Source organism: Streptomyces sp. NPDC047108 (assembly GCF_040643575.1).
GTDB lineage: Bacteria > Actinomycetota > Actinomycetes > Streptomycetales > Streptomycetaceae > Streptomyces.
This window is the reverse complement of sequence record NZ_JBEYUP010000009.1, coordinates 1-229,664: the sequence shown is the minus strand read 5'-3', so window position 1 is coordinate 229,664 and position 229,664 is coordinate 1. Positions and strand designations below refer to the sequence as shown.

199 protein-coding genes and 1 pseudogene (1 of these 200 running past the window's edge) are annotated in these 229,664 nt (G+C 72.5%); 88 read left to right on the top strand and 112 right to left on the bottom strand.

Annotation, left to right across the window (positions count from 1 at the left end):
• The 3 genes from ABZ822_RS20385 to ABZ822_RS20375 all read left to right on the top strand — a co-directional run.
• Positions 1–1,368, top strand: partial view of a sialidase family protein gene (locus ABZ822_RS20385; protein ID WP_360855677.1) — the 3' portion only. The gene continues 561 nt to the left of window position 1, outside the view; the window shows 1,368 of its 1,929 coding nt (coding positions 562–1,929); its start codon lies beyond the left edge, outside the window; it ends in the stop codon at positions 1,366–1,368.
• 551 nt (positions 1,369–1,919) lie between these two features.
• Positions 1,920–3,731, top strand: coding sequence for an AMP-dependent synthetase/ligase (locus tag ABZ822_RS20380; protein WP_360855751.1), 1,812 nt, complete (start codon positions 1,920–1,922; stop codon positions 3,729–3,731).
• A 277-nt stretch (positions 3,732–4,008) separates the two neighbouring features.
• Positions 4,009–6,282 (top strand): phage holin family protein, encoded by a 2,274-nt coding sequence (locus tag ABZ822_RS20375; RefSeq protein ID WP_360855748.1) that lies wholly within the window; start codon positions 4,009–4,011, stop codon positions 6,280–6,282.
• Positions 6,283–6,336: 54 nt separating this feature from the next.
• Here ABZ822_RS20375 and ABZ822_RS20370 read toward each other — a convergent pair whose 3' ends face one another.
• Positions 6,337–8,130 carry an FAD-dependent oxidoreductase gene (locus tag ABZ822_RS20370; protein ID WP_360855673.1) on the bottom strand — a complete coding sequence of 598 codons (1,794 nt, stop codon included), beginning with the start codon at positions 8,128–8,130 and terminating at the stop codon, positions 6,337–6,339.
• Between the two features lie 193 nt (positions 8,131–8,323).
• Between ABZ822_RS20370 and ABZ822_RS20365 the strand changes: the two genes are divergently transcribed.
• Positions 8,324–8,641: a 4a-hydroxytetrahydrobiopterin dehydratase gene (locus ABZ822_RS20365; protein ID WP_360855669.1), complete on the top strand. Its 318-nt coding sequence runs from the start codon at positions 8,324–8,326 to the stop codon at positions 8,639–8,641.
• A 240-nt stretch (positions 8,642–8,881) separates the two neighbouring features.
• The gene (locus ABZ822_RS20360) at positions 8,882–10,177 is read left to right on the top strand and encodes a cyclopropane-fatty-acyl-phospholipid synthase family protein (RefSeq protein WP_360855665.1); all 1,296 of its coding nucleotides are present in this window, start codon (positions 8,882–8,884) and stop codon (positions 10,175–10,177) included.
• Positions 10,178–10,329: 152 nt separating this feature from the next.
• Here the strand turns inward: ABZ822_RS20360 and ABZ822_RS20355 are convergent, their stop codons facing one another.
• Genes ABZ822_RS20355 through ABZ822_RS20345 form a run of 3 tightly spaced genes read right to left on the bottom strand, consistent with a single transcriptional unit; the run spans position 10,330 to position 13,156 of the window.
• Complete coding sequence (locus ABZ822_RS20355; RefSeq protein ID WP_360855662.1) at positions 10,330–11,715, bottom strand: FAD-binding domain-containing protein; 1,386 nt, start codon at positions 11,713–11,715, stop codon at positions 10,330–10,332.
• 14 nt (positions 11,716–11,729) lie between these two features.
• Positions 11,730–12,569 (bottom strand): anti-sigma factor, encoded by an 840-nt coding sequence (locus ABZ822_RS20350; protein ID WP_360855659.1) that lies wholly within the window; start codon positions 12,567–12,569, stop codon positions 11,730–11,732.
• On the bottom strand, positions 12,566–13,156 hold the full coding sequence (locus ABZ822_RS20345) for a sigma-70 family RNA polymerase sigma factor (RefSeq protein ID WP_360855656.1): 591 nt from the start codon (positions 13,154–13,156) through the stop codon (positions 12,566–12,568). Before ABZ822_RS20345 ends, ABZ822_RS20350 begins: the two co-directional genes overlap by 4 nt.
• A 279-nt stretch (positions 13,157–13,435) precedes the next feature.
• Between ABZ822_RS20345 and ABZ822_RS20340 the strand changes: the two genes are divergently transcribed.
• Positions 13,436–13,636 (top strand): cold shock domain-containing protein, encoded by a 201-nt coding sequence (locus ABZ822_RS20340; RefSeq protein ID WP_360855653.1) that lies wholly within the window; start codon positions 13,436–13,438, stop codon positions 13,634–13,636.
• A 98-nt stretch (positions 13,637–13,734) separates the two neighbouring features.
• Here the strand turns inward: ABZ822_RS20340 and ABZ822_RS20335 are convergent, their stop codons facing one another.
• Entirely contained in the window at positions 13,735–14,577 is an 843-nt protein-coding gene (locus tag ABZ822_RS20335; RefSeq protein ID WP_360855650.1) for an aldo/keto reductase, read from the bottom strand.
• Positions 14,578–14,748: 171 nt separating this feature from the next.
• Positions 14,749–15,645: a 2-dehydropantoate 2-reductase gene (locus ABZ822_RS20330; RefSeq protein WP_360855647.1), complete on the bottom strand. Its 897-nt coding sequence runs from the start codon at positions 15,643–15,645 to the stop codon at positions 14,749–14,751.
• A 551-nt stretch (positions 15,646–16,196) separates the two neighbouring features.
• Between ABZ822_RS20330 and ABZ822_RS20325 the strand changes: the two genes are divergently transcribed.
• Positions 16,197–16,976 carry an MBL fold metallo-hydrolase gene (locus tag ABZ822_RS20325; protein WP_360855644.1) on the top strand — a complete coding sequence of 260 codons (780 nt, stop codon included), beginning with the start codon at positions 16,197–16,199 and terminating at the stop codon, positions 16,974–16,976.
• Entirely contained in the window at positions 16,976–17,638 is a 663-nt protein-coding gene (locus ABZ822_RS20320; RefSeq protein ID WP_360855745.1) for a VTT domain-containing protein, read from the top strand. The genes ABZ822_RS20325 and ABZ822_RS20320 overlap by 1 nt, the downstream gene beginning before the upstream one ends.
• A 76-nt stretch (positions 17,639–17,714) precedes the next feature.
• Here the strand turns inward: ABZ822_RS20320 and ABZ822_RS20315 are convergent, their stop codons facing one another.
• From ABZ822_RS20315 to ABZ822_RS20280, 8 genes are all read right to left on the bottom strand, one after another.
• The gene (locus ABZ822_RS20315) at positions 17,715–18,800 is read right to left on the bottom strand and encodes an MBL fold metallo-hydrolase (protein ID WP_360855641.1); all 1,086 of its coding nucleotides are present in this window, start codon (positions 18,798–18,800) and stop codon (positions 17,715–17,717) included.
• Complete coding sequence (locus tag ABZ822_RS20310; RefSeq protein WP_360855638.1) at positions 18,797–20,029, bottom strand: aminotransferase class I/II-fold pyridoxal phosphate-dependent enzyme; 1,233 nt, start codon at positions 20,027–20,029, stop codon at positions 18,797–18,799. The genes ABZ822_RS20315 and ABZ822_RS20310 overlap by 4 nt, the downstream gene beginning before the upstream one ends.
• Before the next feature lie 227 nt (positions 20,030–20,256).
• Complete coding sequence (locus ABZ822_RS20305) at positions 20,257–21,078, bottom strand: RNA polymerase sigma factor SigF (RefSeq protein WP_360855635.1); 822 nt, start codon at positions 21,076–21,078, stop codon at positions 20,257–20,259.
• Between the two features lie 404 nt (positions 21,079–21,482).
• Positions 21,483–21,743, bottom strand: coding sequence for a DUF4235 domain-containing protein (locus tag ABZ822_RS20300; RefSeq protein WP_360855632.1), 261 nt, complete (start codon positions 21,741–21,743; stop codon positions 21,483–21,485).
• A 3-nt stretch (positions 21,744–21,746) separates the two neighbouring features.
• Positions 21,747–22,385, bottom strand: a complete 639-nt coding sequence (locus tag ABZ822_RS20295) for a DUF3618 domain-containing protein (RefSeq protein ID WP_360855630.1) — start codon at positions 22,383–22,385, stop codon at positions 21,747–21,749.
• Positions 22,382–22,915: a phage holin family protein gene (locus ABZ822_RS20290; RefSeq protein WP_360855627.1), complete on the bottom strand. Its 534-nt coding sequence runs from the start codon at positions 22,913–22,915 to the stop codon at positions 22,382–22,384. The genes ABZ822_RS20295 and ABZ822_RS20290 overlap by 4 nt, the downstream gene beginning before the upstream one ends.
• Entirely contained in the window at positions 22,912–23,064 is a 153-nt protein-coding gene (locus tag ABZ822_RS20285; protein ID WP_360855624.1) for a hypothetical protein, read from the bottom strand. The genes ABZ822_RS20290 and ABZ822_RS20285 overlap by 4 nt, the downstream gene beginning before the upstream one ends.
• Before the next feature lie 262 nt (positions 23,065–23,326).
• Entirely contained in the window at positions 23,327–23,575 is a 249-nt protein-coding gene (locus tag ABZ822_RS20280; protein ID WP_360855620.1) for a DUF6158 family protein, read from the bottom strand.
• Between the two features lie 174 nt (positions 23,576–23,749).
• Between ABZ822_RS20280 and ABZ822_RS20275 the strand changes: the two genes are divergently transcribed.
• The 4 genes from ABZ822_RS20275 (at position 23,750) to ABZ822_RS20260 (ending at position 27,404) form a co-directional block, all read left to right on the top strand.
• Positions 23,750–24,133 (top strand): DUF2795 domain-containing protein, encoded by a 384-nt coding sequence (locus ABZ822_RS20275; RefSeq protein ID WP_360855617.1) that lies wholly within the window; start codon positions 23,750–23,752, stop codon positions 24,131–24,133.
• 317 nt (positions 24,134–24,450) lie between these two features.
• Positions 24,451–25,962 (top strand): phosphatase PAP2 family protein, encoded by a 1,512-nt coding sequence (locus ABZ822_RS20270; protein WP_360855614.1) that lies wholly within the window; start codon positions 24,451–24,453, stop codon positions 25,960–25,962.
• A gap of 92 nt (positions 25,963–26,054) precedes the next feature.
• A complete protein-coding gene (locus tag ABZ822_RS20265; RefSeq protein WP_360855611.1) occupies positions 26,055–26,873 on the top strand; it encodes a methyltransferase domain-containing protein in 819 nt (272 codons plus the stop codon).
• Between the two features lie 174 nt (positions 26,874–27,047).
• Entirely contained in the window at positions 27,048–27,404 is a 357-nt protein-coding gene (locus ABZ822_RS20260) for a VOC family protein (protein ID WP_360855608.1), read from the top strand.
• A 129-nt stretch (positions 27,405–27,533) separates the two neighbouring features.
• On the opposite strand, the gene ABZ822_RS20255 is transcribed toward ABZ822_RS20260, so the two are convergent.
• The 12 genes from ABZ822_RS20255 to ABZ822_RS20200 all read right to left on the bottom strand — a co-directional run bounded on the left by ABZ822_RS20255 (position 27,534) and on the right by ABZ822_RS20200 (position 44,153).
• Positions 27,534–28,451 carry an NADP-dependent oxidoreductase gene (locus tag ABZ822_RS20255; RefSeq protein ID WP_360855605.1) on the bottom strand — a complete coding sequence of 306 codons (918 nt, stop codon included), beginning with the start codon at positions 28,449–28,451 and terminating at the stop codon, positions 27,534–27,536.
• A gap of 58 nt (positions 28,452–28,509) precedes the next feature.
• Positions 28,510–30,714: a DUF5107 domain-containing protein gene (locus ABZ822_RS20250; protein ID WP_360855602.1), complete on the bottom strand. Its 2,205-nt coding sequence runs from the start codon at positions 30,712–30,714 to the stop codon at positions 28,510–28,512.
• A 285-nt stretch (positions 30,715–30,999) separates the two neighbouring features.
• The gene (locus ABZ822_RS20245; protein ID WP_360855599.1) at positions 31,000–31,560 is read right to left on the bottom strand and encodes a GNAT family protein; all 561 of its coding nucleotides are present in this window, start codon (positions 31,558–31,560) and stop codon (positions 31,000–31,002) included.
• 115 nt (positions 31,561–31,675) lie between these two features.
• Positions 31,676–31,945, bottom strand: a complete 270-nt coding sequence (locus tag ABZ822_RS20240) for a LapA family protein (protein ID WP_360855596.1) — start codon at positions 31,943–31,945, stop codon at positions 31,676–31,678.
• A gap of 112 nt (positions 31,946–32,057) precedes the next feature.
• Entirely contained in the window at positions 32,058–32,918 is an 861-nt protein-coding gene (locus ABZ822_RS20235) for a 4'-phosphopantetheinyl transferase superfamily protein (RefSeq protein ID WP_360855593.1), read from the bottom strand.
• Positions 32,915–34,906, bottom strand: coding sequence for a prolyl oligopeptidase family serine peptidase (locus ABZ822_RS20230; RefSeq protein WP_360855742.1), 1,992 nt, complete (start codon positions 34,904–34,906; stop codon positions 32,915–32,917). The genes ABZ822_RS20235 and ABZ822_RS20230 overlap by 4 nt, the downstream gene beginning before the upstream one ends.
• 5 nt (positions 34,907–34,911) lie before the next feature.
• Positions 34,912–36,324, bottom strand: a complete 1,413-nt coding sequence (locus tag ABZ822_RS20225) for a M20/M25/M40 family metallo-hydrolase (RefSeq protein WP_360855590.1) — start codon at positions 36,322–36,324, stop codon at positions 34,912–34,914.
• Entirely contained in the window at positions 36,317–37,150 is an 834-nt protein-coding gene (locus ABZ822_RS20220) for a M55 family metallopeptidase (protein WP_360855587.1), read from the bottom strand. The genes ABZ822_RS20225 and ABZ822_RS20220 overlap by 8 nt, the downstream gene beginning before the upstream one ends.
• 492 nt (positions 37,151–37,642) lie before the next feature.
• Positions 37,643–37,921 carry a DUF1905 domain-containing protein gene (locus ABZ822_RS20215; RefSeq protein ID WP_360855739.1) on the bottom strand — a complete coding sequence of 93 codons (279 nt, stop codon included), beginning with the start codon at positions 37,919–37,921 and terminating at the stop codon, positions 37,643–37,645.
• A 191-nt stretch (positions 37,922–38,112) separates the two neighbouring features.
• A complete protein-coding gene (locus ABZ822_RS20210; RefSeq protein ID WP_360855583.1) occupies positions 38,113–40,794 on the bottom strand; it encodes a SpoIIE family protein phosphatase in 2,682 nt (893 codons plus the stop codon).
• Between the two features lie 211 nt (positions 40,795–41,005).
• A complete protein-coding gene (locus ABZ822_RS20205) occupies positions 41,006–43,486 on the bottom strand; it encodes an MFS transporter (RefSeq protein WP_360855580.1) in 2,481 nt (826 codons plus the stop codon).
• Between the two features lie 223 nt (positions 43,487–43,709).
• On the bottom strand, positions 43,710–44,153 hold the full coding sequence (locus ABZ822_RS20200; protein ID WP_360855577.1) for an SRPBCC family protein: 444 nt from the start codon (positions 44,151–44,153) through the stop codon (positions 43,710–43,712).
• 210 nt (positions 44,154–44,363) lie between these two features.
• Here ABZ822_RS20200 and ABZ822_RS20195 point away from each other — a divergent pair, with 210 nt between their 5' ends.
• Positions 44,364–45,410: an Rv2578c family radical SAM protein gene (locus ABZ822_RS20195; RefSeq protein ID WP_360855574.1), complete on the top strand. Its 1,047-nt coding sequence runs from the start codon at positions 44,364–44,366 to the stop codon at positions 45,408–45,410.
• Positions 45,411–45,431: 21 nt separating this feature from the next.
• On the opposite strand, the gene ABZ822_RS20190 is transcribed toward ABZ822_RS20195, so the two are convergent.
• The gene (locus ABZ822_RS20190) at positions 45,432–45,605 is read right to left on the bottom strand and encodes a hypothetical protein (RefSeq protein ID WP_360855571.1); all 174 of its coding nucleotides are present in this window, start codon (positions 45,603–45,605) and stop codon (positions 45,432–45,434) included.
• 146 nt (positions 45,606–45,751) lie between these two features.
• Positions 45,752–46,369 carry a HEAT repeat domain-containing protein gene (locus ABZ822_RS20185; protein ID WP_360855568.1) on the bottom strand — a complete coding sequence of 206 codons (618 nt, stop codon included), beginning with the start codon at positions 46,367–46,369 and terminating at the stop codon, positions 45,752–45,754.
• Positions 46,370–46,800: 431 nt separating this feature from the next.
• On the opposite strand from ABZ822_RS20185, the gene ABZ822_RS20180 reads away from it, so the two are divergent.
• The 9 genes from ABZ822_RS20180 to pssA all read left to right on the top strand — a co-directional run bounded on the left by ABZ822_RS20180 (position 46,801) and on the right by pssA (position 57,869).
• Positions 46,801–48,618, top strand: coding sequence for a 3-hydroxyacyl-CoA dehydrogenase family protein (locus ABZ822_RS20180; protein ID WP_360855565.1), 1,818 nt, complete (start codon positions 46,801–46,803; stop codon positions 48,616–48,618).
• 88 nt (positions 48,619–48,706) lie between these two features.
• Positions 48,707–49,513, top strand: a complete 807-nt coding sequence (locus tag ABZ822_RS20175) for a TetR family transcriptional regulator (protein WP_360855562.1) — start codon at positions 48,707–48,709, stop codon at positions 49,511–49,513.
• A gap of 640 nt (positions 49,514–50,153) precedes the next feature.
• Positions 50,154–51,491, top strand: a complete 1,338-nt coding sequence (ccrA, locus tag ABZ822_RS20170; RefSeq protein ID WP_360855559.1) for a crotonyl-CoA carboxylase/reductase — start codon at positions 50,154–50,156, stop codon at positions 51,489–51,491.
• A gap of 11 nt (positions 51,492–51,502) precedes the next feature.
• Entirely contained in the window at positions 51,503–53,515 is a 2,013-nt protein-coding gene (locus ABZ822_RS20165) for a protein meaA (RefSeq protein WP_360855556.1), read from the top strand.
• Positions 53,512–54,477, top strand: a complete 966-nt coding sequence (locus ABZ822_RS20160) for a CoA ester lyase (protein ID WP_360855553.1) — start codon at positions 53,512–53,514, stop codon at positions 54,475–54,477. The genes ABZ822_RS20165 and ABZ822_RS20160 overlap by 4 nt, the downstream gene beginning before the upstream one ends.
• Positions 54,478–54,482: 5 nt before the next feature.
• On the top strand, positions 54,483–54,995 hold the full coding sequence (locus ABZ822_RS20155) for a MaoC family dehydratase (protein ID WP_360855550.1): 513 nt from the start codon (positions 54,483–54,485) through the stop codon (positions 54,993–54,995).
• A 1-nt stretch (position 54,996) separates the two neighbouring features.
• The gene (locus ABZ822_RS20150; RefSeq protein WP_360855547.1) at positions 54,997–56,202 is read left to right on the top strand and encodes an acyl-CoA dehydrogenase family protein; all 1,206 of its coding nucleotides are present in this window, start codon (positions 54,997–54,999) and stop codon (positions 56,200–56,202) included.
• Positions 56,203–56,371: 169 nt separating this feature from the next.
• Positions 56,372–57,019: a phosphatidylserine decarboxylase gene (locus tag ABZ822_RS20145; RefSeq protein WP_360855544.1), complete on the top strand. Its 648-nt coding sequence runs from the start codon at positions 56,372–56,374 to the stop codon at positions 57,017–57,019.
• On the top strand, positions 57,006–57,869 hold the full coding sequence (gene pssA, locus ABZ822_RS20140) for a CDP-diacylglycerol--serine O-phosphatidyltransferase (protein ID WP_360855541.1): 864 nt from the start codon (positions 57,006–57,008) through the stop codon (positions 57,867–57,869). The genes ABZ822_RS20145 and pssA overlap by 14 nt, the downstream gene beginning before the upstream one ends.
• 367 nt (positions 57,870–58,236) lie before the next feature.
• On the opposite strand, the gene ABZ822_RS20135 is transcribed toward pssA, so the two are convergent.
• Complete coding sequence (locus ABZ822_RS20135; RefSeq protein WP_360855538.1) at positions 58,237–59,394, bottom strand: glycerate kinase; 1,158 nt, start codon at positions 59,392–59,394, stop codon at positions 58,237–58,239.
• 191 nt (positions 59,395–59,585) lie between these two features.
• Between ABZ822_RS20135 and ABZ822_RS20130 the strand changes: the two genes are divergently transcribed.
• Entirely contained in the window at positions 59,586–60,083 is a 498-nt protein-coding gene (locus ABZ822_RS20130) for an NUDIX hydrolase (protein WP_360855534.1), read from the top strand.
• 116 nt (positions 60,084–60,199) lie between these two features.
• Positions 60,200–61,027, top strand: coding sequence for a Sir2 family NAD-dependent protein deacetylase (locus tag ABZ822_RS20125; protein WP_360855531.1), 828 nt, complete (start codon positions 60,200–60,202; stop codon positions 61,025–61,027).
• A gap of 82 nt (positions 61,028–61,109) precedes the next feature.
• On the opposite strand, the gene ABZ822_RS20120 is transcribed toward ABZ822_RS20125, so the two are convergent.
• Both ABZ822_RS20120 and ABZ822_RS20115 read right to left on the bottom strand, forming a co-directional pair.
• A complete protein-coding gene (locus ABZ822_RS20120; protein WP_360855528.1) occupies positions 61,110–61,724 on the bottom strand; it encodes a methylated-DNA--[protein]-cysteine S-methyltransferase in 615 nt (204 codons plus the stop codon).
• A gap of 36 nt (positions 61,725–61,760) precedes the next feature.
• Positions 61,761–63,254 carry a DNA-3-methyladenine glycosylase 2 family protein gene (locus ABZ822_RS20115; protein ID WP_360855525.1) on the bottom strand — a complete coding sequence of 498 codons (1,494 nt, stop codon included), beginning with the start codon at positions 63,252–63,254 and terminating at the stop codon, positions 61,761–61,763.
• 176 nt (positions 63,255–63,430) lie between these two features.
• On the opposite strand from ABZ822_RS20115, the gene ABZ822_RS20110 reads away from it, so the two are divergent.
• Positions 63,431–63,745 carry a hypothetical protein gene (locus ABZ822_RS20110; protein ID WP_360855521.1) on the top strand — a complete coding sequence of 105 codons (315 nt, stop codon included), beginning with the start codon at positions 63,431–63,433 and terminating at the stop codon, positions 63,743–63,745.
• A gap of 88 nt (positions 63,746–63,833) precedes the next feature.
• Here the strand turns inward: ABZ822_RS20110 and ABZ822_RS20105 are convergent, their stop codons facing one another.
• A complete protein-coding gene (locus ABZ822_RS20105; protein ID WP_360855518.1) occupies positions 63,834–65,258 on the bottom strand; it encodes an NAD(P)/FAD-dependent oxidoreductase in 1,425 nt (474 codons plus the stop codon).
• Between the two features lie 320 nt (positions 65,259–65,578).
• Between ABZ822_RS20105 and ABZ822_RS20100 the strand changes: the two genes are divergently transcribed.
• Positions 65,579–66,160, top strand: a complete 582-nt coding sequence (locus ABZ822_RS20100) for a hypothetical protein (protein WP_360855515.1) — start codon at positions 65,579–65,581, stop codon at positions 66,158–66,160.
• A 791-nt stretch (positions 66,161–66,951) separates the two neighbouring features.
• Here the strand turns inward: ABZ822_RS20100 and ABZ822_RS20095 are convergent.
• Entirely contained in the window at positions 66,952–67,827 is an 876-nt protein-coding gene (locus ABZ822_RS20095; protein ID WP_360855512.1) for an inositol monophosphatase family protein, read from the bottom strand.
• Positions 67,828–68,075: 248 nt separating this feature from the next.
• Entirely contained in the window at positions 68,076–69,905 is a 1,830-nt protein-coding gene (locus ABZ822_RS20090; protein ID WP_360855509.1) for a gamma-glutamyltransferase, read from the bottom strand.
• Between the two features lie 310 nt (positions 69,906–70,215).
• Between ABZ822_RS20090 and ABZ822_RS20085 the strand changes: the two genes are divergently transcribed.
• Positions 70,216–71,349 (top strand): ADP-ribosylglycohydrolase family protein, encoded by a 1,134-nt coding sequence (locus tag ABZ822_RS20085; protein ID WP_360855506.1) that lies wholly within the window; start codon positions 70,216–70,218, stop codon positions 71,347–71,349.
• 210 nt (positions 71,350–71,559) lie between these two features.
• Here the strand turns inward: ABZ822_RS20085 and ABZ822_RS20080 are convergent, their stop codons facing one another.
• From ABZ822_RS20080 to ABZ822_RS20030, 11 genes are all read right to left on the bottom strand, one after another.
• Entirely contained in the window at positions 71,560–73,104 is a 1,545-nt protein-coding gene (locus ABZ822_RS20080) for an NCS1 family nucleobase:cation symporter-1 (protein ID WP_360855503.1), read from the bottom strand.
• 155 nt (positions 73,105–73,259) lie between these two features.
• Positions 73,260–74,261, bottom strand: a complete 1,002-nt coding sequence (locus ABZ822_RS20075) for a TIGR03842 family LLM class F420-dependent oxidoreductase (protein ID WP_360855499.1) — start codon at positions 74,259–74,261, stop codon at positions 73,260–73,262.
• Between the two features lie 12 nt (positions 74,262–74,273).
• Positions 74,274–75,674, bottom strand: a complete 1,401-nt coding sequence (hydA, locus tag ABZ822_RS20070; protein ID WP_360855496.1) for a dihydropyrimidinase — start codon at positions 75,672–75,674, stop codon at positions 74,274–74,276.
• Positions 75,671–76,984 carry an aspartate aminotransferase family protein gene (locus ABZ822_RS20065; RefSeq protein ID WP_360855736.1) on the bottom strand — a complete coding sequence of 438 codons (1,314 nt, stop codon included), beginning with the start codon at positions 76,982–76,984 and terminating at the stop codon, positions 75,671–75,673. Before ABZ822_RS20065 ends, hydA begins: the two co-directional genes overlap by 4 nt.
• Before the next feature lie 20 nt (positions 76,985–77,004).
• A complete protein-coding gene (locus ABZ822_RS20060; RefSeq protein ID WP_360855493.1) occupies positions 77,005–77,847 on the bottom strand; it encodes a nitrilase-related carbon-nitrogen hydrolase in 843 nt (280 codons plus the stop codon).
• Positions 77,848–78,151: 304 nt separating this feature from the next.
• Entirely contained in the window at positions 78,152–79,705 is a 1,554-nt protein-coding gene (locus ABZ822_RS20055; RefSeq protein WP_360855490.1) for a hypothetical protein, read from the bottom strand.
• 124 nt (positions 79,706–79,829) lie between these two features.
• A complete protein-coding gene (locus tag ABZ822_RS20050; protein ID WP_360855487.1) occupies positions 79,830–80,225 on the bottom strand; it encodes a PPOX class F420-dependent oxidoreductase in 396 nt (131 codons plus the stop codon).
• A 168-nt stretch (positions 80,226–80,393) separates the two neighbouring features.
• On the bottom strand, positions 80,394–81,269 hold the full coding sequence (locus ABZ822_RS20045) for a hypothetical protein (protein ID WP_360855484.1): 876 nt from the start codon (positions 81,267–81,269) through the stop codon (positions 80,394–80,396).
• Positions 81,266–82,180: an ATP-binding cassette domain-containing protein gene (locus ABZ822_RS20040; RefSeq protein WP_360855481.1), complete on the bottom strand. Its 915-nt coding sequence runs from the start codon at positions 82,178–82,180 to the stop codon at positions 81,266–81,268. The genes ABZ822_RS20045 and ABZ822_RS20040 overlap by 4 nt, the downstream gene beginning before the upstream one ends.
• Before the next feature lie 56 nt (positions 82,181–82,236).
• Positions 82,237–82,512 (bottom strand): hypothetical protein, encoded by a 276-nt coding sequence (locus tag ABZ822_RS20035; protein WP_360855478.1) that lies wholly within the window; start codon positions 82,510–82,512, stop codon positions 82,237–82,239.
• 117 nt (positions 82,513–82,629) lie between these two features.
• The gene (locus ABZ822_RS20030) at positions 82,630–83,055 is read right to left on the bottom strand and encodes a hypothetical protein (RefSeq protein ID WP_360855475.1); all 426 of its coding nucleotides are present in this window, start codon (positions 83,053–83,055) and stop codon (positions 82,630–82,632) included.
• A 641-nt stretch (positions 83,056–83,696) separates the two neighbouring features.
• On the opposite strand from ABZ822_RS20030, the gene ABZ822_RS20025 reads away from it, so the two are divergent.
• The 3 genes from ABZ822_RS20025 to ABZ822_RS20015 are packed head-to-tail and all read left to right on the top strand — an operon-like array spanning position 83,697 to position 87,173.
• A complete protein-coding gene (locus tag ABZ822_RS20025; RefSeq protein ID WP_360855472.1) occupies positions 83,697–83,933 on the top strand; it encodes a hypothetical protein in 237 nt (78 codons plus the stop codon).
• Positions 83,908–84,933, top strand: a complete 1,026-nt coding sequence (locus tag ABZ822_RS20020; RefSeq protein ID WP_360855469.1) for a sigma-70 family RNA polymerase sigma factor — start codon at positions 83,908–83,910, stop codon at positions 84,931–84,933. Before ABZ822_RS20025 ends, ABZ822_RS20020 begins: the two co-directional genes overlap by 26 nt.
• The gene (locus ABZ822_RS20015) at positions 84,930–87,173 is read left to right on the top strand and encodes a M48 family metalloprotease (RefSeq protein ID WP_360855466.1); all 2,244 of its coding nucleotides are present in this window, start codon (positions 84,930–84,932) and stop codon (positions 87,171–87,173) included. Before ABZ822_RS20020 ends, ABZ822_RS20015 begins: the two co-directional genes overlap by 4 nt.
• Positions 87,174–87,260: 87 nt before the next feature.
• Here the strand turns inward: ABZ822_RS20015 and ggt are convergent, their stop codons facing one another.
• Entirely contained in the window at positions 87,261–89,078 is a 1,818-nt protein-coding gene (gene ggt, locus ABZ822_RS20010; RefSeq protein ID WP_360855463.1) for a gamma-glutamyltransferase, read from the bottom strand.
• Between the two features lie 116 nt (positions 89,079–89,194).
• Between ggt and ABZ822_RS20005 the strand changes: the two genes are divergently transcribed.
• Both ABZ822_RS20005 and ABZ822_RS20000 read left to right on the top strand, forming a co-directional pair.
• Positions 89,195–89,941 (top strand): hypothetical protein, encoded by a 747-nt coding sequence (locus tag ABZ822_RS20005; protein WP_360855460.1) that lies wholly within the window; start codon positions 89,195–89,197, stop codon positions 89,939–89,941.
• 133 nt (positions 89,942–90,074) lie between these two features.
• A complete protein-coding gene (locus ABZ822_RS20000) occupies positions 90,075–91,706 on the top strand; it encodes an alpha/beta fold hydrolase (protein ID WP_360855457.1) in 1,632 nt (543 codons plus the stop codon).
• A gap of 153 nt (positions 91,707–91,859) precedes the next feature.
• Here the strand turns inward: ABZ822_RS20000 and ABZ822_RS19995 are convergent, their stop codons facing one another.
• The 5 genes from ABZ822_RS19995 to ABZ822_RS19975 all read right to left on the bottom strand — a co-directional run bounded on the left by ABZ822_RS19995 (position 91,860) and on the right by ABZ822_RS19975 (position 95,889).
• Complete coding sequence (locus ABZ822_RS19995; protein ID WP_360855454.1) at positions 91,860–92,729, bottom strand: amino acid ABC transporter permease; 870 nt, start codon at positions 92,727–92,729, stop codon at positions 91,860–91,862.
• Positions 92,726–93,370: an amino acid ABC transporter permease gene (locus tag ABZ822_RS19990; RefSeq protein WP_360855451.1), complete on the bottom strand. Its 645-nt coding sequence runs from the start codon at positions 93,368–93,370 to the stop codon at positions 92,726–92,728. Before ABZ822_RS19990 ends, ABZ822_RS19995 begins: the two co-directional genes overlap by 4 nt.
• A 34-nt stretch (positions 93,371–93,404) precedes the next feature.
• The gene (locus ABZ822_RS19985) at positions 93,405–94,334 is read right to left on the bottom strand and encodes a glutamate ABC transporter substrate-binding protein (protein ID WP_360855448.1); all 930 of its coding nucleotides are present in this window, start codon (positions 94,332–94,334) and stop codon (positions 93,405–93,407) included.
• Positions 94,335–94,348: 14 nt separating this feature from the next.
• Entirely contained in the window at positions 94,349–95,179 is an 831-nt protein-coding gene (locus ABZ822_RS19980) for an amino acid ABC transporter ATP-binding protein (RefSeq protein ID WP_360855445.1), read from the bottom strand.
• 275 nt (positions 95,180–95,454) lie between these two features.
• Positions 95,455–95,889 (bottom strand): DUF6278 family protein, encoded by a 435-nt coding sequence (locus tag ABZ822_RS19975; protein ID WP_360855442.1) that lies wholly within the window; start codon positions 95,887–95,889, stop codon positions 95,455–95,457.
• Between the two features lie 159 nt (positions 95,890–96,048).
• On the opposite strand from ABZ822_RS19975, the gene ABZ822_RS19970 reads away from it, so the two are divergent.
• Entirely contained in the window at positions 96,049–97,851 is a 1,803-nt protein-coding gene (locus ABZ822_RS19970) for an SGNH/GDSL hydrolase family protein (RefSeq protein ID WP_360855439.1), read from the top strand.
• 99 nt (positions 97,852–97,950) lie between these two features.
• On the opposite strand, the gene ABZ822_RS19965 is transcribed toward ABZ822_RS19970, so the two are convergent.
• From ABZ822_RS19965 to ABZ822_RS19910, 12 genes are all read right to left on the bottom strand, one after another.
• Complete coding sequence (locus ABZ822_RS19965; protein ID WP_360855436.1) at positions 97,951–98,748, bottom strand: exodeoxyribonuclease III; 798 nt, start codon at positions 98,746–98,748, stop codon at positions 97,951–97,953.
• 81 nt (positions 98,749–98,829) lie between these two features.
• The gene (locus ABZ822_RS19960; protein WP_360855433.1) at positions 98,830–99,474 is read right to left on the bottom strand and encodes an MBL fold metallo-hydrolase; all 645 of its coding nucleotides are present in this window, start codon (positions 99,472–99,474) and stop codon (positions 98,830–98,832) included.
• 145 nt (positions 99,475–99,619) lie between these two features.
• A complete protein-coding gene (pcaC, locus tag ABZ822_RS19955; RefSeq protein ID WP_360855430.1) occupies positions 99,620–100,921 on the bottom strand; it encodes a 4-carboxymuconolactone decarboxylase in 1,302 nt (433 codons plus the stop codon).
• Between the two features lie 36 nt (positions 100,922–100,957).
• On the bottom strand, positions 100,958–101,560 hold the full coding sequence (locus tag ABZ822_RS19950; protein WP_360855427.1) for a hypothetical protein: 603 nt from the start codon (positions 101,558–101,560) through the stop codon (positions 100,958–100,960).
• Complete coding sequence (locus tag ABZ822_RS19945) at positions 101,557–102,705, bottom strand: ROK family glucokinase (protein ID WP_360855424.1); 1,149 nt, start codon at positions 102,703–102,705, stop codon at positions 101,557–101,559. Before ABZ822_RS19945 ends, ABZ822_RS19950 begins: the two co-directional genes overlap by 4 nt.
• A gap of 348 nt (positions 102,706–103,053) precedes the next feature.
• Positions 103,054–103,866 carry an ATP-binding cassette domain-containing protein gene (locus tag ABZ822_RS19940; protein ID WP_360855422.1) on the bottom strand — a complete coding sequence of 271 codons (813 nt, stop codon included), beginning with the start codon at positions 103,864–103,866 and terminating at the stop codon, positions 103,054–103,056.
• Entirely contained in the window at positions 103,863–104,912 is a 1,050-nt protein-coding gene (locus tag ABZ822_RS19935) for an ABC transporter permease (RefSeq protein ID WP_360855419.1), read from the bottom strand. The genes ABZ822_RS19940 and ABZ822_RS19935 overlap by 4 nt, the downstream gene beginning before the upstream one ends.
• A complete protein-coding gene (locus ABZ822_RS19930; RefSeq protein ID WP_360855416.1) occupies positions 104,909–105,919 on the bottom strand; it encodes a sugar ABC transporter substrate-binding protein in 1,011 nt (336 codons plus the stop codon). The genes ABZ822_RS19935 and ABZ822_RS19930 overlap by 4 nt, the downstream gene beginning before the upstream one ends.
• A 133-nt stretch (positions 105,920–106,052) precedes the next feature.
• On the bottom strand, positions 106,053–107,054 hold the full coding sequence (locus ABZ822_RS19925; RefSeq protein WP_360855414.1) for a sugar ABC transporter substrate-binding protein: 1,002 nt from the start codon (positions 107,052–107,054) through the stop codon (positions 106,053–106,055).
• A gap of 355 nt (positions 107,055–107,409) precedes the next feature.
• Positions 107,410–108,129: a GntR family transcriptional regulator gene (locus ABZ822_RS19920; protein WP_360855733.1), complete on the bottom strand. Its 720-nt coding sequence runs from the start codon at positions 108,127–108,129 to the stop codon at positions 107,410–107,412.
• 181 nt (positions 108,130–108,310) lie between these two features.
• The gene (locus ABZ822_RS19915) at positions 108,311–109,012 is read right to left on the bottom strand and encodes an SDR family NAD(P)-dependent oxidoreductase (protein WP_360855411.1); all 702 of its coding nucleotides are present in this window, start codon (positions 109,010–109,012) and stop codon (positions 108,311–108,313) included.
• An 87-nt stretch (positions 109,013–109,099) separates the two neighbouring features.
• Complete coding sequence (locus ABZ822_RS19910; protein ID WP_360855408.1) at positions 109,100–109,582, bottom strand: MarR family winged helix-turn-helix transcriptional regulator; 483 nt, start codon at positions 109,580–109,582, stop codon at positions 109,100–109,102.
• A gap of 51 nt (positions 109,583–109,633) precedes the next feature.
• On the opposite strand from ABZ822_RS19910, the gene ABZ822_RS19905 reads away from it, so the two are divergent.
• Positions 109,634–110,068 carry a nuclear transport factor 2 family protein gene (locus ABZ822_RS19905; protein ID WP_360855405.1) on the top strand — a complete coding sequence of 145 codons (435 nt, stop codon included), beginning with the start codon at positions 109,634–109,636 and terminating at the stop codon, positions 110,066–110,068.
• Positions 110,069–110,183: 115 nt separating this feature from the next.
• Here ABZ822_RS19905 and ABZ822_RS19900 read toward each other — a convergent pair whose 3' ends face one another.
• Complete coding sequence (locus ABZ822_RS19900) at positions 110,184–111,422, bottom strand: cytochrome P450 (protein WP_360855401.1); 1,239 nt, start codon at positions 111,420–111,422, stop codon at positions 110,184–110,186.
• A 186-nt stretch (positions 111,423–111,608) separates the two neighbouring features.
• On the opposite strand from ABZ822_RS19900, the gene ABZ822_RS19895 reads away from it, so the two are divergent.
• Positions 111,609–112,604: a hypothetical protein gene (locus ABZ822_RS19895; RefSeq protein WP_360855398.1), complete on the top strand. Its 996-nt coding sequence runs from the start codon at positions 111,609–111,611 to the stop codon at positions 112,602–112,604.
• Positions 112,605–112,772: 168 nt separating this feature from the next.
• Here ABZ822_RS19895 and eda read toward each other — a convergent pair whose 3' ends face one another.
• From eda to ABZ822_RS19870, 5 genes are all read right to left on the bottom strand, one after another.
• On the bottom strand, positions 112,773–113,414 hold the full coding sequence (gene eda / locus ABZ822_RS19890; protein WP_360855395.1) for a bifunctional 4-hydroxy-2-oxoglutarate aldolase/2-dehydro-3-deoxy-phosphogluconate aldolase: 642 nt from the start codon (positions 113,412–113,414) through the stop codon (positions 112,773–112,775).
• 168 nt (positions 113,415–113,582) lie between these two features.
• Positions 113,583–114,512, bottom strand: a complete 930-nt coding sequence (locus ABZ822_RS19885; RefSeq protein ID WP_360855730.1) for a sugar kinase — start codon at positions 114,510–114,512, stop codon at positions 113,583–113,585.
• 215 nt (positions 114,513–114,727) lie between these two features.
• Positions 114,728–116,176: an ROK family protein gene (locus ABZ822_RS19880; RefSeq protein WP_360855392.1), complete on the bottom strand. Its 1,449-nt coding sequence runs from the start codon at positions 116,174–116,176 to the stop codon at positions 114,728–114,730.
• A 93-nt stretch (positions 116,177–116,269) separates the two neighbouring features.
• Positions 116,270–117,199, bottom strand: coding sequence for a glycoside hydrolase family 16 protein (locus tag ABZ822_RS19875; protein ID WP_360855390.1), 930 nt, complete (start codon positions 117,197–117,199; stop codon positions 116,270–116,272).
• A gap of 769 nt (positions 117,200–117,968) precedes the next feature.
• A complete protein-coding gene (locus ABZ822_RS19870; RefSeq protein WP_360855387.1) occupies positions 117,969–118,412 on the bottom strand; it encodes a MarR family transcriptional regulator in 444 nt (147 codons plus the stop codon).
• Positions 118,413–118,695: 283 nt separating this feature from the next.
• Here ABZ822_RS19870 and upp point away from each other — a divergent pair, with 283 nt between their 5' ends.
• The 6 genes from upp (at position 118,696) to ABZ822_RS19840 (ending at position 127,254) form a co-directional block, all read left to right on the top strand.
• Positions 118,696–119,361: a uracil phosphoribosyltransferase gene (gene upp / locus ABZ822_RS19865; RefSeq protein WP_360855384.1), complete on the top strand. Its 666-nt coding sequence runs from the start codon at positions 118,696–118,698 to the stop codon at positions 119,359–119,361.
• Positions 119,358–120,278 carry an EamA family transporter gene (locus ABZ822_RS19860; RefSeq protein ID WP_360855381.1) on the top strand — a complete coding sequence of 307 codons (921 nt, stop codon included), beginning with the start codon at positions 119,358–119,360 and terminating at the stop codon, positions 120,276–120,278. Before upp ends, ABZ822_RS19860 begins: the two co-directional genes overlap by 4 nt.
• Positions 120,262–120,999: an HAD family hydrolase gene (locus ABZ822_RS19855; protein WP_360855378.1), complete on the top strand. Its 738-nt coding sequence runs from the start codon at positions 120,262–120,264 to the stop codon at positions 120,997–120,999. The genes ABZ822_RS19860 and ABZ822_RS19855 overlap by 17 nt, the downstream gene beginning before the upstream one ends.
• 246 nt (positions 121,000–121,245) lie before the next feature.
• Positions 121,246–125,082, top strand: a complete 3,837-nt coding sequence (locus ABZ822_RS19850; RefSeq protein WP_360855376.1) for an amino acid adenylation domain-containing protein — start codon at positions 121,246–121,248, stop codon at positions 125,080–125,082.
• Between the two features lie 116 nt (positions 125,083–125,198).
• Positions 125,199–126,140, top strand: coding sequence for a pseudouridine-5'-phosphate glycosidase (locus tag ABZ822_RS19845; RefSeq protein ID WP_360855373.1), 942 nt, complete (start codon positions 125,199–125,201; stop codon positions 126,138–126,140).
• A 31-nt stretch (positions 126,141–126,171) separates the two neighbouring features.
• The gene (locus ABZ822_RS19840) at positions 126,172–127,254 is read left to right on the top strand and encodes an alkene reductase (protein WP_360855370.1); all 1,083 of its coding nucleotides are present in this window, start codon (positions 126,172–126,174) and stop codon (positions 127,252–127,254) included.
• A 124-nt stretch (positions 127,255–127,378) separates the two neighbouring features.
• Here ABZ822_RS19840 and ABZ822_RS19835 read toward each other — a convergent pair whose 3' ends face one another.
• The gene (locus tag ABZ822_RS19835; protein WP_360855366.1) at positions 127,379–127,813 is read right to left on the bottom strand and encodes a ribonuclease domain-containing protein; all 435 of its coding nucleotides are present in this window, start codon (positions 127,811–127,813) and stop codon (positions 127,379–127,381) included.
• Positions 127,814–128,054: 241 nt separating this feature from the next.
• On the opposite strand from ABZ822_RS19835, the gene ABZ822_RS19830 reads away from it, so the two are divergent.
• On the top strand, positions 128,055–128,561 hold the full coding sequence (locus tag ABZ822_RS19830) for a GNAT family N-acetyltransferase (protein ID WP_360855363.1): 507 nt from the start codon (positions 128,055–128,057) through the stop codon (positions 128,559–128,561).
• Positions 128,562–128,607: 46 nt separating this feature from the next.
• Here ABZ822_RS19830 and ABZ822_RS19825 read toward each other — a convergent pair whose 3' ends face one another.
• From ABZ822_RS19825 to allB, 3 genes are all read right to left on the bottom strand, one after another.
• Entirely contained in the window at positions 128,608–129,204 is a 597-nt protein-coding gene (locus ABZ822_RS19825; RefSeq protein ID WP_360855360.1) for an HhH-GPD-type base excision DNA repair protein, read from the bottom strand.
• 206 nt (positions 129,205–129,410) lie between these two features.
• Positions 129,411–130,607 (bottom strand): allantoicase, encoded by a 1,197-nt coding sequence (gene alc, locus ABZ822_RS19820; RefSeq protein ID WP_360855357.1) that lies wholly within the window; start codon positions 130,605–130,607, stop codon positions 129,411–129,413.
• Positions 130,604–131,956, bottom strand: coding sequence for an allantoinase AllB (allB, locus tag ABZ822_RS19815; protein ID WP_360855354.1), 1,353 nt, complete (start codon positions 131,954–131,956; stop codon positions 130,604–130,606). The genes alc and allB overlap by 4 nt, the downstream gene beginning before the upstream one ends.
• A gap of 368 nt (positions 131,957–132,324) precedes the next feature.
• On the opposite strand from allB, the gene ABZ822_RS19810 reads away from it, so the two are divergent.
• On the top strand, positions 132,325–133,149 hold the full coding sequence (locus ABZ822_RS19810) for an IclR family transcriptional regulator (RefSeq protein WP_360855351.1): 825 nt from the start codon (positions 132,325–132,327) through the stop codon (positions 133,147–133,149).
• Between the two features lie 142 nt (positions 133,150–133,291).
• Here ABZ822_RS19810 and ABZ822_RS19805 read toward each other — a convergent pair whose 3' ends face one another.
• Positions 133,292–133,690, bottom strand: a complete 399-nt coding sequence (locus ABZ822_RS19805; RefSeq protein ID WP_360855348.1) for a DUF5955 family protein — start codon at positions 133,688–133,690, stop codon at positions 133,292–133,294.
• A 146-nt stretch (positions 133,691–133,836) separates the two neighbouring features.
• On the opposite strand from ABZ822_RS19805, the gene ABZ822_RS19800 reads away from it, so the two are divergent.
• A complete protein-coding gene (locus ABZ822_RS19800) occupies positions 133,837–134,475 on the top strand; it encodes a nucleotidyltransferase family protein (protein ID WP_360855345.1) in 639 nt (212 codons plus the stop codon).
• An 85-nt stretch (positions 134,476–134,560) separates the two neighbouring features.
• On the opposite strand, the gene ABZ822_RS19795 is transcribed toward ABZ822_RS19800, so the two are convergent.
• A complete protein-coding gene (locus ABZ822_RS19795; protein ID WP_360855342.1) occupies positions 134,561–136,066 on the bottom strand; it encodes a cryptochrome/photolyase family protein in 1,506 nt (501 codons plus the stop codon).
• 431 nt (positions 136,067–136,497) lie between these two features.
• Between ABZ822_RS19795 and aceB the strand changes: the two genes are divergently transcribed.
• On the top strand, positions 136,498–138,126 hold the full coding sequence (gene aceB, locus ABZ822_RS19790) for a malate synthase A (protein ID WP_360855339.1): 1,629 nt from the start codon (positions 136,498–136,500) through the stop codon (positions 138,124–138,126).
• A 103-nt stretch (positions 138,127–138,229) separates the two neighbouring features.
• On the opposite strand, the gene tgmB is transcribed toward aceB, so the two are convergent.
• Together tgmB and tgmA are read right to left on the bottom strand one after the other, a co-directional pair.
• Positions 138,230–139,165: an ATP-grasp ribosomal peptide maturase gene (gene tgmB / locus ABZ822_RS19785; RefSeq protein ID WP_360855336.1), complete on the bottom strand. Its 936-nt coding sequence runs from the start codon at positions 139,163–139,165 to the stop codon at positions 138,230–138,232.
• 11 nt (positions 139,166–139,176) lie between these two features.
• Positions 139,177–139,368 carry a putative ATP-grasp-modified RiPP gene (gene tgmA / locus ABZ822_RS19780; protein WP_360855333.1) on the bottom strand — a complete coding sequence of 64 codons (192 nt, stop codon included), beginning with the start codon at positions 139,366–139,368 and terminating at the stop codon, positions 139,177–139,179.
• Positions 139,369–139,799: 431 nt separating this feature from the next.
• On the opposite strand from tgmA, the pseudogene ABZ822_RS19775 reads away from it, so the two are divergent.
• Positions 139,800–140,675: pseudogene (locus ABZ822_RS19775) on the top strand (chitosanase).
• Between the two features lie 375 nt (positions 140,676–141,050).
• Here ABZ822_RS19775 and ABZ822_RS19770 read toward each other — a convergent pair.
• The 6 genes from ABZ822_RS19770 to ABZ822_RS19745 form a co-directional block, all read right to left on the bottom strand.
• A complete protein-coding gene (locus ABZ822_RS19770) occupies positions 141,051–142,427 on the bottom strand; it encodes an 8-oxoguanine deaminase (RefSeq protein WP_360855330.1) in 1,377 nt (458 codons plus the stop codon).
• A 156-nt stretch (positions 142,428–142,583) separates the two neighbouring features.
• Positions 142,584–143,540 (bottom strand): factor-independent urate hydroxylase, encoded by a 957-nt coding sequence (gene pucL / locus ABZ822_RS19765; protein ID WP_360855326.1) that lies wholly within the window; start codon positions 143,538–143,540, stop codon positions 142,584–142,586.
• A 7-nt stretch (positions 143,541–143,547) separates the two neighbouring features.
• Positions 143,548–143,958: a hydroxyisourate hydrolase gene (gene uraH, locus ABZ822_RS19760; RefSeq protein WP_360855323.1), complete on the bottom strand. Its 411-nt coding sequence runs from the start codon at positions 143,956–143,958 to the stop codon at positions 143,548–143,550.
• Positions 143,955–144,485, bottom strand: coding sequence for a 2-oxo-4-hydroxy-4-carboxy-5-ureidoimidazoline decarboxylase (uraD, locus tag ABZ822_RS19755; protein ID WP_360855320.1), 531 nt, complete (start codon positions 144,483–144,485; stop codon positions 143,955–143,957). The genes uraH and uraD overlap by 4 nt, the downstream gene beginning before the upstream one ends.
• Positions 144,486–144,613: 128 nt before the next feature.
• Entirely contained in the window at positions 144,614–144,991 is a 378-nt protein-coding gene (locus tag ABZ822_RS19750) for a helix-turn-helix domain-containing protein (protein ID WP_360855317.1), read from the bottom strand.
• Complete coding sequence (locus tag ABZ822_RS19745) at positions 144,988–145,239, bottom strand: hypothetical protein (protein ID WP_360855314.1); 252 nt, start codon at positions 145,237–145,239, stop codon at positions 144,988–144,990. The genes ABZ822_RS19750 and ABZ822_RS19745 overlap by 4 nt, the downstream gene beginning before the upstream one ends.
• Before the next feature lie 125 nt (positions 145,240–145,364).
• Between ABZ822_RS19745 and ABZ822_RS19740 the strand changes: the two genes are divergently transcribed.
• From ABZ822_RS19740 to ABZ822_RS19715, 6 genes are all read left to right on the top strand, one after another.
• Positions 145,365–146,198: a TIM barrel protein gene (locus ABZ822_RS19740; protein ID WP_360855311.1), complete on the top strand. Its 834-nt coding sequence runs from the start codon at positions 145,365–145,367 to the stop codon at positions 146,196–146,198.
• Positions 146,199–146,385: 187 nt separating this feature from the next.
• The gene (locus ABZ822_RS19735) at positions 146,386–147,276 is read left to right on the top strand and encodes a 2-hydroxy-3-oxopropionate reductase (protein WP_360855308.1); all 891 of its coding nucleotides are present in this window, start codon (positions 146,386–146,388) and stop codon (positions 147,274–147,276) included.
• 308 nt (positions 147,277–147,584) lie between these two features.
• Entirely contained in the window at positions 147,585–149,057 is a 1,473-nt protein-coding gene (locus ABZ822_RS19730; RefSeq protein WP_360855305.1) for a catalase, read from the top strand.
• A gap of 526 nt (positions 149,058–149,583) precedes the next feature.
• Positions 149,584–151,365, top strand: coding sequence for a glyoxylate carboligase (gene gcl, locus ABZ822_RS19725; RefSeq protein WP_360855302.1), 1,782 nt, complete (start codon positions 149,584–149,586; stop codon positions 151,363–151,365).
• 584 nt (positions 151,366–151,949) lie between these two features.
• Positions 151,950–152,699, top strand: a complete 750-nt coding sequence (locus ABZ822_RS19720; protein ID WP_360855299.1) for a hypothetical protein — start codon at positions 151,950–151,952, stop codon at positions 152,697–152,699.
• A gap of 37 nt (positions 152,700–152,736) precedes the next feature.
• Positions 152,737–152,991 carry a hypothetical protein gene (locus tag ABZ822_RS19715; RefSeq protein ID WP_360855296.1) on the top strand — a complete coding sequence of 85 codons (255 nt, stop codon included), beginning with the start codon at positions 152,737–152,739 and terminating at the stop codon, positions 152,989–152,991.
• 189 nt (positions 152,992–153,180) lie between these two features.
• Here ABZ822_RS19715 and ABZ822_RS19710 read toward each other — a convergent pair whose 3' ends face one another.
• On the bottom strand, positions 153,181–154,893 hold the full coding sequence (locus tag ABZ822_RS19710) for an AMP-binding protein (RefSeq protein WP_360855293.1): 1,713 nt from the start codon (positions 154,891–154,893) through the stop codon (positions 153,181–153,183).
• Complete coding sequence (locus ABZ822_RS19705; RefSeq protein WP_360855290.1) at positions 154,890–156,581, bottom strand: AMP-binding protein; 1,692 nt, start codon at positions 156,579–156,581, stop codon at positions 154,890–154,892. Before ABZ822_RS19705 ends, ABZ822_RS19710 begins: the two co-directional genes overlap by 4 nt.
• Before the next feature lie 90 nt (positions 156,582–156,671).
• On the opposite strand from ABZ822_RS19705, the gene ABZ822_RS19700 reads away from it, so the two are divergent.
• Positions 156,672–157,577 carry a helix-turn-helix transcriptional regulator gene (locus ABZ822_RS19700; protein ID WP_360855287.1) on the top strand — a complete coding sequence of 302 codons (906 nt, stop codon included), beginning with the start codon at positions 156,672–156,674 and terminating at the stop codon, positions 157,575–157,577.
• Between the two features lie 121 nt (positions 157,578–157,698).
• Here the strand turns inward: ABZ822_RS19700 and ABZ822_RS19695 are convergent, their stop codons facing one another.
• Positions 157,699–158,340 carry a DUF4230 domain-containing protein gene (locus ABZ822_RS19695; protein WP_360855727.1) on the bottom strand — a complete coding sequence of 214 codons (642 nt, stop codon included), beginning with the start codon at positions 158,338–158,340 and terminating at the stop codon, positions 157,699–157,701.
• 422 nt (positions 158,341–158,762) lie between these two features.
• Here ABZ822_RS19695 and ABZ822_RS19690 point away from each other — a divergent pair, with 422 nt between their 5' ends.
• The gene (locus ABZ822_RS19690) at positions 158,763–159,536 is read left to right on the top strand and encodes a VOC family protein (protein ID WP_360855284.1); all 774 of its coding nucleotides are present in this window, start codon (positions 158,763–158,765) and stop codon (positions 159,534–159,536) included.
• Positions 159,537–159,586: 50 nt separating this feature from the next.
• Here ABZ822_RS19690 and ABZ822_RS19685 read toward each other — a convergent pair whose 3' ends face one another.
• From ABZ822_RS19685 to ABZ822_RS19675, 3 genes are all read right to left on the bottom strand, one after another.
• On the bottom strand, positions 159,587–160,723 hold the full coding sequence (locus tag ABZ822_RS19685) for a winged helix DNA-binding domain-containing protein (protein WP_360855281.1): 1,137 nt from the start codon (positions 160,721–160,723) through the stop codon (positions 159,587–159,589).
• A 119-nt stretch (positions 160,724–160,842) separates the two neighbouring features.
• Positions 160,843–161,712, bottom strand: a complete 870-nt coding sequence (locus tag ABZ822_RS19680) for a PP2C family serine/threonine-protein phosphatase (protein ID WP_360855278.1) — start codon at positions 161,710–161,712, stop codon at positions 160,843–160,845.
• Positions 161,713–161,861: 149 nt separating this feature from the next.
• Positions 161,862–162,800, bottom strand: a complete 939-nt coding sequence (locus tag ABZ822_RS19675; RefSeq protein ID WP_360855275.1) for a hypothetical protein — start codon at positions 162,798–162,800, stop codon at positions 161,862–161,864.
• Positions 162,801–162,972: 172 nt separating this feature from the next.
• Between ABZ822_RS19675 and ABZ822_RS19670 the strand changes: the two genes are divergently transcribed.
• Positions 162,973–165,063 (top strand): M4 family metallopeptidase, encoded by a 2,091-nt coding sequence (locus tag ABZ822_RS19670; RefSeq protein WP_360855272.1) that lies wholly within the window; start codon positions 162,973–162,975, stop codon positions 165,061–165,063.
• Positions 165,064–165,658: 595 nt separating this feature from the next.
• On the opposite strand, the gene ABZ822_RS19665 is transcribed toward ABZ822_RS19670, so the two are convergent.
• Positions 165,659–166,459, bottom strand: coding sequence for a hypothetical protein (locus ABZ822_RS19665; RefSeq protein WP_360855269.1), 801 nt, complete (start codon positions 166,457–166,459; stop codon positions 165,659–165,661).
• 373 nt (positions 166,460–166,832) lie between these two features.
• Positions 166,833–168,530: a PucR family transcriptional regulator ligand-binding domain-containing protein gene (locus ABZ822_RS19660; RefSeq protein ID WP_360855266.1), complete on the bottom strand. Its 1,698-nt coding sequence runs from the start codon at positions 168,528–168,530 to the stop codon at positions 166,833–166,835.
• A 331-nt stretch (positions 168,531–168,861) separates the two neighbouring features.
• Here ABZ822_RS19660 and ABZ822_RS19655 point away from each other — a divergent pair, with 331 nt between their 5' ends.
• The 5 genes from ABZ822_RS19655 to ABZ822_RS19635 all read left to right on the top strand — a co-directional run bounded on the left by ABZ822_RS19655 (position 168,862) and on the right by ABZ822_RS19635 (position 175,681).
• A complete protein-coding gene (locus ABZ822_RS19655) occupies positions 168,862–169,749 on the top strand; it encodes an FAD binding domain-containing protein (protein WP_360855263.1) in 888 nt (295 codons plus the stop codon).
• Entirely contained in the window at positions 169,740–170,339 is a 600-nt protein-coding gene (locus ABZ822_RS19650; protein WP_360855260.1) for a (2Fe-2S)-binding protein, read from the top strand. The genes ABZ822_RS19655 and ABZ822_RS19650 overlap by 10 nt, the downstream gene beginning before the upstream one ends.
• A gap of 4 nt (positions 170,340–170,343) precedes the next feature.
• Positions 170,344–172,728, top strand: a complete 2,385-nt coding sequence (pucD, locus tag ABZ822_RS19645; RefSeq protein WP_360855257.1) for a xanthine dehydrogenase subunit D — start codon at positions 170,344–170,346, stop codon at positions 172,726–172,728.
• Between the two features lie 264 nt (positions 172,729–172,992).
• Positions 172,993–174,453, top strand: coding sequence for an NCS2 family permease (locus tag ABZ822_RS19640; protein WP_360855253.1), 1,461 nt, complete (start codon positions 172,993–172,995; stop codon positions 174,451–174,453).
• Between the two features lie 64 nt (positions 174,454–174,517).
• Positions 174,518–175,681 (top strand): XdhC/CoxI family protein, encoded by a 1,164-nt coding sequence (locus ABZ822_RS19635; protein ID WP_360855724.1) that lies wholly within the window; start codon positions 174,518–174,520, stop codon positions 175,679–175,681.
• A gap of 562 nt (positions 175,682–176,243) precedes the next feature.
• On the opposite strand, the gene ABZ822_RS19630 is transcribed toward ABZ822_RS19635, so the two are convergent.
• The gene (locus ABZ822_RS19630) at positions 176,244–176,558 is read right to left on the bottom strand and encodes an AzlD domain-containing protein (RefSeq protein ID WP_360855250.1); all 315 of its coding nucleotides are present in this window, start codon (positions 176,556–176,558) and stop codon (positions 176,244–176,246) included.
• A complete protein-coding gene (locus tag ABZ822_RS19625; protein WP_360855247.1) occupies positions 176,555–177,415 on the bottom strand; it encodes an AzlC family ABC transporter permease in 861 nt (286 codons plus the stop codon). The genes ABZ822_RS19630 and ABZ822_RS19625 overlap by 4 nt, the downstream gene beginning before the upstream one ends.
• A 78-nt stretch (positions 177,416–177,493) precedes the next feature.
• On the opposite strand from ABZ822_RS19625, the gene ABZ822_RS19620 reads away from it, so the two are divergent.
• The gene (locus tag ABZ822_RS19620; protein WP_360855244.1) at positions 177,494–178,219 is read left to right on the top strand and encodes a CGNR zinc finger domain-containing protein; all 726 of its coding nucleotides are present in this window, start codon (positions 177,494–177,496) and stop codon (positions 178,217–178,219) included.
• Between the two features lie 118 nt (positions 178,220–178,337).
• Here ABZ822_RS19620 and ABZ822_RS19615 read toward each other — a convergent pair whose 3' ends face one another.
• Positions 178,338–179,252 (bottom strand): GntR family transcriptional regulator, encoded by a 915-nt coding sequence (locus ABZ822_RS19615; protein WP_360855241.1) that lies wholly within the window; start codon positions 179,250–179,252, stop codon positions 178,338–178,340.
• A 530-nt stretch (positions 179,253–179,782) separates the two neighbouring features.
• Between ABZ822_RS19615 and ABZ822_RS19610 the strand changes: the two genes are divergently transcribed.
• Positions 179,783–180,616 (top strand): (2Fe-2S)-binding protein, encoded by an 834-nt coding sequence (locus tag ABZ822_RS19610; RefSeq protein ID WP_360855238.1) that lies wholly within the window; start codon positions 179,783–179,785, stop codon positions 180,614–180,616.
• A 220-nt stretch (positions 180,617–180,836) separates the two neighbouring features.
• Positions 180,837–181,901, top strand: a complete 1,065-nt coding sequence (locus tag ABZ822_RS19605) for a DUF2637 domain-containing protein (protein WP_360855235.1) — start codon at positions 180,837–180,839, stop codon at positions 181,899–181,901.
• Between the two features lie 183 nt (positions 181,902–182,084).
• Here the strand turns inward: ABZ822_RS19605 and ABZ822_RS19600 are convergent, their stop codons facing one another.
• The 3 genes from ABZ822_RS19600 to ABZ822_RS19590 all read right to left on the bottom strand — a co-directional run bounded on the left by ABZ822_RS19600 (position 182,085) and on the right by ABZ822_RS19590 (position 186,728).
• Positions 182,085–182,531, bottom strand: coding sequence for an ATP-binding protein (locus tag ABZ822_RS19600; protein ID WP_360855232.1), 447 nt, complete (start codon positions 182,529–182,531; stop codon positions 182,085–182,087).
• A 281-nt stretch (positions 182,532–182,812) separates the two neighbouring features.
• Complete coding sequence (locus ABZ822_RS19595; protein ID WP_360855230.1) at positions 182,813–184,555, bottom strand: pyruvate dehydrogenase; 1,743 nt, start codon at positions 184,553–184,555, stop codon at positions 182,813–182,815.
• Positions 184,556–184,778: 223 nt separating this feature from the next.
• Complete coding sequence (locus ABZ822_RS19590; RefSeq protein WP_360855227.1) at positions 184,779–186,728, bottom strand: protein phosphatase 2C domain-containing protein; 1,950 nt, start codon at positions 186,726–186,728, stop codon at positions 184,779–184,781.
• 476 nt (positions 186,729–187,204) lie between these two features.
• Here ABZ822_RS19590 and ABZ822_RS19585 point away from each other — a divergent pair, with 476 nt between their 5' ends.
• From ABZ822_RS19585 to ABZ822_RS19575, 3 genes are all read left to right on the top strand, one after another.
• A complete protein-coding gene (locus ABZ822_RS19585; RefSeq protein ID WP_360855224.1) occupies positions 187,205–188,209 on the top strand; it encodes a helix-turn-helix domain-containing protein in 1,005 nt (334 codons plus the stop codon).
• A gap of 82 nt (positions 188,210–188,291) precedes the next feature.
• Complete coding sequence (locus ABZ822_RS19580) at positions 188,292–188,774, top strand: DUF456 domain-containing protein (RefSeq protein WP_360855221.1); 483 nt, start codon at positions 188,292–188,294, stop codon at positions 188,772–188,774.
• 153 nt (positions 188,775–188,927) lie between these two features.
• Complete coding sequence (locus ABZ822_RS19575; protein WP_360855218.1) at positions 188,928–189,296, top strand: PPOX class F420-dependent oxidoreductase; 369 nt, start codon at positions 188,928–188,930, stop codon at positions 189,294–189,296.
• A gap of 169 nt (positions 189,297–189,465) precedes the next feature.
• On the opposite strand, the gene rsgA is transcribed toward ABZ822_RS19575, so the two are convergent.
• Positions 189,466–190,566: a ribosome small subunit-dependent GTPase A gene (rsgA, locus tag ABZ822_RS19570; protein ID WP_360855215.1), complete on the bottom strand. Its 1,101-nt coding sequence runs from the start codon at positions 190,564–190,566 to the stop codon at positions 189,466–189,468.
• Between the two features lie 654 nt (positions 190,567–191,220).
• On the opposite strand from rsgA, the gene ABZ822_RS19565 reads away from it, so the two are divergent.
• The 3 genes from ABZ822_RS19565 (at position 191,221) to ABZ822_RS19555 (ending at position 194,590) form a co-directional block, all read left to right on the top strand.
• The gene (locus ABZ822_RS19565; protein WP_360855212.1) at positions 191,221–192,699 is read left to right on the top strand and encodes an ABC transporter substrate-binding protein; all 1,479 of its coding nucleotides are present in this window, start codon (positions 191,221–191,223) and stop codon (positions 192,697–192,699) included.
• A gap of 79 nt (positions 192,700–192,778) precedes the next feature.
• Positions 192,779–193,621: an MBL fold metallo-hydrolase gene (locus tag ABZ822_RS19560; RefSeq protein ID WP_360855209.1), complete on the top strand. Its 843-nt coding sequence runs from the start codon at positions 192,779–192,781 to the stop codon at positions 193,619–193,621.
• A 102-nt stretch (positions 193,622–193,723) separates the two neighbouring features.
• Positions 193,724–194,590, top strand: a complete 867-nt coding sequence (locus ABZ822_RS19555; protein WP_360855206.1) for a YhjD/YihY/BrkB family envelope integrity protein — start codon at positions 193,724–193,726, stop codon at positions 194,588–194,590.
• Between the two features lie 79 nt (positions 194,591–194,669).
• On the opposite strand, the gene ABZ822_RS19550 is transcribed toward ABZ822_RS19555, so the two are convergent.
• Positions 194,670–195,824, bottom strand: coding sequence for a YihY/virulence factor BrkB family protein (locus ABZ822_RS19550; protein WP_360855203.1), 1,155 nt, complete (start codon positions 195,822–195,824; stop codon positions 194,670–194,672).
• Positions 195,825–195,842: 18 nt separating this feature from the next.
• Here ABZ822_RS19550 and ABZ822_RS19545 point away from each other — a divergent pair, with 18 nt between their 5' ends.
• The gene (locus ABZ822_RS19545; protein WP_360855200.1) at positions 195,843–197,504 is read left to right on the top strand and encodes an acyl-CoA dehydrogenase family protein; all 1,662 of its coding nucleotides are present in this window, start codon (positions 195,843–195,845) and stop codon (positions 197,502–197,504) included.
• A gap of 279 nt (positions 197,505–197,783) precedes the next feature.
• Complete coding sequence (locus tag ABZ822_RS19540) at positions 197,784–199,181, top strand: GAF domain-containing protein (protein ID WP_360855197.1); 1,398 nt, start codon at positions 197,784–197,786, stop codon at positions 199,179–199,181.
• 56 nt (positions 199,182–199,237) lie between these two features.
• Here ABZ822_RS19540 and ABZ822_RS19535 read toward each other — a convergent pair whose 3' ends face one another.
• Positions 199,238–200,029 carry a hypothetical protein gene (locus ABZ822_RS19535; RefSeq protein WP_360855194.1) on the bottom strand — a complete coding sequence of 264 codons (792 nt, stop codon included), beginning with the start codon at positions 200,027–200,029 and terminating at the stop codon, positions 199,238–199,240.
• 190 nt (positions 200,030–200,219) lie between these two features.
• On the opposite strand from ABZ822_RS19535, the gene ABZ822_RS19530 reads away from it, so the two are divergent.
• The 13 genes from ABZ822_RS19530 (at position 200,220) to ABZ822_RS19470 (ending at position 211,393) form a co-directional block, all read left to right on the top strand.
• Positions 200,220–200,909, top strand: a complete 690-nt coding sequence (locus ABZ822_RS19530) for a class F sortase (RefSeq protein ID WP_360855191.1) — start codon at positions 200,220–200,222, stop codon at positions 200,907–200,909.
• 227 nt (positions 200,910–201,136) lie between these two features.
• On the top strand, positions 201,137–201,703 hold the full coding sequence (locus tag ABZ822_RS19525) for a GNAT family N-acetyltransferase (protein WP_360855188.1): 567 nt from the start codon (positions 201,137–201,139) through the stop codon (positions 201,701–201,703).
• Positions 201,704–201,841: 138 nt separating this feature from the next.
• A complete protein-coding gene (locus ABZ822_RS19520; protein WP_309471194.1) occupies positions 201,842–201,925 on the top strand; it encodes a putative leader peptide in 84 nt (27 codons plus the stop codon).
• Positions 201,926–202,116: 191 nt separating this feature from the next.
• Positions 202,117–203,814: a nitrite/sulfite reductase gene (locus ABZ822_RS19515; protein WP_360855185.1), complete on the top strand. Its 1,698-nt coding sequence runs from the start codon at positions 202,117–202,119 to the stop codon at positions 203,812–203,814.
• Positions 203,811–203,996 carry a hypothetical protein gene (locus ABZ822_RS19510; protein WP_360855182.1) on the top strand — a complete coding sequence of 62 codons (186 nt, stop codon included), beginning with the start codon at positions 203,811–203,813 and terminating at the stop codon, positions 203,994–203,996. The genes ABZ822_RS19515 and ABZ822_RS19510 overlap by 4 nt, the downstream gene beginning before the upstream one ends.
• Positions 203,993–204,703: a phosphoadenylyl-sulfate reductase gene (locus ABZ822_RS19505; protein WP_360855179.1), complete on the top strand. Its 711-nt coding sequence runs from the start codon at positions 203,993–203,995 to the stop codon at positions 204,701–204,703. The genes ABZ822_RS19510 and ABZ822_RS19505 overlap by 4 nt, the downstream gene beginning before the upstream one ends.
• Positions 204,703–205,269, top strand: coding sequence for an adenylyl-sulfate kinase (gene cysC, locus ABZ822_RS19500; protein ID WP_360855176.1), 567 nt, complete (start codon positions 204,703–204,705; stop codon positions 205,267–205,269). The genes ABZ822_RS19505 and cysC overlap by 1 nt, the downstream gene beginning before the upstream one ends.
• The gene (gene cysD / locus ABZ822_RS19495) at positions 205,266–206,201 is read left to right on the top strand and encodes a sulfate adenylyltransferase subunit CysD (protein ID WP_360855173.1); all 936 of its coding nucleotides are present in this window, start codon (positions 205,266–205,268) and stop codon (positions 206,199–206,201) included. Before cysC ends, cysD begins: the two co-directional genes overlap by 4 nt.
• 2 nt (positions 206,202–206,203) lie before the next feature.
• The gene (locus ABZ822_RS19490; RefSeq protein ID WP_360855170.1) at positions 206,204–207,547 is read left to right on the top strand and encodes a GTP-binding protein; all 1,344 of its coding nucleotides are present in this window, start codon (positions 206,204–206,206) and stop codon (positions 207,545–207,547) included.
• 203 nt (positions 207,548–207,750) lie between these two features.
• Positions 207,751–208,899: an ABC transporter substrate-binding protein gene (locus tag ABZ822_RS19485; protein ID WP_360855167.1), complete on the top strand. Its 1,149-nt coding sequence runs from the start codon at positions 207,751–207,753 to the stop codon at positions 208,897–208,899.
• Positions 208,900–208,930: 31 nt separating this feature from the next.
• The gene (locus ABZ822_RS19480) at positions 208,931–209,722 is read left to right on the top strand and encodes an ABC transporter ATP-binding protein (protein WP_360855164.1); all 792 of its coding nucleotides are present in this window, start codon (positions 208,931–208,933) and stop codon (positions 209,720–209,722) included.
• The gene (locus ABZ822_RS19475) at positions 209,709–210,617 is read left to right on the top strand and encodes an ABC transporter permease (RefSeq protein WP_360855161.1); all 909 of its coding nucleotides are present in this window, start codon (positions 209,709–209,711) and stop codon (positions 210,615–210,617) included. Before ABZ822_RS19480 ends, ABZ822_RS19475 begins: the two co-directional genes overlap by 14 nt.
• Before the next feature lie 5 nt (positions 210,618–210,622).
• Positions 210,623–211,393 (top strand): sirohydrochlorin chelatase, encoded by a 771-nt coding sequence (locus tag ABZ822_RS19470; RefSeq protein WP_360855157.1) that lies wholly within the window; start codon positions 210,623–210,625, stop codon positions 211,391–211,393.
• Between the two features lie 121 nt (positions 211,394–211,514).
• Here ABZ822_RS19470 and ABZ822_RS19465 read toward each other — a convergent pair whose 3' ends face one another.
• Positions 211,515–212,270: a hypothetical protein gene (locus ABZ822_RS19465; RefSeq protein WP_360855154.1), complete on the bottom strand. Its 756-nt coding sequence runs from the start codon at positions 212,268–212,270 to the stop codon at positions 211,515–211,517.
• A gap of 285 nt (positions 212,271–212,555) precedes the next feature.
• Between ABZ822_RS19465 and ABZ822_RS19460 the strand changes: the two genes are divergently transcribed.
• On the top strand, positions 212,556–214,562 hold the full coding sequence (locus tag ABZ822_RS19460; RefSeq protein ID WP_360855151.1) for a glycoside hydrolase: 2,007 nt from the start codon (positions 212,556–212,558) through the stop codon (positions 214,560–214,562).
• A gap of 130 nt (positions 214,563–214,692) precedes the next feature.
• On the opposite strand, the gene ABZ822_RS19455 is transcribed toward ABZ822_RS19460, so the two are convergent.
• Entirely contained in the window at positions 214,693–215,613 is a 921-nt protein-coding gene (locus ABZ822_RS19455) for an arginase family protein (protein WP_360855148.1), read from the bottom strand.
• Positions 215,614–215,759: 146 nt separating this feature from the next.
• On the opposite strand from ABZ822_RS19455, the gene ABZ822_RS19450 reads away from it, so the two are divergent.
• Positions 215,760–215,951 (top strand): DUF4236 domain-containing protein, encoded by a 192-nt coding sequence (locus tag ABZ822_RS19450; protein ID WP_360855145.1) that lies wholly within the window; start codon positions 215,760–215,762, stop codon positions 215,949–215,951.
• A gap of 87 nt (positions 215,952–216,038) precedes the next feature.
• Here ABZ822_RS19450 and ABZ822_RS19445 read toward each other — a convergent pair whose 3' ends face one another.
• Positions 216,039–217,406, bottom strand: coding sequence for a serine hydrolase domain-containing protein (locus ABZ822_RS19445; protein WP_360855142.1), 1,368 nt, complete (start codon positions 217,404–217,406; stop codon positions 216,039–216,041).
• A gap of 56 nt (positions 217,407–217,462) precedes the next feature.
• On the bottom strand, positions 217,463–218,002 hold the full coding sequence (locus tag ABZ822_RS19440; RefSeq protein WP_360855139.1) for a DUF1697 domain-containing protein: 540 nt from the start codon (positions 218,000–218,002) through the stop codon (positions 217,463–217,465).
• A gap of 61 nt (positions 218,003–218,063) precedes the next feature.
• On the opposite strand from ABZ822_RS19440, the gene ABZ822_RS19435 reads away from it, so the two are divergent.
• Positions 218,064–218,588, top strand: coding sequence for a GNAT family N-acetyltransferase (locus ABZ822_RS19435; RefSeq protein WP_360855136.1), 525 nt, complete (start codon positions 218,064–218,066; stop codon positions 218,586–218,588).
• Between the two features lie 385 nt (positions 218,589–218,973).
• Here ABZ822_RS19435 and ABZ822_RS19430 read toward each other — a convergent pair whose 3' ends face one another.
• From ABZ822_RS19430 to ABZ822_RS19400, 7 genes are all read right to left on the bottom strand, one after another.
• Positions 218,974–220,191, bottom strand: a complete 1,218-nt coding sequence (locus ABZ822_RS19430) for a S8 family serine peptidase (RefSeq protein WP_360855134.1) — start codon at positions 220,189–220,191, stop codon at positions 218,974–218,976.
• 861 nt (positions 220,192–221,052) lie between these two features.
• Positions 221,053–222,012, bottom strand: a complete 960-nt coding sequence (locus ABZ822_RS19425) for a CDP-alcohol phosphatidyltransferase family protein (RefSeq protein ID WP_360855130.1) — start codon at positions 222,010–222,012, stop codon at positions 221,053–221,055.
• Positions 222,013–222,231: 219 nt separating this feature from the next.
• Positions 222,232–223,437: a macrolide-inactivating glycosyltransferase gene (gene mgt, locus ABZ822_RS19420; RefSeq protein ID WP_360855127.1), complete on the bottom strand. Its 1,206-nt coding sequence runs from the start codon at positions 223,435–223,437 to the stop codon at positions 222,232–222,234.
• 96 nt (positions 223,438–223,533) lie between these two features.
• Positions 223,534–224,838 (bottom strand): extracellular solute-binding protein, encoded by a 1,305-nt coding sequence (locus ABZ822_RS19415; protein WP_360855721.1) that lies wholly within the window; start codon positions 224,836–224,838, stop codon positions 223,534–223,536.
• A 14-nt stretch (positions 224,839–224,852) separates the two neighbouring features.
• The gene (locus ABZ822_RS19410) at positions 224,853–225,644 is read right to left on the bottom strand and encodes a carbohydrate ABC transporter permease (protein ID WP_360855718.1); all 792 of its coding nucleotides are present in this window, start codon (positions 225,642–225,644) and stop codon (positions 224,853–224,855) included.
• A gap of 104 nt (positions 225,645–225,748) precedes the next feature.
• Positions 225,749–226,621, bottom strand: a complete 873-nt coding sequence (locus ABZ822_RS19405; RefSeq protein WP_360855715.1) for a sugar ABC transporter permease — start codon at positions 226,619–226,621, stop codon at positions 225,749–225,751.
• 404 nt (positions 226,622–227,025) lie between these two features.
• Positions 227,026–227,304 (bottom strand): hypothetical protein, encoded by a 279-nt coding sequence (locus ABZ822_RS19400; protein ID WP_360855124.1) that lies wholly within the window; start codon positions 227,302–227,304, stop codon positions 227,026–227,028.
• 254 nt (positions 227,305–227,558) lie between these two features.
• Here ABZ822_RS19400 and ABZ822_RS19395 point away from each other — a divergent pair, with 254 nt between their 5' ends.
• On the top strand, positions 227,559–228,446 hold the full coding sequence (locus ABZ822_RS19395; protein ID WP_360855121.1) for an aminoglycoside phosphotransferase family protein: 888 nt from the start codon (positions 227,559–227,561) through the stop codon (positions 228,444–228,446).
• 103 nt (positions 228,447–228,549) lie between these two features.
• On the opposite strand, the gene ABZ822_RS19390 is transcribed toward ABZ822_RS19395, so the two are convergent.
• On the bottom strand, positions 228,550–229,260 hold the full coding sequence (locus tag ABZ822_RS19390) for a 3'-5' exonuclease (protein WP_360855118.1): 711 nt from the start codon (positions 229,258–229,260) through the stop codon (positions 228,550–228,552).
• Between the last annotated feature and the right edge of the window lie 404 nt (positions 229,261–229,664).

Genomic DNA, 229,664 nt, shown 5'->3' with positions numbered 1-229,664 from the left:
CGCCCCGACTGGAACTCCTGGTACGCCACCGGGCCCGTACACGGCATCCAGCTCGCCCGCGGGCGGCACGCCGGACGGCTGGTCCTCGGCGTCAACACCGAGAGCCACGACGGCACCCGGGTCACCGCCAACCACGCGGCCCTGGTGCACAGCGACGACGGCGGCCGGACCTGGCGCATCGGCGCGGTGGACACCCGGCCGACAGCGCCCGACGGGCTGTTCCGCCAGAAGCCGTCCGAGATGACCCTGGTGGAGCGGACCGACGGCTCGGTCCACGTCAACGGGCGCGAGCAGGACGGCACCGACCTCGGCCACCGCACGTACGCCGTCAGCCGGGACGGCGGGGACAGCTTCGCGGCTCCCTTCCGCGCCCTCCCCGGCCTCTACTCCCCCATGGTGCAGGCCTCCGTGCTGCGTATGCCCGGCGACCACGCGGGGCGCGGGCGGCTGCTGTTCTCGGCCCCGGCCGACCCCGACCGGCGCCGCACGATGACGGTCCGCTCCTCCTGGGACGACGGCCGCACCTGGGAAGGCGTGGACCGCGGCGCGGTCGTGACCACCGACTGGTCCGGCTACTCCGACATGGTCGCCCTCTCCGACCGCGAGGTGGGCCTGATGTACGAGGGCGGGGCCGTCGACGCGCGCGACGAGATCCGTTTCGCCCGGTTCACCGAGGACTGGCTCGGGCCGCGGCGCGCGCCGGACCCGACGACACCGGACCGGGCACCGTACGCCCAGGGCGCGGCGGTCATCGGCGGGGCGCCGCTGACGGACGGCCGCTTCGGACGGGCCCTGTCGTTCGACGGCCGGGACGACGCCGTCCGGCTGCCGTTCCGTGACGCCCTGCCGCTGGGCGACCGGGACTTCACCGCGAGCCTGTGGTTCCGCTACAGCGCGGCCTCCGGCGACCAGCCGTTCCTGTGGATGGGCGGGGTCGGGACCCGGAGCCCGCAGGTGTGGGTGCGCGGGGAGCCCGACCGCGGCCGGGTCACGGCCCTCATCACCGCGGTGAACGGGGCCGCGCCCGCCGCCACCGCCTCCGTACGGACCACCCGGCCGTACAACGACGGCCAGTGGCACCACCTGGCGCTGCGCCGCTCGGGCGGTCAGCTCCGGCTGGCGGTGGACGGAGCGGAGACGGCCGTGCCCGATGTGCCGGGCACGGTGAGCCGGGGCTCGACCTTCGGTGTGCACCTGGGCCAGAAGGCCGACAGCCGGGGCTGGTTGACCGGAGCGCTGGACGAGGTCCGGGTCTACGGCCGGGCCCTGTCCGACGAGGAGCTGGCGCGCGTACGCGAGTCCAACGGCCCGGTCGCGGGCGCCGCGGTCCTGTGGCTCCCGCTCGACCACCGGACGGGCGGCTCCTGACCCGCCTCCTGTCCCGTTCACTCCGGGGCCTCGGTCCTGCCCTGCACCGGGCAGGACCGAGGCCGTCCCGCCGGTCCCGCACCACCGCGTGCTGAGGCGCGCAGAGCCACCTGCGCAATCCGTTCCACGAAGGGCTCCGGACGGCGAACGGACGGCGCCCGCAGAAAAGGCCGGGCGCCCGAGGCAACCTCCGCGGGACCTTGACCGTCTTGAAATGTGGCGCCTTTCGGCGAACTCCTCAGCACCCCGAGCGGGACAAGAGCGGACGAAAGCGGAATCCGAAGTCCCTTGCCCGGAACGGCCGGAAAGAGCCGTTAGCTGTAATGCGCAGGTGACTACTGAGCGCGGATTCAGTGGAGATTTCCGGCCACGGACCTTACTCGTGAGTCAGGCGGAGCGCCCAATCTCCCTGCATGGACCGCAGATCACCTCCTGACCAGCCGTTTTGTACCGAATCCCGGGTGTGAAACAGGTCTCCCTTCCAGGGGATTCATCAGGTACGGTCACCGCGCTGTGCGGAGCACGCTGAGGAGCAGGTATTGCGCGAGTTCATGTCCCCTCCCGTGGTGACGGCCGACCGGACCGGAGGTCTGGCCGATGCCGTCTTCGATCGTGCCGCTGAGGACCCCGACCGGGTGACTCTCGGCCGTAAGGTCGACGACGTCTGGCAGGACGTGACGGCGGGCGAGTTCCGCGACGAGGTTCTCGCCATCGCCAAGGGCCTGCTCGCCCAGGGCGTCCGGTTCGGCGACCGCGTGGCCATCATGTGCCGCACGCGCTACGAGTGGACGCTCTTCGACTTCGCGCTGTGGACGGTCGGCGCCCAGTCCGTCCCGGTCTATCCGACTTCGTCCGCCGAGCAGGCCTTCTGGATGCTGCACGACGCGGGGGTCTCCTCCGTGCTGGTGGAGCAGGAGGACCACGCGATGACGATCGGCTCGGTGATCGACCGGCTGCCCCAGCTCCGCAGGCTGTGGCAGCTCGACGCCGACGCCGTGGACGAACTGAAGGCCGCCGGGGCCCACATCGACGACGAGACGGTCCACCGCCACCGGCTCGCCGTGACCCCGGACTCCACCGCCACGATCATCTACACCTCCGGCACGACCGGCCGCCCCAAGGGCTGCGTGATCACGCACGCGAACTTCATGTACGAGTGCGACACCCTCGTCGAGCGCTGGGAGCCGGTGTTCCACTCCAAGCCGGGCGACGAGGCGTCCACGCTCCTCTTCCTGCCGCTGGCCCACGTCTTCGGCCGCATGGTGCAGGTGACGGCGATACGCGGCGGGGTGAAGCTGGGCCACCAGCCGAACCTCAGCGCCACCGAGCTGCTGCCGGATCTCGCCGCCTTCAAGCCGACCTTCATCCTGGCCGTGCCGTACGTCTTCGAGAAGGTCTTCAACGCCGCGCGGCGCAAGGCCGAGGCCGAGGGCAAGGCCGGGCCGTTCGACAAGGCCGTCGACGTCGCGGTGCGGTACGCGGAGGCCCAGGAGAACCGGGACTTCGGCACCGGGCACGGCCCCAGCGCCGGGCTGCGGGTGCAGCACGGCCTCTTCGAGAAGCTCGTGTACAGCAAGGTGCGCGAGGCGATGGGCGGCCGGATCCGCACGGCGATGTCGGGCGGCTCCGCCATGGACCGCCGGCTCGGGCTGTTCTTCGCGGGCGCGGGCGTGACCGTCTACGAGGGCTACGGGCTCACCGAGTCGACCGCCGCCGCCACCGCCAACCCGCCCCGCCGGACCCGGTACGGCACCGTGGGCCAGCCCATCCCCGGCACCACCGTGCACATCGCGGACGACGGCGAGGTGTGGATCCACGGCGGGCAGGTCTTCGACGGGTATCTCAACGACCCGAAGGCGACCGAGGCCGTCCTGCGGGACGGCTGGCTGGCGACCGGCGACCTCGGCGCCCTCGACGAGGACGGCTACCTGACCATCACCGGGCGCAAGAAGGAGATCCTGGTGACCTCGGGCGGCAAGAGCGTCTCGCCCATCCCGCTGGAGGAGCGTGTCCGGGCCCATCCGCTGGTGGGCCAGTGCATCGTCGTCGGCAACGACCGCCCGTACATCGCCGCGCTCGTGACGCTCGACCCGGACTCCGTGGAGCACTGGCTGATGATGCGGGGCAAGCCCAAGCTGAAGCCCGCGGAGCTGGTACGGGACCCGGACCTGGAGACGGAGATCCGGCGCGCGGTCGTCGCGGCGAACACCCTCGTCTCCCAGGCCGAGTCGATCCGCACCTTCCGGATCCTGGCGGGGCAGTTCTCCGAGGAGCACGGGCTGCTGACGCCCTCGCTGAAGCTGAAGCGCCGGGCGATCGAGAAGGCGTACGAGTCCGAGGTCGAGGCGCTCTACCACGCCTGAGATCGCGGTTTCACGCCTGAGGACGCCGCGCACGACGCATGCCGCCGGGGGTGACGCCCCAGGCCGCCGTACGACGCCTTGAGGCCGGGGGCGACGCCTGACACCAGCGGCTCCGTCGGCGCCGCGCCTGCCCGCCGCCGACCGCTCGCGTACCCGTCACCCGGGCCGGTCCCCCGTCCTGCATCCCGCCCTCGGGCGCGCACCGTTGTGCCACGCTGGTGGGGGGGAGAGTGCCCGCCGTCGCGCGGGCGAGCCGGTGAGGTGGGACGCCGTGGTCATGGGCACGTGGCGGGCGCTGGGCGGTGCCGTCCTGAGGGTGCTGGTCGTCTGGGGGGCGAGCACCCTGACGATGCTCGCCCTCGCCGGGATCCTCCCGGACTTCCGGCTCCAGTCGGCGGACGGCGACAGCGCGACGCGGATCGCCGTCACCGCCGCCCTCGGCGCGGGTGCCTTCGGCCTGCTCAGCGCCCTGGTGTGGCCCGCGCTCGTCAGGGCCCTGCTGCTGGTGCCCGCCTTCGTCCTCGGGCTGCTGGTGTTCTTCCTCAACGGGACCGTGCTGCTGGCCGCGCTGCGGCTTGTCCCGGACGACCGGGGCGAGCTCACACCCGAGACGGCGGTGGTGGTAGCCGCGGTCATGTCGGCGGTCGCCTCGGCGACGAGCACGGCGCTCGCCGTGCGCGACGACGGCGCGTACCGGCGGCGGCTCCACCGGCTCGCCGACCGGCGCAGGCGCCGCGGCGTCGGCGGCCGCGGCCGGTCGACGGCGCCCGGCACGGTCTTCCTCCAGCTCGACGGGGTGGGGTTCGACGTCCTGGCCGACGCCGTCCGCGACCGGTCCCCGCACGGCCCGTCCGGGAAGCCCGTGCCGCCGGTCATGGAGACGGTCGCTTCCTGGTACGCGTCGGGCGGCCACCGGCTGACGCCCTGGCGCACCGACTGGTCGAGCCAGACGGGCGCCAGCCAGCTCGGCATCCTCCACGGTTCCAACGACGACGTGCCCGCCTTCCGCTGGTACGAGAAGGAGACCGGCGAGGTCATGGTCTGCAGCCGGCCGACGAGCGTCGCGGAGCTGCAGCGGCGGGCCGTGGCCCGCACCCGGGACGGCGGGCTGCTGACGGTCGACGGGGCCAGCCGCGGCAATCTGTTCAGCGGTGGGGCGGACCAGCTCGCGCTCGTGCTGTCGGTCGCGGCCCGGCGCGGTCGCCGGAACCGCTCCCGCTCGGGTTACTACGCGTACTTCTCCGACCCCGCCAACGCCACCCGCACCGCCCTCTCCTACGTCGCCGAGGTCTGCCGGGAGATCGGCCAGTCCGCGCGGGCGCGGGTGCGGCGCGAGGAACCGCGGGTCCGGCGGGGCGGCCTCTACCCGTTCATCCGGGCGTTCGCCACGGTCGTCGAACGGGACGTGGTCGTGGCGGCCGTCATCGGCGACATGCTGGCGGGCCGTACGGCGGTCTACGCGGACCTGGTCGGCTACGACGAGGTGGCCCACCACTCGGGCCCGCGCAGCCGCGACGCCGAGCAGGTCCTCGCCCGGCTCGACCGCAGCATCGCGCTGATCGCCAAGGTCGCCGAGCACGCGCCGCGCGAGTACCGGATCGTGCTCCTCTCCGACCACGGGCAGAGCCCTGGCCCCACCTTCGCCGGCACCTACGGCCTGGCCCTGCAGGACCTCGTACGCGCCGGGTGCGGGCTCGCCGTCCCGCGGCGTGCCGAGCGCTCCGCGAGCGGCGCGGAGGCGCGGGCGGCGGCGCGGGCGGCGCTGGGGCGGCGCGAGAAGGACAACGGGGAGCAGCGGCCGCGACGCGCCCGGGCGAGCGATCCGGTGGTCCTCGCGTCGGGCAACCTCGGGCTCGTCTCGTTCCCCCGCATCCTGGGCCGGGCGAGCCGCGAGGAGATCGACGCCCGCCACCCCGCGCTGCTGCGCACCCTGGCGGAGCACCCGGGCGTCGGGTTCCTCCTGGTGCGCAGCGAGGAGCACGGGCCCGTGGTGCTGGGCGCCGGCGGAGCCGAACTACGGCTCGAAACAGGCGAGTTGACGGTCGACGGCTGCGTCCCGGCGGAGAACCCGCTCGCCCGGTTCGGACCCGGCGCCGAGGACGCGGTGCGGCGGACCGCGGGCTTCCCGCACGCGGCCGACGTCATGGTCAACTCCGCGTACGACCCCAAGTCCGGTGAGGTGTACGCCTTCGAGGAGCAGATCGGCTCCCACGGCGGCCTCGGCGGCTGCCAGAACCGGGCGTTCCTGCTGTGGCCGGCCGAGCTGAGCCCCCCGGTGGCGGACGGCGAGGAGTTGTGCGGGGCCGAGGCGGTCCACGGCGTGCTGCGCCACTGGCTGCGTGAGGCCAGCGGCCCGGAGGTCCCGCTGACGGGCCCGCGGTCCGGCGACCCCGCGCTGGGTGAGGTTCCGTCAGTGCCCGTGCACGGCAGCGCAGTTGGCGATGGGCGGGAGCCGGGACGGGTGCCGGAGGCGCGGGGCCGTACGCCGTCCGGCGAGGAGGAGCCGGGCGCGGGCCCCGGCGCGCGAGGGGTGTCCCCGCTGCCGGGGTGACCGCCGGCCCCGCCACGCCACGAGCCGGCGAGCCGCCTGCCCCCGGCGCCCGGGTCAGCCGAGGTCGAAGACGTTCGGCAGCCCGATGCGATGGCGGAACGCGTCGTGGCGCTTGAGGTCCTCGAACTCCGGGGCGCGGTACAGCGGCTTCACCTCGCACCGCGGAGACGTCGAACCCGCCGCGTCCAGCAGGGCGTTGACCGCCTGGCGTCCTGAGGCGTTGGCGCCCTCCATCGTGGCCAGGTCGATGTCGACGGCCACGTAGTCGCCGGCCAGGAAGAGGTTCGGGATCTTCGTAACGGAGGCGGGGCGGTCGAACCACGTGCCGGTGGGGTGGATGAGGAGCTGTTCGTCGTTGCGCGGCTCGGATGTGCCGATGCCGTCGACGGCCGGGTCGAGGAACCAGGAGTGGAGGGTGCTGTCCCGCAGCACCGTACGGCCGGTGTCGTTGAGTGCCGCCTTGAGCTGGGCCCACACCTCGCGGGCGACCTCGTCGCGTGTGCACTGCTTGGCCGTCTTCCCGTAGAGGATGCCGGGCCGGTCCCATTCGGAGATGTCGACCGAGAAGCACTCGCGGACCCGGCCGTCGCCGTACTCCGCGGGGATGTCGCGGCCCTTCCAGTACTGGGCCTGGCCGACCGAGGTCAGCGCCCAGGGCGAGTCGAGGTGGTTGACGTGGCCGTGGACCACCGGGGTGGGCTCGGTGAGGTAGAACTGAAGGCCCGTCATCCAGTCGGTCTCCAGGGCGTCGGCGCGGCTCAGCGCGGGGTCCGCGGCCCGCAGCGCCGGGCCCCAGGTCTTCCGGGCGTGCTCGACGGGCATCGCGCAGACGTAGTGGTCGGCGGTGACGGTCCGCCGGGTGCCGTCCGGGTCCTGAAGCACGGCTCCGGTGACGCGCCCGTCCGCGTACGGGAGGTCGACGACCGCCGAGCCGACCTCGAAGCGGACGCCGAGACCGCGGAGATGCGTCACCCAGGGGTCGATCCAGGCTTCGTTGGTGGGGGCGTTGAGCACCCGGTCCGGCTCACCGTCGGCGCCGCGCCCCAGCATGTTGAAGACGAACGCCTCCAGGCAGTTGGCGACGGTCCTGGTACTGGCGACCTCGGCCTTGGTGGCGACGATGTTGCGGGTGATGCCGATGGCGAGGAGCCGCTGGTACTCGGGCGACATCCGCTCGGCCCGGATGAACTCCCACCAGGGCGTGCGCTCCCAGGCGTCGAGGCGGCGGCGTTCGCAGCTCGTGAGGAAGACGAGCACACGGTTCGCGAAGTACAGGGCCTCGTGAACGGGCAGCTTGCACGCGGTGATCAGCAGCCCCCGGATCATGCGGATCAGATCGTCGGGGGTCATCGGTCCCGGCGGGGTGCCGAGCGTGGCGAACGGCAGCCGGATGTCCTCGCGCCCCGTACGGGCGAACAACACCTCGGTGGAGGCGACCAGGTTGTCGTGGCAGCCGTTCGGATTGCCGGGGTACGGGATGCGCCGCAGCGTGTCGGGGAGGTTGAGGTAGAAGCCGGGGATGAAGCGGAAGCCGTGCTCGCCGGGCAGCGGCTTGCGGCCTCCGGTGGCGCTGTGCGGGACGTCCATGCTGCGGGCCTTGCCGCCCAGGGCCTTCTTCTCGTGGACGGTCACCGCGAAGCCGCGCTCGGCCAGCTCATGGGCTGCCGTGAGCCCGGCGACGCCTCCGCCGAGGACGGCGACGGTGGGTCCGGCCGCGCCGGCCCGGGGCCCGCTGCGTGCGGCTGCCTCGGCCCGGCCGGTGGAGACGGTGCCCCCGAGGGCCAGGGCGCCGCCCGCCGCTGCCGCGCCGGTGACGAACGTGCGTCTGGTACTGGGATGGCGTTCCATGGTCACGTTCCCCCTGCTACTCGCCGGTATGGTCGGGTACGGCGCAGGAGCCTATGAGCCGTCCCGGGCGGCGGGAAGCACACGCCCACGCCGGACGCACATTGACGCGAAACCGACCCTGTCCGGTGGCAGGCTGGGAGTACGCACCCGGCACCCCGAGCGGATCCGGTAGGCCCCGAAGGAAGGCTCAGACATGGCACCGAAAGCGCTGTCGCCCCAGGAGATCGAGGATGCGCTCGCCGAGCTCCCCGGCTGGGCGGCGAACGGCGACCGGATCGAGCGGACCTACACCTTCGAGGGGCACCTCGCGGCGGCGGCCATCGTGGGGCAGATCGCCCGCGTCCAGGAGGCCCTGAACCACCACGCCGATCTGACGCTCTCGTACAACAAGCTCACCGTCGCCTCCAGCACGCACAGCGCGGGCGGCAAGGTGACGGAGCTGGACCTCGAACTGGCCCACCGCATCGAGCAGATCGCCGCCGAGCACGGGGTGGGCTCCACCAAGGGCTGAGGGGCCGGGACGGGCCCCGGAGGGCGGCTGCTCCCCCGGGGCTCTCCGAGCGCCCCCCCCGAAGCCCCCTCCGGAAGTCCCTCGTCGAGAGGTCCCTGAGCGCCCTCCGGCAGGGGCCCGCCACGGGCCTGTTGCATCCCGTACCGCATTCCCGCCGATCCGCACCAATCCCCCGCCGCCCCGGCTCCGAATAGCGGCCGAGGGGCATGAGCCCGCGGCAAGGTGCGAGAGGGGAGCGGCATGACGGTGGGACGGCATCCGGCGGCCCTGATGGACGAGACGGTGGCCACGGCCGTCGACCCACGGCGCTGGCCCGACGTGGCGCAGGTGCCGGACTGTTCCCGCGCCCGGGCGCTTGCGGCCGAGAAGGCCGTCCGTGGCGCGGCGGCCCGGTTGCCGCTGCGGGTACGGCTCGGCGCCGGGGAGGTCATCGGGACGACGGGCCCGACGCTTCATGTGTACGACCCGGCCGCGTTCTTCCGCCGGATCGGGGCGTGCGGCCCCGTCGGCTTAGGCGAGTCGTTCATGGCGCGCGAGTGGGAAGCCGACGATCTGGTCGGCGTACTGGCCCAACTCGCAGTGCTCGATGGCGCGTTCACCGCGGAGGCGCCGGAGCCCCCGCGGCGGCACCGGCGGCTGCGGGGGAGGCCGGCCCCGGGTCCGGCGGAGAGTCCGGACACGCCGGTGGCCCGTCCGCGCGAGACAGCACACCGTACTGATCTGCCGAAGGAGTTGTTCGCCGGGTTCCTCGACCGGACGATGACGTACTCCTCGGCCGTCTTCCCGGGGTTCCCCGCCGACCACGCCACGCTGCCCGCGGCCCAGCAGTACAAGATCGACCGGCTGCTGGACCTGGCCGGCGTCGGACCCGGCACGCAGCTCCTGGAAATCGGCACCGGCTGGGGCGAGTTGGCGGTACGCGCCGCGGCGCGCGGTGCCCGTGTCCTGACCGTCACCGCGTCGCGGGAGGAACTCGAACCCGCCCGGTGGCGCATCGAGCAGGCCGGCATGGCGGAACGGGCCACCGTGATCCGCCGCGACTTCCGGCGGCTCCTGGGCACGTTCGACGCCATCGTCAGCGTGGAGATGGTCGAGGCGATCGGCGAGGCGTCCTGGCCGGAGTACTTCACGCTGCTGGACCGGATGCTGGCGCCCGGCGGCAGGATCGCGCTGCAGACCGTCACCATGCCGCACGACCGGCTCACCGCCTGCCGCTCGACGCCCTCCTGGGTCCGCAAGTACGCCCTCCCGGGCGGCGGGATCCCCTCGGTCGAGGCCATCGAGCAGGTCACCGGCGCGTACACCGGTCTGCGGATCGCCGCGCGCGAGGGGTTCGGCGCGCACTACGCCGAGACGCTGCGGCTGTGGCGGGAACGCTTCGTCGAGCGGACCTCCGGGGAGCTGGCGTCGATCGGGCTCGACGAGACCTTCCGGCGTCTGTGGACCTTTCATCTGGCCTGTGCGGAAGCCGGTTTCCGGTCGCAGCGGCTGGATGTGCAGCAGCTGCTGCTCGCACGGCCCGGGGACGAAGGCTGACTCCTCGCGTACCCGGAACGGAACACGGCCCCGGGGCAGGCCGCCCGGCCCCGCGGCGGGGCGTCGGTCCACGCGCGGGCGTCAGGCCAGGGGTGGCCGCAAGGCCCCGCGGCGGGGCGTCAGTCCCCCCGGCGTCAGGCGAGGCGCGGATGTCAGTCCACGCGCGGGCGGGTGAAGGCGTCGCCGGGTGCCGTGACAGCGGCGCCCGGCGCCACGACCGGCTCCGGGTAGTCGAGCCGCTCGCGGACCTCCCGCGGCAGACGCCACGGCCGGTGGACGGCGGCGCCCTCCACCACGGCCAGTTCGGGCACCCAGCGCCGTACGTAGGTGCCGTCCGGGTCGAAGCGCTCCGCCTGCACCAGCGGACACGGACCCGGGCCGCCGTCGTGTCCGGGCCCCTCAGGGCTGGGGCCGCTGCCCGCCACGGTCTGCCAGTTGAGCTGGTTCTCCGCCACGTCCCCGTCCACCAGCAGCCCGAGGAAGTGCCGTGCGCCCACCCGCCAGTCGGTGCGCAGGGTACCGGTCAGAAAGCCCGCCGCCAGCAGCCGCGCCCGGCCCGGTAGCCAGCCCTCGTACCTGAGCTGGCGCATCGCGGCGTCGACCGCGGGCCAGCCGGTACGGCCGTCCTGCCACGCCGCGGTCCGCTCCGGGTCCCCGTCACCGCCGGGTGACTCCGCGCGGCCCTGCCACGCCGCCCGCGGACGCGCGGCCAGGACCTGCTGGTGGAAGTCCCGCCGGGCGAGCTGCCGCAGATACGCGTCCGCGCCGGCGGCCGCCGACTTCCGTACGCGGTGGGCGAGTTCGACCGGCGACAGGGAGCCGAAGTGCAGATACGGGGAGAGGCGTGACGTGGCGTCGGCGGCCAGGTCGTCGATCCGGTCGGCGTAGGTGTCGACGGGCCCGGCCGTCCATGTCGTCATGCACCGCCGCCCCGCGGTCTCACCGCCCTGCGCGAGCCCCGGTGAGACTCCCAGCACGTCGCTGCGCGCGGGCAGGTCGTCCGAGCCGATGGGGCCGGGCACCCGGACGATGCGCGGGGCGCCCATCGGGTCCCGGGGCACCGCGCGCTCCCAGCGCTCGGCGTACGGCCCGAACGCCCAGAAGTGATCGGCGTCGTCGGGCCGCACGGCGTCCGGCGGGAGCGTGGTGTTCACCGCGTCATGGACCTGCAGCGCGCACCGCTCCTCGGCCAGCGCGGTGCGCAGCCGCTCCTGGCGGCGCTGGGCGTAGCCGGTCGCCCCGCGCGCGATGTGCACGCGGCGCGCACCGGACTCGTACACCACCCGGCTCACCTGCTCCACCACGTCGCCCGTACGCACCACGAGCCGGCCGCCGCGTCTGCGCAGCCCCGCGTCCAGGTCGGCCAGGCAGTCGGCGAGGAAGGCACGCCGGTTGGGTACGTCGAACCCGGCCTCCCGTACGCCCGCGTCGGCGACGAACAGCGGCACCACGGCGTCGGAGCCGCGCAGCGCGGAGCGCAGCACCGGGTTGTCGTGCAACCGGAGGTCGGAGGTGAACAGGGCGATCGACACGCGCATGGGTTGTGCTCCTACTACGTACTACGCGCGGGCGGAAGGTCCATCAGGGCCAGCGGCTCGGTGGTCGGTTGCTTCGATCCGCCCTCCGGTTCCAGGGTGATGCCCATCCCCGAGGCATCGCCGACGGAGCCGTGCATCAGCGTCGCGGCCGTGTCCTTCGACGCGTCCAGCAGACCTGCGGGGCGCATCGAGCCGTTGTCGTCGAACCATAGCTGGTAGACCTTTCCCGACGGCGGCTCGGGCATGTGCCCCATGAGGAACGCGGCCCGGTCCTCCTCCCGGGACACCACGACCGTGACGGTCCCTCCGCTCTTGAGCCGGCCGCTGCCCGCGGAGGCGTCCGGGGCGGCGAGCACCCGGGCCAGCTCCTCGTTCCTGCGCTCGGAACGCTTCGCGTCCTCCCGGGCCTCCTTCCGGACGTCGTGCGCGAGCTGCCGTGCCTCCTGCGCGTCCTGGCGGCTCGTCACGGCGACGGCTCCGCCGAGTACCGCGGCTGCCGCCAGGCAGGCGGCCAGCACATAGCGGAGGGCGGACCGCGGACGGCGCCGACCGTGGCCGCCGGACCAGGACTGCGCGGGCGACTGCGGATGCGACTGCGCCTGCTGCTGCCCGGGTATCCGCGGGGGCTCCTGGCGTACGGCGGCGGCGCCCGCCATCACCCGGTTCTTCATGCCGGGCGGCGGCACCAGCGACACGGCGAGACCCAACCGGGCGGCGGTGCCCGTCAGTTCACGTACCTCCTGGTCGCAGGAGGGGCACTCGGCCAGATGCCGCTCGAACGCGGCGCGCTCGCCCTCCGGCAGCGCGTCCATGGCGTAGGCACCCGTCAGCAGATGCAGGTCCGGGGCGTTCACGCGCTCACCCCCAGGCAGTCGCGCAGACGGATGAGGCCGTCGCGCAGGCGGGTCTTGACGGTGCCCAGAGGCAGGGACAGCAGCTCGGCGACCTCGCGGTAGGTCAGGCCGCGGTAGTAGGCGAGGGTGACCGACTGCCGTTGCAGCTCGGTGAGGGTACGGATGCAGCGGCGCACCTGTTCCCGCTCCAGCCGCGCCTCGACCTGCTCGGTCACGTCGTCGAAGGCGGGTGTCCGTTCCAGCAGCGCCGCCCGCTGCTCGCGGTCCGCCGCCGCCTGCGCCGCCCGTACCCGGTCCACCGCGCGGCGGTGGGCGAGGGTGAGCACCCACGCCATGGCACCGCCCCGGTCGGGCCGGTAGCGGGCCGCGGTGCGCCAGACCTCCACCATCACCTCCTGCGCGACCTCCTCGGACTGGGCCGGATCCCGCAGAACGCTGCGGACCAGGCCGAACACCGGGCCTGATACGGCGTCGTAGAGGTGGCTGAACGCCTCCTGATCGCCCCGGGCCACCATGCCGAGCAACTCCTGCAGGTCCGGCCCGGCGGGTCCGGGCCTGGGATGGCTGCGGAGATCAGCGGGCGCCATGTGTCCTCCCCTTACGGGGCGGCCGTCGCCGCCCGTACGTCCTGCCGGCAGGCCCGCTTCGACGGCAGGCTCCGCAGATCATTCGGAGCCGGAGCGTACGCGGATTGGCAGCGCACACCACAATCTTCACCGGATTCGTTCATCCGGGTGCTGTGGGTGGCGCTCGGGGATTCCGTCACGGCACGAGAGGGGACACGGGTATCGCACCGCCGACCGCGGTGCCCGGCGCCGCATCGATTGCCCGGCGGCCGGCGGACGGGCCACGGGAAGAGTGACGCGATGCCCACAGGAACGGTGAAGTTCTACGACGCCGACCGAGGTTTCGGCTACCTCGTTCCGGACGACGGGAGCCCCGATGTCGCCGTGGACGAGACCGCGCTCAACGTGATCGCGAACCTGACCAAGGATCAGCATGTGTCGTACGAGCTGACGAAGGACGCGGGGGGCGACCTGCGGGCGCTCAACGTCGTACCGCTGTAGCCACGGAGAGGCCGCGAGGGCGAGGTGCCGCCCGGCTCCCACCGGGCGGCACTCTGCGTCCCGCCGTCATGCGGCGGCGTGGGGTCGCCGGCGAGGGCTCAGTTCCAGTCGAAGGTGTCGGGGTCGGGCCCCAACCGCTTCCCGCTGTCCAGGCCCGCCACAGCGGCGACGTCGTCCGCGTCCAGCTCGAAGTCGAGCACGGCGATGTTCTCGCGGATCCGGTCCGGGGTGACCGACTTGGGAATCACGACGTTCCCGGTCTGCAGATGCCAGCGGAGGACGATCTGCGCGGGCGTACGGTCGTGCTTGCGCGCCAGCCCGGCGACGACCGGGTCCTCGAGGAGGTCCTTGCCCTGGCCCAGCGGGGACCAGGCCTCGGTCGCGATGTCGTGCTCGGCGTGGAAGGCGCGGGACTCGGCCTGCTGCAGATAGGGGTGCAGCTCGATCTGGTTGACCGCGGGGACGACCCCGGTCTCGTCGATGACCCGCCGCAGGTGCGGGGGCTTGAAGTTCGAGACGCCGATCGCCCGCGCCCTGCCGCTCTTGTTGATCTCGTCGAAGGCGCGAAGGATGTCGAGGTAGTCCTCGCGCACCGCACGCGGCCAGTGGACGAGATAGAGGTCCAGGTAGTCCAGACCGAGCCGGTCCAGGGAGGCGTCGAACTCCCGGAGGACGTTGTCCCGCGTCCACGTCTCGGACGCGCTGTTCCACAGCTTGGTGGTGACGAACAGCTCCTCGCGGGGGACGCCGGAGGCGGCGATGCCCCTCCCGGTGCCCTCCTCGTTCTCGTACACCCTGGCGGTGTCGATGCTGCGGTAGCCGGCCTCCAGCGCGATGCCCACCGCCCGCTCCGCCTCGGCGTCCGGCACCTGCCAGACGCCGAATCCGATCTGGGGCATGCGGACGCCGTTGTTCAGGGGGATCTCGGGGACCTTGCTCACGAGAGGCGATCCTTCTTTCGTCGGACAGTTGCTCCCCGCTTCAACGATCTTCGGCCGGGGCGCATTCCCGTCCGCGCGGATCCGTCCGGAACGGATTCCGCGGCGCGCCGGCGCACCCGCACGGCCAGGGCTTCCGTCCCGCCCCGGTGGCCCCGTGGCCCCGTGGCCCGTTCAGCGGGCGCGGAGTTCCGCGACGATCCGCGACGTGAGGGGCACCTCGACGCCGTACCGCTCCGCCGCCCGCAGCAGCGCGCCCCCGATGGCCTCCAGCTCCAGCGGCCGCCCGGCCTCGGCGTCACGCAGCATCGACGGCTTCGTCCCCGCGGGCATGCGGTCGAAGGCGGCCAGCACCTGCTCCGCCTCGACCGCCGACCCGCCCACCCGCGCCACGCCGGTGATCTCGTCGAGAACGGCGCGCAGTTCCGCACGCCGGTCGGTACGGAGGCCGCCGACCGGCGTCCCGTAGCGCGTGGCGAGCAGCGCGTGCGGGGCGAGCAGGGCGAACTTGTCCCAGAGCATGACCTCCTCGTCCTCCCGCACGGTCACCCTCATCCCGCTGTCCGCCAGCAGCTCCCCGGTCGCGGCGAGACGCTCCCCGGGCACGGTGGCGCCGGCCAGGTCCATCGCGGCGAACGGGCTGGTGTGCTCGATCCTCCCCGGCGCGACACGGGTGGACTCGACCATGATCGTGGCCGCGGCGACCTGCTCGGCCGGATAACGCTCGCGGAGCCGGGCGACGTGCTCGATGCCGTTGAGGAACGGAACGACCGTGCCGGAGCCGAGGACGTCCGGCGGTACCCGGTCGCAGGCCGCTTCGAGCGCGGTCTCCTTGACGGCGATCAGACAGGCGTCGACCGGCTCCGTCAGCTCGGTGCCCGCGGCGACCGGCACCGTGAAGTCGCCGTAGCGCGCGCTGGTCACGCTCAGCCCGTCGCGACTCAGCACCCCGGCCGTGTCCGCCCCGGCCAGACAGATGACGCGGTGTCCGGCGCGGGCCAGCAGGGCACCGACGAACCCGCCGACCCCACCGGGTCCGAGCACGGCCACGGTCTTGGGTGTCGCGTTCACGCAATCCTCCGGAAGTCGGCCGGTGCGGCAACTGGGCTGCGGCCGGGGCGAGTTGGCGTTCGGTCCCCCGGCCTGCGCGGCGGCACGGTCCGCGCCCCCGCGACCATCGTGCCAAAGAAGCCCGTCGCCGCTGCCGCCCGGGGAGGCGCGAGGAGGGTCCGGACGGCGGCCGTCGGGCGGAACGACGACATGGCTGTACGAGAAGGTCCGGCACGCCGGACGCGACCGCACCGGTCCGCCGGACAACTCCCCCGGCGGGCGGGCCGGTTCGGCGCGCGGAGGACCGAGCGTCACACGGACGGGGGTTATGGTCCGCCCGCGCCTCGTGCAGCCCTCGTTCCCGGCAGGCCGGAATCCGGGGTGCCGAGGCGTTCCCGGCGCACTCCGCCCGGGAAAGGGACGAGAGGCCGGGGATCACCGCCACCGCAGCGCTTACGCTCGACAGTGCGCGAGCCCGCCTCGACGCGCGGCCCGCGGCGGAGCCCGACGGCCGGAGCGGATCCCGGACGGGCGGCCGGACGGGCCGGGGCGTGAGCAGCGGGAGGTGGCGCATGCCGGTGGAGATCACCTGGTGGGGTCATGCCACCGCGACCGTCGTGGACTCCGGGGTGCGGGTGCTCACCGACCCGCTCTTCGTCCGGCGCCTGGCGCATCTCCGCCGCCGCAGGGGAGCGCTGCCGCCGCCCGAGGCCGCCGTCGCGGACGTCGCTCTCGTCTCCCATCTGCACGCCGACCACCTCCATCTGCCGTCCCTCGCGCGGCTCGCGCCCGGCACCCGGCTCGTCCTGCCCTACGGCGCCCAGCGCGCGGTGCCGCGCCTGCGGCAGCTGTGGGGCGCCGGGCTGCACCTGACCGAGGTGGTGCCGGGTGACGACGTCGCGGTCGGCGATGTGGTGATCCGCGCCGTGCCGGCCGCCCACGACGGGCGCAGACTGCCGTACGGGCCGCGCCGGTCCCCCGCGCTCGGCTACGTCGTGCACGGCGAGGCCCGGACGTACTTCGCCGGAGACACCGGTCTCTACGCGGAGATGGCCGAGGAGGTCGGGCCGTGCGACGTGGCGCTGCTCCCGGTCGGGGGCTGGGGCCCGTACCTCGGACCCGGCCACCTCGACGCCGCACGGGCAGCGCAGGCGCTCGCCCGGCTGACCCCGCACAGCGCCGTTCCGGTGCACTACGGCACGTACTGGCCGATCGGGATGGACCCGGTCAGGCCGCATGAATTCCACGCGCCGGGCGAGGAGTTCGTACGCCACGCGGGGCGGCTGGCGCCGGACGTCGTGGTGCACCGGCTGGCGCACGGCGAGAGCGTACGGCCGGGGGTGGCGCGGTGATCCTCGCGCTGTTCCCCGAGGCGGTGCGGGAGGCGGCACAGGGCGTGGTCGACGCGGTCCCGCCGGAGTCGACCCAGCAGGCCGTCGGCTACCCCACGCTGTTCGTGCTGGTAGCCCTCGGGTCGCTGGTCCCGGTGCTGCCGACCGGCGCCCTCGTCAGCACGGCGGCCGTGGTCGCCTTCCACCAGGGCTCGCCCCCGGCTCTGCTCGCGGTCTTCGCCGTGGCGGCGCTTGCGGCGTTCCTCGGCGACGTCGCCCTGTACTGGCTGGGGCTGCGCGGCGTGCGTTCGGAGAACGGCTCGCGTCTGCTGGACCGGCTGCGCGACCGCGCGGACCCCGGCCGGCTGGACGCGGCGCGGCGCAAGCTGGGCGAGCACGCCGTGCCGGTCCTGGTGGTCTCCCGGCTCCTGCCCGCGGGCCGTATCCCGGTGATGGTGGCGTGCCTGCTGGCCCGGATGCCGCTGCGGGGGTTCGCGCACGGGGACGCACCGGCCGCTCTGGCGTGGGCGGCGGCGTACGGGCTGATCGGGATCGCGGGCGGCTCGCTGTTCGCCGAACCGTGGGAGGGCGTGCTGGCGGCGGTGGCCCTGACCCTGCTGATCAGCGCGGTGCCGCGGGTGTGGCGGCGCCTGGCGTCGCATCGCCGGACCGGCGAGGGCTGACGGCGTCCGAGGTGGCCGCGCGAGCGGGCCGGTCCCAGGCGCCCAGGACGCGTCTCCAGGCGCCCAGGACGCGTCTTCAGGCGCCCAGGACGCGCGAGCCGCCGATCGGCAGGTCCCAGAGGTCCTCGCGCGACCGCCCCGCCGCCTCCCAGGCCGCGCGGACGCGCGTCAGCGGTTCGAGCGGCGCCTCGGCGGAGAGCAGGAACGTCCCCCAGTGCATGGGCGCCATGACGTGCGCGCCGAGGTCCCGGACCGCCAGGACGGCCTCCTCGGGGTCGGTGTGCACGGGGCGGAGGATCCAGCCGGGGTCGTACGCCCCGATGGGCATCAGGGCCAGGTCGATGCCGGGGATGCGGCGCCCGATCTCGCGGAACCAGTGGCCGTACCCGGTGTCGCCCGCGAAGTAGACGCGCCGCCCCCGCGCGTCGGTGAGCACCCAGCCGCCCCACAGGGACCGGCAGGTGTCGGTCAGGGTCCGCTTGCTCCAGTGGTGGGCGGGGACGAAGTCGAACCGCACGCCGCCCTCGTCGGACGGCAGTTCCACCGCCTCCCACCAGTCGAGTTCGGTGACGCGGATGAAGCGGCGGCGCCGGCACCACGCACCGAGCCCCGCCGGTACGAACAGATGGGTGTCGCGCGGGAGCCGTCGGAGCGTGGGCGCGTCCAGGTGGTCGTAGTGGTTGTGGCTGATGACGACCGCGTCGATCCGCGGCAGGTCCTCCCAGCGGACCCCGACGGGGGTGATGCGTGCCGGCGTGCCCAGGATGCGGCGGGACCACACGGGGTCGGTGAGGACGGTCAGGCCGCCGATGCGCAGCACCCAACTGGCGTGGCCCGCCCAGGTGACGGTGACGGTTTCCGGCCCCGCCTCGGGCAGCGGCGCCGGCTCGACGGGGATGCGCGGGATGTCGCGCCGCGCCTCCTCTCCGGCCGGCCGCATCCCGCCCTCCCGCGCCATGCGCACGAAATCCCGTACGCACGGCAGCGGTGCGGTCAGCCGTCCCGCGAACGACCTGGGCCAGACGCGGATCTCGCCGGGCGTACGCGGTGCGGGACGGGTGGTGGCGGAGCCCGCGCCGGGCCGGGAGCCCGCTCCGGACTCATGGGGCGTCCCGGTGTGTCCGGGGGTCCCGGCGAGGGGACGCTCGGTCCGTTCCGTCATCGCGGACCTCCGTTCAGTTCAGCGAGTGCTGATCCGAACAGCCTCAAGGCCTCCTCGACGTGCGGCAATTCGAGAGGGTCCGGGGCGGTGAGGGTGCGCAGGCGCTCGTCGTCGGTCCTGCCGAGGAGGGGCGCCGTCGAGAAGCGCACGCGCAGGCCGTCCGGTCCGTCCCCGAAGCGGTGGCCGCCCGGGACGGGGGCACCGACGCGGCGTGTGAGGTGGTCCTCCAGCTCGACGGAGTCGGTGATGCCGCGCTCGGTCAGGGCGGGGCGCAGCGGGTCCAGATCGGCGTAGAGGTGGGTACCCGCACGGGGCGGACGGGCCAGGACGCCGCCGGCCGTGACCGTGCGGTGCAAGGCCGGTGCGAGGACGGCCTGCAGGCGGACCGCGGCGGCTCTGCGGGCGGTGACGGGTTCGGGCTCGGCGAGCGCGTGGGTGACGGCGGCCGCGACGGGTCCGGCGAGGACGGCGCGCAGGCCGGACAGCGCGTCGAGCGTTGCGGCGTGCAGTTCGGCACCGCGCGGGGTGTGCGGGAACCGCGCGATCCCGGAGGGCCAGGCGGGCGGTACGAGGGCCGCGCCGAGGTCGGAGAGCACGACGACGTCGTCGGGCAGCATCTCCGCGGGGCTCAGCAACACCGCACCACCGCGGTCGTGCACGGTGTCCCGGTACGTCTCGTCGCTGACGATGAGCAGGTCCTCCTCGACCGCGGCCTCGCAGACCTCGTGCATCAGCTCGGGCGGCGCGATGGTCCCGGTCGGGTCGTCGGCCACGGACAGCAGGAGCACCCGCAGGTCGCCGCCCTCGCGGCGCACCCGCCGTACGGTCTCCAGCAGCGCGAACGGGTCGGGCACGCCGCCGCATTCGGCGGGGACGGGGGCGTGGTAGGCGTGCCGGTCGAGGATGCGGGTCTGCGGGACGTACCAGGCGGCGCAGGGGCGGGACAGCAGGATGTCCCCGCCCGTCGCGGCGAGCAGGGCGAGGAGCAGCGACTCGGCGCCGGGGGCGGCGGCGACGTGCACGGCGTCGGTCGGCAGCCCGCGCCGTGCCCAGTAGCCGCAGGCCGCTTCGCGCAGGGCGGGTCCGCCACCGACGGGCTCGGGGCCCTCCACGCTCGCCGCCCCGGCGAGCAGGGCGGCCAGTTCCGGCAGGACCGGCAGGCCGGGCTCGGACTCCGGCGGCCCGAACGGCGCCGGGCCGCGTGCCACGGGTGCGGTCCGCCGCTCCATCACCCACCTCCGCAGGGTCGGTCCGCGCCCGGTGCCCCCTCCACCGAAGGGCCCGGACCTCCACCCTCGCAGATCGCCGACGGGCGGCAACGTGACGGCGGGCAACGGGAGGAACCGCTTGGTGGCGCGTTCCGGCGGCCCGGCGGCGGCACGCCCACGGGGGCGGGTTCGCGCCGGTGTCGGTTCGCGCCGGTGCCGGTTCGCGCCGGTGCCAACTGGCGTCGGCGTCAGTTCGCGTCGGCCATGACCTGGTCGCAGAGCGAGGCGCAGGTACGGCTGATGAGCCGGGAGACGTGCATCTGGGAGATCCCGAGCTGTTCGGCTATGCAGCTCTGGGTCATGTCGCAGAAGAACCGCATGTAGAGGATCTGCCGTTCGCGCTCGGGCAGTTTGCTCAGCTTGGGCTTGAGGGCCTCACGGTCTATCACCAGGTCGTAGCCCGCGTCCTGGTCACCGAGGGTGTCCAGCAGGGCGTAGCCGTCCTCGGAGCCGGGCAGCTCGGCGTCGAGCGAGAGCGGGGTGTAGCTGTCCAGGGCCTCCAGGCCCACCCGGACCTCCTGCTCGGTGAGCCCGGTGTGCTCGGCGATCTCCTGGACGTCCGGTCCGCGTCCGTCGAGGGAGTGGGACAGCTCGCGGTGGGCGGTCCGTACGCGGTTGCGCAGCTCCTGGACGCGGCGGGGCACGTGCAGGCCCCACATGTGGTCGCGGAAGTGCCGCTTGACCTCGCCGACCACGGTCGGGACGGCGAAGCTCTCGAACGCCGTGCCGCGCGCCGGGTCGTAGCGGATCACGGCCTTCACCAGACCGAGGGCGGCGACCTGTTCAAGATCTTCCAGCGATTCACCGCGATTGCGGAACTGCCGGGCCAGACGCTCGGCCATGGGTATCCATGCCTGGACGACCTGCTGCCGCAGGGCCTCCTTCTCCGGGCCGTCGGGGAGGTCGGCGAGGACCTGGAACTCGGCGGTGGTGTCGGGGGCGTCGTCATGCGGGTGCTTCGCGGAGGGGCGCTTGGCCTGGGCCTTGCCCCGTGCTCGTACGGTCGTCATGAGAACAGCTCCCCTTACGCGGTTCTGTTCACCGCGGGAGCTGAGGAATGCGCCCGGGACGGGCCAGGGACACCCGGGCGGGCGCAGCTGCTCCCGCGGGCGTGCCTCCGGTCCGAAGCACGGTTTCGCTGCCCGGCCGATGGGCGTGAACCACGGTCGCGGGACTACCTCCAACGTAGCCACGAGAGGCGGCGGACGCATCCGGACGGGTGGAAATCCGCACTCCACCGGGCGACCGCCGGAGGCGGCCGGCGCGGTGGCGGCTCAGGGCGCCGGGGGCGGCCCCGGGCTCCGCGGTCCCGGGGCCGCGGCCATGGGCCCTGGGTCCACCGCCCGGGCCTAGGGCTCCAGGCTCCGGCCGGGCTCCGGGTGACCGCCCGGCACGGGCCCGGACCGCGCCGTGTTCAGGTCGGCCAGGTGCCCGTCAGGCGGCGCATCCCGCTGGCCTCGCCCCGCTTGACCCCCGCGCGCACGCCCGCGGTGATCGCCCCCTGCAGGGCCGCGGCGGGCAGCACCTCGCGCCACGTGCGGTCCTCGTCCGTGGGGGCCGGTGGCCGGTCCTGGCCGGGCAGCAGACGCCAGACCCGTTTGAAGATCGCGCCCGCGACCATCCCGCCGACGATGCCGGACACCATGGCCAGCACCTTGTAGAGCATCCTGCCCATGACTCACCACCTCCCGCCGGGGCCGGTGCCCCAGCCGTGGTGACGGCCGCCGCGCCCGCCGTGCCGTCCGCGCATCCCGCGCGTGGCCGCCACCGCCGCGAGCACCACCAGGCCGCCGACGACAGCGGTCGGTACGGGACGCTCCTGCCCGCTCCTGGCGGCCCGGGAGGCCGCGGACCAGAGGTGGTCCGGGGTCCGGTCGTGCACCGCGTGCCCCGCACGGGAGGTCCGGTCCTGCGCCGCGTGCGCCGCACCGGACGTACGGTCCCGCGCCGCGTGCGCCGCACCGGACGTACGGTCCTGTGCCGCATGACGGGCGCGGGAGGTCTTCTCCTGCACCTCGTGGGCGGCGTGCGAGGCACGGTCCTGCGCGGCGTGACGGGCATGGGACGAGCGGTCCTGCACCGTGTGCCGCGCCTGCGACGTGCGGTCCTGCATCGCGTGGCGGGCGTGCGAGGCGGTGTCCCTGGCGTGCTGGCCGGCCTCGGCCGCCCGGGCCTGGATGCGTTCCCTGACCTCCGCCGCCTTGTGCTGGGCCCTGCCCTTGACGTCGGCCTTGGCCGCGAGCTCCTCCACCGTGGCGCCCAGTCGTTCGCGGGCCTCGTTGACCTGTCCGCGCAGCTCCTCGGGGCTCTCGCTCATCGGTGTGCCCTCTCCTTGATGCGTTCGACATCGGCCTTGACCCCGCTGATGGCCTGCTCGGGTTTGAGCGGTGTGACCTTGCGGGTCTCCATCCGGCCGAACAGTGCGAGTCCGGCCGCGAGCAGCAGCAGACCGCCGGCCATGATCAGCGCGGCCGCCCAGACGGGGAGTTTCAGGGCGATGGCCGCGATGCCTCCGGCCACCAGCGCCTGCAGGGCGAGGAAGGCCATGAGGCCCGCCCCGCCGAAGAATCCCCCGCCCAGACCGGCGCGCTTGCCCTTGGCGACCATCTCTGCCTGGGCGAGTCGGAGTTCGCTGCGGACGAGGTCGGACAGCTGTTCCGATGCCTGCTTCACGAGTACGCCGACGGACTTTCCGTCCTGCGAGGGGCTCGTACGGTGTCCGTTCCCTTGGGCCTCCACCGGGGCCGCCGGGGGCGCCGAGGTCTTCCGGGCCTCGGATTCCGCGGGGCGGGTGGATCTCGTGCCCTGTGAGGTGGTGGATCTCGTGCCCTGAGAGGTGTCCGTCACGTGTCCTCGCCTCCTTCTTCAGGCGTGAACGACGGGGGAGTCGTGACCAGCCCTGCCGGAGGTTTCAGCAGCGCTTCCTCATAGCGGCCGAGTGCGCAGACCACGATGAGCATCACGATCGGCATGAGTAGGGCGAGCAACAACGCCATGGGCCCTGTCCCTTCCCTGAGCGCCCGCGCGCGCTGGTGGACAACGCCGCGGACTCAGGACCGAGTGACCCCGCTCACCATCACCAAACGTCCTAAATGCCCGAAACATACTCCGGGCCCGGGATCCCTGAAGTCCCGGGCCCGGAGTCCCTCTTCTCCCCAACTCACGGCCGCTCGGGCCGGATTCCGGGTTGCCCACCCGTCTGCCCCCAAACTCGCCCGGCGAACGTCCCCCGTCCCCGGATCGCCCACCCTCAGGCCCTCAGCCGCAGGTCCTGGCCCTGGCGCCGTCCCGGGTGCGGCCCGAGGCCACGTACCGGTCCGGGTGCCGCCGCAGATATTCGGCCTCCAGCTCCGCCATGCGCGAGGTGTGCCGGTCCAGGGCGTCCGGGGACCCGTACATCAGGGTCTCGTGGCGGGTGCGGTGGATCGTCTCGAGCTCCTTGATGAGCTGCGGTTCGTCGAGCGCGGCCGGGTCGACGCCGCCTCCCCGCCGTCCGAGGTCGGCCATGGGGCCACTCCCTTCCCTCACCTGCGCGGGCCGGGCGGCCACGCAGCGCAGCCGTGTTGCTGTCCGCACGACGGGTACCCGCGTCGCACGACCGAAGCAGATCCCGACGGATCGATACGACCGACGGTCCGCGGCCCCCGCGGACCGGTCGACCGATCAGGACGAGAGGACTCCATGGAGCGTGGGAGCAACCGGCTCAATGTGCACCGGGACGACGAGATGAAGCACGAGCTGCAGGGCCTGCTTCGCTCCGGTCACCCCACCCGGGCCGAGGAGTGGCACGACCCCGAACCCGCCGCGGACGACGACCCGGAGGTCACCTGGGGCCCGGTCCCGGCGCGCGGGTCGATCGGCGACGCGGAGACACTCCGCTTCGAGCTGGCGCGGCATCTGGCCCGCACGCCGTTCCCGGCGAAGCGACGGCAGCTCCTTCACACGCTGGAGGAGCGGCACGCGCCCGACCGGCTGGGGGAGATCGTGAGCGATCTTCCGCCGCAGGACACGTACAGGAACGTGCAGGAGGTCGTCGAGGCCCTCGGCCGGTCGACGTACGCCTAGCACGACGACCGCCGCGGCCGACGCGGCTGCCCCCCGCCGTCCTGCCCCGGGACGGCGGGGGAACGGGGGCGAGGGGGTGTGCCGTGCAGCCGCACGCGCCATGGGCAGGGCACGACCGGGTGGAACCCGGCCCGGCCCCGCTGATCGATCACCAGCCGTGAAATCCGGGCCGGCGGGGTACGCGTCACACAGGAGCCCCGGGACGGCCGCCGTCCGGTCGGCGGGACCGGGGCGCGACCGTATGAGGACGTCCGAGGAGGCACGCGCTGTTCGGGTACGCACAGACGAAGCGACGGGGCCGACGGTGGCCGGGCCGGGTGGACCGGGCCCTCTTCCACCACGTCGCCTCCCGCCACTGGCCGGGCGCCGAGGGCGTACTCCCCCGGCTGACCCGGAGCGCCGACCACGGCCGCCTCTGGTTCGGCATCGCGGGCGCGATGTGGGCGCTGGGGCATCCGCGCTCCCGCCGCGCCGCCGCGCGCGGGATCGCGTCGCTCGCGCTGGCCTCGGCGACCGTCAACACCGTGGTGAAGGGCTCGTTCGGCCGCGAACGGCCGGTCCTGCACGCCGTACCGCTGGTACGGCGGCTCGCCCAGCAGCCGATCACCACCTCCTTCCCCTCGGGTCACTCGGCCTCCGCCGCCGCCTTCGCGGTCGGCGCGGCGCTGGAGTCTCGACGGTGGGGCGCCGTGCTGGCGCCCGTCGCCGCCTCGGTGGCGTTCTCCCGGATCTACACGGGCGTGCACTACCCCAGCGACGTGGTGGCCGGTGCGGCACTGGGCGCGGGCGCGGCGCTCGCCGTGCGCGGGCTGGTCCCGACGCGCCGTCAACTTCCGCCGCCTGCCCGGCCGCGGGCCGACGCGCCCGCGCTGACCGGCGGCGACGGGCTGACCGTGGTCGTCAACCCCGGTTCGGGTCAGGGCCCACCGGCCGCACTGGCCGACCGCGTACGGCAGTTGAGGGCTGCCCTGCCCAAGGCCGAGGTGGTCTTCCACGAGCCGGACGCGGGCCCGCTCGGCGGGACCCTGGAGGAGGCGGCCGCCGATGTGGCGAGCCGCGGCGGGGCGCTCGGCGTGTGCGGCGGCGACGGGACGGTGAACGCGGCGGCCGGCGTCGCGATGCGGTACGGCGTGCCGCTGGCCGTCCTGCCGAACGGCACGTTCAACCACTTCGCCGGTGATCTCGGGGTGGAGAGCTGCGAGGACACCTTCGGCGCGGTGGTGACGGGCAGCGCGGTACGGGTGGACGTCGGCCGGATGACCCCGGAGCCGACGACTCCGGACGGGCCTCCGGCCCCGGACCAGCGGGGGGACGATGCGGCGGTCCACTTCCTGAACACCTTCAGCATCGGCTCGTACCCCGATCTCGTACGGGCGCGGGAACGGTGGGCCCCGCGGCTCGGCGCTCCCCCGGCCGTCCTGCTCGGGGCGCTGCACGTGCTGCGCACCGCGCGGCCGGTCACGGCCGAGGTGAACGGGCGGCGGCGCTCGATGTGGCTGCTGTTCGCCGGCAACGGGACGTACCGCAGTGTCGGCCTGGCCCCGGCGTGGCGCTACGACCTGGCCGACGGGCTGCTGGACATCCGGATCGCGCACGGCGGGCGGTTCGCGCGGACGCGGCTGCTCGCTGCGGCCGTGACGGGACTCCCCCGGCGCTCACCCGTCTACTCGGCGGGCGGGGTGCGCACACTGCGGGTCTCCGGCCTGCCGCCGGGCACGCACCTGGCGTACGACGGCGAAGTGGCGCCCGCACCCTCGGCGTTCCTCCTCGACAAGGCGGTCGAGGCCCTGACGGTCTACCGCCCGACCGAGCTGCCGTCCGGCATGTGATACGCATCTCTCGCCATGCGAGACGGAGGCGTACGCTGCGGAGCGGAGGCCGACAGCGCCGTGGGCCCCCGTAGCCCGAGGGAGGACCGCCCATGACCCCGCAGCCGGAGAAGGCCGTCGTCTACACGCACGGGCACCACGAGTCCGTGCTCCGCTCCCACCGCTGGCGCACGGCCGCGAACTCCACGGCCTATCTCCTCGGCGAACTGCGCCCCGGCCTCTCCGTGCTCGACGTGGGCTGCGGCCCGGGCACCATCACCGCGGACCTCGCCGCGCTCGTCGCCCCGGGCCGCGTCACCGCGGTCGACGCGGCACCCGGCATCCTGGACGACGCACGCCGCGCCGCCGCCGAACGCGGCCTGGACACCGTGGACTTCGCCGTAGCCGATGTCCACGCCCTGGACTTCCCCGACGCCTCCTTCGACGTCGTCCATGCCCATCAGGTGCTCCAGCACGTCGGCGAACCGGTGGCGGCCCTGCGCGAGATGCGGCGCGTCTGCCGGCCGGGAGGCGTCGTCGCGGCGCGCGACTCCGACTACCGGGCGATGACGTGGTTCCCCGCCGTACCGGGTCTGGAGGCATGGCTGGGTCTCTACGAACGGGTGGCGCGGGCGAGCGGCGGCGAACCGGACGCCGGGCGGCACCTGTTGGCGTGGGCGCGGGAGGCGGGCTTCACCGACGTCACGCCCACGGCGGCCACGTGGTGCTTCGCGACGCCCGAGGAACGCGCGTGGTGGAGCGGCCTGTGGGCGGACCGCACGACCGAGTCCTCGTACGCGCGCCGGGCCGTCGACGGCGGCCACGCCACCCCGGAGGAGCTGCGGCGGATCGCGGACGCGTGGCGGGAGTGGGGACGGCGGGAGGACGGCTGGTTCGCCGTGCTCCACGGCGAAATCCTCTGCCGCCGCTGAGCCGCACACCCCGCAGCGACGCTCCAACGGCCGTACAAGTGCGGGCTGTTGGCAGTGGGTGGCGGGTCGACGGGACTCTCACCCGTCGCGCCGCCGGACACCGCTGACCCCGGAGAAGGCCGCCCGTCCGGGATGCGATCACCCGCTCCGGCCCGGCCGACTACGCTCGTTCGTATGGAGATCCTGGGTACTTCACTGCGCGTCTGCGTCGACGATCTCGATCACGCCGTCGGCGTCTACGAGCGCCTGACGGGGAGTCAGGCGGTGCGCTTCGACCGCGGCGGCGTGTCCGTCGCCGCGGTCGGCGCCTTCCTGCTGATGAGTGGTCCCGAGTGGGAACTCGAGGTGTTGCGGAAGGTCACGGCCACCATCGCCGTGAAGGACGTGGACGAGGCGCGGGCCGTCCTGTCCGAGGTGGGCGCCGAGATCATCGCCGGGCCCGTGCCCACGCCCGTCGGCCGCAATCTGGTGGCCCGTCATCCGGACGGCTCGATCTTCGAGTACGTCGACCGGAGCGGGTCCGCGGCCTGACGCCCCGGCACAGGGCGCTCCCCCGGCACCGCGCGCGAAGTACCTGGAGTTGCCGACGCCCAACGTACGAGGGGCTGCCGGAGCCGCGTCGCCGAACGCGGTCACGGCAGCCCCCGAGGGCGGCCCGCGTCAGGAGACCAGCAGGACGATCTTGCCGCGCGTACGGCCCTCCTGGCTGATCCGGAACGCCTCGCCGACCTCCGCCAGCGGGAGTTCCGTCTCCACGTGGACGGTCAGCTTCCCGGCGTCGGCCAGTTCGCCGAGCGCGGTGAGGTCCTCGCCGCTCGGGCGGACGAAGAGATAGCGGCCGCCGTGTTCGGCCACCGTGTGGTCGGCGATCGACACCACCCGGGACGGGGACTTCACCAGCTCCAGCGACGCGGCCAGGGCGTCACCCCCGACGAAGTCGAAGGCGGCGTCGACCCCTTCGGGCGCCAGTGCCCGAACCCGGTCTGCCAGTCCCTCGCCATAGGTGACCGGTTCGGCGCCGAGCGACCGCAGATAGTCGTGCTTGGCCTCGCTGGAGGTGCCGATGACACGCGCGCCCCGGGCGACGGCGATCTGCACGGCGAGCGAACCGACGCCTCCGGCCGCCGCGTTGACCAGAACCGTGTCACCCTTCCCGACCTCCGCCGCACGCAGCGACTGATAGGCCGTCAGGCCCGCCAGGGGCAGGCCGCCGGCCTGCTGCCAGCTCAGCGAGGCGGGCTTGCGCGCGAGGACGCGGACAGGCGCGGGAACCAGCTCGGCGTACGTGCCGTTCTGGACGTGGTCCTGCCGGTTGTAGGCGATCACCTCGTCCCCGGGCGCGAATTCGGTGACGGACACACCGACCTTCTCCACCACACCGGCGATGTCCCAGCCGGGGACGAGCGGGAAGTGGGCGTAGACCAGCGGGTCGAGATACCCCTCCGTGATCTTCCAGTCCACCGGGTTGACCCCGGCGGCCTTGGTGCGGACGAGCACGGTGTCCGGACCGACCTTGGGTTCCGGCTGTTCCGTGACCCGGGGGGTCTCGCCATAGGCGTTGATCGTGGCTGCCTTCATGCCCGGGAGAACCGCGGAGCGGAGCCGATCATTCCCGATCCGCGGTCCCCGTCAGGATTCAGCTCTGTGGCCGCATGCGGTAGTCGTACCGGCGCGGCAGCGGGTGCTCCGCGCGGGCCCGCGCCCGCAGGGTCTCCGGCGGCTCGCCCGTTCCGGGTCGGCCGGTCGAGGGCAGGTCGGTCCCGAGGCCGTCCGGCAGCAGCCGCTCGGCGATGGCGTACCAGGTCTCCTCCAGCGCCTCGTCGCCCTCCCGCAGGTCGTCGACCTCGAACCCGGCGTCGAAGACGGCACGCGCAGCGGCGGCGTCCCCCTCCGCGAGGAGGATCCTGGCCTCCAGGAGCCGGAACCGGCCGCGCTCCCGTAGATGCCGCGGCAGGCCGCGGAGCACACCGCGGGCCTCGGCCGCCCGCCCGCGGACGAGCAGCGCGGGAATCGCCTCCCGGGCGAGCGCGGCGGACAGCGCGTGTCCGGCGGACAGCGCCTCCTCCGCGTCCGCCAGGGCCTGGCCGGCCCCGGGCCCGCTGCCCGCGCCCGTACCGGAGTCCGTCTCCGGGCGCGTCCCCGCGGCCCCCGCGTCCCCCGCGTCCCCTGCGGCCCCCGCATCCGCTGCCGCCCCGGCCGCCGCCCGTTCCGCCGCCACGTGGACGGCTCGCGCCAGGAGTCCGGCCGCGCGGTCGGTGTCGCCGGACTCGGCCGCCGCGACCGCCAGGCACCGCAGCGCCCAGGGCGTCTCCGCGGCGGCCAGCGAGCACTCCCAGCTCCGCGCGGCCTGCGCGCGGTCCCCGGCGTGCCACCGGGCGACGCCCAGGTGGTAGTCGGCGAGCGCCCCGGGCCCGGTCGTCTCCAGGATCTCGCGCCAGGGCGGTGATACGGGGGTGGGCCCCGGGTCGTGCGGCGACGCGGGAGCGGCCGGAAGGGAACCGGTCCGCAGCAGCTCCAGCCACGGCCGCTGCTGCTCGCCGAGGCCGGACGCGTCGAACGGCGTGCCCGGCAACTCGTAGGCGCCGCGCGCCATTTCGAGCGCGCCCCAGCCCGAGCCCTGCGCCAGGATCTCCTTCGGCTCGGTGTCGGCGCACGGCATCCAGGCCGCGTACGCCGCGTCGACGTCGGCGCGCGGCAGCGCCTCCTCCAGGCGGGCCTCCGCCTCCGCCCGGGCTGTGGACCAGTCCGCGCCGTGCACCGCGCCGGGGTCGGCGGCCAGCGGGCCGTACGCTTCCAGCCACGCGAACTCCGCCCCCGCCTCCAGCCGTACGTGCTCCAGCTGGGTGCGGGCCAGCCCCGCCTGGATCTCCGCGTAGCCGGTCGTGCCGGGCTCGGTCAGCCACTCCTGCCAGCGCCGCCCGCCGCGCCCCGCGCCCCAGACGAAGAGCTTCCGGCCGCGCAGCAGATCGGTCGACGTCTGGACGAGGCCCCGGCCGTCCCCGTCCAGGGACGCGATCCAGCGCCGCGCGCCGTCCGGCACCTCGTAGAACCAGTCGGCCGGGAACTCGCTGCGCAGCGGGTAGGTCCGGTCGGCGCCCTGCCACGCGGGGACCGGTACGCGCTGGAGGCTGCGCTCGTAGCCGAAGTGCCAGGCTTCTTCGGCGGGTGCGAGGACGCGCGTGGTCGGGTGCTCTTCCACGGCGATGTTGGACCACCAGTAGACGGGGACGGGCCGGTCGTGCGGATTGCGGACCCGGACGCCGACGTGGAGAAAGTCCGAACCGTCGGGCAGCCAGAGATCGACCTGGAAGGGGGTGTCGCGCAGCCGCTCCCACTCCCACAGCCTGAGCATCTCGCCGCCGTCCGGCGCCGGGACGCGGGCGGCGTGCAGCGGGGCGCAGGAGAGGGTGGTGTGCCCGGTGGCGCCGATGTTCCACTCGATGCCGCCGGAGTACCAGGCGCCGTTGAGCGCGAAGGCCGCGGGCTGGAACACCGGGTTGCGGTAGAGGAGTTCACGCCCGGTCGGCTTGTGGTGGAGGGAGTGCACGCGGCCGCCGAGGCCGGGGAGGACGGTGGCGCGCAGCCGGTCGTTCTCGATCACGAGCGCGTCGAGGTCGACCGGACCGCGGTCACGGGCGTAGCCGTCGAGAAGCCGAACGGGCAGGACCGATCGCAGCGGCGCGTAGCCGACCTGACGGGCCATGTCCGCGGGCAGGACGGCCCGTTCACGCTCGCCGATGGTGTGCACCTCGTCGAGCGGCCGGAGTGCGGGCAGCGGGTTCTCCGGCCCGACAGGTGCGCCGGGCAGGGTCAGTACGGTGCGTCGCACGGTCGTGGACACGGCAACCTCGCTCCCTCGTACGGGCCGCCGCCGGACCGGGCGCCCCCGATGACCATGGAACACGCTCGCGGCGTGACTGACCAGGCCCGCCCCAGGTCAGGGTTGGGCAAAGGGCGAGGCGGGCCAGGGGCGCCCGGCGGGCGGAGCCGGAGCGCGGCGGGACGGGTGCGACCCGGGCGCGGACGAGGGGCGGGTGGGTACGGCGGTGCGCGGGCCACGTGGCGTTGCGCCGGACCGGAGCAGGCGGCGGGCGGACGGCAGTGCGCCCCGTGCGAGCCGACCGATTCAGTCCTGTCCCGGTGCCTGACTGCCCGCCATCTCAGCGGTGATGGCCCAGCGTTCGTGGTCGCGCCACGCGCCGCCGATGAAGAGGAAGTCCGGCGAGAAGCCCTCCAGCCGGAAGCCCAGGCGCTGGACGAGCCGGCGCGAGGCCTCGTTGCCCGGCTGGATGTTGGCCTCCAGCCGGTGGAGGCCGAGCGGGCCGAAGGCGTGCCGGACGACGAGTCCCAGGCCCTCGGTCATGAGGCCGCGCCCGGCGGCGTGCGCGAAGGCCCCGTAGCCCACGGCCCCGCACTGGAAGCCGCCGCGGACGATGTTGTTGATGGCGATACCGGCCGCGATCCCGCCGGTCTCGCGGTCGCACACCGCGTAGCCTTCGCCCGCGGGCGTGCGGAACTTGGCCGACCACCGCTCGAACTCCTCGGCCGTGGACGGCAGGAACACCCACGGGTGGTGCAGCTCGGTGCTCTCCCGCACCCTCGCGGTGAACTCCTCCTGGTCCCGGCGCTCGATAGGCCGGATGGCCACACGGGGGCCCACGGCGAGATAGACACGGTCGGACGGCATCCGCCCATCCTATGAAGCCCCGCCCGCGCCCGCGCGCGGCCCGCCCCCGCCGGTGGACGGGGCTGCCTCCGCCGGTGGAAGCGGCGCCTCCGCCGGTGGAGGCTGAAGCGTCCCCCTACCGCCGCCGGTGGAAGAAGAGGAACGCACCGCAGATGAAGCCGATGAGGCCTACTGCGAGAAGCGCCAGCCACAGCGGCATGATCACTTCGGGGATCAGGAGACGGATCTTGGTCTCACCGGTGTTCTCGAAGATGAACACCAGGCAGAGGATCAGGAGCACGCCCACGACGACCCTGCCCGGGGTAAGAACGTCACCCCAGCGTGATCCGTGCATGCCGCCGCGCCGGCCGCGGGACATCCTGCTCGTCGAGGTCCGGGAACTCATGGAAGGCACCTCCCTGCGGTTGCCCCCCGCCCCTCGGTTCCAGCATGCGCCTCCGGCGCCCGCATCGCGTCCCGCGGCGGGCACGACCCGGGCCGTCCGCCACCGGTTCCCGCTACCCGGCCGCCCGGCGTACCGCGCAGGCCGCCGCGTACGTTCCGAGGTCACGCGGCAGGAGCACGTCCCCGAGGACCCAGCCGGGCGGATCGACCGGCTCCGGTCCCGCGCCCACGAGCGTCACCGAGAGGTCCTCCGCCAGCCCGATCCCCGTGCCCTTGAGGTAGGCCTCCTTGCGGGTCCAGCAGCGGGCGAACACCGCGGGCCGCTGCGCCTCCGGCCGGGCTTCGATCTCGGCGCGCTCGTCCGCGTGCAGCACGGACGCCACCTCGGCCACCGTGTGGAGCCCCGGAAGCTCCTCGACGTCGATGCCGACCGGTGTGTCCGCCACCGCGATCCCCACCAGGTCGCCGGAGTGCGAGAGCGAGAAGTGCATCGGTTCACCGGGCAGCGCCGGGCGGCCGTGCGGCTTCCCGCACCCGGGACACGGTTCGCGCAGGAACTCCACCTCCGCCGGTCCACGGCCGAGGTAGCCGCCGAGCAGGCGCCGCAGGGCCACGTGCGCGACCTGGTAACGGTCGCGGTCGGCCGGCCGTACGAACGCCCCGGCGCGCTCCCGCTCCCCGGCGTCCAGCAGACGGGACTCCCCCGCCGCGGCCCCGGCGTGCGCGGAGACGTCCACCAGCCAGACGTGCGCCGCCCCGGCCGTCCGCGGGCCGGGGAGGGGGTCGGTGCCGTAGCGGTACGGGGCGAACGCGGGACGCTGCCCCTCGTGCGCACCGGCAGGCCGCTCTCCGGCCCGCGCACCGGCGGGCCGCTCTCCGGCCTGCGCACCAGCGGGACGCTGCCCCTCGTGCGCACCGGTGGGGCGCTCGGGCTGCGGTCCGGCGGCCGGTCCCGGCCTCACCATGGGCGTCATTTGGCCAGCTCCAGGACCGGGACGCCGGGGGCGGCGATGCCGAACGTCTGGGCGTACAGGGAGAGTTCGGCCTCCAGCGCTGCCGTCATCGTGTCAGCCCTGCGGAATCCATGGCCTTCTCCCTCGAATGCGATGTAGGCGTGCCGGACGCCGCGTCCGGCCATCTCCGCGACGAAGCGCTCGCACTGCTCCGGCCGGCAGATCACGTCGTCCAGGCCCTGGAGGAGAAGGAACGGCGCGGTGATGCGATGGGCGTTGTGCAGCGGCGAGCGGTCGCGGTAGCGGCCCGGCACCTCGTCGGGCGGCCCGATCAGGCCGTCGAGGTAGCGGGACTCGAAGTCGTGCGTGCCGTTCTCCCCGGACCAGCCGTCCAGGTCCAGCACCGGGTAGATGACCGTGCCGCAGGCGTAGACGTCGGTCGTGGCGAGCGAGACGGCGGCCGTCCAGCCGCCGGCGCTGCCGCCGCGGACGGCCAGCCGGTCGCGGTCGGCGGTGCCTTCGGCGGCCAGCGCCTCGGCGACGGCCGCGCAGTCCTCGACGTCCACGACGCCCCACTGGCCGCGCAGCCGGTTGCGGTACTCGCGGCCGTAGCCGGTCGAGCCGCCGTAGTTGACCTCGGCGACACCGATGCCGCGGGAGGTGAAGTACGCGACCTCCAGGTCCAGGACGAGCGGTGCGTGGCCGGTGGGACCGCCGTGCGCCCGGACCACGTACGGCGGGAGTTCGCCGGTCGGGGCCGTGTGGTCCGGGCTGTGCGGCGGATAGATGTGGGCGTGGATCTCACGTCCGCCGGGCCCGGTGAAGATCCTTATCTGCGGCTCGGGGTAGTACGCCGGGTCGACCGGGTCGCGGTGGCGCGCGCCGGTCACCCGGGTGCGGCCGGTCGCGGTGTCGAGCTCGACCACCTGGTAGCCGCTGCGGGGGCTCGCCGCGACGCCGACGACCCGTGTCCCCGTCACCGCGAGGCTCGGCGCCCACTCCGTCCACGGCCCGGCCGCGTCGCACAGTCCGCCGGTCTCGGGGTCCAGGACGCCCAGCGCCGTGGTGCCTCGGCCGTGCACGACGGCGATGAGACCGCTGGGCATCGGCGCGAACCAGCGGGAGCCGATCTTCCACAGCGCGCCGCCGAACTCCTCGGCCCGGGGGCACAGCGCGGTGGCCAGCCCGTCTTCCGGGGAGATCCGGTAGAGGTTCCACCAGCCGCTGCGGTCGCTGGCGATGACGAGGGAGCCGTCGTGGGCCCACTCGGCCTGGGCGACGGACTCGACGGTCCCGCCGACGACCCGGTGGGCCCCGGTGAACCGCCCGTCCTCGGTGACGTCGGCGACCATCACCTCCGTACCGTCCCAGGGCATCCCGGGGTGGTCCCAGGCGATCCAGACCGCGCGCCTGCCGTCCGGGGACAGCCGCGGGCCGGTGACGAAACGGTGCCGGTCGTCGGTCAGTTCGCGGATCGCGCCGCCGTCCTCGGCCGCCGAGCCGTCGAGCGGGACGGCCGCCACGACGCGCCGTACGTCGGTCGGGGCGTCGCCGGTGAACTCCTCCAGCACGCACCAGACTTCGCCGCGTTCCAGGTGGATCTCGGCATCGGCCCAGCGCAGTCCGGCACCGACCGCCGAGAGCGGGGTGAGCGGCCGGGGCGCGGAGGCTCCGGGGGCGTCCGGCTCGTACGCGTACAGCCGCTGGTCGGCGAAGTCCACGAAGACCGCGAGCGGGCCGCCGTGCGCGCGGGGCACCGCGGCCCAGGGCAGCCCGCCGTACTCGATGACCCGGCTGCGGACGTTCCACGGCGCGGGCAGCAGGGACTCCTCGGTGCCGTCGGCGCGCTGCCGGACGAGCGTTCTGCGCCCGGACTCCTCCGGGCGCGGCTCGGTCCACCACACCTCCTCGCCGACCGCACCCACGAACTCCGGCATGCCGTCGTGGGACGCCGCGATCGCCGCTCCGATCGGCGACTCCCAGGCGCCGTACGGGGCCGTGGACACCATGTTCCTCACGCCTCCTGTGCTGTGCCGCTGCCGTGCCCGCCACCGGCCGGGCCGCCCGCGTCCGCGGTGGCCGCCTTCGGGGCGCTGTTCCTCAGGAAGTGGTCGAGCACGCGCACACCGAAGTGCAGCGCCTCGACCGGGACCCGCTCGTCGACCCCGTGGAAGAGGGCCGTGTAGTCGAACCCTTCGGGGAGCTTGAGCGGGGAGAAGCCGTAGCCGGTGATGCCGAGCCGGGAGAACTGCTTGGCGTCCGTGCCGCCCGGCATGCAGTACGGCACGGCGGTGCTGCCGGGGTCGAACCGCTCGACGGCCTCGCTCATCGCCCGGTACGTGGGCGAGTCCACGGGCGCCTGCAGCGGGATCTCCCGGTGGTGGAACTCCCACTCCACATCGGGCCCGGTGAGCCGGTCGAGGGTCTCGGAGAACTCCTCCTCGCCCCCGGGCAGCATCCGGCCGTCGACGAAGCCGGTCGCGCTGCCGGGGATGACGTTGAGCTTGTAACCGGCGTCCAGCATCGTCGGGTTGGCGCTGTTGCGCACGGTCGCCTCGACGAGCTTGGCCGCGGGTCCCAGACCGGCGATCACCTCGTCGACCTCACGGGCGAGCCGGGCCGGGTCCTCGGACGTCAGGTCCGCTTCGATGCCGTGCAGGTCCGCGAGGGCGGACACGGCGGCCCGTACGGTCGGGGTGAGCCGGACGGGCCAGGTGTACTCGCCGATCCGGGAGACGGCACCGGCGAGCCGGCTGACCGCGTTCCGCCGGTTGACCCGGGAGCCGTGCCCGGCCGTGCCGTGGGCGGTGAGCTTGAGCCAGGCGGTGCCGCGCTCGCCCGCCGCGATGGGGTACAGCCGCCGGTCGCCGTCGTGGAAGGTGAAGCCGCCGGACTCGCTGATCCCCTCGGTGCAGCCCTCGAACAGCCCGGCGTGGCGGCCGACGAGGAAACCCGCCCCGTACGCCGCGTTGTCCTCCTCGTCGGCGGTGAACGCCACCACGATGTCGCGCCGCGGCCGGACGCCCGCGCGGGCCCAGGCCCGGACGACGGCGAGGATCATCGCGTCCATGTTCTTCATGTCGATGGCGCCGCGGCCCCACACGACGCCGTCGCTGACCTCGCCGGAGAACGGGTGAACGCTCCAGTCGGCGGGCTCGGCCGGCACCACGTCCAGGTGGCCGTGGACGAGCAGGGCGTCCTCGCCCGGATCCGACCCCTCGATCCGCACCACCACGTTCGTCCGGCCGGGGGCGCTCTCCAGGAGCTGCGGCTTCAGCCCCGCCTCGGCGAGCCGCTCCGCCGCGTACTCGGCGGCCGGGCGCTCGGTGCAGTCCCCGCCGCCCCGGTTGGTGGTGTCGATGCGGATCAGCTCGGAGGTGAACCGCACCACCTCGTCCAGCGCCTGGTCGTCGACGGCCTCAGCCATACTGCTCCTCCACTGCGGACGACACGATCGTGGTCACGGCCTTGAAGCACCGGATGCCGTCGTACATGGTCTCCGCGGTGTAAGCGACCTTGCGCTCACCGCTGCTGATCACGCCCGGCACGACGGTCGCCGCCCCCGCCAGATGCTCGGCGTCGAACTCCAGCTCCACGGTGAACGGTCCGTCCTCCAGGGGCGCGGTCCGCACCGCGAGCGCCGCGGCCTCCTTGGCGGCCGCCCGGATGTCCGCCGCCGTACGGGCCGGGGGACGGCAGACGGCGGCGTACCGCGACACGTAGTCCTTCACGGCGACGGCGCGGGCGTGCGGGGCGTAGCCGCGGGCGTCCTCGCAGGTGCGGTCGTCGCCGGTGACGAGGACGACGGGGACGCCGAACTCGGCGACCACCAGGGAGTTGAGCAGGCCCTCGCTCGCGCGGGTGCCGTTCACCCACACCCCGGTGACGGAGTTGGCGAGGTAGGTGTGGGCGAGGACGCCTTCGGTGCCGGCGCCCGTGTGGTAGCCGACGAACGCGATGCCGTCCGCGTCGCCGTGCTGCACGCCCTCCACCATGCTGAGCGCCTTGTGGCGGCCGGTGAGCATCTGCGCGCGCCCGTCCAGCTCCTCCAGCAGGAGATTGCGCATGGTCCAGTGGGCCTCGTTGATGAGCACGTCGTCCGCGCCGCCGTCGAAGAACCCCGCCACCGCCGCGTTCACGTCGGACGTGAACATCCGGCGGCAGCGCTGCCACTGCTCGCTGCCGGGGAGTACGTCGGCGGGCCAGGTGACGCCGGTGGCGCCCTCCATGTCCGCGCTGATGAGGATCTTCAAGGATGCCTCCGTCTTCCCTCGCCGGCGTGATGTTCCCGGGGCGGCCCGGCCTCCGTGGCCGGCATCAGTCTCGTCGTACCCCGGGTGATGCTCAACGACATCCTGCTGCGCGCGAACGCGTGACGCCGCGTCGTACGCCCCGATGGGTCCCCTGAGGATCGCTGTCCCGGGGATCGTCGACCCGGCCGCCTTCCCGTCTCCGGCTGTCGTTGCACGGACGATCGCTGCCCGGGTGTGCGGTGGGACATGCGTGGTGACGACACGTGTGCCCCTCCCCTTGCCGGAACCGTCACGCCGGCGCGGCCGGCAGCTCGGTCACGCACGCCGGGCACCTCGCCGGTGCCTGGGCCGGATCCCCTGGGTCCGAGCCCGACAACCGGGTGATCCTATCGAGGCGCTGGAACGCGCGTAGCGCGGTGCACGGCGAGTCGCCCGGACGAGCGCATGGACACCGCTGCTCGGCATGGAGCTTCGCCGGGGCGGGATGCGTCGCTACGGCGTGCCGTCCACCCGTTCCTCCAGGACCACGGCCACCGTGTCCCCCGCCTCCTTGCCGATCGCCCGGCGGACCTCGGCCTTCACCGGCAGCATGTGCGTGCCGTCGCCCAGGGCCATGAACGAGCTGCGGAACGGGTGGCCGTCGATCGTCCCCCGGACCTTGACCAGGCCCCGGGTGCCGAAGAAGTCCACCGATTCGGGCCACACGAGATACGTCCAGCCGCCCTTGTCGGGGTTCTTCCGCAGGGTCGCCGTGAAGTGCTGGTCGACCATCGCTGCTGCCCTCACCACGTCGGGAGCCCTCGGCGGGGAGGCGCGGACGGCTCCGCCGTGTCCCTCGCCCGCCGTCTCCATCGTGCGCCTCCCGCGGGCTCCGCGCCTGCGACGGCGTACGAGGACGGAAACGCGGCACGGGGTGCGCGCGGCAAGGGCGGGCAGGGACGGGGGATCCGTCAGCGGCCGTCTCAGCGGGCCGCGGTGAGCCCGGCGGTACGGGACGGCACCGGCGGCCCGGGAAGTGACTGCTCGAACCACACGGTCTTGCCGCGCACCGAGGAGCTGGTGCCCCATTCACGTGTGAGGGACCCGACCACCCGCAGCCCGCGCCCGTGCACGTCCTCGCGGTCGGCCTCGAGCAGGGCGGGCAGCGCGTGGTCGTCGTCGGAGACCTCCCACAGCAGCGCGTCCGTGCGCACCAGACGCAGCTCCACCCGGTCGGTCCGCGCGTGCCGGACGGCGTTGGTGACGGCCTCGCTGACCAGCAGTTCGGCGGTCTCCACGGCCTCGTCCAGCCCCCAGCCGGTGAGCCGCTCCCGTACGAGGCGCCGGGCTCGGCGTGCCTCCCGCGGGTCGGTGCCGAGCCGCCAGGTGGCCACGTGCTCGTGCGGGATGCCGTTGAGCCGCGCCATCAGCAGGGCCACGTCGTCCTTGCGGCCGAGGTCCTGGTCGCGGGAGGTGGCGGCGAGTGCGCGGATGACGGCGTCGCAGGCGTCGTCCATGGAGGCGGCGGGGTGCGCGGCCGACTCGCACAGCGCAGCGAGCCCGGCGCCGATGTCCTGGCCCCGCACCTCCACCAGGCCGTCCGTGCACAGCACGAGCCGGTCGCCGGGCGCCACGCGCACCGTGGCCGTCCCGAAGGGCACACCGCCCACTCCGATCGGCGCGCCCGTGGGCACCTGGAGCAGCTCGCCGCGGCCGTCGGCGGCCCTCACGAGCACGGGCGGGATGTGGCCGGCGTTGGAGATGCGCAGCTCGGAGCGGATCGGGTCGTAGACCGCGTACAGACAGGTGGCGAGGTAGTGCTCGCCGAGCCGCTGCGCCAAGTCGTCCAGACTGCGCAGCAGTTGGGCGGGCGGGAGGTCGAGCGCGGCCAGGGTCTGCACGGCGGTGCGCAGCTGGCCCATCATGGCGGCCGAGGTGATGCCGTGGCCCATGACGTCGCCGACGACGAGCGCGGTGCGCGAACCGGGCAGCTTGATGGTGTCGAACCAGTCGCCGCCGACGCGCCCCAGCCGCGTCCCCGGCAGATAGCGGGTCGCGGTGTCGCAGCCCGGGAGCCGCGGGCTCACCTGGGGGAGCATGCTGTCCTGAAGGGTCTCGGCGACCTGCTCCTGCTGGGTGTACATCCGCGCGTTGTCGAGTACGAGCCCGGCGCGCGCGGCGAGTTCGGCGCCGGTGACCCGGTCCATGGCGTCGAACGGGTCGCGGTCGGACCTGCGCATCAGGACCATGAAGCCGAGCACCGCGTCGCGCGCCTTGAGCGGCACGATGAGCAGCGACCGGCCGTTGATCAGCGGCCGCAGGTCGCGCTTGTCGAACCGTTCGGAGGCACGGTCGCCGGCATCGTCGTTGATCCGCGGGATCAGCACCGGCTCGCCGGTGGCCATGCACCGGGAGAACGGGGTGTGCTCGGGGAAGGTGAGGCATTCCCCGATCGGGACGGTGTCGTCCCAGCGGCCCGGTTCGTCGTTGTGCTCCACCCAGACGCGGTGCCAGACGGTGGTGATGTCCGGTGCGCCGTCGGGGAATTCCTCGCCCGCCAGCACCGCGGCCCGCAGATGCGTCCCGGCGAAGTCGGCGAAGCGGGGGACGGCGGCGCTGGTGACCTCGCGGATCGTCCGCTCCAGGTCGAGGGAGGAACCGATGCCGCTGCTCACCTCGTTCAGGAACTCCAGCCGCTCCCGTACGGCCGCGTGCTCCAGGTCCTGCTCGTGGTCCGGGTCCCCCGCGGAGTCCGGGCCGGCTTCGGGCGGCGCGGGGGTCACGGCGGCGGTCCGCACGGGGGCGGTGGCCTCGTCGAGCAGCCGGAGCGGGCGCCCGGGGCGGCGGGGAACGCCCCAGTCGGGGGTGACGGGGACGCGGTCGTGGTGGCTGAACTCCAGGACGGGATAGCCGAGTTCGAGCACCTGGCCCGCGATCCTCGTGCTCAGCGCGACGCTCATGCCGGGGAGGATCTCGGGCAGCCCGGCCGCCAGGTCGTCGGCGCCCGGGAATTCGGTGTGCAGCGCGAATCCCGGTGCGACGGTCGGGCCGTGCCGGCGGCCGCCGTACACGTCCCGCTCCCCGCCGGCGGCGTACGCACTCTCGCCGCGGGGGTCGCCGCCCCGGCTCTCAGCCTTCCCGCTCTCGGCCTTCCGGCTCTCGGCATTCCGGCTCTCGGCGCCCCCGGCCGGCCCCAGGGCGTCGGCGGCGAGGACGAGCAGCCGCTCGGGGCCTGCTCCGACCAGCGGATACGCCCACCACACGACATCGATCCGCTCGGCACCCCCGGACGCGCCCGCGGACGGGTCCGCACTCCCGGACGGGTCGACGTCCCCCGACCGGTCCGCTCCGGGGCCGGGCATCCGGGCGCGGCCCGCCGCCGGGTACGGCATCCGCCCGCTGAGCGTGTCCCCGAGGCCGAAGCCCGGGTCCTCCTCCTCCGGCCCGGCGAAGGCGTCCGCGCCGGCGGCGAGGACACCGGCGACCGGCAGGAGATCCGTTGCGGGCATGCCGACGGCCTCGTCACGGCTGCTGCCGAAGAGCCGCCGCGCGCCGGAACTCCAGTGGGAGACAAGGCCGTCCGCGTCCACGACGACAACCGCGAGCGGGATCCTGCCGGACAGGGCGCTCTGCGGCGCGACCTGCGGCGGAATGCCACTGTCCATGGCCGGGAGGCTCCTTCCCCTGCCGCATGACGTGCGGCACCGTCACCACCGTACGGGCGAGTAGGGTTCGGCGAGGCGTGTTTGCCGAAGCTGCCGCGCGCGGGTGGTGCGCCGGTGTCATCACGGGTCTCCCGCGCGCCCGCACTCCGCTCCCTCCCCGAACCCCGTCCCCCGCGTCCCCCTTTGCCGGGTCCCCGGTCCCGGGCCCCGGTCAGTCCTCGTGACCGAGCTGGAGGTCCCGCTCCGTACGGCCGCCGCCGGAGACCTGGAGGACCGTGGCCACCGGCGGATAGCCCGAGGCGATCACCGTGTACTCGCCCGCCGACAGGTCGACGAACAGGAAAATGCCGTCGGTTCCCGTCGTCAGCGTGTCGACGACGTTGCCCGCGGCGTCCAGCAGCGTGACCCGCGCGTCCTCGACGGGCCGCCCCCCATGGGCCCGTACGGTGCCGCGCAGGACCGCCCCGCCCGCGAGTTCGATGTCCCGGCGGGTCTCGCGCGCGGCCTGCACGGTGACGGGCAGGGCGGCCGGACGGAACGCCGGTGCGCTCGCGGCGAGTACGTACTCCCCCGCCACCAGCTCCGGCATGACGTAACCGCCTTCGCGCCCGCTGCGCGTGGAGGCCACCACATCGCCGCGCACATCCGTCAGGGTCACCGTGGCGTCCCGTACGGGGGTCCCGTCGGCCGTGGTCACGGCTCCCGCGAGCCGGCCCGCGCCGCCGAGCACGACATCGAGTTCGACCGGCCGCTCCCCGACGGTGACGCTGACCGCCTGGGGCTGGTGGCCCCCGGCCGCCGCGATCAGGACGTACGATCCGGCGCCCGGGGTGCTCAGCGCGTACCGCCCGTCCTCGCCCGCCGCGCCGCGCCCGATCTGGCGGCCGCCGACGTCGATGAGGGTGAGCGCGGCGCGCGGCACGGCGCTCCCGTCGTAGTGCTGGACCGTGCCGCAGACCGGGACACCGGCCAGGAACGGGTCCTGATGCCGGCCGGGCGCTCCTGAACGGGCGGACGGCACGGACCCGGCTTCGACGGCTTCGACGGCCCCGGCGGCGTCGACGACGATCGTCGTCGACGTGGTGGAAGGGCCGGGAGCGGCGGGGGCGTTGTGGGACACCAGGGGTTTCTCCTTCAGCAGGAAGGCGAGCAGGAAGCCGAGGACGAGCACCGGCACGAGGTAGAGGAAGATGCGCGGCATGGCCTCCGCGTAGGCCCGGATGTAGCCGTCGCGCAGCGCCGCGTCCATCGCGTGCACCATCTGCGGGGTGATCGACTCGGGCTCGGGCAGTCCGGCACCGGGCGGGAGTTCGTGCGCGAGGCGGTCGGCGAGCCGGTCGGCGAAGAGCGTGCCGAAGACGGCGGCGCCGACCGAACCGCCCATCTGCCGGAAGTAGTTGTTGGCGCTGGTGGCCACGCCGAGGTCGGCGGGCGGTACGGAGTTCTGCACGGCCAGGACGAGCACCGGCATGACCAGGCCGATGCCGGTGCCCAGTACGGCCATCCAGACGCTGTACTCCAGCCGCGAGGTGTCCGCGTCCAGCAGGGACAGCAGCCACATGCCGGCCGCGGAGACGGCCCCGCCGACGACGGGGTACGCCTTGTAGCGTCCCGTACGGCTGATCATGCGGCCGGAGACGATGGAGGCGATCACGATGCCGCCCATCATCGGCAGCATCAGCAGTCCCGACTCGGTGGCGCTGGCGCCGTCGACCATCTGCAGGAAGGTCGGCAGATAGCTGGCGGCGCCGAAGAGCGCGACGCCGACGACGGCGCCGATGAGCCCGGTCATGGTGAAGACCGGGTCGCGGAACAGCCGCAGCGGGATGACGGGCTGGACGGCGAAGCGCTCGAGGAGGACGAAGAGCAGCGCCGTGGCGACGGCTCCCGCGGCGAGCCCGAGGATCGTCCGGGAGTCCCACGCGTACTCCGTGCCGCCCCAGCTCGTCAGCAGCACCAGGCAGGTGGAGCAGGCGGCGAGCAGGAGTGTGCCGAGGACGTCGAGCCGCGGCCGTACGTCGGGCTTGGGCAGCTTCAGGACGACGGCGATGACGGCCATGGTGACGATGCCGAACGGGACGTTGACGTAGAAGCACCAGCGCCAGGACGCGTGGTCGGTGAAGAAGCCGCCGAGCAGGGGCCCCGCGACCGACGCCAGCCCGAACACGGCCCCGATCAGGCCCATGTAGCGCCCGCGGGCGCGCGGCGGCACGATGTCGGCGATGATCGCCTGGACGCCGATCATCAGGCCGCCGCCCCCGATGCCCTGGATCGCGCGGAAGGCGATGAGCTGCTCCATGGTCCGCGACCAGCCCGCGAGCACGGAGCCGATGACGAAGACCAGGATCGCGAACTGGAAGACGCCCTTGCGGCCGAAGAGGTCGCCGAGCTTGCCGTAGACCGGCAGCCCGATGGTGGAGGCCAGCAGGTACGAGGTGACGGCCCACGACATCTTGTCCAGGCCGTGGAGCTCGCCGACGATCTTCGGCAGCGCGGTGGCCACGATCGTCTGGTCCAGGGCGGCGAGCAGCAGCGTCAGCATCAGGCCGACGAAGACCATGCGGACGCGGCGCGGGGACAGTCCGGCGGTGTCCCCCTCCGCCGTCCCGGGGCCGGAGCCGTCGGGCGTGCCCGGGGCGGGGACGGCGGCCGCCTGCTCGCCGCGTTCCTTCACGAGTGTGGTCCCGCGCACGTACCGCTCCCCTCGTCGCACCAGCACCGCGCGCCCATTTCTCGCATTACGCGACAACTGCGAGCAAGCGCGGCGCGGTTCGGGGAGAGCTGCGGAAACGCGGGCCAACTACGTTGCCCGGGGCGCCTTTCGAGCGCTCATCAGCGGCTTTCGCCTCCGGCGCGCGCCCGCGGCGCACGCCGGTTCACGGGCGAAAACCACTCGTTCCGGTGAGGCGCCGGGGTTACTTCTCGACCTCGGCCGCGAGCCTCGCGAGCACGGCGTCGTAGATCCGGCCCAGGCCCTTCGGCGCGAAGGTCTTCTCGAAGAACCCGCCGATGCCGCCCGCGCCGTTCCAGACGGTGGTGACGACGACCTTCGCCTTGCCCTCACCGGCAGGGGTCACCGTCCAGGTGGTGACCATGGAGGAGTTGCGGTCCTTCTCGACGAGCTGTCCGGCCGTCGGCTCGGAGACCTCCAGCAGGCAGTCGCGGACCCGCTTGCCGGTCGCCTGGAGGCGCCAGTGGACGAGGGTGCCCTCGCCCGCGCCGCCCTCGCGCACCTCGTACTCGCTGAAGTGCTCGGGCAGCAGCTTGGCGCGGGTGCCCGAGTAGTCGGAGACCGCGCGGAACACCGTCTCGGGGTCCGCCGCGATGATCCGCTCGGTCGTGGCCTCTACCTGCGCCATCGTTGTTCCCTTCCCATGAGCCGAGTCGACGCACCGCGGGCCGTGCCGGTCCGCGGTGCGTCCTGGCCGTCAAGCCAACCACCGGCGCCCCGCCCGCCCAAATCGGGGTCGGGATCCGGCCACCCGGTGGCGCAAATCGAAAATGTGTTCTAGCGTGGCGAACGTGCCCCGCGGGGCGCGGAGAGAACGGGTGCGACCGAGGGAGGCACCATGCGCTGGGACGCTCTGGCGAACGACGGAACCGCGACGACGCCCGCCCTCTTCGGCACGGACGCCGTCACACGCACCTTCGACACCCCTGAGTTCCGCGGGATCACGTTCCACGAGATCCGCGCCCGGTCGATCGTGAACCGCGTGCCGGGCGCCTCCCGGATGCCCTTCGAGTGGACGATCAACCCGTACCGCGGCTGCTCGCACGCCTGCGTCTACTGCTTCGCCCGCAAGACGCACAGCTATCTGGACCTGGACACCGGCGCCGGCTTCGACTCGCAGATCATCGTCAAGGTCAACGCACCGGAGCTGCTGCGCCGCGAACTCGCCTCCCCCAAGTGGCAGGGCGAGCACATCGCGATGGGCACGAACGTCGACTGCTACCAACGGGCCGAGGGCCGCTACCAGTTGATGCCCGGCATCCTCGCCGCCCTGCGCGACCACGCGAACCCCTTCTCCATCCTGACCAAGGGCACGCTGATCCTGCGCGACCTCGAACTGCTGCGGCAGGCCGCCCAGGTGACCGAGGTCGGCACCTCCGTATCGGTCGGGTTCCTGGACCGCGAGCTGTGGCGCACCGTCGAGCCGGGCACCCCGGCGCCCGACCGCCGCCTGGAGGTCTGCCGCACCCTCATCGCCAACGGCATCCCGTGCGGCGTCCTGATGGCCCCGGTCATCCCGTTCCTCAGCGACACCCCCGAGCAGCTCCGCGCGACGGTCCGCGCGATCGCCGCCGCGGGCGCGACCTCGGTGACCCCGCTGGTCCTCCATCTGCGGCCGGGGGCGCGGGAGTGGTTCATGGAGTGGCTGGGCCATCACCACCCGCACCTGGTGCGGCGTTACGAGACGATGTACGCGGGCGGTTCGTACGCCCCGACGTGGTACCAGCGCCGGATCACCCGCCAAGTCCACGAGTACGCGCGGGAGTTCGGGATCGGGCCGTCCCGCGCGGGCGCGTCCCGCCGCGTCACCGGACCGCCGCAGCCCGAGCCGCGCGCGGACGCACATCCGGAGACACCGGAGCCCACTCAGCTCACGCTGCTGTGACGGCACGGCCGAAGGGGGCGGTCACCGCCTGATGCCGCAGACGTGGTGCGCCACCTGGGCGCGCGGGAAGAGCGGCGGGGCGATCCGCGCCAGATCGGCGGCGTCCTGCGAGTCGGCCGGCAGGGCACTCCACGTCACGGCGTCCGTGTCCCCCGGCCCGCGGGCGACGAGGTCCTCCACGAACGGCCACGGCACGGAATGGTCACCGGCGCGCGGCCCGAAGTGCCCTATGACGCACGGACGTTCACCGCCATCGGCACGTCGGGATTCGCGCGTCCGTGATCGCTCGGCCGGGCGCCGACGCCCATACCTCCGCACGGCCGTCCGCCGCGGCCCGCCCCCTACCCGTCCGCCGGGCCGTCCAGGCGGGCCAGGGCCGCTTCCGCCGGGGCCGCGAGGCGGGCGTGGTCGCGCGCGGTCCTCAGCACCGGTACCGCCCGCCGGTCCCCCAGCGCGCCCAGCCCCTCCACGCAGGCCAGCGCCACGGGCCAGTACGGTGTCCGCGCGGCGAGCAGGCGCTCCAGCGTGGACGTCAGCGCGGGTACGGACTCCGGTACGCGCAGGGCGGTCAGCAGCCTGACCGGGTGCAACGCGTACGCCGTGCGCAGCGGGTTGGTGGCGAGGGCCGCCGCCGCGCGGGCCGTCCGCGGGTCGCCGAGCCGGGCCAGCGCGTGCGCCGCCGAGGAGCAGCGCGGTGCGTCCCGGTGGTTGAGGAGCAGCACCAGCGTCTCGAAGGACCGCCGGTCCCCGGCGCAGCCGAGCGCGAAGGCCGCCATCTCCCGTGCCCACAACGGCCGTCCGGGTTCGGCCAGGACGCGGGCCAACTCGTCTTTGCGCGCCGGTGGTAAGCCGTCCCGGACCAGCGCCATCAGACGTGCGTACTCGGCCGCCTCCTCAGGCCCGGCGACTTCCTTGCGGGCTCGCTCCGCCAGAGCGCGTCGTGCGTCATCGGTGTCCATGGAATGTCCCTCCCCGCGCGTGGCCCGTGCCACAGCACCGATCACCAACTTCCTCTGGCGAAGTTGTTACCCGCGAGTTAAGGTGGGCCCACGAGCACACCCGCTCGGGCGGCCTGGTGACGCAGCCGCCATGTGCAGTCGGTTCTGCACAGCACGCAGTACGGCACGGCTCCGGGACAGGGCCGGCCGGTTTCTCCCACCGGGCAGAGCTGCCCGCGTGCAACCGCCATCACCACACCCGCTCGCCGGCGCCCCGATGGGCACCGACCCGGAGCATGTGCACCCGGGCCCACGGCCGGATTCCCTCAGTCCGGCCCCCGCGCGCATCCGGTTCCTCGCAGGACACCGATCCCCGCGCACCCGGAACCAGCCCCCAGTCGTCACTCTCCCCGCGGCCCCGCAGCCCGGGGAACACCCTCAGGAGTCCCGCGATGGTTCGTCCGTCCAATCCGGAACCCCCCTCCGCACCCACCACTCTCGGCACCGTCGCCGTCGTCGGCCTCGGCACCATGGGCAGCGGCATCGCCGAGGTGCTGGCCCGCGCGGGCCGGGAAGTCATCGGCATCGACATCAGCGACGCCGCGGCCGTGGCCGCCACCTCCGCGCTCGAGGCCTCGACCGCCCGCGCCGTGGAGCGCGAGAAGATCACCGAGCAGGAGCGGCAGGACGTCCTCGCCCGCTTCCGCACGTTCTCCGACCTGCAGGCGGCGGCCGAGGCCGACCTCGTCATCGAGGTCGTGCCGGAGCACTACGAGACCAAGCGCGAGGTCTTCGCCGCGCTCGACGCCGTCGTGCGGCCCGACACGATCCTGGCCACCGGGACCAACGCCCTGTCGGTGACGCGCCTGGCCGCCGACTCCTCGCGCCCCGAGCGCGTCCTGGGCCTGCACTTCTTCAACCCGGCGCCCGCGATGAAGCTCGTGGAGATCGTCTCCTCCGTGCTGACCGCGCCCGCCGCCGTCGCCACGGTCACCCAGCTCGCCCGCGACCTGGGCAAGGAGCCGGTGGCGGTCGGCGACCGGCCCGGCTTCGTGGCGGACGGCCTGCTCTTCGGCTACCTCAACCAGGCCGCGGCGATGTACGAGTCGAAGTACGCCACCCGTGAGGACATCGACGCCGCGATGCGGCTCGGCTGCGGTCTGCCCATGGGCCCGCTGGCCCTCCTCGACCTGGTCGGGATCGACACTGCCCGCACCGTCCTGGACGCGATGTACGCGGCCTCCGGGGACCGGCTGCACGCCCCGTCCCCGATCCTCAAGCAGCTCAGCGAGGCGGGCCTGACCGGCCGCAAGACGGGCCGCGGCTTCTACACGTACGAGGCGCCGGGCAGCGGCACCGTCGTGCCGGACGCCGAGACCCCGGCCGAGGGCGACGGCGCGACCGCCGCGGCCCGTACGGTGAGCAGCGTCGGCGTCGCCGGCTCGGGCACCATGGCGAGCGGTATCGCCGAGGTGTTCGCCAAGGCGGGCTACGACGTGGTGCTGGCCGCCCGCAGCCTGGAGAAGGCGGAGACGGCGAAGGCCCGGATCGCCAAGTCGCTGGGCCGGTCGGTCGAGAAGGGCCGGATGACGGCGGAGGCCCGGGACGCGGCGCTGGACCGGATCGCGCCCGCGGGCTCCCTGGACGCGTTCGCCGAGGTCGATCTGGCCGTCGAGGCGGTGGCCGAGGACCTGGAGGTCAAGCAGCAGCTCTTCACCACGCTCGACAAGGTGTGCAAGCCGGGTGCCGTCCTGGCCACCACGACCTCGTCCCTGCCCGTCGTCGCCTGCGCCCGCGCCACCTCGCGGCCGCAGGACGTGATCGGCATGCACTTCTTCAACCCGGCGCCGGCGATGAAGCTCGTCGAGGTCGTCCGCACCGTGCTGACCGCCGACGACGTGCACGCCACGGTCCGCGAGGTCTGCGGGAAGGTCCGCAAGCACCCGGTGGACTGCGGCGACCGGGCCGGATTCATCGTGAACGCGCTGCTGTTCCCGTACCTCAACAACGCGGTCAAGATGGTGCAGGAGCACTACGCGTCGCTGGACGAGATCGATGCCGCGATGAAGCTCGGCGGCGGCTACCCGATGGGCCCCTTCGAGCTGCTGGACGTGGTCGGTCTGGACGTCTCGCTGGCCATCGAGCAGGTGCTGCACCGCGAGTTCCGTGACCCGGGTCTGAAGCCCGCTCCGCTGCTGGAGCATCTGGTGGCGGCGGGCTGCCTGGGCCGTAAGACGGGGCGCGGCTTCCGCGAGTATGCCCGGCGCTGACCGGGACCCGGCATGGGGCGGGCTGCTGAGGCCCCTCGGTAGCGGTCCGCCCCCGCACGGTGTCCGTGCGTCGTGTTACGTTCCCCACATGGCCCAGCCCGTTAAGTCCCCTCGTACACCTCCTGTGGAGCCCCAAGAGAGCGCGGGCAGTCGCCGGGCCGCCGCACAGCGGCTGTCCATGCGCCGCAAGTTGGCGGCCGCGGCGATGGAACTCTTCGCCACGAAGGGGTACGAGGCGACGACGGTCGACGAGATCGCCGCCGCGGCCGGGGTGGCCCGGCGGACCTTCTTCCGGCACTTCCGCTCCAAGGAAGAGGCGATCTTCCCGGACCATGACGACACGCTCGTCCGGGCCGAGGCGGTGCTGGAGGCCGCACCGGCGCACGAGCATCCGCTGGACACCGTCTGCCGGGGCATCAAGGAAGTCATGCGGATGTACGCCGCCTCCCCCAGCGTCTCGGTGGAGCGGTATCAACTGACCCGCGAGGTGCCGACGCTGCGGGAGCGCGAGATCGCCTCCGTCGCGCGGTACGAGCGGCTGTTCACCCGCTATCTGCTGGGCCACTTCGACGAGCGGGCGCACCGCGACGGCGACGACGACCCGCTGCTCGCCGAGGTCGCCGCCTCCGCGGTGGTCACCGCGCACAACCACGTGCTGCGGCGCTGGCTGCGCAGCGGCGGCCAGGGGGACGTGGAGGCGCAGCTCGACCACGCCTTCGCGATCGTCCGGGACACCTTCGGCACGGGCATCGGCGCCGGCCGCCCCGCCTCCTCCGAGCGGGAGCCCGCGGTGTCGGTCTCCACGGCGGGCGAGGTGCTCGTGACCGTGGCCCGTACGGACGCCCCGCTGCGTGAGGTCATGCGCACCATCGAGCAGGCGCTCAAGGACAAGTGAGACCCGGGTGGCCTGGCTCCGCGGATTCCCGTGGAGGCGGGCCACCATTGTGTTCTGACGCACCGTCGGCCGCGCCCTGACGCCACATCAGGATGCATTGACGGCCCGTCGGCGCCGCATCGCCAGGGCAGTGTCCCCGGCCCGCGCCCCTCGCGGCACGCCACCCCCGCTTCCACCAGGTGGCCGCCCCCGATCCGGCCAAGCGGCTGCTTCCGCTCACCCTGACGGCCCTCTCCGGCGGGGGCCGCGGCGCCCGTCGCGCCGCCCTCGGGGACAATCCGAACGGACTGCACACGGGTCATCACTATTGGTAACGGCCGCCTCTGGAGGGGCGGCCGTTGTTGCTCATACGTACCTGCGGGATGACATCTGAGAGAAATTGTTGGCACGCAGTGTCTTGCCGAGTGGCACGCCGTGCCATACGTTGGGAGAGTCCGGGCGGCCGGACGTGGCGCGATCGCACCCACGTCCGGCTGTCCCCGCAGAACTCTGCGCGCCCGGACGCCTGCGTCACAGGCTCTCCAGCGCTACCCGCGCCGCCACAGCACCACCCAGCGCCGAACCGACGGCCAGTACACGACCCGTCAGCGACCCGAGCGTTCCCTCAAGCGTTCCCCGACGCTTCGCCGGAGGCCCCAAAGTGAACCAGATCCTGGACGCAATCCTTTCGTCCGACAGCACCGCTGCCGACTTCGCAGCCCTGCCGCTCCCCGAGTCGTACCGGGCGGTCACGGTCCACAAGGACGAGGAGGAGATGTTCGCCGGTCTCGAGAGCCGGGACAAGGACCCGCGCAAGTCCCTCCACGTGGACGACGTGCCGGTTCCCGAGCTCGGACCCGGCGAGGCCCTCGTCGCCGTCATGGCCAGCTCGGTCAACTACAACTCGGTGTGGACCTCGATCTTCGAGCCGGTCTCGACCTTCCGCTTCCTGGAGCGCTACGGCAAGCTGTCGCCGCTCACCCAGCGTCACGACCTGCCGTACCACATCATCGGCTCCGACCTCGCGGGCGTGGTCCTGCGCACCGGCCCGGGCGTGAACGCCTGGACCCCCGGTGACGAGGTGGTCGCCCACTGCCTCTCCGTGGAGCTGGAGTCGGCCGACGGCCACAACGACACCATGCTCGACCCCGAGCAGCGCATCTGGGGCTTCGAGACCAACTTCGGCGGCCTCGCCGAGATCGCGCTGGTGAAGTCCAACCAGCTCATGCCCAAGCCCAAGCACCTGAGCTGGGAGGAGGCCGCGGCCCCTGGCCTGGTCAACTCCACCGCGTACCGGCAGCTCGTCTCCGGCAACGGCGCGGGCATGAAGCAGGGCGACAACGTCCTCATCTGGGGCGCAAGCGGCGGCCTCGGCTCGTACGCCACCCAGTTCGCGCTGGCCGGCGGCGCCACCCCGATCTGCGTGGTCTCCAGCGAGCAGAAGGCCGACATCTGCCGCGCGATGGGCGCCGAGGCGATCATCGACCGCAACGCCGAGGGCTACAAGTTCTGGAAGGACGAGCGGACCCAGGACCCCAAGGAGTGGAAGCGCTTCGGCAAGCGCATCCGCGAGTTCACCGGCGGCGAGGACATCGACATCGTCTTCGAGCACCCCGGCCGCGAGACCTTCGGCGCCTCCGTCTACGTCACCCGCAAGGGCGGCACCATCACCACCTGCGCCTCGACCTCGGGCTACATGCACGAGTACGACAACCGCTACCTGTGGATGTCGCTGAAGCGGATCATCGGCTCCCACTTCGCCAACTACCGCGAGGCCTGGGAGGCCAACCGCCTCATCGCGAAGGGCAAGATCCACCCGACGCTCTCCAGGACGTACACGCTGGACGAGACCGGCCAGGCCGCGCACGACGTCCACCGCAACGTGCACCAGGGCAAGGTCGGCGTGCTGTGCCTGGCCCCGCAGGAGGGCATGGGCGTGCGCGACGAGGAGAAGCGCGCGCAGCACATCGACGCCATCAACCGCTTCAGGAACGTCTGAGAGACACCTAGATGACTGAGCGTCAGAAGGATCGTCCGTGGCTGATGCGGACGTACGCCGGGCATTCCACGGCCGAGGCGTCCAACGAGCTGTACCGGCGCAACCTCGCCAAGGGCCAGACCGGCCTGTCGGTCGCGTTCGACCTCCCGACGCAGACCGGCTACGACCCCGACCACATCCTCGCCCGCGGCGAGGTGGGCCGGGTCGGGGTCCCGGTCTCCCATCTCGGTGACATGCGGCGGCTGTTCCAGGACATCCCCCTGGACCAGATGAACACCTCGATGACCATCAACGCCACCGCCATGTGGCTGCTGGCGCTGTACGAGGTGGTCGCCGAGGAGCAGGGCGCCGACATCACCAAGCTGTCGGGGACGACGCAGAACGACATCGTCAAGGAGTACCTGTCGCGCGGGACGCACGTCTTCCCGCCGGGGCCCTCCCTGCGTCTGACGACCGACATGATCGCCTACACGGTCGCCCACATCCCCAAGTGGAACCCGATCAACATCTGCAGCTACCACCTGCAGGAGGCCGGGGCCACCCCGGTCCAGGAGATCGCGTACGCCATGAGCACCGCCATCGCCGTGCTCGACGCCGCGCGCGACTCCGGGCAGGTGCCGCAGGAGAAGATCGGCGACATGGTGGCCCGGATCTCCTTCTTCGTGAACGCGGGCGTCCGCTTCGTCGAGGAGATGTGCAAGATGCGCGCCTTCGGCCGTATCTGGGACCGGATCACCCAGGAGCGCTACGGGGTCGAGAACCCCCGCCACCGCCGCTTCCGGTACGGGGTCCAGGTCAACTCCCTCGGCCTGACCGAGGCGCAGCCGGAGAACAACGTCCAGCGGATCGTCCTCGAGATGCTGGCCGTCACCCTCTCCAAGGACGCCCGCGCCCGGGCCGTCCAGCTCCCCGCCTGGAACGAGGCGCTGGGCCTGCCCCGGCCCTGGGACCAGCAGTGGTCGCTGCGCATCCAGCAGGTGCTCGCCCACGAGTCCGATCTGCTGGAGTACGAGGACATCTTCGCGGGCTCGCACGTCATCGAGGCCAAGGTCGACGCGCTCGTCGAGGAGTGCATGACCGAGATCGAGCGGATCCAGGAGATGGGCGGCGCCATGGCGGCCGTCGAGTCGGGCTACCTCAAGGCCCAGCTCGTCTCCTCGCACGCCGAACGGCGGGCCCGTATCGAGGCCGGCGAGGAGAAGATCGTCGGGGTCAACTGCTTCGAGTCGACCGAACCCAACCCGCTCACCGCGGACCTCGACACCGCGATCATGACGGTGGACCCGGAGAACGAGGCCAAGGTCGTGGCCGCCCTGCACACATGGCGGGACAACCGCGACGAGGGACGGGCGCAGGAGGCGCTGTCCGCCCTCAAGGCCGCGGCAGCCGGCGACACCAATCTCTTCGGTCCCACGCTCGAGTGCGCCCGCGCGGGCGTGACGACGGGCGAGTGGGCGTGGGCCCTGCGGGACGTGTTCGGCGAGTTCCGGGCGCCCACCGGCGTCAGCAGCGCGCCGCTCGCGGTGGCCGCCGAGGAGGGCTCCCCGATGGCCGCGGTGCGCGAGAAGGTCGCCAGGACCGCCGAGGACCTGGGCAGCGGCAAGCTGCGGCTGCTCGTCGGCAAGCCGGGTCTGGACGGGCACTCCAACGGTGCCGAGCAGATCGCCGTACGGGCCAGGGACGCCGGCTTCGAGGTGGTCTACCAGGGCATCCGGCTCACGCCCGAGCAGATCGTGGACGCGGCGGTGGCCGAGGACGTGCACTGTGTGGGCCTGTCGATCCTCTCCGGCTCGCACGCCGAACTCGTACCGGACGTCCTGGAACGGCTGCGCCAGTCCGGTGCCTCGGACATCCCGGTCATCGTCGGCGGGATCATCCCCTCCGCGGACGCCGAGGCGCTCCGCACGGCCGGCGTCGCGGCCGTCTTCACCCCGAAGGACTTCGGTATCACGGAGATCATCGGCCGTATCGTCGACGAGATCCGTGCAGCGAACAAGCTCGACCCCCTGGAGGTCCCCGCATGACTCGCCCCGTCAACCGCCTGCGGCCGCGCCGCTCCTGCCTCGCCGTGCCGGGCAGCAACCCGCGCTTCCTCGAGAAGGCCCAGGGGCTGCCGGCCGACCAGGTCTTCCTGGACCTGGAGGACGCGTGCGCGCCGCTGGCCAAGCCGGAGGCCCGGCACACCATCGTGAAGTTCCTCAACGAGGGTGACTGGACGGGCAAGACCAGGGTCGTGCGGGTCAACGACTGGACGACCGAGTGGACCTACCGCGACGTCGTCACCGTCGTCGAGGGCGCGGGCCCGAACCTCGACTGCATCATGCTGCCGAAGGTCCAGGACGCCCAGCAGGTCGTGGCGCTGGACCTGCTGCTCACCCAGATCGAGAAGACGATGGGCTTCGAGGTCGGGCGGATCGGCATCGAGGCGCAGATCGAGAACGCGCAGGGCCTGAACAACGTCAACGAGATCGCGCAGGCCTCGCAGCGGATCGAGACCATCATCTTCGGCCCGGCCGACTTCATGGCGTCCATCAACATGAAGTCGCTGGTCGTCGGTGAGCAGCCGCCCGGCTACCCGGCGGACGCCTACCACTACATCCTGATGAAGATCCTGATGGCCGCCCGCGCCAACGACCTCCAGGCGATCGACGGCCCCTACCTCCAGATCCGCAACATCGACGGCTACCGCGAGGTCGCGCAGCGCGCCGCCGCGCTCGGCTTCGACGGCAAGTGGGTGCTGCACCCGGGCCAGGTCGAGGCGTCCAACGAGATCTTCTCGCCCTCCCAGGAGGACTACGACCACGCCGAGCTGATCCTGGACGCGTACGACTACTACACGTCCGAGGCGGGCGGCAAGAAGGGCTCCGCCATGCTCGGCGACGAGATGATCGACGAGGCCAGCCGCAAGATGGCCCTGGTCATCGCGGGCAAGGGCCGCGCCGCCGGCATGTCCCGTCAGTCCACGTTCCAGGCCCCGGAGGCGTGATCACCATGCAGTTCGGACGCACCTACGAGGAGTTCGAGGTCGGGGCCGTCTACAAGCACTGGCCCGGAAAGACGGTCACCGAGTACGACGACCACCTCTTCTGTCTGCTCACCATGAACCACCACCCGCTCCACATGGACGTCAACTACGCGGAGAAGACGACCGACTTCGGCAAGAACGTGGTGGTCGGGAACTACATCTACTCCCTGCTGCTGGGCATGTCCGTGCCGGACGTCTCGGGCAAGGCCATCGCCAACCTCGAGATCGAGTCGCTCAAGCACGTGGCGCCGACCTTCCACGGCGACACCATCTACGGCGAGACGACCGTCCTGGACAAGACGCCGTCGAGGTCGAAGAACGACCGCGGGATCGTCTACGTCGAGACCAAGGGCTACAAGCAGGACGGCACCCTCGTCTGCGTCTTCCGCCGCAAGGTGATGGTCCCCACCGAGACGTACATCAAGGAGCGCGGCGGCGAGCAGCCCGGCCGGCCCGAACTCAAGCAGCAGGAGAAGTGAGATGAGCCGTCTCGCACAGACCCACGGACTGACCGACATTCAGCAGGAAATCCTGTCCACGGTCCGTGACTTCGTCGACAAGGAGATCCTGCCGGTCGCCACCGAGCTGGAGCACCGCGACGAGTACCCCGCACAGATCGTCGAAGGGCTCAAGGAGCTCGGCCTGTTCGGGCTGATGATCCCGGAGGAGTACGGCGGCCTCGGTGAGTCGCTTCTCACGTACGCGCTGTGCGTGGAGGAGATCGCCCGCGGGTGGATGAGCGTCTCGGGCATCATCAACACCCACTTCATCGTTGCGTACATGCTCAAGCAGCACGGCACGCAGGAGCAGAAGGACTACTTCCTGCCGAAGATGGCGCTCGGCGAGGTGCGTGGCGCGTTCTCGATGTCCGAGCCGGCTCTGGGCTCGGATGTGTCGGCCATCACTTCCAAGGGCGTCAAGGACGGCGACGAGTACGTCCTGAACGGCCAGAAGATGTGGCTGACGAACGGCGGTTCGTCCACGCTGGTGGCCGTGTTGTGCCGTACGGACGAGGGCCACCCCGAGGGCACGGCGCCGCACAAGTCGATGACGACGTTCCTGGTCGAGAAGGAGCCGGGCTTCGGCGAGGTCCGCCCGGGCCTCACCATCCCCGGCAAGATCGACAAGATGGGCTACAAGGGCGTCGACACGACCGAGCTCATCATGGACGGCCTGCGGATCCCCGCGGACCGCGTGCTCGGCGGGCAGACCGGGCGCGGTTTCTACCAGATGATGGACGGCGTCGAGGTCGGCCGCGTCAATGTCGCGGCACGGGGCTGCGGCGTGGCCCAGCGCGCCTTCGAGCTGGGCGTTTCCTACGCTCAGCAGCGCCACACCTTCGGTAAGCAGATCGCCCAGCACCAGGCGATCCAGTTCAAGCTGGCCGAGATGGGTACCAAGGTCGAGGCCGCGCATGCCATGATGGTGAACGCAGCACGCAAAAAGGACTCCGGGGAGCGGAACGACCTCGAGGCAGGCATGGCGAAGTACCTCGCCTCCGAGTACTGCAAAGAGGTCGTGGAAGACGCCTTCCGGATCCACGGCGGCTACGGCTTCTCCAAGGAGTACGAGATCGAGCGCCTCTACCGTGAGGCACCGATGCTGCTGATCGGTGAAGGTACTGCCGAGATTCAGAAAATGATCATCGGCCGCCGACTGCTCGAGGAATACCGATTCCAGGGGTGAATGTCCGATTTGGGGCAATTTCTTCGCGAAGAAGATCACACCCGGTCACCGGTCTTCGGGCATCGACTCGGCTTCTGGCTTGCCCAGTTGCCATGCGTTACCGATAGCATCCCGGAAAGCCGTGCCGTCCCCCAGCGCCATGCGGCATCATCCGCTACGAAGGTCATCCATGCCCCACAGCCATTCCTCTGCACCTCGCGGCCGCGTCCGCCTCGCGCGCGGAGCGTCGCCGTGGCTCCTTCCGACCGTGGCCACCGCAGCCCTCAGCCTCGCCCGGTCCCGCCGTTCGGGACGATGGGCTGCGGTCGCCGTACCGACCACCGCACTCGCGGCGGGCATGCTGTGGTTCTTCCGCGACCCGGAGCGTGAGATCACCCAGGGTCGGGTGATCTCTCCGGCCGACGGCGTCGTGCAGAGCATCATGCCCTGGAAGGACGGACGCACCCGCGTCGCGATCTTCATGAGTCCGCTGAACGTCCACGTCAACCGCGCGCCCCTCGCGGGCACGGTGACATCCGTCGAGCACATCCCCGGCGGCTTCGTTCCGGCGTTCAACAAGGAGAGCGAGAACAACGAGCGGGTCGTCTGGCACTTCGACACCGAGCTCGGCGACATCGAGATGGTGCAGATCGCCGGCGCCGTCGCCCGGCGCATCGTTCCGTACCTGCCGCAGGGCACGAAGGTGGAGCAGGGCGAGCGGATCGGCCTGATCCGCTTCGGCTCGCGTGTCGACATCTACCTCCCGGAGGGAGTCGATGTGGACGTCGAGGTCGGCCAGCCCACGATCGCGGGGGTGACACGTCTTGACCGTGATTGATCCCGAACCTCAGGCCACCGCCGCCTGGGTTCCCGAGGTCGAGGCGGACTCCGACGAGATGGACGACATGCCGCTGTCCACGCGGCTCTCGATAGCGGACACGCTCACCCTGGGCAACGCCACGTGCGGCTTCATGGCCGTCTACTTCACCACCACCGGCGTCCTCATCCCGCACCTGACGGGCAGCGAGGACGGCGGGATGGCCCGGCACAGCGCGGCCACGGCCGTCATGCTGATGCTGCTGGCCTCGGTCTTCGACCTCTTCGACGGACTCGTGGCGCGCAAGCTGCGCAGCTCGGCGATGGGCGCGGAGCTGGACAACCTCTCCGACCTGATCAGCTTCGGCCTCGCCCCGGCGTACTTCGTCGTGGTGTGGGGCATGGTCGCCGACGACGCGCACCAGCGGGTCTCGGCGGTGGCCGCGATCGTGGTGTTGCTGGCGGTGGTGCTGCGGCTTGCGAGATTCTCGTGCGTCACGCTGCGTGACGGCATCTTCCAGGGCATGCCGAGCCCGTTCGGCGCGTTGACGGTCGTCTCGATCGTCCTGCTGGAGCTGCCGTTCATCCCGACGCTGCTGGCCATCATCGGCGTCGCCTGGCTGATGGTGAGCCGCGTCGAGTACCCGAAGCCGCGGGGACGCCTCGCGGTGGCGATGCTCGGCTGGATCGTGGTCAGCATGGGCATGCTGGCGGCCTGGGCGTTCGACGCCCCGGGCGGGCAGCTGCTGCTCCAGACCGGCTGCGCACTGCAGCTCGTACTGGGCGCGGTGATCCCGCTCTTCGCGACAGCCCGCCGGGTGAACACGTTCCGCGACAACCGCCGCGAGGCACGGGCAACCCAGCTCCCGTAGCCGCTCCGCGGGAAGCGCGACGACAACCACGACGAGGGGCCCGAGCCGGATCGGCTCGGGCCCCTCGTCGTGCCCGGGACGCCGTGTAAGGGCATTCGGCGGGGATGGGTGTCCCCGCCGGACTTCCGCTCGTCGTGCCCGGGACGCCGCGTAAGGGCATTCGGCGGGGTCCCCGCCGGACTTCCGCGAGACGGCCGGAGGGGGCGTGCAGGGGTGTCCCCGCAGGGCGGCCGACGGACACCGACGGAGAGCCGAACAGCCAAGCCGCGCGTCGGCCGCCCGAGGAGATACCCCGGAGGGCCCCCGAACCCCCCACGGACGTGGCGACCCCCAAGACCCCCAAGACCCCCAAGAACCCCGGAACCCCCTAGGGTCGAATCTCCTGAGCCGCCAGCCGTTCAGCCGCCCGCTCCAGCAGCGCCCCCGCATTCGCCATGCACGTCGCCGGGTCGGACTCCAGGTCCGTCAACGCGTAAACACCGCCGATCCCGGCCTTCGCGAGTTCGCGGTCGCTCAGCGTCCGCCGCCCGCACACCGCGACCACGCGCTTACCGCGCGCCCGCGCCGCCGCCGCGACACCCGCCGGTGCCTTCCCGTGCAGGGTCTGCTCGTCCAGCGAGCCCTCGCCCGTGATCACGAGATCCGCCCGCTCCAGCGCGGCCGCGAAGCCGAGCACGTCCAGCATGACCTCGATCCCGGCCCGGAAGCTCGCGCCGAGCCCGACCAGCGCGCCGTAGCCGATGCCGCCCGCCGCGCCCGCGCCGGGCGAGCGCGCGTAGTCGGCGGCCCGCGGCCCCATGGCCTCCTCCAGCACCCCCACGTAGTGCGTGAGCGCGGCGTCGAGCATCTCGACGTCCTCCTCGCTCGCGCCCTTCTGCGGCCCGTACACGGCAGCCGCGCCCTTCGGCCCGGTCAAGGGGTTGTCGACGTCGCTCGCGAGGATGATCTCGGTCTCGGCGATCCGAGGGTCGAGCCCGGAGAGGTCGGCGGAGACGAGTTCGCGGAGCGGACCGCCGCCGTGCGGGATCTCCTCGCCGTCGCGGTCGAGCAGACGCGCTCCGAGTGCGGCGAGCATGCCGGCGCCGCCGTCGTTGGTCGCGGAGCCGCCGACGCCGAAGACGATGGTGCGCGCGCCGCCGTCCAGAGCGGCGCGCAGCAGCTCGCCGGTGCCGTACGTGGTGGCGGTCAGCGGTGCGAAGACGCCCGGGGGCAGGTGCCGCAGGCCGGAGGCCTCGGCCATCTCGACGACGGCGGTGCCGTCACGCAGCGCGAATGCCGCCGTGACCTCGGCTCCGAGCGGCCCTGTGACCCGCGCCTCGCGGCGCTCGAACCCGGCCGCGACGGCCGCGTCGACCGTCCCGTCCCCGCCGTCCGCGACGGGCAGGGATTCGACGCCGATTCCCGGGGCCACCCGCCGTAGCCCGGCGGTGACGCGCTCGGCGACCTCGACGGCCGTGAGCGAGCCCTTGAACTTGTCCGCGGCGATCAGCACGCGTCCCGTCGCCTCAACTGCTGCGTCCGCCACTTACAACCCCTTGCCATCGAACGTGCGGTCGCGCCGGGTGTGACCATATCCGGAGGTGAGCCGCCCTGCCCAGGCCGGGATCCGCAGGGCCACATGCTGGGACACGCGCGCCCCGCCCCGGGCAGGCACCGGATGCGGAACGAGCCCGGAAGCGGTCAGGGGCTGCCCGTACGGACGCTAGGCTCGCGCCCGTGACCATCGACTACGCCACATACATCGCCGGACTGCCGAAGGTTCTCGCCGGGGCGGGCGTCGTCTTCCGTGACGCGGAAGGCCGCATCCTGCTCGTCGAGCCCAACTACCGCGAGGACGGCACCTGGCTGCTGCCCGGCGGCACCGTCGAGTCCGACGAGGGCGAGACACCACGGCAGGGCGCCCGGCGCGAGACGGCGGAGGAGATCGGCCTCGACGTCGAGGTCGGCCGGCTGCTCGCCGTGGACTGGGTCCGCGGCGCCGCCCGCCCGCCGCTCGTGTCGTATCTGTACGACGGCGGGGTGCTCGACGAGGACCAGCTGGCCGCGGTCCGGCTCCAGCAGACCGAGTTGGTGTCCTGGCGGATGGTGCACCCGGTCGAGGCCGACGATCTGGTCGACAGCGGGCTCGGCCTGCGGATCCGGGCCGCGCTGGGCGCGCTGGCTTCGGGGAACGGCCCGGTGGAGCTGGAGGACGGCCGCACCCCGGGGGCCTGAGCCCCACCGGCCCGAGCCACCGTCCAGCAACTCATCCTCCCCCTCTCCCTCCCCTCCCCCCTCACCCTCCCGGAAAGCTCTCGCCCCCGCCGTCGCCGCATGCGTAGGCTCGCGGCATGAGCAACGGTGAGCACGCGGACGGCACCGGCCCGGACCGTTCCGGAGCGCACCGCACCGGAACGGATCGCACCGGTGCGGACGGCACGCCGCGCCCGCTGGTGGCCCTCCTCAGCGGTGCGGGGATCTCCACCGACTCCGGGATCCCCGACTACCGCGGCCCGAACGGTCTGTGGCGCAAGGACCCAGAGGCCGAGAAGCTCGTGACGTACAGCTCGTACATGTCCGACCCCGACATCCGGCGCCGGTCCTGGCTGATGCGGCGGAACAGTCCGGCCTTCCGCGCGAAGCCCAACGCGGCGCACCACGCGGTCGCGGAGCTCGAACGTTCCGGCGTGCCGGTCCGGGTCATCACGCAGAACGTCGACGGGCTGCACCAGTTGGCGGGGCTCCCGGCCCGCAAGGTGCTGGAACTGCACGGCACCGCCCGGGTCGTGCAGTGCACCTGCTGCAACGCCCGCTCGGACATGGCCGCGGCGCTGGAACGGGTCGCGGCGGGCGAGGACGACCCGGACTGCCGGGAGTGCGGCGGCATCCTCAAGTCGGCGACGGTCATGTTCGGCGAGCGCCTCGACCCGGAGGTGCTGGGGGAGGCCATGGCCATCGCCCAGGCGTGCCAGGTCTTCATCGCGGTCGGTACGACCCTCCAGGTGCAGCCCGCCGCCTCCCTGGCGGGCATCGCCGCCGACCACGGGGCCCGGCTGATCATCATCAACGCCGAGCCGACGCCGTACGACGACCTGGCGGACGAGGTGGTGCGCGAGCCGATCGGCACGGCGCTGCCGACCCTCCTCACCCGTATCGCGGAGGACGGCACAGCCGCCTGAGGCCCAACTCGACAGCACCACCGAGCCGTTGGCGCCTTGCTGCCTCCTCGTCGGCCGACAGCACCGCCCGCCCCGCTCAGGCTCAGCCCAACCCCTCAAGGGGCATCGCCCCGGACTCGAAGTCCAGCAGGCGGCGCTTGCGGTCCAGGCCGCCCCCGTACCCGGTGAGGCTGCCGCCCGCGCCGACGACACGATGGCAGGGAACGATGATGCTGACCGGGTTCTTGCCGTTGGCCAGGCCCACCGCGCGTGACGCACTGGGCTTGCCGAGGCGGGCGGCCAGTTCGCCGTAGGAAACGGTCCCGCCGTACGGGATCTCTCGCAGCGCCGTCCAGACGCGCTGCTGGAAGGGCGTGCCGTGCAGCCGTAGCGGGAGGTCGAAGTCGGTTCGGTCGCCCGCGAACCAGGCGTCGAGCTGCCGCACCGCCTCCGCGAACGGCGACGCGTCGGGCACGCCGAAGGTCTCCTGGGGCGGTCGGTGACGCTGCTCGGTCATGTAGAGGCCGCTGAGGACACCGTCGGTGGCGACGAGCGTGAGCGGGCCGAGCGGGCTGCCGACGACGGTGTGGCTGCGCTCGGGACCGTCCGATGCGCCTACGGCGTCCGCGGGGCGGGGGACGCGGGGCGCGCGCGCAGAGTCCGCGGCGTGTGCGGCATGTGCGGCGTCTACGGCGTCTGGGGTGGGCCGGGTGGACATGTCGGGGCTCCTGGGAAGGAAGGGTGCCGGGGCGGTTCAGTCGGTCGGCAGGTGGTTGATGGGGTGGTCGTCGGTCGCCCAGAGGTACTGGACCGCGTACGCCCGCCAGGGCCGCCAGTCCGCCGCCCGCCGTGTCAGGGCCGCCGGGGTGGACGGCAGGCCCGACTCCCGTGCGGCGCGCCGCAGTCCGAGGTCGGTCGGCGGGAAGGCGTCGGGGTCGCCGAGGGCACGCATGGCGATCACCTCGACCGTCCAGGGTCCGATGCCGGGCAGCGCGGCGAGGCGGGCCCGGGCCTCGTCCCAGTCACTGCCCACGCCGAGGGCGATCTCGTCCGCGGCCAGGGCACCGGCGAGCGTGGTGAGCGTCGTACGCCGGGTGCGGGGCATGGCCAACTCGTCCGGGCCGAGGTCGGCAAGCCGCTCGGGGCCGGGGAAGAGGTGCGTGAGGCCGCCCGCCGGGTCGTCGACGGGCTCGCCGTGCGCGCGGACGAGGCGCCCGGTGTGCGTACGTGCCGCGGCTGTGGACACCTGCTGGCCGATGACGGCGCGTACCGCGAACTCGGCAGCGTCGACCGTGCGCGGGACCCGTCGCCCGGGGGCCTTGTCGACCAGCGGCGTGAGCAGCGGATCGGCCCTGAGAAGGCCGTCGACGGCCTCGGGGTCGGCATCGAGGTCGAGGAGGCGCCGGCAGCGGCTGATGGCGAGGGTGAGGTCGCGCAGGTCGGTGAGGGCCAACTGGCAGCCGATGTGGTCGGGGCCGGGGCGCAGCGCCACGACGCCCTGTCCGTACGGCAGGCGCAGGGTGCGCCGGTACGCGCCGTCGCGCCACTCCTCCACGCCGGGGACGGCGGTGGCGACGAGGTGACCGAAGAGGTTGTCCGGGCAGAGCGGGGCACGGTAGGGCAGGCGCAGCGCGATCGTCCCCGTGGTGGGCGTCGGCTGCCCGGCGGGCGCGGACCGGGACGCACGGATCGCGCGGGCGCGCAGTTCGCTCGGCGCCAGGGCGAAGACTTCGCGGACGGTGTCGTTGAAGGTCCGGATGCTGGAGAACCCGGCGGCGAAGGCGATCTCGGCCATGGGCAGCGCACTGGTCTCGATCAACAGCCGTGCGGTCTGGGCCCGTTGGGCGCGGGCGAGGGCCAGGGGGCCGGCGCCGACCTCCGCGAGAAGCATGCGCTCGACGTGCCGGGTGCTGTAGCCGAGACGCGCGGCGAGACCGGGGACTCCGTCCCGGTCGACCACGCCGTCGGCGATCAGCCGCATGGCGCGGGCGACGAGGTCGGCCCGCTCGTTCCACTGCGGGGAGCCGGGGCTGGCATCGGGGCGGCAGCGCTTGCAGGCGCGGAATCCGGCCTGCTGGGCGGCGGCAGCGCTGGGGTGGAAGCGCATGTTCTCCGGCTTGGGCGGCACGACCGGGCAGCTGGGACGGCAGTAGATGCCGGTGGTCAGGACCGCGGTGAAGAACCAGCCGTCGAAGCGGGCGTCCTCCGCCTGTACGGCGCGCACGCACCGGTCGGTTTCGGTGTGCATGGGTCCCAGCATCGGCTACGGACGGTGGTCCCGGCTGGCGAGAATCCGACATCGACGTCGGGGGCGGGCGCTGGGGGCGTACGGGGGCGGCCGGGGGCGTCGTACCTCCCTCCGCAGGTACTCAGCCGGACGCATTTCCCGAACATCCGTTCTGGTCCGCCGTTAGGATCCACCGCATGAGGGAGAACGATCTCGAGCGGCGCGTGGCCGCGCTGGAACAGAACCAGCGGTATCTGGAGGAGGACCTGGCCCGGATGGAGCAGGAACTCGAGGAGGCGCGGCGTCCGAACCTCTGGTTCGTGGCCAGGGTCGGACTCGCTCTGCTGCTCATCTTCTGGTTCCTGCAGATGATGCCGGGCCTGATGGCGAGCGGCCCGACAGGGTTCCTGGTGGCAGGGGGACCGAGCGCCGTCTGGGGCTCCCTCGGGATTCTCATGCTCACCGGAGCCGTGATGCTCGCCGCACGGAGACGGGCAGGCCGCAAGCCGTAACGCCCAGGGTCGTAGCAGCCGAGTCGTAGGAGCCGCGGGACAGCCGGACCCGGACGGCACTCCCCCGCCTGGAGACCGCCGCGTCCGTTCAGGCCGCGGCGGTCGCCCGGAGCCTGCGCCAGACCGCGCGGGCCGCGTGGTGACCCGACATGCCGTGGACCCCCGGCCCGGGGCTCGTCGCCGAGGAGCAGAGGAACACCGCCGGGTGCGCCGTGGCGTACGGGACGCGGGCGAGCTTGGGGCGCAGCACGGCCTGCAGGCCCGCGAAGGCACCGCAGGCGATGTCGCCGCCGACGTAGTTGGCATTGCGGTCGGCCAGCTCCGCGGGCCCGGCGACGGCGCGCGCGAGCACCAGATCGCGGAAGCCGGGGGCGAACCGCTCGATCTGCCGCTCGATCACATCGGTGGCGTCGCCGCCCCACCCGTTCGGGACGTGCCCGTAGGCCCAGAGGACGTGCTTGCCCTCCGGCGCACGGCTGGGGTCCGCGACGGTCGGCTGGGACGTGATCAGGAACGGCGTCTCGGGCGGCTCGCCGCGCCCGGCGCGGCCGAGCGCGGTGGCGATCTCGCGTGCGGAGGCGCCGACATGGACGGTGCCCGCGCGCCGCGCCTCGGGGGCCGTCCACGGCACGGGGCCGGAGAGCGCGTAGTCGACCTTGAAGACGGCAGGGCCGTAGCGGTACTGCGCGTAGGCGTTGCCGAGCCCGGCGATACGCGCGAGCGAGGTGGGCGAGGTGTCGAAGACGTACGCGCGGGCGGGCGGCAGTTCGTCGAGGCGCTTGACCGTCGTGCCGGTGTGGACCGTGCCGCCCAGGTCGCGGAGGTATCCGGCCAGCGCGTCCGAGATGGCCTGCGAACCTCCGCGCGCCACGGGCCAGCCCCGTGCGTGCGCGGCCAGGGCGAACATCACCGCGATGCCGCCGGTGACGATCGTGCCGGGCCCGGTGATGGCGTGGGCCCCGAGACCGGTGAACAGAGCGCGCGCCCGCTCGTCGTGGAAGCGGCGGTTCAGCAGCGCGGCGGGCTGCGGCCCGAGGAGCGCGAAGCGGGCGTAGCGCGCGGGATCGCGCGGGAATCCGAGCCACGGGGGGCGCAGGAAGTCGGCGGCCAGGGTGTCCCAGTGCCCGATGAAGGGGGCGACGAGGCGCCGGTACGCGCCCGCGTCGCGGTGACCGAGGGATGCGGCGGTCTCCCCCACGGTGTTGGCGAGGACGGCGGCGGAGCCGTCCAGGAACGGATGCGCCATCGGCAGCTCCGCATGCGCCCATTCGAGGCCGTAGCGGTCGAGCGGCATGTCGGAGAAGGCGGGCGACCCCACGCCGAAGGGGTGGACGGCCGAGCACGGGTCGTGCCGGAAGCCGGGGAGCGTCAGCTCCTCGGTGCGGGCGCCGCCACCCACCGCGTCCGCGGCCTCGTACAGCGCCACCGCGAAGCCGCGGCGGGCCAGTTCGACGGCGGCGGTCAGCCCGTTCGGCCCGGCCCCCACCACGACCACATCGAGCATCGACGGCACCGCGAGACTCCTTCGTCATCCGACGGCCGGTCCCCCGGACGGCGACGTGCCGCCACGGGCTCCGCCCAGGATATGCGGCGCGTTCGGCCGGGCGGCTCGGGGCGTCCACTTCCGGCCCGTTCCACGGGAAGTCCGTGGTCCCGGCGGAGGCCGGGGCGGCGGGAGGCAGCGGGACAACCCGTGCCCACTCGGTACAAGACGGCGCCGACAAAGATCACGTAGCACCGCGTGCAGGGCCGGACGGGCGTATTCCGGACGACCCCGGCGGCACTGGCCGGAGAGCTACTGACGCCCTCCGGGAAGGCCTTACCCTCTCGCGCATGGAACGCATCGTCCGCACCGACTTCCGTAAGGTGCATGGCTTTTCGAAGGCGGATACGCTCCCGCTCCTCCCGGCTCGCGTCTGGTCGTCCGCCGAGTGGGACCGCATCCGGCTCGGCTATCGGGCACGCGGCATGGACGAGCGGTGGAACGTCTTCGCCGAGGGCGACCGGCTCTTCCTCCATCGCAGTTGGACGGGACACCGTATCTACGAGGCCGTGTTCGCGCCGGTGCCGGGCGGCCCCGGGGACGGTGAAGCCCGGATCATCACCGGGGCGCTGGTCGAGGGCGACCCGCGGCGCCACCGGCGTACGTCGGACGCCTACGACGCGGTGATGCTGGAGGTCCTGGTGAGTTCGGTGCTGCTCGGAGAGCGCGCCGACGCGGGATGGGAGCGGCTGAGCGAGCTGCGGGGCGGCGAAAGGGCCGCGGAAGGGCCCGGCGCCGCCGAAAGGGCCGAAGGGACCAGCGGGACCGACGGGCCCGGTGGCGCGTGGCCGGCCGGGCCGGGCCACACGGCGCGGCACCCCGGGGTGCTGGGCCTGCGCGCCGCCGAGCACGCGCCCGACGCGGCAGGCTGAACGGCGGGTACGCGGGCGGACGCGAACGGCCGCGGCGAGGGGGCCGGCGCGGACCGGTCCGTGACGTCGGCCCATCGAGCACCCCTGACAGGTCGGAACCCGGGCTGTTCGGAGCATGGCCGCTCGGAACTCAGGCCGTTCGGAACTCAGGCCGTTCGGAACCCGGGCCGCTCGGGGCCCAGGCGCTCGGAACCGGGTCACAGGCCCGGCCCGTTCAGGGCCCAGGCCGAGGGGCCCCGGCCGCACAGGATCCGGGCGAGGCGACAAGGGAGCAGCCCGGAGCCTGCGCCACCTGCATCACCGCGGTGGTGACCCCGTGGAGCGCGCCGGTGCGCGAGACGTGCCGGGGCTCCCTGCCGTCCACGGCGATTGCGCCCTGATCCTCGGCGCACCGGCCACCGCCTGCACCGCGCCCGACGCCACCGTCGGCTCTGCGGCCCGCACGGGCCGGGCCTTGGCGCCGTCACGCCGAGCCCGGCGGCGACGGCGTTCTCCCCGTGGACGGCGTCCTCCCCTTCCGGAGACGCCTCCTCGGTCCGTGAAGGAGGAATCACCCCGGGTCCTCGGCTCCAGCCGCGCTCGGGGCTCAGTCGTGTCCGGGGCTCAGTCGTGTCCGGGGCTCAAGCCGCGCCAGGAGCGGCCAGTTGCCCTCGTCGCGTCAGCGGCCCGAGCGGCGCGGGGGGGGTCTCCGTCCCGGGCGGCGGGGGGTCTCCGTCCCGAGCGGCGCCGGGAGTCTCCGTCCCGGGCGGCGCGGGGAGTCTCCGTCCCGGGCGGCGCGGCGCGCGCTCGGGTCAGGCTCCCGCGTGGGCGGCGTCGCGTCCCGCACCGGCACCGCGCATCAGCGTCAGGAGACGGTCGGCCGTCGCCTCGTCGCGGGCGGCCGTGAACGGGAGGGCGTTCCCTCCGGCGATCCGGAACGGCTCGCCCGCGACCGTCGCGCTCGCCCCGCCCGCCTCCTCGACCAGCAGCAGGCCGGCGGCGTGGTCCCAGGCGTTCTCCCAGCCGAAGGCCACGGCCGCGAGCGCCCCCTGGGCCACCCGCAGATACTCCAGGCCCGCCGAGCCGCACGGCCGCGGCGCGATGCCGTCGACCTCCAGCCGGGCGAGCGCCGCGTCCTCCTTCGGCGTCGTGAAGTCGGGGTGCGAGACCGCGACCTCCAGCACCGCGCCCGCCTCGGGCTTTCCCGTGCGCAGCGGTACGCCGTCCAGCGTGGCTCCCCTGCCCCGTACGGCGAGGGCCATGAGGCCGAGCAGCGCCGGCGCGTACGTCCAGGAGGCCAGCACCTCACCGTGGTGCGCGAGGGCGACGAGCGTGGTGAAGCCGGGGTCGCCGTGCACGAACTGCCGTGTGCCGTCGACCGGGTCGACGATCCAGACCGGCGCCGTCCCGCTCAGCTCGGCGAGGACGCCGCGGTCGGCGTGCACAGCCTCCTCGCCGACCACGACGGAGCCGGGCAGCAGGCGGGTCAGCGAGGCCGTGAGGTGCTCCTCGGCGAGCCGGTCGGCGACGGTCACGAGGTCGTGCGGGCCGTTCTTCTCGACGATCTCGTGCTCGGCGAGCTGCCGGAAGCGCGGCATGATCTCGGCGGCCGCGGCGGAGCGCAGCGCCTCCTCGACGTCGTACAGATGGCGTGCGGCCGCGGGCCCGGACAGGAAGTCATCGATCACCCCGCCATGGAACCACGGACCGCGGACACCCTCGTCGTCGGGCAGGAGGATGCCGGGTGACGTGGAGGTGAAGCCCGCCGGGCCGCACCGCCCGGCCCCGATCACGCGCCCACGCCGGCTCCCGATCACCACGCCAAGGCCCACCCGCAACCAGTCGCCCGTCACAGCCGGCCCGTGACCGGCCGACCCGCAACCAGTCGCCCGTAGCCCGCCGGCCCCTCACCCGGCCGCACGCCGACCGCCGACCCTCACCGGCCGACCGCGTACCCCTGCATCCCGCGCGGGTTCGCGGCCGCGGACAGCACGCCCGTCCCGGGGTCGCGGGCCACCGCGCACAGCCGTCCCTCCGACCACGGCTCGCCCACCGTCACGTCGTGGCCCCGACGCCGCAGACCGTCGACGACCTCCGCCCCGATCCGCGACTCGACGGTGACGCTCCCCGGCCGCATCCCGCGCGGGTGGAAGGACCCGGGGAAGCTGTCGTTGTGCCAGTTCGGGGCGTCGATGGCGCCCTGGAGGTCGAGGCCGCCGCGGACGGCCGCGCGCAGAGCCACCGACAGGAAGAAGTGCAGCTGCCACTGGTCCTGCTGGTCACCGCCGGGCGTGCCGAAGGCCATCACCGGGACGCCGTCGCGCAGGGCGAGCGACGGCGTGAGGGTCGTACGGGGACGGCGGCCCGGGGTGAGCGAGTTGGGCAGGTCCGCCTCGAGCCAGGCCATCTGGAGCCGGGTTCCGAGCGGGAAGCCGAGCGAGGGGACGACCGGATTGGACTGGAGCCATCCGCCGCTGGGCGTCGCGGCGACCATGTTGCCCCAGCGGTCGACGATGTCGAGGTGGCAGGTGTCGCCCGCCGTCGCACCGTCCGCGCCCACCGTCGGCTCCCCCGCGCCGAGCGCCGCGCCGCGCCCCGCACCGGCCCGCCCGAGGGCGTCGGCCTCCCCCGCCATCAGCCGGCGCACATGCTCGCTCAGGACCGGGGTACGCCCGCCAGGACTCCCCGGGCGCAGCGCGTACGAGGCGTCGCGGCCGATCAGGGCGCGCCGCTCACGGCTGTACGCGCGGGCGAGCAGGTCTTCGACCGGTACGGTCCCGGGCCCGCGCGCGTCCCCGTACCAGGCCTCGCGGTCCGCCATCGCGAGCTTGCATCCTTCGATGAGCTGGTGCACGTACTCGGCGGTGCCGTAGGGCAGTTCGGCCGGGTCGTCGGGGAGCAGGGCGAGCTGCTGGAGGAGGGCAGGGCCCTGGGACCATCCACCGGCCTTGCAGATCGTCCAGCCGCCCCACGTGTGGCGGACGGGTTCCTCGTAGGTCGCGGAGAAGGCGGCGAGGTCGTCGCCGGTGAGGGTGCCGGCGTGGCGCTCGCCCGTGGTGTCCAGGGCGGGGCGCGCGGCCGCCTCCGCGAGCGCTTCCGCGATGAAGCCCTCGCGCCAGACGCGCCGTGCGGCCTCGATCTGCTTCTCGCGGTCCCCGCCCGCCGCCTCCGCCTCGGCGACGAGGCGGCGCCAGGTCGCGGCGAGCGCGGGGTTGGTCAGGAGCGCGCCCTCGGGCGGGGGCCTGCCGCCGGGCAGATACAGCGCGGCGGAGGTCGTCCACTCCGTCTCGAACAGCTCGCGCACCGCCTCGACGGTCGACCCGATCCGCTCGACGGGCGGATGGCCGTGCTCGGCGTACCCGATGGCGTGGCCGAGGACGTCGGCGAGATGCAGCGTGCCGTGGTCCCGCAGCAGCAGCATCCACGCGTCGAAGGCGCCGGGCACGGCGGCCGCCAGCGGTCCCGTACCGGGGACGAGGTCGAGGCCGAGCGCGGAGTAGTGCTCGATGGTCGCGCCCGCGGGGGCGGGGCCCTGGCCGCACAGCACCTGCACGCGGCCGTCCGCGGGCGCCAGGATGATCGGAACCTCGCCGGCGGGGCCGTTGAGGTGCGGCTCGACGACATGCAGGACGAACCCGGCGGCGACGGCCGCGTCGTAGGCGTTGCCGCCGCGCTCCAGAACCGCCATGGCCGACTGGGAGGCGAGCCAGTGGGTCGAGGACACCATGCCGAACGTGCCCTGGAGGGTCGGCCGGGTCGTGAACATCGCCGGGGCGCTCCTTCCTGCCGCTACGCGTCGCCCGTACGAGCCGGGCGCCCTGCCCGTACGGGGCCGTACGCGGTACGGGCCTCACCGTACGAGCCACCGGGCGCGCGGGGCGAGCCCCCGGTACCCGCCCGCTCCCCGGATGCGGCCACGCCCGCTGTCCCCGCGCAGGACCGCCCGCTCCCCGGATACGGCCATTCCTCCCCCTCGCCGTCACCACACGGCCGTCGGCCCTCCCCACCGCCGAACGCGCCGCGAAACGACGGGGCCAATCCGTCCCCCCTGCGGCCCGGTCGAGTACACCGGAGACATGACTGCCCATCACACCGCCGCCCCCGGGCCGGTGGCCCTCGCGCCGGACGTCCTCGACGACAAGATCCTCGGCGGCTGGCTCGGACGGATCGCGGGCAACATGCTCGGCAAGCCCGTCGAGCGCGGCGACCACTGGACGCGGCAGCGGATCGACCGGTACCTGCGCCGCGCGGACGCCCTCCCCCTCACCGACTACATCCCGGGGCCGACGCCCGAACACCCCCTGGATCCCCTTGAGTTCGAGCTGCGCCCCGAGTGGCCGGAGTGCACGCGCGGCAACATCAGCGGCAGCGCGCGCGACGACGACGTGGACTACTCCGTACTGGGGCTGCATCTGCTGGAGACCCGCGGCTTCGGGTTCACCACCGAGCAGGTCGGCGACCTCTGGCTGCTGCGCCTGCCGTATCTGCAGACCTTCACCGCCGAGCGCGCGACCTACCGCAATCTGGCGCGGGGGCTGAAGCCGCCGGTCGCGGCGACCGTCGACAACCCCTACCAGGAGTGGATCGGCGCCCTCATCCGCGCCGACATCCACGGCTGGACATCCCCCGGTGACCCGCGCCGCGCCGCGGGCCTGGCCCGTCGCGACGCCGTCCTCTCGCACACGGGCAACGGCGTCTACGGCGCGATGTGGGCCGCCGCGCTCGTCGCCGCGGCGTTCACGGCCTCCTCGGTCCGCGCCGCGCTGGACGCCTCCCTGGAACACATCCCCGCCGGGTCCCGCCTGGCCCGTACGGTCCGCAGGACGGCCGCCCTCCACGACGCGGGCCTGAGCTGGGAGGGCACCCTCGCCGAGCTGGAGACGGAGACCGGGCGGCTGCACTGGATCCACGTGGTGCCCAACGCCGCCGTCCTGACCGCCGGACTCCTCTACGGCGGGGGCGACTTCACGGCCACCGTCGCCCTCACGGTCCGCGGCGGGCTCGACACCGACTCCAACGGCGCGACGGCGGGCTCGGTCGCGGGCGTCTTGTGCGGCGCGTCCGCGATCCCGGCGCAGTGGACCGAGCCGCTGCGGGACACCGTACGGAGCGCCGTCTTCGGCTTCGACGGCGCGCGCATCAGTGATCTGGCGGAGCGCACGGCTCGGCTGGCGCGGATGGAGAGGGAGGCGGGAACGGAGACGCCGTAGTCCGACACGTGGACGCGTCAGCCCGCCTCCTCGGCGCCCAACTGCCCTGCCGGGACAGCACGCAGGGCCCGCCCCTCTTGCGAGAAGGCGGGCCCTGCGAAAGGGCGGGCACTGCGAGAAGGCGGCCCCGACGAGGAGGCGGGCCCTCCGAAGGGCCGGGGCCGGGGCGACGAGACACCGGCCGCGCCCGTCCCGCGCGGACCGCGGACCTCAGCGGGCCCGGTGCTCCGACCGCCGCGGCAGCATCAGCACCGTGTAGAGCACCAGCGACGCCCCCAGGCCCACGGCCCAGCCGTAGTCGGCGAGAGGCTGGAGGAAGGGGACGAGCCCGTCCTCGGGGAAGGGTCCCTTGCCCGGTGCCGAGTACGAGCCGCCGACGGCGAGCAGGCCGCCGACTCCGAAGGCCACGACCGCCCGCCAGTTCCAGCCCGCCGCGTACCAGTAGCGGCCGCCGGGCCGGTACAGGTCGGCCAGGTCCAGCACGGTGCGGCGGATGATCCAGTAGTCGGCGATGAGGATGCCCGCGACCGTGCCGAGCAGTCCGCCGACCACGCCGAGCCAGGTGAAGATGTACAGCTCGGGCGTCTCCGTGAGCTTCCAGGGGAAGATGATGACGCCGACGACACCCGTGATCAGCGCTCCCGTACGGAAGTTGATGACCTTCGGGGCCAGGTTGGCGAGGTCGTAGGCGGGCGAGACCACATTGGCCGCGATGTTGACCGAGATGGTGGCGACGAGGACGGTCACCAGGGCGAAGACCAGACCGAAGGCGTTGTCGGTCTTGCCCGACAGGGCGACCGGGTCCCACAGCGGTTCGCCGTAGACCGCCTGGGAGCCGGAAGTGACCAGGACCGACAGCATCGCGAAGGCGGTCATGGTGGTGGGCAGGCCGAGGGACTGGCCCCAGACCTGGGCGCGCTGGCCCTTGCCGAAGCGGGTGAAGTCCGGGATGTTCAGCGAGAGGGTGGCCCAGAAGCCGATCATGCCCATGAGGGCGGGGAAGAAGACCGTCCAGAACTCGGTGCCCCAGCCGAGCTTCGAGGGCTGGTCGAGGAGCGGCCCGAAGCCTCCGGCCTTGTTCGCGATCCAGATGAGCAGCACCAGCGCGCCCACGAGGACGAACGGGGCGGCCCAGTTCTCGAAGCGCCGCAGGGTCTCCATCCCGCGGTAGATGATGGCGAGTTCGAGCGCCCAGAAGATGACGAAGCAGAGCCACAGCGTCCAGGGGTAGCCGCCGATCTCGCCGGCGCGCTCCCAGCCGCCGCCGAACAGCTTGCCCAGCAGGATGTAGATGCCCTGCCCGCCGATCCAGGTCTGGATGCCGAACCAGGCGCAGGCCACGGCGGCGCGGATCAGCGCGGGCAGATTGGCTCCGCGGAGGCCGAAGGAGGCGCGGGCCAGGACGGGGAACGGGATGCCGTACTTGGGCCCGGCGTGGCCGGTCAGCAGCATCGGGAGGAGCACGATGACGTTGCCGAGGGCGATGGTGAGAACGGCCTGTTTCCAGTCCATGCCGAGGGCGACGAGCCCGGAGGCGAGCGTCCAGGACGGGATGTTGTGGGCCATGCCGACCCACAGGGCGGCGAAGTTGTACGTGGTCCAGTGGCGGCCGGAGACGGGGACGGGCCGCAGGTCCGCGTTCGAGAAGGGGCTGTCGGGCAGTTCGGTGCCGGGCGGGAGCTCCACCCGGCCGTCGGGGTGGGTGACGTGGGCCTGTATCGGGGACGGCGGCACGGCGGCGGGGGCATCGGTCATGGCGGGGCCGTTCGTTCGCGGAGGAAGTGCCTGAACTCCCCGTCGTCCCGCCCCGGAAACGGCGGGGCGGGACGACGGGGACGGTCGGGCGGAGGGCGGGGAGCGGTTCCGGCCCTCCGGCGACGGGCGGTCCGGCGGGCGCCGGACCGGGCGGGTCAGCCGGCGAGGGCGGGGATGATGTGCTCGCCGTAGGCGTCGATGGTGGATTCCTTGGCGTCGTGCATGGCGTAGACCGCGAACTGGTCGACGCCCAGGTCGCGGAGCGTCTGCAGCTTCTCCACATGTGCCTCGGGCGGGCCGAGCAGGCAGAAGCGGTCGACGATCTCGTCGGAGACGAAGTCGGTCGACGGGTTCCCCGCCCGCCCGTGGTGGCTGTAGTCGTAGCCCTCGCGGGCCTTGATGTAGTCCGTCAGCGCCTCGGGGACGAGACCGGAGTGCTCGCCGTAGCGGGCGACCAAATCGGCTACGTGGTTGCCGACCATGCCGCCGAACCACCGGCACTGGTCGCGCGCGTGAGCCAGGTCGTCGCCGACGTAGGCGGGTGCGGCGACGCAGATCGTCACCGCGTCCGGGTCACGGCCCGCCTCCTCCGCGGCGCTCCGCACGGCGCGGACCATCCACTCCGTCAGGAACGGGTCGGCGAGCTGCAGGATGAATCCGTCGGCCTTCTGCCCGGCGAGCGCGAGGGCCTTGGGCCCGTACGCCGCCATCCACACCGGCAGCTTCCCGTCCTTGACCCACGGGAGGCGCAGGGTCTCACCCTCTATCTCCGTCTCCCGGCCCTCGGCGAGGTCGCGGATGACCTCGATCGCCTCACCGAGACGGGCCAGGGTGTTGGGCTTGCGGCCCGCGACGCGCATCGCGGAGTCGCCCCGGCCGATGCCGCAGACGGTCCGGTTGCCGTACATCTCGTTGAGGGTGGCGAAGGTGGAGGCGGTGACCTCCCAGGTGCGGGTGCCCGGGTTGGTGACCATCGGCCCCACGGTCAGCCGCTCGGTGTGCTCCAGGATGCGGCTGTAAATGACGAACGGCTCCTGCCAGAGCACGGCGGAGTCGAAGGTCCAGCCGTACCGGAACCCCTGCCGCTCGGCGCGTTTCATCAGTCCGACGACCGCCGACGCGGGCGGGTCGGTCTGCAGGACGAGTCCGAAGTCCATGGCGGCTCTCTCTCAGATCAGGTTTTGACAGGTGCCGCGGGGCACGTACTGGCCGTGGCCGGCCCGGCCGGTGAACTCGCCCCGGTCGACGACGGTTTCGCCGCGCGAGAGGACGGTCTCGACCTTGCCGGTGATCCGCTTGCCCTCGTACGCCGAGTAGTCCACGTTCATGTGGTGCGTCTCGGCGGAGATGACCTGCTCGGCGTGCGGGTCGTAGACGACGACGTCGGCGTCCGCGCCGGGGGCGATGGTGCCCTTGCGCGGGTAGAGGCCGAACATCCGGGCCGGGGAGGCGCAGGCGATCTCGATCCAGCGACGGCGGGAGATGTGCCCGTCGACGACGGCCTGATGGAGGAGGTCCATGCGGTTCTCCACGCCGGGAAGGCCGTTGGGGATCTTGGAGAAGTCCCCGCGGCCCAGATCCTTCTGCCCGGTGAAGCAGAACGGGCAGTGGTCGGTGGAGACGACCTGGAGGTCGTTGGTGCGCAGGCCCCGCCACAGGGCGGCCTGGTGCTCGCGGGGCCGTAGCGGCGTGGAGCACACGTACTTGGCGCCCTCGAAGTCCGGCTCGGCGAGGTTGTCGGTGGACAGGAAGAGGTACTGCGGGCAGGTCTCGCCGAAGACGTTCAGCCCCATGTCGCGGGCCTGGGCCAGTTCGGCGACGGCTTCCTCGGCGGAGACGTGCACGACGTACAGCGGGGCCCCGGCGACGCGGGCGAGCTGGATCGCGCGGTGCGTGGCCTCGGCCTCCAGCAGCACCTTGCGCACCTCTCCGTGGTAGCGCGGGTCGGTGCGGCCCTCGGCCAGCGCCTGCTCGATGAGGACGTCGATGGCGATGCCGTTCTCGGCGTGCATCATGATCAGGCCGCCGTTCCCGGCGGAGCGCTGCATGGCGCGCAGGATCTGGCCGTCGTCGCTGTAGAAGACGCCCGGGTAGGCCATGAAGAGCTTGAACGAGGTGATGCCCTCCGCGACGAGGAGGTCCATCTCCTTCAGGGTGCCCTCGTTGACGTCCGAGACGATCATGTGGAAGCCGTAGTCGACGGCGCAGTTGGAGTCGGCCTTGGCGTACCAGGCGTCGAGTCCGGCGCGCAGCGGCTGCCCCTGGGACTGGACGGCGAAGTCGATGATCGTCGTGGTGCCGCCCCAGGCCGCGGCCCGGGTCCCGGTCTCGAAGGTGTCGGAGGCGAAGGTGCCGCCGAAGGGCAGCTCCATGTGGGTGTGGGCGTCGACGCCGCCCGGGATCACGTACTTGCCGCCTGCGTCGATGGTCCGGTCGGCGGTCCAGCTCTCCCCCGCCGCGCTGCCGTGCGCGGCGAGGGCGGCGATCCGGCCGTCCTCGATGAGGACGTCGGCGTGGGTCTCCTCGGCGGCGGTGACGACCAGGCCGCCCCGGATGACGGTACGGGTCATGACTGCGTCCTCCCTTCGGTCTCGGACTGCACGCGCTTCAGGGCGGCTTCGAGCATCGCCGCGCCCTCCTCGGCCTCGGCGACGCTGAGCGACAGCGGCGGGGCGATGCGCAGCGAGTGCCCCTCGCGGCCGCCCTTGCCGATGAGCAGCCCCTCCTCGCGGGCGTACTCCAGGGCCAGCGAGGCGGCCTGCGGCGACGGTGCGCCGTCGGCGTCCACCAGCTCGATCCCGATCATCAGGCCGCGGCCGCGCACCTCGCGTACGACGGGCAGCCCGGCGGTGACGGCCCGCAGCCGCTCGATGAGCAGTCCGCCGACGCGGCGGGCGTTGCCCTGGAGGTCGTGCTCGATGAGGTAGGCGAGGTTGGCCTGGCCGGCGGCCATCGTGACCGGGCTGCCGCCGAAGGTCGAAATGGAGTTGGACTCCAGGCAGTTCATGACCTCGGCGCGGGCGACGACACCGCCGATGGACATGCCGTTTCCGATGCCCTTGGCGAAGGTGAGCATGTCGGGTGGGCCGTGCTCGGCGTGCGCCTGCCAGCCCCAGAAGTGCTCGCCGGTCCGTCCCCAGCCGGTCTGCACCTCGTCCGAGATCCACAGGATGCCGTGGCGGGCGAGGACTTCGCGGAAGGCGGCGAACAGTCCGTCGGGCGGGAGGGTGAACCCGCCGACGCCCTGCACCGGTTCGGCGATCATCGCGGCGACCGTCTCGGGGCGCGTCTGCCCGAGCATGTCCTCCAGGTCCGCCACGCAGGCGCGGATGAACTGATCGTCCGTCAGCTCCGCGTACGGGCCGCGGTTGCGGATGCCGCCGTGCACGTACAGCGTCTGCAGCGGCGACAGACTCGTCGGCGACCAGGCGGAGTTGCCCGTGATGCCGACGGTGGAGAAGGAGCGCCCGTGGTAGCTGTTGCGCATCGCCAGGATCTGGTTCGACCGGCGGTACGTGGTGGCCAGCAGCAGCGCCGCGTCGTTGGCCTCGGTGCCGGAGGTGGTGAAGAAGACCCGGGCGTCCGGGATCCCGGAGAGCGTGGCGATGCGCTCCGCCAGGTCCACCATGGGGCGGTTGAGGTAGAGCGTGGAGCTGTGGATGATGCGGCCGGCCTGCTCCGCGACGGCCTTGGTCACCTCGGGCAGCGCGTGCGCCGTCATCGTGGTGAGGATGCCGCCGAAGAAGTCGAGGTAGCGCCGGCCCTCGGCGTCCCAGACATGACGGCCCTCGCCGTGGGTGATCTCCATCGGGTCGCGGTAGTACATCGCCAGCCAGTCGGGCATGACGGCCCGGTGACGGCCCAGCAGCGCCGGGTGCATCTCGGGGTGGGACTGCGACGTCACGGCTGGACCAGCCCCTCGTACGCGTCGGGGCGCCGGTCACGGTAGAAGGCCCACTGCTGCCGGACCTCCTCGATCATCCCCAGGTCGAGGTCCCGGACGACGAGCTCCTCCTCCTTGTCGCTGGCGGTCTCGCCCACGAACTGGCCGCGGGGGTCGACGAAGTAGCTCGTGCCGTAGAAGTCGTTGTCCCCGTACTCCTCCTGGCCGACGCGGTTGATCGCGGCGATGAAGTACTCGTTGGCGACGGCGGCCGCGGGCTGCTCCAACTGCCAGAGGTAGGCGGAGAGTCCGCGGGAGGTCGCGGAGGGGTTGTAGACGATCTGGGCGCCGTTCAGGCCGAGTTGACGCCAGCCCTCGGGGAAGTGGCGGTCGTAGCAGATGTAGACGCCGACCTTGCCGACGGCGGTGTCGAACACCGGCCAGCCCAGGTTCCCCGGCTTGAAGTAGTACTTCTCCCAGAACCCCTTGACCTGGGGGATGTGGTGCTTGCGGTACTTGCCCAGGACGGTGCCGTCCGGGTCGATCACGACCGCGGTGTTGTAGTAGAAGCCCGACTGCTCCACCTCGAACACCGGGACCACGATGACCATGCCGGTCTCGCGGGCGAGGTCCTGCATCCGGCGCACGGTCGGCCCGTCGGGCACGGGCTCGGCCCAGCGGTAGTGCTCGGGCTCCTGCACCTGGCAGAAATAGGGGGCGTTGAAGACTTCCTGGAAGCCGATCACCTGGGCGCCCTGACGGGCCGCTTCCCGGGCGTGCTCCTCATGCTTCGCGATCATGGACTCGGTATCGCCGGTCCAAGTCGCCTGGACCAGTGCGGCGCGGACGACATTGGCCATGAGCTGCTCCTTCAGTGCGCTGTACGGGCGCGGCAGGGCCGTTCCCCTCCGGGTTCAAGGGAGCTGAGTACGCGGCCTCTACGGGCGTAGATGCGAACGTAGATGGAGAACGTAAGCCCCGCTACGCACCGTGGCAAGACCATAGCCCGTACGCCGCCCGACTCGGTCACGTTTCGTGCCGCAACGGGCCACATCGGGCACTCTGCGTGTCCCCGGCTGTCCCTCCTGGGGGCGAATTCCGGTCACCGTGTCCGCTGCTGTTCCCCTTCTTTCCCGCACGTCCGCGCGGGGAATCCCGCCGCGCTCAGACCGTGTCGGGCACGCCCTGCAGCCCCGCGAGACGCAGCACATGGGCGAGGTCGCGCAACCGGTGCGTGGAGACGCCGGCGGCAGCGTCGAGGAGCAGCGGCACCAGCGTCTCGGGGTCCGTCTCGGCGACGCGGGCCGCCTCCTCGGGCGTACGGGACCGCAACAACGCGTCGAGCAGGGTGCCGATCTCGCCGGTGCGCTCCTCGGCGCGCAGAACGAAGACGGTGGCGGCGAGTTCGGGCGCGGGCCGGGCAACCGCCTGGCGCAAAAGGGCACGGCAGTCGTCACCGCGGCCGTGGTCCGCGAGGGCGGCGGCGGAGGCTGCGAGCGCGGGCGGCGGCAGGCACGACGCCTCCCACAGCAGGGTCGCCACGTCCGCCGCGAGACCGGACCGCTCCAGCGCGGCGAGGAGCAACGGCAGCATGTCGGCCGGCCAGGCGGCGGCCTCGCACAGCAGGACGTACGCCTCGCCGCCGCGGCCCTCGGCGCGCAGGGCGGCGAGCCGGGCCACGGCCTCGTCGGTGGCCCGCCGGGCGGCGGCGAGTTCGGGGGACGGCAGCGGGGCGGCGGTGGCGGACGGATCGCGGTCGGAGCGGCGGTCGCGGTCACGGCCGCGGTCTCCGCGCCGGCTCGCTCGCGATGGCTTGGGGGCGCGCGGCTGCTTGGCGGGCGCACGGGCACCGGCGAACCGCGCGCCGCGCGGTGTTCCGGAGTCCGGGGCCGGAGCATCGGCGGTGTCGGGGACGGCCGCGGGGCCGGGGGCGTCGGCCGTGCCCACGATCCCGGCGAACCGAGCGCCCCTCAACGGCATGTCGCGGCCGTCGTCAGGTCTTCGGGTGGGCGCGTACCGCGGATCGGCGGAGGCGGGATCGGTGCGGGCGGGATCAGCGGACGCCGGGTCGGTGTACGTGGGGTCGGCGTACGCGGGGTCGGTGTACAGGGGGCCGCCGTCAGCGGGATCGGCGGACGTGGGGTCGGCCGATGCCGGGGCACCGTACGAGGTGACGCCGCCCGGCGGGCGCACGCCCCGCTCCCGCGCCTCGCCGCGCTCCAGTGTCTCCAGCCGCCCCCGGAGCTCGTCGCAGCGGGCCGCCGCCCGCTCGCGGTCGTCGCGCGCCCACGCCAGTTTCGCCTCCAGCCGTCCGGCCTCCGACCGGTCCTCGACCGAGGCCAGGGCCGTGTCGAGTTCCCGCTCGCGGGTGCCCGCGTGCGCGTTCTCCCTCAGCATCACGTCCAGCCGGTCGAGCAGGGCGCCGCGGTCCCCCACCCACCGGTCGTACGCGGTGATCGCCGCGTGGTGCAGCTCGCGGGCGCGCGGCCGGCGGCTGTCGGCGAACTGCGTGCCGTGCCGCACGGCCAGGTCCTGGAGAAGGGAGTCCACGACGTCCCACGGCAGGACCTCGCGGCCCTCCAGGCACGCCCGTACGCCGTCGGGGTCGCGCTGCGCGAACACCCCGTACCAGCCCGACTCCGGATCCAGCGCGTCCAGGAGTTGACGCAGATACCCGGCGAACTCCACCACGTCGCCGGGGAGTTGTTGGTCCAGCACTGTCCGGCCCCTCTCCCCCGGAGGCCGCGGCCTCCGGGCCTGCCGGCCATTCGACACCGGCGGGATGTGGCCGGTGTGACAGCCGTGCTACAGACAGTTTTCGGATGGCGCACGCGCCGGGGTGTCAGAGCGTGATCGCGATCCCGGTGTGCGGCCGCTTCCCGAGACGTACGAGCGCGCCCCCGCCGTCGACGATCCGGAAGCGCCAGCCGTACTTGCGGGTGAGCAACTGCCGTACGCGGCGCAGCCCGTCGGCGTCCAGCAGCTCCGCCTCGCCGTCCACCACCGCGGCGCCCTCGGCGACATGGCCGCGGGCGTCGCAGGGGGTGACGGTGACCCGGCCGCTGTTACGGATGCGCTTGACCTTGCCGGAATCGCTGCGGGTCCACACGTAGAGGCGTTCGCCGTCGGTCGCGGCCCAGACGGGCGTGGCCACGGGGGTGCCGTCACGACGGTGGGTCACCAGGCTGACGTACGGACTGCGGCCGAGCTCGGCCGGGACCGTCGGGGGTGGCGTCATGCCACCCGAGCCTAGTACCGGAACGGTGTTCGCCGGGGCGGATCGCAGCGTTGGAGCGGGGAACCGCTGGTCGGGGCGGGGTGAGGCGCGCGGTCGAGTCGCCGATCTCCACCCGCAGCCGCCGCGGCGCCGATCCCGTCGCGGAGAGGTTCGCAGGCGCGGCGGTGCTCAGTGCCCCGCGACGTCGTGTCGGCGGTAGGCCCAGAGCCCTGCCGCCGTGATCAGCACGGTGTACAGGCAGAACACAGACGTCGCCGTCGGCGTGGACAGATGCGATCCGACCAGCGCCTGCGCGAAGGGCCGGTCGTCGGCCGGGTAGGCGGAGACGTCGGTGAGCATGGCCCTGCCTGCCGCGAACGGCAGCCAGTCACCCACGCCCTTCAGGCCCGGTACGTATCCGAGCAGCCCTCCCACGAGACGCTCGCCGATCAGCGGCCACATGCAGAGGATCAGTACGGGAACGATCCGGCTGCGGACCAGGGCCACCAGCGCCAGGCACAGCAGTGCCCAGCACCCGACCCACAGGACGAAACGGAGGGTGGGCACCAGGACTCCGGCCCACGCCGGTTGAGGAGCTCCCGCCACGGCCAGGACGAGTGCCGAGGACACGCCGCCCAGCAGCGCGCTTCCGGCCGCCACACCGGCCCCGACCAGGAATCCGACCACGCACTTCGCCGCGTAGGCGGTGCTCCGTCCGTTCGATGCCAGCCACGTCGTGCGCGCGGCTCCCCTGACCAGATCGGTCGATACGGGTCCGGTGCCGAGGACGAGCATGAAGAAGCAGAGGGCCGGGACCTGTGTCGCCAGCGGGGTCCACGCGATGACATCGGCCATCGTCGCCGAACCGACCGCGCGGTCCCTGTCGAGGTCGAGCAGGACCGTGATGCCCGTGAGCAGGCTCAGGACCGCAACCACGCCGAGCAGCACCCAGGTCGAGCGGAGTCCCGCCAGATGCCGCCACTCGTACCGGCATGCCCTGCGGAATGCTTCGGCAGGGGTGACGACCACCGGTGTCCTCGACGCCGGCGTTGCTGTTGACCTCACGAGATCGTGAACTCCTCTTCCGCGATGCCCAGATAGAAGTCCTCCAGGGACGGCCCTTCCTCGTGCAGCCAGTACAGCGGCACCCCGCTGTCCGAGGCGAGGGTGCCGATCTGTATCCGGTCCAGGCCCTGGACGTTCGCGCCCTGTCCGCCGGTGGGCACGAGCAGCCCGCCCCGCGCCTCGACCAGGGCGGCCAGCTTCGGCAGATCCGGCGTCTGCACGGTCACCACCCGCCGGCTGGCCGCGTCGGCCAGCAGCTGCGCCATCGGCGAAGCGGCGACGACCCGGCCACGCGACAGCACCACGACGCGGTCGGCGAGCTGCTCCATCTCGCCCAGAAGGTGACTGGACACCAGGACCGCCCGGCCCTGGTCTGCCTGGGACCGGAGGAAGTCGCGCAGCCAGCGGATCGCGTGGGGGTCGAGCCCGTTCGCGGGTTCGTCGAGGATCAGCGCGGGCGGATCGCCGAGGAGGGCCTGAGCGATGGCGACCCGCTGCGACATTCCCAACGACAGCTGCGCGAGCCGCAGATGGGCCGCGTCCGTCAGTCCGACGGTCTCCAGAAGCTCGTCGACGCGCCGGTCCGGCGCCGCGGAACCGGCGGCCACCATCCGCAGATGGGTCCGCACGCGGTGCTTCGGATGGCCGGCCACGCCTCCGAGGACCGCACCGACGACCGTTCCGGGCGCACCCCATGCGTGCAGCCTGCGTCCGAGGAAGAGGGTCCTGCCCTCACCGTGCAGCAGACCGAGCATCAGCTGGATCGTGGTGGACTTCCCCGCGCCGTTCGCGCCGACGAAGCCTGTCACCTCGCCGGCGTGGAGGGTGATCGAGACGTTGTCCAGAACCCGCTTGGCACCGAAGGACCGGCCGAGGCTCTGCGCCTCGACCAGCACGTCGCCCTTTTCCACGCGCGCTTCCCCTTCTGAGTTCAATAGCCGGAACAGCCGCCGTGACGGGACAGCCCTCAGTTCCTCACGAGGGCAATCAACTGCCAGGCCAGTACCGCGTGCACGAGAATGCAGGTGCCCCAGGTCCCGATCCCGCGTGAGCCATGACGGAATACGGTCGTCCATGCTGCCGCGACCAATAGGACGGACAGGATGCAGAACACCCAGGAAATGGCGAGCCAAGGCGTGGAAAGTTCCGTGAGCAGCCTGATGGCCGCCAATGGGGCAAGCGCCAGAAGAGGCAAGGCCCACGTGCCTTGGGTGGCCGTTCGGGAAATACTGGTATCGGTCATCTGAAACGCTCCGTGTCGCCGTGTCGCCCTGTGCCGGATGCCGGTCGGGTCTGCCCGGGCAGACCCGACCGGCACCGGATCAATCAGAGGGCCGCAAGTGCCGCGGCCCGAGAGTCATCAGCGGAGGGCGTTGTAGATCTCAAGGAGCGTCAGGCCCGGGGAAACGGCCGCGAGAGGGGCCCGGACCCACCAGGACAGGCCGTCGTACCACTTCTTGAAGTCGCTGAACTTGCCGCCGATGGCCTTGGCGAAGCCGCCGACCCTGCTGAAGGCGGCCCGGATGGCGCTCCACTTGCTCGCGGCCGAGAACTGACCGTTGGCCATCTTGTTCATCTCGGTCCGCTCGGCGGCCGAGAGGTCGGCTGCCAGCGGGCTCGCCAGCAGGGCACGCGCGGCCTGCTGGGCCTGGGCCTGCTGCGTGGCCGACACGGTCTGCGGAGCGGCCGCGGGGGTCTGCTGCGCCTGGGCCAGGCCGGCGCCGCCGCCGATGGCGATGGCGGTGACGGCCGAAACAGCCGCCATCCGCAGAGTATTACGGTTCATGTACAATCTCCCTTGCGTGTATATCGCAAGGGGGAGGAAGCCCGGACGGGCGACCTGAACAGGCGTGGAAACCAAAGGTCCCCCCGGACTTCTTCCCCCGATTTTCCGCACCTTTTGGATCCTGGCGTTGGGTCAGATCACACAGAGGAACTGACTATCCCGCCCTCCGACCCGGATGGTCGTCCGGGGCCTTCGGTGCGACAGGAACATAACATGAGTTCCGATCACTTGGCCACCAATGATCTTCCCCTCCACCGGTAACTCACCGTTCTCGACAGCGGTTAGACGCCGGGTCAGCGGAGGGGAAATCCGCGGCAGTTCGTTCAATGCGCCACCCGGAGCGCCGTCAGTTTTGGAACGGCCGGTCCGCAAAGAGGAGTTGCCGCCGTCATCGGCGCCGACGGATGTGCAGGCACATCGCCCCCCGTCCCCACCGGCATCATCGTGGCCGCCCGGCACACCCTGGTGAAGCCGGTCGTGCGAGCCAGGGGGATCCGCCGGAGGTTCTCCTCGTGCCCACCGCGGTCCCGCCGGGACCGGCCCCTGCACATTCCTCGGAAACGGCGGTGAACACATCGGGCGCGTACGCCTGTTACCAGGTGTGGACCGAAGCGACCGAACGAAAGGCAGGGGGTGGGGTGATGGTGGCCGAGCCAGTGATCGTCGCCGTCGTGCTCTCCGTGGCCGCGGCCGTACCGAGAGTCGTGCTGTTCTGGCTGATGTCGAGGGAACGGAAGCGTATCTTTTCCCTTGCGCTGCACGCAGGGCGCACCGATGTCGTCATGGAGCACAGCGGCCCGGAGAGCGCCCGGCTGGCCCTGCGGGCGGGGTGCGCGGAGCGAGGGGGATGCGGTGACGACCGAATCGGCCAGAGCTGACGACGCCGCAGGCGCGGGGACGCCCGGGGAGTCCGCCGCGCACGAGAGCCCCGGCGTGTCCGGTGAGCCCGGCGCGCACGAACACCCCGGCAATCACGTGGACCTGGGCAGGCGCGCGAACATCGCCGGACGCGCCGACCTCGCCGGACGCGCGGACACCGGCCCGTACGAGGACTTCGGCGCGTTCTTCGAGCGGACCTTTCCCGGCATGCTGGCGCGCGCCTTCGTCCTGTGCGGTCATCGCCAGGACGCCGAGGACGCGGTGCAGGAGGCGTACGCGGAGGCGTTCCGCCGGTGGGACCGATTACGTGCCTACGACGCCCCGGACGCCTGGGTCCTGCGGATCGTCCGGCAGCGGCTGGCAGCCGTCTCCCGGCGCCGGGCCCGCCGGCGCACCGTCGAACTGGACTCCGTCCCGCACCCTCCGGCGGCCGCCGTGGAGCGGACCGTCGAGGCGCGTGCCGTCCTGACCGCACTGGCCGCGCTGCCGCAGCGGCAGCGCACCGTGGTGGTCCTCCACTGTCTGCAGGGCATGTCGCAGGAGGCCGTCGCGGAGGAGTTGGGGCTGAGCCGCGGCGGCGTCGCGGCCAGCCTGTTCAAGGGCCGCAAGAGGCTGGAGAAGGTGCTGGGCATGCCGGAGAGGGGAACCGGCGCTGCCGGTGAACGGGCCCGTGGCCGCGACGCGTTGGTGGGTCCTGGCGTGCCCGGGGCGCGTCCCGCCGCCGGGCTCCCGGGCCCCGGCGATCCGCGGTACGACCTGTCCTGGCTCCCCGGACCGGCCGAACAGTCCGCGCTCCCCGAACTCCTGCGCCGTACGGAGGTCTGGCTCCGCGGGGGGTTCACGGCGGACCGGCGGACGATGGAACGGATCCGCGACGCGGTGACGGCGCCGCACCACGAGGCGACAGCGCCGGGCGACGGAGTGAAGCGGGAGGCGGAGCCCGGCCCGTACCGTGCGGGCGACGACGTGCCCGGCGGCGCACACGGCGGTGGGGCGTGAGCGCGGCCCTGCGGGCGTTGCTCGCGCTCGCGCTGGTCGCCGGGTTCTACGCGCTGGCCTGGACGATCCTCCTCGTCTACGGCGCGCTCGCCCTCCTCACCCTCTATCTGGTGTTCAGCTCGGGCGAGCCGCTGTCGTCGCCCACCCCGCTCTATCTCGTCGCGTTCGGCGCCCCGGCGGCCGTCGCGCTCGTACGCGGTCTGTTCACCGGCGGAGCCACGCCCGACCCGGAACCGGGTTCGGTACGGGTCGGCCCGCGGCAGGCCCCCGAACTGTGGCGGACCGTACGGGAACTGGCCGAGCGCGTCGGGGCCCCTGCCCCCACGGAGATCCGGCTCACGCTGGACGTCAACGCCGCGGTCAGCGAGGAGACCCGGTTCGGCTTCGGCGTCGCGCAGCGGCGGATGTACATCGGGGTGCCGCTGCTGGCCGGGTTGTGCGCCGACCAGATGCGGGCGGTGCTCTGCCACGAACTCGGCCACTACGCCCGCCGCCACACCCGCTTCGGCGCCACCGTCTACCGCGGCTCGGTCGCCCTCGACACCGCCCTGCGCGGTATCGCGAAAGCGGCGGCCGGCAACCGGATGGTCGCCGCCTACTCCGGTCTGCAGTTCCGGGCGCTGTCGGCGTACGCGTGGCTCTACGACGCCGCGTCGTTCGCCGTACGCCGCCGCCAGGAGTTGGAGGCGGACGCGGCAGCCGCCGCCGTGGCGGGGAGGGACGCGACGGCCGAGGCGCTGTCCCTGGTGCACTCGCTGGACGCGGCGTGGCAGGACTTCCGCACCCGTTTCCTCGACCCGATGCGGGAGATCGGCCGCGTACCCGACGATCCGCTGCGGGCGTTCGGGCTCATGGTCACCGACCCCGACTACGAGGCGGCGCTCGCCCGGAGCACCCGCGCGCTGCCGGAGCGGCCCCGGTCGCGGTTCGACTCCCACCCCCCGCTGGTGCGGCGCCTCGCTGCCCTGGACGGGTGCGCGGGGGCCCCAGCCGTACGCGACCGTTCCCCCGCGCTGACCCTGCTGGGCGGCCCGTCGGGGACCGTGCCGGAGGGGGTGTGGTCGGCGCTGATCCGTCAGGGCGCGGAGCGCCGCCTGGAGCACCGGCCGTGGCAGGACTGGACGGACGACGCGGCCGAACTGCAAGTGATCCGCGCCATCGAGGAGTTGGGCGAACCGGCCGGTCTCATCGGCGGGGCCTCCGGGGTGTCCGGTGGGGCATCCGGTGCGGCGCGGGACGGAACCTCCGGCGGGCGGTCCTTCGCCCCGGGAGCCGCGGGGGCCCCGACGCTCGGCGACCTGCTGCACCTGCTCGAGGCAGGGCGGGGCCCCGAACTGGCGGACGCCCTCCGCGACACGCGCTGGGGCGCGCGGCAGTGGGGCGGCCTCGGTGAGGAGCAACTGTTCACCGCCGTATGGGCGTTGGTGGGGCAGGGCCTCGTCGCGGCGGGCAGGGCGAGCTGGAGCGTCGAATGGACCGGGCCCGGACGCCTCGTGACGCTGGACTCCGACGCCGCGGAGCTGTACGCCCGGGTGCGCTCCGCGGTCGAACGGCCCTCCGAGATCGCGGCGCTCCGCTTCCACCTGGTCCTCTGCGGCATCAACACCGGTGTCCCGCTGGACGAGTTCGGCCCGGCCTCGTCGCCGGCGGTTCCGCCTCGGCCGCCGGGCATGCTTCCCGACACGGCGGCGGACCGGAAGGGCGCGGTCAACGTCGCCGCCCTCACGGCGGTGATCGTCATCGCGGTGATCTTCTTCGCGGGCTTCATGAAGGACGACCCGCCGTCACCGGGACCGGCGGCGGTCAGGCCGGTGGACCAGCCGGCGCTGGGCGTGCCGCCGCCCGCCTACCCCACGCCGTACGACACCGCGCCCGGCGCGGTCACGCCGCCACCGGCGCTGCCGTCCTCCTCGGCGTTCCCGTCGTCGTCACCGTTGCCGGGCCTCTCGTCACCGGCGGGGGGTTCGGCCGCCCCGGGCCTGCCGTACCTCCGCCCGACGCGCTCGTGCGGGCCGTCGGACCTGTCGGTCGGCGGGGCGTGCCTTCCTTTCCTGGACCTGCGGGCGACGCATGTCGTCACGGTCCGCCCGGGCGACACGCTCTCGTCGGTGGCGTGCCGGTACCGGAGTTCGGTGGCGGAACTGGTCCGGATGAACGGTCTGAAGAGCACCGGACTCCGTGTGGGCCAGCGGCTCACCGTCCCGGGCCCGGCAGGGCTCACGCGCACGGGCTGCGGGTGACCCCCGGGCGCGAAGGCCGGCGGCTCACCCGGTGCGGGTGAGCCGCCGCGCATCGCTCACGTCGTGGTGAGCCCGGGCACCAGAGGCTTACGGCCGTCCCGTCGGGTGCACCACCATCGCCGAGCCGCCGCCCCTGCGGGTCTTCTCCGCGGCGGCCAGCCAGCGGCCGTCGGGGAGGCGCTGGATGCCGGTGGCGGCGCCGATCTCCGGGTTCTGCTTGAACGTGTGGCCCACGGCTTCGAGTTCACCGCGCACCGGGCTGTTCCACAGGCCCGGCTCGATCTCGGTCGTGGCCGCGTTGCGCTGGCTGGCGCGCGGTGCGGCGATGGCGTCGACGAGCGGAAGGCCGCGGTCGAGGTGACCGGTCAGGGTCTGGAGCACGGTGGTGATGATCGTCGCGCCGCCCGGCGAACCGAGCGCCACCACGGGCCGCCCGTCGTCGAGCACGATCGTCGGCGACATCGACGAGCGCGGCCGCTTTCCGGGACCGGGAAGGTTCGGGTCGTGGACGGCCGGGTCGGCGGGGGCGAAGGAGAAGTCGGTCAGCTCGTTGTTGAGCAGGAAGCCGCGGCCGGGGACGGTGATGCCGCTGCCGCCGGTCTGCTCGATGGTGAGGGTGTACGCGACGACGTTGCCCCACTTGTCGGAGGCCGTCAGATGCGTCGTGCTCTCGCCCTCGTACGTCGTGGGCGCGGCCTTGTCGCCCGCCGTGCAGTCCGCCGGGTTCCGCGGGTCACCGGGCGCGACCGGGCTCTTCAGCACCGCGTCGTCGCGGATGAGGCAGGCGCGGGAGTCGGCGAAGCGCTGCGAGAGCAGCCCCTTCGTCGGGACGTCCTCGTGCGCCGGGTCCCCGACCCACCGGCCGCGGTCGGCGAACGCGATCCGGCTCGCCTCGATGAACCGGTGCAGGTACTGCGCCTGGCTCAGCTTCGAGAGGTCGCCGTTCTCCAGCATGTTGAGCGCCTCGGCGACCGTGGTGCCGCCGGAGGAGGAGGGCGCCATGCCGTACACGTCGAGCCCCCGGTACGCGGTCCGCGACGGCGCCTGGTGCTTCACGCGGTACGCCCGCAGGTCCTTCTCGCGCAGGTCGCCGGGGCGCGCCACACGGTCCGACGCGGGATCGACCGGGGGCTTGCGGACGGTGTCGACGATGTCGCGGGCCATCGGGCCCGCGTAGACGGCGTCGGCGCCCTTCCGCGCGAGTGTGGCGTAGGTCTTGGCGAGGTCGGGGTTCTTGAAGGTGGAACCGACCTCCGGCAGCCGGCCGCCGGGCAGGAAGAGGTCCGCGGAGGCGGGGAAGTCGCGGAAGCGGGCCTCGTTGTCCGCGGTCTGCTGCCGGAAGGTGGCGTCGACGGTGAAGCCGTCGCGGGCGAGGCGCTCGGCGGGCTTCAGCACCTGGCCCAGGGACTTGGTGCCCCAGGCGTCCAGCGCCGTGTCCCAGGTGGCGGGCGTGCCGGGGGTGCCGACGCTCAGCCCGCTGGTGACGGCGTCGGCGAACGGGACCGGTGTGCCGTTCTCGATGAAGAGGTTCTTGTCCGCGCTGAGCGGGGCGCGCTCGCGGCCGTCGATCGTCCGCACCGTGCGGTGCCTGGCGTCGTAGTAGACGAAGTAGCCCCCGCCGCCGACCCCCGCCGAGTACGGCTCGGTGACGCCGAGCGCGGCGGCGGTGGCGACGGCCGCGTCCACCGCGTTGCCTCCACGCCGCAGCACCTCGATGCCCGCGGCCGAGGCGTCGGGGTCCACGCTCGCGACGGCGCCTCCGTGGCCCACCGCGACGGGGGACTTGGGTGGCGTACCGGCCGGGCCGTGACCCGGTGGCGAGGAGGGCGCGGCGGCGGCCGCCACGGAGACGACGGCCGCTCCGGCGGCCAGCAGCGACAGACTCCGGACGGCGGAACGACGCATGGGACCTCCATGGGAACGCTGTGGGGCCGCAGCCTATCCCGGGGTCCGCGGGCCGTCAGCAGAGCGATGTCGCACCTCTCGAACAGAGGTGCGTGACGGCGCTACCATCCCGGCCCATGAACGACGACGTGCGCAACATCGTCCTCGGCGTGGTAGCCGCCGGCATCAGCGCCGCCATCGGCTGGTGCGTGCGTACGTATCTGTGGCGCCGCAGACTCCGCCGCAAGCAGCGCTTCTTCGGGCTGCCCACGAACTCCGAGTGCCTGCTGGTGGTGAACCGTGCGGCCGGCAGCGGCGACTGGACGGTCGCGCGGCGCGACGTCTTCGCGCTCCTGGAGCTGTCCGCGATCATCAAGGACTGCGGGGCGAACGCCCAGATCGTGGCGCATGACGCGGCGGAGCAGGGCTTCGGGGAACGGACGGAGTTCTGCATCGGGGGCCCGGTGTCGAACCAGCGGATGGCGGCGCACCTGCGCTCGCTGCTGCCGGGTGTCGTGGTGAACACCGACAGCGAACCGGGGCCGGACCGCGGTGCCTTCACGATCGGCGGCGAGCGCTACCGGATGGACAAGGGCACGGTCGAGCACGTGCTGCTGGCCCGGCTGACCGGCGGGCTGGACGGCCGTCCCGTCTTCCTCGCCTCCGGCCAGCACTCCAACGCCAACCACGCAGCCGTGCGGTATCTGGCGCGGAACCACACCCGGCTGGCCCGCAAGTACGGGGGGCACACCTTCGCGCTGCTGCTGAAGGTGGTCAACTCGGACGCGTACGGGCCCGACGTGGTCGAACTCGTCGCGGACGTCACGCGGGCGGCGTCGAGCCCGGCTCCGGAGCCCAGCACCCCGCCGTCCGGGGATAGTTGAGCGTCAAAGATTGTTACTGAGGCGTAACTCACCTCTGCGTTACCAGCGGTAGTGGCCAGAGGTTACCTTCGGGTTACTTTGCAGCGCGCGTGCTGACACCCCACACGTCAGCACCGACGTCAGGAGCCGACCCATGGGACACCCCACCCCGCGCAAGGCTTTGCGTACCTCCGCAGTCGGTGCCGTCTCGGCCGCCGTCCTCGCCGGCACGACCTTCGGCCTGGCCCCCGCGGCCGTGGCAGCCCCGGCGCAGACCCCTGCCCAGGCCCCCGCCCTCGCGGACTCCGCTTCGGCCGCCGACGCCGCGGGCGTACGGTTCGTCGACATCCGCGGCGAGGGCGGAACCGTACTCAAGGCCAATGTCGTCATGCCGAGCGACGCCGGAGCGGCGAACCGCCGCCACCCCGTCGTCGTCCTGCCCACGAGCTGGTCCGTGCCCCAGGTCGAGTACCTGGCGCAGGCGAAGAAGCTCGCCGACTCGGGCTACATCGTGCTCAGCTACAACGTCCGCGGATTCTGGCAGTCCGGCGGCGACATCGAGGTCGCGGGTCCCAAGGACGTCGCCGACGCCCGCAAGGTCATCGACTGGGCGCTGGAGAACACCCCGGCCGACCCCGAGCGGGTCGGCATGGCCGGTATGTCCTACGGTGCCGGGATCTCCCTGCTGACCGCCGCCTTCGACAAGCGCGTACGGGCCGTGGTCTCCATGAGCGGCTGGGCCGACCTCGTCGGCTCCATCTACAGCGGCCGCACCCAGCACCTCCAGGCCTCGGCCTTCCTCGCCGGGACCGGCTACATCACCGGCCGCCCGAGCCCCGAATTCCAGCACATGCTCGGCCAGTTCCTGGACAAGGACATCGACGACGAGCAGGAGCTGATCGAGTGGGGGCGTAAGCGCTCCCCCGCCGCCCACATCGACCGCATCAACGCCAACGGCGCCGCGATCATGCTCGGCAACGCCTGGGGCGACTCGATCTTCCCGCCCAACCAGTACGCGGACTTCTACGAGAAGCTGACCGGGCCCAAGCGCCTGGAGTTCCGCCCCGGCGACCACGCGACACCGGAGATCACGGGGCTCCTCGGCCTGCCCAACGACACCTGGAGCAACGCCCGCCGCTGGCTCGACCACTACCTCAAGGACGCGGACAACGGCGTCGAGAAGGAGAAGCCCGTCCAGCTCAAGTCCCGCTCCGCCGGCGACTACGAGGGCTACGAGAGCTGGGCTTCCGTACCGGACTCCACCCGCCGCATCCCGCTCGACGGCTCGAAGCGGATCCACGCCAACGTCGACTCCGGCGCCGACGGCGGCATCGTCATCCTCTCCAGCGCGCTCGACCAGCTCTTCCGGCTGCCGCCCATCGCCTCCGTCCCGCTGCTGCCCCGCGCCTTCGCCGCCGTCTGGCAGACCGAGCGCCACGACACCCCGCAGCGCGTGCGCGGCACGGTCAAGGTGCACACCACCGTCACCAGCACCAAGGAGAGCGGCACGGCGATCGCCTACCTCTACGACGTGGGGCCGCTGGGCGTCGGCAAGCTGATCAGCCACGCCCCCTACACCTTCCACGGGAAGACGCCGGGCGAGCCGTTCGGCGTGGACCTGGATCTGTTCTCGACGGCGTACGACGTCCCGGCCGGGCACAAGCTCGCCGTGGTCGTCGACACCGTCGACCCGCTCTACACCGAGCACAACCCCAGCTGGGCGAAGCTCACCTTCTCCTCGCCCGCCGACGACCCCTCCTACGCGGAGATTCCGCTGAGGGGCTGACCCGTCATCCCTGGCGGACCGACGCGCGGCGTCAGATGCGGTGCATCGCACGGCGAAGTGTCGTCCTCATACCGGTCGTATTCGGACGATCCGACAACGCTGCGAGGTGCCGTAGCTGTCGTCGTGCGCCCACCGCGGATTACGGGGCAGCCCTCAGGCGCGTCCGCCGGGGCCCGACAGCGCGTCGGTCGGCCCGGGCTGCGCCACTTCCGCGGCCCGGGTCTTCACGCTCCGCCGCTCGCGCCGGGCGACCCAGTTGGCGAACCAGGACAGCAGCATGCACATCCCGATGTAGATGGGCGAGATCACCAGCACGACCGGGATGAAGGGCAGGTCGTAGTCGAGATCGGTGGCGATGAGCTTGCCCGCCTGCAGGAACTCCTCGTAGGTGATGAGGAATCCCAGCGAGGTGTCCTTCAGCGCCACCACGAGCTGGCTGATGACGGCGGGCAGCATCGCGCGTACGCCCTGCGGGACCAGGACGTAGGCCATGACCTGCGTCTTGCGCAGACCCAGCGAATAGGCCGCCTCGCGCTGCCCGCGCTCCACGGAGCCCACTCCCGTACGGAAGACCTCGGCGAGGACCGAGCCGTTGTAGAGCGTCAGCCCGGTCACCAGGGCGGGCAGCGGCTGCACTTTCAGCGCCACGAAGACGAAGAAGATCATCACCAGCACGGGCATCGCCCGGAAGAACTCGACGAACAGCGTGGCGAGCCACCGCAGCGGGCGGTGCTCCGAGAGCCGGCCGCAGGCGAGCACGGCGCCGAGGGCGAGGGAGAGCACGGCGGCGAGACCGAACGCCTTGAGGGTGTTGCCCAGCCCTTCGAGCAGCAGCTCCTGGATGCCCTGGTACGCGAAGGGCCGCCACTTCTCGGCCTCGAACTGGCCGGTGTCGGCGAGCAGATACACGATCCAGCCGACGAGGCCCAGGAGGACCACGGTCGCCGCCATGCCGTACCGGCGGTGCCGGGCCCGGGCCTTGGGACCGGGGACGTCGTGGAGCGCGGTGGCGGTCGTGGTCACCGGGGCACCCCCCAGCGCCGCTCCAGCACGTTGAACAGCAGGCTGATGGCGAGCGTCACGATCAGATAGCCGACGGCGATCCAGACGAACGACCACACGATGCTGTAGCCCAGCTCCCCCAGCGGCTTGTAGACACCGAGCAGTTCGGTGACGCTGAACGAGCCCGCGATGGCGCTGTTCTTGGCCAGCGCGATGAGTGTGGAGCCGATCGGCGGGATCACCGTGCGGAACGCCTGCGGCAGCACCACAAGACCCAGCGACTGGCCGAAGGACATCCCCAGGCTGCGCGCCGCCTCCCCCTGCCCGACCGGGACGGTGTTGATGCCCGAGCGCACCACCTCGCAGACGAAGGCGGAGGTGTAGCAGCCGAGGGCGAGGACCGCGAACGTCTCGAAGGGCAGCACCAGGCCGAAGCGCGGAAGGCCCAGGAGCACGGCGAAGAACAGCAGGGTCAGCGGGGTGTTGCGCAGCACGGTCACCCAGGCCGTGCCGAACGTGCGCAGCGGACCGACGGGCGCGACCCGGAACCCGGCCATGACCACACCGAGGGCGAGGGCGAGGAGCGAGGCGAAGAGCGTGAGCTGCACGGTGCCCCACAGCCCTTCGCCGTAGAGCGAGAGATTGTCGAGCAGTACGTCCATCGGGCTCCTTGAACGCGGGCGGGGCCGGTCGGGGTCAGCCCGCCGGGTAGCGGTCGATCGGGGGCGGCTCGGGCGCCGGTTCTCCGGAGAGGCCGAGGGTGGCGTCGTAGGCCTTCTTCCAGTCGCCGTTCCTCTCGCCCGCCTCCAGCCCGTCGTCGAGGGCGAAGCGCAGCGCGGTGTCGCCGCGCGGGACGCCGATGCCGTACGGCTCGTCCGAGAAGGTCGGGCCGACGACCTTCAGCTCGTCGGGCACCTTGGCCGCGTAGCCGAGGAGGATCGTGTCGTCCGTGGTGACCGCGTCGACCTGGAGGGTGAGCAGGTTGTCGACGCAGATCGAGTACGTGTCGTACGCGACGGGCTCGGCCTCGGGGTAGTCCTTCTCGATCCGCTGGAGCGGCGTCGAACCGGCGGCCGAGCAGACCGTCTTGCCCTTGAGGTCGCCGGGGCCCTTGATGTCGTCGTTGTCGGCCCGTACGAGCAGCGACTGGCCGGCCATGTAGTAGGGCCCGGCGAATCCGACCTGCTTCTTGCGGAGGTCGTTGATCGTGTACGTGCCCACGTAGTAGTCGACCTGGCCGTTCTGCAGCGCCGTCTCGCGGTTGGCGGAGGCGATCGTCGTGAACGCGATCGTGTCCGGGTCGAAGCCGAGGTAGGCCGACATCATCTTCGCGATCTCGATGTCGAATCCGGTGTAGGCGCCGGTCGCCGGGTCCTTCTCGCCGAGGAACGGCTGGTCCTCCTTGACGCCGACGACGAGGTGGCCGCGCGCCTTCGCCTTGCGCCAGGTCGGCGACTGCGGCAGCTCGTAACCCTCGTTGACCCGGTACTGCGGAAGCTGGTCGGGCTGGGGGCCCTTGACGGGCGGGCTGCCCTCCTTGCCACAGGCGGCGGCCAGGACGACGAGGGCCGCGAGAGCCAGGGCGGCCGCGAGGCGGCGCAGGGGCGAGGTGGTCCGGCGGTTCATGTCCGTCACCCGGCTCAGTGCTTGAGGATCTTGGAGAGGAAGTCCTTCGCGCGGTCCGTCTCCGGCGCGGTGAAGAACTCCTCGGGGGTGCGGTCCTCGACGATCGCGCCGTCCGCCATGAAGACCACACGGTTCGCGGAGGCGCGGGCGAAGCCCATCTCGTGGGTGACGACGACCATCGTCATCCCCTCCTGCGCCAGTTGGCGCATCACCTCCAGGACCTCGTTGATCATCTCCGGGTCCAGGGCCGAGGTCGGCTCGTCGAAGAGCATCACCTTGGGGTCCATGGCCAGGGCGCGGGCGATCGCGACGCGCTGCTGCTGGCCGCCCGAGAGCTGGGCCGGGTACTTGGGGGCCTGGGAGGAGAGCCCGACGCGGTGGAGCAGTTCCATCGCCCGCTGCTCGGCCTGGTCCTTACGGCGTCCGCGGACCCGGACGGGGGCGAGCGCCACGTTCTCCAGCACCGTCTTGTGCGCGAACAGGTTGAAGCTCTGGAAGACCATGCCGACGTCGGCGCGCAGCTTCGCGAGCTCCCGCCCCTCCTCGGGGAGCGGTTCGCCGTCGACCGCGATCGTTCCGGAGTCGATGGTCTCCAGGCGGTTGATGGCGCGGCAGAGGGTGGACTTGCCGGAGCCGGAGGGGCCGATGACGACCAGCACCTCGCCGCGGCCGACGGTGAGATCGATGTCCTTCAGGACGTGCAGGCTGCCGAAGTGCTTGTTGACCCCGCGCAGCTCGATGAGCGGATCGGACGACGCGGCGGTGACGGCTCCCCCGGCGCCCGCGCCTTCGGTCCCTGCTCCCCCGGCCCCTGCTCCCCCGGTACCTGCTCCGTCGGCGGCCATGGCGGCCCCGCCCCCTCTCGGCTGTTCGCGCGGTCAGCGCAAACTATCCGGCCGAAAGCGGCAGTTCGTTATGACACGCACCAAAGGGCCATTAACCGTATGGTGGGCTCAACGCCCGGCGGAGGTCGCGGGACGGGCCAGGGGCGGGCTGCGCCGGAGGGGGGCACGCCGGAGGGGGCACGCCGGAGGGGCGGTTCGGCACCGGCGGTCGGCACGGGCGGTTCGGCACCGGCTGTCGGCAGGGGCGGTTCGACACGGGCGGTCGGCAGGGGAGGTCAGCCCTCCGATGCCTCCGCGTACTTCTGGGACAGCTCGGGAGCCCCGGTGGCCGCCCAGTCCAGGCCCGCGCCCACGACGTCGATCTCCCGGCCCGAGGCGAGCCTGATCACCGGCTTGCCGTTCGGCCAGACCTGCCAGACGGCCCCCGCCACCGTCCGTACGATCACGGTCCCCAGGTACAGCCCCGCGTCGTTGCCGAGCCACGGCAGCTCCTCGGGGTCGTCGCGCCAGCGGGGCAGGAGCTGGTCCAGCGCCTCCAACGACCGTGCGGAGTCATCGAGTTCGAGTCCGGCGCCTGCGGCGCGGCTGCGCAGCAGCTCGCACTCGGAGAGCAGTTCGGCCACTCCTTCGGAATCCGCCTCGGACGGCAGCACCGCCACGGACGGGCGCCCGTGGCGCCTGCGCCAGTTGTCCAAGAAAGGGATGTTCATACCACTCAGGTTCGCATCCGACCCCCCGCATGCACCACAGGCGCGCTCGATGGCAGGAATTCAACCGCGGTTCAGACCGGGATCATTGACGGCGCCCTGCCTCCTCCCTACCTTCATCCCGCACCTGTCGGATCACTGCGGATGCGGGAGGGGACGGCCATGCGCTTCGCACGGCGATGGATCACCGGAATCGTCGCGGTGGGGGCGGCCGTCGCCGTCACCGCGGGCGGGGCGCCATCCCCCGCCGCCGCCCAGGAAAGCCGTACGGAGCCGCTCCCTCTGGAGCGGCTCTTCGACAGTACGGCGGTCAGTGACGACGCCCGCCCCGGCGAAGCCGACTTCGACGGAACCGGCCAGTCACTGTCCGCACAGGACCTCCGCGCGGCGGGCTGGACGCCCGGCCGTACGCTCGCCCTCGACGGCGCCCGGCTGACCTGGCCGCGCTCCTCCGCCGGGCGGCCCGACAACGTGCGGGCCGACGGCCAGGCGGTGCGGCTGCGCGGGCGCGGTGACGCGGTGTCGTTCCTCGTCACCGGGACGGGGGCGGGCACGGACGTGACCGGCACCGGCACCGTGCGGTACCGCGACGGCGGCCGCTCCTCGTACACCCTCGCCGCCCCGGACTGGCGCACAGGACCACTCGCGACCAAGGCCGTCGCGCTCCCCCACATCAACACCCCGGGTGGTCAGCGCGCGGAGAAGGTCCGGCTGTACGCGGTGACCGTGCCGGTCGAGCGGGGGCGGGAGATCGCCTCGGTGGTCCTGCCCCGGGACCCGGGGCCGACCGCCGAGCTCCATGTCTTCGCGGCGACCGTGCGCAGCGAGGCACAGGGCTGGACCGGTACGTGGACGGCGTCCACCTCCGGCTACGCCGCGGCCGGCCCGTGGGACGACCAGACCGTACGGCTCGTCGTCCACACCAGCGCCGGCGGCCGGGGCGTCCGTATCCGGCTGGCCAACACCTTCGCGTCGGCGCCGGTGCGCATCGGGCACGCGTCGGTGGCCGTCCAGGGCGCGGGCGCCGCGGCGGCCGGGCCACCGCGGCGGCTGACCTTCGGCGGGCGGCCGGAGGCGGTGATCCCTGCCGGGGCCGAGGCGTTCAGCGACCCCACGGACTTCGCCGTGCCGGCCGATACGAACCTCCTGGTCAGCCTGCATCTGCCGGATCCGGTCATGGCCGCGCCACTGCACAGCAGGACCAACCAGACCAGCTTCGTGAGCGCGCAGGGCAGCGGTGACCGGACGGCCGACAGCGGCGGGGAGGCCTACACCGGGACGATCAGCACCTGGCCTTTCCTGACCGGTGTCGACACCGGCGGCGGTCCCGGCTCGGTCGTGACGCTCGGCGACTCGATCACCGACGGGGACAAGTCGACTCCCGGCGGGAACCGGCGGTGGCCGGACGTCCTCGCGCGCCGGTTCCAGAAGCAGAGCGCCGTCCCGCGGTACGGCGTGCTCAACCAGGGCATCTCGGCGAACCGGATCGTCACCGACCGCTACCCCGGGGACGAGGTCAGCGCGGACACCGGCGGGGTGAGCGCCCAGCACCGGCTGGACCGCGACGTGCTGGCCCAGACCCGGGCCCGGACGGTCGTCGTCTTCGAGGGCATCAACGACGTGCGCTGGGGGACGACGCCGGAGCAGGTGATCGCGGGCCTGCGCGCCATCGCCGAACGGTCCAGGGCCCGGGGACTGCGAGTGGTCGCGGCGACGATCGCGCCGTGCGAGGGCTATCCGGACTGCACACCGGAGGTCGACGCACGGCGGACGGCCGTCAACGCGTTCATCCGGCAGAACGGCGGGACGTTCGACGCGGTGCTGGACTTCGACGCGGTGATCCGCGACCCGTCCCGCCCGCAGCGGATGCTGCCCGCCTACGACAGCGGCGACCATCTGCATCCCGGGGACGCGGGGCTGCAGGCACTCGCCGACTCCGTCGACCTGCGGCTGCTCGCACCCTGACGCGCACCCGTGCACCGTCGGCGGTGCTCCGCGACACCGGGGCACCGCCGACGGCGGTGCCCCTGGCGCGCGAACATGCGGTGCCCCAGGGGCGAGCAATCAGCCCTGACGCACGGACGCGCCGTCCAGATCGACCACGACCGGTGCATGGTCGGAGGCGCCCTTGCCCTTGCGCTCCTCGCGGTCCACGTAGCTGTCCTTGACCGCGCCCGCGAACGCCTTGTTGCCGTAGACCAGGTCGATCCGCATCCCGCGGTTCTTGGGGAAGCAGAGCTGGCGGTAGTCCCAGTAGGTGTACGGGTGGTCGTACTTCAGCGGGCGCGGCACGACATCGGTGAGGCCGAGGCCGCGCAGCGACTCGAGCGCGGACCGCTCGGCGGGGGTCACGTGCGTCAGCCCCTCGAAGGCGGAGCGGTCGTACACGTCCTCGTCGGTGGGCGCGATGTTGAAGTCGCCGAGGACCGCGAACGGCCGCTCCGCGGCGGCGTCCCCGGTCACCGCCGCGCCCAGCGCCTCGAGCCACTGCAGCTTGTACGCGTAGTGCGCGTGGTCCACCTCGCGGCCGTTCGGCACATAGACCGACCAGACGCGAACACCGCCACAGGTGGCCGAGATGGCCCGCGGCTCCTGCGCGCCGTCGTAGTCCGGGCCGCCGGGCAGTCCGGGCGCCACCTCGTCCAGACCGACGCGGGAGACGATCGCGACGCCGTTCCACCTGCCGTCCGCGTTGACCGCCGACTCGTAGCCCAGCTCACGGAGCTGTTCGTACGGGAACTGCTCGTCGGTGCACTTGGTCTCCTGGATGCACAGCACGTCCGTGCCGTTGCTCTCCAGCCAGGCCAGCAGCCGGGGAAGCCGGGCGGTGATCGAATTGACGTTCCAGGTGGCGATGCGCATGGGGACGAATGTACAGGGGGCCACCGACAGTCCCGTCCGCGCTCGTCCAGACCCTGTCCGGGCCCGTCCGTGCTCGTCCGCTCAGAGCGCGAGCGACTCCCCGGGGGCCAGCCGGTCGTGGTGGGCACCGGCGACGCCGGGGCCGTCCGGGCCGAGCATCCGGTCGTACACCGGCCGCGCGATGTCCGTGAGCAGCCCGTCGTGGACGTCGACGGCGCGGCGCGGCGCGACCTCGCGGACGTAGTCGATGACCTCGGCGACCTTGTTCCAGGGCGCGTGCACGGGCAGCATCAGGGTCTCGACGGGGCGGCCCGGGACGGTGAGCGCGTCGCCGGGGTGGAAGACCGAACCGTCCACGCAGTAGCCGACGTTGGTGATCCGCGGGATGTCGGGATGGATGACGGCGTGCAGTTCGCCGTACACCTCGATCTCGAAGCCCGCCGCGCTGAACGTGTCGCCGTGGCCGACCGTGTGGACCCGTCCGGGGAAGGCGGCCGAGATCTGGTCGGCGACGCTGCGCAGGGTCCAGATCTCCGCGGACGGGTCGGCCTCCAGGGCGGTGCGCAGCCGTCCCTCGTCGAAGTGGTCGAGGTGCTCGTGGGTGATCAGCACCGCTTCCGCGCCGACGGCCGCGTCCTTCTCGCTGAAGGCGCCCGGGTCGATCACGAGCGTCCGCCCGTCCTTCTCCAGACGGATGCAGGCGTGGCCCTTCTTCGTGAGCTGCACGGGGTGTCCTCCCGACGGGTCCGGTGGCGTCCTGACGTTGACGCCGTACCTCTGACGTCGCGCTCCTGATGTCCTGCTGTCCTGCTGCGACGCCCTGCCTGTGACGTCCTGCTGTGACGTCCTCCGCGCGGACGTCCCGGCGAATCTACTCCTGGGGAGTCGTCTCCTGGCGTATGACCTCACGCGCCACCCGGAACGCCGAACGGGCCGCGGGGACACCGCAGTAGACGGCCGTGTGCATCAGCACCTCACCTATCTCTGCGGGCGTGAGACCGTTCCGCAGGGCGGCGCGGGTGTGGAACGCCAGCTCCTCGAAGTGACCGCCCGCCACGAGCGCGGTGAGGGTGACGACGCTGCGCGTCCGGCGGTCGATGCCCGGCCGGGTCCACACCTCGCCCCACGCGTAGCGGGTGATCAACTCCTGGAAGTCGCGGGTGAAATCGTCCGCCTCGGCCGACGCCTGGTCGACGTGCGCGTCGCCGAGCACCGCACGGCGCACCTTCATGCCCTGCTCGTACGGGTCGGGGCGCGGCGTCTCGACCTCCGGCGGCGCCTCCGCGGACCCGGGCTCCGCGTCCGGCGGGACGACGGCGGTGTGACTGCCGGTCTGTGCCGGGGCGGTGGAGGGCACCGGCCGCAGCAGGGTCGTCTGCCCCCCGGAGCCGTGCTGCTCCTGCCCCGAGCTGTCGAAGTGGCGTACGAGCAGATCGGTGACGGCCGCGGGCTGTTCGACCGGGACCAGGTGGGACGTGCCGGGGACGAGCGCGAGCCGGGCATCCTTTATTCCGGCGACCAGCACACGGGCGTCGGCGGGCGTGGTGACCGCGTCCTCGGATCCGGCGACGACCAGCGTCGGCACACCGATCCGCTCCAGCGAGGTGCGGATGTCGAAGGAGGCGAGTGCCTCGCAGGCGGCGATGTAGCAGCCGGGGTCGGTGGTCCGCACCATCTGCACCGACCAGTCGGCGATGGCCTGCTGGACGGAGGCGAAGTCGGGCGTGAACCAGCGCTCCGGGACGGAACGGGCGATCGGCTCCAGCCCGTTGGTGCGCACGATGACCCCGCGCTGCCGGTACTCGTCGGGGGTGCCGAAGCGCGCGGAGGCGGAGACGAGAGCGAGGGCGGACAGGCGCTGCGGCCGGCGCAGGGCCAGATCGGCGCCGACCGCGCCGCCGAAACCGCACCCCGCGTAGCCGAAGCGGTCGATGCCCAGCTCGTCGAGGGTCGCGACGAGGCGGTCGGCGAGCTCGGAGACCGAGGTGACGGGGTGGGCCGGGGCGCCGCCGTGTCCGGGCAGGTCGAAGCGGAGTACCCGTCTGCGCCGCGCGAGTTCGGGGATCTGCCGGTCCCACATGTGCCAGGTCGTGCCCAGGGCGGGGCCGATGACGAGCACAGGGGCGTCCTGCGGGCCGTCGATCCGGTGCTGAAGGGTCTTGCTCTCGCTCACGTTCGCCACGCTATCCGCCGCCCCGGGGCGGCTGGGTCATGGGGTCACGGTGGAGACGACGTAGACCTTGGGGTGGGCCTTGTTCGCGAAGTCGACCGTGATGTCCTGCACGGGTTGGGGCTCGGGGTGCTTGTGGACGGTACCCGCCCACTTCGACTCGCCTCCCGCGCCGAGTTGCCAGCCGACCGCCGCCGCCTCCTTGGAGCTGATGGTGATCCTGCCCGTCTCCAGGGACGAGCGGCTGCTGCCGATCCTGTCCAGGAACCGGTCCAGCCCCTCCGGCGATGTGACGAACTGCACGTAGAGCTTGCTGATCTTCCACGAGTTCGTCTCGAACCAGGCGACCTCGGCGGAGTACGGCGGGATCGGCACGTCGTAGATGCGGCGGGACACCTGGGAGGGCCACCCCTCGGTCAGGCCCGTCGCGGCGGCCTTGCCCTCCTTGTCCTTGCCGCTGTCGCGGCTCTGCTTCGCGGAGATCGCGAGGTAGCCCGCCGGGATGCCGATCAGGAGCACGACGATGAGCAGCGTCAGGATTCGGCGGCGGGTGCTGGGCGGTGTCCGCTGAGGGCCCTCGCCCCCTTCGCCGGAGGCGCCGGGGGTCTGGCGGGGGACGGCCGGACGGTCGGCCATGGTCATCGACGGCTCCCTCGGAGGCCTTGGGCGTACTGCGCGTACCGCTCGTAGCGCTCGTACCGCTCGACTCGGCGCCGGGTGGCGCGGCGGAAACGGCGGGCGACGAGCCGGGCGAGGTCGGCGGCGCCGACGAGCCCCGCCTCGTTGCCGAGCTGCGCCTTGATGATACGGGCCTCAGGACGGTAGCCCCGACCGGTGAGATGGCGGCGGAAGGCGTCCCGCGCCGGGCCGATGAGCAGGTCGTCGGCCGAGCTGACCCCGCCGCCGATGACGAAGCAGGAGGGGTCGAGGGCGGCGGCGAGGTTGGCGATGCCGACGCCGAGCCACTGGCCGATGTCCTGGAGCAGCTCGACGCACATGGCGTCGCCCTCGCGCGCCAGCTCGGTGATCAGGGGCCCGGTGATCTCCGGGATGTGACCGCCGACGCGGTCGATGATGTTGTACGCGACCGGGGAGTCGGCAGCGGCCAGCTCGCGGGCCTCACGGACCAGGGCGTTGCCCGAGCTGTACTGCTCCCAGCAGCCGCGGTTGCCGCACGGGCAGCGGTGGCCGCCGGGGACCACCTGCATGTGCCCGAACTCGCCGGCGACCCCGTAGCGGCCGCGCTTGACCTGTCCGTCCTCGAGGATCGCGCCGCCGATGCCCGTACCGAGCGTGATCATGACGAGGTGGTCCTCACCGCGTCCCGCGCCGAACCGCCACTCCGCCCAGGCGGCCGTGTTGGCGTCGTTGTCCACCATGACGGGGACGGCGAGGCGGGCGGCGAGCGCATCGCGCAGGGGCTCGTCGCGCCAGGAGAGGTGGGGCGCGAAGAGGACGCGGGACCGGTCGGCGTCGACCCAGCCGGCGGCCCCGATGCCGACCGCGTGCACGTCGTGCCGGTCGGAGAGGTCGAGGACCAGTTCGGCGATGGTGTCCTCGACGACCTTGGGGCTCTTGGACTTGTCCGGCGTCTCCGTCCGCAGCTTCTCGAGGATGTTGCCGTCGGCGTCGACGACACCCGCCATGACCTTGGTGCCGCCGATGTCGATGCCGACGGTCGGGACGCGAGGGGCGGTGAGGTGCGAGCGGCGCTCGCGGGTGCCGACGGTACGCAGGACGGTCGCCCTGGCCGAGCCGCGGGGTGCCGGCTCGCGGTACGTGCTCATCTCGTCCCTAGGTGGTCGCGGACATGCGGTACTGCTGGCGATTCTGCCAAACGGGACCGGCACCGGCCTCCGCACGTCCGGCCCGGGCGGCCCGGACGCAGGGTCCGGGCAGCTCGCGGGCCCGTACGCGACCGTTCGGGCCGCCCTCCGCGACCGTACGGGCAGCCGTCCGCGACCGTTCGGACCGCCCTCCGCGACCGTTCGGGCCGCCCCGCGCGTGCGGCCCGCCCCACCGTACGAGCCGCCCCAGCCGTACGGGCCCGGCCGCCGCGAGCTGGACCGACCCGGCCCGGCCGCCGCGGGTGGCGGCGGCCGGGCGCGCGGCCCGCGGGACCGGTCCGTGCGGGCTCAGGACTTCTCGGCCGCCGCCTCCAGGTGCGCGGGCACCGGCGCCCGCTTCAGCTCGTGGCTCAGCTCCTCCAGCTCCGACCCTCCCGCCATCTGCCGGGTCAGCTCGTCGAGGGTGATCTCGTCCTTGGTGTAGCTGCCGGACATGGTGCCGCGCTTGAGCAGCACGAACCGGTCGCCGACGAGGTACGCGTGGTGCGGGTTGTGCGTGATCAGCACCACGCCGAGACCGGCGTCCCGGGCGGCCGCGACGTACTTGAGGACGACCCCGGACTGCTTGACGCCCAGCGCGGCGGTCGGCTCGTCCAGGACGAGCACCTTGGCGCCGAAGTAGACGGCGCGCGCGATGGCCACGCACTGGCGCTCGCCGCCGGACAGCGTGCCGATCGGCTGGTCGACGTCGCGCAGGTCGATGCCCATGCGCAGCAGCTCGCTGCGCGTGGTCTCGCGCATCTTCTCCACGTCGAGGCGGCGGAAGGGGCCCTTGCCGCGGGTGGGCTCGGAGCCGAGGAAGAAGTTCCGCCAGACCGGCATGAGCGGGACGACGGCGAGGTCCTGGTAGACGGTGGCGATGCCGCGGTCCAGGGCCTCGCGCGGGGAGCCGAGGCTGGTCTCGTCGCCGTCGACGGTGAAGGTGCCGGCGTCGTGCTGGTGCAGCCCCGCGATGATCTTGATCAGGGTGGACTTGCCCGCGCCGTTGTCGCCGAGGACGCAGGTGATCTCGCCCGCGTGCACTTCGAGGGAGACGTCCTGGAGCGCCTTGATGTTGCCGTAGAACTTGCTCACATCGATGAGCCGGACCAGTGCGGTCATGCGCGTGCCTCCGCCCGCTTGCGGACCCATGCGTTGAGCAGGGTGGCCAGGAGCAGCATCGCTCCGAGGAAGAACTTGAACCAGTCGGGGTTCCACTCCGCGTAGACGATGCCCTTGCTCGTCATGCCGAAGATGAAGGCGCCGACGGCCGAGCCGATCGCGGATCCGTAGCCGCCGGTCATCAGACAGCCGCCGATGACGGCCGCGATGATGTAGAGGAACTCGTTGCCGATGCCCTCGCCGGACTGGACGACGTCGTAGCTGAACAACAGGTGCTGTCCGGAGATCCAGGCGCAGAAGGCGACGCCCATGTAGAGCCCGATCTTCGTCTTCGCCACGGGGACACCGACGGCACGCGCCGCGTCGGGCCCGCCGCCGGAGGCGAAGATCCAGTTGCCGATACGGGTGCGCAGCAGGATCCAGGTGGCGAGCGCGACGAGGGCGAACCACCACAGGATGGTGACCTGGAGGTCGACGTCGCCGATGCTCAGGCGGGAGGCGAACAGTGCCTTGGCCGACTCGAAGCCCTCCATGTCGCCGATCGCCTTGGTCGACACCGTGCTGCTGATGAGCTTGGTGAAGCCGAGATTGAGACCGGTCAGCATCAGGAAGGTGCCGAGCGTGATGATGAAGCTCGGCAGCTTCGTACGGACCAGCAGGAAGCCGTTGAAGAAGCCGATGCCCAGGGTCACGACGAGCGAGACCGCGACGCCGGCCCACACATTGGCCGTCATCTGGTAGCTGAACATCGACGAGATCAGCGACGAGGACGTCACCATGACGCCGGTGGAGAGGTCGAACTCGCCGCCGATCATCAGCAGGGCGACGGGGACGGCCATGATGCCGATGGTCGAGGACGCGTAGAGGACCGTGCTCAGGCTCTGCGCCTGCAGGATGCTGTCGGCCGCGACGGCGAAGAAGACGAAGACGGCGACGGCGCCGACGATCGCGCCCAGCTCGGGCCGGCCCATGAGACGGCGTATCAGGGAGGTTTCGAGCAGCCGCTCGTCCCGGGTCGTGGTGGGTGTCTTGGCAAGGACTGTCATCGCGTTCCCCGCTTCGTGTACTCCTGCAGCTCGGCGGCGTCCTTCTCGGTGATGATCTGCGGGCCGGTGAGCACCGGCCGGCCGCCGCCGAGGACATCGGCGTTGTAGTGGTGGAGCCAGAGGAGGTCGACCGCCTCGTAGCCCTGGAGGTAGGGCTGCTGGTCGACGGCGAAGCCGAGGTCGCCGTCCTCCAGGGACTGGGCGACCTTGGCGTTGAGGTCGAAGGTGTCGATCTCGGCGTCGCTGCCCGCCTGTTCCTTCGCCTTGACGGCGGTGTCGGCGAAGGGCGCGCCGAGCGTGACGACGGAGTCGATGCTCTTGTCCGTCTGGAGCTTGGCCTCGACGGAGGACTGGACCTCGGGCATGTTGGTGCCCTCGACGTAGAGGTTCTTCAGCTCGCCGTCGAAGGTCTTGCGGGCTCCGTCGCAGCGCTGCTCGTGCCCGACGTTGCCCTGCTCGTGCAGCACGCAGAGGGCTTTCTTCTTCTTGCGCTTGTTGAGCTCCTCGCCGACCGCCTCGCCGGCGATGGTCTCGTCCTGGCCCACGTGCGAGAGCGCGCCGAACGCCTTGGACTGCTCGGAGCCGGAGTTGACGGTGACGACGGGTATGCCCTTCCTGGCGGCCTTGGCGAGGACGTCCTTCATCGCGTCGGGCTTGGCGAGCGAGACGATGAGGCCGTCCACACCGCGGTCGATGGCGCTCTGGACGAGCTGGGCCTGCTGCTGGCCCTCCTTGTGGTGCGAGTAGAGGAACTTGATGTTGTCCTTCGCGGCCGCCTGCTCGGCGCCGCTCTGCACGATGTCCCAGAAGGTGTCGCCGTCGCCGGAGTGGGTGACCATGGCGAAGGTCCAGCGGGGCGTGTTCACGGCCGCCCGGCCGGTGGTGGCCTCCGCCGCGCGCTCCTCGGCGCGCTTGCCGCCCGTACTGCTGCACCCCGCCAGGGTCGCGCCGAGTGCTGCCGCCATCACGACGCCCACCGCTCGCGTGCCTGTCCGAACCCGTGCCACGAAGACGTGCCTCTCTCACTGCGCCGGGCGCGCGCCGCGCGCCGTTCCGCCTGGTGTCTGCCCTGGTGCGGCCGTGTCCGGGAGGGTCCGGGCACGGCCGACCAAGTATCGGTGACGGGGGTGTCCCGCCTCGTCATCGGGTGCCGCGGGCGGTGTACTTCTCCAGCCGCGGGACGTCCTTCCCGGTGACGACCGCGGGCCCGGTGAGGACCGGCTTCCCGCCGCCGAGGACGTTGGCGTTGGTCTGGTAGAGCCACAGCTCGTCGATCGCGAGGTAACCCTGGAGGTACGGCTGCTGGTCGACCGCGAAGCCGATCTCCTTGGCCTTGAGCGACTTCACGACCTGGGCGTTGAGGTCGAAGGTGTCGATCTCGGCCTTGCTGCCCGCCTGCTCCTTGGCCTTGACGGAGGCCGCGGCGAAGGGCGCGCCGAGGGTGACGATCGCGTCGATGTCCTTGTCGGACTGGAGCTTGGCCTCGACCGAGGACTGGGTGGCCGGCATGTTGGTGCCCTCGACGTTGAGGGTCTGCAGCGAGCCGTCGAAGGTCTTCTTCGCTCCCGCGCAGCGCTCCTCGAGCGAGACGTTGCCCTGCTCGTGGATGACGCAGAGCGCCTTCTTCTTGCCGCGCTTGTTCAGCTCCTCGCCGACCGCCTCACCGGCGACGGCCTCGTCCTGGCCGATGTGCGAGAGGGCGCCGTACTGCTTCGAGAACTGGCCGCCGGAGTTGATGGTGACCACCGGGATCCCGGCCTTGACCGCCTGGGCGATCTCGTCCTTGAGGGCGTCGGGCTTGGCGAGGGTGACGATCAGGCCGTCGACCTTCTTGTTGATCGCGGTGCGCACGAGCTGGGCCTGCTCGTCGCCCTCCTTGTTCGCGGAGTAGAGGAACTCCACGTTGTCCTTGGCCGCCGCCTGCTTGGCGCCGCTCTGGACGATGTCCCAGAACGTGTCGCCCTCGCCCGAGTGCGTCACCATCGCGATCTTCAGTCGCGGGGTGTCCACGCCCTTGCCGCTGCCGCCGCCCGCGGGCCCGTCCTCGGCCTTCTTGCCGCCCGAGCTGCTGCAACCGGCGACCGCGAGCGCGATGGCCGCGGTGAGGACCGCCGCCGTACGAATCCTGGGTCTGCCCGCCATGGTGGCTCCGCCTTCCCTCCTGGGGCCGCATCGTTACGGCTGGAGGAGTTCTAACGGCGGGCGACTGGCCACGTCAATACTTTGTCCGAACATTCTTACGCGGACGCGGGGCGCGGGTGGTGCGCGCGCACCGGTACGGGTCGGTACGGGGAGTGGCGCGGTACCGCACCTGGGCGGACGTACGGACGGCACGGTGCGGCGCCGGTCGTCACGGCACGGGGCGGGAACGCCCGTTGGGGCGCGGGGCGTTGGGGCATGAGGCGTCGGGGCGCGGGACGTTGGCGTGCGGCCTCAGGGACGCGTGTCCTCAGGGACGCGTGTCCTCAGCGGCGCGTGTCCTCAGGGACGCGTGTCCTCAGGGGCGGACGAGGAGCTGGAACTCGAAGGCGTAGCGCGACGCCCGGTAGATGTGCGACCCGAACTCGACGGCGCGGCCCGTGTCGTCGAACGTCGTCCGCTGCATCGTCAGCACCGGCGCCCCCTCCGGCTCCCCCAACTGCTCGCCCTCCTCGGCCGTGGCGGCGCGCGCCCCGACCGCCTGGCGGGCGCTGTGGAGCGTGATGCCCGCCTCGCGCATGAGGCGGTAGAGGCCCGTGGCCTCGAGCCGCACGGTGTTCAGATCGAGCAGTCCTGCGGGCAGATGGTTGCGCAGATGCGCCATCGGCTCGCCGTGCGCGAGGCGCAGCCGTTCGACGAGGACCACGTCGGATCCCTCCGGGACGCCGAGGGCCGCCGCGACCTCGGCACCGGCGGGCTCCGTGGTGTTCACCAGGACACGGGTCGCGGGGCGCTGGCCCGCGGCCTCCAGGTCGTCGTAGAGGCTGCTCAGTTCGAGCGGCCGCTTGACCTGGCTGTGCACGACCTGCGTGCCGACCCCGCGGCGGCGGACCAGGAGTCCCTTGTCGACCAGCGATTGGATGGCCTGGCGGACAGTGGGCCGGGACAGGCCGAGGCGGCCCGCGAGCTCGATCTCGTTGCCGAGCAGGCTGCCGGGGGCGAGTCTGCCCTTCTCGATCGCCGCCTCGAGCTGCTGGGAGAGCTGGAAGTACAGGGGGACCGGGCTGCTGCGGTCCACGCTGAGCTGGAGAGACCCGGTGGGATCTGCCTCTTGCTGCTTCGCCACGCAGGCGAGACTAGCCGCAAGCACTGATGACGGGAAGTCGTGAAGTTCGATTGTCCGGACAAAGAGCCCGGCGACGGGGTCCCTCAGCACAGCCGCCGCTGTACGGGGCCTGGGCCCGCCCGAGCGCGCCCGGTCACCAGGGCAGCGGCCGCCCGTCCCGGAAGAACCCGCCCGTCGGCCCGTCGTCCGGAAGCGTCGCCGCCCACACCACGCTCGCCGCCCCCTCCTCCACCGGCCGCCCTCCGGCCCCGCCCATGTCCGTGGCGACCCAGCCGGGGCATACGGCGTTGACGAGCATCCCGTCGCGGCGGAACTCGGCGGCGATGATCACGGTCAGGGCGTTCAGCCCGGCCTTGGTGACGGAGTACGCGGGAGTGCCCGCGCCCATGCTCGCCAGTGAGCCCGACTCGCTGGAGACGTTGACGATGCGCGGGTGGGCGCTCGCGCGCAGCAGCGGGGCGAAGGTCCGGATGGTCCGCCACGGCCCGTAGAGATTGGTCTCGGCCGCCTCCCGTACGACGTCGAGGTCCGCGCCGGACGGCCGCTGCCAGGTGTCGTAGGTGATGGCGGCGCTGTTCACCAGGACGTCCAGGCGGCCGTAGCGGTCCGCGACCACGGACGCCGCCCGCTCCACCGATGCTGCGTCCGTGACGTCGAGCCGCAGCGGCACGATCTCGCCCGGAGCGGCCTCCGGGTCCAGATCCGCCGCGGCGGCCTCGGCGGCCTCCTGCGACCGGGAGGTCAGCAGGGCCGTGTGCCCGCGCCGCGCGAGCAGGCGGACCGTCTCCCGCCCGATGCCGCGATTGCCGCCGGTGACCAGGGAGACGGTGCTCATGGGGCCCACGGTACGACGGCCCCGTCCGCGGGGGTGACGGGCTTCGGTCGCCCTTCGGAGTACGCGGGCGCGGCACGACCCCGTGCCCTACTGCGGCGGTCTGACGTCCCGGCGGCGGACGGCGGCGGTGCCCCCGAGTTCGTCCAGGAGCCGGGCCAGGAGGGAGCGGTGCTCGGCGAGCTTCCGCGCCCCGAAGCGCACGGCCAACCGGTCGTCCAGTGCGGCCCGTGCGCTGCGCGCCGCCTCGACCCCGTCGCGCCCGCGCGCCGTCAGCCCCACGCGCCGGACACGGGCGTCGCGGCCGTCCGGGACGCGCTCGACGTAGCCGAGGCGCTCCAGTTCGGCGACGGCCTTGGAGGCGCCCTGCTGGGTCATCTCCAGGCGCTCGGCCAGTTCGCCGACGGTCGGCTGCCCGTCGATCAGGTGCTGGAAGACATAGCCGTGGGAGAACCGCAGGTCGCCGAAGCCCCGGGCGCTCAACTCGTCCTGCACGGCCGCGGCGGCGGCATGTCCGACGAACAGGGCCAGGGTGCCGGTGTCCAGCTCACGGGGTTCCACGTCCTCTCGCATGGCGACCATCCTGCATTTGACAACCATGGTTGTGCAACTAAGGTTGTGTATATGTTCGAGCTTCAGCAGACCGAGATCCAGCAGCATCCGCTCATCGATGTGGCCGTCCGCTACCACGCGGCCGTCGCCGACTTCGCCACGGGCGACGAACTCGCCGCCTTCTTCCACGAGGACGCCGTCCACCACGAGCTGCCCAACGCGCTCTACGCCGACGGGGTCGTCCGCGATCTGGCCGGGCTCGCCAAGGCCGCCGAGGCCGGCAAGCAGGGCCTCACCGAGCAGAGCTTCGAGGTGCTGGGCGCGGTGGCCGCGGGGGACCAGGTGGCGCTCGAGGTCCTGTGGACCGGCACGATCGCCCGCCCTCTGGGCGATCTGCCGGCGGGCCACGTCCTGCGGGCCCACATCGCGACCTTCCTCAGGTTCCGCGACGGCAAGATCGTCTCCCAGCGCAACTACGACTGCTACGAACGCCTGAGCCCCGCCTGAGCGTTGACCGGGGACGGCGAAGGTAGCCGGGCAGGGCGCGACGGAGACCGGGCAGGGCGGCGTACGGCGGCGGAAGCCGGGTGGGCCGCACGGGTCGGCCCACCCCGCGAGAGCGTCACACCCAGCGCACCGGGAGGCGCCGGAAGCCGCGCATCAGCAGGCCCGGGATCCGGGGCAGCGCCGCGGGATCCCCGGTGTCCAGAGCGAGATCCGGGCAGCGTTCCAGCAGCGTACGGATCGCGGTCCGGCCCTCGAGGCGGGCCAGCGGGGCGCCCAGGCAGTAGTGGATGCCGTGCCCGAACGCCAGATGGGAGCGGCCTCCGTCCCCGGACGCGGACCGGCGGATGTCGAAGCGGTCGGCGGCGGGGAAGCGGGCGGGGTCGCGGTCGGCGGAGGCGAGGCCCACCAGGACCGGCTGCCCCGCCGGGATGACGGTGCCGCCGACGTCCGCCGCCTCCCGCGTGAACCGGAACGTCGAGGTCTCCACCGGCCCCTCGTACCGCAGCATCTCCTCCACCGCGCTGTCCATCAACGAGAAGTCCGCGCGCAAGGCGGCCAGTTGCGGCTGATGGGTGAGGAGGGCGTGCACCCCGTTGGCGATGAGGTTGACGGTGGTCTCATGGCCCGCGACGAGCAGCAGGAAGGCCATGCCCAGCAGTTCGTCCGCGGAGAGCCGGTCCCCGTCCTCCGCCCGCGTGCGGATCAGGGCGCTCAGCAGGTCCTCACCCGGCTCGCTGCACCGCTTGTCCTCGATGAGCCCGGCGAGATAGTCGTGCATCGCGGTGAAGGCCGCTGCCTCGTTCTCCTTGCTGGTGGCGGCGACGATCTCGTTGGACCAGCCGCGGAAGGTCCGGCGGTCCAGGGACGGCACGCCCAGCAGTTCGCAGATCACGGTCATCGGGAGCGGGAAGGCGAGGGCGTCGACCAGGTCGGCCCGGCCGTCCGGCGCGGCCAGCATCGCGTCCAGCAGCTCGTCGGTGATCTGCTGGACGCGGGGGCGCAGTTCCTCGACGCGGCGGGGTGTGAACTCCCGCGCCACCAGCTTGCGGAGCCGGGTGTGGTGCGGCGGATCGGCCTCCAGCATGTTGGCGTTGAGCGCGGTGACGGGGCCGTCCCAGACCTCCCCGGCGGTGCGCCACTCCTTGCTCAACCGGGTGTCGCTCAGAGCCTCACGCGCCTCCTCGTGGCCCACGATCAGCCACACCTCGCCCATGTCGGGCATACGGATGCGGTGCACCGGCCCCTGGGCGCGCAGTTCGGCGTAGACGGGATACGGGTCGGCGGTGAAGGCGGCCCCCTTCTCGTCGGTGAGATCGACGATCGCGGTCCGCTCCGGTGTCGTGCCCTCGTCCATACGCAGTCCCGCCCTCCGGTCGGCTGACGCCACCTTAGGCGGGCGAGCGCGTCCGCCGCGTCGGCCGGACGGACGAGCGGACTTCGGCCAACCCCCCGGGCAGGCGTTCCCACCGCCCTTGCCGCAAGGCGGTTCGACACGGGGCAGGAACGCGGAATTCCACTCCTCCGAGTGAACAATGCCCACATGAAAGCAGAGTTGATTTCGAAAGCCGAATGCGCACAGCCAGGTCCGAGTCGACTTACCCATGGGCAGGGGTGGTTCACACAAGAGCAGGGCCTACTCACCTTGCTCGACCGGGAGTTCACTCCGTTTCGGACGTTCGACCTCGGAGAGGACCTTTCGTCTTTCGCCGTGAGTCCCGATCTGACCCGCGTCGTCGCCGGAGGGAAGGATCACATCAGGCTTCTCGACGAGCACGGCACCACCCTGTGGTCCGTTGAGCACACCCCTTGGGGAACGGGCTACTCCTACTCGGGCTCCTGTGCGTTCTCCGCGGACGGAAGCCAGGTCTGGGCCACCGTTCCCGAAACCGGACCGGGTTGCGAACCCCACGACGAAGATGCCGAGGACGACGAGGATGCCGAGGACGCGTGGCTGGAGGGTGACGAGTGGTGGGTCGTCAACGCCGCCACCGGAGCGCTCATGGCCCGTAAGTGGCTGGGCTGCGAAGCCACGGGCTCGGTGACGCACCTCCACCCCGACGGGGTGCACATGGGCCTGGATGTCGGCGAGGGACAGGACGGTTCCCGCATCTATTGGGGCGCCTACGAGAACGGGGTGCTGCGCCTGTCCGCCACCGATGACGTCACGCGCGCTCTCACGGACATCCATCCCGACGGTCACGCCTACGTGACCATCCCTCGCGACGCGGACGGGATATCGGTCCACACCTTTCCCGGTCGTGCCGTCATCGCGCACCGACCCGACCGAGACTTTCTCCGGAGCGACGAGTGGCCCATCGATGCCCGATACCTCGACCGGGAAAGCATTCTGGTGGAGACGGTCGACCGGAACTGGACCTGTGCCCGCCATCTGGTCCTCGACGCAGAGGACTTGAGATTCCGGGGAGAAATCACCTATCCGCCGGGAACCGTCCCGTCGTCATTCCATTCCGTCCACGCCGGCACGTGGCACACCAACGACGGCAACCACCTCTGCGCGTGGCGACCGGGCAGGTGATCCACGGGCACATCGCCTGCCCACGGTCGCGGTGATCCGGTCATGTGTCCCCTCACCGAGCCCGCTCGCACGCATCCACCGTCCGGTGCCGTGAGGAACGGCACCGGACGGTGAGGGACGGACGCCCGACCGCTTTGCCCAGCGCGGGGCACCGGCAGGCAGGGCGCGTCAGACGGTGCTGGACGGAGGCGCCGCCTCCGCCACCCGCGCGAGCAGATCCGCGACCCGCTTCGCGACGGAGTCACGGTCCCCCTCCGAGAGCGCCGATCCCATGCCGACCGCCGCGGCTCCCGCCGCGATCCAGTCCGGGGCGTCCTCGACCGTCACACCACCGGTGGGCAGCAGAGGCGCCTGCGGCAGCGCGGCCCGTACGTCCGAGATCCAGCGCGGGCCGTGGTCCGAGGCCGGGAAGACCTTGATGGCGTCCGCGCCGAGCTCCATGGCCCGCACGATCTCGGTCGGCGTGGCGACGCCGGGGAAGATCGGCACGCCGTAGCGGTGGGCCGTGCGGATCACGTCTGCGTCCAGGGACGGCGAGACGAGGAAGCGGGCGCCCGCGTCGATCGCCATCCGCGCGGACGGGGCGTCGAGCACCGTCCCGGCGCCGATCAGCGCCTCGTCCCCGACCTCCCGGCTGAGGGTCGTGACGACCTCCAGCGCGAACGGCGTGGTCAGCGAGATCTCCAGCGCCCTGATCCCCCCGGAGATCAGGGTGTCGGCCGCGGCAGCGGCCTCGTCGTAGCTCCCGGTACGGATGATGGCGAAGACCCGCTGTGCCAGAACGGCACGGGTGATCTCCCAGCGGTACACGGCAGTTGGCCGCCTTTCTCGGTCGGGCGCGCGTCGAGTCGTACGTCGTACGCGATACGTCGTAGGTGGTGCCTGGTGCGTCGTACGTGGTGCTCTGTGCGTCGTGCGTCGTGCGTGGTGCTCGTGGGGGGGGGGGGAGTCTCGGGAGCGGTGGTGCTGTGGTCGGAGTCAGCGGTGGACGGAATCGCCGCCCTCGGTGAAAGCGGCGAGCGCACGGTCCCGGGCGGCGGCGGTCGGCAGACCGTCGGTGTCCGCCGGAGCCTGGACGACGAGCGCGGCGACACAGGCCCCTTCGGCCAGCGCCTCCGGCTCGGACAGCCCGCGCAGGCGGCCGGACAGGTAGCCGGCGGCGAAGGCGTCCCCCGCACCGACCGGATCCGCGAGCGGCACCTCGAAGGGCCGCTGGGTCCACCGCGCGCCACCGGTGACAGCGGTCGCGCTGTGGTCCGTGCGCTTGATCACGATCGTACGGGCGCGTCCGGCGTCCAGCAGCTCGGCCGCGGCCTCGTCGGCGGGCCGGGCCGTCAGCAGCTCCAGCTCCTCCTCCCCCGCGAGGACGACGTCGGCCTCCCGCAGCAGCGGACCGACCGTGCCGGCCCACTGCTCGGGGCCGCCGAGCTTGCGCCGTACATTGGGGTCGAACGAGACGGTCACGCCGGCCGCCCTCGCCAGCTCGATCAGGCGGACGGTCGCCTCCGCCGCGGTCGGCGACAGCATCGGCGTGATGCCCGAGAGGTGGACCAGCCCGGCGCCCTCCAGCGCCTCGCGGCGCAGGTGCTCGGGCGCCATCCGGGAGGCGGCGGAGCCCGCACGGTAGTACTGCACGTCGATGGCCCGCGCGGGATGGCTGTCCCTCAGCAGCAGACCGGTGGGGGCGTGCTCGTCCACCTCCGCGAACGTCACGTCGACACCGTCGGCGCGCAGCTCGCGCAGTACGGCCTCGCCCGCCGGGTCGGCGCCGACCCGGCCGATCCAGCGGGTGGGGTGGCCGAGCCGGGCGAGTCCGGCGGCCACATTGGACTCGGCACCGGCGACGGAGCGGCGGAAGTGCACCGCACGGTCGAGCGGAATGCCCGGCTCCGCGAGGAGCAGCAGCATCGCCTCCCCGCACGTGACCGCCCACGGCCCGTTTCCCACCGTTGCCTCCGCTGCTCGCCCGTACGCCTCGTACGCTCGCATCTGCCGGAACCGTACCGGTCGGCCCGGGCAACGCCCGCGCCGGGTCACGGCGTTCCGTGCCGGGCCCGTTACGGCCCGCGCGTACGGGGCCCCCGCGGCCTGCCGGAGCGGGGCGGGGCGCCGGTGGGGCCCGGTCAGGCGGGGCGGGGCGCCGCGGCCGGCGGGTGACCTGAGGTGTGCGCGGAAACCCGTGCACGGCCGGGCGCGGCCGGGCTCTCCGGGCCGGGCAGGCGCGCGTGGCCGGGCGGAGACCCGGGAGCCGGTACGGGCCGTGGGTCCGGTACGCGCGTGGGCGCGCCTCCGGTGTCCAGAAACCGACCCAGCGGAAGGGTCGCGGCACCGACCGTCACCGCGTCCGCGCCGAGGCGGCCCAGCTCGATGGTGGTCTGGGCCCAGGGGTGGCGCAGTGCGTGCGCCGCGGCCGCGGTCCGTACGGCGGGCAGCAGTCGCGGCCCGAGCATCAGCCCCGCCCAGCCGCCGAGCACGATCCGCTCGGGGTTGAAGAGATTGACGAGACCGGCGATGCCCGCGCCCAGGTACTCCGCGGCTTCGTCGAGGACCGCGACCGCCGCAGGATCGCCCCGGTCCGCGCATCCGGTCAGCTCGGCGACGGCCGACTCCTCGTCCGGGCCGCTCGGATCGCCGCCCGCCTCGCGCCAGCGGTCCAGCAGGGCCGCCGCGCCGATGTACGCCTCGAGGCAGCCGAGAGCGCCGCAGCGGCAGCGCCGCCCGCCGACCCGGAGCGTGGTGTGGCCCCACTCCCCCGCGCTGCTCGACGCGCCCCGGTACGGCGTGCCATCGGCGATCACGCACGCGCCGACGCCCGAGCCGATCAGGGCGATGACGGCGTTGCGGGCGCCGCGGCCGGCGCCGAACCACGTCTCGGCCCGGCCCAGCGTCTTGGCGCCGTTGTCGATGTGCAGCGGCAGCGACGTCGACCGGCGGAGCAGGGCTTCGAGGGGGACGCCGTCCCAGCCGGTCGCCTGGCCGTGCACCACGGCCCCGTCGGGCCCCGTGGCGTCGACGATGCCGGGCACCCCGATACCGATGCCGAGGACCGGTGCGTCGTCGAGGCCCGCGCCGCTCAGGCCCGTGTCGTTCGGCGCGGCACCCATCAGGCCCGCACCGCTCAGGCCCGCATCGTTCGGCGCGGCACCCATCAGGCCCGCGTCGTCGAGCACCGCGTCGAGGCCGTCGAGGACGAGCCGGACGACGCGTTCCACGTCGTGGCCCTGTCCGGCCAACGGGAGGTCGGCAGAGGCGATTTCGGCCAGCGCCAGGTCGAACAGCCCGACGCGCACCCGGGTTTCACCGACGTCCACACCCACGAGGCGGCCACTGCCGGGCGCGACGCGCAGGAGGGTACGGGGACGGCCGCCGTCGGAGGCCGCCGATCCGGCCTCCTCGACCAGCCCGTCCGCGACCAGTTCACCGACGACATTGCTGACGGAGCCGGAGCTGAGTCCCGTGACGGGCCCCAACTCCTGTCTGCTCAAAGGGCCTTCGAAGTACAGATGCCGCAGCAGCAGGGCGCGGTTGGCGCGCCGCAGATCGCGCACGGTCCGCCGGCTCGGCTCGCCCATGGGTGCCTCCCTCCCGCAGGCAACCTAGCCTGCGGGAGGGCGGCGGGCGACTGCCCGGGCACCGCCGGGTCGACCGCGGAATCGGGCGCTCGCCTACGCCGTGACGCGTACGTAGTCCACGACGAGTTGCTGGGGGAAGACCGTGCCGCCGTCAGGGTCGCCCGGCCAGTAGCCGCCGACCGCGAAGTTCATGATGAGGAAGAACGGGTGGTCGAAGACCCACTTGTTGCCGTTGAGGTCGGCGGGCGTGCGGGTCTGGTAGACGGTGCCGTCCACGGACCAGGTGATGGAGTCCGGGGCCCAGTCGACGGCGAAGGTGTGGAAGTCGTCGGAGAACTTCTGGCCGTCGGGCAGCGTGTGGCCCGCGCCGATGCCGCCCTCGCCGGAGTACCCGGGGCCGTGCAGGGTGCCGTGGACTGTGCCCGGCTCCTTGCCGACGTTCTCCATGATGTCCAGCTCACCGCAGGCGGGCCATCCGGCGCTGCCGATGTCCTCGCCGAGCGCCCAGAACGCGGGCCAGACCCCTTGTCCGCCCGGCAGCTTCATCCGCGCCTCGAAGTGCCCGTACTTCTGCGTGAACGTCCTCGCGGTGTTGAGGCGGGCGGAGGTGTACTCGCACCGGCCGTACCAGCACTGGTAGTCGGCCGGGTTCTCCTTCTTCGCCGTGATGACGAGGTTTCCCTTGCCGTCGAGCGCGGCGTTGTCCGTACCGCTCGTGTAGTACTGCCGCTCGTGGTTGTTGACGTTGTCGCCGGTCTCCAGCTGCCACTTGCCGCCGTCGACCGGGCTGCCCGCCGGACCGTCGAAGTCGTCGCTGAAGGTGACGGCGGCCGGGGACTGCGCGCGCTGCTGCGCGGCGGGGCCTGCCTGCGCGGAGGGGGCAAGGAACGTCGCGGTCAGGGCCGCCGCGGCCGCGGCACCGATCAGGGCCGTACGGGTACGGGTACGGGCCCCGCGGATGGCGGGCGCCCCGTCGCGGTCCGGGTCCCGGGTGGTGGCTGCGGCCGTGTCGCTGGTGATCATGTGGGGGTGCTCCTTCTCTTGCGTCCCGCCGCCGTTCCGCTGGTCATGCGCACCGGGTGGTGGCCGGTCCAGGCGGGCGGGGCGGGGTCTGCGGGGGGAGGGTCCGCAGGCGGCCGTCCGGGCAGGACACCTGCACATGGCATGCACCTGCCATACAACGGGCCGCCGACGGGCGTGGAGCTGTCGCCGGGATTAGTCTGAACCTTAGTTCACGCCTTGGTTTAACCGATACGGGAAAGGGCCGTCAACCCTTCGGGCCGTGAAGGGAGTTGGGCCCAACCACTCCCTCGCGAACGCGCGGCGCGAACGCCGGCGAGCGATCCGGGGGCATGACACGGGGTCGAGTCCGGACCGGGCCGGGATGCGCGAGAGGTATGCGCTCGCGACCATCGCGACGCTCGTCACGAAGTGGGCGGATCCAGGTGAAGCGCGCACCGTGTATGCTTATCAGCATCGACGGTCGTCAACTCGACGACTTCCGGGGCCCGTTCGTGCCGCTGCAGCTCAACTGCCGTCACGAGGCCGTCCGTACGGGGCACGCAGACGCCCTCAGCACCACATCCGGTCCCTGCCGGTCACCAGGGAAGCGCCTCGGTCGCCATCGGCCACCTCGGCCGCGATCCCGACGCCGCACAGCGGCCTCGCAGCGCCCGGACCGGATTCCCTACCGCCACGGACGCCATGTCCGTACGGCCGACGGCCCCGAAGGATCATCACCTCCGGGGCCGTCGGCACCGAGCCGGACGCCTGTGACGGTCGCCGGCTCCCCTCAGTCGCGGAACGCCGCCTGAGGGGCGTCCCCGAGGCTGAGCAGGAGCTTGCGGAGCAGGTGGTTGAGCGTTTCGCGCTCGTCCTCCTGGAGGCCGTCGAGCAGGCGGCGCTCGTTCTCCACGTGGCTCACCACCACACGGTCGACGAGCGCACACCCTTCGTCGGTGAGGGTGATGAGCAGGCGGCGGCGGTTGTCGGGGTCGACCTGACGCGTCACCAGGTCGCGGCGCACCAGGCGGTCCACCCGGTTGGTCAGCGCCGACGACCCGACCATCGACGTGGCCACGAGATCCTTCGGAGTCAGGGTGTGCGGGGGGCCGTTGCGCCAGAGGGTGGCCAGCACGTCGAACTCCCACGCCTCAAGGCCGTGGGTGTGCATGTGATCGCTGATCTCCTTGGAGAGCAGCCGGTGAGCGCGGTGGATACGGCCGATGGGGGCCATGGGTGAGACATCCAGATCTGCTCGTTGATCAGCCCATTGACTCAGGATCACGTCAACCACGTCATTCATTCGACACCCGAACGTTCGACATCAAACTGTTTGACACCAAGCTAGCAACTTTCTAGCATCGGCGAACAGTTCGACATCGGAACGTTCGACTACGAACACTTTGACGTGAGGCCGGAGTGGGGACGGTCATCGTCCGCGCCCGGCGCAGTTCAGCGGTGTGGCTCCGAGCGGCAGTTGCCTGCCGCGTTCGCCTGCCGCCAGGAGGGGGGGACCCATGACAACGGTCAGCAATGTGGTGCTGCTGCCGCAGACCAATCAGTTACGCGCGCTGCACACGGTCATCCGTGACAGGAACGCTTCCCAGACGGACTTCGCGGTCTACTCCCGGAGGATCATCCGCCTGCTCCTCGAAGCGGGACTGGACCTGCTGCCCTTCGAGAAGCGGGAGGTCACCACCCCGGTGGGGCAGACGTACGACGGGCTGGGCTTCACCACGCCGCTGTGCGGCGTATCGGTGGTCCGCGCGGGCGAGAGCATGGAGACGGAGCTGCGCGAGATGCTGCCCGGCATCAGCATCGGCAAGATCCTCATTCAGCGGGACAAGCAGACCAAGCTTCCCGATCTGCTCTACAAGAACCTCCCCGGCGACATCGCGGAGGGCCATGTTCTCCTGCTGGAGCCCATGCTCGCCACGGCGGGTTCGGCGCTCGCCGCCCTGGACGTGCTGCGCGACAGCGGAGTTCAGGACGAGAGGATCGTGCTGATCAACTTCCTGGCGTCGCCGCAGGGACTGGAGCGCGTCGGCCGCGCGGCCCCGGCCGTGCGGATCGTGACGTCCGCCGTGGAGGACGGTCTCAACGAACACGCCTTCATGGTTCCCGGGATCGGGGACTTCGGGGACAGGTTCTTCGGCACGCTCCCGCGGACCGGCACCTCATGAAGGACCGAACCGGGCTCGACTCGGCGCTGACGTCCCTGGCACCCATGGTGTGGGGCAGCACCTACCTGGTGACCACCCAACTCCTGCCGCCCGACCGTCCCTTGCTCGCGGCAGCGGTCCGAGCCCTGCCGGGCGGACTGATCCTCACCGCGGCGGGCCGGACACTGCCCCAGGGCCGATGGTGGTGGCGCGCCCTTGTCCTGGGAGCCCTGAACATCGGGTTCTTCTTCTACCTGCTCTTCGTCGCCGCGTACCACCTGCCCGGTGGAGTGGCCGCACTCGTGGGCTCCATCCAGCCGGTCATCGTCCTGCTGCTGTCGGCACTGCTGCTGCGGGAGGCGATACGCGGCCGGCAGGTCGTCGCCTGCCTGCTCGGGGCGCTCGGCGTCGGGCTGCTGGTCCTGGGCCCCAAGGCCGACCTCGACACCGTGGGGGTGCTCGCGGGCATGGGCGGAGCCGCCTGCATGGCGACCGGGATCGTGCTGACCAAGCGCTGGGGCCGGCCCCCGGGTGTCAGCCTGCTCACCTTCACCGGCTGGCAACTCGCCGTCGGCGGCCTGCTGCTCGCCCCGGTGGTCCTCTTCGCCGAAGGTCTTCCTGCTCGCCTGACCGCGCCGAACATCGCCGGCTTCGGCTATCTCAGCGTCATCGGAGCGCTCTTCGCCTACGCCGTCTGGTTCCGCGGCATCGAGCGGCTGCCCGCGCTGACGGTGTCGATGCTCGGCTTCGGCAGCCCGCTGGCGGCAACGCTCCTCGGCTACGCCTTCCTTCACCAGAAGCTGACGCTCGTGCAGGCGGCAGGGGCCGTGACGGTGGTGGCCTCGGTCCTGCTCGTCCAGAGAATGCCCGCGCGAAAAGTCCGACCGCACGACGACATCCACCCTGTGAAGGAGCGGACCCATGACCCAGTCGCCTGACATCACCGGGGCGGCGCAGCCGCCGGCCGCGCCCGACGCGGAAGCGGTCATGACACGCCTGGTCCTGTTCGACCTCGACGGCACCCTCATCGACACCCCGAACGCCATCGTCACGACCTTCACCGACACGTTCGCGTCGCTCGGCATCCACGGCATCACCGCCGACGCGATCCGCGGCACCATCGGCCGTCCCCTGGCCGAGGCCTTCGCACTCCTCATGGGCCTCCCCGCCACGGCCGACCCCGTGGAGGCAGCCGTCGCGCGCTACCAGGTGTTCTACCGCGAGCGGATCGTGCCCCAGGCCCGGAAGCTGCTCTACCCCGGCGTGGTCGAAGGACTCGCGCGTCTGCGCGCGAACGGCATGACCCTGGCCGTCGCCACCAGCAAGTTCACCACGAGTGCCGACATCCTTCTGGTGGCGGCCGGCATTCGCGACGAATTCGCCATGGTCGTCGGCGCGGACGCCGTCACCGAGCCGAAGCCGGCCCCGGAGTCGGGCCTCCTCATCGCCGCGGAACTCGGCCACCGTCCCAGCCGAGCCGTCATGGTCGGAGACACGACGCACGACGTGCTGATGGCGCACAACGCCGGCATGCGCTCCATCGCCGTCACGTACGGCATCCACTCCCCGGCCCAGCTCGAAGCCGCCGAGCCCACCTGGACGGTGGAGAGCTTCCCCGCGGTCGTCGATCACCTCCTCGGCGCCCCGCAGAACGCCTGACGGCGTCGATCGCGCACGCCTGACATGCCTTCCGGCCGCCCTCGTACGAGGGCGGCCGGGGCTGCCGGCAGCTTGACCCTCTGACCGCTGCAGCCGCTCGGCGGCGACCGCGACCGCGGCCGTCGTCCTCACCCACATCGTGTGCCGGCAGAACAGACCACCTCCGGCACCTCGGCCCGGCCACCGGCCGGGCCTTTTACTACCCACAACTACGGGGGATCACCCGCAATGACCATTCAGGCACCCATGTCCGGACTGTTAACCGAGTACGCGTCGCTGCGCGGCCTGCTGCACCGTCAGGCGCGGCTGCGCCCCGACGACATCGCCGTCACCGCCGTCGGCGGTGACCTCACCTTCCGCGAACTCAAGGCCGAGGCCGACCGGTTGGGCTCCCACCTGGCCGCGCTCGGTGTAGAGCCCGACACCTGTGTCGGGCTCTACACCGAACCCTCCGCGGATCTGGTGACCGGTGTGTGGGGCATCCTCACCGCCGGCGCCGCCTACCTGCCGATGTCACCCGAGTACCCCGAGGCCCGGCTGAGGTACATGGTCGAGAACGCGGGCGTCCGGGTGGTCGTCACCCAGCCGCACCTGCGCGACCGGCTCTGCCGTTTGGTCCCCGAGGGCACGACCGTGGTCACCGCCGCCGACGCCCCGGCGGCCGGCACCTCTCTCGCGCTGCCCGACGCGCAGAGCGATCACCTCGCCTATGTCATCTACACCTCCGGAAGCACCGGTAAACCTAAAGGCGTGATGATCGAACAGCGCAGCATCGTCTCGCAGTTGCGCTGGCTGGAGAATTGCGGCCACCTCGGCCCGGACGTGTCCATCCTGCAGAAGACGCCGATGAGCTTCGACGCCGCGCAGTGGGAGATTCTGGCGTGCGCGGTCGGCGGCCGGGTCGTCATGGGCACTCCGGGTCTCTTCCGGGACCCGCTGGGCATCATCACCATGATCTGCGAGCACCGGGTGACCGCCCTGCAGGGTGTGCCGACGCTGCTGCAGGCTCTCGTCGACAGCGAAGAGCTCGGCGCCTGCACCTCCCTGACAGACGTCTACTCGGGAGGTGAGGCCCTCACCCGCACCCTGGCACAGGATCTGTTCCGGGCGCTGCCCGGCGTCTCGCTGGTCAATCTGTACGGCCCGACCGAGACGACCATCAACGCCACGTCGTTCTGGGTCGACCCGGACGCCCTCGACCCGTCGTCCCCCGGGATCCTCCCGGTCGGCGTCCCGGCCGACAACGTCACCTGCTACATCCTCGACGAGAACCACCAGCAGGTGGACATCGGCGAGAGCGGGGAGCTGTTCATCGGCGGAATCCAGGTGGCCCGCGGTTACATCGGCTTGCCCGAGGTGACACAGGACCGCTTCCTCATATCGCCGTTCGACCCCTCCGAGCGTCTCTACCGCACGGGTGACCTCGCCCACTGGAACCCGGACGGCACGATCCAGTTCATGGGCCGCACCGACAACCAGGTCAAACTGCGCGGCTACCGGGTCGAGTTGGAAGAGGTCGCCTCCCGGATCGAGGAGCACACCTGGGTCCGCAAGGCCGCCGCGGTCGTCACCGACGACCCCCGTACGGGAGGCAAGACCCTCGTCGCCGCGGTCGAGCTCAACGAACGCACGGCCGCGGTGATGGACCAGGGCCGCAGCGACGCCGCCCACCACCAGTCGAAGGCGTCCAAGCTCCAGGTCAAGGCCCAGCTCTCCAACCCGGGTCTGCGCGAGACGCGGCAGCTGGCGGGCCGTCACGCCCTCGACCTGCCGGGCCGGGAAGGCACCGAGGAGCAGCGGCGGGTGGCCTTCGCCCGCAAGAGCTACCGGTTCTACGACGGCGGCGGGATGACAGCGGACGACGTGCTCGCGCTGCTCGCCCCGCGCTCGGTCGAGGCCGCCGCACCGCGCGAGGTCACCGACCTCACGCTCGACGAACTCGGCGCGCTGCTCCGCTGGTTGGGCCCGTTCAGCAGTGGCGAGCGACTGCTGCCGAAGTACGCCTACGCCTCGCCCGGAGCCCTCTACGCCACACAGCTGTACCTGGAGATCGACGGGCCGGCCGGCCTGTCGGGCGTCTACTACCACCACCCCGTCGACCACACCCTGGTCCGTGTCGGAGACCTCCCGGAAACCGGCCGTACCCCCGGCCTGAAGCTGCACTTCCTCGGCAAGCGGCAGGCCATCGAGCCCGTCTACAAGAACAACATCGTCGAGGTGCTGGAGTTCGAGGCCGGTCACATGCTCGGCGTGCTGGAGGAGGTCCTGCCCGGCCACGGGCTGACCGTCGGCCCCGTGGGCTTCGACCCCTCCGTCACCTCACGGCTCGACGTGGCCGACGACGACCACTACCTCGGCACGTTCGCCGTCACCGCGCACGACGGCGGCCCGCGCCCGGACGAGGTCGAGCTGTTCGTCCAGGCACACGACGACCGAGTGGCCGGGCTGCCGGGCGGCCTGTACCGCTACCAGGACGGCGAACTGCGGTCGCTGGGTGAGGAGACGGTGGAGCGGCGGCACGTCATCGCCATCAACCAGGGCGTGTACGACCGGGCGTCGATCGGCATCAGCGCAGTGTCCCGTGCGGAGGACGCATGGCGCCACTACATCGTGCTCGGCACACTGCTGCACCGGCTCCAGCGCACCCCGGGCCTGGGCTTCATGTCGTCCGGGTACTCCTCCAAGACCGGCAACCCGTTGCCGGCCGCCCGGCGCCTGGACGACCTGCTCGCCGCGGCGGACGTCCCCGCGGCCCCGGCCTCGTACTTCTTCGTCGGCGGGCTCATCACGTCCGAGCAGACCGCGCACGAGGGCATGAACGAGGACGCCGTCCACACCCAGGGCCCGGCGGAGGTGATCCGCGACGACCTCGCGCAGTTCGTGCCCGACTACATGATCCCCGCACGGGTGGTCGTGGTGAACGAACTGCCGCTCTGCGCGAACGGCAAGACCGATGCCAAGGCCGTCGTCCAGCTGCCGGAGGTGACCGCGGCCACCGCCGCGGGCGTCTACGTCGCCCCGGCGACGCCGACCGAGCAGTGGCTCGCGGCCGAGTGGGGCCGGATGCTCTCCTACGACAGCGTTTCCACGCAGGACGAGTTCTTCGCCTCGGGCGGCAACTCCCTGCACGCCGTGGCGCTGGTGAACCGGATCAACAAGGAGTTCGGGACGCAACTCCCCCTCCAGGTGCTCTTCGAGACACCGAAGCTGGAGGATCTGGCCGCCCGTGTCGACAGCGGTGCTTCCGTGCGCAGCTCCCGTCTGGTGCCGCTGCACCACTCCGAGTCCGGCACCCCGGTGTTCGCCTGGCCGGGACTGGGCGGTTACCCGATGAACCTGCGGCTTCTCGCCCAGGGCGTGGACCTCGACCGGCCGGTGACCGGAATCCAGGCGCACGGCATCAACCCCGGCGAGGTGCCGTACCCGACGATCCGGGAGACGGCGATGGCCGACATCGCCGAGATCCGCCGGGTCCAGCCCTCGGGCCCGTACACGCTGTGGGGCTACTCCTTCGGCGCCCGTGTGGCCTTCGAAGCGGCCTGGCAGCTGGAGCAGTTCGGCGAGAAGGTGGAGAACGTGCTGCTGATCTGCCCCGGCAACCCCGAGGTCCGGGGGCACGACGTGGAGCGCTGGGGCCGCGAGGCCTCGTTCGCCAACCCGGCCTACGTCACCATCCTGTTCTCCGTGTTCGCGGGCACCGCCCACGGCCCCGACGTGGAGACCTGCCTGCGTGAGGTCACGGACGAGGACTCCTTCGTGGCGTTCGTCCACACGCGGATGCCCGCTCTGGACGAGGGGACGATCCGCCGCATCACGCGGGTCGTCGCCGAGACCTACGAGTTCGAGTACACCTTCCGCGAGCTGCAGGAGCGCCGCATCGAAGCTCCGGTGACGATCTTCAAGGCGCGCGGCGACGACTACTCGTTCCTGGAGAACGTCTCCGGCTACTCCGCCCGGCCGCCCCGGGTGATCGACCTCGACGGCGACCACTACGACGTGCTGAAGCAGCACGGCGTCGGGGAACTCATCGCCACCATCCGGCAGGCGGACGGCGATCGCCGGTCGAGCGCCGGCCGCCCGTAGAACTCCTCGCCCCGCGGCTCCCCTGCCGCGGGGCGAGGCCCCCGCCCGCCCCACCGCATACGGATCCACTGCCGTGCCGCACGCCGGTGCGAGCCCCTCCCTACCGAAGGAACCCGATGAGTCCTGCGAGCTCCGCGATCCCGATCGTCTGCACCGAAGAGGTCGGCGAGGCCCTGCACGAGGGCCGCCCGGTCGTCGCGCTGGAGTCCAACGTCATCACGCACGGCCTGAAGTACCCGCACAACGCCGAGACGGCGGCCGAGGTCGAAGCGGCCGTGCGCAAGAGCGGTGCGGTCCCGGCGACCGTCTGCATCGAGGACGGCGCGATCCGCGTCGGCATGACCCAGCAGGACATCGAGCGCTTCGCGTCCGGGTCCGGCATCCCGAAGGTGTCCAGCCGCGATCTGCCGGTGGTGCTGGCCCGCGGCGGCCGTGGCGCCACCACGGTCGCCTCCTCGCTGGTCGCCGCCGAGCTCGCCGGGATCCCGTTCTTCGCCTCGGCCGGTCTGGGCGGCGTCCACCGCGGCGCGGACACCACCATGGACATCTCCTCGGACCTGATCCAGCTGACCCGCTCCAAGGTCGCGGTGGTCTGCGCGGGCGCGAAGATGATCCTCGATCTGAAGCTGACCATGGAGTACCTGGAGACGCAGTGCGTCCCGGTGATCTCCTGCGGCTCCGACGACTTCCCCGCGTTCTACTGCGCCTCCAGCGGTGTGAAGGCCCCGCACCGCATCGACGACGAGGACCTGATCGCCCGGGTCGTCGCCACCCACTGGGCCGCGGGCCACCCCGGTGGCGTGGTCATCACCTCGCCGCCGCGCGCGGAGGACGCCGTCGACCCCGCCGAGGCCGAGGCCGCGATCACCGATGCCCTGCAGCAGGCCGAGCGGGACGGCGTCGGCGGCCAGGGTCTGACCAAGTACCTGATGCACGCGGTCGACCGGGCCACCGGCGGCCGTACCGCCCAGGCCAACATGGCCGTCCTCATCTCCACCGCCGAGGTCGGGGGCCGCATGGCCGCCGCCTACGCCCGCCATCAGGCCGCCGGCTCCTGACAACGGTCTCCTGACAACGGTAAGGAACTTCATGCCCTCCCTGTTGACCCCCGTCACGCTCGGCAAGATCGAGCTGAAGAACCGCCTCGTCATGGCGTCCATGACCCGCAACCGGGCCAACCCCTCAGGCAGCGCCACCGAGTTGATGGCCGACTACTACGCCCAGCGCGCGTCCGCCGGCCTCGTCATCACGGAGGGCACGCAGGCCTCCCAGGTCGGCCAGGGCTTCCTCAACACCCCCGGCCTCCACGCCCCCGAGCACGTCAGGACCTGGCGCACCGTCACCGACCGCGTCCACGCCCGAGGCGGCAGGATCGTCGTCCAGCTGATGCACTCCGGCCGCATCGGACACCCGTCCCTCTACGGCAGCGGCCATCAGTCCGTCGCGCCCTCGCCGGTCGCCGCCACGGGCCAGTGCTTCACCCCGGAAGGCCCGCAGGACTACCCCGTCCCGCACGAACTGACGGCCGATGAGATCGCCGCCACCGTCGAGGACTTCGTCACCGCATCCCGCAACGCGGTCGAGGCCGGGTTCGACGGCGTGCAGATCCACGCGGGCAACGGTTTCCTGCTGCACCAGTTCCTCGCCGAGAACACCAACCACCGCACCGACGCCTACGGCGGCTCGATCGCCGGCCGTATCCGCTTCACGGTCGAGGTCACCCGGGCCGTCGCGGCCGCGATCGGCAATGAGCGCACCAGCGTGCGCCTCTCCCCCGGCAACCCCTACAACGACATCGCCGAGGGCGACACCGAGGCGCTGTACGCGGCTCTCGTACCGGCCCTGCCGGAGCTGGCCTTCCTCGAGGTGTCCGAGATGGTCACCCGACCGGTGACCCGTGCGATCCGTGCCCTCTGGCAGGGGAACCTGGTGCTCAACCCGCACGCCACGCCCGACTCCTTCCCGGCCACCGCGGACACGGCCCAGCAGGTTCTCGACGAGGGCCTCGCCGACGCCGTCTCGCTGGGCGCCCTCTTCCTCGCCAACCCCGACCTGCCCGCCCGTATCCAGGCCGGCGGCCCGTTCAACGCCGCCGACGCGTCCACCTACTACGGCGGCGACCACCGCGGCTACACCGACTACCCGGTACTCGGCGAGGGAAGCGGCCGGTGACGCACGGCCCGACGCGGACCCCGTAGCCCGCGACGCGGACCCCGTAGACCGCATACGCCGAGCGGCGGCCGCTTGTGGGGGAAAGCGGCCGCCGCGGCGGGGGGGTTGAGCCGTCGGTCCTCGGTCAGCAGGTGTAGTCGACGAGGTCGAAGGACTCGTAGTGGTCGGCGGTGTAGTAGTCCTCCTTGTCCTTCTCACCGGTCACGATGCGCCGGGCACCGCGGTCGGGCGAGCCGGGGGTCTCCACCGTGTACTCGTGGTAGTAGCCGGAGTCCTGCTCGGGCAGGATGCCCTCCCGGTTCGAGAAGACACCGTCGTCCTCCGGGTACGGGTACGGGCCGTCCTTCTCGATGAGGTCGAGCGTCTCGTTCGCCTCCTTCGGCAGCTTGGACTCGCAGATGTCGCCGATGTCGGCGGCCTGCTGGGCGACCTGGGTGCGCTGGACGGGGGCGGGTCCGGCGTCGGTCGTCGCCGACGCGAGAGCCGGACCGCCGATCAGAAGGGCGGAAGCGAGGGCGCCGAGGGCGCCGATCCTGAGGAATCGTGGGGGGATTCGCATACCGTTCAGCATGACGCGCGTAGAGCGCGTCATGTCAACGCCAAGTCACCGGAATTCCCCAGGAGTTCACAGAATCCCCGCATCCAAATGCGGTCGAAACGGGTCAGTCGAGACGCTGTTGGCGTCACCGGGCGACCGCCGCTCGGGCCCGCCGGGGACGACCGGAGCCGTGTGTCGACATGTCTCCCCGGCACGGCGAAACCGAGTGGTGGCCGGGCACGGTACGCGAGAGCATGGCCGCATGCGCATCCGGGCCGTCCGCGACGGAGAACTCCCGCTCCTCCAGGACATCGAGAGGGCCGCAGGGCAGTGGTTCCACGCCATCGGCATGCCCGAGATCGCCGGCGACGCACCGCTGCCCGTCAGCGAGTTGGCCCGCTACCAGCGGGCCGGGCTCGCCTGGGTGGCGGTCGACGGTGCCGACCGCCCGGGCGCCTACGTCATCGCGGAACCGGTCGACGGCAACCTCCACGTGGAGCAGGTGTCCGTCCATCCGCACCACGCGCGCCGCGGAGTGGGCCGGTCCCTGCTGGACCATCTCGCGGACCGCGCCACGGCCTGCGGAATCCCGGCCCTCACCCTCTGCACGTTCGCCGATGTGCCCTGGAACGCGCCCTACTACACGCGCTGCGGCTTCCACCGCCTCCACGAGAGCGCCCTCTCCCCCGGGCTGCGCGCCATCCGGCGGCGGGAAGCGGCCTACGGGCTGGACCGGTGGCCGCGGGTCTGCATGCGCCGCGACCTCTGACCCAACCGCTTCCGTGCCCCTGCGCCCTCCGGCCGCCCCGGACGCCTCAGGACTTCTTGGCCGCCTGTGCCGCCTTCGCGGCGCGCTTCGCCTCCTGCTTGAACGCCCGTACCTTGCCGAGCGACTCCGGGCCCGTGATGTCGGCGACCGAGCGGTACGAGCCCTCGTCGCCGTACGAGCCCGCCGCCTCACGCCATCCGTCGGGCGTCACGCCGTACTGCTTGCCCAGCAGCGCGAGGAAGATCTGCGACTTCTGCTTGCCATAGCCGGGCAGGGCGTTCAGCCGGGCGAGCAGATCCTTGCCGTCGGCGGCCTCGCGCCACACCCGGGCCGGGTCGCCGTCGTACGTCTCGACCAGGTACTGGCAGAGCTGCTGGACGCGCTTGGCCATGGAGCCCGGGTAGCGGTGCACGGCGGGCTTGGCGGAGAGCAGCTCGGCGAAGGCCTCCGGCTCGTAGGCGGCGATCTCATGGGCGTCGAGATCGTCACCGCCCAGGCGCGTCGCGATGGTGTACGGGCCGGTGAAGGCCCATTCCATGGGGACCTGCTGGTCGAGGAGCATGCCGATGAGGGCCGCCAGCGGGCTGCGTCCGAGCAGCTCGTCGGCCTCGGGCTGTTGCGCGAGCCGGACTGTCGTGTTCATAGGCCCATGGTCCCCCGGGTGGCGGGGGACGCGCGACCTCGGCACGGCCGCGCGGCCCCGTACGGCAGCCCGGCCCGGCTGCGTAGGGCCGCGGGGCGGCCCGGCTCCGTACGGGAGCCCGGCTCCGTACGGCCTTCCGCCCGGCAGGAGCCTGCTCCCCGCCGAAGCCCCGGGACGCACCGGCGGGGGCCGGAGCCTCGGTGCCGTCAGCCGCTCAGTGACGCGTGACGGGCCGCGAGGCGCCGTGCGCCCTCCTCCGTCAGCGCCCCGTGCAGGCGCAGCCGGGCGATGCCCCCGTCCGGGAAGATGTCGATCCGGACGTGCGTGGCGGGTGCGGCCGGAGCGTCGAGGACGAAGCGGTGGAGGGTGTCGGGCTGCAGCCGGGTGCGCGGCAGCAGCTCGGTCCAGCCCGCCGCCTCGTGGTCGCCGCTGTCGGCGCCGCCCGTGGCGTCCAGTACCCAAACCGCCGCCCAGCCCGCCGCGTTGCCCTTCAGATAGGCGGTGTCGATCTCGACAGCGCGGATCTCGGTCTGTCCGGCCAGCGCGTAGCGCACCCAGTCGTGGCCGCGGTCGCGGCGGCGCCGGGTCTCCCAGCCGTCGTCCATCTTCCGGGACCGGCCGGGCCGGATGGTGTTGGCCGGCGGGGAGTAGAAGCGGTCGGAGGCGTCCTCGACCGCGCCGCCGTTCTCCAGCGCCACGACGTCGAACGTGCCGAGGGCGGCGAGCCAGGCCGGGTCGGGGACGACCTCGCCGTGCACACGGAGGCGGGCGATCCCACCGTCGGGGTGCTGGTTGACGCGCAGGTGCGTGAAGCGCTGCTCGGCGTCGACGGCGAAACCGTTGGCGGCGTGGCCGCCGATGGCCGTCCGGGGGACGATCTCCGTCCACTTCACGCCGGGCGCGAGCAGGTCCTCCGGCGAGGGCGAACCCTCGGCGGCCGTGGCCTCGATGCTCACCGCCTGCGGGTAGTTGCCGCGGAAGTGGGCGGTGTCGACGACGATCCCGCGGATGACGCCGGGCGTTCCCAGGCGTACGAGGGCCCAGTCGTGGTCCTCGTCGGCCGGGTGGGGGGTGTGCGTGTCCGCGCCCCGCCGGCGGCGGGTCTCCCAGCCGTCCATGACCTTGCCCTTGTGGCCGAAGGACTCGGGGTCGAAGTGGGCGGGCTCGGGCCGCAGCAGGTTCTCGCGGTGCGCGAAGAACTCGTCGTTGGCCGCGATGACGCCGGCGCCCAGCCGCCGGTCGGCGAGGTCCACGAGGTGCGTGAAGGGGAAGTCGGCGGTGCGGAAGTCGGCGTACGGGTCACCGCCGCCGTAGGGGCTCGCGTCACCGGTGAAGCGGGGCACCGCGGCGGAGCCGCCGCCGGGGTTCGTGGCGGAACCGGAGCCGGGCTGATGCACGGTCATGAGTGCTGCTGCCTCTCGAGAAGTCGGCCGGTGGGCTCTGCGGTCGTCCCGTGGTCCGCGATCCGCCGCCCGCGCAGCCAGGTGGACCGTACGACGCCGTGCAGCGTGCGCCCGGCGTAGGCGGTGACCCGGTTGCGGTGGTGCAGCGCCGCGGGATCCACGGTGAAGGTCTCGTCGGGCGCCAGGACCGCGAAGTCGGCGTCGCGGCCCGCCTCGACGGCGCCCTTGCGGCCGAGCCCGGCGAGCCCTGCCGGGGCGGCGGACATCCAGCGCACGACGTCCTCCAGCCCGTGGCCGCGCTTGCGGGCCTCGGTCCAGATGGCGGGGAGGCCGAGCTGGAGGGAGGAGATGCCTCCCCACGCCTCGGCGAAGTCCCCGGTGTCGAAGCGCTTGAGGTCGGGGGTGGACGGCGAGTGGTCGGAGACGATGCAGTCGATCGTGCCGTCGGCCAGTCCCTGCCACAGCGCGTCCTGGTTGCCGGCCTCACGGATGGGCGGGCAGCACTTGAACTCGGTGGCGCCGTCCGGGACTTCCTCGGCCGTCAGCGTGAGGTAGTGCGGGCAGGTCTCGACGGTCAGCCGTACGCCGTCCCGCTTGGCGTCCGCGATCAGCGGCAGGGCGTCGGAGGAGGACAGGTGCAGGATGTGCACGCGCGCGTCCAGGCGCCGGGCCAGGGCGATGAGCCCTTCGATGGCGGTGTTCTCGGCGGAGCGGGGGCGGGAGGCGAGGAAGTCGGCGTAGCGGCGGCCGGGCGCCTGGGGCGCGCCGCCGATCACGTGCGGGTCCTCGGCGTGGACGATCAGGAGACCGCCGAAACCGGCGATCTCGCCCATGGCCTCCTCCAGTTGGGCGGGGTCGAGCTGCGGGAACTCGTCCACGCCGGAGTGCAGCAGGAAGCACTTGAAGCCGAAGACGCCGGCGTCGTGGAGGGGCGCGAGGTCCTTGACGTTCCCGGGCACGGCGCCGCCCCAGAAGCCGACGTCGATGTGCGTCCTGCCGCGGGCCACGCTCCGCTTGAGCTCCAGGCTCTGCGCGGTGGTGGTGGGCGGGATGCTGTTGAGCGGCATGTCGACGAGCGTGGTGACGCCGCCGGCCGCGGCGGCGCGCGTGGCGGAGGCGAAGCCTTCCCACTCGGCGCGGCCGGGGTCGTTGACGTGGACGTGGGTGTCGACGAGGCCGGGGAGCAGGACGTCGTCCCCCACGTCCTCGACCCGGGCACCGGCCGGGGGCTCGGTGCCGTACGGCAGGACAGCGGTGATCGTGCCGCCGCTGACGGCGACGTCCGCGGGGCGCGTCCCCTCCGGGGTGATCACGCGCGTCGAGCGCAGTACCAGGCCGGCTTCCGACACCCGGGCTCCTCTCCCTCGCCTCTCGGGCTCACTTTTCAACGTTCTGTTGAAGTGAGTCTTCACGCCGTCCGCGCGCCCGTCAAGACCCACCCTCGGTGGAGAGGTTTCCACCACATGGGAGGAGAATTTCGCCGGTCGAAACATGATCACGCCCGATGGAGGACGGCCCCGGCCCTCCCCGGCCTGCGCCGCCGGGCCGCGAAACACCCCGTGACCGGCGCGAATGCTGGGCCGAGGCCGATGTGGAGACCGCCGGTCCCCGGTAAGCTGCCGTTCTGCCGGTCGTGCCGTGGTGTCTCCGGCCGGATCCTCCGCGGCGTCCGCAGCCGCGCGGCGGTCGGCACCACCTGCTCCGAAAGGAACGCGACGTGCCGCCGTCCAGCGACAGCACCTCCGCAACGCCCAAGTCCGCCGCCACCGGCGGCGTGCAGTCCCTCGAGCGCGCCTTCGACCTGCTCGAGCGGATGGCCGACGCAGGCGGCGAGGTCGGGCTGAGCGAGCTCTCCACCAGCAGCGGGCTGCCGCTGCCCACCATCCACCGGTTGATGCGCACCCTGGTGGCCTGCGGCTACGTACGCCAGCAGCCGAACCGGCGCTACGCGCTGGGGCCGCGGCTGATCCGCCTCGGCGAGAGCTCGGCCCGGCTGCTGGGCACCTGGGCCCGGCCGCACCTGGCCCGGCTGGTCGAGGAGACCGGCGAGACCGCGAACATGGCGCTGCTGGACGGCGACGAGGTCGTCTACGTCGCGCAGGTGCCCTCGCGCCATTCGATGCGGATGTTCACCGAGGTCGGCCGCCGGGTGCTGCCGCACTCCACGGGTGTCGGCAAGGCCCTGCTGTCGACCGCTCCGGAGGACGAGGTGCGCGCGCTGCTGGCGCGTACGGGCATGCCCGCCGCCACCGACAAGACCATCACCACGCCCGACGGATTCGTGGCCGCGCTGCACAGCGTGCGCGAGACCGGCTACGCCGTGGACGACAACGAGCAGGAGATCGGCGTCCGCTGCCTCGCCGTCCCCGTGCCCGACTCCCCCACGGCGGCAGCCATTTCCATCTCGGGGCCCGCGGGGCGTGTGACCGACGCGGCGACGGAGAAGATCGTGCCGTTGCTGCGGGAGGTCGCGGCGGAGCTGTCGCTGACCCTGGCCAGCACAGGCCAGCCGGGCGGCGGGAGAGACGGCAACGGCGGCTGAGGTGCGGCCAGGCGGCGTGCGGCGGGCGGGTGGTCGACCGTGGACGGGTGGTCGACCGCGGGCGGGTGGAGTGCGGGAGACCGGTGGGGAGCGGCGGCTCGGAGGACCGCGATCCGGTGGCGGACCGCGGCCCGGCGGGGCGTCAGTCCCCGCTGCGCGGGCAGGGCACGTCGCTGAAGCTGTCGATGACCGTCCGCATGTCGGAGAGCGCCGGGGCCAGCGCGCTCACCGAACCCAGGGCACCCGCGACGAGCAGCAGCGACCGGCGCAGCCGGGGCACCTCGGGGGCGCCGGCGCGGGCCATGGCGTCCAGCGTGGCCAGCTCGTCCTCGGCGACCGCGCGGTCGGACAAGTCCGCCGGGTGGGCGGCGAGTTCGCGGCGCAGCCGGGACACGGCGGCGCACAGCCCGGCCACCCGGGGGTCCTCCGTCCCCAGGTCCTGGCCGCCGCCGGCCGTCCGCCTCTGCTCCACTGCTACGGCGCCCTCCGCTGCCGCGGTGCCCGTCGGCCTGCCGCGGACCATCTGGTTGCTCCGTCCCATGCTGCCCCCTCCCACAACTCCTCCGGCCCCGCTGATCGCTCCCTCGACAGGAGAGGCCGCGGATCAGTTAACGCCACTCTCCGCACCCGGCGCCACACAGAGGGCGAAATTCAGCCCTCGCGGTGGATCCGGTATATGCAGGGCGCATGAGACCTTCACCGACAGGCCCCTCGGAGGCCCCCAAAGCGACCCGAAAGCCCCTGGTCGCGGGCTTGCTTCTCGCGGCGGGCGGCGGCCGTCGGCTGGGCGGACGACCGAAAGCACTGCTGGATTCCGGGGGGCGCCCGCTGGTCGAGTACGCGGCCCGCGCACTCCTCGACGCCGGCTGCGCGCCGGTGCACATCGTGCTGGGCGCGGCCGCGGACGACGTACGGGCCAGGGCGCACCTCCCGGGCTGCGTCCTCGTCACGAACCCCGACTGGCCCGAGGGCATGGGCACTTCACTCCGCGCCGGCCTCGCCTCCCTGGCCGGTACGGGTGCGCGGGCCGTGGTCGTCGCGCTGGTCGACCAGCCGGGGATCGGCGCGGACGCGGTGAGGCGCGTACGGGACGCGTACGCCTCGCCGTCGAGCCTGGCATCGGCCGCGTACGGCGGGCGGCGCGGGCATCCGGTGCTGCTGGGGGCGGACCACTGGCCTGGGGTCACCGAGGCCGCGACCGGCGACCGGGGCGCGCGGGCGTATCTGCGGCGGCGCGAGGCGGAGATCGAGATCGTCGACTGCTCGGACGTCGCCACGCCCGACGACATCGACACCCCCGAGGACCTGACCCTCCTCGACCGCTGACCTCAGGGCACAGGGCTCAGGGCTCAGCACTCAGGGCTCAGCGCTCAGCACTCAGGGCTCAGGGCTCAGGACTAGGGGCGGGGGGTCAGGGCGGTTCGTCGCCCCGGCGCTCCTCCTGGCGCAGGAGCGCGTCCAGGTCGCGCAGGCGGTCCAGACCGCGCACGGGACGGTTCATGCGCGGGTTGTGCGCCAGGAGTTCGCGGTGGCGGTGCAGGAAGGCCCAGTAGCCGGCGGTGTAGGGGCAGGCGCGGTCGCCGGTGCGCTCGGTGGGACGGTACGCGCAGCCGCCGCACAGGTCGCTCATGCGGTGCACGTACGCCCCGCCCGAGGTGTAGGGCTTGGTCGTCATCCGGCCACCGTCGGCGTACTGCGACATGCCCACGACGTTGGGCAGCATCACCCAGTCATAGCCGTCGACGAAGCAGCGGTGGAACCAGTCGGTGACGGCCGCCGGGTCCCAGCCGCGCTGCAGGGCGTGGCTGCCGAGGATCATCAGCCGCGGGATGTGGTGGGTCCAGCCCGTGTCGCGGACCTGCGCCATGACGGTGCCCAGGCAGCGGGCGGTGACGGCGTCGGCGTCCAGCTCCAGGAACCAGCCGGGCAGTTCGGCCCGGTGGTCCAGGACGTTCTCTCGGCGGTAGCTCTCGCCGAAGTACCAGTAGAGCTGCCAGACGTACTCGCGCCAGCCCGCGATCTGCCGTACGAAGCCTTCGACGGCGTTCAGCGGCGCCTCGTCCGCCCGCCATGCCTCCTCGGCCCGCCGTACGCACTCGTCCGGGTCGAGCAGCCCCAGGTTGAGGGACGAGGACAGCAGGCTGTGGCTCATCACGGGGTCGGCGGCGAGCATCGCGTCCTCGTACGGGCCGAAGGCGGACAGCCGGTGGCGGACGAAGCGGCGCAGGGCGGCCAGAGCCTCCCGCCGGGTGGCGGGGAAGCGCCGCGGGCCGTCGCGGCCGACGAAGGAGACCTCGCCGGCGCGCTCCCAGCGGTCGAGGTCGTACCGGACCTCGTCGTCTATCTCGTCCTCGCGCGGCCGGTACGGGGCGGGGACGCCGAGCACGTCCGCGTCCCCGGGCGGGGGCTCGCGGGTGTCGTGGTCGAAGTTCCAGCGCCCGCCGACCGGTTGGCCGTCCTCCATCAGCAGGTCGTGGCCGCGCCGCACCCAGTGGTAGAAGTCCTCCTGCCGCAGCCGCCTCGTCCCGTGGCCGTCCGCCCAGGCGCGGAACTCCTCGTGGGGGACGAGGAATCCGCGGGCGGGCCCCACCGTGACCTGGCCCAGGGAGCGCACCAGGCCCAGCGCTGCGCGCGAGGTGGGGTGGTGGACCGTCAGCGGCCGGGAGCCGGCCGCCCGCCGCAGGCCCTCGCGGTAGGTCTCGGCTTGGACATAGGTGACGCGGTCGCCGAGTTCGGCGGCGCGGTGGCGCATCGCGGACAGCACGAGATGGGCTTTTGCGCGGTGGAAGCGGCGGCGGCGCAGCACCGAGCGCGCCTCGATCATCACCAGGGGCGTGTCACGGCCGGGGACGCCGTCGCGGGGAGCGGTGAAGTGCGGCCCGAGCTGGTCACCGAAGAGCCAGTGAGCGTCGGTCATGGGCTCTCCTCCCGCCGGCGGTCCATGGCTCCACGGTCTCCCGGAGCGGCGCGGTCCGCCCGCGGGCGCACGGACGGCGAAGCTGACGGACCGGCGCACGGGGTACGCGGAGGGGCGGGGCGGTGTACGGCAGCCGTCCCGCGGCCGGTGCGCCCACTCCGGAGCGTGGAGGGGATGGCACTGAGAGCCATACGGCGGCCTGTGGATCACCCGAACAACTATCTCGATGTCAACACACCTTGTACTTCCACTATGAGGAAACTATTCTCCACTGGTCAGAAGCATCATCGACCTCGGACGGCGCCCGCAACCGCCTCCCGGGAGCGACGGCACCCCGTGCCGTCCCCTCCGCTCCGGCGGCCCTCCGGGCACCGACCGCCGTACGACTGCCGTACGACCGTTGTACGACCGCCGAATTGGAGTGACCGCTCATGCCCGCACCAGCGCCGTCGCCGCTGGCCATCGTCGATGTCGATCCCGGCCAGGCACCCGCGCGGCAGGAGGAAGTCCTGAGCGACGAGGCTCTCGCGTTCCTCGCCGCGCTCCACGAGCGGTTCACACCCCGCCGCGGCGAACTGCTCGCCCGCCGGGCCGAGCGCCGCGCGGAGATCGCCAGGACCAGCACGCTGGACTTCCTGCCGGAGACCGCGCACATCCGCGAGGGGGACTGGCAGGTCGCCCCGGCTCCCGCCGCGCTGGACGACCGGCGGGTGGAGATCACCGGCCCCACCGACCGCAAGATGACCATCAACGCCCTCAACTCGGGCGCCAAGGTGTGGCTCGCCGACTTCGAGGACGCCTCCGCGCCCACGTGGGAGAACGTCATCGGCGGTCAGCTCAACCTGACCGACGCCTACGAGCGCCGCATCGACTTCACCAGCCCCGAGGGCAAGACGTACGCCCTGAAGCCCGCCGACGAGCTGGCGACCGTCGTCATGCGCCCCCGCGGCTGGCACCTGGACGAGCGTCATCTGCGCAGCGAGAGCGGCCCGGTGCCCGGCGGACTCGTCGACTTCGGGCTCTACTTCTTCCACAACGCCCAGCGCCTGCTCGACCTGGGCAAGGGCCCGTACTTCTACCTCCCCAAGCTGGAGTCGCACCTGGAGGCCCGCCTCTGGAACGACGTCTTCGTCTTCGCGCAGGACCACCTGGGGATTCCGCAGGGCACCATCCGCGCCACGGTCCTGATCGAGACGATCACCGCGGCGTACGAGATGGAGGAGATCCTCTACGAGCTGCGCGACCACGCCTCCGGGCTCAACGCGGGCCGCTGGGACTACCTGTTCTCCATCGTCAAGAACTTCCGTGACGGCGGCCCCCGGTTCGTCCTGCCGGACCGCAACGCGGTGACGATGACCGCCCCGTTCATGCGCGCGTACACCGAACTCCTCGTCCGCAGCTGCCACAAGCGCGGCGCCCACGCCATCGGCGGCATGGCCGCGTTCATCCCCTCCCGCCGCGATCCCGAGGTCAACGCCAAGGCGCTGGAGAAGGTGAAGGCGGACAAGGAGCGGGAGGCCGGTGACGGCTTCGACGGGTCGTGGGTGGCGCACCCGGACCTGGTGCCGGTGGCCCGTGAGTGCTTCGACGCGGTCCTGGGCGGGAAGCCGAACCAGAAGGACCGGCTCCGCGAGGACGTCCGGGTGACGGCGGATCAGCTCATCGACGTCGCCTCGCTGGACGCCAGGCCGACGTACGAGGGGCTGCGCAACGCGGTGCAGGTGGGCACCCGTTACATCGAGGCGTGGCTCGGGGGCCTCGGCGCCGTCGCCATCTTCAACCTGATGGAGGACGCCGCCACGGCCGAGATCTCCCGCTCCCAGATCTGGCAGTGGATCAACGCCGGCGTGGTCTTCGAGAACGGCGAGAAGGCCACACCCGAGCTGGCCCGCCGGGTCGCCGCCGAGGAACTGGCCGCGATCCGCGAGGAGATCGGCGAGGAGGCCTTCGCCGCGGGACGCTGGGAGCAGGCGCACGACCTGCTGCTCAAGGTCGCGCTCGACGAGGACTACGCGGCCTTCCTCACCCTGCCCGCGTACGAACTCCTGGACCGCCCCTGACCCTTCGGGTCGGCCTCCTTCGGCCCCCGGTCCGGTCACCGGAGTTGCGACGCCCCCGACCGCGGTCCCGCTCCCGCGGGTCACGGGCCGGGGGCTCGTCGTGTCAGGAGGTGCCGGTGGCCAGCCAGGAGGCGACGGCCTGGGCGATGGGCTGCTCCGTCTCCAGCTCGATGAAGCCGAACTGCCCGCCCTGGTTGCACTCCAGGAACCACCAGGTGCCCTCCGCGTCCTCGGCGAAGTCGAAGGCGCCGTAGGCGAGCCGGGCGTTCTCCATGTAGGCATGGACCGACTTCTCGATGCGGGCCGGGATTCCGGTGGGCACCCAGCCCCGCCCGTCCTCCGTGAACCGCCCGTCCACCTGCTCGAGGTCGGGCTCGGACGCCTTCCGTGCTGCGAACATCGACTGCCCGACGCAGGTCAGCCGGATGTCCGCGTGCTTGCGGACGCGTTGCTGCAGCAGGGTCGGTCCCGCCGCGACGCCCGAGAAGTCCGCGTCGGGCGCGATCCGGGTGGTCGGCAGCGTCATCGGCGGATTGCTGGGGTGCGCTCCCGACACGGACTTGACGACCAGGTCCCGGTAGCGCCCGGCGAACTCGCGGGCCATCTGCGGGAAGGTGGTGATGAGCGTGGGCGGGACCGCGAAGCCGCAGTGGTGGGCGACATGGAGCTGCCACGGCTTGTGGCGGGCCTGCGCGGCGGCGCCGGGATGGTTCATCCAGCGCGCCCCGGTGCAGTTCAGCGCACCGTAGAAGGCATGCGTGGACTCGGTGGTGAGCCAGGCGGACTGCTCGACGGCGTTCGCCCCGGGGTCGCCGGGGCGGCGGATCCAGATCGAGCGCAGCCCGCTCATCGTGACCAGGCGCCCGCCACCGGCGAGGTGGCCCTGGAAGTCGCCCTGGACGTACTCGGCGGACAGGGCGACCTCTCCGGGCAGGTCGGCCGGGTCGAGGCGGACGACGGGAACACCGGTGTCGTCGAGCGCGGACACCACCATGTCCGCAGTCACATCCTCTTCACACGTCAGGACCAGTACGGTCATGGGGAGTTCAGTCAGTCGTCGAAGTGCGTCTTGGAACCGGCGGTGGAGGTGGTGGTACCGGCTGCGAGCAGCACGGCGGGCTCCACTATGGCCGGACGTCCGTCGGGGAGGACGTTCAACTGACGTGTGGATTCGTAGGCGTAGGGAGGCGTGACGGATCCGTGCACGGCCGGCCGGGCGTAGTTCAACGCGAACGGTCGCATAAGTTCTCCTCCTCTTGCGGGGAGGGGCGCCGCCATCTCTCCACGACCCTCCTCTCGGACGCGACTGCATTCGCGTCATGGTTCAGCGAGCCGGCCCACCCGCCCGCCGACCTCTCCCATAACAATACGTACCGTTAAACGTAATTGTTTCAGGGCTCTGTGTAGTTTCTCCGGCTTCCAGGGACGCCTTTGTCCCCATAGAGGGTTGAGAGACCGTAGTGGTTTCAACATGCGGCCCTACATGAGTAGTCAATTGCTCCGGTCCGAACTGCCCATCACTGTGGGGGAGTTGTCGGGAACCTGGCGACATGGAGTGACCAACGCCACGTCACCGCACCCCCCGTGCTTGACGGGTACGCGTCGACGCAGCAGGCTGACAGTAAAGTTTCCTGACGGTTCGAGCCGACGCACCGCCCCCACCGGAGGAGTTCATGTCAACTCGCCCCCTGCGTCCCGGACTTCGGCCCGCGTCCCGCCTCCTGCTGGGCCTCGCCCTGCTCGCGATCCCCGCCACCGGCGTCGCCGCGACGGTCACCACCGGTGACCGGTCCCCCGCGGCACGACCGCACCCGGCGCACACACCCGCCGCCCGGACCTCGTCCGGCCTCGAGGACCCGGAGAAGAAGGAGATCGCCATGCAACTCGTGTCCAGCGCGGAGAACTCCTCGCTGGACTGGAAGGCCCAGTACGGGTACATCGAGGACATCGCCGACGGCCGCGGCTACACCGCGGGCATCATCGGCTTCTGCTCCGGTACGGGCGACATGCGGGCGCTCGTGGAGCTGTACACCGAGCGCGTGCCGGACAACGTGCTCGCGCCGTACCTGCCCGCGCTGCGCCAGGTCGGCGGCTCGGACTCCCACGAGGGCCTCGACCCGGACTTCCCGCACGACTGGAGGAAAGCCGCGCGCGACCCGGAGTTCACCCGGGCGCAGGACGACGAGCGCGACCGCGTCCACTTCGGCCCCGCGGTCCGCCGCGCCCAGGCCGACAAAGTCGGCACGCTCGGCCAGTTCGCGTACTACGACGCCCTGGTGATGCACGGTGACAGCGACGACCCGGCGAGCTTCGGCTCGATCCGCCGGAACGCGCTGCGCCACGCGAGGCCCCCGGCGCAGTGAGGCGACGAGACGCGCTACCTGCACGCGTTCCTGGACGCCCGGGTGGAGGCCATGAAGCAGGAGGAGGCCCACAGCGACACCAGCCGGGTGGACACCGCGCAGCGGGTCTTCCTCGACCGGGGCAACCTGGACCTGGACACGCCGCTGGACTGGAAGGTCTACGGCGACAGCTACCGCATCGACTGACGCGTCCCGTACGCACCGCGCCGCGACACGGACAAGGGCGCGCCAGGACACCGCGCCGCGACACGGAAACGGCCCACCCAGGAACACCGCACCGCGCCGCGACACGGAAAACGGCGCGCCCAGGACGCCGAACGGCCGGGCCGGGGGCGCGGATCCGTGGATCCGCGGCGCCCTGGCCCGGCCGCTGCCGCGACCCCCGCTTCGGGTCGCGGCGGACCGACCGGAAGCCGTCCCTCCCGGCCGGGGTCCTTACCGGCCGCCTGCCGCGGAGTGCCATCCGCGGGCGGCGGCCGCAGCCCCTCCGGCGTCAACGCACCGGAGGCGATGTTCAGTTGGTCGTCCGCCGAGCCGTCCGCGGCGCGGCGCGGCGGCGGGTCAGCCGCCGTCGGCGATGCGGGCCAGCCGCCGCGCCTGCTCCCGCGCGGACCGCGCGATCGCGTCCTCGTCCACCGTGGTGAGCCGGCCGTCCTCGACCACCGGGCGGCCGTTCACCAGCGACAGGGTGACCGGGGCTGCGGCGCCGAGGACGAGCGCCGCGACCGGATCGGCGATCGAGGAGTGGCCGATGCCGTCGAGCTTCCACAGCACCAGGTCCGCGAGCTTGCCCGCCTCCAGGGATCCGATCTCGCCCGCACGGCCGAGGACCTGCGCCCCGCCGTACGTCCCCAGGCGCAGCGCCTGACGGGCATTCAGCGCGTGCTCGCGGTGCGGGCCGAGACGGCTGACGAGAAGGGCGTTGCGCAGTTCGGTGTGGAGTTCCCCGGACTCGTTGGACGCGGTGCCGTCGACGCCGAGGCCGACGGGGACGCCGGCGTCCAGCATGTCCGGGACCCGGGCGATCCCCGCTCCCAGGCGGGCGTTGGAGGACGGGCAGTGCGCGACGCCGGTCCCCGTACGCCCGAAGGCGGCGATGTCGTTGTCGTTCATGTGGACGCAGTGCGCCATCCACACGTCCTCGCCCAGCCAGCCCGTGGACTCGAAGTAGTCGGTGGGGCCCATGCCGAACAGCTCGTGGCAGAACTTCTCCTCCTCCACCGTCTCCGAGCCGTGGGTGTGCAGCCGTACGCCCTTGCGCCGGGCCAGGGTCGCGGCCTCGCGCATCAGCTCGGTGGACACCGAGAACGGCGAGCAGGGAGCCGCGGCGATCTGCAGCATCGAGCCGAACGAGGCGTCGTGGTGGGTGTCGATCGCCTCCTCGGTCGCGAGGAGCGCGGCCTCGGTGGTCTCCACGGCGAAGTCCGGCGGCAGCCCGCCGTCGGACTCGCCGCGGTCCATCGAGCCGCGGGCCGCGGTGAAGCGGACCCCCATCTCACGGGCGGCCCGGATCTCGGCGCCGAGCAGGTCGCCCGTGCCACGCGGGAAGACGTAGTGGTGGTCCGTGGCCGTGGTCACCCCGCCGCGGGCCATCATCGCGAGCGAGCCCTGCGCGCCCGCGTGGACCATGGGCTCGTCGATGCGCGCCCATACCGGGTAGAGCGTGACGAGCCAGTTGAAGAGGTTGCAGTCCTGGGCCAGTCCGCGGGTGAGCCACTGGTAGAAGTGGTGGTGGGTGTTGATCAGGCCGGGCGTGGCCAGGTGGCCGGTGCCGTCGACGCGCCGGACGACGTTCTCCAGGCCGGCGGGCGCGACTCCCGGTCCCACGGACTCGATCACGTTGCCGGCGACGACGACATGGCCCGTGGCGTACTCGGTGTCCCGCGCGTCCACGGTGGCGATCGCGCAGTTCTCGATGACGGTGCGCTGAGCTGCCATGGCGATTCCTCGTTCTCCTTCGGTGGCGCGGACCCGGGGGCCGAGCGGGGTGACGACCGGGTCCGCGGTGGTGCTGGAGTGCGCAGATGCCCCCGCTCTCCCTCACAGGGTGCTGACGCCGGCGCGCGCGTCGGAGGGGATGGGCGTATCGGAGGTCTAGAGGTTGGTGACGTCGACCGGGATGCGCTGCTCGGCTCCCTCCCGCAGGACGGTGGCCTCGATGAGGCCGTACGGGCGGTCGGCCGCGAAGTACACAGCTCCGTCGGCGGTCCCGTTCTTCAGGCCGAACGGCTCCAGGTCGACCAGGAAGTGGTGCTTGTTCGGGAGCGAGAGGCGGATCTCGTCGATCTCCGGGCGGCCGTTGATCACGCGCGCGCCCATGTGGTAAAGCGTCTGCTGGAGCGAGAGGCTGTAGGTCTCGGCGAAGGCCTCCAGCAGATGCGCGCGCGACCGGTCGTAGGACCGCTCCCAGTTCGGCATGCGCTCCGCCTCGTCCGTCCAGGTGTGCCGCCAGCACGCCTGCACCTCGGTGGCGAGGATCCGGTCGTACGCCTCTTGCAGCGTCGTGTACCGGTCCTTGACGTAGCCCCAGAACTCCGAGTTGGTGGAGTTCATGACGGTGAGGTCCTTCAGGCCCGTGAGGACCTCCCAGCTCTCGCCGTCGTAGGTGATCTGGGCGGTGCGAACCTCCTGGCCCTTGCGGACGAAGGAGTGCTTGATCTCGTCCGCCCCGACGAACCGGGAGTTGGCGCCCGCGGGCTCGATGCGCTCCCAGGAGTACTCCTCGATCCGGATGCGCGCCCGGTGGATCGGCTCCTGGCTGGTGACGAAGTGACGGGCGAGGTGGATGCCGAACTGCTCGGCGGACTCGATCCCGTACTCCTTGGCGAAGGCGTAGACGGTGTTCTTGGTGGTGTCGGTCGGCAGGACGCTGGCGTTGCTGCCGCTGTAGTGGACCTCGTCCATGTCGCCGGAGAGGGCGACGGAGACGTTGAGGTCCTTGATGTGGTGGGTCCTACCGTCGCGAGTGATGCGGACGACGCGGTTCTCCGCCTTGCCGTACTGGTTCTGGCCGAGGAGGACGGGACGGGCGGGCGGGGTGGCGGATGACATGTCGGTGCTAGCTCCCTCGGTATACGGAGTAGCCGAACGGGTTGAGCAGCAGCGGCACGTGGTAGTGCTCACCCGGCTCGACGGCGAAGACGATCGCCACCTCCGGGAAGAAGGCTCCGCTGTCCCTTGTGCGGGGGGCGTCCTGCTGTTCCTCGGCTTGCTTGCCTTGCTGGTGCGATGCGTGGTGCTGATCGGTGAAGTACGGCCCCGTCTCGAAGCGGAGCCGTACGTGGGTGGTGTCCTCCGGCAGCGCCGGGAGGTCCTTGCAGCGCCCGTCCGCGTCGGTCGCCGACGACCCGTGCACGGTCCACTCGGCGTGCACGCCGGGGCGTACGGAAAGCTCGACGGCGACGCCGAGGGCGGGACGGCCGATGCTGGTGTCCAGGATGTGCGTGGAGACGGTGACGGTGTCCGTCATGACGGTCCTTCCGCGAGGCGCGACAGCCGGATGCGATTGATCTTGCCCAGCTCGGTGCGGACGATCTCGCGTTCGGTGTCCGCGTCGTGGCCGATCCGCTCCTTGAGCGCGGCCAGCATCTGGTCGCCGGTCCTGCCGGTCGCGCAGATGAGGAAGACATGGCCGAACCTGTCCTGGTAGGCCAGGTTGAGTTCGAGGAGTTCGGCGCGCAGGGACTCCTGGACGCCGCTCTGTTCGCGCTGCGAGGTGGCGTCGCCCGGCTTGGGCCGCCCGATGGGCGGGTGCCCGGCCATGGCCTCGGCCAGGTCGTCCGCGGTGAGGACGGCCATGGCGGCGTCGCTCGCGGCGAGCAGGGCGTCGGTCGTGGCGTACGGGCGCCGGGCGAGCAGGGCCCGGCCCCATGCCGTACTGGCGCACGCCTCGTGGAGCGCGGCGCGGGCGGCCGTCTCGTCCGAGGCGTTGAATCGGGCGAGGCCCGCGGGGGGTTCCGGGGTCGCGCCGCGCGTGCGCTGGGTGCTCGACGTCACGGGAAAGCCTCCGTGGCCTGGTGCGGTGGGCTGCGTCCAGCTAACGCCCTCACACCACACCACGTCAACACTTTGTTGAAATTCGGCGTCGCCCCAGCCGCGACACGTCAGGCGGGGCCTATGGGGCCCTACTCCCCCTTGGCCGCGGCCTCGCGGTTCAAGTAGTTGTAGACGGTGAAGCGGCTGACCCCGAGGGCGGAGGCCACGGTCTCGACCCCGTGCCGTACGGAGAAGGCGCCGCGCGCCTCCAGTATCCGGACGACCGACTGCTTCTCCTTGCGCTCCAGCTCCGAGAGCGGCACCCCGTGGCGGCGCTCCAGCTCGGCGAGGATGTGGTCGAGGGAGTCCGACAGATGCGGCAGCCGTACGGCCACGACGTCGCGCCCCTCCCACGCGAGGACGACGTCGTCGCCCTGAGCGGCCTCCGGGGCGACCATGTCCCCGCCCATGGCGTCGACCAGGGGCTTCACGGCCGCGATGAACGGGTGGTCGTCGGGCAGGGTCATTCCTCGCCCTCCCCGACCACATTGACCTGGAGCGAGACCCGGGTGGCGCCGGCGTCGATGGACTTGCGCAGCAGCTCGTCCACGGCGGCCAGCACCGCGCTCGCGGTCCCCTCCGCGGTGTTGCCGAACGGGCCGACGTCCACGGCGTCCAGCTCGGCGGCCTGGACGACCTCGCGCGCGACGACCGCATGGCGCGGCGGCTCGTCGAGATCGAACGGTTCGGTCGTGAATTCCACCCTGAGTTTCACGCCACTCAACCTAGCGCCCCGCCGGGAGGATCCGGCAGCCCCACTTGACAGCCCTCGCAGACCAGAGGCACCCTTCCGTTAAGCAGAAACTAACTTCCGCAATACGGAAGGAATGTCACAGACCCATGGGACTCAGCGACCAGCGCTTCGATGTGAACCTCTCGATCCTCTTCACCGAGCTCCCGCTGCTGGAGCGGCCCGCGGCGGCGGCCGAGGCCGGCTTCACGGCGGTCGAGCTGTGGTGGCCGTGGACCGGGACGCCCACCCCCGAGCCATCCGCGCTCGCCGCCCTGCGCGACGCACTGAACGCGGCCGGCACCCGGCTGGTGGGCCTGAACTTCTACGCGGGCGAACTCCCCGGCCCGGACCGCGGCGCACTGTCGCTGCCCGGCGAGGAGTCCGACCGCTTCCGGGCGAACATCGACGTCGCCGCCGGCTTCGCGGAGTCCCTGGGCTGCACCGCGCTCAACGCCCTCTACGGCAACCGCGTCCAGGGCGTCGACCCCCAGGTCCAGGACACGCTGGCGCTGGAGAACCTCGCCCTCGCCGCGCGGGCGGCCGACCGGATCGGCGCGACCCTGCTGATCGAGGCCCTCAACCGGCCGGAATCGCCGGACTATCCCCTGGTGAGCGCGGAGTCCGCGGTCGAGGTGGTGGACCGGGTCAACGCCGCCACCGGGCTGGGCAACGCCCGCTTCCTGATGGACCTTTACCACCTGTCCATGAACGGCGAGGACCTGCACCGCGTCATCGACCGCCACACCGCCAAGACCGGGCACGTGCAGATCGCGGACGACCCCGGCCGCGGCGCCCCGGGCTCGGGCGGCCTGGACTTCGACGATCTCGCCGACCGTCTCGGCAAGGCCGGTTACGACGGCTGGTTCGGCCTGGAGTACAAGTCCCCCGCCGGCGGCGCCTTCGACTGGCTGCCCGCCGACCGGCGCGCGGCCCGGCCCTGACCGACCGCACCGGACCCACCGGACCCACCGGACCCACCGGGAATCCTCAACACCCGCCGCCGCACCCGCCGTTCGGCACCCCGGCTCTCCCCGTACGACACCGCGACTCTCCCCGTACGGCGTGCGCCCGTACCTCCCCGACATCCGCGAGCGGACCTCCCCGACGTCCCAGAGAGGCACCCTTCTCATGAGCAACCTTCCGAAGATCGCCTGGATCGGTCTGGGCATCATGGGCTCCCCCATGTCCGAGAACCTCATCAAGGCGGGGTACTCCGTCACCGGCCACACCCTCGAGCAGGAGAAGCTCGACCGGCTCACCGCCGCCGGCGGCACCGCTGCCCCCTCCATCGCCGAGGCGGTGGCGGACGCCGATGTCGTCATCACGATGGTCCCCGCCTCCCCGCAGGTCGAGGCCATCGCGTACGGCGAGGACGGCATCCTGGAGAACGCCCGCTCCGGCGCCCTGCTGATCGACATGTCCTCGATCACCCCGCAGACCTCGGTCGACCTGGCCGAAGCCGCGGCCGCCAAGGGGATCCGCGTCCTGGACGCCCCGGTCTCCGGCGGCGAGGCGGGCGCGACCGAGGCGGTGCTGTCCATCATGGTCGGCGGCCACCGGGCCGACTTCGAGGAGGCACAGCCGCTCTTCGACGCCCTGGGCAGGACCATCGTCCTGTGCGGTCCGCACGGGGCGGGCCAGACGGTCAAGGCCGCCAACCAGCTCATCGTCGCGGTCAACATCCAGGCGTGCGCCGAGGCCGTGGTGTTCCTGGAGAAGTCGGGCGTGGACCTCACGGCCGCACTCGACGTCCTGAACGGCGGACTGGCCGGCTCCACCGTGCTGACCCGCAAGAAGGACAACTTCCTGCAGCGGGACTTCGCTCCGGGCTTCCGCGTCGACCTGCACCACAAGGACATGGGCATCGTCACCGACGCCGCCCGCACGGTCGGCGCCGCCCTGCCCGTGGGCGCCGTCGTCGCCCAACTCGTCGCGTCCCTGCGCGCGCAGGGCGACGGCGGCCTGGACCACTCCGCGCTGCTGCGCGCGGTCGAGCGCCTCTCGGGACAGCCAGTCTGATCCGGCAGCCCGTCCGATCCTCTGATCCAGGGCAGCCCGTCTGCCCCCTTCCCGCAGTTCCCCGGGGACACCCCGGGGCCCACCTCGTCCGGGCGGCGGCGCTGACACCAGTCCTGTCGCGCCCAAGGCGCCGCCGCCCGGATCCTGTTCCCCCGCTTCCCCGGTGTGCCGGGTCTTCCGCCCCGGCACACCTCTCGCGCACACCCCCCAGCACTTCAACAAACTGTTGACGCTTGGATTCTCCCGTCCTTAGGCTCCGTACGACGGAAACCCCTTCCGTCCGCAGGTCTCCCGCACGGAAGGTCGCCATGTCGCAGCGCACGCCCGACGCCCGGATTCTCACCACGGAGTCCGGCGCCCCCGTCGCAGACAACCAGAACTCCGCCACCGCCGGCCCCGGCGGACCGCTCCTCCTCCAGGACCAGCATCTGCTGGAGAAGCTCGCCCGCTTCAACCGCGAGCGCATCCCGGAGCGCGTGGTGCACGCCCGAGGCTCCGGCGCGTACGGCTGGTTCGAGGTGACCGACGACGTCACCGGATTCACCCGGGCCGACTTCCTCAAGGAGATCGGCCGGCGCACCGAGGTGTTCGTCCGCTTCTCGACGGTGGCGGACAGCCTCGGGGGCGCGGACGCCGTACGGGACCCGCGCGGCTTCGCGGTCAAGTTCTATACGGAGGAGGGCAATTACGACCTGGTCGGCAACAACACCCCGGTCTTCTTCATCAAGGACCCGCTGAAGTTCCCCGACTTCATCCACTCGCAGAAGCGCGACCCGTTCACCGGCAAGCAGGAGCCGGACAACGTGTGGGACTTCCTGGCGCACGCGCCGGAGGCGACCCACCAGGTCACCTGGCTGATGGGCGACCGCGGCATACCCGCCTCGTACCGCCACATGAACGGCTACGGCTCGCACACCTACCAGTGGACGAACGCCGACGGCGAGGCCTTCTTCGTCAAGTACCACTTCAAGACCGACCAGGGCATCCGCTGCCTCTCCGCCGAGCAGGCCGCCGAGACCGCGGGCACGGACCCCACCTCGCACCAGACCGATCTGCTCCAGGCGATCGAGCGCGGTGTCCACCCGTCCTGGACGCTGTACGTGCAGATCATGCCGGCGGCCGAGGCGGCGGAGTACCGCTTCAACCCGTTCGACCTCACCAAGGTCTGGCCGCACGCCGACCACCCCCTCCAGCGCGTCGGCCGCCTCGTCCTCGACCGCAACCCGGACAACGTCTTCGCGGAGGTCGAACAGGCCGCGTTCTCGCCGAACAACTTCGTCCCGGGCATCGGCCCGTCGCCGGACAAGATGCTTCAGGGCCGCCTGTTCGCGTACGCGGACGCGCACCGCTACCGCCTGGGTGTCAACCACACCCAGCTCCCGGTCAACGCGCCCCGGGCGACGACCGCGCGGAACTACGGACGGGACGGCCTCATGGCCACCAACTCCCAGGGCCGGTACGCCAAGAACTACGAACCGAACTCCCACCGGGGGCCGGTGCAGACCGGCCAGGCGCTCTCGGCCCCGCTCGCCGTCACCGGCTGGACCGGCGGCCACGAGGCGCCGGCCCACGCCAAGGACGACGCCTTCCTCCAGGCCGGCGAGTTGTACCGGCTGATTCCGGAGGAGGCGAAGCAGCGCCTCGTCGCCACGATCGCGGGCGGACTCTCCCAGGTCCTCCGGGACGACGTGGTCGAGGCGAACCTCGCGCACTTCCACGCCGCGGACGCCGACTACGGCAAGCGCGTCGAGGCCGCGGTCCGCGACCTGCGCGACAACTGAACCGCGCGGGCCTGCCGCTTCTGACGGCGGCCGGCCGCCGCGCGCGCACCCGGCCGGTCCGGATGAGGGGGCCGGCCGGGTGCGCTCCGGGCCGCCGCGGCGGCAGCACTGCCAGTGCGGTGGCAGAACTCCCCCGCAGGGAGGGGTGAGTGAGCGCCTGCCGCGCGGCGGCCCGGCACCCGTGACCCACAACGCCTGAGCGCGTCACCACTCCCCGCCGCTCACCGGCCTTTCCGATCCGCAGGCGCGGCGCCCGTCCCCCACGGGCGCCGCGCCTTCCGCATGTCCGCGCACCCTCGGCACCGCACCCGCACGACCCCCTAACGGCACCCGTACGGCCGCCCGTACACCTCCCGTACGACACCCGCGCGCGGCCCGCCGGCAGCCCGCGCCGCCCCTTGACGCCCCCTCCCCCACCTCCTAGATTGCTTCCATATAGCAGAAGCTCACTTCCATGATGCGGAAGTCATGGGGGTGGGTCCTGCGATACGGGCGCGACGGACGATGGTCGACTCAGGAGTTCTCGATGCCTCGAATGACGGCCGCTCGCGCGGCAGTGGAAATCCTCAAGCGCGAAGGCGTGGACACCGCGTTCGGCGTCCCCGGCGCGGCGATCAACCCCTTCTACGCGGCGCTGCGCGCCTCCGGCGGGGTCGAGCACAAGCTCGCCCGCCACGTCGAGGGCGCGTCCCACATGGCCGAGGGCTACACCCGCGCCAAGGCGGGCAACATCGGTGTGTGCATCGGCACCTCGGGCCCCGCCGGCACCGACATGATCACCGGCCTGTACTCCGCGTCCGGCGACTCGATCCCGATCCTCTGCGTCACCGGCCAGGCGCCCACCGCCCGGCTGCACAAGGAGGACTTCCAGGCGGTCGACATCGCAGCGATCGCCGGGCCCGTCACCAAGATGGCGATGACCGTCCTGGAGCCCGCGCAGGTGCCCGGCGCCTTCCAGCAGGCGTTCCATCTGATGCGCTCCGGCCGCCCCGGACCGGTCCTCATCGACCTGCCGCTCGACGTCCAGCTCACCGAGATCGAGTTCGACCCGGAGACGTACGAGCCGCTGCCCGTCCACCGGCCGGCCGCGACGCGCCGGCAGATCGAGAAGGCCATGGCCCTGCTGGCGGAGAGCGAGCGGCCGCTGATCGTCGCCGGCGGCGGCATCATCAACGCCGATGCCTCCGAACTCCTCGTGGAATTCGCCGAGATCACCGGCATCCCCGTGGTCCCGACCCTGATGGGCTGGGGCACGATCGCCGACGACCACGAGCTCAACGCGGGCATGGTCGGCCTCCAGACCGCGCACCGCTACGGCAACGCGACGATGCTCGCATCCGACACGGTCCTCGGCATCGGCAACCGCTGGGCCAACCGCCACACCGGCAACCTCGACGTCTACACCGAGGGCCGGACGTTCGTCCACGTCGACATCGAACCCACCCAGATCGGCCGGGTCTTCGCGCCCGACTACGGCATCGTCTCGGACGCCGGGGCCGCGCTGCGGCTGTTCGTCGAGGTCGCGCGCGACTGGAAGGACGCGGGCCGGCTGCCGGACCGCGCCGCGTGGGCCGCGAAGACCCGCGAGCACCGGGCGACTCTGCAGCGCCGGACCCACTTCGACCACGTCCCGATCAAGCCGCAGCGCGTGTACGAGGAGATGAACCGGGCCTTCGGGCCGGAGACCGTCTACGTCTCCACGATCGGCCTCTCACAGATCGCCGGCGCCCAGTTCCTGCACGTCTACCGGCCGCGCCACTGGATCAACTGCGGCCAGGCGGGCCCGCTGGGCTGGACGGTCCCGGCGGCGCTGGGTGTCGCCACGGCCGACCCGGAGGCGAGCGTCGTCGCGCTGTCGGGCGACTACGACTTCCAGTTCATGATCGAAGAGCTGGCGGTGGGCGCCCAGTTCAACATCCCGTACGTCCACGTGCTGGTGAACAACTCGTACCTGGGCCTGATCCGCCAGGCACAGAAGGCGTTCGACATGGACTACCAGGTCTCACTGTCGTTCGAGAACATCAACACCCCCGAACTCGGCGCGTACGGCGTGGACCACGTCAAGGTCGCCGAAGGGCTGGGCTGCAAGGCCCTCCGCGTCACCGACCCCGGCGACCTGCTGCCGGCGTTCGAGGAGGCGAAGAAGCTCGCAGCCGAACACCGGGTGCCGGTGATCGTCGAGGCCATCCTCGAGCGGGTCACGAACATCGCGATGAGCCCGAGCGGCGATCTCGACAAGGTCGTGGAGTTCGAGGAGATCGCCACCGAGCCGGGTCACGCGCCCACGGCGATCGCCCCCTTGACCTGAGGCAGGTCCGGCAGAGCGCGGTTCCGGACGGGTTGGGATCCGTGACGGGGTGGGGAAGCGGACGGGTGGAATCCGGGGGAGGGCGTTGCCCGTGTCCGGGTGGGTGGGGTTCGAGCATCGAGGCAGGACGGGCGGCGGCTGATCCCGGCACCCGAAGGACGGCCGTCGTCCCGTTGCGCACCACGCCGAACAAGGCATCCTGCACCACCCCGGTGGGCCGTTTTCAGAATGCTTGACTCGAGGCAAGCAATTTCACAACGGGTGCCCGGCCGCGGGCCGTTCGCCGGATCGGGCCCGCAGTGACCTCGCCCGGCCACCGGCCCACGCCACGGGCGCGGACCCGGCGCCCCCACCCGCCCCGATGCTCGGCTCTGCGCCGAAGGCGGAAACGAAACAGGCAGCCGGGAGACGGGCAGGAACTCGGTCCCACCGAGGTGCGTGCCCCCGGTGGAGCCGACCCCCCGGTGGCCACGCGCGCGATCGCGATCGGGACGACTGAATGTCGCAGGTCTCTCCCCAACACCACTCGCTTCATGGACCATGGAGTCAACACCTCTCCTACGGAACCGTGCTGGAGCCGAAACATGGCCGAGAGCGTGCCGGTGCGGTGCCCGGCGTGCCGCCGCGAGCACTCCTTCTCCCCGCTCACCTTCCCCTGCGCCTGCGGGGCCCCGCTGACCGTGCCCGTACGGGAAGGGGCGGAGCCCGAACCGGTGGTCCACCACACGTGGGAGGAGGCGTGGGTGGCGGTCCGCTGCCCCTCCTGCGACCGGGAGAGCCAGTGGCCGCAGCCGGAGCTGGGCTGTCCGTGCGGCGTCCTGCTGCGCGTTCCGGTGCCACCGCCCGCCGAGCCGTCGGCGACCAGCCCGACGACGACAGGCTCGGGCGGCTTCGGGGCCTCCTCGCCCGCCGGCGCGGGTGCCCTCGCGCAGGCACCGTCCTCGGCCGTGCTGCGCCCGGCGTTCCGGCCGGTGACGATCCGTACGAGCCGGGACGCGATCACCGCCGCCGCGCAGTATCTGAAGTGGCTGGGCTTCCAGGAGGTCATGCCCGCCGCGGAGCGCACGGCGTCGGGCGTGGACCTGCGGGGCCGCGGCGTCGTCGCCCGCGTGGACCCGACCACCCGGCCCTCGGCGCTGCGCGATGTGGAGTGCCTGTGGCTCGACGGCCTCGTCTCGTCCACGGGCTGCGTGTTCTTCTCCCTCGCCGGGTACGCGCGCGAGGCGCGGGCCCGCGCGGACGAGCTGCACGTCCCGCTCTTCGTCATGGACCTGACGGGGACACCGCAGCCCGTCAACGACGCGGCCGACGACCTCATCCGCATGGGGGCGTGAGGGCGCGGCGGCCCGGCCGCAGCATTACCGTCGAATCATGGAACTCGACATGACGAGCGAGGAGCGCGCGCTCATCTCCTACCTCGGCGAGCGGCTGGCCGCCGGTGACAACCCGACCGAGGACGATCTCGCCGAACAGATGGGTGAAGCCGTCCGGCAGCAGCTCCGGTCTCTGGCCGACAAGGAACTGGTGTCCCTCGGGGTCCTCCCCGAGGGCGGGCCCGACGTCGTCTTCGGCCTCTCCCCCGAGGCGCAGGAAACGCTGGGCATCCACCGCGACGCCACCCAGTGAGAGCGCGGCGCCCGGCCCCGGCATGAGCGCGCGGCGCCCGCACCGGACCGTACGGAACCCGGTGCAGCGGCCGCGCGCCCGTAAGTCTGCCGGGCGATCGGACGCCCCCGCATGACGAACCCCCCGGCCGGACGGATCCGGACCGGGGGTTCGTCGCATACGAGGCGCGCTCCCGCGCCGGGTGCGGGGCTACGCGGGGGTGAGCCGGCCGGACGACGGACCCGGCGACTGCCCTTCCGGTGGCCGCCCCTCGGGCTGCTCACCCCGCGTCTGTCCCGGCGGCTGCTCCCGCGGCCGCTCCGCGAACGCCTCCCGCAGCTCGACCTTCCGGACCTTTCCGCTCACCGTCATCGGGAAGGACTCCATGATCCGGAGATGGCGCGGCACCTTGTAGTGCGCGAGCCGGCCGCGGCAGTAGCGGGCGAGTTCGTCCCGGGTGAGCGACTGGGCCGGGTCGCGCAGCACGACACAGGCGAGGATCTCCTCGCCGTACTTCTCGTCCGGCACGCCCACCACCTGCACGTCGGCGATCTTGGGGTGGGTGTGGAGGAACTCCTCGATCTCGCGCGGATAGACGTTCTCCCCACCGCGGATGATCATGTCCTTGATCCGGCCCACGATCTGCACGTAGTCGTCCTCGCGCATCACGGCGAGGTCGCCGGTGTGCATCCAGCGGCCCGCGTCGACCGCCTCCGCCGTCCGCTCCGGCTCCTCCCAGTAGCCGAGCATCACGCTGTAGCCGCGGGTGCACAGCTCTCCCGGTTCGCCGCGCTCCATCGTGCGTCCGCTCGCGGGGTCGACGACCTTCACCTCGATGTGCGGCAGCACCCGCCCGACCGTCCCCGTACGCCGCTCCAGGTCGTCGTCGCGCCGGGTCTGGGTGGAGACGGGGGAGGTCTCGGTCATCCCGTAGCAGATCGACACCTCGGCCATGTGCATCTCGGACATCACCCGCTTCATCACCTCCTCCGGGCACGGCGAGCCGGCCATGATCCCGGTGCGCAGGGAGGAGAGGTCGTACGTGGCGAAGTCCGGCAGGTTCAGCTCGGCGATGAACATCGTGGGCACGCCGTAGAGCGAGGTGCACTGCTCGCGCTCCACGGCGCTCAGTGTGGCCTCCGGGTCGAAGCTCGGGGCCGGGATGACGATGCAGGCGCCGTGGCTGGTGGCGCCGAGGTTGCCCATGACCATGCCGAAGCAGTGGTAGAAGGGCACCGGCAGGCACACGCGGTCCCGCTCGGTGTAGCCGATCATCTCCCCCACCCAGTACCCGTTGTTGAGGATGTTGTGGTGGGAGAGGGTGGCGCCCTTGGGGAAGCCGGTCGTGCCCGAGGTGTACTGGATGTTGACCGGGTCGTCGCAGCTCAGCTCCGCCGCCCTGGCCTCCAGCCGCTCGCGCGGCACCTGGGTGCCGGCCGCGATGAGGCCGTGCCACGTCGGGTCGCCGATGTAGACCACGTCGCGCAGGGCCGGGCAGTCTGAGCGGACCTGCTCGACCATCCGGCGGTAGTCGCTGGTCCTGTGGGCCACGGATGCGACCAGCACCTCGGTGCCGGCCTGCTTCAGCACGTACGCCAGCTCGTGGACGCGGTAGGCCGGGTTGATGTTGACCATGATCGCGCCGATGCGCGCGGTCGCGTACTGGACCAGGACCCACTCGGCGCAGTTGACCGCCCAGATCCCGACCCGGACGCCCTTGCGCACGCCCTTGGCGAGCAGGCCGAGCGCCACGTCGTCCACGGCGCGGCCGAACTCGGCGTAGGTCCAGCGCCGCCCGGTCGGGATGTCGACGAGGGCCTCGCGGTCGGGGTGCGCCGCGACGACGCGGTCCAGATTGGCCCCGATGGTGTCGCCCAGCAGCGGTCCGGTACCGATGCCGCTGCTGTAGGAGAGCTCGGTCATGTGTGGTCCCCTTCGCGGTACTCGGCAGCGCTTCCCTCAGGAGTACGGGCGGTGCGCTCACGCAGTTCGATACGCCGGATCTTCCCCGAAACCGTCTTGGGCAATTCCGCGAATTCGATCCGGCGGACGCGTTTGTAGGGCGCGAGGACCTCGCGCGAGTGCGCGAAGAGCGCCTTCGCCGTCTCCGGGCCGGGCTCCCAGCCCGCGGCCAGCACGATGTACGCCTTGGGCACGGCCAGTCGTACGGGGTCCGGCGCGGGCACGACGGCGGCCTCCGCGACCGCATCGTGCTCCAGCAGCGCGCTCTCCAGCTCGAACGGGGAGATCTTGTAGTCGGACGCCTTGAAGACGTCGTCGGAGCGGCCGACGTAGGTGATGTAGCCGTCCTCGTCGCGCGAGCCGATGTCACCCGTTCGGTAGTAGCCGCCGGCCATGGCCTCGGCCGTGCGCTCCGGATCGCCGTGATAGCCCGTCATCAGGCCGACCGGGGCGCCGGCCTCCCCGGTCAGGTCGAGGCAGATCTCGCCCTCGTCGCCGGGTTCGCCGCTGACCGGGTCGAGCAGCGCGACCGTGAAGCCCGGGGTCGGCCGGCCCATGGAGCCGGTCTTCAGGGGCTGGCCGGGGGTGTTGGCGACCTGCACGGCCGTCTCCGTCTGCCCGAACCCGTCGCGGACGGTCACGCCCCAGGCGTCCCGGACCCGTTCGATGACCTCCGGATTGAGCGGCTCCCCCGCGGCGACGACCTCGCGCGGGGGCGTGCGGAGCTGGGTGAGGTCGGCCTGGATGAGCATGCGCCAGACGGTGGGCGGCGCGCAGAAGCTCGTCACGGCACAGCGGTCCATCTCCGCCATGAGGCGGGCGGCGTCGAAGCGCGTGTAGTTGTGGATGAAGACGGTCGCCTCGGCGTTCCAGGGGGCGAAGAGGTTGCTCCAGGCGTGCTTGGCCCAGCCGGGCGAGGAGATGTTGAGGTGGACGTCCCCGGGGCGCAGCCCGATCCAGTACATCGTGGACAAATGTCCCACGGGGTACGACACATGGGTGTGCTCGACCAGCTTGGGCCGGGCCGTCGTGCCGGAGGTGAAGTAGAGCATCAGCGGGTCGGAGGCGCCGGTGGGCCCGTCCGGCGCGAAGTCCGCGGACGCGCCGTACGCGTCCTCGTACGCCAGCCAGCCCGCCTCGGCGCCGCCCACGGAGATCCGGGTGTAGCCGCCCGGCACGTCCGCGAACTTGGCCGCGTCCTCGGCCCGCACGACCACATGCCGCGCCTTGCCGCGCTCCACCCGGTCCGTCAGGTCGAGCGGGCCGAGCAGCGGGGTGGCGGGGATGACGACGGCGCGCAGCTTCATCGCGGCGAGCGCGGTCTCCCACAGCTCGGCCTGGTTGCCGAGCATGACGACGATGCGGTCCCCGGCCCGTACGCCGTGCTCGCGCAGCCAGTTGGCGACCCGGTCCGAACGGGTGCGCATCTCCGCGAACGTGATGCGGGCCTCGGTGCCGTCCTCCTCGACGATGTGCAGGGCGGGGCGGTCGTTTCCCTCGGCGATCCGGTCGAACCAGTCCAGCGCCCAGTTGAAGCGCTCGGGACGCGGCCAGCGGAAACCGGCATAGGCCGCGCCGTAGTCTCTACCATGCCGGAGCAGGAAATCCCGGGCCTCCCGGAACTCTTCCGTCGCACCGGTGTCCGCCATGTGTCCTCCTCATTGCCGGACCGCTGACTAGCATCGTGTAATCAGTGACCTGGGTCTCACTACCCCCGGAAGGGGGTGAAGGAGTTGGCGGTGACGCAGACGGGCGAAGCGGCGGAGGTGCGGGCGGCGCTGCTGAACCTGCGCCGCACCAGCGGCCTGCCGATCGCGTTCGGCGGACTTCTGGAGGACAACCGGCAGTTCCGCATCGGCGAGCTGAGCGGCGCGAGAAGCACCGCGCTGCGCGGGCTCGTGGTGGCGACGGGCAACGGCCTGGGCGGCAAGTCGCTCGCCCTCACCCGCCCGGTGGCGGTCTCGGACTACCAGGCCTCACGCGCCATCAGCCACGAGTACGACGCGGCCGTGGCCATGGAGGGGCTGGGTGCGGTCCTCGCGGTGCCCGTGGTCGTACGGCGCCGGGTGCGCGGGGTGCTCTACGGCGCGGTGCGCGAGCCGCTGAACCTCGGCGACCGCACGCTGAGCGCCGCGGTCGAGGCCGCCCGAGAACTGGAACAGGCGCTGGCCATACGGGACGCCGCGCAGCGGCTGCTGGCCTCCCGCCCGGTGGCCACTGGTGACGCCGGGCATCCGCTCGGGGCCGCCGCGTGGGAGGAGGTCCGCGAGGCGTACGGCGCCCTGCGGGCCCTGGCGCCGCGGGTGGCCGACCCGGACCTGCAGGAGCAGATCCTCACGGTCTGCGGGCGGCTGGCCGCAGCCGCGAGCCCGGACGTCCGCACGGCCGGCGCCGGTGCGGACCGCCTGGGGCCGCCGGGCGAGCCCGACCCCCGGGTCCCGGCGCAGCGCGTCCGGCTCGCACCCCGCGAACTGGACGTGCTGTCCTGCGTCGCGGCCGGGGTGACCAACGCGACGGCCGCGGAGCGGCTGGGGCTGCGGCCGGAGACGGTGAAGGGCTATCTGCGCTCGGCGATGCGCAAGCTGGGCGCCCACACCCGCCTGGAGGCCGTCGTCGCGGCCCGGCGGGTGGGGCTGCTGCCCTGAAGGGGTCCGGCCGGAGGGCTCAGGGCCCGCCTGTGAAACCGCAGGACCTGCCCTGGGCACCCGAGGGCCGAGGGCCCCGCCCGTGAACCGTGGGCTCAAGGCTTGCCCGTGAACCGTGGGCTCAGGGCTTGCCCGTGAAGGTGACGGAGACGTCTTCGAAGCCCAGGGACCGCAGCAGATTCTCCAGCATGCGCCGGGTGTTGGACTCCGCGCGCCCCACCAGGTCGCTCTCCTCGGCCGCCTTGCCGATGTGCTTCACGGCCACCTTGCGCACCTCCTGCTCGTCGCCGGGGTTGCCGCTGAAGGCGTCGCCCACGCGGTCGAGGAGCCCGCGCTCCCGCGCCACGACGTAGCTGCGCTCCACGTCCAGGTCGGGCTTCTTCAGGTGCGCCCGCGGCAGCCGCAGTGTGGCTCCCTTGCGGTCCTCGGTGACCGCGACGGCGTCCTTGTCGAGCGCACCGAGGTCGACGTACGCGCCGACGCTGCCGGTGCCGACGAACAGCGTGCGGTTGCCGCGCACCGCGTCGGGCAGGAAGCGCGCGTCCTTGTCCAGGTCGACCACGACCTGGAAGTTGCCGGAGGCCGCCTCGTACCGGCTCATGTCCTGTACGGACTTCAGTACGGCCGGTCCCGTGCGGTCCTCGGTCTCCGTCCCGAAGGGGTTTTCCAGGCCCGGCAGCAGCCGGAGTTGCCCCGCCGCCACCACGAGGACGAGCAGGACGACCAGCGACAGAGGGGCCGCGAACCACCACGGCAGGCCCAGGCGTGGGCGGCGCGGGGGGTGCGGGGGGTGCGGGGGGGTCGAGGGTGCGGGAGCCGCGGGTTCGCCACGGGGCTCCCTGGTGTCGCCCGGGGAATCCCCCGGACCGGTTGATTCTTCGTGAGCGACAGCATGGGACCGGCGCGGCAATGCCATCTCGCAGGCACCTCCAGGGAGATGGGAACCGTTCGGCGGTGCGTGTACCCGCCGCGACCGCGTCCATGGGGCATCGGCGCGGGGCGCGGGCGCGGGGGCGCGCGGACGGGTGCGCGGGACAGGGCACGAGCGCGCGGGGACGTCATGGCGCGGGTGACGGGAGGCGCAGGCGCGGGTGACGGGGTGCGGAGCCGCGGGTGACGGGGTGCGGAGGCGGCGCCCCGGGTCCACGCTGAGGATGTACCTCGTACGGACGGAGGGGATCGTTCATGCTCAGCACGCAGTTCGCTCCGGGCGCTCCCAACTGGGTCGACCTCGGCACCCCGGACCTGGGGGCGGTCACGGCGTTCTACGGCGGCCTCTTCGACTGGGAGGTCCGCGGACACGGTCCGGATGCGGGCGACTACGCCGAGTTCCTGCTCGACGGGCGGCGCATCGCCGGCGTCGGGCCGCTGACGGAGGAGGGCGCGGCGAGCGCCTGGACGGTGTACTTCCACACCACCGACGCCGACGCGACGGCGAAGACGGTCGAGCAGGCGGGCGGAGCGGTGCGCGTCCCGCCGATGGATGTGTTCAGCGAGGGGCGGATGGCCGCGTTCACCGACCCGGGAGGCGCACCGTTCGCGTCCTGGCAGCCGCGCGACCACCCGGGCTTCCAGCGGGCCAACGTCCCGGGGACGCTGTGCTGGGCCGAGTTGCACACCCCGGAGCCGGACGGCTCGCGCGCGTTCTACGGGACGGTGTACGGCTGGGAGGCCGAGGAGCGGCCGTTCGCGGGCATCACCTACACCGTGCTGCATCTCGCCGACGGCGGGCCGGAGTCCGCCTTCGGCGGCATCGTGGGTCTCGCGCCGCCGGCCGGGGTGCGGGCGCACTGGCTGCCGTACTTCGAGGTGGAGGACTGCGACGAGACCGCGGGGCGGAGCGAGTCGCTGGGCGGCTCGATCGGGCTGCACCCGGTGGAGGCGGAGGGAGTCGGGCGCTTCGCGCGGCTCACCGATCCGTGCGGGGCGGACTTCGCGGTGATCACGAGCGCGACCTGACCACCTGACCCGCCGTCGTCCGCTGGCCCTCGCCCCGTATCCCCTTCCGCTCAGCGCGAGTTCCCGGTGACGCGCACATCGTGTGCGGCACCGGGGGCGACGAAGTCCAGCAGGCGGGCGCCCTCCTCCTCGACGCCCGCGTGCTCCGCGCGCGTCAGCGGCTCGAAGGGGTCGACGACCAGCACGGCCGCCGCGCCGGACCGCTCCCTCTCGATGCGCCATACGCCCCGGATGAAGCCGTCGGCGAGGACGACGCTGAACGCCTGGTTGCCCTTCCAGATGCGGTCGCGGAAGGTGTCCGCGATGATCCGCGTACGGTCGTGGTGAGACAGGAAGAGGTTGTCGAACTGGGGCAGGAACCGTACGGGTGCGGGCGTCTCGGGGTCCGGCAGCGGACCGTCCGGCACGTCGTACAGCTCTGCGCCGCGCTCGTCGCGGAAGGTGCGCAGCCGGGGCCGCATACGGTCCACGACCTCCCGCAGCCGCGTCAGCCCGGACCAGACCTGCAGATCGCGTACGGATGCCGGGCCGAACGCCGCCAGACAGCGCTCCAGCACCCCTTCCAGGGCATCGGCGGCCGGTTCGCCGGGCGCCTCCCCGAGCCACTGCTCGACGGTGGTGTGCCGGGCGAGGCCGCCCTGCCCCCACAACCCGCGCGGCGGCACCTGGACGAGGGGCAGCCGGGCCCGGGCGGCCATCGACAGGGTGAGCTGGTCGTGCCCGGGCCACAGCTCGGCGAGCGCCGTGCCCAGCTCGCTGAACGTCAGCGGCCGCTCCTCCACCAGGCCCCGCGCCACCTCGGTGAGCCGCGCCAGGTCCACGCCCTCGGCCCGCTTGCGGAAGGAGCCGCGGAAGCGCCGCTCCTGCAGCTCCTGGAGCAGTGGCCGCAGGGTGAGGCAGTCCCGCGCGGTGACCAGGTGGAGGGTGGAGCGCTGGAGCGCGATCCGTACGGTGCGGCGGCTCGCGAGCAGGTCGGAGAGATCCTCGGGGCGGAAGTCCTCGAGCCGCGCCCACAGCGCGTGGTACGGGACCTCGGGGACCTGGGCGTGCACACCGACCAGGTGCTCGACGGCGTCGGCTGCGGGCATCCGGGTCCGGCGCAGGAGGAGCTGACGCTCGAGGAAGGCCCGGTTGAGTGCCCGGGTGGTCAGGGCTGCGGACGCGGCGGTGCCGGTGGGCTGGCTCATGACGCCCACGCTAGGCGGGGCCGCGGACAGTCTCTGTCCGCATCGGCGGGGCAGCGGGGTCTGCGGGCGCGCGGGGTCCGCGGGCGCGCGGGGTCCGCTGTTCGCCGGTCAGTCGCCGGTCAGTCACCGATGCGAACGGCGGCGAGCGTGATGTTGTCGGGGCCGCCCGCGTCCATGGCGGCTTTCCACAGCTCGAACGCGGCCCGGCCGTCGGCGTGTTCGCGCAGCACGCTCTCGATCGCGTCGTCCGGCACGGGGTCGGTCAGGCCGTCCGAACAGACCAGATGGCGGGTCCCGGCGGTCAGCGGGGCGCTGGAGACGTGCGGGTCGACGGGGCTGAAGTCGGGCGTGCCGCCGAGGGTCTGCGTGACGACGGTCGTGGTGCGCTGCCCCGGGGCGAGCGGTGGGTTGTCGTCCACGCTCAGCTCCCGCAGCCGCTGCTCGCCCTCGCCCCCGCCGTCTCCGTTCCCGCCCTCGTCGCCGTTCTTGCCGTTCTTGCCGTTCTTGCCGCCCTTGCCGTGCTTGCCGCCCTTGCCGTCCTCGCCGTCCTCGCCGTCCTCGCCGTCCTCGCCGTCCAGGGCGTAGACGCGGCTGTCCCCCACGTTGAAGCTGATGATCCGCTCCTCGGTGACGACGAGCCCCGCGACCGTCGTCCCCATCATGATCAGGTCGGGGTCGTCGTCGGCGGCGGCGTAGACGGCGCGGTTGCAGCCCCCCAGCGCGTCGCGCACCGCCTCCTCGCTGTCCAGGTCCGGCCCGATCCGCGAGAGGCGGCGGACGACCATGGCGCTGGCCACCTCGCCCGCCGGGTGGCCGCCGAGCCCGTCCGCGACGGCGACGACCAGCGGGGTGCCGAGCGGGAAGAGCAGGGTCTGGGGGCTCTCGGTGACCGTGCTGCACAGGGTCCAGGGACCGACGACGAGGCTGTCCTCGTTCCGGTCGCGCAGCAGCCCGGTGTGGCTCAGCGCGCTCACGACGACGTAGGCCATGGCTGGTCATCGCCTCCCGGCGGATCCGGAACGCCCGTGCTCCGCTTCCTCCATTGTGCGGCCCCCGCCGGCGGCCCGCCCGGACGCACAGGTGCGGGACCGCGGCGGCGGCCGGCGCCGCGCCCCCGAGCCGATCCGGGAGAGGCTGCCTACACCCACTCCCACCGCATCGAGTGGAATCCGGGCGCGGGGTTCTGGACGACCAGGTGCGTACGGCCCGAGCTGCTGATCCACACCGGGTCGACGCTCGGCAGCGGCGCCATGACCGACGGGCCGGCGCAGCGATGGCAGCGGACGGGGACCGCGGCCGGGTCGAAGGCGACCTCCAGCGTGTAGAGGCTGGCCGTGGCGCGGAATCCGCGGCCGCACTCGTGGGACGGGGCGCCGGTCGTGCGGTACGCGAGGGTGTACTCGACGACCGATGTCTCGCCCTCGGCGAGCACCTGGTCGAGGAACAGCTCGGTCGCGGCGATCGGGACCGTGGGATCCGCCCGGACCCGTCCGGGCCGGGCGTTGCGCACGTCGAGCAGTTCGGGAAGTCCGCGGGCGGGGTCGTCGCCGCGCGTGATGATCACGCACCGGTCCACGCGCTCGCGCTCGGCCCGCAGCACCAGGGTCGTACGGCAGCCCGACTCGGCGCCGTTGGCGTCGAGTTCGAAGCGGTCGTGGGCCGCGAGGCGGGTGAGGCCGTCGTCGGCGGGGCCCATGTCGCCCAGGAGTCCGGGCAGGCTCTCGTACCCCTGCCAGAGGCGCGCGGTCTCCAGGACGTCCAGCTCGCGGTTGGTCCAGCGACCGCGCGGGCGCTGCGGTCCGATGAGCGAGACCAGCGCGTCGGTGGGCACGTCCAGCAACTCCTCGAGCAGCCGGACCGCCTGGCGCGAGCGGGGGCGCTCGGGGCGGCTGCGCCCGCGCCGCCAGTAGCTCAGGGTCGTGACGCTGACCTCGACGCCCCGGAGCGCGAGGCGGTGCTGAATCCGGTCCAGGCTCAGACCACTTGCGCGGATCGCACGGTCGAGGGCGGCTTCGAAGGGCCCGTTGCGCAGTGCGTCCATCAGATCGGCGGGCAGGGCCCGTGAACCGGTTACCACGATCACCTCCGCGCCAACGTGGTCACGCTGTGAACAGTTTTGACCATAGCTTCCGGGTCCACGGGTGTCGCCCCTGGTGAGCAAATGTCATGCCCTTTTCACAGACATCCGCAATTAACAGAGTTGGGATCTCGTTGACCGGGAGTTGTCCCGGGGAGCACGCTCCCGCTCCATGAAGAGACCCTTCCTCGTGGGATCCCTGGCGGTTGCCGCCGGCGGTCTCCTGATATCCCTGGCGGGAGTCCCCGCCTCCGCGGCCGAGGACCCCCGGCCGTCCCCACCGAAGGCGAGCACGAGCGAGGCACTGCGGGACGCCAAGCAGTCGGTGGCCGACCATCCCCGTGCGGTCAAGGCGAGTTCGTCCGACACGTTCTCCTCCCAGGCCGTACGGATCGACAAGGACGGCACACGCCACGTCCACCTCGACCGCACCTACCAGGGCCTTCCGGTGCTCGGCGGTGACGTCGTCGTCCACTCGGCCCCCGACGGCAATCTGCGCGAGACCACCCTGACCCTCAAGTCGCCCCTGTCGCTGTCGACCGACGCGAAGGTGAGCGCGAAGAAGGCCGAGAAGACCGCCGTGAAACGGTTCAAGGCCAAGCGCGGCACCACGCACACGACCTCGTCGAAGCTGGTCGTCGACGCCCTCTCCGGCAAGCCCCGCCTCGTCTGGCAGGTCGTCGTCGACGGCATCGCCCCCGACCAGTCACCCAGCCACCTCAACGTGCTGGTCGACGCCAGGACCGGCAAGACCGTCCGCACCTGGAACGACTTCCACACCGCCGACGGCACCGGCCACGGCTTCCAGGTCGGCGACGTGACCGTCGGCACCACCGCCGTCTCCGGCGGCTACCAGCTCAAGGACGGCGCCCGGGGCAACGGCGAGACGCGCGACGCGCAGAACCTCACCGCGCCCAACGACATCCCGCCCGCCGGCTGGGGCAAGGCGTTCACCGACACGGACAACGTGTGGGGCAACGGCGCACTCACCGACCGCGCCACCACCGCCGTCGACGCCCACTACGGCATCCAGCAGACCTGGGACTACTTCAAGTCCGTGCACGGCCGCAACGGCATCAAGAACGACGGTGTCGGCGCCCGCTCCTTCGTCCACTACGGACAGAACTACGACAACGCGGGCTGGGACGACACCAGCTTCAGCATGATCTACGGCGACGGGGCGCCCGGCCAGAAGCCGTTCACCCAACTCGACGTCGCCGGCCACGAGATGAGCCACGGCGTCACCTCGGCCACCGCCGACCTGGTCTACGAGAGCGAGTCCGGCGGGCTCAACGAGTCCACCAGCGACATCTTCGGCACCCTCGTCGAGTTCAACGCGAACAACCCCGAGGACGCCCCCGACTACCTCATCGGCGAGAAGATCGACATCCGCGGTGACGGCACCCCGCTGCGCTGGATGGACGACCCGAAGAAGGACGGCGTCTCGCAGAGCTGCTGGACCACCAACACCAAGAACCTGGACCCGCACTTCTCCTCGGGCGTCGGCAACCACTTCTTCTACCTGCTCGCCGCCGGCTCCGGCCAGTCCAGCTGGGGCAACAGCCCGACCTGCAACGGCGCCGCCGGCGTCACCGGGATCGGCAACGCGGCGGCCGGCAAGATCTGGTACCGCACGCTCACCACGTACCTGACCTCCGGCAGCACCTACGCCGCCGCCCGCACCGGCAGCATCAAGGCCTCCATCGACCTGTACGGCGCGAGCAGCACCCAGTGCGCGGCGGTGGAGAAGGCGTGGAGCGCCGTGGCCGTCGCCGCGACCGCCACGACCTGCGGCACCACCACGCCCGGCGGCTCCAACCTGCTGAAGAACCCCGGCTTCGAGTCGGGGACGGCGAACTGGACCGCCACCAACGGCGTGATCACCAACAGCGCCGACGGGGCCCCGTTCGCGGGCTCGTACTACGCCTGGCTGAACGGCTACGGCAGCGCGCACACCGACACGCTGTCCCAGTCGGTGGCCGTCCCGTCCTCGGGTTCGCCGAAGCTCGGCTTCCACCTCGCCATCGACACGGCGGAGACCGGCTCGACGGCGTACGACACGCTCAAGGCCCAGGTCGTCTCGGGCAGCACGACGACCACCCTGGCCACGTACTCCAACACCTCGCCGAGCGGCTACACCCAGCGGACGCTCGACCTGTCGGCGTACAAGGGCAAGACGGTGACGATCAAGTTCACCGGCACGGAGGACGGGTCGAAGGCGACCAGCTTCCTGATCGACGACACGGCGGTGACCACGGGCTGACCGTGCCACCCCTGGGCGGCTGAACTCCCCGCGTCGGCCGCGGCCCGGGCGGGTGCCAACGGCACCCGCCCGGGCTCTCGTCGGGACGTGCGGGGGCACGCGGCGGCCGCTGGGTCCTTGCGCGGCGGCCGCACAGGACCAGGCGGCCGCCGCGCAGAGCAAAGCCGTTCGCGCCGGGGCACGCAGCGGTCACGCCGGAACCGGCTTTCGCGTCGGACCCAACTTTCGCGTCGGGGCGCCAGCCCCGGTCGGCGGCCAGGTGCCGCTCCCAGCACAGCAGGTTCCCGAAGTAGTCCTCCCCCGCCTTCGTCCACGTGCGTTGTCGCGCAGCACCGAGATCGCTGCCTGCAGACGCGTCCACGCGCCGTCCCGCCGCTCGCGGACCTCGGCGGAAGCGCCGCGCTCGGCGGAAGCGCCGGGCTCGGCCCACCACCGGTTCAGGCCGGCGGTCATCCGCGCCAGGACGCGCGGGACGCGCGGCGGTCGGGCGTCGCGGGTGCGGTGATCCGAGGGACGCGAGGCGGACGGGAGTTCCGAGGTGATCCGGAGGGCCGGAGGTGATCCGGAGAGCCCGAGGTGATCCGGAGGAGCGTGGCTAGGCCGCCGCCTCCGGGGCCAACTGGTCGGCGAGCCACGTCGGTACGCCGCCCAGCAGGCGGAACAGCCGCGCCGCCTCCTCCCGCAGCCGGGACGCCTCCGGCTCCGGCTCGGCTCCCGCCAGCGCCACGAGCGCCGGTGCCGTGCCGACGAGGTAGCCCAACTCCTCGCGGATGCGCAGGGATTCGGCGAACCCGTGCCGGGCCTCGGCCAGTTCGCCGTCGCGCAGCGCGAGTCCGGCCAGATGCCGGTACGTGAAGGAGCACAGCAGCCGGTCACCCTGCGCGGTGGCGCCCGCGTGGGCGCGGCGGTAGGCGGCCTCGGCGGCCTGCGGGCTGTCCGCGAGGTGCTCGGCGATCAGGCCGCGCCGGAAGTCCAGCATCGGGCGGCCCTGGGCGGCGGGCGCCAGCAGGGCGGCCGCTCTGCCGAGGGCCGCGCGGGCCTCGTCGGCGCGGTCGCGGACGCCGAGGACCGTGGCCGCGTATGCCAGGTGCCCGCGCTCGCAGGCGGCCGCGCCCCGCTCGTCGTCGGAGGTCGCCAGCGCCTCGGCGGCGCGCAGCGCGTCCTCCGCATCGGACCAGCCCGCCGCGGTGAACAGGCAGCGTTCGCCCAGCAGGGCCGCGCGCTGCAGGGCCACGGCAGGGTCATGCGCGGCGTGCGGTGCGAGCAGCCCCGCCGCGTCGTCCCAGCAGCCGCGCGAGCGCAGCCGCCAGACGGCGATGCTGCGCGGATGCTGCGCGTGCTCCCGGTCGGCCGTGTCCGGCCTTCCCGGTGGTCCCGATCGTCCCGAACGTGACATGGCGGTATCCGCCACATTCCCTCCCCAAGCGCGCCGTCGAGCCGGAAGCCTGGGCGAATCTCAGCACGGATTCCGCGGCGGTGGATAGAGGATGAGTGAATTCGTTCACAATCTTGTGGGGGCCGTGGACGCGTATCGCCCGGACGAGCGATACCCGTTCGGCCATCGCCGGGCGGGAGTTCAGGCCAGTGTCCGGTCAGCGCCGTTCCGGCGCGCGATCCCCCGGACTCGCGGCCTCCGCCGCCGGGGCCGTGCGCCGGGCGCTGCCGGTTCCCTGCCGGGAGCCGCGGGACGGGCGCTGGTACGGCGATCGGCACCCGGAGGGCCTCGGACGCTCACGCGGAGCGCCGCCCTCGGGACCCCCGTCGCGCGGTCAACTCATGCGCAGCGCAAGGAAGAAGTCCAGCTTGTCCTCGAGCCGCGACAGATCACGCCCCGTCAACTGCTCGATTCGCCCGATGCGGTACCGCAACGTGTTGACGTGCAGATGCAGCCGCCCGGCGCACCGCGTCCACGAGCCGTCGCTGTCCAGGAACGCCTCCAGCGTCGGGATCAGCTCGGCGCGGTGCCTGCGGTCGTAGTCCCGCAGCGGATCCAGCAGCCGCGCCGTGAACGCCCGGCGGACGTCGTCAGGGACGAACGGCAGCAGCAGTACGTGCGAGGCCAGCTCCTGGTGTCCAGCCGCGCACACCCGTCCCTTGCGCGCCGCCGCGACCCGCCGCGCATGGCGGGCCTCCTCCAGCGCACCGCGCAGGCCCTCCGCGGAGTGCACGACCGCGCTGACCCCGATGGTCAGCCGTCCGTCGCCGTCGAGCCCGCGCCCCAGCGGTTCGGCGACCGCGGCCAGCAGGTCCTCGGCCCGCAGCCCCGGAGCCTCCTTGTCCTCGCCGTCGGGCAGCGACGGCAGCGGCACCAGCGCGACGGCCTCCTCCCCCGTGTGGGCCACGGCGATACGGTCCGACGGCTCGGGTCCCCCGGACGCGGGGTCCACGAGGATCTCCTCGAGCAGCGCCTGGGTGATCGGGCCGCTGTCGAGGCCGGAGCCTTCCCACTCGACCCGGGCCACCACCACCTGCCAGTGCGGCGCGGTGCCCAGGCCGGGCAGCAGGACGGGGGCGGCGACCCGCAGGCGTGCGGCGATCTCGGCCGGGGGCGCGGCGGCCTGCACCAGCTCCAGCACCTCCTGGGCCAGCCGGCGCCGCACCGTACGGGCCGCGTCCCTGCGCTCCCGCTCCACCGCGATGAGCTGGGTGACGCCCTGCAGCAGGTCGAGCCGCTCGGCGGGCCAGTCCCCCGCGTCGGCCTCGACGGCCAGCAGCCAGTCCGAGAGCACGGTCTCGCGCGCGTCCACCGCCGCGGCGGGCCCCTGGCCCGCGGAGGGGCGGCCGCCGGAGCTGCGGATGGGGAACAGCGAGTAGGTCCCGGCCTGCGTGACCAGGCGGTACGGTCCCCGGCGCCCGGTGCGCACCGCCGCCAGGTGCTCTCCGGCCAGGGCCGGGCACAGGGGGGCGGGGAGGGTCGCGCCGGTCCCGTCGGCCCCGGCACCGGCGATCCGGCGGCCGGTCGGCGAGAGCACCCAGGCGCGCAGGTCCAGGTCGGTGCCGAGCAGGTCGAGGACCACCTCGGGCCCGCCGCCCGCGGGCCCGGCGGTCATCATCTTCCGGTGCCGCTCCACGACCGCGGCGAGGTCACCGGCGCGCTCCCCGGAGACCTGGCGCACCACGTGCTCGGTGATCGAGGCGAAGGACACCGCCTCGTCCACGGCGAACAGCGGCAGCCGGTGCCGGGCGCAGGCCACGACCAGGTCGTCGGGCACGGAGCCGAACTCCGCCTCACCGGCCGCGAGCCCGCTCACCCCGTTCTGTACGAGGATCCGTACGAAGGGCTCGGAGTCCTGCGGTCTGCGGTGCCAGGCGAGGCCGGTCAGCACCAGCTCGCCGCCCGACAGATAGCGGCTGGGGTCGCGCAGGTCGGTGGTCATCACGCCGCGCACGGTGCGGTCCAGCTCGTCCTCGCCGCCCAGCAGCCGCAGGCCCAGGGTGCCGGTCTCCAGCAGTGCGCGCAGCCGCATCTCCTCGCCGCCGATCTTCGTGTGTGGTCGAAGGTTCCTGTGGGGCCGTGAGGCCCCGTCGCGGGGGTTCCGTGCCTCCCGGCCGGGCCCGCCGGGACGATGCCGCGAGATGTCCCGCCCCCGTCTTTCGTTCGAATCTACAAGACCGGGGCCGTGCCCACCCAACCGCTTCATGGTTTCGGTGACTGCACCCGGCCGGGTGCAGGTCGGTGTACTGGCTCCACGGCGCGTGAACAGGACATGAACAACCAGCCCGGGACCCGGTCCTTCCCCGACCTCCCGTCCTCGCCGCTGGTCCTGCCCGACCCACCTTTTCCAGAAGAGGCCCCTCATGGACTTCCTTCGCCCCGCAAGCTGGGAGGAGGCGCTCGCCGCGAAGGCCGAGCACCCGACGGCTGTTCCCATCGCGGGCGGCACCGACGTCATGGTCGAGATCAACTTCGACCATCGCAGGCCCAAGTACCTGCTGGACCTGAACCGCATCGCCGAGCTGCAGGAGTGGGAGGTCGGCGAGGACACCGTCCGGCTCGGCGCCTCCGTCCCGTACACGCGGATCATGGAGCACCTGCGCGGCGAGCTGCCGGGTCTCGCGCTCGCCTCGCACACCGTGGCCTCCCCGCAGATCCGCAACCGCGGCGGCGTCGGCGGCAACCTCGGCACGGCGTCCCCGGCCGGTGACGCCCACCCGGCCCTTCTCGCCGCGGGCGCCGAGGTCGAGGTCGCCTCGGTGCGCGGCTCGCGCCGTATCCCGATCGACGACTTCTTCACCGGCGTGAAGCGCAACGCGCTGGAGGCCGACGAGCTGATCCGCCGCGTCCACATCGGCAAGGCCGACGGGCCGCAGGCGTTCTCCAAGGTCGGCACCCGCAACGCGATGGTCATCGCCGTCTGCGCCTTCGGCGTGGCCCTGCACCCGGAGTCGCGGACCGTGCGCACCGGCATCGGCTCGGCCGCGCCCACGCCCGTACGCGCCCACGCCGCCGAGGAGTTCCTCGCCGCGGCGCTGGAGGAGGGCGGCTTCTGGGAGAACGGCCGGACCATCACCCCGTCCGTGGCCCGGCAGTTCGCGGAGCTGTGCTCGGCGGCCTGCAACCCCATCGACGACGTCCGCGGCAGCGCCTCGTACCGGCGCCACGCGGTGGGGGTCATGGCCCGCCGCACGCTGGGCTGGACCTGGGACGAGTACCGCGGCAAGGAGAGGAACCGGCAATGCGCGTGAACTTCCGCGTGAACGGCCGCCCGTACGAGGCCGACGACGTGTGGGAGGGCGAGAGCCTGCTGTACGTGCTGCGCGAGCGCATGGGCCTCCCCGGCTCCAAGAACGCCTGCGAGCAGGGCGAGTGCGGCTCCTGCACCGTCCGTCTCGACGGCGTGCCGGTCTGCTCCTGCCTGGTCGCCGCCGGCCAGGTCGAGGGCCGCGAGGTCGTGACCGTCGAGGGGCTGGCCGACTACGCCCGGCAGCGCGCCGAGGGAGGCTGCTCAGGCGGCGTCTGCGGTACGAGCGTGGACCGGGCGCAGCGCTGGCAGGCCTCGCCCGGCGACTCGCAGTCCGGTGAGGCGGCGGCCGAACTCTCCCCCGTCCAGCAGGCGTTCATCGACGCCGGCGCCGTCCAGTGCGGCTTCTGCACCCCCGGACTGCTCGTGGCCGCCGACGAGTTGCTGGAGCGCAACGCCGAGCCGTCCGACGCGGACATCCGCGAGGCCCTGTCGGGCAACCTGTGCCGCTGTACGGGCTACGAGAAGATCCTCGACGCGGTGCGCCTCGCGGCCGCCCGCGGCGAGGCCGAGACCGCGGACAAGGGGGCCTGACCGCATGGGCGTCACCCGCACACCCACCGACCTCACCCAGGGCAGCCGGACGAAGGGCGGCATCGGCGAGTCCACGATGCGCCCCGACGGCACCCTGAAGGTGACGGGCGAGTTCGCGTACGCCTCGGACCTGTGGCACGAGGACATGCTGTGGGGTTACACCCTCCGCAGCCCGCACGCCCACGCCGAGATCGTCTCGATCGACATCGCGGAGGCGCTGGCCCAGGCCGGGGTCCACGCCGTCCTGACCTACGACGACCTCCCCACGGACACCAGGAACTATGGCCTGGAGATCCAGGACACCCCGGTGCTGGCCCACGGCCGGGTCCGCCACCACGGCGAGCCGGTGGCCCTCGTGGCCGCCGACCACCCCGAGACGGCGCGCCGCGCCGCCGCGAAGATCAGGGTCGAGTACGCCGAACTGCCCGTCGTCACCGACGAGGCGAGCGCGACCGCCGAGGACGCGCCGCTGCTGCACCCCGGCCGCGACGACCACCACGCGGGGCACGTACCGCACCCCAACATCGTCCACCGGCAGCCGATCGTCCGCGGCGACGTCGAGGCGGCCCGCGCCCGCGCCGACGTCATCGTCTCCGGCGAGTACGAAGTGGGCATGCAGGACCAGGCGTTCCTCGGCCCGGAGTCCGGGCTCGCCGTGCCGGCCGATGACGGCGGCGTCGACCTCTACATTGCCACCCAGTGGCTGCACGCAGACCTCCGGCAGATCGCGCCCGTCCTCGGCCTGCCCGAGGAGAAGGTGCGGATGACGCTGTCCGGCGTCGGCGGCGCGTTCGGGGGCCGGGAGGACCTGTCGATGCAGATCCACGCCTGCCTGCTGGCGCTGCGCACGGGGAAGCCCGTCAAGATCGTCTACAACCGCTTCGAGTCCTTCTTCGGCCACGTCCACCGCCACCCGGCCAAGCTCTGGTACGAGCACGGGGCCACCCGGGACGGCCGGATCACGCACATGAAGTGCCGGATCGTCCTCGACGGCGGCGCGTACGCCTCGTCCTCCCCTGCGGTCGTCGGCAATGCCTCCTCCCTCGCGGCCGGCCCGTACGTCATCGACCACACCGAGATCGAGGCCGTCGCGCTCTACACCAACAACCCGCCCTGCGGCGCGATGCGCGGCTTCGGCGCGGTCCAGGCGTGCTTCGCGTACGAGGCGCAGATGGACAAGGTGGCGGCCGAACTCGGCCTGGATCCGGTGGAGTTCCGGCAGATCAACGCCATGAGCCAGGGCACGATCATGCCGACAGGGCAGGAGGTCGACTCCCCCGCTCCGGTCGCCGAACTGCTGCGCCGCGTCAAGGCGATGCCGATGCCGCCGGAGAAGCAGTGGGAGACCGCGGGCGAGGGCGCGGACATCCGGGCCCTGCCGGGCGGGCTGTCCAACACCACCCACGGTGAGGGCGTCGTGCGCGGCGTCGGCTACGCGGTCGGCATCAAGAACGTCGGGTTCTCCGAGGGGTTCGACGACTACTCGACGGCCCGTGTCCGCCTGGAGGTCGTTGGCGGCGAGCCGGTCGCCGTCGTGCACACCGCGATGGCCGAGGTCGGCCAGGGCGGCGTCACCGTGCACGCGCAGATCGCCCGTACCGAGCTCGGCGTCACCCAGGTGACGATCCACCCGGCCGACACCCAGGTCGGCTCGGCCGGTTCCACCTCCGCGTCCCGCCAGACCTACGTCACCGGCGGCGCCATCAAGCACACCTGCGAGGCCGTGCGCGAGCAGGTGCTGGAGATGGGCCGGCGGAAGTTCGGCACCTACCACCCTGCGTGGGCCACCGCCGAACTCCTCCTGGAGGGCGGCAAGGTCGTCACCGACGGCGGCGAGGTGCTGGCCGGGCTCGCGGACGTCCTCGAGGACGAGTCGGTCGACCTGGAGCTGGAGTGGCGCCACCGCCCGACCGAGGCGCTCGACCTGCGCACCGGCCAGGGCCAGGGCCACGTCCAGTACTCCTTCGCCGCCCACCGCGCGGTCGTCGAGGTCGACACCGAGCTGGGCCTGGTCAAGGTCATCGAGCTGGCCTGCGCCCAGGACGTCGGCAAGGCGCTCAACCCGCTGTCCGTCACCGGCCAGATCCAGGGCGGTACGGCGCAGGGCCTGGGGCTCGCCGTCATGGAGGAGATCGTCGTGGACCCGGCCACCGCGAAGGTCCGCAACCCGTCCTTCACCGACTACCTGATCCCCACCATCCTCGACACGCCGGTCATCCCCGTCGACGTCCTCGAACTGGCCGACGAGCACGCGCCGTACGGCCTGCGCGGTGTCGGCGAGGCTCCGACGCTGTCCTCCACTCCGGCCGTGGTCGCCGCCGTCCGTGCGGCGACGGGGCTGGCCCTCAACCGCGTACCGGTGCGCCCGGAGCACATCACCGGCACGTGAACCCGACTCCGGGCGGGCGCGGACCGGCCTCCCCGTCCCGTACCCGCCCGGAAGCCCCCCACTGCAGCAACCCCCCAACCGCAGTACCGCTCAGCAGTACCCCACCGCAGTACCGCACCGTTCGCGGTGCCGCACACGTACCGCACCGCTCGCGGTACCCCGTTCGTCTCGGGCCGTTCCCCCGGGTCGTGCAGCCAACTCAACATCCCAAATCCCGCGGACGACCCCCCGCGGGTGCCCCTGTGAACCTTGGGAGTAGGCATCATGACCCAGTCGTCAGTACAGCCGCGGACGGCGGCGGAGGAGGCGGGCCCCGGCTCGCGTCCGCCCGCCGGCCGGTCCTGGCTCGACCGGTACTTCCACATCTCCGACAGAGGATCGACGGTCGCGCGGGAGGTGCGCGGCGGCATCACCACCTTCATGGCGATGGCGTACATCCTCCTGCTCAACCCGCTGCTGCTGGGCGGTGAGGACGCCTCCGGCAACACCCTCAGCCGTACCGGTCTCATCACGGCCACGGCGTTCGCCGCCGCCCTGACGACGCTGATCATGGGCTTCGTCGGCAAGGTCCCCCTGGCGCTGGCCGCCGGGCTCAGCGTCTCCGGCGTCATCGCCTCGCAGGTCGCCCCCAACATGACGTGGCCGCAGGCGATGGGCATGTGCGTGATCTACGGTGTCGTGATCATGCTGCTCGTGGTCACGGGCCTGCGCGAACTCATCATGAACGCCATACCGTTGGCGCTGAAGCACGCCATCACCATCGGCATCGGCCTGTTCATCGCGCTGATCGGCCTCGTCAAGGCCGGATTCGTCCACATGAACAACGCCTCCGCGCCGCTCACGCTGGGGCCGGCGGGCGAACTCACCGGCTGGCCGGTGCTGATCTTCTGCGTCACGCTGCTGCTCATCTTCATGATGCAGGCCCGCAACATCCCCGGTGCGATCCTCATCGGCATCGCCATCGGCACGGTGATCGCGGTCATCGTCAACGCCGTCGGCAACCTCGACCCGAAGACCTGGGGCGGAGCGCCGCCGGAGCTCGACGGCTCGGCCGTCTCCAACCCGGACTTCTCACTCTTCGGCCATGTGGAGTTCGGCGGCTGGGACGAGATCGGCGCGATGACCGTCGGCATGATCGTCTTCACGCTCGTGCTCGCCGGGTTCTTCGACGCGATGGCCACCATCATCGGCGTCGGCACGGAGGCGAAGCTGGCCGACGAGCGCGGCCGGATGCCGGGGCTCAGCAAGGCGCTGTTCATCGACGGCGCGGGCGGAGCGGTCGGCGGTGTCGCGGGCGCCTCGGGTCAGACCGTGTTCATCGAGTCGGCGACCGGCGTCGGCGAGGGTGCCCGTACGGGACTCTCGAGCGTCGTCACCGGCCTGTTCTTCGCGGCCTGCCTGTTCTTCACGCCGCTCACCCAGATCGTGCCCGGCCAGGTCGCGGCCGCCGCGCTCGTCGTCATCGGCGCGATGATGATGCAGAACGCCCGGCACGTGGACTGGAGCGACCGTGCGGTGGCGATCCCGGTGTTCCTGACCGTGACGCTGATGCCGTTCACGTACTCCATCACCGCCGGTGTCGGCGCGGGCGTCATCGCCTACACCGCCATCAAGGCGGCGCAGGGCAAGTGGCGCGAGCCGGGCGCCTTCATGTGGGTGCTCACCGGCATCTTCCTGGTGTACTTCGCCCTCGATCCGATCGAGCACTTGCTGGGCGTCAAGTAGCCCCGGCGGACCGCCCGTTGAACCCGCTCTTTTCACAACCCGCCCGAAGGAGAAGGTGATCGCCGTGCTGGACATCGCCGACGAGCTGCACCGGTGGTGCGAGCAGGGCCGTGACTTCGCCGTGGCCACCGTCGTGGCCACGAGCGGCAGCGCGCCCCGGCAGCCCGGTGCCGCCCTCGCGGTCGATGGTGACGGCACGGCGATCGGCTCCGTCTCCGGGGGCTGTGTGGAAGGGGCGGTCTACGCGTTGTGCCAAGAGGCGCTCGAGACCGGCGAGTCCGTGCTCGAGCGCTTCGGCTACGCCGACGAGGACGCCTTCGCCGTAGGCCTGACCTGCGGCGGGATCATCGACATCCTCGTCACCCCGGTGCGCTCGGGCCGGTCGCCCGTGGAGGCCGCCGCACGGGCGACGCTCGCCGCCGCGCTGTCGGAGGCGGCCGACGGGCGGGCGGCCGCGCTCGCCCGCGTCGTGGACGGACCGGCCGAACTGACCGGCCGCTCCCTGCTGGTGAGGCCCGGCGGCGCCTGGGAGGGATCGCTCGGCGGTCACCCGGAGCTGGACCGTACGGCGGCGGGCGAGGCGTCCGCGCTGCTCGACGCGGGCCGTACGGGGACGGTGGAGATCGGCTCCGACGGCAGCCGTTGCGGCCAACCGGTCGTGCTGCTCGTGGAGTCCAGCGTCCCGCCCCCTCGGATGATCGTCTTCGGCGCGATCGACTTCGCCGCTGCCCTGGTCCGGGTCGGCAAGTTCCTCGGCCACCACGTCACGGTCTGCGACGCGCGCCCCGTGTTCGCGACGGCGGCGCGCTTCCCCGAGGCGGACGAGCTGGTCGTGGACTGGCCGCACCGCTACCTCGACTCCCAGGAGCTGGACGGCCGTACGGTGCTGTGCGTCCTCACGCACGACGCCAAGTTCGACGTCCCGCTGCTGGAACGCGCGCTGAGGCTCCCCGTCGCCTACGTCGGCGCGATGGGCTCACGCCGCACCCACCTCGACCGGCTGCAGCGCCTGCGCGAGGCCGGGCTCACGGAACTCGAACTGGCGCGCCTCCGCTCGCCGATCGGCCTCGATCTGGGGGCGCGTACGCCCGAGGAGACCGCGCTGTCGATCGCCGCGGAGATCGTCGCGGACCGCCGGGGCGGCACCGGCGTCCCGCTGACGGGCGCCCACACCCCGATCCACCATGGCTCAGCGGCACCGGTGGGCAGGATCGGCTCGGTGGCCTGAACGCGCCTCCCGCGTACGGGAGATGTCGGCCGGGCGCGCTGCTCGATGAGCATGCTCTGCAGGGCGAAGGGCACCTGCGATGCGGCCGGTCCCAATGCGGTCGGGACGGACGCGGCCGTGTCCGGCCCGCGGCCGGGCGGCGCGGGAGTCGCCTGCCCGACAGGCGAACGCCCCTGGCCGGGTGGGGCGTTGGAGGTTGCCCGCTTCGTCGGGCTGCCAAGGGCTTCGTAGAGCTGTTGCGCACTCGGGTTGGGTTGTTGCTCGCTTGGTCGGGGTGAGTGTGCGCACCAAGTGCCGGCCGATGGGTGGTGTTCGGGCATGGGGACGGGTGGGCGTCGGCTGGGCCGGGTGTCCGCAACGGCCGTTGCGTGGTTGCGGCCCAGGCGGCCGCCCCGGTGAGTGTCCGGGGGTGCCGCTTTCAGAATGCTTGACTCGAGGCAAGCATTTTCTCACCAAGGGTCCCCAGGGCCCGACCGGGCTGAAGTCTGAGCCGCTGCCGCCGGGTAGCGACCCCGGGGGTCCGCCGTCGCCCGCCCCGATGCCTGAGAGCGTCCGGGGGACGTCAGGCACCAAGGGCGAGCCGGAGCAGGGCAGTCACCACAACGCCGACCAGAACCGCGACGAGCATGCCGGCCCGGCACAGCCGGGCCCCGGCCGCCGCCGCGAGACCGGCGACGAGGGCGAGGTCCAGGTCCTTCCAGCCCGGCCCGGTCACGGCGACGACGACGAGACCGGCGAGCAGCGCCGGAGCCAGGAGCGCGATCACCGCCCGTGCGGGGGTTGGGAGTTGACGGTCGCCGAGGACGGCGGGGCCGACGGCCTTGAAGGCGAAGCTCACGACCGCCGCGCCCAGGATGGCCCACCACAGCGTGGTCACGGTCGCCTCCTCGTCTCCTGCGCGGCCGGCTTTCCGACCGCTTCCGGCTCTCCGCCCTTCAGGAGTTCCTCGCGTGTCGGCGGCACTTCGCGCGTCTCCCCTGCGTCACCGCCGTCGTCCTCACGCCCGGGCCCGCGACGACGCCGCTTCAGCAGTCCCGGCAGCGCCCCTGCCGTGGAGCCCAGGAGCGCGATGCCCGCGGGAACGGCGAGCACGAGCCCCGCGGAGACCGCTCCGCCGAGCCCGGCGGCCAGCCGCGCCCTGCCCGAGGAGCGGACTTCCTCCAGGAGCAGCATCAGGAAGAACGCGGGGAAGACGACGTCGAGACCGAACGCCTCGACGAGCGCCGGTGACGGGGCGAGCACGACACCGAGCGCCGTACCGGAGATCCACGCCGGGGCCTGAACCGCCGTGGCGCCGAAGAGCTTGCCCCGGTCGAACCGTCCGCCGCCGCGGTGCGCGGCCACCCATGACGCGTCGATGACGGTCTGGCCCTCCAGCGCCCTGCGCACCCGGCCGCCGCGCAGATCGCGGGCGACCGCGACGCCCATCGGGACGAAACGGGCGTTGATCAGTGCCGCGGCCGTGACGGCCGTGACAGCGCCCGCACCGCCCGTCAGTGCGGTGAGCAGGGCGAACTGCGCCGATCCGGAGATCACGAGCACCGAGCAGACGATCGGGGCGAGCGTGCCCCATCCATGCCCCACGGCTTCCGTGCCGAACGTGATGCCGAGGACGAACGTCGCCGCCCCCAGGCCCGTGCCGACGCGCAGCCCTCCGCGGAAGCCCTGCCGGCCGCCGTCGCGCGACCGGGCGGCACCGTCGGGTATCGCGTCCGCTGCCGTGTTGCGTTCCATGACATCCGAGCCTAACAACCAAAATCGTTTTATGCTCGTTAGAGAGCGTAACGGGGCAGCACCGGGAGGAAGGGATCCATGCGCGAGGGAGAGGCGGCCGGAGCCGCCGCGCTGGGCGCCGGGACCGCGGGGGCGGAGGGCGTGAAGGCCGCGGAGCACTGGGACGAGCGTGCGCGGCCGATGATCGGCGGGCATCCGGCGGTGGATCTGGTGAACACCGTGTCGTGGCGCCTCGTGCCCGACCGCCGCACCGACCACCTCGGCGACGCCTCGGCCCTGATCTCCTGGGCAGAGGCCGCCGGGCTCGCGGGCCCGGCGGACGTCCGGGCCCTGCGGACGTCGGTCGCGGCCGACGGGGACGAGGCGGAGGCGGCGCTGCGCCGGATCCGGCGGATGCGGGAGGTGGTGCACGGACTGCTGGACGCCGCCGCACACGACCGCGACCCCGCGGACGCCGGCGTACGCGCCTTCCACCGGCTGTCCCTGGACGCCCGACGCCACAGCGCGTGGTCGACGACACTGCCGCTCTCCTGGGCCGATCCGCCCTCCACCGTCACCGGGCTGTACCGCCGGCTCACCTTGCTGGCCGAGGAGTTGCTCAGCGGCGAACAGGTACGCGGAGTCCGCCTCTGCGAAGGACCGGGCTGCGGCTGGCTGTTCCTCGACCGCACCCGCAGCCATACGCGGCGCTGGTGCAGTTCGGGCGACTGCGGCAACCGCGACCGCGCCCGCCGCCACTACGCCCGGACGAAGCGCGTCGCCCCGTCCGGTGCTTCACGGAAGCGGTCGCGCGGCACCGGCTGACCGGTTCCGCACGGAGGTTTCAGGGGCCTCGCCGTGCTCCGCCGGACTCGGCCGCCCTGCCCGCGCCCAGTTGCCCGCGGGCGAACAGAGGGCCAACGGACGCCGGAATACGGCGAGTTCAGGAGGAGCGGCGCGCGCCGGTGAGGTGTTCGCGCACGAGCTGTTCGACGACCGTCAGGTCCTGCGCGGCGAGCGCGTCGAGGAGCGCGGTGTGCTCGGCCGCGTCCGCGATCAGGTCGGCGGTGCGCACGAGGGACCCGCAGTCCAGCGGCCCCTGCGCCCGCCGGTGGAGATCGTCGGCGAGCAGGGCGAGTTGACGGTTCCCGGTGAGCGAGAGCAGCGCGTGATGGAAGGCGCGGTCGGACTCCGCGTAGCCCGCGCGGTCCCCGCGGGCAGCCGCGGCGACGGTGTCCGCGGCGAGGGAGCGCAGTTCGTTCCACCGCTCGGGCGGCAGGGCGCGGGAGAGCCCGAGCATCGCAGGGACCTCGATCATCGCCCGTATCTCGGCCAGTTCGGCCAGGTCGCGCGCCGTACGGCGGGCGATGCGGAAGCCGCGGTTGGGCACGACCTCGACGGCTCCCTCACGGGCGAGTTGCTGCATCGCCTCGCGCACCGGCGTCGCGGAGACGCCGAAGCGATCGGCGAGCGCGGGCGCCGAGTACACCTCGCCCGCCGTCAGCTCGCCGCAGACCAGCGCGTTGCGCAGCGCGTCGAGGATCTGGCCCCGTACGGAGTGCCGCTGCGGAAGCCGGCGCGGTGCGTGCGGCTCGCCCTTCGCGCTGCGCGCCTGACGGGGAGAACGGGGCGCACGCGCAGGCGCCGGTACGGATGCCGGGACCGGGGGCGGCGCAGGAGCCGGTACGGGTGCAGGAGCCGGGATCCGCGGGGAGGCGTGACCGGAGGCGCCTGGCGCATCACCGCCGGCACGAGCAGCGAAGGGCGTGGAACGGGATCCGGCGGCATCGGCCGACGCGACCCGTCCGTCCGCCTCCGCGGCCCCGGCCCCGGGCCCGGAGCCGGAGCCGGCAGGCATCCCGTCCGGCACCCCGGCAGTCTCCGGCCCCCCGGACGGTGCAGTGCCGGGCGACGGATTTCCGTAGCCCCCGGAACCCACGGAGCCGCCAGGGCCGCCGGAGCCGCCGGAGCCCACCGATGCGCCGAAGTGCTCGGAGCGGCCTTCGGCGGAGCGCTGACGCGTCACGCGAGGACGGGCCCCGGCGGCCACCGCACCCCCGTACCGGCCCTCGTCCACCCCGTAGGTCCGCCTTTCGGGCGCCCCCGCGGTCCCCCCGACCTCGGAAGACTCAGAGGACTCGATGACCTCGGAGGGCTCAGGGAACTCGGGAAGCGCAGGCGGCGCGGGCGCCTCAGGGGATCCGGCGGGCGCGGGCACGGCGGCAGGCGGGTGCGACCCCGCGGCCCCCGTACTGCCCTGCTCCATTGATCGCCCTCCGTGAAATGCTCCCCAGAACCATAGGGGCCCCCTCCCGCACTTCAAACACCGATACCATCCGGTAAGGTAAGGCTTACCTGCTAACGATCGCGAGATTCGGTGGTCCGCGCATGTCCGTCGCCCCGGCCGTCCCGGCCCTCACCTCGTCGCCCGTCGCCGCGGCTTATGCCCGGCTGGCCGAGGTGTTCCCCGGGCTGAGCGTGACCGAGGAGGCACCGCGCCAGGGGGGCGGCTGGGTCGCGGCCACCGAGCTGGCCGAGGGCGGCGCCGCGCTCGACGGATTCCTGGCATGGGACAACGCCCAAGTCCTGCGGGACTACGGCCAACAGGCCCGCCCCGACGTCATCGCGAGCTTCGGACTGCACCGTTACGCATGGCCCGCCTGCCTGCTCATCACCGTCCCCTGGTTCCTGCTGCGCCGCGTGCCGCGGATCCCCGTCGGCGAGGTGTCCTTCCAGCGGACGCTCGGCCGGATGACCCTGCGCGTCGGTGAGTTCGCCTGCCTGCCCGACGACCCGATGGCCGCGCTGCCGAACGCCCGGGTCGTACCGGACGAGGAGGCCCTGCGGGCCGAGGTGCGCGAGGCGGTGGCCGAGCATCTCGGCCCCGTTCTGGAGGGGTTCAGGCCGCGGATGCGCCGCGGTCCGCGCGCGTTGTGGGGCATGGCGACCGACGAGATCGTCGAGGGCCTGTGGTATGTGGGGCATCTGCTCGGCGAAGAGCGGCGCGCGATGAGCGAGTTGGAGCGCCTGCTGCCCGGGGCCACCGCACCGTACGTCGGCAGCTCGGCCTTCCGCGAGCTGACCGGGCCGCGGGGCGAGACGCTGCCCACCCGCGACCGGGCGAGCTGCTGCCTCTTCTACACGCTGCGGCCCGAGGAGACCTGCGTGACCTGCCCGCGCACCTGCGACGCGGAGCGCATCGCGCGCCTCACCGCAAGCTGATCACGGCAGAACCACCCGCCGGGGTGAGAGCCCCCGAACGCAACTCCCGTACCACGTACGGGAGTTCGAGTTTTCCGGCCCTATTCGAATGCCCTGCGCCGCTGTTGGGCGGAAACCCCTTGGGGCACGCTCCGTTTCCGTCAGGATGACGCCCGTCGAGTGCCGCGTCCGCACTCGGCCCATGGCAACAGCGTGACGGAAGCGAGTGCAAGGGACCCCGATGAGACTTACCGACACCTCGCTGAACTGGCTCATCCCCCTCCTGGTGCTGCTCGCCGGCGCGACCGTCGCGGCGGTGGTCGTCAGCCGCGGCCGGCGTGACGCCAAGGACGCCCGCCCCGTCGACTCCTGGGAGCGCAGCGAGGAGCGGCGCCGCCGCAAGGAGACCGTCTACGGCTCCGCGTCCTACGTGCTGCTGTTCTGCTGCGCGGCCGTCGCCGCCGCCCTCTCCTTCCACGGTCTCGTCGGCTTCGGACGGCAGAACCTCAATCTCTCGGGAGGCTGGGAGTACCTGGTGCCCTTCGGCCTCGACGGCGCGGCGATGTTCTGCTCCGTCCTCGCGGTCCGCGAGGCCAGCCACGGCGACGCGGCACTCGGATCCCGCATGCTGGTCTGGACGTTCGCGGGCGCGGCGGCCTGGTTCAACTGGGTCCACGCGCCGCGCGGGCTCGACCACGCGGGCGCCCCGCACTTCTTCGCCGGGATGTCCCTGTCCGCCGCGGTCCTCTTCGACCGGGCGCTCAAGCAGACCCGCAGGGCCGCGCTCCGCGAGCAGGGGCTCGTCCCGCGGCCGCTGCCGCAGATCCGTGTCGTCCGCTGGCTGCGCGCGCCCCGCGAGACCTTCGCCGCCTGGTCGCTGATGCTGCTCGAAGGCGTACGGAGCCTGGACGAGGCGGTCGACGAGGTGCGCGAGGACCGGCGGCAGAAGGAACAGCACCGCATGCGCAGGCGCGACCAGGAGAAGCGGGAGCGCGCCCAGCTCCGGGCTCTCAGCCGGCAGAACGGGCTGTGGGGCCGCCGTGGCGGACGCCAGGTCGTCGACGCCCCGGGCCTCCCTCCCGCCACCTCGTCGCGGGCGGAGACCCCCATGGTGGAGGCGGGCCCTACGCCCGCCCGGCCGGTGCTCCGCGCCGCGTCGGCGGACGGCGGTGAGAGCCCGTCGGGCGGCGGTAGACAGGACCGGCCCGTGACCGTCGACCTCACCGCGGAGGACGACACCCTGACGATCCCCCGGCTCGACTCGCTCGAGCGCAAGCTCAAGGACCTCGAGCAGCAATTCGGCTGAGCCGACGGAATCCAGGGGTGGTACGGGCCGCCGCACGGCGTGCGGAACCGCCCTCCGTGCGGCGGCCCGTACCACCCCGGTTCAGGGTCCGTACGATCCGCCCCGATCCCTGCGCCCCGATCCCTGCGCCCCGATCCCTGCGCCCCAGAGCCTCTGCGATCCCGCCGGTGTCCTGGCGATCCGTCAGACCGGTTCCCCGGCCAGCTCGAACCACACGATCTTCCCCGCCCCCACCGGCCGCACCCCCCAGGTGTCCGCCAGCGCCTGGACGAGCATCATCCCCCTGCCGCCGGTCCCCTCGCCGTCCGGTCTGCGGACGACGGGCCGGCGGTCGGCGAAGTCCCTGACCTCGACCCTCAGCCGGTCCTCGTCCCGGTCCACGGCGGTCGGTCCGTCCGGCGCGTGGCCCGCGACCAGGGTCGCCGTCACCTGCGCCCCGCGGCCCGTGTGGACGAGCGCGTTGGTGACCAGCTCACTGATCAGCAACTCGGCGACATCGGCCTGTTCCTCCTTCCCCCACGACTGCTGCCTCAGCAGCTCCCTCAGCGACTCGCGCACCTCGGCGACCGCCGCCAGGTCCGCTCTCCGCAGGCGCTTGTTCAGTACGGAATCTCCGCGCTGCCCCGCCATCTCCCCCGCCCCGTAAGCCGTATCGGTCCGATCTGGTGCGAACTGGCTCCTGGTCATGCATGCCCAGAGGGGCGCATGGCAAAGCCCGGCACCGCCGGGAGAACGGTGCCGGGCTTCAGGGGAGGACGGTCGCTGCGGTCACCCGCTGCACAACAGTCGACAATCGGAACATCCCGCGCACGCCCGGAGCGCATACCGGCCGTGCGCCCCTTCCACCCGTACGGCCCAGCCGCCGCACGGCCGGTCGGCGTACGCCGCGGTCGCAGCCGTACGAGCCACCGTCAGGGACGCGGGACGTTCCGCAGGTTGGAGCGCGCCATCTGCACCATCCGGCCCACCCCGCCGTCCAGCACGATCTTGCTCGCCGAGAGCGCGAAGCCGGTGACCATCTCCGCGCTGATCTTCGGCGGGATCGACAGCGCGTTGGGGTCGGTCACGATGTCCACGAGCGCCGGGCCCTTGTGCTTGAAGGCGTCCCGCAGCGCTCCGCGCACCTGCTTCGGCTTCTCCACACGCACCCCGTACGCGCCCGCCGCCGTCGCGATGGCGGCGAAGTCCGGATTCCGGTTGCCGGTGCCGTACGACGGGAGGCCGGAGACCATCATCTCCAGCTCCACCATGCCCAGCGAGGAGTTGTTGAAGAGCACGACCTTCACCGGCAGGTCGTACTGCACGAGGGTCAGGAACTCGCCCATGAGCATGGCGAATCCGCCGTCCCCCGACATCGCCACCACCTGCCGCTTCCGGTCGAGGAACTGCGCCCCGATCGCCTGCGGCACCGCGTTGGCCATCGAGCCGTGGGTGAACGAGCCGATGACGCGGCGGCGGCCGTTGGGGGTGAGATAGCGCGCCGCCCACACGTTGTTCATGCCGGTGTCGACGGTGAAGACGGCGTCCGCCGCGGCCTCCTCGTCCAGCACGGAGGCCACGTACTCCGGGTGGATCGGGGTGTGCTTCCCGACGTTGCGGGTGTACGCCTTCACGACCCCTTCGAGGGCGTCGGCGTGCTTCTTGAGCATCTTGTCGAGGAACCGCCGGTCGGTCTTCACCCGCACCTTGGGGGTGAGGCAGCGCAGCGTCTCGGCGACGTCGCCCCACACCGCCAGGTCGAGCTTGGAGCGCCGGCCGAGATGCTCGGGCCGTACGTCGACCTGCACGATCTTGACGTCGTCGGGCAGGAACGCGCCGTAGGGGAAATCGGTGCCCAGCAGGATCAGCAGATCGCACTCGTGCGTCGCCTCGTAGGCGGCCCCGTACCCGAGCAGGCCGCTCATCCCGACGTCGTACGGGTTGTCGTACTGGATCCACTCCTTGCCGCGCAGGGCGTGGCCCACCGGGGACTTCACGCGTTCCGCGAACCCCATGACCTCGTCGTGCGCACCCGCGGTGCCGCTGCCGCAGAACAGCGTGATCCGGTCGGCCCGGTCGACCATCCGGACCAGTTCCTCGATCTCGGCGTCGCCGGGCCGCACGGTCGGCCGGGACGTCACCAGCGCGTGCTCCTCGGCCCGTTCCGGGGCGGGCTGCGCGGCGATGTCGCCGGGCAGGGCGACGACGCTGACACCGCTGCGGCCCACCGCGTGCTGGACGGCCGTCTGCATGACCCGCGGCATCTGCCGCGGGCTGGAGATCAGCTCGCAGTAGTGGCTGCACTCCCGGAACAGCTGGTCCGGATGGGTCTCCTGGAAGTAGCCGGAGCCGATCTCGCTGCTCGGGATGTGCGAAGCGAGGGCGAGGACGGGCGCCATCGAACGGTGCGCGTCGTACAGGCCGTTGATGAGGTGCAGATTGCCGGGCCCGCAGGACCCGGCGCAAGCCGCGAGGCTGCCGGTGAGCTGCGCCTCCGCCCCGGCGGCGAAGGCCGCGCACTCCTCGTGGCGGACCTGGATCCAGTCGATGGCGGAATTGCGGCGGATGGCGTCCACGACGGGGTTGAGGCTGTCGCCGACGACGCCGTAGAGCCGCCGCACACCGGCCCGGACGAGGATGTCGACGAACTGCTCCGCCACGCTCTGCTTGGCCATGGGTCTCACTCCGGGGGTCGGGGTCGGGCGTTTCCTCCCCCCGGATCCGTCGCCCCCCGTGGTCCATCAACCCATGGACCGCACGCTCGCGCCTCCCGGCCGGTGCGAAGGCGGGACGGGGGCGGGACGGGCTACGCCGGTACGGCGTGGGGGTAGGGCGGGCGGTACGCGGGCTGCGGCGCCGGGCTGCTCTGGGCTGCCGCCTTGTGCGGCCTGGGCTCCGTCAGGTCTCGGTCTCCCAGACCGCTGCGGCCGTCCGGTCGCCGGCGTGACCGGAGACGCGGAGCTGGACGTCGGACAGGAAGGCCGCCAGGCCGGGCGGGGCGGTGGCCGACCACCGCTCCGCCAGCGCGCGGGCGAGGGCGGGCTCGCCGCGCAGGGGCTCCGCCAGGCCCGCACCGCACAGCAGAAGCGTGTCACCGGGGCGGGCGACGGAGGCCCGGAAGTGAAAGGGCTCGGCGTACGCGCCCGCCGGGGCGGCGTGGTCGTCGGAGAGGGCTGTCTCGGCGGAGAGGGCTGTCTCGGCGGAGTCGGCTGCGTAGGCCGAGTCGCCGGCATCGGCCGGGCCGGGCGGAGAGACACCGGGGTCGACGGTGAGCCGGTCACCGGGTGCGGTGGTGACCTCGCCTCCGAGCCCGGGACCCCGTCCGTTCACCGCCGGGTCGAGGTCCTGCCAGGCGCCGTCCCGCAGCCGGAACAGGCCGCCTCCTCCGACGCCGAAGAACAGGCGAGTACGGCAGGCCGGGTCGGCGGGGAGGAGGAGGCAGCGGAGCGTGGCGGTGTACTCGCCCGGATCCAGGCCGAGTTCGGCCGCGCGGGCGCGGAGGCGGCCGTAGCCGCGGTCGGTGAGCCGGTGCAGACCCGACTTGAGGGCGCTGCGCCGGCCGTCACGGATGTCCTCGGCCAGCCGGACGTGGCTGCGGCCCACGGCCGAGCCGATCATGCGGCAGAGGTCGGACGCGGCACGGCGCGCCACGTCCGTGGGCCGTGCGCCGCCTGCCACGGCCACGAGCAGCAGCGTGTCCTCGCCGGATCCGAACCGTGCGGTGACCAGGACGTCGCGCCGCGGTTCGCCCCCGTCACGCGCCGCGTCGCCGCGCAGCGACGCGGCGCGCAGGACGAGGGAGCCGTAGCGGGCGCCGTCGAGCACCGTGTCCGGCACGAGGGCGTCGAGGGCATCGGGGTCGGCGGGCGGCAGGGCGGTGGGCTCGGCGTCGTAGGCGGGAGCCCGCTGCCCCACGAACTCGGCCTCGCCGGGCGGCTGTCGGGGGACGGCCGCCGCCGTGGGCACCTCCCCCGTACGGCGCGGTGACGGCGGTGTCTCCGGTGCGGCACCGGACACGGTTCCCAGCCTCAGCGTGGGGTCCGGCCCCGGCGAGTCGGCTCCTTCGCCGAAGCCCGGCCCCGGCTCATGACCTCTGCGAGAGGGGCCGTTGCCAGTGGCTGACTGCTCCTCATCCCGCCGCGCAGATACGGGAGTCGGGTGTGAGGGAGGCTCCCAGGGCGCTCGGGACCGGGGGACGAACGCTCGGCGGTTCGGAGCCCGGCCCCCGGGCGGCGCGGGCGCGACGCCCTGCCACCACTCCCGCCGCCGGGCGGGACGGACAGCCGTACCCGGTGTCCGCGGGGACGGAGGCCCCGTCACCGGGGGTCGCCGCACGAGAGGGTCGCCGCGGGGCGGCCAGGTCGGCTCCGGCCATGCCTCGGGCCGCGGCCCGGCCTGGGACGAGTCCACCATCGGGGGCGCGCTCTGCCACCACTCGCCCTCCTCGGCAGCCCGCTGCGGGAGGTCGGGGGCGTACGAGGCCGTGGCCGGTGCGGGAGCGTCCCGGGTAACACCCGCCGCAGCAGCGCTCGTTGATGAATCGTCCGGGTCAACACCCGCCGGTTCTTCACACGGTGACGGTACGTCGTACATCAGCTCATCGAGCGGCTCGTCGAGCGGCTCGTCGGATGGGCAGGCGTCCGGCCCCGCCGGAACATCGCCCGCGGCCAGGTCCGTTGCCGCGTCGCCCGGTGGCGGGGCGCCCGTCGCCCCGACCGCCTGCGACGCGGAGTCGAAGCGGTCGTCCACCGAGTCCGCTCCGGGCACGGGCCCCGTGTCCGGCGTGCCCTCGTCGTACAACTCCCGCCACCAGTCGTCCTCGTGGCGCCGCTCCCCGGGCTGGTTCATGCCCTCAATTGTCCATCGCGCAGCCCTTTCGGGAAGGGCGCGCGAGCTCGCCGGTGCGTGCGAACGCGCCGGAGTGCGCCGAAGGATTCCGGACACGCTCCCGGGCAGCGGACCGCGGGACAGGCCCTTCCCCCACGGCAGGACCTGTCCGGCGGCGTCACCGCGGCGGGGCCGTCACCTCCGGCGCGCGGCTCCGCAGGGCGCAGCGGGCTGACGGGGCATTGGCCTGTACCACAGTTCCGACACCTTGGCAGAGTGGCCTGTCCTACGGGGATGATGCTCGCGGCGGGTTTGCGCCGTGACTCATTTCCGCCACGATGGCCCCCACCGTCGCCACGCCGCACCGCACACCACCGCACCGCACCGCACCACCGCCGTCGTACACCGCCGGTGCTGCCGGCGGGCAAGTGTCATCAGGGGCAGGTGTCATCAGGGGCAGGGACAACCGGGTGCCCAGGGGATCCAGGGGGAGTCAGATGCTCAGCGCGATCGGTCTCGACGCACTGCAGGAAACGGCGTACCGCACGCTGGTCGGACTCGGCGCCGCCGAGGTCTCCGACCTCGCGCACCGGCTGTCGCTGCCTGAGGAGGAGGCCGTCCTCACGCTGCGGCGGCTCGAACGGCACGGGCTCGCCGCCCAGTCCTCGGCGCGCCCCGGCCGCTGGGTGGCCGCGCCGCCCGCCGTCGCCCTCGGCGCCCTGCTGCGGCAGCAGCGGCACGAGCTGGAGCAGGCCGAGCTCGCCGCCGCCCTCCTCACCGAGGAGTACCGGGTGCAGGCCGCCGAACCCGCCGTGCACGACCTGGTCGAGGTCGTGACGGGCGCGGGCGCGGTCTCCCACCGGTTCCTCCAGCTCCAGCTCGGCGCGGAGCGGGAGGTCTGCGCGCTGGTCACGGGGAGCCCGACCACCGTACGGGGCATGGACAACGACGCGGAGGAACGTGCCTCGAACCGCGGCGTCCGCTACCGCGTGGTGATCGAGCGCGACGTCCTGTCGGGGCCGTCGGGGATCACCGAGCTGAGGGCGGCGCTCGGCCGCCGGGAACAGGTGCGGGTCGTCGACCGCGTCCCCACGAAGCTCGTGGTCGCGGACGGCGCGCTCGCGATGGTCCCGCTGACGCGCCGTGCCGCGGAACCCTCGGCGGTCGTGGTGCACGCCAGCGGACTGCTCGAATCGCTGACGGGTCTCTTCGAGCGGGTGTGGCGCGATGCCCTGCCGTTGCACCTGGACACGGACGGCGTCCCGTACGAGGGCAGCCCCGACGCGCCGGACGCCACCGACCTGGAGGTCCTCTCCCTGCTGCTCGCCGGGCTGACCGACGCGAGCGTCGCCAAGCAGCTCGACCTGGGGCTGCGCACGGTGCAGCGCCGCGTGAAGCGGCTGATGGAGCTGACCGGGGTGTCCACGCGGCTGCAGCTCGGCTGGCATGCGTACGAGCGGGGCTGGGTGGCGCGCGGGGACCGCCCCGCCGGCGAACGGTAGGCGCTCACCGGCCGCCGCCGCGCGGTCGCGGGCCCGCCCCCGCCGGGAAGCGCCGTCCGCCGCCTTCCGGCAGGCTGGGCCCATGGGGACCTGGCAGCTGGTGGCGGTCGGGCTGGTGATGCTGCTCGGCCTCCTCGGCGTCCTGATCCCCGGCGCCCCCGGCCCTCCGGTGGTCTGGGCCGGGGTGGTGTGGTGGGCGCTGACCGAGAAGACGGCACTCGCGTGGTGGGTGCTGATGGGCGCGACGGCCGTGCTCCTGCTCAACCAGGCTCTCAAGTGGCTGCTCCCCGCACGCCGGATGAAGGACGCCGGGATCCCCCGGCAGACGCTGTACGCGGGTGGGGCGTCGGCGGTCGTCGGGTTCTTCGTGGTGCCCGTCGTGGGCGCGGTCATCGGCTTCGTGACCGGGATCTACGGCGCCGAGCGGGCGCGGCTCGGCGACCACGGCAACGCCTGGGCGTCGACCAGGACCGCGATGCGGGCGATCGGCTTCAGTGTGCTGATCGAGCTCTTCGCGTGCCTGCTGGTCGTGGGGGCGTGGACGGGCGCGGTGGCGGCCGGCTGACCGCGGACCCGGCTCCGGGCAGCGACCGGCTCCGGGCACGGACCCGGCTCCGGGCAGGGACCCGCCCACGCCCCCGGCACGTGGGCCCCGGGACCGTACGCCCTCGGTGCCGCCTCCGATGCGAGCGAGCGGGACCGGTGTGATCCTGGCGCCATGACGGATCTGAACGAGGCCGAGCGCGCGTATCTGAAGACCCAGCGGCTGGGGCGGCTGGCGACCGTGGACCCGGCAGGGCAGCCCCAGGCGAACCCCGTGGGCTTCTTCCCGCAGGAGGACGGGACGGTCCTGATCGGCGGCTACCGCATGGGCGCCACCAAGAAGTGGCGCAATCTGCAGGCGAATCCGAAGGTCGCTCTCGTCGTCGACGACCTCGCCAGTGTCCGGCCGTGGGCCGTGCGGGGCGTGGAGATCCGCGGCGAGGCGGAACTGCTCGTCGGTCCGCACGAGCTCGGCCCGCACTTCAGCGAGGAGGTCATCCGCATCCATCCGCGGAAGGTCCACAGCTGGGGCCTCGAGGACTGAGCGCGGTGCGGGCCCGGGGTGAGCGCCCGTCTGACGGAGCGCCAACGCGCCGCCGTGCGCACGGACTTCACCCCGGACCGTGAACCGGGGGCCCCGGAACCGCGGGCCCGGAACCGCGCGCCCCAGAACCCGGGGGCGGCGGGCCGACGCCCGCCGCCCCGTCAGCGGGTCAGCGCTGCTTCCCCCGCTTCCGCTCCATCATGTGCCGCCCCAGCGCCTGCTTCTGCTTCCAGTCCCGGCGGATCTCCGCCCGCAGACGGGCGTCCGTACGGGCGGCGAGCCGTTCGTTCTCGCGCAGCAGTTTGCGGTAGCTCTCCAGCCTGCGCTCGGGGAGTTCACCGGTCTCCAGCGCCTCCATCACCCGGCAGCCGGGCTCCACGGTGTGCGCGCAGTCGTGGAAACGGCACCCGCGCGCGAGCGCCTCGATCTCGGAGAAGACCTGCCCGACGCCCTCCTCCGCGTCCCAGAGCCCGACGCCGCGCAGCCCCGGGGTGTCGATCAGCACCCCGCCCCCGGGCAGGGGCAGCAGGTCGCGCGTGGTGGTGGTGTGGCGGCCCTTGCCGTCGCTGTCCCGGATCGTCTGCACGTCCTGGACCTCCTCGCCCAACAGGGCGTTGGCGAGCGTGGACTTGCCCGCGCCCGACTGGCCGAGGAGCACGGCCGTGCCTCCCCCGACGGAGGCGGCGAGCACGTCCACGCCTTCCCCCGTCATGGAGCTGACCGCGAGGACGTCGACACCGGGAGCCGTCGCCTCCGTGTCGGCTACGAGGTGGGCGAGCACCGATGCGTCCGGTACGACGTCGGTCTTGGTCAGCACGACCACCGGCCGCGCCCCGCTCTCCCAGGCGAGCGCGAGGAAGCGCTCGATCCGGCCGAGGTCCAGCTCGGCGGCGAGCGAGACCGCGATGACGGCGTGGTCGACGTTGGCGGCGAGGATCTGTCCGTCCGACTTCTTGGAGGAGGCGGAGCGGAGGAACGCGGTGCGCCGCGGCAGCAGCGCCCGGACGACGCCCCGCTCGAGGTCGAGGGCCGCCCAGTCCCCGGTGCAGGCGATCAGCAGTGGGTCGGGTGACCATACGGGCGCGGTGTCCGCCCGAACCGTGACGACACCGTGACCGCCCGGATCGCCGGTGACGGCGTCGCAGCGGCCGCGGTCGACCCGGACGATCCGCCCGGGCACGAGACCCTGGCCTGCGTACGGGGCGAAGTCTTCAGCGAACCCGCTGTCCCATCCGTAGGACGTGAGCGGGTGCGAGATGTGGTTGTACAACGGGGTGAACCCTTCGAGGGAGTGGTCCCTCGGCGAGGAGGACGGCGGCCGGAAGAGGCGGGCCGTCGGTCAGCCGGAGACCACGGGGGTACGGACGATGGTCTTCTCGATGCGGGCAGCGCCCATCGCAACGACGGTCATCGGTCCTCACCTCCCGTTCGGGTCTTCCACGGCCGGACAGCAGCAGCCCTGAATGGCTGCCGCCGGGCTCCCGCGAAGCTTAATCCGGCCTTGTGCGGCGGCGCCAATGGTTTTTCGGCGGCGATCTCCGTGACGCGTCTCATGACCGGCCTTGTGACCGTCTCGGCGGTCCTCGGCGATTCGCCTTGCCATCCGCAGAACCGAGTTCTCCCCCCGGCTGTACTACGAGTCAGTACGGCGTCTACGGTATGGGATCGGATCGCTCTTCTCCGGGGAGCAGTTCCCCGAATTTCCTCCCCCATCCGGGAGTTCGGGGGGCCGAGAGCGGGCCGCCAACTCCCCCCACGGTGTGTCGGACGCACCGGTAGGCGAACGGAAAGTGTGAAGAACGTGCAGTTGTGGATACGTCGCCAGTGGCTGGCAGGTCTGCTCGGAGCGGGAACAGTCGCCGGATTGCTCACGGGGTGTGGTGCGGGAGAGGCCGGCAGTGGCGGCGAGGGGGAGGCGGTCGTCATGGGAACGACCGACCAGGTCCAGTCCCTCGACCCGGCCTCGGGCTACAACGTCGGTTCCTGGATGGTGTTCAACAACGTCTTCCAATCCCTGATCAGCTTCCCGCGGGGCTCGAACACCCCGCAGCCTGAGGCCGCCGAGAGCTGTTCCTTCACCGACGGCAACAGCACCGTCTACCGCTGTGAGCTGAAGGACGGACTGACCTTCAGCAACGGGAACGGCCTCACGTCCGAGGACGTGGCGTACTCCTTCAAGCGGACGCTGAAGATCAACGATCCCAAGGGCCCGTCCTATCTCCTCCAGTCCCTGGACCGGGTGGAGACGCCGGACGAGAAGACCGTCGTCTTCCACCTCAACAAGTCCGACGCGACGTTCCCCATGAAGATCGCATCAAGTGCGGGCGCGATCGTCGATCACAGCGAGTACCCCGCGGACAAACTGCGCACCGACGGCAAGGTCGTCGGTTCGGGTGTTTACACACTCGACGAGTTCGACCGGAAGAAAGCCGTCTTCTCCGTCAACGAGGGATACAAGGGCGAAGCCGACGTCCAGAACTCCGGTATGACGATGAAGTTCTACGACGGCGACCAGGCGGGGCTGCGCAAGGCCGTACAGAGCGGCAGCGTGGATTTCGCCTATCGCGGCCTCGCGGCGGAGGACATTCACGAACTCGAGACCGCGACCACCGCGGACCGGCGGGGCGTCGAGGTCGTCGACGGCGCCAGCGCCGAAGTGATGCACATGGTCTTCAACATGAAGGACCCGGTGGTCGGCAAGCTCGGCGTGCGCAAGGCCATCGCGTACCTCGTGGACCGGCAGGCCCTGGTGCGCGACGTGTACCAGCGCACCGCCAAGCCGCTCTACTCGGTCATCCCCGCCGGCATCACCGGTCACAAGACGCCGTTCTTCGACAAGTACGGCGACCGCCCGCAGCAGGAGAAGGCGGCCGCGGCGCTGCGCAAGGACGGCGTCAACGGCAAGGTCAAAATGACCCTGTGGGCCACGCCCATACGCTTCGGGCCCTCCACCGTGCCCGCGGTCAAGGAGATCTCCCGGCAGCTCAACGCGAGCGGCCTGTTCGACGCCGACGTGAAGAGCGTGCCCCTCGACGAGTACGAGAAGGGGATCGCCAAGGGCAAGTACGGCGCCTATGTGAAGGGCTGGGTGCCCGACTACCCGGACCCCGACATCTTCATCTCGCCGTTCTTCAGCCGGAACAACGTCGTCGCGAACAACTACCTCTCGAAGCGCATCGTCGACAAGCTCATACCGGAGACGGTGTCCCAGCCCGACCGGCTCGTGACCGCCGGGAAGTTCGCGGAGATACAGTCCATCGTCGCCGAGGACCTGCCCATGCTGCCGCTGTGGCAGGGCAAGCAGTACGCGGTGGCCCGGGACAACGTGTTCGGGATCGCATGGAGCCTCGACGCCTCGACAGTCCCCCGCTTCTGGGAGATCAGCAAGAGCGACGAGGAGTGACCTCCTGCCGGTGAGCGGCGTCGCGTCCGTGGTGTGAGACTGGGAAGGGACAGGCCGTCCGCGCACCCGGGAGCAGGCCATGGACGCACCGCTCGCCGTCACCAGGGTCACCCACAGCTGCCACCTGATCGAGATCGGCGGCCTGACGCTGCTCACGGACCCCTGGTTCAGCGAGCGGGCGGCCCACCACCCCGGGGAGCCGATCGCCTACGACGTGGCGGACCTGCCCGACCTCGACGCCGTCCTCATCAGCCACCACCACTACGACCACTGCGACCTCGAGTCGTTCGCGTCCTACCGGGACAAGGACGTGCCGATGCTCGTCGCGGCACCCGTCGTGGAACGGGCCAGGAAGGCCGGGTTCCGTCAGGTCCGCGCCCTCTACCCGTGGGAGAGCACCCGGCTCGCCGCCCATGCGGGACGGGCCGGGCGGACCGGCGCCACCGGTGAGGGCCCGGGCGACGGCACAGCCGCCGGCGCCGGCGGCGCGTTCCGTCCGGACGAGCTGACCGTCACCGCCGTCCCGGCCCGGCACAAGGTCTACGAGGTCACGTTCGTCGTCCAAGGCGGCGGGCAGACCGTCTACTTCGCCGGGGACACGATGCTCGTTCCCGAGTTGCAGGAACTGGCGGGCCGCTTCCCCGAGATCGACCTGCTGCTCGTCCCCACGAACGGTCTGCGGCTGCGCCCGCTCTTCAACCGGCAGGTGGTGATGAGCGCTCAGGAGGCGGCCACCCTCACCTCATGGCTGCGGCCACGCGTCGCGGTGCCGCACCACTACGCGTACTCCAGCGGCCCGGTCGGCGACCGGCTGATCACCAAGACCGACCGGGACCCGGAGAACTACGTCCGCGCGGCGCGGCTCGCGGCGCCCGGGACGGACGTGCGGGTCATCGCCCCCGGTGAGCGCCTCACGGTCTGATCCACCCCTCACCGTCCGAGGAGCGGCTCACCGTCTGAGCCATTCCGGGGGCTCTCCGTGCCCCGTCGCGCCCCGGTGACGCCGACGGGGTAGCCACCTTCCATGGGCGAGAACTCTTCCGGAGCCGATGCCGAGGGCGGTGCGTCGGCGTGGAGGAGGCTGTACCACGGGCTCCTCCGCTCCGCCGCGGCCCGCGGGTGGCAGCGGTCGCGCGAGCTGGAGCTGATGCACCGCGCGATGGGATTCGCCGCGCTGGGGTTCCTCACGCTGGTGCCGCTGCTCATCGTCGTCGCGGCGGTCGACCCGGCCAACGGCCAGGGCTTCGCCGAGTGGCTGAGCGAAGGTCTCGGTGTGTCGACGTCGGCCCAGGCCGAGGTCCAGGAGCTGTTCGCCTCCCCCCGGCAGGCGCTGGAGGCCACGACGGCGTTCGGTCTCGCCGCGCTGTGCGTCTTCGGCCTGACGTTCGGTTCCTCCGTGCAGACGGCCTACGAGAAGGTGTGGGAGCTGCCCGCGGCGCGCTGGCACACCATGTGGCGGCACCTGGTCTGGCTGGCCGCGCTGATCGGCTACCTCTTCGTTTCGGCCCAGATCACCCAGGACCGCCAGCCGACGACCAGCGACTTTCTGCGGACGCTGTGGCATTTCCTCAGCGCGACGCTGAGCGCCGTGCTGTTCTTCTGGTGGTCGCAGCGGCTGCTGCTCGGGGGCCGGGTCGGCTGGGGCGCGCTGCTGCCCGGCGCGGTGTCCACGGCCGTCGGCCTGATCGGCCTGCGGATCTTCTCCCAGCTGGTGTTCTCGCCGCTCATCGCATCCAACGCCGTGACGTACGGGCCCTTCGGAACGGTGCTGGTCCTCCAGTCGTGGCTGGTGGGCGTGGGGGTCGTCGTCTTCGGCGGGGCGATCGTGGGGCGGCTCATGCACGAGGAGGCGCCCCGCGTGGCGCAACTCCTCCCCCGCCACCGCGGCTGACACCGGCCGCACCTCCACGGCGGCCGCCGTCACGGCCCGACCGCCACGGGCGGACCGCCCGGCCTACTCGTCGCCCGGCCTACTCGTCCCGCTTGGCATGCAGCCGCGCCCGGACGTCCTCCGGAGGCAGGAACTGGGCCCAGCGCTCAGGGAATTCGGACGGCGGCTCGGTGTCGCCGCCCTCCTCCGGCTCGTCGTCCTCCCACTCCTCCTCGGAGTCGTCCAGCCGGGCCCGGGCCGCGCGCTGGGCTGCCGCCCGCGCGATCAGCTCCTCGGCCGCCGCCTCGCGGACCCGCTCGTTCGCCTCGCGCGCCGCGGCCGTCGCGACCGACGGCCACACCCGGTCGATGGCCGCGTTGACCGCGGCCCCGACCAGCACGGCGAAGGCCGATACGCCGATCCAGAGCAGGACGGCCACGGGCGCGGCCAGCGAGCCGTAGATCGTCGGGCCCTCGACGGTGTTGATGAGGTAGATCCGCAGCAGGAAGCTGCCGAGCACCCACATCCCCAGGGCCACCAGCGCGCCCGGGACGTCCTCCACCCACGGTGACCGTACGGGTACGGAGACGTGGTAGAGCGTGGTCAGGAAGGCCACGGACAGCACGAGGACCAGCGGCCAGTACAGAGCCCGTACGGCCCCTTCGCTCCACGGCAGGACGTCCATCACCGCGTCCGGGCCCGCCACCATCAGCGGCAGCGCCACCGCACCCACGCCCAGGCCGACCATGTAGAGCAGGAAGGCGAGCAGCCGGGTCTTGACGATGCCGCGGACTCCGTCGAGCCCGTACATCACGGTGATCGTGTCGATGAAGACGTTCACCGCCCGGGAGCCGGACCACAGGGCAAGGGCGAAGCCGAGCGAGATGACGTCGGGGCGGCCCCGGGTGACGTCGTTCAGCAGGGGCCGGGCGATCTCCTCCACGCCGCGGTCGGAGAGCACGGTCCCCGACGCGGTCAGGATGTTCTGCCGGATGCTGTCGATGGTGTCGGTGCCGGTCCAGGCGTCGAGATAGCCGAGCAGCCCGACGAGGCCCAGGAGCAGCGGGGGCAGCGAGAGCAGCGTGAAGAAGGCCGCCTCGGCGGCCAGGCCCAGAATCCGGTACTCCACACAGGAGTTGACCGTGTCCTTCAGCAGCAGCCACGCCACTCGCCTTTTGGACACATGCGGATAAAGGGCACGCGCCCGGCGCCAGCGGCTCGTCGACCGCTTGGGGGATGACTCTGCTGCTCGCACCTCCTTAACGTATCTGTCATGGGAGCCTCGACTCACACCGTCACCAATCAAGCTCCGCCGCTCACCGGCTACGACGTCTTCGGGGCGGACGCCGCGCTGACCGAGGCGGTGGCCCGGCACACCGCGCCCGAGCGCCGGGAGGAGGTCCGGGAGGAGCTCGGGGAGCTGGGGCGGGCGGCGGGTTCCGCGCAGGCCCAGCGCTGGGGCGACGAGGCGAACGAGAACCCGCCGGTCCTGCGCACGCACGACCGCTACGGCCACCGCGTCGACGAGGTCACGTTCCACCCCGCCTGGCACCATCTGGTGCGCAAGGCCGTCTCCCACGGACTGACCGACGCCTGGACACGCCCCGGCGGGCACGTACGGCGTACGGCCGCCTTCCTGGTGTGGACGCAGAACGACCCGGGCCACGGCTGCCCGGTGTCGATGACCCACGCCGCGGTTCCGGCCCTCCGCGCCGACCCGGAGCTGGCCGCCGCGTGGGAGCCGAAGCTCACCTCGCGGATCTACGTGCCGGCGCTCACACCCGTCGACCGGAAGCCGGGCGCCCTCCTCGGCATGGCGATGACCGAGAAGCAGGGCGGCTCCGACGTACGGGCCAACACCACGCGCGCCGAGCCGCTCGCCGCCGAGGGCGAGTACGTCCTCACCGGCCACAAGTGGTTCTGCTCGGCGCCGATGTCGGACGGATTCCTGGTGCTGGCACAGGTGCCCGAGGGCGCCTCCCGTACGGGGCCCGGCGGCCTGACCTGCTTCCTGCTGCCCCGCGTGCTGCCGGACGGCACCCGCAACTCCTTCAGGATCCAGCGGCTCAAGGACAAGCTCGGCAACCGCTCCAACGCATCCGCCGAGGTGGAGTTCGACGGGACGACCTGGGCGCGCCGGGTCGGTGAGGAGGGCCGCGGCGTCGCCACGATCATCGGGATGGTCGCGGCGACGCGGCTGGACTGCGTGACCGGGGCCGCCTCCGTGATGCGCCAGGCGGTGGCTCAGGCGGTGCACCACAGCGCGTACCGCAGCGCCTTCGGCGGCCCGCTCATCGACAAGCCGCTGATGCGCAACGTCCTGGCCGATCTGGCGCTGGAGTCCGAGGCGGCGACGACCCTGGCGCTGCGGCTGGCCGCGGCGTACGACGCGGGGACCGAAGCGGAGCGGCAGTTGCTGCGCCTCGCGGTCCCGGCCGCCAAGTTCTGGGTGACCAAGCGCTGCACCCCGGTGGCGGTGGAGGCCCTGGAGTGCCTGGGCGGCAACGGCTACGTGGAGGAGTCCCGGATGCCGCGGCTGCTGCGCGAATCGCCGCTGAACTCCATCTGGGAGGGTGCGGGCAACATCCAGGCGCTGGACGTGCTGCGTGCGCTCCAGCGCGAACCCGCCGCCCTGGACGCGTTCCTCATGGAACTCGGGCGGGCCAGGGGCGCCGACCACCGTTTCGACAACGCCGTCAAGGACCTGCTCACCGAACTCGCCGATCTCAGCGGGATCGAGGCGCGGGCGCGGCGGCTGGTGGAGCGGATGGCCCTCACGCTCCAGGGCTCGCTGCTTCTGCGGTTCGCGCCGCCCCAGGTCGCGGACGCGTTCTGCGCCTCACGACTGGGCGGCGACTGGGGCGGGTCGTTCGGCACGCTGCCGCACACCCTGGACCTGGCGTCGGTCGTGGAGCGTGCGCGCGTGCCGCTCTGAGGATCCGGGGAGGCATCACCAAGGAGCCGCCCGCCCCGAACCGGGGTGGCGCCGCGCCGACACGGCACCACCCCCGTCCGCGAACGTGCTCCACTCTGATGCGCGCGTCGGTCGCGCACAAACGTTGCGGGGGGTTGCAGCAATTACGCCAAGTACCCGCGCCATCGCGGCGACCGGCGGCACCATTGGGAGAGCACGACACCACAAGGCGAGCACGACCGCCCGGACCTGCCCCTTCCCGTCCTTTCGCCCTTCCTGTCCATTTCGGAGACCGGATCCGTGAACGACGCACCGCTGGACATGACCAGGCTGTCGGCCATGGGAACCCGCCATGCCACCCGCTTCCTCAGCGGCGTACGGGCCGCCGCTCTGTCCGGGACGCCGGGCCGACCGTCCCCCCGCAAGGTGATCGACGAGTCGTGGCACCGGGTCCTGCGGCACGGCGTCGACCCCGACCAGGGCGGCCACTCGGGGCTGCTGGCCCTGGACGAGGTCGAGCACCGGCGCCGCTCCACCCCGCTCGCCTCGGTGCTGCCGACCCTGCGCGAGGGTCTGATGGCGGAGGCCGACGAGGCCTGGCACATGATGGTCGTCACCGACGCCGAGGGCCGGCTGCTGTGGCGCGACGGCAACGTGGCGGTCCAGCGGAAGGCGGACCAGCTCGGTTTCTGCGTGGGCGCGAGCTGGGCCGAGGAGGTGGCGGGCACCAACGCGATCGGCACGGCCCTGGTCTCCCGCAGCCCGCTGCAGGTCCACTCCGCCGAGCACTTCGTCCGGGCCTTCCACACGCTCTCCTGCGCGGCGTCGCCCGTGCGCGATCCGCGCGACGGCCGTCTCCTCGGCGTGGTCAACGTGACCGGCCCGGCCGCGGCCGTGCATCCCTCGACGCTCGCCCTGGTCACCGCCGTCGCCCGGGTCGCCGAGGGCGAACTGCGCGAGCAGCACCGGGTGGCGGTCGACCGGCTGAGGGCGGTGGCCGCGCCGGTCCTTGCCCGGGTGGGCGGCCGGGCCCTGGCGGTGGACCGGGCGGGATGGACGGCGGGGGTGACCGGGATGCTGCCGCTGGACCGGGTGCAGCTCCCCAAGTCCTTCTCGGCGGGCCGGATCCACGTCCCGGCGGTGGGCCTGTGCATCGCGGAACCTCTTCCGGACGGCTGGCTGCTGCGCGTCGAGGACGGCGCCGGCCGCGGGGACGGGGATCCGGCCGAGCCGAGCCGGGTCGTCCTGGATCTGCGGCGGCCGGGGCAGCCCACGCTGGCCGTGGCGGGCGCGGCGGGTACCTGGAGCCAGGAACTGTCGCCCCGGCACGCGGAGTTGCTGTACGTCCTCGCGCGTCACCCCGAGGGCCGTACGGCGTCGCAGCTCGCGGCGGACCTCTTCGGGGAGCCGGGGCGGCAGGTGACCGTACGGGCCGAACTGTCGCGCGTACGCCGCACGCTCGCCGGAGTACTCGACCACCGGCCGTACCGCTTCGCCGACGGCGTGCGGGTCGAACTGCTCACCCCGCGCCATGCGTCCGACCTGCTGCCGCACTCGACGGCCCCGGCGCTGCTGGCCGCGCGGCGCGGGCTGGGCGGTCCGGACCCGCGGGGCACGGGCGGCCAGGGTGCCACCGGTGGCGCTTCCGGTGCGGGTGGCTCCGGCGGTACGGGCGAGTCCGGCGATACGGGCCTCTAGGTGCCGCGCGGCGCGTCCTGGCGGAGCCATGGGATGCCCACAACAGGGCTGCGGCGTCAGGGCCGTTGGGGCAGCGAGGCCAGGTCCGAGGGGCGGCGGCGGACCATGTAGTAGCCGCCGGCCGCCAGGGACGCCGCCACCAGGCCCACGCCGAGCGCGACCGTGACGGGAGGAACCCGCTGCGATCCGCCCCCGACTCCGGCCCGCACCGGCCTCTGCGGGATCGCCGGCGCGGACTGCACGGGCGGCGGGGCGGCGGTGGCGACACCGTGCGGAGGGGCGGCCGGGCCGCCGGGCACGGCAGCACCCGCGGCCCGCTCGTCCGCCGTCGCGGCCTTCGCGCCCTCGCGCTCCGCCGCCTTCTGGTTCCTCTTCGTCTTCTCGTTCTTCGTCGCCTTCTCGCCCTGCTTGCGCTCGCGGGCGGCGCCCGCGGCCCGGTCGTCCGCCGCCCGGCCACCGTCGCGCGGCTCCACGCGGAAGCGCCCGCCCGTTACCGTCCAGCCGTCGCAGGTGGCCGCGACCGTGTGCGTACCGGGCTCGACGGCGTCGAAGATCCGGGGCCTGGCGACCGAGGACGACGTACCGCGCTTCCCCGTCAACCGGGTCCGCGGGAAGGCGTTGGACTCGACGATCGCGTCGTAGGCGCGGCCCGTGCCGCGGCAACTCCGGCCTCCGACCGTGATCGTCACCTTCTCGCCCTGCTTCACGGTCCTCGGTGTGACGACGATGTCGCCGGGGCCCGGCCGTCCGGTCTGGGCGGCGGCGGGCGGAGCGGAGGGTCCGAGTGCGGGCAGGCCGGCAGCGACCACGGCGACGGCGGCGGCCACGACGGCCCGGGAGGCGTACATGCTCCTACGCTCGCGCGCCCCGGCACGGCGCGCATGCGGCGATGCTCCGGCCGGGTGGGGCCTCCGGCCCGTACGGGGCACGCCACCCGTTCGCCCGCCCACGGTCGCCGCCGCACCTGCCGCGTCCTAGCGTGCCGAGAGTACGCACAGGCAACTATCTGACATCTCGGACAACACCCAGGGGAGAGAGATGTTCTCGAAGAAGAGCTCCGGCCGTGGCGCGTATGTGCCGGTGCGCAAGAAGCGCTCGCCCTGGGGGTTGATAATCCTCGCCCTCCTCATCGGTGTGGCGCTCATACGGAACGGCGCCGCGCAGGAGTCGGGCCCGCCGCAGCCGACCTCCGAATCCGCGGCCGACACCCGTACCGCGGCGTCGCCCGCACCCGCGACGACCGCGCCGCAGAAGCCGCCGCCCGAGCCGCTGGGAGCGTCCGTCCCGAGCCGTGTGGTCATCCCCGCCATCCGCGTCAACGCCCCGCTGATGGAGGTCGGCCTCGACGCCGAGGGGTGGGTCGCCTCACCTCCGGCGACGGAGAAGAACCTGGCCGGCTGGTACAAGGGCGCGGTCTCCCCCGGCGAGAAGGGGACCGCGGTCGTCGTCGGCCACGTGGACAACAAGGCCGGTCCCGTCGTCTTCTACAACCTCGGTGCGCTCAAGAAGGGGCACAAGGTCGAGGTCGTCCGGCAGGACGGCCGCACGGCGGTCTTCGAGATCTACGGCATCGAGGTGTTCGACAAGAAGAACTTCCCCGCGCGCCGGGTCTACGGGGACACGGGCAAGGCGGAGCTGCGGGTCATAACGTGTGGTGGCGGTTTCTCCAAGGCGAAGGGCTACGCGGGAAACGTGGTCGTCTTCGCCCGGATGACCGGCGTGCGATGATCCACTGACCTCCGGCGCGCGCACCCCGCGTACGCCACACCGACACCCGTACGAGGCCCGGGCGCCGTCCAGCGCCCGGGCCTCACGCACGCCCCGGGGACCGCCTCACGCACGGCCGGGAGCACGACCAGGACCGGCCTCGCGGCCCATGGTCCGGACTGTGAGACCGAGTTCCGCGCCCCCGGCCGGGGGTGGGAGCGGGCAGGCGGGCATGGTTGGCTGGGGGCATGAGCATCACCGTGACCACCTGGTCCCTGGAGCAGACCTCGCCCGCCGATCTCATGCCCGCGGCTCCGCCCGCGACCGGCAGCGGCGTCCGTGTCGTCCGCTCCGAGGTGGCGTCTCCTGAGTTCAGCCGGTTCCTCTACACGGCGGTCGGCGGCGATGTGACCTGGACGGACCGGCTGGTCTGGCCGTACGAGCGGTGGCGGGAGTTCCTCGACCGGCCGGGCGTGGAGACCTGGGTCGCGTACGAGCACGGGACACCGGCCGGATACATCGAGCTGGAGGCCCAGAACGAGGGTGTGGTGGAGATCGCCTACTTCGGTCTGATCCCCGCCTTCCGCGGGCGCCGCATCGGCGGCCTCCTCCTCAGCGAGGGCACGGCCCGCGCGTGGGACCTGGCGGAACGCCATCCGCGGCTCTCCCCGACCAAGCGCGTCTGGGTGCACACCTGCAGCAAGGACGGGCCGTACGCGATGGGCAACTACCGGCGTCGCGGTTTCCGGCTCTTCGACACCACGACCGAGGAGGAGCCGGAGACGCCGCCGCCCGGCCCCTGGCCCGGCGCCTGAGCCGAGCCCTCGGCCCCGCGTGCACGGGCGCGTGACAGGCGCGTGACGGGCGCCACATCGTCTCGCGGAGCGGGACAACCCTGTCCACATGATGGATGTCGGTGGACGCTCCGGAGAGCGCCGTGCCACGCTTTCGTCATGTCTCGAGCTGGAATTGCCTTGGTGAGTCGACGCCACGTCGACCTAGGCCGCATGTCCAGCGCCATCTGTCCGGCGGGCTGACAGTCACAGCACCGCCGATTCGAGCCTCGTACCGACCGCCGTCCCCATTGCCGCGGACGAGCGGGCACTCCTGATCCTCCCTGCCGCACGCGCTGCTGCGCCGTGCCGGGGAAGCCTGCAGATTCGCAGGTCAGACGTGTGCCACCCCGAGATCCCGCACCCTTTGACCCGCCCCGAAGGACGTAGAACCGATGGCCGCCACCCCAGAACGCGCGAGCGCTGCAACGACCCGCCGCAAGGCCGGCCGCCACCGCGGCGAGGGCCAGTGGGCCAAGGGTCACTTCACACCGCTCAACGGCAACGAGCAGACCAAGAAGGACGACGACGGTCTCAATGTGCGGACGCGCATTGAGACGATCTACGCCCACCGCGGTTTCGACTCGATCGACGGCGCCGACCTGCGCGGGCGGATGCGCTGGTGGGGCCTCTACACCCAGCGCAAGCCCGGGATCGACGGCGGCAAGACCGCGATCCTGGAGCCGGAGGAGCTGGACGACAGCTACTTCATGCTGCGTGTCCGCATCGACGGCGGCCGGCTCACCACGGAGCAGCTGCGCGTCATCGGCGAGGTCTCCCAGGAGTTCGCCCGCGGGACGGCCGACATCACGGACCGCCAGAACATCCAGTACCACTGGATCCGTATCGAGGACATGCCGGAGATCTGGCGGCGCCTGGAGGGCGTCGGGCTCTCGACGACCGAGGCATGCGGCGACACCCCCCGCGTGATCCTCGGTTCCCCGGTCGCGGGCATCGCCGAGGACGAGATCATCGACGGCACCCCGGCCATCGACGAGATCCACCGCCGCTTCATCGGCAGCAAGGAATTCTCCAATCTGCCGCGGAAGTTCAAGACCGCGATCTCGGGCTCGCCGCTGCTGGACGTCGCCCACGAGATCAACGACATCGCGTTCGTCGGCGTGAACCACCCCGAGCACGGCCCCGGTTTCGACCTGTGGGTCGGCGGCGGTCTGTCCACCAACCCCAAGGTGGGCGTCCGGCTCGGCGCCTGGGTCCCGCTGGAGGAGGTGCCGGACGTCTGGGCGGGCGTCGTCGGCATCTTCCGCGACTACGGCTACCGGCGGCTGCGCACCCGCGCCCGGCTGAAGTTCCTGGTCGCCGACTGGGGCGCCGAGCGCTTCCGCGAGGTACTGGAGACCGAGTACCTGAAGCGCACGCTGACCGACGGCCCCGCGCCCGAGCAGCCCGTCCAGCAGTGGCGCGACCACATCGGCGTGCACCGCCAGCAGGACGGCCGGTACTACGTCGGCTTCGCCCCGCGCGTCGGCCGCGTCGACGGCACCGTGCTGACCAAGATCTCCGATCTGGCCCAGGCGCACGGCTCGGGCCGTCTGCGGACCACCGTCGAGCAGAAGATGATCGTGCTCGACGTCGAGGAGGGCCAGGTCGAGTCGCTGGTCTCCGGTCTCGAGGCGCTGGACCTCCAGGTCAGGCCCTCGCCGTTCCGGCGCGGCACCATGGCCTGCACCGGCATCGAGTTCTGCAAGCTCGCGATCGTCGAGACCAAGGCGCGCGGTGCCTCGCTCATCGACGAACTCGAGCGCCGGATCCCGGACTTCGACGAGCCGATCACCATCAACCTCAACGGCTGCCCCAACGCCTGCGCCCGTATCCAGGTCGCGGACATCGGTCTCAAGGGCCAGCTCATGCTGGACGCCGACGGCAACCAGGTCGAGGGCTACCAGGTGCACCTGGGCGGCGCGCTCGGCCTCGAGGCCGGGTTCGGCCGCAAGGTCCGCGGCCTGAAGGTCACCGCCGCCGAACTGCCCGACTACGTCGAGCGCGTGCTCACCCGCTTCCAGGCCGAGCGCGAGGACGGCGAGCGGTTCGCCCAGTGGGCGGCCAGGGCCTCGGAGGAGGCTCTGTCGTGAGCGAGCGAGCGGCGCCGTTCTACTGCCCGTACTGCGGCGACGAGGACCTGCGGCCTTCCGAGGAAGGCCACGGCGCGTGGGAATGCGCGTCCTGCAACCGCGCGTTCCGCCTGTCGTTTCTCGGGCTGCTCGCCGATGGCCTGCGGCGCGATCCGAACGAAGGAGGGGGCAGTACGTCATGACCACCGCACCGTCGGAGCGCACAGCGACCGAACTCCGCGAGCTGGCCGAGCAGGCGGGCCGCGATCTGGAGGACGCGTCCGCGCTGGACATCCTGCGCTGGGCCGACGCGGCCTTCGGCGGCCGCTTCTGCGTGACCTCCTCGATGGAGGACGCCGTCGTGGCCCATCTGGCCGCGCGCGTACGGCCGGGCGTGGACGTGGTGTTCCTCGACACCGGCTACCACTTCCCGGAGACCCTCGGCACCCGTGACGCGGTCGAGGCCGTGATGGACGTCAACCTCATCACGCTCACCCCGCGCCGTACGGTCGCCGAGCAGGACGCCGAGCACGGGCCGCGGCTGCACGACCGCGACCCGGACCTGTGCTGCGCGCTGCGCAAGGTCGCGCCGCTGGAGGAGGGCCTGGCCGCGTACGAGGCGTGGGCGACCGGGCTGCGCCGCGACGAGTCCCCGACGCGGGCGAACACCCCGGTCGTCGGCTGGGACGAGAAGCGGCAGAAGGTCAAGGTCTCCCCCATCGCGCGCTGGACGCAGGAGGACGTGGACGCCTACGTCGCCGAACACGGCGTGCTCACCAACCCGCTGCTGACCGACGGTTACGCCTCGGTCGGCTGCGCCCCGTGCACCCGCCGGGTGCTGGAGGGCGAGGACGCCCGCGCCGGCCGCTGGGCCGGCCGGAACAAGACCGAGTGCGGACTGCACGGCTGATGACGGACCAGGAGATGGAGATGAGCGTGCCCGGGAAGGGCGCCACGGTGTGGCTCACCGGTCTGCCCAGCGCGGGCAAGACGACGATCGCGCATGCGCTCGCGGAGCGGCTGCGCGGCGAGGGCCGCCGGGTGGAGGTGCTCGACGGTGACGAGATCCGCGAGTTCCTCTCCGCGGGGCTGGGCTTCTCGCGCGAGGACCGCCACACCAACGTGCAGCGGATCGGCTTCGTCGCCGAACTGCTGAGCAGCAACGGCGTGACGGCGCTCGTCCCGGTCATCGCCCCGTACGCCGACTCCCGTGAGGCGGTACGCAAGCGCCACCGGGCCGAGGGCACGGCGTATGTGGAGGTGCACGTGGCGACGCCGGTCGAGGTGTGCTCGGTCCGCGATGTGAAGGGGCTGTACGCCAAGCAGGCCGCGGGCGAGATCTCCGGGCTCACGGGCGTCGACGACCCGTACGAGGAGCCGGAGACACCCGACCTGCGCATCGAGTCGCACACCCAGACCGTGCAGGAGTCCGCGGCGGCGCTGCACGCGCTGCTCACCGAGAAGGGACTGGCATGACGACGGTGGCCGAGACCGGCGAGAGCACCGACAACCCGTACGCCCTGACGCACCTGGACGCCCTGGAGTCCGAGGCGGTGCACATCTTCCGCGAGGTGGCGGGGGAGTTCGAGCGGCCGGTGATCCTCTTCTCCGGCGGCAAGGACTCGATCGTCATGCTGCACCTGGCGCTGAAGGCCTTCGCCCCGGCGCCGGTGCCGTTCGCGCTGCTGCACGTGGACACCGGGCACAACTTCCCCGAGGTCATCGACTACCGGGACCGTACGGCCGCCGAGCACGGGCTGCGCCTCCACGTCGCCTCCGTGCAGGAGTTCATCGACCGCGGCGAGCTGCGCGAGCGCCCGGACGGCACCCGTAACCCTCTGCAGACCGTGCCGCTGCTGGACGCCATCGAGAGCAACCGATTCGACGCGGTCTTCGGCGGCGGCCGGCGCGACGAGGAGAAGGCGCGCGCCAAGGAACGGGTGTTCTCGCTGCGCGACGAGTTCGGCGGCTGGGACCCGCGCCGCCAGCGCCCCGAGCTGTGGCAGCTCTACAACGGCCGCCACTCCCCCGGCGAGCACGTCCGCGTCTTCCCGCTGTCCAACTGGACCGAGCTGGACGTCTGGCAGTACATCGCCCGGGAGAACATCGAACTCCCCGAGATCTACTACGCGCACGACCGCGAGGTCTTCCGGCGCAACGGCATGTGGCTGGCGCCCGGCGAATGGGGCGGCCCCAAGGACGACGAGCAGGTCGAGAAGCGGCTGGTGCGCTACCGCACCGTCGGCGACATGTCCTGCACGGGCGCTGTGGACTCCGACGCCACGACCATCGAGGCCGTCATCGCGGAGATCGCTGCGTCCCGGCTCACCGAGCGGGGTGCCACCCGCGCCGACGACAAGCTGTCCGAGGCCGCCATGGAGGACCGCAAGCGCGAGGGGTACTTCTAGCCATGACGAGTACGAGCACGATCCTGGAGCAGACCGCGGCCACGTCGCTGCTGCGCTTCGCGACCGCCGGTTCGGTCGACGACGGCAAGTCCACGCTCGTCGGCCGGCTGCTGCACGACTCCAAGTCCGTGCTGGCCGACCAGCTGGAGGCCGTGGAGCACGCCTCCCGCAGCCGCGGCCAGGAGACGCCGGACCTGGCGCTGCTGACCGACGGGCTGCGCGCGGAGCGCGAGCAGGGCATCACGATCGACGTCGCGTACCGCTACTTCGCCACGCCGCGGCGGCGGTTCATCCTCGCCGACACCCCGGGGCACGTGCAGTACACCCGGAACATGGTCACGGGCGCCTCGACCGCCGAGCTGGCCGTGGTGCTGGTGGACGCCCGGAACGGTGTGGTCGAGCAGACCCGGCGGCACGCCGCGGTGGCCGCGCTGCTGCGCGTCCCGCATGTGGTGCTGGCCGTCAACAAGATGGACCTCGTCGAGTACGCGGAGCCCGTCTTCGCCGCCATCGCCGAGGAGTTCACCGCCTATGCCGCCTCGCTGGGCGTCCCGGACATCACCGCGATCCCCATCTCGGCGCTCGCCGGGGACAACGTGGTGACGGCGTCGGCGAACATGGACTGGTACGGCGGCCCGACCGTGCTGGAGCACCTGGAGACCGTCTCCGTGGGCACCGACCCCACCGAGACGCCGGCCCGCTTCCCCGTCCAGTACGTCATCCGCCCGCAGACCGCCGAGCACCCCGACTACCGGGGCTACGCGGGCCAGATCGCCTCCGGCATCTTCCGCACCGGCGACGAGGTCACCGTCCTGCCGTCGGGTCTCACCAGCACGATCGAGGGCATCGACGCGCTCGGCGAGGCCGTCGACGTGGCGTGGGCGCCGCAGTCGGTGACCGTGCGGCTCACCGACGACCTCGACATATCCCGCGGCGACGTGATCGTGCCGACCGCCTCGGCGCCCGCGACCACGCAGGACATCGAGGCCACGGTCTGCCATCTCCACGACCGCCCGCTGAAGCCGGGTACACGGGTGCTGCTCAAGCACACCACCCGTACGGTCAAGGCGATCGTCAAGGACATCCCGTCGCGGCTGACGCTGGCGGACCTCTCCCAGCACCCGGACCCGGGCGCGCTGGCGGCCAACGACATCGGCCGGGTCGTGCTGCGGACCGCCGAGCCGTTGCCCCTCGACGCGTACGCCGCGTCGCGCCGCACCGGCTCTTTCCTGCTCATCGACCCGTCCGACGGCACCACGCTCACCGCGGGCATGGCCGGCACCGCGTTCGCCGACGCGGCGGCCGACACCGCGGGCAGCCCGGACGACGACGGGTGGGACTTCTGATCATGGTTGATGTCTTCTCCACCTTCGCGAAGGAGGGCGGCCGCATCGGCAGCGGACTCCTCGGCAGCGGGCAGGGCGGCACCGGGCGATGTGCGGCCTCATGAACGGCCCCGTCCCCCGCTCGCACCCCCCGCACCGAAGACCTTCCGACCTGCCGGGCACGCCCTGACGCACCCCGGCCCTTACGAGAGGAACACCCTCCCGTGGCTGCCGATCGCACCTCCGCCTCCCGACCATCCGTCTCGTCCGCGAAGCCGTCCCGCCGGGGCCGCGTCCTCGCTGCGGCCGCCGTCCTCCCCCTCCTGGCCTCGCTGGGCGCCTGCGGCTACGGCTCGCAGGCCGAGGAGTCGGACACGGCCGACGCCCCCGCTCCGAAGGGCAAGAAGCTCTCCGTCGACGAGGTGAAGATCGGTTACTTCCCGAACCTCACGCACGCCACCGCGCTCGTGGGTGACCAGCAGGGCATCCTCCAGAAGGAGCTGGGCGGCACCAAGCTCAGCGCCTCCACGTTCAACGCAGGCCCCTCCGAGATCGAGGCGCTCAACTCCGGCTCCATCGACATCGGCTGGATCGGCCCCTCCCCCGCCATCAACGGCTTCGCGAAGTCCGACGGGCAGAGCCTGCGGATCATCGGCGGTTCGGCGTCCGGTGGCGTGAAGCTGGTCGTGAACCCCGAGAAGGTGAAGTCCCTCGACGCCGTCAAGGGCAAGAAGATCGCCACCCCGCAGCTCGGCAACACCCAGGACGTGGCGTTCCTCAACTGGATCGCGGAGAAGGGCTGGAAGGTCGACCCGCAGAGCGGCAAGGGCGACGTCTCCGTGGTCCGTACGGACAACAAGGTGACCCCCGACGCTTTCAAGTCCGGTGCGATCGACGGCGCGTGGGTGCCCGAGCCGACCGCGTCCAAGCTCGTCGCGGAGGGTGGGAAGGTCCTCCTCGACGAGGGATCGCTCTGGCCGGACAAGAAGTTCGTGATCACCAACCTCATCGTGTCGCAGCGGTTCCTCGACGAGCACCCGGACGTGGTCGAGGCCGTGCTGCGCGGCTCGGTGAGGACCAACCAGTGGATCAAGGACAACCCGGAGAAGGCGAAGACCTCCGCCAACGCGGCGCTCAAGAAGCTGTCCGGCAAGCCGCTGCCGCCCGAGGTCCTCGACCCGGCGTGGAAGTCCATCGAGACCACCGACGACCCGCTGGCCTCGACGCTGGAGACCGAGGCGCGGCACGCGGTCAAGGCCGGCCTGCTGGAGAAGACCGACCTGAGCGGTATCTACGACCTCGGCCTGCTCAACAAGGTGCTCAAGGCCGAAGGCAAGCCCGCGGTCGACGACGCAGGACTCGGCCAGAAGTGACCGCACCCGGATCTCCCAGGAGGTGACACCCATGTCCGCCACGCTGACGAAGGCTGCCGACACCGACATCGACGTGTCGTACGCGGCCCGTATCGACCACGTCTCGAAGTCCTTCGGCCTGCCCGGTGCCCAGCAGCTCGTCCTCGACGACATCGCGCTCGACATCGCCCCGGGTGAGTTCGTCACCATCCTGGGAGCATCCGGGTGCGGCAAGTCCACCCTGCTCAACCTGGTCGCCGGTCTCGACCGGCCGTCCGCCGGAGGCATCGACGTCCCCGGCGGGCGCCCGGCCCTGATGTTCCAGGAGCACGCCCTCTTCCCGTGGCTGACCGCGGGCAAGAACATCGAACTCGCGCTGAAACTGCGCGGCGTGCCCCGCCCCGAGCGGCGCGAGGAGGCCGAGCGGCTCCTTGAGCTCGTACGGCTGAAGGGCGCGCACGGCAAGCGGGTGCACGAGCTGTCCGGCGGCATGCGGCAGCGCGTGGCGCTGGCCCGCGCGCTGGCGCAGGACAGCCAACTGCTGCTCATGGACGAGCCGTTCGCGGCGCTGGACGCCATCACCCGCGATGTGCTGCACGACGAGCTGACCCGCATCTGGCGGGAGACGGACGTCTCCGTCCTGTTCGTCACGCACAACGTGCGCGAGGCCGTACGGCTGGCGCAGCGCGTGGTGCTGCTGTCCTCCCGGCCGGGCCGGATCGCGCGCGAGTGGCGGGTCGACATCCCGCAGCCGCGCCGTATCGAGGACGCGGCGGTCGCCGAGCTGTCCATCGAGATCACCGAACAACTGCGGGGGGAGATCCGCCGTCATGGCCAGCACTGATACCAAGAGCGCGACCCGGCCCGGGAAGAGCACCGACGCGGCGGACCTCGCCGGGCTCGAGGCGGGCCTGGACGCGCTGGACACGGTGCAGGTCCGGCGGACGCCGCTGCGCCAGGTCCTGGTGCAGAAGGTGCTGCCGCCGGCGGTGGCCGTCGCCCTGGTGATCGTCGTCTGGCAGATCCTGGTCTGGGCAGAGGTCACCGAGGCGTACAAGCTGCCCGCGCCGTCCGCGGTGTGGGAGAGCGTGAGCGAACTCTGGCTCCAGGGCGAGCTGTTCTCCGTCGTGTGGACCAGCATCTCGCGTGGCCTCTCCGGCTTCGTGCTGGCGCTGGCCATCGGGACACCGCTGGGTCTGCTGGTCGCGCGGGTGAAGGTCGTACGGGCCGCGATCGGCCCGATCCTCTCCGGGCTCCAGTCGCTGCCGTCGGTGGCGTGGGTGCCCCCGGCCGTCATCTGGCTCGGGCTCAACGACTCGATGATGTACGCGGTGATCCTGCTCGGCGCGGTCCCCTCGATCGCCAACGGGCTGGTCTCCGGCGTCGACCAGGTGCCGCCGCTGTTCCTGCGCGCGGGCCGCACGCTGGGCGCCTCGGGACTCCGCGGCACCTGGCACATCGTGATGCCGGCCGCGCTGCCCGGCTACCTCGCGGGCCTGAAGCAGGGCTGGGCCTTCTCCTGGCGCTCGCTGATGGCCGCGGAGATCATCGCCTCCTCCCCCGATCTGGGACTGGGACTGGGCCAGTTGCTGGAGAACGGGCGGAACAACGCGGACATGCCCGGTGTGTTCCTCGCCATCCTCCTCATCCTGATCGTCGGTATCGCCATCGACCTGCTGCTCTTCAGCCCGCTGGAGCGGTGGGTGCTGCGCAACCGCGGACTCCTCGCCAAGAGCTGATTCCCATGCCCGGACCCGTCCTTCTCGTCGTCGCCCACGGCAGCCGCGATCCGCGGCACGCCGCGACCGTGCACGCCCTCACGGCGCGGGTACGGTCGCTGCGGCCGGACCTGCGGGTCGAGACCGGCTTCCTCGACTTCAACGCGCCGGGCGTTCCGCAGGTGCTGGAGCGGCTCGACGCGGAGCAGGCCGAGGCCGGGGGCGGCGTACGGGACGTGGTGGCCCTGCCGCTGCTGCTGACCCGCGCCTTCCACGCCAAGTCCGACATCCCGTCCGTGCTGCGCGAGACCTCGGCGCGGCTGCCGTGGCTGTCCGTACGGCAGGCGGACGTGCTCGGTCCGTCGCCGCTCCTCGACGCGACGCTGGAACGGCGGCTGCACGAGGCCGGGGTGCGCCCCGGTGACCGGGCCTCGACCGGGGTCGTGCTGGCCTCGGCGGGCTCCTCCGACCCGGAGGCGATCGCAGTGATCGCTGATATCGCGCGGGAGTGGCGGCTCACCGGATGGTGCGCCGTGCGGCCTGCGTTCGCCTCCGCTTCCCTTCCGCGCACCGAGGACGCGGTGCGCCGGCTGCGCGCGGAGGGCGTGGAGCGCGTCGCGGTCGCGCCGTACGTCATCGCGCCCGGCTTCCTGCCGGACCGGATCGCCGCGGGCGCGCGGGAGGCGGGCGCCGACGTGCTGGCGGACGTCCTGGGCCCCGCTCCGGAGCTGGCCCGGCTGCTGCTGCGGCGCTACGACGCGGCGCGGCTGCCGAGCCTGACGGCGCTGTCGGCCTGAGCCGGAGCCACGCTCACTGAGAGCTGAGCCAGGGCCGGGCTCGGGCCGAGATGCCCCGGAGCCACGGTCACTTCGGCCCGACCGCGAGCCACGCTCACTTCGGCCCGACCCGGAGCCACGCTCACTGAGGCGGCTCGCACCGCTGGGGAAGCGTCACGGTCCCGGGCCGGTGCTCGAAGGTGTCCATCACCAGCCACTCGTCCAGCTCGGGGTCGTAGAGGTTCTGGACGCCGAACTGCAGCACCTGCCAGAAGGTGCCCCGGTTGTCCTCGTCGACGTAGATGTCGCCCAGCGCGAGCGGCAGCCGCGGGTAGTTGCCGGGCGGCAGCTTCGGGAGGACGACGCCCACCCGCCAGTGGTTCACATGCCGCTGCGGGGTGCGCCGCAGGGTCTCGCGGCCGACGAACCGGGCCTTCTCGAAGCCTTCGTTCAGCATCTCCAGGTTGAAGCCCGGGATGCGTGAGCAGGGGTGCTCGGTCAGGCCGGGCCATTTGTACGTCAGCGTGTAGAGCGTGTTGCGGTAGATCAGGTTGGTGAACCAGATCGGGTACTGCGGGCCCCCCGCGGTCATCTGGCTGTCGCCGTCCCTCCCCTCCCAGGTGAACGGGACCGTGATGCCCAGGTCGCGGACGATCCACTTGCCCTTGCCGCGGAAGTTCCGGGGGAGGCGGGGCGGTGGCGGCGTCGGTGAGGCGTCCTGCCGGGCGGCCACGGTGCCGAACGACGGCGCGGCCGCGGACGACGGCGCGGTCCCGGGCGACTGCGCGGCGCCGCTCCGGGGCTCGGCGCCGACCTGGGGCGGAGCCGCCAGGACGAGGGCGATCACTCCGGCGAGAGCGGCCGACGCGGCCGTCCGACGTGTGCCTTTCCAACCCATGGTCTTCCTCGGCTGTCGCGTCAGGCGCCGTCACGGCGCGGGGGACAATCACGGCGATGCTGGGACACCGTCCCCGGAATCAAAGGTTCCGAAACCGGCGGTTAGACCGTTCTGTTCTGATCCGTTCGGACCGGCCGGAGGCGATCGCCGCAGGGCGCGAGGACCTCGCCGCCGCGGAGTCAGGCCCGCCGCACGCACCCCGGACACCACTGCTCGCGGACCTCGTCGGCGACGGGAACGAGGTCTTCTTAGAAGGCTCTTAGAGCAGTGGACTTCCCTCCATGCATGACCACGGATCTCCCGAACAGCGGGCCGGCGCGACGCCGTGAGCGGCGGCCCCGGCACGTCCTGCCCCTCGCCCTCGCCCTCACCACGACCGCCGTCGCCGCCACCGGCTACGGCATCGCCACCGCCGGCCCGGCGGACGGCGGCGAGCGGGTCGAACTCTCCGTCAGAGGCGGCACGGCCGTCGTCGACACCGCCTCACTGGCGGTGACGGCACGGACCGGCGAAGGACGGAGGCTGGTGCTCTCCGCGCCCGCCGACGGCGCGCTCGGCGAACCGGGTCCTGTGACCCGTACGTCCGGCGGCGGGGCCCGATGGAGCTACCCGGACCAGGGGCTGAGCGTGGCCGCGCGCACCGACCACGGACGGCTGCGGATCACGATGCGCTCGGACCGCGACCGGAAGCTCGGCTGGCCGGTGACCGGCACCGACCGGACCGCCAGGTCCGTCCAACTGCCCCGCGGGGAGGGCCTGGACATCCCGGTGCGCGACCGGTTCTGGAACGCGGACCCGGCGAAGGGCGGTCTCGCCGGTTCCACCGTGGACGTCGGCGCGGAGCTGTCCCTCCCCCTGTGGGGGTTCTCGATGGGCGGGCGCGGCGTCGGCTACCTCACCCCCACCGACATCGGCACCTCGCTGCGCTTCACCTCCACCGGCGGCAGGCTGCGGGCCACCGCCACGCACGCCTTCGACGCCGGTGAGGACACCCGGGACTACGACGTCTCCTTCTCGCTGACCGACGGCAACCCGGTGGCCCCCGCCGCCGACTACCGCTCCTACCTCGCGCAGCGCGGCCAACTCGGCAGCCTGCGCGAGAAGATCGCGCGGAACCCGGCGAACGGGAAGCTGCTCGGCGCCTTCCACGCCTACGTGTGGGGCGACGCGCGGACCGCTCCCGGTGTCCGGGAGCTGAGGAAGCTCGGCGTGGACCGGATGTGGCTCGGCTACGACTCCGGGCCCGGCCCGATGAACGCCGAGGCCGTGCGCGCAGCACGGAAGGCGGGCTATCTCGTGGGCCCGTACGACACGTTCGCCAACGGCCAGGACCCGGAGAAGGCGGACAGCCCCACCTCGGTCTGGCCGGACCGGGTCTATCCCGACTTCTGCGTCCGCAAGGCCGACGGCACCGCCGAGGAGGGCTTCGGCGGACGCGGCTGCTACCTCAGCTCACGCGCCTTCGAGAAGGCCGAGCCGCGCGAGCACTACCTCGAACGCCGCACCCGCTCGATGGTCGCCAACGGCGCGGACTCCTACTTCCTCGATGTGGACGCCACCGGCGAGGCCTTCCGCGACCACGGCAAGGGCCACACGATGACCAAGGCGGACGACCGCAGGATGCGGCTGGCCCGGATGGGCCGGCTGCAGAAGGACCTGGTGCTCGGCTCGGAGTCCGCCCAGCCCTGGGCCAACCAGGTGCTGGCCTTCGACCACGGCTCCGGCACCCCGGTCGCCGACGGGCTGTGGAAGCTGGAGCGCGACCGCAAGAGGTGGGGCGGCTACTACCCGGAGAAGGCACCCGGCGCCTTCTTCAAGCCGGTGACCCTGCCGAAGGAGCTGGCAACGGCGATGTACGACCCCGCCTACCGCGTGCCGCTGTACGAGACGGCGCTGCACGGCTCCCTGGTCAACACCGAGCGCTGGGAGCTGAGTTACGACAAGCTGCCGCGGCAGAAGACCACGCGGGCGCTGCTCGCGATGCTCTACAACACCCCGCTCAACTACGTGCTCGACGGGCCGACGCTGAAGAAGAACGGTCCCGGACTGGCCGCGCTCCAGCGGTACTTCTCCCCGCTGCACCGGGCCGCGGGGACCAAGGAGCTGACCTCGTTCCGGTGGCTGACCGGCGACCGCAGCGTGCAGCGCACGGTGTTCGGCGACGGCGCACTGACCGTCACGGCCAACTTCGGCAGCAGGGCCCGCGATGGGCTGCCGGGCGGCTGCGTCGACGCCGAGCTGCGGGGCGACACGAAGCCGCGACGGCTCTGCCCGGCGCAGCTCGACGGCTGACGGCTGACGGACGAGGACGGACGGCTGACGGTCGCGGCCGGTGGCGTACGGGACCGGCTCCCCGGAGACCGGGCCGGTCGGCCGTGGCGTGTCAGGGGAGCGGGTGTTCCCCTGACACGCCACGGCACTGTCACGGATGCCGCAGCAGCTCTTCCAGCAGGGCGACGAGCGCCTCCGCGCCGGATCCGTCCGGGTCCTTGGCCGGGTTGTAGCAGCCGACCGACAACCCGGCCAGCAGCGCGGGGTCGGCTGCCAACGGTCGCATCAGGGCATGGAGTTCGCCGAGGGTCAGCCCGCCCGGCATCAGGTAGTCCGTCGCCGGGAAGACCTCCTCGTCCAGCACGTCGACGTCCAGATGCACCCAGAAGCGGGCGGAGGCGCCGACGGAGAGCTGGTCACGGGCCTCCGCACCGGCCTCGGGGAGGCCGCGGGCCCGCAGGTCCTCGGGGTCGGCCTCGGCGCGCAGACCGATGTCCTCGGGCATGGCCGCGTGCAGTCCCGCCGCCTCCGCACGGTCCCGCGGCCCGAGGAGCGCGAGCCGGCCCGGGGAGACCAGCGGCGCGCCGACGGACTCGCACCAGGCGGCCGGGCCGTTGCCGGTCACCACGGACAGCGGCATGTCGGCGGGCTCGCCCGTGGTGGACGTCCGGCCGTCGTAGAGGTCGAGGTGCCCGTCGAGGTAGGCGAGCCCCACGTTCCCGAGAGCGTCGTGCGCACCCGCCAGCGCGCCCGGCAGCAGCGTGCAGTCGCCTCCGAGTACGAGGGGCAGCCGGTCCGCGCCGATGATCTCGGCGATCCCGGCGCGGAGCTTCTCGGTCGTGGCGCGCACCGAGGGCCAGCCCTGGACGCCGGTGCCGGCGTCCCGCTCGGGGCCGGTGAGCCGTACGTCCAGATCACCCAGGTCCGCCACGGCGGCGACGGCGTCGGCCAGTCCGGCGGCGCGCAGGGCGGCAGGGGCCTTTTCGGTTCCGGTGGAAGGGTCGCCCGGTTCGGGCATGCCCACGCACGTCACGGGCACACCCACCAGCACGACCTCGGAGGAGGAAGTCACACGCCCAGTCTCGGCCCTCGGGGACATCGCGGGCAATCCGACATCATGGAGGAAGAGGTCGATCTGTCCATCTGTCGATCCGTCGACTGCCGGGCGGGAGGGATCCGCCGCCCCAGGAGACCCGCCGACCCGAGAGAGGCGCCACGATGCCGATCCACTACCACAAGCGCGTGACGATCATCCCGAAGCTGCTCCACCTCAACCTGAGCCCGCACGGCTGGTCGGTGTCGGTCGGCCCGCGGAAGGCGCACATGACGTGGAACCGTCACGGCCGCCGGACGACGACGGTGCGGCTGCCCGGAGGCTTCTCCTGGCGGCGCCACGGCGGACGCCACTGACCGGGGGCGGCAACGACCGGCCCGGTGCCGGCCGGGTCATGGCGCCACTTTCCGGGCCGGCGGCGCGGTGGACGCCGTGGACCGCCGTCAGCGCCGGTCCATCACGCAGCGGTGGCTGAGCAGATTGCCCAGCAGCCCCTCCGCGTCGCCGCTCTTGTAGGCACGGGCCGTACCCGTCAACCGCCCCTCCTCCAGGCGGAGTTCGAGCCCCAGCAGCGGGCTGCTGACCCGGGCGTCCGCCGTGGGCAGCTGCGCCGTGAACTCCGCCCGCAGGTCGTACGCCTCCGACGCGAGCGCCGGGGCGAGGACGCTCCGCCCGTCCAGCCGCAGTTCGGCCCGTCCGCCCTCCCGTACGCGCAGCGCGACCGGCACCTCCCCCTCGGGCGTACCGATCACCCCGCTCCACTCCCCCTCCGGCAGGGTCACCGGGCGCGCGGGGTCGTCCGGGGCGGGCGAGATCTGCTCGGGTGCGAAGCCCGGGACCAGAGCGTCCAGCACGTACCCGACGACGGCGTCCCGGGCCGCCTTGTCGGTGGAGTTGGTCAGCACCGCCACCGAGAGCCGCCGCTCCGGCACGGCGGCCACCATCACCGCCACGCCGCCCCCGCCTCCGCCGTGACTGAGCACGACGGGCCCGGCGCCGGTCGAGACGCACCAGCCCAGCCCGTACCCGAGGTGCCGGTTGACGGGGTGGGCGCCGCGCATGGCGGCCGCGGTGTCCGGCGTCAGCAGACGGTCGAAGGACTGGGCGAACAGGGCGAGTTGGCCCGCGGTGGCCCAGCCGAGGGTGGCACCGGGGTGGCTGCAGCCGTAGTCCGGGTACGGGCGGCCGTCGACGGTGTGGCGGACCGCCGACGGGGCGGGGCCGGGGTAGGTGCGGCCGAGATGGCAGGCGGTGAGCCCCAGCGGCGCGAAGACCCGGTCCCGGACGAAGGCCCCCAGCTCCTGGCCCGTGGCCTCCTCCAGCAGCCTGCCGAGGACGCGGTAGCCGAGGTTGGCGTACTCGAAGGCGGTGCCCGGCTCCCGGTGCGGCACGGTGTAGCGGTCCGCGTCGATCCGCCGCGCGCCGTCGCCGTAGTCCCAGTCGTAGTGGGCCGCGAAGCCGCCGCGGTGCTGCAGGAGTTGGCGGGCGGTGGGCGCGGCGCGGACGCCGCCGTCGCGCGGCGCGGGTGCGTCGGAAGCCGGCGGCACGGGTGCGTCCAGGTCCAGCAGACCGGCGTCGGCGGCGACGCAGACGGCCGTCGCCGTGACGGGCTTGGTGATGGATCCCAGCCCGTACGCCGTACCGGGCGTGGCGGGACGCCCGGTGGCGAGGTCGGCGGTGCCGTACGCCGCGGCGTGGACGACCTCGCCGCGCTCGGCCACCGCGACGGAGACCGAAGGGCAGCCGTGCGTGGCGAGCGCGTCCGCACAGACGCCGTCGAGCCCTTCGAGCTGTGCGAGACCTGCGAGCATCGTGTCCTTCCGGTCGCCAGGAGGCGGAACGGTGCGTGGGCCGGGAACGGCCGGGCTCAGGCGTCCGTCATCGCCAGCAGCTTGGTGACGGTGTTCCAGTTCCGGACGGTCGCGGTGAGGCCGAGGTCGGTCCTGCCCAGGACCTCGGCGAGCTTGCTGCGCCCCATACCGTCGGGACAGCGCAGGAACAGCTCGCGCTCCCCCACCCGGTACTCGTCCGGCGGATAGCCGTGCGGGTCGACATGGGCGAGCCGTTCGGGATCGACCGGGCCGGACAGGAAGGTCACGAACATCCTGGAGGGGTCGACGGACGTCGGCGGGAAGGGATTGCGGCCGGCGACCGCCCGCAGGTCATCGGCGCTCAGTGCCAGACACGGCACCTCGAACCCGAAGCGCTCGGCGATGGCCCTCTCCAGTCCGGTGACGAGCCGGGCGGTGTTCCGCTCCTCGCTGGTGAAGACCGCGTTGCCGCTCTGCAGCAGCGTGCGGACGTCGCCGTGGCCGAGCCCGGTGAGCAGGTCGCGGAGGTCCGCCATGGGGACCTTCTTGTGGCCGCCCAGATTGATGCCGCGCAACAGCGCCACGTAGGTCGTCACGCCCGCACCCTACGGGAATACCGGTTGCCTCACCCGCTGCCGCCGCCTACGGTCCCCTGCCGTGACCCCTGACCTGCGCACCGAGCGCCTGCTGCTGACGCCCTGGACCCCGGACGACGAGGAGGACTTCGTCGCCCTCTTCCAGGACACCCGCGTCTCGCGGTGGATGGGGGACGGGCCGCAGAGCGAGGCGGAGGACCGGGCGCTCTTCGGCCGCGTCTTCAGCACGGTGTACGCGCGGGGCCTGTTCGACGTGTGGGCGGTCCGGCTCGACGGGCGTCCCGTCGGGCACGCGGAGATCAAACCCACGGACGAGGTGGCCGGCCACGAGATCGTCTACGCCCTCGCGCCCGAGTTCTGGGGACGTGGCCTCGGCGGCGAGATCGCACGGGCCCTCGTGGCGTACGGCTTCGGGACGCTCGGCCTGGACGCGGTGCACGCCACCGTGGCGGAACCGAACCGCACCTCCCTCGCGCTGCTGGAGCGGACCGGATTCGTCCGCTCCGGGGAGATCCGGGAGGACGACGGCAGCACGACCCTGGTGCTGACCCTGACGCGCGGGACGCGGTCCGGAAATTCCGCCTGATGCACCCGGAAGGCGTCCGGGGCCGTCCTGTCCGATGTATCCGGATGCATAAGGGAATTCACGCCCATGACCCTGGGAGTTCTCAGGTTCCGGACTCCGTGATCACGCTGTGAATATGAACCGCCACATGACGGCAGCGGTATTTGCGGCGGGTCGGATCCAATTCCGCACGCGGCGCGTGCGGGGCCTTTTCGGGACCGAATCGATCGTTCGGGAAGGAGACGGGCGCCCGTTCGCCAAGCGCGCGAATCCGGCGGTGCGGACAACACCCCGGACGACGTACGAACGCGACGCACCACGAGATGCCGTGCACCGCAAAGGCCGGCCGCCGTGCTCCGTGGGGGAGAGCGCGGCGGCCGGCCGACTGCGGTACGGCGGGAGAGGGTTACTCCACGACCTTCAGCAGCTTGTTCGGGGTGCCCTCGGACGGGTTGCTGATCTTGTCCGGGGTGGCGCCGTCGGTCAGCGCCTTCGCCACCGCGTCGGGCTTCGCGTCCGTGTGACCACCGAGGTAGACGGCGGCGGCGCCCACGACGTGCGGGGTCGCCATCGAGGTACCGGAGATGGTCTTGGTGCCGGTGTCGCTGTCGTTCCAGGCGGAGGTGATCTCCGAGCCCGGCGCGTAGAGGTCCACGACCTTGCCGAAGTTGGAGAAGTCCGACTGCTCGTCGCCCTCGGTGCTGGAGGCGACCGTGATCGCTTCCTTCACCCGGGCCGGGGAGCCCTGGCCGGCGTCGGCGGACTCGTTGCCCGCCGCGACACCGAAGGTGACGCCGGAGGCGATGGCCTTCTTCACGGCCGCGTCGATGGCCTCGTCGGCGCCGCCACCGAGGCTCATGTTGGCGACGGACGGGCCCTTGTGGTTCTCGGTGACCCAGTCGATCCCCGCGACGACCTGCTCGGTCGTGCCGGAGCCCTCGTCGTCGAGGACGCGGACGCCCACGACCTTGGCCTTCTTGGCGACGCCGTGGTCCTTGCCGGCGATGGTGCCCGCGACGTGCGTGCCGTGGCCGTTGCCGTCGTCCGCCGAGTCGTCGTTGTCGACGGCGTCGAAGCCGTGCGAGGCGCGCTTCTCGAAGTCCTTGTGGGTGATGCGCACACCGGTGTCGATGACGTACGCGGTCACACCCTCACCCGCGGAGTCCGGGAAGGCGTACTTCTTGTCGCCCTTGGTGTCCTCCTGGTCGATCCGGTCCAGGCCCCAGGACGGCGGGTTCTCCTGCGTCGCGTTGATGCTGAACTTCTGGTTCTGCACGACCTTGGAGACCGACGGGTCGGCGGCGAGGCGCTTGGCCTCGTCCTCGCTCAGGCCGCTGGCGGAGAAGGCGCCCACGGAGGTGTAGTTGCGCTTGAGCTTGCCGCCGTACTCCTGGGCGAGGTCGGACTTGCCGGCCTTGGCGACGGACTGCTCGCCGGCCTTGGCGTCCATCAGGACGATGTAGCTGCCCTCGACGGCGGACTCGGCGTTCGCGCCGTAGATCTTCCCCTGGGGCGGAGCGGCACCCGCGGGGAGCGTCAGCAGGGTCCCTCCGGCGATCGCGGCCACGGATGCGGATATCGCGATGGTCAGCCGGCGCTTGCTGTAACGCTTGTGAGAAGCCATGAAGAGAAATCTCCTCGTGTGCAGTGTGGGGGGAAGCGAAGCTTTGCCACCAAAGCTCCCCCGGGCAGTAATTACTACGCCCCGGTAACTCGAAACACTGTCTGATTGACGGCCTCAAAATCAATGTCAGTTCGAATCTGTGATGTGAGCCACACACTCCCAACGCCCCGGAATCGCTCCATATCGGGCGGAGTTGAAGCGCCGGGCCTCAACTCCCTTTACCCGTAGGGGGCCAGCACGGGCCGGGGTAGGGATGCCCCTCCGCCCCGGTTGAGAACACCACCGCACGGATCACCGGCGAGCAGGATGGGGCCGGTTCACCCCGCGCCCTGGCGTCATGTCCCGGTGGAGGCAGGGTGCCGTCAGCGCACCCGGGGGGGGATCGGTGGCCGGTGAGAGGCGCGGCGGACACGGCGCGAGACGGGGAGAACACCCCGGGCCCGCGGGCGTGACGGGAAGCCGGGCCGTCACCGGAACGGGCCCGGCGTACGACAGGCCGCGCGGCTTCGCGGCCCGCGCCGGAAGCTGGAGCGCAAGGCGCCGGTGGGCGGCCGCGTGGCTTCGCGGCGTTCTCACCGCCGGTGGCGGTCTTCGCGATCTTCGGCACGCTGTCGATGCAGAGCATGAAGCAGATGGAGGTTGGCACGGGGGTACGTACGGGCCCGGGGCGATGCGCCCCGGGCCCGTACGCCGGCCTCCCGGACACGGCCTGCCGCCCCCGGAGATGCGTCAACTCCCGCTCTCCGCAGGGTGTTCGCGTGCGCGAGGGGAGTTGCCGGGTTTCCGGCCGCCGACACGGGACGAGGTCGGCGGGACGACGGTCAGGCGGTCAGAGGGTCAGAGGGTCAGGCGGCCAGCGGGTCAGGCGGTCTTCTCGAAGGACTCGATGGTGCGCGTGAAGTCCCGCGTCGACAGCAGCAGTTTGTAGATGATGGCCAGTTCGAAGGAGAGCAGCAGGACACCCGCGCCGATGGTCACCGGGGCGACCGCGTCGGCCAGCGGGGCGATGATGAACACGGCCATCTGGAACTCGATGCCGCTGACCAGGTGCGTACGGATGCGGTGGCGCAGCAGCAGCGTCCGGAAGCGGGAGTACCAGGGGAACCGGTGGCGGAACTCCTGGTGCAGATCGACCACGGCGGTCGTCGGCTGCTCCGGGTTCTCGCCGTCCGCCGGCCCGGCCGCCTCCGCGGCTTCGGCGACCGTCCGGTTCTGGTCCTGTTCCAGGTCGGCGGTCGGGTTCTGCTGCAGCAGATCCTCCATGAAGGCGAGTTCACGCTCGTCCTCCGCGCGCTGCGCCTCGCGCACCCGGGCCTTGATCTGCTTGCGCATCCCGTGCCGGATCTTGAAGATCTGCAGCGCGTCGACGTAGCGCAGCATGTCGAGGAAGACCACGGCGAGCGCGAGCCAGAGGTAGACGACGTCGCCGGTACGGACGAACTGGCCGCCCATGAGGGCCACGGCGCAGGCCAGGACCCGTACCCGGTCGAAGACGTAGTCGAGCCAGGCACCGAACACCGAGCCGGTGCCTGTGAGACGGGCGAGCTTTCCGTCCATGCAGTCGAGGATGAAGCTCGCGTGGTACAGCGCGGCGCCTGCGATCAGCCAGCCCCAGCTTCCGGCCGCGAAGCAGGCGGCGGCACCGAGGCCCAGGAACAGGGCGAACCACGTGATCTGGTTGGGCGTGATCCGGGTCCACATGGCGGTCCAGCGCACGAGTGGGGTCGCGACCGGATCCACGAGCACCACGGTCCACCAGGCGTCGCGTTTCTTCTCCGTGGTGCGGCGCACTTCGGCGAGGGGCGGTATGTCTTGGGGCATGACCATCTTCCGCTGCGGGGGGAACTGTCGAGTTCACCCGACGTTAGGAATGTCGTCACGTAGGAGACAAGATCCGCCCCACACAACCTTTTGCCTGGGGTAACTGTCTTGGTAGGTGACCGGGTCGATGGCCAAACCAGGTTCGCCGCATCAGCGGTCCGCGCCGCACTCCCCCGCGAGCAGGGGCTTCACCGTCCCGGCACACCGCCCTCACCGTCCTCACCACCCCGGCAGCAGGGCCTCGATCAGGTCCGCCGCACGCCGCGTACCGCCCTCGGCGGCCATCTCCCGCCGGATCGCCTCCGACCGCTCCGTCACGTCCGGGTCATCTACGAGCGCCAGCACCGCCTCGCGCAACGCCGGTGCCGTGGCCTCCTCCTTGGGGAGATGCCGGGCGACGCCGAGCGACTGAAGCACCGCCGCGTTCTGGAACTGGTCGGCGGCCTGCGGGACGGCCACCATCGGGACGCCGCACGCCAGCCCCTCCTGGCTGCCTCCCGCCCCGGCGTGGGTGATGAACGCGTCCGCCTGCCGGAGGACGGCGAGTTGCGGCACCCACGGGTGGACCTCGACATTGGCCGAGACCTCACCCAGCTCCGCCGGGTCGACGAAGCGGCCGATCTGCAGGACGACATGCCAGCCGTCCAGGCCACCGAAGGCGGCGACACAGTTCCGGTAGAACTCCGGCTCCTGGGTGAACGCCGAACCGAGCGAGACCAGCAGCACCCGCTCCGCGTCCGCCGGGCGCTTCCAGTCGCCCTGCCCGGCCCGGTCGCCCTGGCAGGCGCCGACGAAGGTGTAGCGGGACGCGTCCACCCGGTCGGCGTTCGGCTGGAGCGCGCGGGGGATCAGCACGAGCGAGCGGGCCGGGCGTCCCGCGAAGCGGTCCGGGTCGGTGTCCGGCAGCCCGTTCTCCTCCAGCCAGGCGCGGAAGCGCTCGTAGTACGCCCGTCCGCGCTCGGTCGCCATCAGCCCGGCCCTCATCTGCTCACCGACCTCCTGCTCGTAGCCCTCCCAGGCGACCATGCAGGGCGAGAGCTGAAGGGCGGGCACACCCCATCGGTGGGCGAGCAGCGGCGCCGGGTAGCCGGTGATGTCGTGGAGGACGAGGTCGGGCTCGTCGCCCTCGTACGCCTCCAGGTGCTGCGGCAGCGCCTGGATCGCGTTGGCGAGGAACGGCTCGATCTGGTCGATCAGTTCCTCGCCCCACGCCTCCGGCGGATCGTCGGGGCCGGGGAGGGTCGAGGCGTAGATCTTGGGTTCCGCGCCGCTCGCGGCGACCGTCCCGGCGAACGACGCGGGGATCGCGTAGGTGACGCGGTGGCCGCGGGCGACGAGTTCCCGGATGACGTCCAGGCTGGGGTTCACGTGCCCGTGGGCGGCGATGCTGAACATGGCGATGTGGGCACGCTGCGGTGAGGTCATGGTGCTCACGCTAAGCGAGACGATACGTATCGTGCAATCGGATTTCCCGACGCCGCGCCGCCGTCCCGGACACGTCCGCGCCGCGGCCCGCCTCCGCTACCGCTGGTACCGGGCGAGCACCAGGTTCCCGTCGTCCACGAGCCGTTCGCGCAGCTCGTCCACGCCGATCGCCCCGCTGTAGAACTCCTGGAGCGCCGGGGTCGCGATCTTGTCCTTCCACTCCGGATAGCCACGCACGGCCTGCGCGGGCGCCGGCCGCAGATGTGCGGCCAGCGCGGTGCCGGTCGCCCAGTCGCGCTCCTCGGTGCGCAGCGCGGGATCCCGCAGGGCCTCGGTGCCGGTGGGCAGCATCCAGTCGCCGAGCGCGAGCCGCACCATGTTCCGCGGCCGGAGCAGGAAGTCGATGAAGGCGACCGCCTCGTCCTGGTACGGACTGGACCGGGCGACGGACAGGGTCTGCGGACTCACCCCCTGCCGGAGGCCGCCGCGGCCCGCGGGCGCCGGCAGCACGGTCCACTCGAAGCCGTCCGGCGCCTGCTGGTCGAGCTGCTGCCGGTAGGAGAAGCCGAGCGGCACCATCGCGTACTTCCCGGCGAAGAACCCGGGGAGCGTGTCCGAACCGCCCATGCCCAGCGTCGTACGGGCCGCGGTCCGGTGGCGCACCACCTGGTCGCGGATGACGCGCGGCACCTGCTGGTCGGCGGCGTCGAACCGGATGCCGGCCGTCCCGTCCGCGCGGCGGTGGAAGACCCGGCCGCCGGTGGACAGCGCGAGGTTGAGGGTCGCCGACACCGGCTCCTTGAGCGGCCACGCGACGCCGTACGCCCCGCGCCGCGTCAGGGCGCGCGCCGCGTCCTCGAACTCCTCCCAGCTCCACGGGGCTTGCGGGGTGGGCACACGGACGCCCGAGGCGTCCAGCAGCGCTCGATTGGCCACCAGGACGCGCGGCTCCTGAAGGAACGGCACGCCGTACACCCCGCCGCCGAACGTCACCGCCTCCCAGCTGCGCGCCGGGATGTCCTCGCGCAGCCGCCGCGGCAGCCGTCCTCGCAGATCCGCGAGGCTGCCGCCGTACGCGAAGTCGGCCAGGTCGTCCGCGGCGTCGTGGATGACGTCAGGGGCCTCACCGCCCTCGAAGGAGGTGAGGAGCTGGTCGTGGACGCTGTCCCAGCTTCCCTGGACATGGTCGACCGGCAGGTCCGGGTGCGCCCGGTTCCAGGCGCGGACGAGCTGCCGGTTGGCCTCGACGGACTCCTTCTGCCAGGCGAGGGAGAGGAAACGCAGCCGAGGGCGCCCGCCGTCGTCGCGGCCCCGGCCGCAACCGGCCAGCGGGACGGAAGCCGCTGCCAGCGCCGCCGCCCCGCGGAGGAAACGCCGTCGCCGCAGCGGCTCATCACGCATCGGTTCGGCGCGCATCAGCTCTTCACCGCCCCCGCCAGCATGCCGCCGGTGATCCGGCGCTGGAGACACGCGAACAGGACCAGGGACGGCAGCGTGGCGAGCAGCGCCGCCGCGGCGAGCGGCCCAAGATCGGCGACGCCCTCGGCCCCGATGAAGCGGGTGAGGATCACCGGCATCGTCTGGTTCTCCGGGGACTTGAGGAGGACGAGGGCGATGAAGAACTCGTTCCACGCGGTGATGAAGGCGAACAGGGTGGTGGCCGCGATGCCCGGCGCCAGCAGCGGGGCGGTGACGGAGACGAGGATGCGGACGGGTCCCGCGCCGTCCACTGCGGCCGCCTCCTCCAGTTCGCGCGGCAGGGACCGCACGTAACCGGCGAGCATCCACAGCGCGAACGGCAGCGACCACACCACGTACACCGCGATCAGCCCGGGGAGGGAGTTGATCAGGCGCAGGCCCTTGAGGATCAGGAACAGCGGGATGATCAGGAGCACGAACGGGAACGCCTGGCTGACGACCACCCAGCCGGTCGCCGCGCCGGTGAGCCGCGTGCGGTACCGCGCCATGACGTACGCCATGGGCGTGGCGACGACCACGGCGATGAGGGCGGCGGAGGCCGCGGCGATCAGGCTGTTGGTGGCGGCGCGCAGCAGAGGCTGTTCGTCGACGGCCTGCCGGAAGTTGGCGAGCGTCGGGTCGTCAGGCCACCACGTGGGGTGCAGGGAGGCCAGCTCGGCGGGGGGCTTGAAGGCGGTGGACAGCAGCCAGACGAGGGGGAAGGCGAGGAAGACGACGTAGCAGAGCAGGGCCGCGTACTGGCCTGCCCGACCGGCACGGCGGGCGACGACGCGTCCGGGGGGACGGCCGCGGCGGGAGGCGGGGCTCTGGGGGCGGCCGCGACCGGTGGCGCTCACCGCTCCTCACTCCTGTCCTGGAGCCGCCCCACCAGATACACGGCGAGGAGGAGCGAGATCAGCGCGACCATCACGCACCCCATGGCGGCCGCGTAGCCGAACTGCCCGTAGCGGAAGGCCTCTTCGTACGCGAAGAGCATCGGGAGCCGCGTCCGTCCGCCCGGACCGCCGCTCGTCAGGACGTAGACCAGGGCGAAGGAGTTGACGTTCCAGATGAGCTGGAGGGCGCTGATCGCCAGGGCCACGGGGCGGATGGCGGGCCAGGTGACCGTGCGGAACCGCCGCCAGGCGCCCGCGCCGTCCATCGCCGCGGCCTCGTGGAGTTCGCGCGGCACGGTCTGCAGACCGGCGAGCAGCGCCACGGTCGTCTGGGGCATTCCGGCCCAGACACCGACGACGATCACGGCGGGGAGCGCGGTGGAGAGCCCGGCGAGCCAGTCGGTGCCGTCGCCGAGGTGCAGGTCGCGCAGGGTCTCGTTGAGGATGCCCGCATCGGGATGGTAGGTCAGCCGCCACATGATGCCGACGACGATCTCGGGCATCGCCCAGGGCACGATCGCCAGGGCACGCGCGAGCCAGCGCATCCGCAGGTTCTGGTCGAGCAGCAGCGCGAGGCCGAGGGCGAGTAGGAACTGAGGGACCGTCACTCCGATCGCCCAGACCGCCCCGATCCGGAACGACTCCCAGAAGAGGGTGTCGCGCAGCAGGTCGGAGAAGTTGAGGAGCCCGATCCACTCCGTGGCCTCCGTACGGCCCGACTGGGCATCGGTGAAGGCGAGCGCGATGCCGTAGAGGAGCGGGCCGACGCTGAGGACGAGGATCGGGAGCAGCGCGGGGAGTACGAGGAGCCAGGCGCGGGCGCGCGGCAAGGGTCCCGCGCCGCCCCGGCACGGTGGTGCATCGGCCGCGCGGGGGTCGTCGACGACGGCGGTCAAGCCTGGCGCTCCTTCCGGTGCGGCGACCGGCGGCGCCGGCCGGCGCGCGCTCGTCCTGACGAACTGCCGCCCGGAGAGGGTCACTTACGCCACGGCAGCCGTGGCCATCGTGCGGATGCGCGTTCCGGCCGTCAAGACGGATCGCGGGGTGTGATGCGCCGGGAAGGGCCCAGGAGCGGTGCGGATGCCGCACACATGCGTACGCGCCGTACGGCGGCTCCCGCCGTACGACGACCCCCGGCTGCCGCGGACCTTGCCGCCCGGGGAGAACGGAAACGACGCCGGTGACCGCCCCTGGGCAGGGGCGGTCACCGGCCTGCTGCCTACTTCGCCTTTGCCTACTCCGCCTTCGTGACCTCGACCGTGGACTGCCACTGGCCGCTCACCGTGTGGTGGACGATGTGGGGACCCGCGATGGGTACACCACTGCTCAGGTCGTCCATGATCCTCACGTCGATGGTCACCCGGTTCACGGTGTCGATCTCCGGCGCGAGCAATGTCCTGAAGAACCCTTCGGGATCGGCGCGCAGCTCCGCCTGATCCCCTTCGCCCAGATCGAGTTCGAAGACTTCTATCTCCCGCGTCTGGGTTTCGCCCTTGCGATACATCTTCGCCATGGCAGCCTCCTCCGCGGGTTCGACATGCTCTCTTACCAGCTTGCGCCGACCGTGGACTTTGGCAAGTCGAACGGGTCGGCCCTGAGCGTTCCCGTCGGCCGCGCCGCCCCGCGCTTGCCTCGTCGCGCGCGCCGCCACGATTCCGCGACCGCGATGACGAGCGGATGGTTGAGTGGGCACCGGCCGCCCGGACCCGGACCCGAGGCCGTGACGCAACGCATGACCGCCCAGCACACGAAGCGCGGAGGACAGACATGGCGCGGGACTTCGAGGCCGCAGCATTCACCGAGGAGCGCGCGCGGCAGGTCCTGGCCGCCGCGGGCCATCCTGCGCCTGACGCGCGGCTTCTCGCCTTCGGCGAGAACGCAGTCTTCGCGCTCCCTGACGGCGGTCCCGTCGTCCGCATCGGCCGCGACGCCGACCTCCTGGACCGGATGCGCGGCGAACTGCGCACCGCGGCCTGGCTGGAGGAGCAGGGCGTCCCCGCCGTTCGGCCCGCGGAGCCGGAGGTCCGGCTCGTGGACGGCCGGCCCGTGTCCGTATGGCAGCGGCTGCCCGACCCCGTACGGCCGGCCGACGGCGCCGATCTGGCCACGCTGCTGCGGCTGGTGCACCGGCTGCCCGCCCCGCCGTTCCCGCTCCCGAAGCGCGACCTGCTGGGCGGTGTCGAGCGCTGGCTGCGGTCGGCCGGGGACGCGATCGACCCGGCCGACGCGGCCTTCCTCCGCGAGCGGCGCGACCGGATCGCGACCGCCGTGGGGCATCTCGTGCCGCACCTGGCGCCGGGACCGATCCACGGCGACGCGCTGCCCCGCAACGTGCACATCGGGCCCGAAGGGCCGGTCCTGGTGGACCTGGAGACCTTCTCCGGCGACCTGCGCGAACACGACCTGGTCGTCATGGCGCTGACCCGGGACCGCTACGGGCTCGACCCCGCCGACCACGACGCCTTCACCGCGGCCTACGGCTGGGACGTCCGCGAGTGGAGCGGCTGCGGCGTGCTGCGCGGCGCCCGCGAGATCGCGAGCTGTGCCTGGGTCGCGCAGCACGCACCGGCGAACCCGGCCGCGCTCGCCGAGTTCCGCCGCCGCGTGGCCTCACTGCGCGCGGAGGACCCCACGGTCCGCTGGCACGCGTTCTGACGCCGCGGCGGTACGGAGGAGACCGCCGCCGCGGCCGCAGGGGAGGGAGCGCTCCTCGCCCGCCCCGGCACCGCCGACGACCGTCCGCACACCTCACCGCCCCCTATGACGGCAGCACCCGCAAGGGCCAGCTCCCGTCCACGACGGCTTCGGGGTCACGCTGCCGCAGCCACTTCTGATAGCTCGCGGCCCAGCGGGCATACCAGCTCACCTGACTGCGGTGCAGCGCCCACGGCTCCAACTCGGCGACGCGCGCGTGCCGTTCGGCCACGGCGCACGCCACCCGCACCGCGGCGATCGCGTCCGCGCTCGCCTGGTGCGCGGCCGAGAGCACCACTCCGTACTCCCCGCAGGTCGCCACGAGCGTGCGCTTGCCCTTGCGGTACCGGTCCACGGCGCGGTCGATGGTGTACGGGTCGACGATCGGGCCGACCTCGCCGCCGCCCAGCCGCTCCGGCAGCGACCGCAGCCCGTGCCGCCGCAACTCCGCCGCGAGCATGGTCAGATCGAAGGCGGCGTTGTACGCGACGACCGGGACGCCCGTCGACCAGTAGCCGACCAGCGTGGCCGCTATCTCCTCCACGACCTCGCACGCCGGGCGCCCTTCGGCCGCCGCCCGCTCATTCGTGACCCCGTGGATCGCCACCGCTTCCTCGGGGATGTCCACCCCAGGATCGGCCAGCCATTCGCGGTGGCGCACCGGCTCCCCGCACTCCATCTCGACCACGGCGGCGGTGACGATCCGGGCGTCGCGCGGATCCGTGCCCGTCGTCTCCAGGTCGAATCCGATCAGCAAACCCCGATGCCAGCCCATAGCCGAGGACCCCCTCAATCGTCCCGCTCCCCCATCGGGTTTCACCCTCCCACGCACCACTGACAGTCCAGGGCGCGGCCCCGAGGGCAGGCGCCCACACGGACGTTGACGGGCAGTCAGGATGAAAGGGGACAGCTCGGGCACATCGCGGAGGGCCCGGCATCGCCGCGGACAGCCCGTCCGGCCGTCACCGCTCGCCGGCAGGCAACTCCCACCGGCCCCCGCCTCGGGGCACCGGCCCCCGGTCTCAGGACACCGGCTCCCCCCGCCTCGGGACACCGGCCCCCGGCCTCAGGACACCGGCTCCCCCCCCCGTTATGTTTTCCGCGGTCCTGCAAGAGGACCGTTGGCCTCCGGGCCCGGCATGACTGTTCCCCCCTGTCGAACGGATGACCTGGGGGGTG

Coding starts and splice junctions, on each gene's coding strand:
- ABZ822_RS20380 (WP_360855751.1), top strand. CDS start 1,920: ATGTCCCCTCCCGTGGTGACGGCCGACCGGACCGGAGGTCTGGCCGAT.
- ABZ822_RS20375 (WP_360855748.1), top strand. CDS start 4,009: ATGGGCACGTGGCGGGCGCTGGGCGGTGCCGTCCTGAGGGTGCTGGTC.
- ABZ822_RS20370 (WP_360855673.1), bottom strand. CDS start 8,130: ATGGAACGCCATCCCAGTACCAGACGCACGTTCGTCACCGGCGCGGCA.
- ABZ822_RS20365 (WP_360855669.1), top strand. CDS start 8,324: ATGGCACCGAAAGCGCTGTCGCCCCAGGAGATCGAGGATGCGCTCGCC.
- ABZ822_RS20360 (WP_360855665.1), top strand. CDS start 8,882: ATGACGGTGGGACGGCATCCGGCGGCCCTGATGGACGAGACGGTGGCC.
- ABZ822_RS20355 (WP_360855662.1), bottom strand. CDS start 11,715: ATGCGCGTGTCGATCGCCCTGTTCACCTCCGACCTCCGGTTGCACGAC.
- ABZ822_RS20345 (WP_360855656.1), bottom strand. CDS start 13,156: ATGGCGCCCGCTGATCTCCGCAGCCATCCCAGGCCCGGACCCGCCGGG.
- ABZ822_RS20340 (WP_360855653.1), top strand. CDS start 13,436: ATGCCCACAGGAACGGTGAAGTTCTACGACGCCGACCGAGGTTTCGGC.
- ABZ822_RS20325 (WP_360855644.1), top strand. CDS start 16,197: ATGCCGGTGGAGATCACCTGGTGGGGTCATGCCACCGCGACCGTCGTG.
- ABZ822_RS20315 (WP_360855641.1), bottom strand. CDS start 18,800: ATGACGGAACGGACCGAGCGTCCCCTCGCCGGGACCCCCGGACACACC.
- ABZ822_RS20310 (WP_360855638.1), bottom strand. CDS start 20,029: ATGGAGCGGCGGACCGCACCCGTGGCACGCGGCCCGGCGCCGTTCGGG.
- ABZ822_RS20305 (WP_360855635.1), bottom strand. CDS start 21,078: ATGACGACCGTACGAGCACGGGGCAAGGCCCAGGCCAAGCGCCCCTCC.
- ABZ822_RS20300 (WP_360855632.1), bottom strand. CDS start 21,743: ATGGGCAGGATGCTCTACAAGGTGCTGGCCATGGTGTCCGGCATCGTC.
- ABZ822_RS20295 (WP_360855630.1), bottom strand. CDS start 22,385: ATGAGCGAGAGCCCCGAGGAGCTGCGCGGACAGGTCAACGAGGCCCGC.
- ABZ822_RS20285 (WP_360855624.1), bottom strand. CDS start 23,064: ATGGCGTTGTTGCTCGCCCTACTCATGCCGATCGTGATGCTCATCGTG.
- ABZ822_RS20280 (WP_360855620.1), bottom strand. CDS start 23,575: ATGGCCGACCTCGGACGGCGGGGAGGCGGCGTCGACCCGGCCGCGCTC.
- ABZ822_RS20275 (WP_360855617.1), top strand. CDS start 23,750: ATGGAGCGTGGGAGCAACCGGCTCAATGTGCACCGGGACGACGAGATG.
- ABZ822_RS20265 (WP_360855611.1), top strand. CDS start 26,055: ATGACCCCGCAGCCGGAGAAGGCCGTCGTCTACACGCACGGGCACCAC.
- ABZ822_RS20260 (WP_360855608.1), top strand. CDS start 27,048: ATGGAGATCCTGGGTACTTCACTGCGCGTCTGCGTCGACGATCTCGAT.
- ABZ822_RS20255 (WP_360855605.1), bottom strand. CDS start 28,451: ATGAAGGCAGCCACGATCAACGCCTATGGCGAGACCCCCCGGGTCACG.
- ABZ822_RS20245 (WP_360855599.1), bottom strand. CDS start 31,560: ATGCCGTCCGACCGTGTCTATCTCGCCGTGGGCCCCCGTGTGGCCATC.
- ABZ822_RS20240 (WP_360855596.1), bottom strand. CDS start 31,945: ATGAGTTCCCGGACCTCGACGAGCAGGATGTCCCGCGGCCGGCGCGGC.
- ABZ822_RS20235 (WP_360855593.1), bottom strand. CDS start 32,918: ATGACGCCCATGGTGAGGCCGGGACCGGCCGCCGGACCGCAGCCCGAG.
- ABZ822_RS20230 (WP_360855742.1), bottom strand. CDS start 34,906: ATGGTGTCCACGGCCCCGTACGGCGCCTGGGAGTCGCCGATCGGAGCG.
- ABZ822_RS20225 (WP_360855590.1), bottom strand. CDS start 36,324: ATGGCTGAGGCCGTCGACGACCAGGCGCTGGACGAGGTGGTGCGGTTC.
- ABZ822_RS20215 (WP_360855739.1), bottom strand. CDS start 37,921: ATGGTCGACCAGCACTTCACGGCGACCCTGCGGAAGAACCCCGACAAG.
- ABZ822_RS20210 (WP_360855583.1), bottom strand. CDS start 40,794: ATGGACAGTGGCATTCCGCCGCAGGTCGCGCCGCAGAGCGCCCTGTCC.
- ABZ822_RS20200 (WP_360855577.1), bottom strand. CDS start 44,153: ATGGCGCAGGTAGAGGCCACGACCGAGCGGATCATCGCGGCGGACCCC.
- ABZ822_RS20195 (WP_360855574.1), top strand. CDS start 44,364: ATGCGCTGGGACGCTCTGGCGAACGACGGAACCGCGACGACGCCCGCC.
- ABZ822_RS20185 (WP_360855568.1), bottom strand. CDS start 46,369: ATGGACACCGATGACGCACGACGCGCTCTGGCGGAGCGAGCCCGCAAG.
- ABZ822_RS20180 (WP_360855565.1), top strand. CDS start 46,801: ATGGTTCGTCCGTCCAATCCGGAACCCCCCTCCGCACCCACCACTCTC.
- ABZ822_RS20175 (WP_360855562.1), top strand. CDS start 48,707: ATGGCCCAGCCCGTTAAGTCCCCTCGTACACCTCCTGTGGAGCCCCAA.
- ABZ822_RS20165 (WP_360855556.1), top strand. CDS start 51,503: ATGACTGAGCGTCAGAAGGATCGTCCGTGGCTGATGCGGACGTACGCC.
- ABZ822_RS20160 (WP_360855553.1), top strand. CDS start 53,512: ATGACTCGCCCCGTCAACCGCCTGCGGCCGCGCCGCTCCTGCCTCGCC.
- ABZ822_RS20155 (WP_360855550.1), top strand. CDS start 54,483: ATGCAGTTCGGACGCACCTACGAGGAGTTCGAGGTCGGGGCCGTCTAC.
- ABZ822_RS20150 (WP_360855547.1), top strand. CDS start 54,997: ATGAGCCGTCTCGCACAGACCCACGGACTGACCGACATTCAGCAGGAA.
- ABZ822_RS20145 (WP_360855544.1), top strand. CDS start 56,372: ATGCCCCACAGCCATTCCTCTGCACCTCGCGGCCGCGTCCGCCTCGCG.
- ABZ822_RS20125 (WP_360855531.1), top strand. CDS start 60,200: ATGAGCAACGGTGAGCACGCGGACGGCACCGGCCCGGACCGTTCCGGA.
- ABZ822_RS20120 (WP_360855528.1), bottom strand. CDS start 61,724: ATGTCCACCCGGCCCACCCCAGACGCCGTAGACGCCGCACATGCCGCA.
- ABZ822_RS20115 (WP_360855525.1), bottom strand. CDS start 63,254: ATGCACACCGAAACCGACCGGTGCGTGCGCGCCGTACAGGCGGAGGAC.
- ABZ822_RS20110 (WP_360855521.1), top strand. CDS start 63,431: ATGAGGGAGAACGATCTCGAGCGGCGCGTGGCCGCGCTGGAACAGAAC.
- ABZ822_RS20100 (WP_360855515.1), top strand. CDS start 65,579: ATGGAACGCATCGTCCGCACCGACTTCCGTAAGGTGCATGGCTTTTCG.
- ABZ822_RS20090 (WP_360855509.1), bottom strand. CDS start 69,905: ATGTTCACGACCCGGCCGACCCTCCAGGGCACGTTCGGCATGGTGTCC.
- ABZ822_RS20085 (WP_360855506.1), top strand. CDS start 70,216: ATGACTGCCCATCACACCGCCGCCCCCGGGCCGGTGGCCCTCGCGCCG.
- ABZ822_RS20080 (WP_360855503.1), bottom strand. CDS start 73,104: ATGACCGATGCCCCCGCCGCCGTGCCGCCGTCCCCGATACAGGCCCAC.
- ABZ822_RS20075 (WP_360855499.1), bottom strand. CDS start 74,261: ATGGACTTCGGACTCGTCCTGCAGACCGACCCGCCCGCGTCGGCGGTC.
- hydA (WP_360855496.1), bottom strand. CDS start 75,674: ATGACCCGTACCGTCATCCGGGGCGGCCTGGTCGTCACCGCCGCCGAG.
- ABZ822_RS20065 (WP_360855736.1), bottom strand. CDS start 76,984: ATGCACCCGGCGCTGCTGGGCCGTCACCGGGCCGTCATGCCCGACTGG.
- ABZ822_RS20060 (WP_360855493.1), bottom strand. CDS start 77,847: ATGGCCAATGTCGTCCGCGCCGCACTGGTCCAGGCGACTTGGACCGGC.
- ABZ822_RS20050 (WP_360855487.1), bottom strand. CDS start 80,225: ATGACGCCACCCCCGACGGTCCCGGCCGAGCTCGGCCGCAGTCCGTAC.
- ABZ822_RS20035 (WP_360855478.1), bottom strand. CDS start 82,512: ATGACCGATACCAGTATTTCCCGAACGGCCACCCAAGGCACGTGGGCC.
- ABZ822_RS20030 (WP_360855475.1), bottom strand. CDS start 83,055: ATGAACCGTAATACTCTGCGGATGGCGGCTGTTTCGGCCGTCACCGCC.
- ABZ822_RS20025 (WP_360855472.1), top strand. CDS start 83,697: ATGGTGGCCGAGCCAGTGATCGTCGCCGTCGTGCTCTCCGTGGCCGCG.
- ggt (WP_360855463.1), bottom strand. CDS start 89,078: ATGCGTCGTTCCGCCGTCCGGAGTCTGTCGCTGCTGGCCGCCGGAGCG.
- ABZ822_RS20005 (WP_360855460.1), top strand. CDS start 89,195: ATGAACGACGACGTGCGCAACATCGTCCTCGGCGTGGTAGCCGCCGGC.
- ABZ822_RS20000 (WP_360855457.1), top strand. CDS start 90,075: ATGGGACACCCCACCCCGCGCAAGGCTTTGCGTACCTCCGCAGTCGGT.
- ABZ822_RS19990 (WP_360855451.1), bottom strand. CDS start 93,370: ATGGACGTACTGCTCGACAATCTCTCGCTCTACGGCGAAGGGCTGTGG.
- ABZ822_RS19985 (WP_360855448.1), bottom strand. CDS start 94,334: ATGAACCGCCGGACCACCTCGCCCCTGCGCCGCCTCGCGGCCGCCCTG.
- ABZ822_RS19980 (WP_360855445.1), bottom strand. CDS start 95,179: ATGGCCGCCGACGGAGCAGGTACCGGGGGAGCAGGGGCCGGGGGAGCA.
- ABZ822_RS19975 (WP_360855442.1), bottom strand. CDS start 95,889: ATGAACATCCCTTTCTTGGACAACTGGCGCAGGCGCCACGGGCGCCCG.
- ABZ822_RS19970 (WP_360855439.1), top strand. CDS start 96,049: ATGCGCTTCGCACGGCGATGGATCACCGGAATCGTCGCGGTGGGGGCG.
- ABZ822_RS19965 (WP_360855436.1), bottom strand. CDS start 98,748: ATGCGCATCGCCACCTGGAACGTCAATTCGATCACCGCCCGGCTTCCC.
- ABZ822_RS19950 (WP_360855427.1), bottom strand. CDS start 101,560: ATGACCATGGCCGACCGTCCGGCCGTCCCCCGCCAGACCCCCGGCGCC.
- ABZ822_RS19945 (WP_360855424.1), bottom strand. CDS start 102,705: ATGAGCACGTACCGCGAGCCGGCACCCCGCGGCTCGGCCAGGGCGACC.
- ABZ822_RS19940 (WP_360855422.1), bottom strand. CDS start 103,866: ATGACCGCACTGGTCCGGCTCATCGATGTGAGCAAGTTCTACGGCAAC.
- ABZ822_RS19935 (WP_360855419.1), bottom strand. CDS start 104,912: ATGACAGTCCTTGCCAAGACACCCACCACGACCCGGGACGAGCGGCTG.
- ABZ822_RS19925 (WP_360855414.1), bottom strand. CDS start 107,054: ATGGCGGGCAGACCCAGGATTCGTACGGCGGCGGTCCTCACCGCGGCC.
- ABZ822_RS19915 (WP_360855411.1), bottom strand. CDS start 109,012: ATGAGCACCGTCTCCCTGGTCACCGGCGGCAATCGCGGCATCGGGCGG.
- ABZ822_RS19910 (WP_360855408.1), bottom strand. CDS start 109,582: ATGCGAGAGGACGTGGAACCCCGTGAGCTGGACACCGGCACCCTGGCC.
- ABZ822_RS19905 (WP_360855405.1), top strand. CDS start 109,634: ATGTTCGAGCTTCAGCAGACCGAGATCCAGCAGCATCCGCTCATCGAT.
- ABZ822_RS19900 (WP_360855401.1), bottom strand. CDS start 111,422: ATGGACGAGGGCACGACACCGGAGCGGACCGCGATCGTCGATCTCACC.
- ABZ822_RS19895 (WP_360855398.1), top strand. CDS start 111,609: ATGAAAGCAGAGTTGATTTCGAAAGCCGAATGCGCACAGCCAGGTCCG.
- ABZ822_RS19885 (WP_360855730.1), bottom strand. CDS start 114,512: ATGCTGCTGCTCCTCGCGGAGCCGGGCATTCCGCTCGACCGTGCGGTG.
- ABZ822_RS19880 (WP_360855392.1), bottom strand. CDS start 116,176: ATGGGCGAGCCGAGCCGGCGGACCGTGCGCGATCTGCGGCGCGCCAAC.
- ABZ822_RS19875 (WP_360855390.1), bottom strand. CDS start 117,199: ATGATCACCAGCGACACGGCCGCAGCCACCACCCGGGACCCGGACCGC.
- ABZ822_RS19870 (WP_360855387.1), bottom strand. CDS start 118,412: ATGGCCCCCATCGGCCGTATCCACCGCGCTCACCGGCTGCTCTCCAAG.
- upp (WP_360855384.1), top strand. CDS start 118,696: ATGACAACGGTCAGCAATGTGGTGCTGCTGCCGCAGACCAATCAGTTA.
- ABZ822_RS19860 (WP_360855381.1), top strand. CDS start 119,358: ATGAAGGACCGAACCGGGCTCGACTCGGCGCTGACGTCCCTGGCACCC.
- ABZ822_RS19855 (WP_360855378.1), top strand. CDS start 120,262: ATGACCCAGTCGCCTGACATCACCGGGGCGGCGCAGCCGCCGGCCGCG.
- ABZ822_RS19850 (WP_360855376.1), top strand. CDS start 121,246: ATGTCCGGACTGTTAACCGAGTACGCGTCGCTGCGCGGCCTGCTGCAC.
- ABZ822_RS19845 (WP_360855373.1), top strand. CDS start 125,199: ATGAGTCCTGCGAGCTCCGCGATCCCGATCGTCTGCACCGAAGAGGTC.
- ABZ822_RS19840 (WP_360855370.1), top strand. CDS start 126,172: ATGCCCTCCCTGTTGACCCCCGTCACGCTCGGCAAGATCGAGCTGAAG.
- ABZ822_RS19835 (WP_360855366.1), bottom strand. CDS start 127,813: ATGCGAATCCCCCCACGATTCCTCAGGATCGGCGCCCTCGGCGCCCTC.
- ABZ822_RS19830 (WP_360855363.1), top strand. CDS start 128,055: ATGCGCATCCGGGCCGTCCGCGACGGAGAACTCCCGCTCCTCCAGGAC.
- ABZ822_RS19825 (WP_360855360.1), bottom strand. CDS start 129,204: ATGAACACGACAGTCCGGCTCGCGCAACAGCCCGAGGCCGACGAGCTG.
- alc (WP_360855357.1), bottom strand. CDS start 130,607: ATGACCGTGCATCAGCCCGGCTCCGGTTCCGCCACGAACCCCGGCGGC.
- ABZ822_RS19805 (WP_360855348.1), bottom strand. CDS start 133,690: ATGGGACGGAGCAACCAGATGGTCCGCGGCAGGCCGACGGGCACCGCG.
- ABZ822_RS19800 (WP_360855345.1), top strand. CDS start 133,837: ATGAGACCTTCACCGACAGGCCCCTCGGAGGCCCCCAAAGCGACCCGA.
- ABZ822_RS19795 (WP_360855342.1), bottom strand. CDS start 136,066: ATGACCGACGCTCACTGGCTCTTCGGTGACCAGCTCGGGCCGCACTTC.
- aceB (WP_360855339.1), top strand. CDS start 136,498: ATGCCCGCACCAGCGCCGTCGCCGCTGGCCATCGTCGATGTCGATCCC.
- tgmB (WP_360855336.1), bottom strand. CDS start 139,165: ATGACCGTACTGGTCCTGACGTGTGAAGAGGATGTGACTGCGGACATG.
- tgmA (WP_360855333.1), bottom strand. CDS start 139,368: ATGCGACCGTTCGCGTTGAACTACGCCCGGCCGGCCGTGCACGGATCC.
- ABZ822_RS19770 (WP_360855330.1), bottom strand. CDS start 142,427: ATGGCAGCTCAGCGCACCGTCATCGAGAACTGCGCGATCGCCACCGTG.
- pucL (WP_360855326.1), bottom strand. CDS start 143,540: ATGTCATCCGCCACCCCGCCCGCCCGTCCCGTCCTCCTCGGCCAGAAC.
- uraH (WP_360855323.1), bottom strand. CDS start 143,958: ATGACGGACACCGTCACCGTCTCCACGCACATCCTGGACACCAGCATC.
- ABZ822_RS19750 (WP_360855317.1), bottom strand. CDS start 144,991: ATGACCCTGCCCGACGACCACCCGTTCATCGCGGCCGTGAAGCCCCTG.
- ABZ822_RS19740 (WP_360855311.1), top strand. CDS start 145,365: ATGGGACTCAGCGACCAGCGCTTCGATGTGAACCTCTCGATCCTCTTC.
- ABZ822_RS19735 (WP_360855308.1), top strand. CDS start 146,386: ATGAGCAACCTTCCGAAGATCGCCTGGATCGGTCTGGGCATCATGGGC.
- ABZ822_RS19730 (WP_360855305.1), top strand. CDS start 147,585: ATGTCGCAGCGCACGCCCGACGCCCGGATTCTCACCACGGAGTCCGGC.
- gcl (WP_360855302.1), top strand. CDS start 149,584: ATGCCTCGAATGACGGCCGCTCGCGCGGCAGTGGAAATCCTCAAGCGC.
- ABZ822_RS19720 (WP_360855299.1), top strand. CDS start 151,950: ATGGCCGAGAGCGTGCCGGTGCGGTGCCCGGCGTGCCGCCGCGAGCAC.
- ABZ822_RS19715 (WP_360855296.1), top strand. CDS start 152,737: ATGGAACTCGACATGACGAGCGAGGAGCGCGCGCTCATCTCCTACCTC.
- ABZ822_RS19710 (WP_360855293.1), bottom strand. CDS start 154,893: ATGACCGAGCTCTCCTACAGCAGCGGCATCGGTACCGGACCGCTGCTG.
- ABZ822_RS19705 (WP_360855290.1), bottom strand. CDS start 156,581: ATGGCGGACACCGGTGCGACGGAAGAGTTCCGGGAGGCCCGGGATTTC.
- ABZ822_RS19690 (WP_360855284.1), top strand. CDS start 158,763: ATGCTCAGCACGCAGTTCGCTCCGGGCGCTCCCAACTGGGTCGACCTC.
- ABZ822_RS19685 (WP_360855281.1), bottom strand. CDS start 160,723: ATGAGCCAGCCCACCGGCACCGCCGCGTCCGCAGCCCTGACCACCCGG.
- ABZ822_RS19680 (WP_360855278.1), bottom strand. CDS start 161,712: ATGGCCTACGTCGTCGTGAGCGCGCTGAGCCACACCGGGCTGCTGCGC.
- ABZ822_RS19670 (WP_360855272.1), top strand. CDS start 162,973: ATGAAGAGACCCTTCCTCGTGGGATCCCTGGCGGTTGCCGCCGGCGGT.
- ABZ822_RS19665 (WP_360855269.1), bottom strand. CDS start 166,459: ATGTCACGTTCGGGACGATCGGGACCACCGGGAAGGCCGGACACGGCC.
- ABZ822_RS19660 (WP_360855266.1), bottom strand. CDS start 168,530: ATGCGGCTGCGCGCACTGCTGGAGACCGGCACCCTGGGCCTGCGGCTG.
- ABZ822_RS19655 (WP_360855263.1), top strand. CDS start 168,862: ATGGACTTCCTTCGCCCCGCAAGCTGGGAGGAGGCGCTCGCCGCGAAG.
- ABZ822_RS19650 (WP_360855260.1), top strand. CDS start 169,740: ATGCGCGTGAACTTCCGCGTGAACGGCCGCCCGTACGAGGCCGACGAC.
- pucD (WP_360855257.1), top strand. CDS start 170,344: ATGGGCGTCACCCGCACACCCACCGACCTCACCCAGGGCAGCCGGACG.
- ABZ822_RS19640 (WP_360855253.1), top strand. CDS start 172,993: ATGACCCAGTCGTCAGTACAGCCGCGGACGGCGGCGGAGGAGGCGGGC.
- ABZ822_RS19625 (WP_360855247.1), bottom strand. CDS start 177,415: ATGGAACGCAACACGGCAGCGGACGCGATACCCGACGGTGCCGCCCGG.
- ABZ822_RS19620 (WP_360855244.1), top strand. CDS start 177,494: ATGCGCGAGGGAGAGGCGGCCGGAGCCGCCGCGCTGGGCGCCGGGACC.
- ABZ822_RS19615 (WP_360855241.1), bottom strand. CDS start 179,252: ATGCCTGCCGGCTCCGGCTCCGGGCCCGGGGCCGGGGCCGCGGAGGCG.
- ABZ822_RS19610 (WP_360855238.1), top strand. CDS start 179,783: ATGTCCGTCGCCCCGGCCGTCCCGGCCCTCACCTCGTCGCCCGTCGCC.
- ABZ822_RS19605 (WP_360855235.1), top strand. CDS start 180,837: ATGAGACTTACCGACACCTCGCTGAACTGGCTCATCCCCCTCCTGGTG.
- ABZ822_RS19600 (WP_360855232.1), bottom strand. CDS start 182,531: ATGGCGGGGCAGCGCGGAGATTCCGTACTGAACAAGCGCCTGCGGAGA.
- ABZ822_RS19595 (WP_360855230.1), bottom strand. CDS start 184,555: ATGGCCAAGCAGAGCGTGGCGGAGCAGTTCGTCGACATCCTCGTCCGG.
- ABZ822_RS19590 (WP_360855227.1), bottom strand. CDS start 186,728: ATGAACCAGCCCGGGGAGCGGCGCCACGAGGACGACTGGTGGCGGGAG.
- ABZ822_RS19585 (WP_360855224.1), top strand. CDS start 187,205: ATGCTCAGCGCGATCGGTCTCGACGCACTGCAGGAAACGGCGTACCGC.
- ABZ822_RS19580 (WP_360855221.1), top strand. CDS start 188,292: ATGGGGACCTGGCAGCTGGTGGCGGTCGGGCTGGTGATGCTGCTCGGC.
- ABZ822_RS19575 (WP_360855218.1), top strand. CDS start 188,928: ATGACGGATCTGAACGAGGCCGAGCGCGCGTATCTGAAGACCCAGCGG.
- ABZ822_RS19565 (WP_360855212.1), top strand. CDS start 191,221: ATGGGAACGACCGACCAGGTCCAGTCCCTCGACCCGGCCTCGGGCTAC.
- ABZ822_RS19560 (WP_360855209.1), top strand. CDS start 192,779: ATGGACGCACCGCTCGCCGTCACCAGGGTCACCCACAGCTGCCACCTG.
- ABZ822_RS19555 (WP_360855206.1), top strand. CDS start 193,724: ATGGGCGAGAACTCTTCCGGAGCCGATGCCGAGGGCGGTGCGTCGGCG.
- ABZ822_RS19545 (WP_360855200.1), top strand. CDS start 195,843: ATGGGAGCCTCGACTCACACCGTCACCAATCAAGCTCCGCCGCTCACC.
- ABZ822_RS19535 (WP_360855194.1), bottom strand. CDS start 200,029: ATGTACGCCTCCCGGGCCGTCGTGGCCGCCGCCGTCGCCGTGGTCGCT.
- ABZ822_RS19530 (WP_360855191.1), top strand. CDS start 200,220: ATGTTCTCGAAGAAGAGCTCCGGCCGTGGCGCGTATGTGCCGGTGCGC.
- ABZ822_RS19525 (WP_360855188.1), top strand. CDS start 201,137: ATGAGCATCACCGTGACCACCTGGTCCCTGGAGCAGACCTCGCCCGCC.
- ABZ822_RS19520 (WP_309471194.1), top strand. CDS start 201,842: ATGTCTCGAGCTGGAATTGCCTTGGTGAGTCGACGCCACGTCGACCTA.
- ABZ822_RS19515 (WP_360855185.1), top strand. CDS start 202,117: ATGGCCGCCACCCCAGAACGCGCGAGCGCTGCAACGACCCGCCGCAAG.
- ABZ822_RS19505 (WP_360855179.1), top strand. CDS start 203,993: ATGACCACCGCACCGTCGGAGCGCACAGCGACCGAACTCCGCGAGCTG.
- cysC (WP_360855176.1), top strand. CDS start 204,703: ATGACGGACCAGGAGATGGAGATGAGCGTGCCCGGGAAGGGCGCCACG.
- cysD (WP_360855173.1), top strand. CDS start 205,266: ATGACGACGGTGGCCGAGACCGGCGAGAGCACCGACAACCCGTACGCC.
- ABZ822_RS19490 (WP_360855170.1), top strand. CDS start 206,204: ATGACGAGTACGAGCACGATCCTGGAGCAGACCGCGGCCACGTCGCTG.
- ABZ822_RS19480 (WP_360855164.1), top strand. CDS start 208,931: ATGTCCGCCACGCTGACGAAGGCTGCCGACACCGACATCGACGTGTCG.
- ABZ822_RS19475 (WP_360855161.1), top strand. CDS start 209,709: ATGGCCAGCACTGATACCAAGAGCGCGACCCGGCCCGGGAAGAGCACC.
- ABZ822_RS19470 (WP_360855157.1), top strand. CDS start 210,623: ATGCCCGGACCCGTCCTTCTCGTCGTCGCCCACGGCAGCCGCGATCCG.
- ABZ822_RS19465 (WP_360855154.1), bottom strand. CDS start 212,270: ATGGGTTGGAAAGGCACACGTCGGACGGCCGCGTCGGCCGCTCTCGCC.
- ABZ822_RS19460 (WP_360855151.1), top strand. CDS start 212,556: ATGACCACGGATCTCCCGAACAGCGGGCCGGCGCGACGCCGTGAGCGG.
- ABZ822_RS19450 (WP_360855145.1), top strand. CDS start 215,760: ATGCCGATCCACTACCACAAGCGCGTGACGATCATCCCGAAGCTGCTC.
- ABZ822_RS19445 (WP_360855142.1), bottom strand. CDS start 217,406: ATGCTCGCAGGTCTCGCACAGCTCGAAGGGCTCGACGGCGTCTGTGCG.
- ABZ822_RS19430 (WP_360855134.1), bottom strand. CDS start 220,191: ATGGCTTCTCACAAGCGTTACAGCAAGCGCCGGCTGACCATCGCGATA.
- ABZ822_RS19425 (WP_360855130.1), bottom strand. CDS start 222,012: ATGCCCCAAGACATACCGCCCCTCGCCGAAGTGCGCCGCACCACGGAG.
- mgt (WP_360855127.1), bottom strand. CDS start 223,437: ATGACCTCACCGCAGCGTGCCCACATCGCCATGTTCAGCATCGCCGCC.
- ABZ822_RS19415 (WP_360855721.1), bottom strand. CDS start 224,838: ATGCGTGATGAGCCGCTGCGGCGACGGCGTTTCCTCCGCGGGGCGGCG.
- ABZ822_RS19400 (WP_360855124.1), bottom strand. CDS start 227,304: ATGGCGAAGATGTATCGCAAGGGCGAAACCCAGACGCGGGAGATAGAA.
- ABZ822_RS19395 (WP_360855121.1), top strand. CDS start 227,559: ATGGCGCGGGACTTCGAGGCCGCAGCATTCACCGAGGAGCGCGCGCGG.
- ABZ822_RS19390 (WP_360855118.1), bottom strand. CDS start 229,260: ATGGGCTGGCATCGGGGTTTGCTGATCGGATTCGACCTGGAGACGACG.